This window comes from Amycolatopsis ponsaeliensis (genome assembly GCF_030182635.1).
Classification (GTDB): domain Bacteria; phylum Actinomycetota; class Actinomycetes; order Mycobacteriales; family Pseudonocardiaceae; genus Amycolatopsis; species Amycolatopsis ponsaeliensis.
In genome coordinates this window covers 1-226126 of record NZ_JAPZLD010000004.1, presented here as the reverse complement: position 1 = coordinate 226126, position 226126 = coordinate 1, and the positions used below count along the sequence as shown (strand labels likewise).

The window sequence follows — 226126 nt, the reverse complement described above, 5'->3', positions numbered from 1 at the left end:
GGCCCCTGCCAGCCAGCGGGCGCGGGAAACCCGCCACCGGCCGGGCTTCGCCGTCGTCGTGGACCTCCAGCAGGGCCGAACACGGCCGGAACGTGGCCGACGCCGTGACCGTCACCGGACCCTCGCCGTGTTCGTACGCGTTCGTGGCCAGCTCGGTGACCACCAGCTGCACCGCCCAGAGGTGATCGGCCTCGAGCCGTGGCAGCGCCCGGGCGATCCAGTGCCGGAGTTCGCTGAGTGGCGGGAGCGTGTCCCGCCCCAGTGTGAACACGGGTCCCGGGGGCGTCATGGGCCCCAGTGTGCTCCGGCCGTCAGCCCGGGTTCGCCCGCAGCGCCTCGGCCAACGTCGGATACAGGAAAACGCGGTCGTCGTTCCAGAACGTCAGCAGCACGACCGACACCGGGTGAGGCGGCGTGACGAGGCACAGCCGCCGCCGCAGGGCGTGGGCGCGCAGCGCCGTCCGGCTCAGCGTCCGCAGCCCCGCCGCGCCGAGGAACGTCACCCGGGACAGGTCCACCACCGTGACCGCGGCCAGGTCGTGCCACGCCGCGCGCTGCAGCAGCCGGACGGAGAGAGCGTCGATCTCCCCGGCGACGCTGATGACCAGCAGGCCCGGGCGCACCTCTTCTCGCCCGACCGAAAGGATCTTCGCCGCCGCCTGCCACGGGCTCTTCGAGGACACGGCGTCGTCCTCCCGTCCCGGACCGGCCTGTCGCGCGGGCGCGCACGGCGGAGCCGGCTCGACTCCCCCAAGTGAAGCAGGCCGGGCGCCACCCCCGACAGCGCCGGTCACCCTTGCCACGGGGTGTGCCACGTTGCAAACTGGGCGGGCCCCGATCCGACCCCGGAGGTCAACGGTGACCGACTTCGATCGACGTGCCGTGCTGAGCACCCTCGCCGCGCTGGGGGTGACCGGCGTGACGGCGAGCTTCTTCGGCGGCACCGCCGAAGCGTCCGGCACGAGCCCCCTGGACCTGAAGTTCGCCGTCGCGGACCAGTTCCGGCCGTTCGCCCTGATCGCGCCGAAGTTCGTCCAGGTCGACACCCGGGCCCGGCCCGGCACGCTCGTCAAGACCGGCGTACGGCCGAAGGCGCCATACGGGACGGTGACCGTCGAGGTGTCCGGCGAAAGCGCTTTCGTCGTCGCGGGACTGGCCGGGGACACGACCTCGGTGCTCGGCACCTACGACGCCGTCGCGAAGCAAGCGGGTATCGAGATCACCACGCCGGGCGGCACCTCCGTGGTCAAGACCGCCCCGGCGGACCTGCCGGCGGCGTTCGGGTTCGCCGTGGTGGTCAACGAAAACGCGGTCACGGTGCTGGCCGACACCGGAACGGGCTGGCGGCCATTGCTGACCGAACGCGACCAGGTCCGGGCCCGGATCGACCTCCGCGACCCCGCCGTGCTGGGCAGGCTCGGCTACGCCTACGGCAGCCGCGGACCGGCGCGGCTGGACCGGGTCCGCGCCGGCTACTTCGGCCAGGCCGGCGTCCGCGACCCCCACGTCGTCCAGTACGCCGACGGCCGGCCGTACATCCGCCACGGCAAGCTCTACCTGACCATGACCAACGCCGGGCTCGGGTTCTTCCAGCAGGCGCACTGGGCGGTGTGGACGCTCGACCTCGCCGACCCGACGAAGCTCGACCAGGTGGCGACGCTGTTCTTCGCCCGCGACGGCGTCGTGCTCGGCGACCACGCCGGCCAGATCGTCCGCGACGACGAGCACGACCGCTTCATCCTGCTCATGAGCTCCTGGGGCGACTTCGCCTTCACCGGCGTCCACGCGCGCCACACCACCACCCGCGCCGACGTGCTTTCGGGCGTGCACGTCCTGCCGACCGAACAGCTCCCGTTGCCCACGACGGTCAGCTCGTGGGACCCGGGGCTGACGAAGATCGACGGCCGCTGGCACATCGGGTTCGTGGAAAGCCCGGCGCAGCAACCCGCGTTCGTGTTCCACCCCGCGCTGGCGGCCGCTCCCCGCGGCGCGGACTACGACCGCGGCCTGACGCTGCTGGGCGCGGACCTGTCGGTCAGCCAGACCGAAGGCCCCATCCTGCAGCAGGTGGGCGGCCGCTGGTACCTGTTCGCCAGCGACGGCGACGCCCGCGAGTACCCGGTCTACGACCTGCGGCTGCGCAAGCTGGGGAAGCTGAACGCGCCGTACGGCACCAACATCCCGCACCCGATGCTGGTGCGGATCGGCGGCCGGTGGTGGCTCCCCACCTTCGACGGCACCCAGTACGCCGAGGACGTCCTCGGCTACGGCGGCCACGGCGACTTCATCCTGATGCGGGCGTGACCACATCTTCGGTCCCGGCCCGGTGGCGGAACAGCGCCCGGTAGTCCCGGGGTGACGTGCCGAGGTGGCGGTGGAAGGCCGCCCGCACGGTCGCGGCGCTGCCCAGTCCCGTGTGCCGGCCGAGGTGCTCCACCGGGACGTCGGTGGTCTCCAGCAGCTCCCGGGCCCGGTCCAGGCGCGCGCTGGTGAGCCAGGCCATCGGGGAGGTCCCGGTCTCCTCGCGGAACCGCCGCAGGAACGTGCGGCGCGACAGGTGGACGCGCGCGGCGAGCGTGTCGACGTCGAGCTGCCGCGCGAGGTCGCCGAGCATCCACTCGCGCAGCGCGCCGAGCTCGTCGCCCGACGCTTCCGGGCGCAGCCGCTCGATGTACTGCGCCTGGCCGCCCGCGCGCCGCGGCGGCGCGACCAGCTCCCGGGCCCGGGTGTTCGCCGCGGCGGCCCCTTCGTCGGTGCGGATCAGGTGCAGGCACAGGTCGATCCCCGCGGTCACGCCGGCCGAGGTCAAGATGTCGCCGTCGTCGACGTAGAGCCGGTTGGGCAGCACGCGCACGCGGGGATGACGCGCGCGCAGGTCGGCGGCGCGCTGCCAGTGCGTCGTCGCGGGCCGCCCGTCGAGCAGGCCGGCGGCGGCGAGCGCGAACGCGCCCGTGCAGATCGAAACCATCCTCGCGCCGCCGGCGTGCGCGGCCCGCAAGGCCGCCAGGACCTCCGCGGACGGCGGCGCGTCGATGTCGTCGTAGCCCGGGACGATCACGGTGCCGGCGCCGTCGAGGGCCTCGAGCCCGGCGTCCGCGGTGATCGTCAGGCCCCCGCCCGCCACCGGCACCGGGCGCCGGTCCGCGCACACCGTCAGCTCGTAGTGCGGGTCCGAGCCGAAGACCTGCACCGGGATCCCGACGTCCAGGGCGAGCACACCCGGGAGAGCCAGCACCGTGACGCTCTTCATGGCACGATCCTAGCGATGAGCGACCCTCGGGCCACTGTCGCACGCGGTTTCCGGCTCCTAGCGTCGGCACCGTGACCGACTTCCTCGCACTGCCGGCCGGACCGCTCGCCGACACGATCCTCGCCACGGTGCGAGGCTCGGAAAGCCCTTCGGTGGCCAACCACAGCATCCGCAGCTTCCTGTTCGCCCGGCTGTTCGCCGAGCACGAAGGCTGTCTGGACGACCCCGCCTACGACGCCGGGCTGCTCTTCGCCGCCACCGTCCTGCACGACCTCGGAGTGGGGACGCTGGCGCCGGGCCGGGCCCGCTTCGAGGTCGAGGGCGCCGACCTCGCCGCCGAACTCCTGACGGGCCAAGGCGTCGCGGCGTCCGACGTCGACCGGGTCTGGGAGGCGATCGCGCTGCACACTTCGCCGGGCATCGCCGAACGCCGCGGCCTGCTGACCTACTTGACCCGCGAAGGCGTGGGCATCGACTTCGGCCGCAACGCCCACGTCGTCGCCGACCGGCACGAGGGCATCCACGAGCGGCACCCGCGCCTGGCCATGGTCCCCTCCCTCGTCGACGCGATCGTCGCGCACGCGGCCCGCGCGGAAGCCACGACGGCACCGCGGTATTCGATCGCCGGCGAACTCGTGCGCGAACGCCGGGAAGCCGGTGTCACCACGCTCGAACGCGCCGCCGCCGACTGTCCGTGGGGAGACTGAACGCTCGGCGCGCTACCGGGCAGCCGTCGCACTCAGCCGGCTCCGGACGTTCTCCCGGGTCTCGTCGTCCATCGGGTGGAAGCACTCGATGCGCAGTTCCTGGAGCGTCACGTCCTGGGGCGTGCCCAGCGTCGTCACCGTGGAGAAGAAGCCGAACCGCAAGCCGTCGCGGGTGTAGCGGATCGGGACGATCGGCAGCGACGGCCGGGTCGCGTCCAGGGTTCGCAGGGTCGCCGGCACCCCGGGGTAGTGCAGCACCTCGTCCAGGATCCGCTGGGCGCGCTCGTCGGTCACGCCGCCGAGCGCTTCCCGGCGCACGCGCGCGACCAGGGCCTCGGCCACCTCCGGCCAGTTCGTCACGTGCGGCCGGACGCCGTCCGGGTGGAACATCCGGCGGAGCACGTTCGGCGGCCCGGGCGGTTCCCCGTCGTGTCCATTGTGGAGGAACGCGAAGAACCGGCGGGCGGCGCCGTTGGTGTGCCGGATGTCCCAGCTCCGGTCCATCACCAGCGCCGGGTACGGTTCCTGCTGCCCGAGGATGGCTTCGAGCGCGTCACGCACGGCCGCCAGGGCCGGAGCGTCCAATGCGGACTCCGCGTACTCGGGCGAGAACCCCGCGCTCAGCAACAGCGTGTTGCGGTCCCGCAGCGGCACGTCGAGCACGTCGGCGAGCTTCAGCACCATGGCCCGGCTGGGTTTCGCGCGCCCGGTCTCGAGGAAGCTCAGGTGCCGCAGGGAGACGGCCGCCTCGGCGGCGAGCGCCACCTGGCTCAGCCGGCGGGCGGCGCGCCAGTGCTTCAGCAGCGGACCGACGTCAGGCAACGGCAGTCCACGCGTGCGGCTCGACCGCCGGCTCGAGCGGCGGCCGGGCGACGTTCGCGGCGTAGTTCGTCATCGCCGAGATGGCCACGCCGGTGATCACCTCGAAGACCTGGCTCTCGCCGAACCCGGCCGCGGTGAAGGTCTTGACGTCCGTCTCGTCGAGGTGACCGCGCTTCGCGATGAAGGCGGTCGTCAGGCCGGACAGTGCCGCCATCCGCGAATCGCCGGGCAGCTCTCCCCGCCGGATCGCCTCGACGGCCTCGGGAGTTACCCCGTCGGCCAGCGCTTCCAGGGTGTGGAAAGCGACCGCCCACTCGCTCCCGTTCGCGACGGCGTTGGAGAGCAACAGGACCTGCCGCTCGGCCGGGGTGAACGTGCCGCCGCCGCGGAAGTGGCCGAAGGCGGAGAAGAACGAGTTGATCAGTGCCGGCGAATCCGCCATGACGGCCGCGGCACCGGGCACGAACCCGAACGTCTCCCGCAGGACGGTGAGCGGCGCCTTCGCCTCGGCCGGCGCGGTCTCCACGGTGTGCATCGGATAACTGGTCATGGCGGAAGCTTGGCCCAGCCGGGTCATGGAAACAATTCCCTCGGAGGTAAACGTCCTCAGCGCAGCTGCCGCCACGCTTCGCGCCGCCGCCGCTGGGCCTCCGGGTCCGCCAGCGGCGCCGCCGACAGCAACCGCTGCGTGTACGGGTGCGCCGGCGCCGTCAGCACCTCCTTCGTCGGCCCCTGCTCGACGACGTGCCCGCGGTGCATCACCGCCACCCGGTCGGCCAGCTGCTCGATCACCGCCAGGTCGTGGCTGATGAACAGGCACGCGAACCCGAACTCGCGCCGCAGGTCGCGGAGCAGGTCGAGCACCCTCGCCTGGATGGTGACGTCGAGCGCGCTCGTCGGCTCGTCGGCCACCAGCAGGTCCGGGCGCAGCGACAGGGCCCGCGCGATGCAGGCGCGCTGGCGCTGGCCGCCCGACAGCTCGTGGGGGTAGCGGTTCGCCAGCGACGGCGAGAGCTGGACCGCCGACAGCAGTTCCGCCACCCGTCCGTCCACTTCGGACGAGCGCACGGCCTTGTGCAGCCGCAGCGGGGTCGCGACGCTCTCCCCCACTGTCGTCCGCGGGTTCAGCGAGGACAGCGGGTCCTGGAACACCACGCCGATCCGGCGCCGCAACGCCTTCGCCGCCCGGCCGCGCACCCGGGTGATGTCCGCGTCTCCGATGTGGACGGACCCCGCCGTGGGGGCGAGCAGGCCCGTGACGGCCCGCGCGACGGTGCTCTTGCCCGACCCGGACTCCCCGACGAGCCCGAGCACCTCCCCCGCGCCGACGTGCAGGTTGACCCCTTCGGCGGCGCGGACGGCGATCGCGCGGAACCGGCCGCGGTAGGTCACGGACAGGTCCGTCACGCGCAGCAGGGGCGCGTCGGCGGGGACGTCCGGGACCGACGCCGTGGCGGGGTGCTCGGCGGCCGCGACGTGGTTCGGCCCGACCTCGATGTCCGCGGACAGCGCGCGTTCGAGCCCGGTCGTGGCGGTGCCGGACAGCGAGACGACCGAGCCGAGCAGCTGCCGCGTGTAGTCCTCGGCGGGTGCCGAGAAGATCGCGCCGGCGGTGCCCTGCTCGACAACCAGGCCGTCGTGCATCACCACCACCCGGTCGGCCAGGTCGGCGACCACGCCCATGTCGTGCGTGATCAGCAGGATCGCCGTGCCGAGCCGCGAACGCAGGTCCCGCAGCAGCTCGAGGATCTCCGCCTGGACCGTGACGTCCAGCGCGGTGGTCGGCTCGTCGGCGATCAGCAGCTTCGGCTCGTTCGCCACCGCCATCGCGATCACGACGCGCTGCAGCTGACCGCCGGACAGCTCGTGCGGGTACGACCGGAACCGCTCGCGCGGCGACGGCAGCCCGACCAGGCCGAGCAGCTCGATCGCCCGGTCCCGGGCCGCGGCCGCGGTCAGCTCCTGATGGATCCGGATCGCCTCGACGAGCTGGTCGCCGACCGTGAACACGGGGTTCAGCGCACTCATCGGCTCCTGGAACACCATGCCGACGTCGCCACCGCGGACCGCGCGCAGCTCCGCCGGGGTCATGGCGTAGAGGTCCCGCCCGGCCAGCTCCGCGCGCCCGGACACCTTCGCCGTGGGCGGGAGCAGGCCGAGCAGGGACATCGCCGTGACCGTCTTGCCGGAGCCGGACTCCCCGACCACCGCGACGACTTCGCCCGCGTTGACCTCGTAGCCGACCCCGCGGACGGCTTCGACGTCCCCGAACGAGACCGCGACGTCGTGCAGCCGCAGGAGCCCGGCTCCGGTCACTGGACGATCCCGAACTTGCGGTAGTCCACGTAGGCCGGGAACTTGCCGATCTGGACGTCGCCGACGTTCGACCCGTGCAGGAACGAGTTGCGGTTGTAGAGCAGCGGGACCACCGGCGAGTCGGCGAGGATCTTCTTGTCCAGGGCCGCCCACTTCTTGCCGGCCTCGGCCGGGTCGATGGTGGCCTGCGCCTCGGCGATCAGCCGGTCGACGTCGGGGTTGCTGTAGCGCGACTCGTTGTACCCGCCGTTGCCGATCTCGGTCGACTGGAACAGCGGCTGGATGTTCGCGTTGGCCGACGGGATGTCCGGCTGCCACGAGGTGAGCGTCAAGTCGTAGTCCGACAGGCCCTTGGTGTCCACTTCGGACGTGTAGGTGTCCTCGTCGAGCGGCTTGATCGTCACCTTGATGCCGGCCCGCGCCAGCGAGGCCTGGATCGCCGCGGCCTTCTCCGGGTAGCCGTTTTCGTTGTGGGTGGCCAGGACCAGGCCGTCGAGCCCGTTGGGCAGCCCCGCCTCGGCGAGCAGCTGCTTCGCCTTCGCCGGGTCACCGGACGGCGGCGCCGGGTAGAGGTCGTACTGCTCTCGGCCCTGCAGCCCGGGCGTGATCAGCGTCGTGGCGACGTCGCCGGCCAGCTGGGCGTTGCCCGCGCTGGCGACCTGGTAGGCGGCCTTGTCGACGGCGTACTGGAACGCCTGCCGCACCTTGGGGTCCACCAGCCTGCCGCGCTGGGTGTTGAGCGAAAGGTACGACAGCGCCCCGGATTCCGAGGTGACCAGGCGGGCCTTGGCCGACGGGCTGCCCTGGATCTGCGCCAGCTGGGCCGGCGAGGCGAAGGACATGCCGAAGGCGTTGCGGTCCTTGCCCGTGTCGTCGATCAGGCGCTTCGAGATGACGCTGGTGTCCTGGCCGAGCTCGAAGTCGACGGTGTCGGCGTTCGCCTGGCGCGTCGGGTCGGTCGCGCGGTCCCAGTTCGGGTTGCGGACCAGCTTCGCGGACTTGCCGCGCTCGTAGCTCTGGATCTGGTAGGGGCCGGACGCGATCGAGTGATCACCGTAGTTCGCCTCGGCGCCCTTGCCCTTCGGCACCGGCGAGAACGCCGGGGTGCTGGCGACCCAGTTCCAGTCGCCGTACGCGCGGGCGAGGTGGAAGACGATCGTCTTCGCGTCGGGCGTCTGGATGGAGTCGAGCTCCTTGCCACCGTCGAACGGGCCCTTGTACGCGAGGCCCGGCGAGAGCAGGTCCTTGTGGTAGGCCAGGCCGCCGGAGAACGCGGGCGCGAACGAGCGCTCCAAGCCCCACTTGACGTCCTCGGACTTGATCGGCGTGCCGTCGCTGTACTTCAGGCCGTCCTTGAGGGTGAACGTCCACGTCTTGCCGCCGTCGCTCGGGCGCCCGGTGTCCGTGGCCAGGTCCGGCACGACCGTGGTGTCCTTGCCCGGCGCGACGTCCCACGACGTCAGGCGCCGGTGGATCAGCCCCAGCGTGGTGACGACGAGGTTGGAGCTCTTCGCCGGGTCCCAGGTGATCGACGGCGCGTCGTTGAGCAGGACGAGGTTCCCGCCCGGCTTGACGGTGCCGCCCTGGGAGGCCGGTGTGTCGTTGGCGCCGCACGCCGTCAGCAGCATGACGGCGGCGGTCACCCCCGCGACGAGCCAGTGTCCCCGTTTCATCTTTTCCCCTTCAGACAAGGCGTGCTCGCGGATCGAGCGCGCCGTAGCAGAGATCGACCAGGAAGTTCAGGAGCGTGACCAGCAAGGCCGAGAACAACGTCACGCCGAGCAGCACCGGGAGGTTGAGCGACGAGATCGCGTCGACGAGCAGCCGCCCGACCCCGGCCATGCCGAAGATCCGTTCGGTGATCACCGTGCCGGCCAGCAGCGCGCCGAGGTCGACCCCGAACACCGTGATCACCGGCAGCAGGACGTTGCGCAAGGCGTGGCGCCCCACCACCTTCCGCTCGGTGAGGCCTTTCGCCCGGGCGGTGCGGATGTAGTCCTCACCGAGCGTCTCCAGCATCTGGCCACGGGTGAGCCGCGCGTAGATCGCCGCGTGCAGGAACGCCAGCACGAACCACGGCAGCACGAGGTGCCACGCCCACTGCACGGGGTCCTCGGTCAGCGGCACGTACCCGTTCTTCGGCACGACGTCGAGGGCGAACGCGAAGATCGTGATCCCGATCATCCCGGCGAGGTAGGCGGGCATCGACACCCCGGCCATCGCGGCGGCCATCGTGACCCGGTCGACGGCGGATCCCCGGCGCAGCGCCGAAAGCACACCGAGCCCGACCCCGAGGACGATCCAGATCGCGGCCGCACCGAGGGCGACCGAGAAGCTGACCCCGACCCGGCTGCCGATCTCGCTCAGGACGTCGACGTTGTTCTGGAAGTCGTAGCCGAAGCACGGTGCCGTGCAATGGATCGCGGCGGCGCCGGTGCCGAACGTGCGGCCGCCGAAGATGCCGCCGAGGAAGTCGAAGAACTGCTGATACCAGGGACTGTTGTAGCCCATGAACTCCCGCGCCAGCGCGAGGCTCTCCGGCGAGCACGGGCGGCCGCAGGCCATCCGCGCCGGGTCGGCGGGCAGGACGTAGAACACCACGAACGTCACGAAGGCGACGACGAGCAGGACCAGCAGCATCCCGGCGAACCGGGTCGCGACGAAGCGGGCGGTGCGCATCAGGCGGCACTCCCCGACCGCGGGTCGAGCGCGTCGCGGATCGCGTCGCCGACGACGTTGAACGCCAAGGTGACCAGGAACAGCATCAGCCCGGGGAAGACCAGGTACATCGGGTCCGTCTCGAAGAAGTCGATGGCCGCGCTGATCGTGCGGCCCCAGCTGGGTGTCGGCGGCAGGACGCCGACGCCGAGGAAGGACAGCGCGGCCTCGTTGCCGATCATCGACGGGATGGACAGGCTGGCGACGACGATGATCGGCGCCCACAGGTTCGGCAGCAGCTCCTTCGTGAACACGTGCCACGGGCCGCCGCCGATGGCCCGGGCCGCGGCGACGAAGTCACGCTTGGCCAGCGTCAAGGCCTGCGCCCGCACGATGCGGGCGATGCGCGGCCAGCCGAAGAGCCCGAGGACGACGACCAGCGTGATCTGCCGCGGGAAGTCCACCGGCAGGACCGCGCCGAGCGCGATCATGAAGATCAGGTAGGGGAAGCCGAGGATGACGTCGGCGGTCCAGGTGACCACCCGGTCCCACCAGCCGCCGAGGTAGCCGGCGCTCACCCCGATCACGACGCCGAGCGCGGTGGCCAGCACGGTGGCGCCGAGCCCGACCAGCAGCGACGTCCGGGCGCCGTGGGCGACGAGTGCGAAGAGGTCGACGCCGGTCAGGGGCTCGACGCCGAACCAGTGCGCGCCGCTCACCCCGCCGAGCGTGCCCGCGGGCAGCCCGGTCGGGCCGAGCGTGGCGATGTCCGGGGCGAGGCTCTGCCCCTCGACCAGGACGAACAGGTCGGCCCCGGCGGCGAGGAGCAGGATCAGGACGGCCAGCAGCGCGCAGGCGGACGTCCACCGCCCGGACCGGACGGCGCGCCACACGGCGGCAGGCAGCGAGCGCGCCGCGAGTGGCGGGAGGGAGGGGGCGGACACAGCACCTCAAGGTTCAGCCGATCGAGTGACGATCGGACCTTAAGGAGTTTTTCCGGTGATCGATCCACTGTCTCATCATGTGGACGGCAAGTAACCCGCTTGCCGGTGCTTTTGTCTGGTTCACCCCGGTTTCCGGCCAGAATGCGGACGCGTCACGGCTACCGCGCCGGCTCCGGCAGTTCGCCGGTCGCACTCCCCCGGAACCGCGTCAGGCGCAGGCTGTTCGACACCACGAGACAGCTCGACATCGCCATCGCCGCACCCGCGATCATCGGGTTCAGCAGGCCCGCCGCGGCCAACGGCAACGCAGCGACGTTGTAGGCCAGCGCCCAGAACAGGTTCGCCTTGATCGTCGCCAGTGTGCGGCGGCTCAGCCGGATCGCGTCCACCGCCGCCAGGAGGTCGCCGCGGACCAGGGTCAGGTCGCTCGCCTCGATCGCCGCGTCCGTGCCCGTGCCGATCGCCAGCCCGAGGTCGGCCGTCGCCAGGGCCGCCGCGTCGTTGACGCCGTCGCCGATCATCGCGACCACCCGGCCCTCGGCCTGCATCCCTTGGATCACTTCGACTTTCTGCTCCGGGGACACCCCCGCGATCACGTCGGTGATCCCGGCTTCGCGGCCGATCGCGCGGGCGACCGTCTCGTTGTCGCCGGTGAGCAGCACCGGGTTCAGGCCGAGCCGGCGCAGCTGGAACACCGCGGGCGCCGACGTCGGCTTGACGCTGTCCGCGACCACCAGCACCGCGTGTGCCAGCCCGTCCCAGGCGAGGATCACCGCGGTGTTCCCCTCCTGCTCGGCCCGTTCCTTCGCGCGCAGCAACGACTGCGGCAGCCGGACGTTCAGCCGCCGCAGCAGCTCGGGACGGCCGATGACGACGCGGTGGCCGTCGACGCGGCCGAGCACGCCGAACCCGGCCACCGTGCGGAACTCCCGCACCTGGCCGACCCAGCCGAACCGCTTGACGGCCGCGGCGGTGACGGCCACCGCGATCGGGTGCTCCGACGCGTTTTCCAGCGCTCCGGCCAGCTGGAGCGCGAGGTCGCGCGGCGTGCCGTCGTCGGTCCGGACGGCGGCCAGGCTCATCTTGCCGGTGGTGACCGTGCCGGTCTTGTCGAGCACGACGGTGTCGACGCGCCGCGTCGACTCGAGCATCTCCGGGCCCTTCACCAGCACGCCGAGCTGGGCGCCGCGGCCGGTGCCCACGAGCAGCGCGGTCGGCGTCGCCAGGCCCAGGGCGCACGGGCACGCGATGATCAGCACGGCGACGGCGGCGGTGAAGGCGGCCGCCGTCTCCGCACCGGACACGAGCCAGAACACCAGCGTGGCCAGCGAAAGCGCCATCACCACCGGCACGAACACCGCCGAGACGCGGTCGGCGAGCCGCTGCACGTCCGCCTTGCCGCTCTGGGCCCGCTCCACCATGGCGGCGATCCGCGCCAGCCGCGTGTCGGCGCCGACGCGGGTGGCGCACACGACCAGCCGTCCGCTCATGTTCACCGTCGCGCCGACGACCTCGGCGCCGGCCGCGACTTCGACGGGCACCGCTTCCCCGGTGACGAGGCTCAGGTCGACGGCCGACGTGCCGTCCTCGATCACACCGTCGGTGGCGATCTTCTCGCCGGGCCGCACGACGAACCGGTCGCCGGTGCGCAGTTCGTCGATCGGGATGCGTTCTTCGTGTCCGTCGCGCAGCACGGAGACGGACTTCGCGCCGAGGTCGAGCAGTGCGCGCAAGGCGGCTCCGGCGCGGCGCCGCGACCGGGCTTCGAAGAACCGGCCGGCCAGGATGAACAGCGTGACGCCGGTGGCGACCTCGAAGTAGATCCCGTCGACGTCGTGGTCGGCGGCGAGGGAGAAGTCGAATTCGTGCCGCATCCCGATTTCGCCCGCCCCGCCGAGCAGCAGCGCGTACAACGACCAGAGATAGGCCGCGGCGACCCCGATCGAGACGAGGGTGTCCATCGTGGCCGTCCGGTGCTTCAGGTTCGCCCACGCCGCGCGGTGCAGCGGCCCCGCGCCCCACGCGACGACCGGCGTCGCGAGCACCAGCGACACCCACTGCCAGGCCGGGAACTGCAGCACGGGCACCATGGCGAGCACGATGACCGGCACCGCGAGGACGGCGGACACGAGCAGCCGCTGCCGCAGCGGATCGGCCCCCGGAACCGGCTCCTGCTCCGGCGGCGCGGGCAGCTGGGCGGTGTAGCCGGCGGCTTCGATCGCCGCGACGACGTCCTCGACCGTGAGCGACGCCGGCACCGAGACGGCGGCCTTCCCGGTGGCGTAGTTGACGGTCGCGCGGACGCCGTCGACGCGGTTGAGCTTGCGTTCGATCCGCGCGGCGCACGAGCCGCACGTCATGCCGCCGACCACCAGCTCCACGTCGCGCGCGGGCCGCTGGGCGGCGATGGGCGCGGTGACCGGGTCGCGCAGGTACCCGCTGGTCATCGGACGAGCTGGTAGCCCGCGACCCGGACGGCGCTCTCGACGTGCTCGAGGGCCAGGGCCGACTCGCTGGTGACGACGACGCGGCCGGTCGGCACGTCGACGTCGACGTCCCGGACACCGGGCAGCTCGCCGAGCTCCTCGCGGACCGAAGCCGCGCAGTGCCCGCAGGTCATTCCCGTCACCGCGTACGTACTCTGAGTCATCGTTGCGCCTTCCGGCCGTGGCCTTCCCGAGATCGGGCAGTGGCCTTGCCGTAACAAGGTCGGCCGGCGGGCCCGGCTGGTTCCCGGGAATTCCGTCAAGATCATCTTCAACCGTTCCGGCCCGGGAGCCGTATCAGCGGGTGTGAGGCCACTTCGTGCGGACGACGACGAGATCACGCGCTGGGCCCGGCTGGCCGGCCGCGGCGACCGGGTCGCCCTGGACCACTTCGTGCGCGCCACGCAACCGCACGTCTGGCGGTTCGTGGCGAGCCTGGGCGACGTGCAGACGGCCGACGACCTGGTCCAGGAGACCTACCTGCGGGCGCTGGGGTCGTTGAGCCGCTTCAAGGGCGACTCGTCGGCCCGCACGTGGCTGCTCTCGATCGCCCGCCGCGCGGTCGCCGACCACATCCGCGCCGCGCGCTGCCGGCCGCGGTCGGCGTCCGCCGCCGACTGGCAGACCCTCTCCGAGCGCGACGAGCCGGCGACGCGGTCGCTGCTGGAGGAGCAGGTGGTCCTGGACCAGCTGGTCGGCGCGCTGGATCCGGAGCGGCGGGACGCGTTCGTGCTCACCCAGGCTCTCGGGCTGTCGTACGCGGACGCCGCCGAGGTGTGCGGGTGCCCGGTCGGCACGATCCGGTCGCGGGTGGCCCGGGCACGCGACGACCTCCTCGCCGCGATGGCCGACGCGCCGCCCCGGCGCAGCGCCGTCGGGTGATCCGCTGGAACCGGGCCGGGGCCGTGGACGACTATCTACCCGTGGACTGTGCACCTTTCCGGGAATCGCTCTCGGCCGCGATGGACGGCGAGACCGGCCCGTTGCCCGAGGCCGAAGTGGAACGCCACCTGCAGGGCTGTGGCGCGTGCCAGGCCTGGCGAGACCAGGCCCAGCGGCTGCGCCGCGCGATGGTGCGCCAGGCGCCCGCGGTACCCGACCTGACCACGGCGATCCTCGAGCGGGCACCGCTGCCGTCGCGTGAGAAGTGGGCGGCGCGGGTCGCGCTGGGGCTCGTCGGGCTGGTCCAGTCCGGCCTCGGGTTCGCCGAGTTCCTGGTACCGGGAGACCCGCACGCGGCGCACGCCGGCGCGATCCACCTGAGCAACGAGAGTGCGGCGTGGAATCTGGCGCTGGGCATCGGCCTGCTGTGGGCGGCGTTGCGCCCCCGGACGGCCGGCGCGCAGCTGCCGCTGGTCGCCGGGTTCGCGCTGGTGCTCGGGGTGGCATCGGTGATCGACGTGTCCGACGGCCAGGTGGGAGCCGGCCGCCTGCTGACCCACAGCCTGCTGGTGGTGGGGCTGGTGCTGATGTTCGTGGTCCACCGCGAACACCGGCGTAGGCCGGCCCCGGCACCGTTGAACGCGGACGCGCTGGGGACGGAGGGCGAGGTGCGGCTTCCGGAGCATGACGCGCCGGCGCCGCTTGCGCCGGTTCGGCGGTTCCCGCGCAGGCCGGCCAGCCGGCATCGCGCGGCTTGACTTCCGGCCGACTTCCGGCGAGCCGACTGCGGGGTGGGATTTCCGGCAACCGGCCGGCACCGCACAGCCTGACCACCAGCCGACCTCCAGCACGCCGACTGCCCTGTGGAACCTCCGCCAGCCGACCAGCACCACACAACCTGACCACCAGCCGACCTCCAGCACGCCGACCGCCCTGTGGAACTTCCAACAACCGGCCAGCACTGCACAACCTGCCGGCGTCCGGCAGAGCCGGCCCGGGGCGGGATCTTCCGGCGGCCGGCGGCACCGCGCTGTCCGGCGGCGGACTGCCCATCGGCGCAAGCGCAAGGCCGGCAGCGGAGGCGAGCGTCGCGCCAACGGGCGACCCGGGCGCGCGGGTGATGTCTTGAATGAGTCATTCAGGTCCCCGGAGGTCCTGAATGACTCATTCAAGACGTTTCGGGTCGGCTCACAGCATCGCGACCAGCATCACGGTGGTGCCGAGGCCCATCAGGGCGTCGGCACCCCACCCGGCCGTCCGGACCGGCGGCAACGCGACCCGCACCCCGTCGATCGCCCGGGCGAGGAACACCAGCCCCGCCCAACAGAACGCGATCGCCAGCACCAGCGCGACGACCACCACGTCGGCCGGCACCCCTCCCCCGGCCGACGGCAACGCCATCGCCATGCCTTCCATCCCCGGCATGTCCATGGTCGTCGCCGCGCCGCTGCCCACCATCGCGCGGGGCATCGCGAACACCATCCACGCCATCGCCGCCATCATCAGCGCGTGATAGCCCGGGTGCCACCGGTCGGTGCCCCGGGCCGCGGCCACCGCGAACCAGGCCGCGGCGAAGCCGAACAGCAGCAACTGCGGCAGCCGGGCGAAAATCATCGTGGCCGGCCACACCATCGCGACCATGCCCGCGCACATCGCCACGTGCAGCACGTCGCCGAACCGGCTCGTCACCGGCCCCTGCCTCAGACACCGGTACAGGCAAAAGAACCCGGTGCCCGCGAACACGATCGTCAGGATCCACCGCAACCCGGTCGCTTCGATCACGACGCCACCTCCGCACGGCGGGCCCCGATGATCAGGTCCACGACCAGGAAACCCAGCAGGGACAACCCGAACACCGGCAGGTAGTAGCCCGCCACCGCGGTCACCACCAGCACGGGCGCGAGTACCCGGCCCGGGATCCGCCGCCAGGTTCCGCGCGACGGCGGACGCCCGACCCGCGCCTCGCCGCGGGTCGGCCGGCGCAGCCACCACATCCGGTAGCCCCAGACGATCACCGCGATCAGCCCGAGCGCCAAGGCCGTCAACAGGATCTGGTTGGCGACGCCGAACAGCAGGCCCATGTGCGCGTCGATCCCCCACCGCGCCAGCTTCGCCGCCAGCGAGTAGTCCGCGAACGGCAGCGTGTCGGTGATCCGCCCGGTTGCCGGGTCGACGGCCATCGAATCCGCCTTCGTCGGCCAGTCGCGGCCGACCTGCTGCACGACATAGGCTTTCCCCGGCGCGGATGGCGGGCGGATCTCCACCGGGTCGGTCAAGCCGGCCGACAGCGTCGCCGTGCGTACGGCGTCGATCCCGACGTCCCCTGGCGCCGCCGAAACCGGAAGCGCGGTGGACACCGACGGCGTCGTCCAGTCCAACTCGGACCGCAGCTCGCTGATGCTCGCGCCCGCGTGCTCGGACCACGTCAGCCCGGTGGCCGACAGGACCAGCAACCCGGCCGCGATCACCAGGCCGGTCGTGCGGTGCCACGACAAGAGCCGCCCTCGCTTGCTCCGCGACGACTTGCGCTTCCCCAGCCACAGCACGACCCCGGCCAGCACGACCACCCACAGCCAGCTGGCCGCGAGTTCGCTGTACCACCGGCCGAAGTCGCCCAGGTGCAGGCTGCGGTGCAGGGTGTCGACCCAGCCGCGCACCGGCATCGCCTGTCCCGAACCGTAGGTCTCCAGCTGCCCGCGCACGACCCCGGTGTGCGGGTCGACGAACACCGTCCAGTGGTAGCTGGGCTCGAGCCCGGGCCGGGTGAAGATCACCTGCGTCGAGTCGGCCGGGGTGGGCCCGGGGCGGATCCCGGTGACGGTCCCGTCCGGCACGGCGGCCCGGGCGACGGCGGCCTGCTGCTCCAGCGGGACGACCCCGGGCGCCGCCGGGACGTGCAGCTCGTGGTCGTAGACGGCCTGCTCCAGCTGCGGCGTCCAGACGTAGGCCAGCCCCGTCACCGCGGCGACCAGCAGGAACGGCCCGATGAACACCCCGGCGTAGAAGTGCAGGCGCAGCACCAGCGGCCGGATCGCCGCCCAGGTGAGCCTCGGCGGTGCCGCCGGTTCGGCCGTGCGCTCGTCGCTCTGGTCGATCGACATCGAGCTCCCTTCCCGTCCGCGGCGGCCGCCGCCTCAGGAGAGAGGTCGGCTGCAATCCGCGTACGGTTCCCGGGAATCTCGGAGCGCACGGCGCGTCAAGCCGTTCCACCCGCCGGGCGCGCTTCGCATCTTCGCGCGGGGCAACGACAATCGCGGCCATGACGATCCAGCCGGAACGCCCCGAGGTGCTCGACGTGACCATCCGGATCGACCTCAGCGGGCCGGCCCGCGACGCCGCGCTCGTCGCCGCCCGGCTGGCGACCGCGCTCGACGGACTGGCGAGCGTCGACGTCTTCCCGGCGCGGTCCCACCTGAAGCTGGTGCCGGACGCGCTGCTGCACATCGAAACCGGCTCCCGGCGGGCGATCCTGCTCGGCAGGCACCTCGAGCTGACCCGGCTGGAGTTCGACCTGCTGCGCTACCTCGGCGCGCACCCGGACCGGGTCTTCACCCGCGCCGCGCTGAAGACCGCGCTGTGGCCGCGGCAGGACGGCGGCGACCGGACCGTCGACGTCCACGTGCGCAAGCTCCGGGCCAAGCTGGCCCCGCACCTGGACCCGATCACCACCGTCCGCGGGATCGGCTACCGCTTCGAAAGCTCCGCACCGGTCGCGCTGACCTGAACGCGGTCGCGCTCGGCCCACCGGACCACCGCCGGCACCGCGAGGCCGGTGGCCGCGAAGATCCCGCCGACCACCCACCACCCCGGGGTCCCCCAGGTGATGCACAGCGCGATCAGCACCGCCGGCCCCAGCGTCACGCCCAGACCGAGGCCCATGCCGAACAGTCCCTGGTACTGCCCGACCGCATGCGGCGGCGCGAGCGTGAACGACAGCTCGAAGCCGCCCGCCGCCTGCCAGATCTCGCCCACCGTGTGCACGATCACCGCCGCCAGCAACAGCACCAGGGCCAGCCACGTCGGCGCCCCGGCCATCGCCGCGATCGCCACGCACGCCGCGAAGAACGCGAACCCGGCACGCCGGAACGCCACCGCGCCCGCCTTCGTCGTGTCGATCCGGCGGCTCGCGCGGACCTGGAAGAACACCACGATCACCGTGTTCACCACCATCACGCCGGAGACCGTCCAGTTCGGCGCCGCCGTGCGGGCGACCAGCCACAGCGGGACCGCCGCGGTCAGCACCCGGTACTGGATCGCCATGACGCCGTCGAGCAGGGTCAGCACGAGGTACGGCCGGTCGCGCAGGGCCACCCACCGCGGTCCGGTGCCCGCCGGTTTCGGCGGGACCGCAGGCAGGAACAGCACCACGGCCGCACTCGCCGCGTAGGACACCGCGCTGCCCGCGATGAGCAGCAGGTACGCGTTGCGGGTGTCCGCCGCGACGCCCCAGCCGGCCAGCAGCGCGCCGAGCGCGATCCCGAGGTTCGTCACCGACCGCAGGTAGCCGCGGAACTCCGCCGGCCGGTCGCCGCCGTACTCCTGCACGAGCGGGCTGCGCGCGGCGGGCCCGGCCGTCTGGGCCGCGGCACCGAGGCTCGCGAACACCACGAACGTCCAGAACCCTTGCGCCAGGCAGAGTCCGGCCATCGAGACCGCGCCGAGCACGAGGGTGAGCGCGTAGACCGTGCGGGCGCCGTGACGGTCGGCGAGGTGCCCGAACGGGATCCCGGCCGAGAGCGACACCGCGCCCGCGACCGTCAGCCCGAGGCCGACCTGGCCGGCGGGCAGCTGGACGACACGCGTGAAGTACAGGACGCCGGCGGTCAGGTAGACGCCGTAGCCGGTCATCGTGATCAGGGTCGCCACCGCGAGCAGCCGGGGTGGTCCGCCGCGGGGCAGGAGCGCGGGCATGGGCAGGCCTTTCTCAGCCGTGGGACAGGGCGTCGGCGCGGTGCCGGCCGTCGAGGTCGGCACGCGGCGGGGTGGCGGTCCACCGGCAGAGGCCGACGCCGAGGTTCATGCCGCCGCCGAACCCGGCCAGCAGCACGACGTCGCCGACGTCGAGGGCGCCGGCGCGGTGGGCGGCGTCGAGCGTGATCGGCACGGACGCGGCGCCGGTGTTGGCGAACTCCTCGACCGTCAGGTGCAGGGCGGCGTTCGGCAGGTCGAGCGTCTCCCGCAGTTCGCGCAGCAGCACGCCGTTGGCCTGGTGCGGCACGAGGTGGTCGACGGCGGTGGCGGGTAGCCCGCTTTCCCGCAGTGCCTGGGTGATCGCCGACGGGACGTGCCCGGCGACGAACTCGCGGACCCCGCGCCCGTCCATCCGGAAGAAGTGCTCGCCGTCCAGCACCGACCGGACCGACGCGGGCACCCGGCTGCCGCCGGCGCGCACGCCGATGAGCCGGTGGCCGTCACCGTGTCCGCGCAGCCGCGTGCCGATGACGCCCCCTCCCGCCGGTACGGGGCCGAGCACGACCGCCCCCGCACCGTCACCGAACAGGATCGCGGTCTTGCGGTCACGCACGTCCAGGATGCGGGAGTAGATGTCGGCGCCGATCACCAGCGCGTGGCCGCCGTCGCGCACGAGGCCGTGGGCCATCGCCAGCGCGTAGACGAACCCGCTGCACACGGCGTTGACGTCGACGGCCGAAGCCGAGCGGGCGCCGATGAGGTGCTGGACCAGGCTGGCCGTGGCCGGCTGCGGGTGGTCCGGGGTGGAGGTCGCGACGACGACGTGGTCGACGTCGTCCGGGCTGAGGCCGGCGGCGAGCAGCGCCCGGTCGGCCGCGATCGCCGCGAGGTTGGAGGTGGCCTGCCCGGGTGCGGCGTGCCGGCGTTCGCGGATGCCGGTCTTGCGTTCGATCCACGCCGCGTCGACGCCGGCCGCCGGGGCGATCTCGGCGTTGGGGACGACGCGGTCGGGCAGGTAGGAGCCGGTGCTGATGATGCCGATGTCGGTCATGTCCGGGTGTCTTCCTCGGGGTCAGTGCAGGGCCCACAGGCCCGGCAGGCGATCGGGTTCGGACTCGGGCACGAACTTCACCGAGTCCACGAGGTCGGCGGCCAGCGCGCTCGCCGCTTCGGGAGTGTCGGCGCCCACGACGACCAAGCCGACGCGGTCGCCGGAGCGGTGCAGGGGCTTGATCTCGTCGCCGGGTCCGACGCCGAGTTCCGCGTACAGGACGGCGGGGTGCGCGAGGACGTCGTCCCAGCCCTCGACCGCGGCGAGCCGGCCCGGCGGCGGCGTGAGGTACCGGACGGCGGCGCCGCGACTGGGCTCCAGCGGGACGCCGGTGCCCGGTCGGCCGAGCAGGTCGTCGAAGACCAGCCCGTACAGCTCGAGGCCGGGGATGGCGTGGGCGAGCATGCGGTGGATCCAGTCGCCGCCGAAGCGGCCGTGCACCTCGCCCAGCACGACCCCGGCGGGGGTGAGCCACAGCTCGACGTGGAAGCCGCCGACGCGCAGCCCGAGCGTCTTCAGCGCGCCCGAGACCTGCTCTTCGATCTCCTGCCGCCGGGCGTCCGGCAGCGGCGCGGGCAGCACGTGCCCGGTCTCGACGAAGAACGGCGGCGGCACCTTCTCCTTGGCGGTGACGGCGAGGATCTTCGGCACGCCCCCGAGGAAGACGCCCTCGACGCTGAACTCGGGACCCTCGACGAACTGTTCCACCAGGAACGGCTTCGCATCTGGCAACAGCTCGATCGCCGCGGGCAGCTGCCCGGGCTCGGTCACCAGGCTCACGCCGGTGCTGCCCATGGCGTCGCGGGGTTTCACGATCCACGGCCCGGCGTACTCGCCGAGGAAGGCTTCGGCCTCGGCTCGGTCGGCGCACAGCCGGACGACCGGCTGCGGGAACCCGGCGGCGGCCAGGGCTTCCCGGCAGGCGTCCTTGGTCCGGACGCGGTGCACGGCTTCGGGCGGGTTGCCCGGTGCGCCGATCGCTTCGGCCGTCTCGGCGACGGCGACCTGGGCAAGCTCCTGCAGCGCGTAGACGGCGTCGAAGCGCTCGTCCTGCGCCTTCGCCCAGGCCGCGGACTCGCCGGGCTTCAGGACGTCCACAGTGGACGTCGCCGCCGCTTTGCCGACGACGTCTTCGGTCGCGGCGAGCACCTCGGCGGTGTTCGTGACGTGGACGCGAATGCCGCGTGCCGCCGCCTGGGCCAGCGCTTCCGCCGCCATGTCCAGGCTGAAGCTGAGCGGCCGGGCGCCGCCGACGAACAACAGGGTGGGCACGTCAGTCATGGGTGTCTCCTTCAGGAAGCAGGGTGACGAGGATCTGGTCGGCGGTGACGCCGTCGTTGAGCGCGCAGGAAAGCCGGCCGACGGTCCCGGCGAACGGCGCGACGATGCGGTTCTCCATCTTCATCGCCTCGACGACCACCAGCAGCTCCCCCGCTTCGACCCGCGCGCCGGGCGCGCACGCCACGCCGACGACGACCCCCGGCATCGGCGTGCGCACCGCGCCGTCGGAGGCGTCGCCGCCGCCTTCGTCGAACGTCCGGCGGGCCAGCGCGACACGGTGCCCGCCGAGGACGATCTCGTAGCCGTCCGCGGTGGGCAAACCCGTCCAGCGGGTGGTCCCCACCGTGCCGCGGACCACCCCGTCGGACGCCGGTCCGGCGGTCACGGTGAAGCGGTGGCCATCGGTCTCGACGTGCAGCCCGGCCCGGTCGCGGGCCAGCAGCCGGGCCTCGCGGTCGCGGCCGTCGCGGCGCAGGACGAGGCGGCCGAGCGGCGCGTCCGGGTCGAGTGCGGCGCGGTCGAACGCCCCGACGGTCCCGGTCCACGGCGAGGCCGCGGCGGCCTGGTCCGGCGCCGCCAGTGCGGCCGCGCACGCGAGGGCCTGCGCGTCCCGGCAGTGCGGGGCGGGCCGGGCGGTGAAGCCGTCGACCAGGTGGGTGTCGACGCGCCCCTCGGCCACCCGGGGTTCGGCCAGCAGCTCGCCGAGGAAGCCGAGGTTGGTGGTCAGGCCGACGAGCGTGGTCTCCTCGATCGCCGTGCGCAGGCGGGCGAGCGCCGCCGGGCGGTCGGCCCCGGTGGCCACGAGCTTCGCGACCATCGGGTCGTAGAAGCCGGGCACCGCGCCGGACTCGTCGAACGCGGCCTCGACGCGGACGTGCCGGGGCCACCGGACGACCTCGGCGTGGCCCGGCGCCGGCCGGAAGCCGTGCTCGGGGTCTTCGGCGTAGACCCGGCACTCGATCGCGTGCCCGGTGGCGCGGATCTGCCACTGCTCCAGCGGGAGTGGCTCGCCGTCGGCGACGCGCAGCTGCCACTCGACGAGGTCCAGGCCGGTGATCTCCTCGGTGACCGGGTGCTCGACCTGCAGCCGGGTGTTGACCTCCAGGAAGAAGAACCGCCCGTCGCCGTCGAGGATGAACTCGAACGTGCCCGCGCCGACGTACCCCAATGCGGTCGCGCCCCGCACGGCCGCGTCGAGCAGCGCGTGCCGGATCGGCGCCGGCAGGTGCGGCGCCGGTGCCTCCTCGACGATCTTCTGGTGCCGGCGCTGCAGTGAGCACTCGCGCTCGAAGAGGTGGACGACGGTGCCGTGCCGGTCGCCGAAGACCTGCACCTCGATGTGCCGCGGCGCGGCGACGTACCGCTCGGCCAGCAGCCGGCCGTCGCCGAACCCGGCGCGGCCCAGCCGGACGGCCTCGCCGACCGCGTCGGGCAGCTCCGATTCGGTGTGGACCACGCGCATGCCCTTGCCGCCGCCCCCGGCGACCGGCTTGAGGATCACCGGGTAGCCGATCCGGCGCGCGTCGGCGAGCAGCACGTCCGCCGACTCGGTCGCGTGCTCGGAGCCGGGCAGGACCGGGACCCCGGCCGCGGCCATCAGCTCCCGGGCGCGGGCCTTGTCCCCCATTGCTTCGATAGTGGCCGCGTCCGGTCCGATGTAGACGAGACCGGCTTCGGTGACGCGGGCGGCGAACTCCGGGTTCTCGGACAGGAAACCGTAACCCGGGTGGACGGCGTCGCAGCCGGTCCGGAGGGCCGCGTCGACGACCGCGTCGATGTCGAGGTAGCTCTCCCGGGCCGGCGATGGTCCGATGTGGACGGTCTCGGCCGCGTCCGCGAGGTGGGCCGCCCCGGCGTCGGCGGCGGAGTGCACCGCGACGTGGTCGACGCCGAGCCGGCGGCAGGTGCGCGCGATCCGGCGGGCGATCTCCCCGCGGTTGGCGATGAGCACACGTTTCGGCATCGTCCCCTCACATCCTGAAGACCCCGAAGCGGGTCTCCCGCTTCGGCGCGTCGGCGGCCATGGCCAGGCACAGCGCCAGCCAGTCACGCGTCTCGACCGGGTCCACGACGGCGTCGACCCACAGCCGGGCCGCGTAGTACAGCGGCTGCGCCTGCCGTTCGTAAGAGGCGAGGATCGGCTCGCGGATCTCCGCGCGCCGGCCGCACGGGGATCGCCTGCGCTACAGCGGATCCGCGCCCGGCCTGACCGAGCTGCTGGGCTGGCTGGCCACCAGCGTCGACGGCGTCCGGCTGCACCCCGCCGCCCTCGCGACCGACCTGCCGGTGCTGGCCGGTGAGGTGCTGCCCGCGCTGCGCGCCGAAGGCCTGCTCACCCCGCCGGAGCCGGGCGCCACCTTGCGCACTTCGCTCGGTCTCGCCCGGCCGGCGAGCCTGTTCGCGGCCGGCGGTGCCGCATGAGCGCGCGGCTGCACCTGGGCGTGTTCTACACCGGCGTCGGCCCGCACTACCTGTGGGACGACCCGTCGAACGCGCCGCACACCGAGATCGAGACCTACGTCTCCGTCGCGCGGACGCTCGAACGCGGCCTGTTCGACGCCTTCTTCCTCGGCGAAGGCCTGCGGGTGCGGGAGAACCGCGGCCGCGTCCACGCCCTCGACGTCGCCGGCCGCCCGGACGCGATCACGCAGCTGAGCGCGCTGGCCGGTGCCACGACCCGGATCGGGCTGGTCGCCACGCAGAACACCACGTACAACTTCCCCGCCGACCTCGCCCGCCGGCTGTCCTCTTTGGACTACCTGTCCGGCGGCCGGGCCGGCTGGAACATCGTCACCACCGACAACGCCTGGACCGGCGCCAACTTCCGCCGGGGCGGCTGGCTGGCGCACGAACGCCGCTACGAGCGGGCCGAGCAGTTCGTCGAGGCCGCGCTGGCGCTGTGGTCCGGGACCGGGCTGGTGGCCCGCCACACCGACCTGGTGAGCCTGCGCGCGACGCCGACGGTGCCGCCGAGCCCCCAGGGCCGGCCGGTGCTGTTCCAGGCCGGGGACTCCGCCGGCGGCCGCGAACTGGCGGCGAAGTACGCGGACGTCGTCTTCTCGGCGAACACCGCCTACGACAAGGCCCTCGCCTACGCCGAGGACCTGCGCGCGAGGCTGGCCCGCCACGGCCGGCCCGCCGACGCGGTGCGGATCCTGCCCGGCGCGACCGTCGTCCTGGGCGACACCCCGGCCGACGCGGCCGAGCGCGCCGAGGACATCCGGCGCCGGCAGATCACGCCCCAGCGCGCGCTGACGTTCCTCGAGCAGTACTGGGGTCAGGACCTGTCGGCCTATGACCCGCACGGCCCGCTGCCGGACGTCGAGCCCGCCGAGGGCGAACTCGACCCGTCACGCGGGACGATCTCGATCGAGGACCGGACGGGCAAGCTCGACCGGATCCGCCGGTGGCGGGAGCTGGCCGAGGCGAAGAACCTGTCGATCCACCAGCTCGTCCTCGAGGTCCAGCCGCGTCAGCACGGCTTCGTCGGCACGCCGGGCCAGGTCGCCGACGAATGGGCGCGGTACGTGCGGACGCGGGCGGTGGACGGGTTCAACCTCAGCCCGCACCTGGTCCCGGCCGCGCTGGACGACGTCGTCGACCGGCTGGTCCCGGAGCTGCAGGACCGCGGCGTCTACCGGACGGAGTACGAGGGCACGACCCTGCGGGAGCACCTCGACCTGCCGTGACGCTATTTCTCGTGCAGCTCGATGGCGTTGCCCGAGGGATCGGCGAGGAAGGACTGGCGCGCGGCGCCGACCGGCGCGGGATCGCTGACTTCGAACCCGTCGGCGCGCAGCCGCCGGACCTCGGCGTCGAGATCGTCGACGAGCACGGCGAAGTGCTGGCCCCGCGCAGGTCCCGGCGCCCCGGCGATGAGGTGCAGCTGCTGGTCGCCGACGTCCAGCCAGGCTCCGGGCCCGAGGTTCCCGGGGCGGGCTTCGGAGAGCCGGAAGCCGAGCACGCGGGTGTAGAAGCCGACCGCCGCTTCGAGGTCGTCGACGACGACCGCCACGTGGTGGATCGCTGTCATGACGGGGTTTCCGTTCTGCGGACGGCATTACCGGACCGTTCCGGCACGGTAGCGAGGCCGTCGTCGTCAGGTCAAGGAAAGGGCCGTGCCGTCACTCGCCGCGGGGCAGGCGGATCCTGATCGGCCCCCGCCACTCGCCGTCCGGGTCGAGCGGCCGGTCGGCCGAGGTCCCGGCGGTCAACGCGACGCGGGCCTGCTCCGCGCCCGGGCCGCCGCCGTCGCGGGTTCGCTCCGGTTACCGCCGCGGTCCGGCCCGATCGGTCATGCCGCCGGCCTCGCACGCCTAGTGCGTCTCGGTGGAATACCCGCCGTCGATGGCGAAGTTGGCCCCGGTGATGTTGCCGGCCACCCGGTCGCTCGCCAAGAAGACCGCGAGGTTCGCGACCTCGGCGGGCTGGGTGAAGCGTCCGGTGACCGCGTGGGCCGCGGCTTCCTCGGCGACCGACTCCGGGTTCCCGCCCGTGGTGGCGGCGATCGTTTCGGCGACGCCGCCCGTGCCGAGCCACAGCCGGGTCGCGACCGGGCCCGGGTTGATCGCGTTGGCGCGGATGCCGTGCGGGCCGAACTCCTTCGACACCGACTTCGTGAAGTTGACCAGCGCCGCTTTCGCCGCGCTGTAGTCGATGACGCCGGGGTCGGGCAGGCTCGCGTTGATCGAGGCGATCGTGACGATGCTGCCGCGCCCGGCCGTCACCATCGCCGGCAGCACGGCGCGCGTGGCCCGGACCGCGCTGACGAGGTTCAGCGTCAGCGACCGGGCCCACTCGTCGTCGGTGACCAGCAGGAAGCCGTTCGTCCTCGGCGTGACCGCGCCGACGTTGTTGACCAGGATGTCGATCCGCCCGAACTCGGTCAGCGCCAGCTCGGCGAGCCGCCCCGGCCCCTCGGCGGTGCCGAGGTCCACGGCCAGGGTGTGTGCCTTGCCGGCCCGGACGAGGACGTCGAGATCCGGTCCGGGGTCGCGGGCGCCGGCCACGACGTGCACCCCCTCCGCGACGAGGGTCTGCGCGACGGCCAGCCCGATTCCCCGGCCGGCCCCGGTGACGACGGCGACCGCGCCGTCCAGCCCGAGGTCCACCCGCCTAGATCCCGTGCTCGCGCAGCCAGCCGAGCACGGCGTCGGCGACGTCGCGCCAGCCGCTGTCGACCGTGAGCGAATGCCCCCGGCCCTCGAACTGCTTCAGCTCGGTGACGGCTGCGGAATCCCGGTACTGCTTGAGCGTCGAGCGGGTGACGACGTCCGGGACGGTGTGGTCCGCGGTGCCCGAGATCAGCAGGAGCGGGCCGCGGTCTTCGCGGTGGGTGTCGACCTTCGCTTGGGAGTGCATCACGAAGTTGGCCGCCGCGGCCTGGAACAGCGGCCGGGCCGGGGACGGGATCGTCCAGCGCCGGTACAGCTCCGACGACTCCTCGTCGGGCAGCGCGTTGCCGAAGCCGAACCGGAACTCCTTCTCGGTCAGCGAAACGGCCCGGTGCAGGTTGGCGGGATTGCCCAGCGCCGGCAGCCCGGCGCGCAGCTGCGCCAGCGGCAGGGGCAGGACGCCCTTGATCTGGGCGGGGTCGATGGCGACGCCGGCCAGGCCGATGCCCTGGCCCAGCAGCTTCTCGGTGATCAGGCCGCCGAAGGAGTGGCCGATGATCACCGGCGCCCGCTCGAGGCCCGCGATGACCGAGGCGAAGTGGCCGGTGGCGTCGTCGATGCTGATGTCCGCGACGGCTTCGGGGTTTTCCCGGGCCTGTTCGACGGTTTCGGGCTCGTGCGGCCAGCCCGGGGCGATCGGCTCGTAGCCGGCCGCCCGGAAGTGGTCGATCCAGGGGTTCCACGAGGTGGCGTGCAGCCACAGACCGTGGATGAACACGACGGGGGTGCCCGGGTCGGCCATCGGATCCTCCAGTTGGTGCGGGCTTTCCCCGAAGCCAACACGAACCGCGGCACCGGCGTCCAAGACCCGTTGGGTGTGCATCGATAGCCGTGGTGGCATCGTTGGCGCACTGCCTCACTCCCTTCGCGCCGGAAGGCCCGCATGGACCTCGACCTCAGGCTGGTGCGGTACTTCGTCACCGTCGCCGACGAACTGCACTTCGGGCGGGCCGCCACCAAGCTCTTCATCAGCCAGCCGGCGCTGTCCAAGCAGATCCGCCGGCTCGAAGCCGACGTCGGCGCGCCCCTGCTGGTGCGCGACAGCCGGCACGTCGCGCTGACCCCGCGCGGCGAGCGGTTCCTGCACCACGCCCGGCAGCTGCTGGCCACCGCCGACCAGATGCTGCGCGAGCCCGCACCGGATCACCTGCGGATCGCCCACATCTTCGAACTGGACACCAGCCGGGTCGTCGCCGACGCGTTCGTCGCCGCCCATCCCGGCGTCCGGCTCGTCCAGAGCCAGATGGACAGCGCCCGCCAGCTCAGCGCGCTGCTCGAGGACCACCTCGACGTCGCCGTCCTCCGCGTCACCGCCGCTCTGAAGGCCGACTTCCCGGCCGGGTGGCAGCACGTCCTGCTCCGCCTCGAGCCGTTCTGGCTGGTCGGACGGCCGGGTGACCCGAGCCGCCCGGCGGCGTCGGTGCACGAGCGGCCCCTCGAGGTCTTCGCGGACGGGCCCGGCACGGCGTTGTACAACGTGCACGGCCGGTACCTGAGCTCGTGGGAACAGCACACCGGCGTCGCCCTGCGCTGGCTGGGCAACCCCGGCACGTTCGACACCTGCCACGCCGCCGTCAGCCGCGCGCGCGACAGCGCCTTCCTGCTCGAATTCGACAGCTACGCCCGCCGCTACGCCGACCGCGGCGTGCCGGTCCACCGGCCCCGGGAGCTGCAACCGGTCTACCCCTGGTCACTGGCGTGGCGCGACGGCGAGTCACCGGAAACCGTCCAGGCCTACCTGCGGATCGCGCGGGAAACGGCCGAGCAGCGCGGCTGGCTGCACCCCGAACGCGCGGACACCGCGCCGCTGTGGGTCCCGCCCGAAGACCTCACCGCCGCATAGGCACGGCGTCCTCGCGCCGGGAAAGAACAAGACTGTTCTTCGCCGGATTCGCCGGGCACCCTCGACGGCACCGACCTGGGGGAGAACGCCTGTGACCGGCGAAGACCGTGAGCTCGAACTCGAACGTGACCACGTGGCCGGCCTCTACGCCCGCGTGGACGCCCTGCGCGAGACGGCGGTCGCGCGCTCGGCGACCGAAGATCAGGAGGCGGCCGCCGTCTGGCGGGCGGAGGTGGCCCGGCTCGACTCGGTGGAGCAGGGGCTGTGTTTCGGCCGGCTCGATCTGGACGACGGCCGGCGCGTCTACATCGGCAGGCTCGGCCTCTTCCGCGACGACGACGGCGAGCCGCTGCTGGTGGACTGGCGCGTCCCGGCGGCCCGGGCGTTCTACACCGCGACGGCCGCCGCTCCCCAAGGCGTGCGGCGACGGCGGCGCATCACCACGCGGGGCCGCACGGTCGTCGCGCTCGACGACGAACTGCTGACCGCGGACGGCGCCGGCGACGACGCGCTGGTCGGGGACGCGGCGCTGCTGGCGGCGGTAACCGCGGAGCGCACCGGGCGGATGCACGACGTCGTCACCACCCTGCAGGCCGAACAGGACCGGATCATCCGGCACGAGACCGGCGGCGTGCTCGTCGTCGAGGGCGGTCCCGGCACGGGCAAGACCGCCGTCGCCCTGCACCGGGTCGCCTACCTGCTCTACACCCGGCCGCACCTGCGCACCCGCGGTGTCCTGGTCGTCGGTCCCAGCCGGCTGTTCCTCGGCTACATCGGCCAGGTTCTCCCCGGTCTCGGCGAGCACAGCGTCGTCACGGCCACCCTCGCCGAGCTGCGGCCGGGCACCGAAGTCAGCCGATCGGACCCGCCGGAGACCGCCGCGGGCAAGGGGCGGGCGGTCATGGCCGGACGGCTGGCCGACGCGGTGCGAGCGCGGGTCCGGACCCCGGACGACGCCATCGACGTCGAGTTCGAGCAGCAGACGCTGCGCCTCGACCCGGCCACGTGCGCCCGCGCCGCGGCCGAGGCCCGGCGGACCCGGCTCCCGCACAACCAGGCCCGGCTGCTCTTCCAGCGCCACGTCGTCGAGGCGCTCGCCCGGCGTCTCGTCGAGGACCTGGAGGCGATCGTGCTCACCGACACCGGCGAGGCGATCGACGGCGGCAGCCCGGACGGGCGGCTCGGCGAGGCCGACCTGCGTGCGCTGGCCGCCGCGGGTGTCGTGGTCGACGACCACGACGGACCGCGAACCATGCTGGACGAGACCGCCCGCGCCGGCCTGCTGCAGTCCCTGCTCGCCGACCCCGTCGTCCAGGCGACCCTCGACGCGCTGTGGCCGCCGCTGACCCCTGAGCAGGTGGTGGCGGACCTCCTCGGCGAGCGAGCCGGCGGCTGGAGTGCCGCGGACGTCCCGTTGCTGGACGAAGCCGCCGCCCTGCTCGGCCAGGACACGGCGGTATTCGGGCACGTGGTCGTCGACGAAGCCCAGGAACTGTCCGAAATGGACTGGCGGATGCTGATGCGCCGGTGTCCCACCCGGTCGATGACCATCGTCGGGGACCTCGCCCAGACCGGGAGCCCGGCCGGCGCCGGCTCGTGGGACGACGTGCTGCGGCCACACCTGCGAGACCGCCGGCACCTCGTGCGGCTCAGCGTCAACTACCGCACCCCCGCCGAGATCATGGCCGCCACCACCGACCTGGTCACCGGCGTGACGCCGCCCCGGTCGGTCCGCTCGACCGGCGAACCGCCCTGGCGCCTGGGAACCACCCGCGCGGAGCTGCCCGCCGTCGTCGCCGAACTCGCCGCGGCGCACACCACCGGCCGGCTCGCGATCATCACTCCGGGCACCCTGACCGAAGCGCTGTCCCCCACCGCGCACCCGGACCTGACCGGCCGGGTCGTGGTCCTCACCCCCGCTCAGGCCAAGGGCCTGGAGTTCGACTCGGTCCTCATCGCCGACCCGGCCGCGATCCTCGAAGCGCCCCTCGGCCACCACGACCTGTACGTCGCCATGACCCGGGCCACCCGCCACCTCGGGATCGTGCACCCCGGCCCGGTCCCGGCCGAGCTGCTCAGAGTTCCCCCGCGCGCTCGTACAGCGCCCGCACGGGATCGGTGAACGCCGCACCGCTGAGGTCCGTGGTCACGCCGTCCTCGGTCATCGTGCCCCGGCTCGTGACGCTGAAGATCGTGCCCCGGCCGGTGGCGGGGTCGAAGCCGCGCAACCACGGGCCGCCGCTGGAGCCACCGGCGAGGTCGCAGTCGGTGTTCCACGTCGTGGTGACCGAGTTCGCCTTCAGCGTGGCCGGCCGGGCGCACGAGAACAGCGCCTCACCACCGGCCGCCTGGGAAACCGGGTAGCCGAGCATCGTGGTGTCCACAGGGGACGGTGGCCGGGCGAACGAGACGTCCTGGGTGCCCGCGACGTCGGCGACGTGCCGGCCGTCGACCGGGTCCAGCGCGATCACCGCGTCGTCGTCGGTCCCGCTCATGGGCCCGGAATAGGTGTTCGACCAGGCGAAGGCCCGGACCGGGAACACGCCGTGCGGTGCCTTCCCGTGGTCGTAACCCGGCACGAACACGACGTTGACGATCTTGATCGGGTTGTCGAACCGGTCCAGGCCGCCGTTGACGCAGTGCCCGGCGGTGAGCGCGACGTCCTTGGTGGCGCTGGGAACCACGGTCGCGGTGCAGGACTCGTCGACGCCCGGTACGGCGGTGAAGAACAGCCGGCCGACACCCGCCGGCACCGGCCCCGGCCATTCCCGGCCGATCTTCTCGGCCGGGGGCAGGGAGTCGTCACCCACCCACTGCCGCATCCGCTCCGGCGTCCAGTGGGCCAGCGCGGCGGCCCGGTCCACCGGGCTCACCCGGGTCACCACCTGGTCGTCGGCCGCGCTCGCCGGGGTGGCGACGACCACCAGCGCGGTAGCGGCGGCGACGAGCGAAGCGGCGGCCAGGGAACGCGATTTCGTGGTGATCATGATCAAGGGACGTCCGGGCCACCGGGGAGGTTCACTCCGCGACGACGATGACGTGCAGGGTCCGCGGCCCGTGCACGCCTTCCACCCGGGTCAGCTCGATGTCACTGGTGGCGCTCGGCCCGCTGATCCACGTCTGCGGGCGCGCCGGATCGAGGGCGGCCACGGCCTGCGGCACGCCCGGCACGATCTGGTCCTCGCGGACGACGCACACGTGCACGTCCGGCACCAGGCTCAGCGCACGCCGCCCCTGGCCCGGGCCGTGGTCGAGCACGATGGTGCCGGTGGCCGCGATGCCGAGCGCGGCCGTGGTGACGACGGCGTCGAACTCGACCAGCTCGCCTTCCCCGCCGCCGACGTCGACCGGGAACCCTTCGGGCACCAGGACTTTCCGCGCCGGCCCCAGCGCGGCGCGGACGGCGCCGGGCAGCTCGGCGGCGGTGCAGCGGGTGAGGGCCGCGCGGTAGTCGACCACGCGCTCGGCGAACAGCTCGACGACGTCCGCGGCCGCGACGGACCGGTAGCCGCGCGGGACCGCCGCTTCGGCCCGGTCCGCGTCGCGCAGCGCGCCACGGACCGCGGCCAGGATCTCCTCGCGCGCGCTCACCGCTTTCGCCACCAAGCGCGGAACGACTCGCGCGGCGGGGCCGGGAGGTCACGGGCGTTCGTCCACACCGAGCCGGGCCACGGCAGCCGGGCCACCGCACGACGGCCGCCCGGCAGCACGCGGCGGCCGAAGCGGGTCAGCGCGCGGTTCGCGACGCCGAGCCCGCGTTCGGCCAGCCCCAGCCGCCGGGCGTCGGACAGGACCCACGACGCCGATTTCATCGCCACCGCCTCGGGTTTCGGCGGCCCGCCGCGATGCGCGTCGACCACCCGGGACCGCAGGTGCACCAGGACCTCGGGGATGTCGATGCGCACCGGGCACGCGTCGAAGCAGGCGCCGCACAGGCTGGACGCGTACGGCAGCGAGTCGGTCTGCTCGTCGACGCCGACGCCCTTGAGCAGCGGGTTGAGGATCGCGCCGATCGGGCCGGGGTAGACCGAGCCGTAGGCGTGCCCGCCGGTCCGCTCGTACACCGGGCAGACGTTCAGGCACGCCGAGCAGCGGATGCAGCGCAGCGCCTGCCGGCCGACCTCGTCGGCGAGTGCCCGGGTGCGGCCGTTGTCGAGCAGCACGACGTGCATCTCCTGCGGCCCGTCGCCGGGCGTGACACCCGACCACGTCGAGGTGTAGGGGTTCATCCGCTCCCCCGTGCTGGAGCGCGGCAGGAGCTGGAGGAACACGTCCAGGTCGGTCCACGTGGGCACGACTTTTTCGATGCCCACCACCGAAACGAGCACCTCGGGCAGCGTCAGGCACATGCGGCCGTTGCCCTCGGACTCGACGACCACGAGGGTGCCGCTCTCGGCGACGGCGAAGTTCGCGCCCGAGACGGCCATCCTGGCCCGCAGGAACTTCTCCCGCAGGTGCAGGCGGGCCGCGCCGGCGAGCTCGGCCGGGTCGTCGGTGAGCCCGTCGGGTGCCGGCCGGCCCGCAGCGCCCATCTCGCGGCGGAAGATCTCCCGGATCTCCGCGCGGTTGCGGTGGATCGCCGGCACCAGGATGTGGCTGGGCAGGTCGTCGCCGAGCTGCACGATGAGCTCGGCGAGGTCGGTTTCCCAGGCGGTGACGCCGTGTTCGGCGAGGGCCTCGTTGAGGCCGATCTCCTGCGTCGCCATCGACTTGACCTTGACGACCTCGTCGACGCCGTGGTCCCGCGCGACGCGGGCGACGATGTCGCAGGCTTCCCGAGCGTCGCGGGCCCAGTGGACGGTCACTCCTCTGGCCTGCAGCGCGGCTTCGAGCGTCAGCAGGTGCTCGTCGAGGCGACGCAGGGTGTTGTCCTTGATCGCAGCGCCCGCCAAGCGCAGTTCCTCCCACTCGGCCACCTCGCCGACGACGGCCGCGCGCTTGGCGCGGATCGTGCCGGTGGCGTGGGCGAGGTTGCGGCGCAGCTGCGTGTCGGCGAGCGCTTCCCGGGCCGCGGCCGGGAACGCGGGCATGCCGACGAACGTGGCACTCACGCGTCCCCCTCGGTCGAAGCGAGCACGTCGGCCAGGTGCAGCACGCGGACGCCGGACCGCTGCCGCGACAGCAGGCCGCCGATGTGCAGCAGGCACGAGTTGTCGCCGGCGACCAGCACCTCGGCGCCGGTGTCCCGGACGTGCCGGGCCTTGTCCGCGCCCATGGCTGTGGATGTCTCGGCGTTCTTGACCGCGAAGGTGCCGCCGAAGCCGCAGCACTCCTCGGCGGCGGGCAGCTCGACGAGATCGAGCCCGCGCACCTCGCGCAGCAGCCGCAGGGGCTTGTCGGCGACGCCGAGCATGCGCAAGGAATGGCAGGTCGGGTGGTAGGTGACGCGGTGCGGGAAGTAGGCGTCCACGTCGGTGACGCCGAGGACGTCGACGAGGAATTCGCTCAGCTCGTAGACCTTCGGCCCGCTCTCGGCCAGCCGGGGATCGCCGGCCCGCCGCGCGACCAGGCCGTGCTGGTGGCGCGCCGAGCCCGCGCAGGAACCGGACGGCGTGACGATGTAGTCGTAGCCCGCGAACGCTTGTGCGAAGGCGCGCACCACCGGCATCGCCTCGTCGAGGTAGCCGGTGTTGACCATCGGCTGGCCGCAGCAGGTCTGCGCCTCCGGGAAGTCCGCGTCCACGCCGAGGCGGCGCAGGAGCCGGAACACCGCCTTGCCCGTGTCCGGGAAGAGCGAGTCGTTGATGCAGGTGACGAGCACGGCGACCTTCATGCGTGCCCTCCGGATCGAAACGTTTCAATACGTCGTTCCGGGACGCTACTATGGGCTCGTCGGTCAAGTCAACGCACTGCCTGCACGGCCGATTTCTACGTTTCAACAGTGCCGAGCGGCGCGGCCGTGAACCCGGCCGTTTCGGCGAGCGCCACGAGGTCGCCGGCGCGAGCGGCGGGCAGGAGCACGAGCGGGTAGCAGTCGGACTCGATGTCGAGCACCGCGAGGGCAGTGCCGGTGTCGGTCAGCCGGTACCCCGCCGCCTCGAGGAACTCGTACGTCGGCAGCTCACTCTCCCCCAGCGACGTCCACAGCTCGTCCGCCCGCGGCGCGGATCGCAAGGCCCGCAGTTGGCCGGCGATCTCGTCGGGCGCTTCCTTCCAGTCGACCTCGGCCAGCAGGCCGTGATCGGTGAGCGCGTCCACCAGCGCGACCCACGGCAGCAGCGGGAAGGGTTCGTCGATACCACGGTCGTCGAGCCGGTCGGCGTGCTCGCGCAGGTAGGCGTCCTGGTCGTCGTGGGCGGCCGCCGCGCGGGCGGCCACCTCCGGGGCGTCCGGCGCCAGCAGGGTGGCGACGGCCACGAGCGCGTCACGAGCCGGGGCAGTCATCGATGTCCTCCGCGGGGCCGGATGTTCAACCGCAGGATGATCGCACCTCGCCGCGGCTGCACGTCGCCGAGCCTCCGCTCAGCGGAACCTCACCGGTTCAGACCAATTTCGCCCGGTCTGGATCGAGCAAGCACCCGCGGCCCTACCGCGCGAACCCGATCACGGGTGATCCTGCGCTCGGTCCCGCTCGAGCGAGGGATGTGGTCATGAAGCTCTTCCGGCTCCTGAGCTGCGCAGTCGTGTTCCTGCTCGTCGCCGCCGGTACCGCGGCGGCCGGGCAGACGTCCTTGCGGGCCGCCGATCCCAGCGTGCTCCGGGTCGGCTCCACCTACGTCGCCGTGCAGTCGTCCGGCGGCGGGATCGTCGCGCGGCAAGCCACGTCACCCGACGGCCTGGCGAGCGCGCCCGCCCGCCGGATCTGGTCGGACAGCAGCGGCCGCGGAGAGGTGTGGGCCCCCGAAATCGTCACCGACGGCGGCCGGTTCTACGTCTACTTCTCGGCCGGAACCGGTGCGGCGCACCGGATGTACGTGATCAGCTCCGCCGTCGCCGACAGCGGTTACACGGCCGAGACCCAGCTGGCACTGCCCGACGGCAAGTGGGCCATCGACGGCACGATGTTCACCTTCGGCGGGCAGCGGTGGTTCGTCTGGTCGGGCTGGGCCGGGGACACCAACGTCGAGCAGAACCTCTACATCGCGCGGATGAGCACCCCGACCACCCCGACCGGCGGGCGGTACATCATCTCCCAGCCGCGGGAAAGCTGGGAACGCGTGGTGGGCACCCCGTTCATCAACGAGGCGCCCGCGGCGATCAAGGACCCGAACGGGCAGCTGCACATCACCTACTCGGCCAACGGCAGCTGGAGCGACCAGTACTGCATCGCCGAGGTCCGCCTGCGCGCCGGCGGCGACCCGACGTACGTCTGGGACTGGTACAAGTCGAACGGCTGTCTCTTCGGCTCCCACCGCGAGACGATGATGGCCGGCTGGGACCCGACGCTCTACGTCGACGGGCCGGGCAGCCACAGCTTCGTCCTGCTCAACGGCGACATCGCGACGAGCCCGCCCGCCGGGCCGAAGTTCCCGCTGATGTTCCACGCCGTCCCCAAGGGCACGCCGTACTCGTGGGCCAACCGCTACTGGTACACGGGGACGTTCTGCTGGTGGGGCTCGACGACGTACCACCGCGCCAACGTCCCGGGCGCGACCACCGACACCGGCTGGGGCCTCAAGTTCTTCGAATGAGCGGGCTCACCGGCGCGCGCCCAGGCCGTCGAGGATGAGCGCGAGCATCGACGCCGACCGGTCTTCCGGCCCCATCGCGGCCCGCCAGAGCGCACCGGTGAGCTGCAGGAAGTCGCGGGGGTCGGCGTCGGCGCGGATGGTGCCGTCGGCCTTGCCCGCGTCGAGCAGCCGCGTGATGGCGGCGATGACCGGGCCGTAGGTCTGCTCGGTGATCGCCTGGTGCCCGCCGGGGCTGAGCGCGTCGCCGAGGCCGTGCTTCTTCCGCATGGCGGCCACCAGGTCGACGGTCCACTGCCGCAGCGCCTCCAGCGGCGCCAGCTCGGCGAGCAGCACCGGGACGGACCCGACGAGCCGCTCGACTTCGTCCTGGTAGATGGCCAGCACGAGAGCCTCACGGGTCGGGAAGTTGCGGTACAGCGTGCCGGGCCCGACGCCGGCGCGTTGCGCGATCTGGTTCATCGAGACGTCGCTTCCTCCGACGAAGGCCTCGCGAGCGACCTCCAGGATGCGAGCCCGGTTTTCCCGCGCGTCCGAGCGAACCATGTGCCGTCCTTGCTATCCGGAGAACTCTCCACTACCGTATGTGGAGAGTTCTCCGGAATTCTAGACGAGCGCCACGCGGCACGCCAAATCCCCTTCGATCTTTTGTGAGGTTCTTCCATGGCTGAAGTACTGGTCACCGGCGGCTCCGGGTACATCGGCAGCTGGTGCGTGCTCGCGTTGCTGGCGGACGGGCACTCGGTCCGCACGACGGTGCGCGACTTGAAGAAGGAGCCTGCGGTGCGGGAGATGCTCCGCGCCGGCGGAGCGCCCGAGGACGCCAAGCTGACCGTGCTGCGGGCCGACCTCCAGCAGGACGCCGGCTGGCGCGAGGCGGTCGAGGGATGCGACTACGTGCTGCACGTCGCCTCCCCCACGCTGACCAGCGTGCCCAAGAACGACGACGAGATGGTCGTGCCCGCCCGGGACGGGGTGCTGCGCGTGCTGCGGGCGGCACGCGAGGCCAGGGTGAAACGGGTCGTGCTGACCTCGGCGTTCGGGGCCGTCGGGATGATGGGGCACCCCGAGAAGTCGCGCGTGTTCACCGAAGCGGACTGGTCCGATGTGGACGCCGGGATCCCGCCGTACCAGAAGTCCAAGACGCTCTCCGAGAAGGCGGCCTGGCAGTTCGTCGCCGAGCACGGCGGGATCGAGCTGGCCGTGGTGAATCCCGTGGGTGTGTTCGGGCCGGTGCTCGGCACCGACTACTCGCCGTCCCTGGGACTGATCCAGCGGATGCTGGACGGCGAGCTGCCCGCGTTGCCGAAGTTCGCGATGGGGTACGTGGACGTCCGCGACGTCGCGGACCTGCACCTGCGGGCGATGACCGACCCGGCCGCGGCGGGCGAGCGGTTCCTCGCGATCTCCGGGCACAGCCTCTGGGTACGCGAGATCGCGGCGATCCTGCGTGACCGCCTCGGCGACCGGGCGTCGAAGGTGCCCACGCGCGAACTGCCGGTGGGCCCAGCGGGTGCTCGGCTGGTCACCGCGGCCGATCGAAGACACGATCGCCGAGACGGCGGAAAGCCTGCTCGCCTTGAAGGGCACGACCGTCTGACACCCGGCATCCGCACGCGGCCCGGCGGAGAACGCTCTCGGCTAGGGTGACCGCGTGCTGCGCAACCGTCGAGTGCCCGCGCTCTTCCGGAGCGTCGGCGAGCGGCCGGCCGTGCTCGTCGAGCTGATCTTCCTGGTGCTCTGGTTTCTGCTCTTCGCCCGCCTCGACGCCGCTGTGGGCAAGGACTTCGCGGCCGCCAACGCCCATGCGCTGGCCCTCCAGTCCGCGGAACACGCGGTGCACCTCGACATCGAGCGGAGCGTGAACGACTGGCTGGCGGGGAATCCGTTCCTCAGCCGGCTGGCCGTGTACCTGTACCGGCTGTACTACGTCGTGGTCGCCGGCACCTTGGTGTGGGTGTTCGTCCGGCATGCCGACGTCTACCGCCGGGTTCGCCGGACGATGGTCGCGATGATGATCCTCGTCCTGCCGGTGTACTGGGCGGTGCCGATGTCACCGCCGCGGTTCGCCCTGCCGGGTGCCGTGGACATCGTGGCCAGGTACGACATCTTCGACCAGCCGAGCTGGACGAGTCCGACGCACTACACGGCCATGCCCAGCATGCACGTGGGCTGGTCGCTCTGGTGCGCGTACGCGGTGTGGTCGGCGCTCCGGGCCACGCATCCGCGCGCCGCACTGGCGGCGTGGGCGTTCCCGCTGCTCATGACGGCGGACGTGCTGGCCACGGCGAACCACTACGTGCTCGACATCGTCGGCAGCGTCACACTGCTGGCCGTGTCGATCGTCGCGGCGTCGTTGTGGGGCCGCGTCGCCCGGCGAACCGTTGCCGTGCAAGGCTTCGACGGCCGGAGTTCAGCCGGCTGAGTTCCGGGCCTGCGCCAGGTTCGCCTGGTGGGGGCCGTCGAGCCAGTCCTGCTCGAGCCGCGCGTCGACGGGGTCGTCCCCGCGCCGCAGCGCGTCGAGGTAGACCCGATCGGCGTCAAGCCGGGCCGCTACCTCGGGTCCCTCGGCAACGGAGCCGTGGCCGGGGACCACGACATCGACGTGCCGGGCGGCCTCGCCCAGCCGGTCGAGCGCGGTCGCGTAGGCGTCCACCTGACCGGGGCGGCGGGGGTCGAGCATCGGGATCAGGACGTCGGAGAGCATGTCCCCGGCGAGCAGAACACCCCGATCGGCGAGCAGGACGGCGGCATGGCCGATGGCGTGCGCCTCATGCGCGACGAGCTCCCCCGGCACCGGTCCCCCATCGTCGGGCAGCGGAGTGACGAGGCCGATCAGCTCCAGCGGAATACCGGTGGCGCTCTCGGCGGCCATGGCCTGCGCCCGTTCCCGGACGGCCCCGGCGGCCTGCGCGCAGGCGGCGGTGGCGTAACGCGGCACGTCGCCGAACCGGGAGTGCCAGAGCAGGTGGTCCCAGTGCAGATGGGTGGCGAACCCGGCGACGACCGGCAGCCCGAGCCGGTCGACGTCATCGGCGAGCTGGTTCAGATCCGAGCCATCGATCCCGGGATCGACGAGGACCACTCCGTCGTCTCCCCGCACGACGATGGCGTTGCTCCAGACCCACTCGCTCTGCCGCACCCAGACACCGTCGGCCACCTGCTTCAGCATCCGTCCACTGTGTCAGGTGTGGCCACCGGACGCGAGTGGACGCAGCGGCCACTCCGCGGCGCCGAGGCTGATCCGGTCGCCGTAGGGGAACCGATCACCGTCGTCGGCCGGCAGAGGCCCGCGGACGAAACAGCGATTCAGCACCAGTTCCCGGCGCTGGTCCAGCGGCTCCATCTCGTGTTCGGCCCAACCGGCCCGCGGCACCGGAGAATCGTCGCCGATGTCCACCTCGCCGTCCCAGTTGAAGTGCAGCCCCTCCTCGTCGGAGTAGAACCGGCTGAAGGAGGTCCGCCACTGGGAGTTCGAACCCCAGCCGTGCGACAAGTCAGCGGTCCGGCGCAACCCGCGACGGAAGGTGAAATAGAGGGTCGAGGTCGTGGCGACCGCGGCATCGACGAGATGCCGCGGCGCCCGCACCCCGGCGCGGCTGAACAGCAGATCACCGAACCACAACACCTCCTCCACGGTCACGCTCGTCGCGGACGGGTCCTGCACCACGGCGAAGATCTCATGGTGGAACGGGGAGAACGCCTCGGCGTGCTCGAACGGAGTCAGCGCGAGGCCCGAGAAGAACTCCGTGTACACCTCGAGCTCGGCCGGCGGCTCTTCCTGCGCGCAGAGCTGTTCGATCAGATAGTCGCTGACCCGGCTGAGGCCGTAGAGTTTCATGATCCGCCACAACTGCTCATCGTCCCCGCGGCAGCCGCCGGCAGGTATCCGTTCCCGTTTCCGCAACGGCTCCAAGCCTTCGTACAGCTGCCGAAAGTAGCCCCAGCCGAGTTCACGACGCGATCATGACCCGGCCGGCCTACATCGGCAACGCCGTTCCTTGGCCGGCGGGAACGCACTCCCGTGCCGAGATTCGGACGTCTATCACGTGGTGCGATCGCCAAGTCACCAGCCGCACCACTCTTGCACGCCTCATGATTGGATTCGTCGGAGAGCTCCAGGGGCAGCGGCGCACGTGACGCGCTGCCGGGTGCAATTTCGGCGGGGAGGCCAATGTGGCGGCAGACGAGATTGCACGGCTGTGGGACGTGTATGTGCGCGCGCCCTTTCCGCCTGCTTTACGCGGTGCTGAAATCGCCGGCATCGACATGGTCCTGCTCGACGCTCACACCGCGGGTTGCGTCAGTTCCTGGTTGTCCAGCGGCGGTCGGCTCGACGCGTGGCGACGCACGGCAATCGCGTCTTGCCTGGCAGAGCTCAACACCGTGCTGCCGTTGCTCACCGATCCGACGCAGGCCGCGTATTACCGTCGGCTTCGCGATCTTGCTCGCCGGATCTGCACTGAGTCGACCGCAGCGAGCGAATGTCCCTGAACCGCGCGGCCGGAATCAACCAGGCGCTCGGTCCACCGGGGCGACAGGGCATCCGGGTTCTCGGCGCCGATCATCACGCGCGGCTGCCCGCCCGGCGCTGACAGGCGGTCGACACAAACGTCGTCGACGTCCGCTCGTGCCGCAACCAGGATGTGGTCGGCGGCCCTCGTATGACCGCTGTGGTGGTGTCCCGACGGGATCACCGCCGGGACACCACCCGGCCGGCCGCGACGAGGAGCCGCCGCAACTCGCGCCGGTCGTGTTCGTCGAGCTCGGCCAGAACCCGATTCTCGGCCTCGGCCACCTCGGGGTCCAGGCGACCAAGCATCGCCACACCCTCGCGCGTCAACGTGGCAGGCAACGACCTCCCGGACGACACCGCGGCGGGTCGCGTCACCAGGCCGCGATCCTGCAGCGCGAGAACCACCTTGTTCATCGCCTGCGGCGACACCTGCGCCTCGCGGGCCAACTGGGCGTTGGACTTCGGCGACTGCGACAGCATCCGCAGGCAGAGATACTCCGGCGCCGCCAGCTCCGACGGCTCGAGCACGGTGGTGGCCACCTCGGCGCGCAACGCCGCGGTGACCCGATGCAGCAGGTAGCCGAGCGGCTCGTCCCGGAAGGTTTCCATGTCAACCATGTTGACATATATCAACCTGGTTGACACTCTGAGGTGCATGACGAGCTCATCCAGCGACGCGTTGTTCGAATCCGCCTATCGTGGCCAGGCTCCCGAGATGGGGCAGGGCTTCCGGCCGCCGTGGAGCATCGGCGAACCGCAACCCGAGATCGCCGCACTCATCGACACGGGCGCATTCCACGGCGAGGTCCTCGACGCCGGCTGCGGCGAGGGCGCAACGTCGCTCCACCTCGCCGAGCGAGGCTTCACGACGGTCGGCCTGGACCAGTCGCCGACCGCGATCGAGCTCGCGCGTGCGGAAGCCGCCCAGCGCGGCTTGACCAACGCCGGCTTCGCGATCGCCGACATCAGCACGTTCACCGGCTACGACGGCCGTTTCGGCACCATCGTCGACAGCACCTTGTTCCACTCGATGCCGGTCGAGCTGCGCCAGGGATATCAAGAATCGATCGTGCGCGCCGCGGCGCCCGGCGCATCCTATTTCGTGCTGGTGTTCGACAGCGCGACCGTGCCCTCCGGCAGGGTCAACTCGGTCTCCGCGGAGGAACTAAGGGAGGCGGTGGGCGCGTACTGGACGATCGACGAGATCCGGCCGGCCCGCATCCACGCCAACGTCCCCGAGAACTTCCCGGACTTCGCGGACTTCGCCGGCAGCGACGTCCGCAACGAGGGCAACGGCCGCAAGTCGACACCGGCCTGGCTGCTGTCGGCACACTTGTCCTGACCATGACGTCGTGCCGAGACACTGCGCCGCCCTGCCTTCGGTTCGAGACCGCCGTTGCCGGCATCGCCGTGGCGACGCACCGGCAGCCGCAGTGCCGCCCTCAAAAGGGTGCTGTCGCACCGGGGTGCGCTTGCCGACTTGCGTGCGTGGCTGTCAGTGAACTTCGGACTGCTCAAGCGGGAGCGGACGCCGGCCAGTCTCGGCCGTGGAGGGTTCGTCTGTCAGGATGCCGAAATGCCACCTCGTGCGTGTGCGGTCGACCCTGACAATCTCGCCCGCTGGTGCCGGGAGCAGCTGGGTAGCCCGCCTGCGGGGGAAACATTCAGGTCCGGGCACCTGTCCGCGGTCATCGGGCTCCGGCTTGCCGATGGCCGTGAGGTTGTAGTCAAAGTTCGCCCCGACGCACCACGGATAGCAGAATGCGTCGAGGTTCAGCGTCGCCTTTTCCAGGCCGGTTATCCCTGCCCGGAACCGCTCACCGGCGCCGCTCCCCTCGGTGGTGACATCGCCACCGCGGAGGTCTATGTCCCCGGCGGCGCCGTACTGCCGAGTGCGGACCTCGCAGCCTCCGTCTTCGCCGAGGCGTTCGCGCGGCTGATCCGGCTGGCCCCCAGTCCTGCCGAGATGTCCACGCTCGCCCCGGCACCGTCGTGGGCCGCCTGGAATCACGCCGGGGACAGCCTGTGGCCGCGGTCGGAAGACTCCGATGTCGACCTCGACCAGGTGTCCGGCGCGGAGTGGATCGACGACGCCGGGCGTCGCGCTCGCGACCGGTTGCGGGTCGGCGAGTCCGGCCCTGTGATCGGCCACTGCGACTGGCTTGCCGGCAACCTGCGCTGGAGCGACGATGCACTGCTGGTGGTGCACGACTGGGACAGCGTGACCGCGGACAGCGAAGACGTCCTGGTCGGCTTCGCCGCCGCGCTGTACTCGACAATCGACGCGGACACATTGGCCACCGTCGAGGACACGCGGCGATTCCTCGTCGCGTACGGCCGAGCGCGTGGCCGGGACCTCAGCGCCGACGAACGTCAACGCGCATGGGCGGCGGGCGTGTGGACCAGGGCCTACGACGCCAAGTTCCAGCATGCGGCCGGGCAGCCCATCACCTCACTGTCGGAGAACGAAGCCCGCGAACGTCTCCGTCGTGCCGGATGACCTGACTCGCGCACGTTCTGCCCCGGCGACCGGGACATTTCTCCAAAATGTTGGTAAAACTTTCACGTCATCGGGCCCACAGATGGTTCCCTCTGTTAGGTAACTTTCCTAACGAACAGTGGAGGGTCCTCGCCCATGTCATCCCGCAAGCGCTTCGCTGTGGTAGCCGCCGCGGCTCTGACGCTCATCGCTCCCCCGCTCGGCGTCAAGGCCGCCGACGCGGCCACGACGAACACGCCGGCCTCGGCGGACAAAACGTACACCGCCGCCGAGGTGCTGGCCGGCGTCAAGAAGAACAGCACGACCGCGAACAAGGTCAACTCCAAGCCCCACATCAACACCATGACGCGGTCCCAGAACGTCAACGTCTTCCAGGTGTCGTCCGGCGTCTACGCCTACAGCTCCTCCTTGGCCGTCGACGACGACGGCAGCGACCCCGATCCCGACCCGGACCACCAGGGCGAGACGACGTTCCAGGACAGCAACGGCAAGCAGCTGGCCGCGCACCACGTGCCGTTCTACGTGCTGGGTGACGACTGCTACGACCGCAAGAGCCCGTGCCCGCACTTCTTCTACAAGGAACACGGCATCAAGGGCCGCCAGTTCGCGCTGATGTTCTACAAGAGCAAGGTGATCGGCGCGATCTTCGGCGACACGCAGACGGGGAACGACCAGACCACTTCGGACAACGACTCCCGCGAACTGGGTGAGGCGTCGGTGAAAGCGGCCTCGTCGCTCGGCATCCCCAGCAGCGGCACCACCGGCGGCGTCGACAACGGCGTGACCGTGGTGATCTTCTCCGGCTCGTCCTGGGTCGTGAACGGCGCGAACTCCGCCCTGAACGCCAACGCCCAGGCCTTGGTCCAGAAGGCACTCGACAGCCTCGGCGCCGGCATGGGCCTCTGAGCTCCTGCGCGGAAACCGCGACCACCGCCACGGCGAACACGGTGGTGGTCGCGGTCAACCAGGCGTGAGTCCCCAAGCCTCCCAGCGTCGCGCGCAGTGCGGCGATGCGGCGGCGCAACCGCAGCCGGGTCCGCCAGGGGTGCCAGAGCATCGCCAGCAGCAGGCCGGTGGCGGCCGTCCGGTACTCCTGCGTCGCGCGGAGGAGCCGGTCCGATCCGGGGCCGAGCACGCCGCCGATGCGACGGTCGATCGTCGCCATCAGCGTGCTGTCGAGAAGGCGCTCTTGCGCACCCCCGGCGAAGTCGGCCACCCGGCGGGGCATTCCGGCGACGAGAACGGCGGTCAGCAGGTCGGCCAGCGCGTCACGCAAGGCGTGCTGAGCGTCAGTACCGTCTTCCAGCAGAGCGGTGACCCCCGGCGCCGATCCCGACGCCACCGCTGATCTCCCGCACCCTGGCCAGCTGCCGGTGGACCTCGGCGCGCAACTGGCGCCGTTCCTGGATCTTGGTGAAGTAGTTGGTCAGGGCCGCACCGACGACTCCCCCGCCGGTGGTGTAGGCCAGTTCGGCAAGACCGGGCACGGAAACGCCCCTTCCCGGGACTCAGCCACGCAGGGCGCTGCCGGCCTGCCAGGCGCTCCAGCTGATGCCCCAGTCCCCGTGGCCGTTGTTGATGGACAGCTGCGGGCCGCCCGAGTTGGTGACCTCGACGACGTCGCCGACGTTGAATGTGTCGAAGAACCACTTGGCGTTCTCGGTGTTCATGTTGAGGCAGCCGTTGGAGACGTTGGCGCTGCCCTGCACCCCGACCGTCTTCAGGTTCTCGTGCAGGTATTCACCGTCGTTGGAGATCCGGACGTTCCAGTTCTCCGGTGCGCTGTAGTAACCGGGGTCGCCCTCGCACACGCCGTAGCTGCAGGAGTCCATGATCTTGTGCTCCTCCTTCCCCAGCACGGTGTGCGTGCCGTTGAAGGTCGGCGTCGGGCCCCGCGGCGGGGTGTCGGCGGTCTTGCCCATGCTGGTCGGCGCGGTCTTCACCAGCTGACCGTTGTGGAACGCCTTGATCTGATGCGTCTTGCCGTCCGCCTTGGCGATCCAGGAGTCGTGCACCTTGTAGGTGGCCGAGACGTCTTGGCCGCCGTACACGCCGCCCCCGATCGGCATGCCGAAGGTCGTGGTCTCGAGCTTCACGGTCGAGCCGGCCTTCCAGTACTCCTGGGGCCGGAAGTGCACTTCGCGCTTGCCGACCCAGTACCAACCGCCTTCCTGGGCGGGCGAGGACGTCACCTTGAAGGACTTCTCCACCGCGGCCTTGTCGGTGATGTCGTGGTCGAACTTCAGCCCGATGATCAGGCCGACGCCGAAGTCACCCGACGCCGGCTGGAACAGCGACGCCGTGGCGACCCCGGCCGGCTTGAGCGTGTGCACTTCGCCGTGTTGCTCGGTCGCCGCACCCGCCTGGTTCACCGCGGTGGCGGCCACCTGGTACGTGGCCGCGTAGCGGAGGTGATCGTTGCTGGTCCACGTCGTCTTGTCCGGCGAGAGGTCACCCTTGACCGCGTTGCCGGTCTGCGGGTTCGTGACCGTGACCGCCTGCAGCGTGCCACCCGACGCCTTGACGACGATCGGGTCCTTCGGGCTCAGCTTGTCCCCGCCCTCGAAGGCCACCGTCGCGGCCGGTACCCCGGGCCCTGACGCCGTCCCGGTCGCCCCGGCGGCTCCGACCGCCTGTGCGGTCCCCTCGGTCTGTCCACTACAGGCAGCCAGCAGCAGGGCCACCAGGCCGAACCCGGCGATACGGATCATTCTCACGCCCCTCAAGACGTTCCACCCCCGTCCCGAGTTGCGTCACGATTCGATCACTCGAGGACCGGGCGGCTCCTAGTACTTTCGGCCGATGCCGGCACGGCGAAAACCCTCCGAAAGACGTGGACCGTTCCGGGGTTCTTGCCCCGGCGCCGGTTCCACCGCCGATCACCGCCCTAACGTGGCGGTGCTTCGTGATCTTGAACCGGACCAGAACGAGGGGAACCACCTTGCCCAACCGGACCAGATTCCTCGGCAGGACACTCGCGGCGGCGGGCACCGTGGCGGCGCTCGCGCTCGCCACCGCCGTTCCCGCGGCCGCCGCACCGTCCACCGTCGAGCAGGACGTCGCGCAGCTGTACCAGGACGTCATCGACCTCTACAACGGCCTGCCCGCGAGCGCGCTGCGCGGCGTCGACCGGCTCATCGAGTCGCCCGTCCAGAAAATCGGCCCCCGGAGCCGGGCCGCGGCAGGCCCGATCCCGGGCTGCACCGAGGGTTCGCTGCTGACGTATGCGAACAAGCTCGCGTCCCAGCTCACCCCGCTCGAGGGCCAGGCGCTCGACGCGCTGTCGGGGCTCGGCCAGCTCTACGTCCAGGGCGTCGCGTCCGACAAGACCCCGCAGGTCTTCGGCACCGACGGCCAGTACACCCCGCGCGCCACCGACACGATCGACAAGCTGCGCGGATTCTGGGACATCGAGAGCTGGAACATCCAGCTCGTCGCCTGGAAGGGCACCGATCTCGGCAGCCAGGCGAAGATGGCGCAGACCTTCGGCCTCGGTCTCGCGCCGGCGAAGGTGAAGGACGCCGCCGCGCTGGCCAGTAAGGTGCTCTACGAAGTGCCGGCCCTGCAGGGCGGCCGCAACCCGCTGCTCACCCTGAACGCGTTCTCCGCCCCGGCCGGCAGCCTCGGCGGCAAGCGCGTGGCGCTCGGCGACGGCCTGCTCGACACCGTCGACGTCCTCGGGTTCGACGACGTCTCGGTGGAGTCCGTGGTCGGTCACGAGTACGGCCACCAGGTCGACTTCGCCCACGACAACTACCCGCGCAACGAGTCCTCCGAGATGGGTCCCGACGCCTACGGCGGCTACTTCGTCGCGCACGCCAAGGGCTTCGGGTGGAACGCCCGCACCCAGCAGGAGGTCACCTACCTGGACGCCTCCATCGGTGACTGCTTCCACAGCCACGGCACCCCCGGCCAGCGCAAGGCCGCCAGCGCGTGGGGCGAGAAGCAGGCGACGAGCCAGGGCAACCCGAACCGGATCGTCCCGTCCGCCACGATGATCGAGAAGTTCCAGAAGGAATACCCGAAGCTGATGCCGCCTGCCACCGACCAGCCGGCGGCAGCTGCGGTGGCCGCGGCCCGCGGCTGAGCTCCGGCGCCCGTCGGCGGGCCGTCTCCCCGGACCGAGGGGGACGGCCCGCTTGCCGGGCGGTAGCCGACGTAGGGCTCTCCTCACCTTCTTCCGGGTGGCCTGCCGGATCGACCGTGCCGGGCGGGGCGGGCATCATCGATGCCGACCGACTGTGTCGTTGCGACGGGCGGGCAGGGAGACCCGATGGATCATCGACCGCATTACCGCACCTGGATCCGCAGCACCCGGCTCGCGGTGTTCGCCGCGTTGAGCATCGCGTGCTTGGCCGGGAGCGCGTTGGCGCCGCTTTCGCTGTGGTTCCTGCTGTTCCTGGTCCCGTTCGCGGTGTCCGGCTACATCGCGACGATCCTGGCGCTCACCATCCACCGGTTCGCTCCGCGCGGCGGCGACCTCCAGCGTCGCATCCACGACCTGATCGTCACCCGCGCCGGGCCGGCGACCTCCGGCACGGCGCTGGACGTGGGCTGCGGCAGCGGCAGCCTGGTCGTCAAGCTCGCGAGAGCGACGCCGGACAACACCGTGACCGGCGTCGACTCGTGGGGGCGGGACTGGGCGTACTCGAAGAAGCTGTGTGAAGACAACGCGCGGCTCGAGGGAGTCTCTGCCCGCACAACGTTCCTCAAGCAGAGCGGCGCCGCCCTCGAGTTCGCCGACGGCAGCTTCGACACGGTGGTCAGCTGCCTGACTTTCCACGAGATCGGCGACCTCGAGCGCAAGTCCGACGGGATGGTCGAGGCACTGCGGGTCCTGCGGCCGGGCGGCCGGTACGTCTTCCTCGACCTGTTCGGCGACCCGGCCTTCTACCCGTCGGCCGACCACGTGCGGGAGACGATCCGCGGCGCGGGAGCCTCGATCGTCGAGTTCGACAACCTCGCCGGGTCCCTGCCGCTGCCGTTCCCGCTGCGGCACCCGAAAGTGCTCGGGCACGCCATGCTGATCGTCGGCACGAAGACCGGGCCGTGACTTCCCGGCCGCCCCGCGGGGCTATCGTTCCGCCATGCTCGATCGCCTCCGGACGAACGTCCGCGCCGCCGAACTGCTGGCGAGCGTGTTCGACTTCGACATCGCCCGCCTCGACCCCGTCGAACCGGTGCGGCTGGCCTCGGGCAGCGAGCTGCGTGTGGTCGCCGGCGACGCCTCGGGCGGCACGTTCTTCGTGTGCGGGGACGGGCCCGTGCTCTACGCCGGCTCCGAAGGCTCGGCCGGGATCATCGCCTCCGACCTGGACTCGGCGATCCGCCTGATCGTCGGGGTGCCGACCTGGCAGGACGTCGTGCCGCACGCACCCGACCGCGACGCGATGCTCGCCGCCTTCGAATCCTCCGACGCGGAGATGACCGAGTACGAGCCCTTGATCGACCAGCACCGCTCCGAGGTTTCCGCGGAGCTGGAATTCGGCCAGGTCGCCGTCGAGGAACTGCTGGCGGGGCTGAGCAGGTGCCTGACGGACCTGTCGCCCGATTACCTGCTGCTCAACGAAAACGGGGACGAATACGACCCCCTGTGACCCCCGCGGTTCAGTAACGCAGTTCGGCCAGCACCCCGTAGTGGTCCGAGGGCACGTCGGCGCCGACGCCGACGATCTCCGCCCGTAACGGCTGCCCGGCGCCGCCCCGGCGCAACGACGTCGAGAAGACGTAGTCGATGCGCCGGTCACGGGGAAACACCGCCGCGGCCCACGGGTTGCCGGTGGACCAGGTGTGTCCCGGGCCGGTACCGGCGAATTCCCAGGCATCGTGCCAGCACACCCCGGTGCCGGCCGCGCGGCCGGTGAGCATCCGGATCTCGTCGCAGTCCTGCGCTGCGTTGAAATCGCCGCACACCACGGTCACCGTGCCACGACCCATTTCACGCACCCGCCGCGCGAGCTCGGTGACCTGGTCCTGCCGGACGCCGGTGTGGTGCAGTGGCCAGTCCAGCATGACGTTGACCAGCCGGATCGGGCCGCGCGGACCGTCGATGTCGACCCGGACCGCGCTGCCCTCGTGGCCGGCGGGTCCGGGCAGGACCCACGCTTCCCCGTCGCCGATCGGCCAGCGGGAGAGCACCGAGCTGCCCGACAGCACGCCCTTTTCCTTGCGGTTGCCGGAGAACCGGTGGTGGTGCAGCCCCGCCGCGGCGGCGAGCTCCCGCGCTTGATCGCGATCAGGCGCCGACCACGCTTCCTGAAGCGCCACGACGTCCGGCGCGTGCTCGGCGAGAACCGCGGCGATGCCGGCTTGCCGTTGTTCCCACGGCCCGAACCGGCCCCAGACGTTCCAGGTGAGCAGCCGGAGCCGCGAGCCGATCAGCGGACCGTACGGCCGAAGGGGATCGGCCATCATGCCCCGAGACGACGAAGTCCGGTGCGAGTCATGCCACGGACGATACCGCCGACGAGCGCGCCGGGACGCCCTGCTTCGGTGCCTGGAAGCCACCCGTCTTCCGCTCGAGCAGTTCGGCCAGCCGCAGCGGGGTGCGGTCCTCGAACATCGGGCCGATGAGCTGCACCCCGACCGGCAGGCCTTCGGGAGACCGGCCCGCGGGGACGGCGGTGGCGGGCAGGCCGGGCATGGTGGCCAGGCCGGCCCAGACGAGCTGGTCGAAGTACGGGTACTCGGCGCCGTCGATGGCGATGCGCCGTTCCATCGGGTTGGGGGTGTGGTCGTGCGGGAACGCGGGCGTCGGGGTGATCGGGCACACGACGGCGTCGAACTCGGTGAACAGCTGCCGCCAGCCGTGGCGGTGGACCTCGCGGCGGTGGTTCGCCACCATCCAGTCGCGGTGGCTGAACACCAGGGCGCGCAGCCGTGCGGCGTCGAGACTCCGGTCGTCCGCGCCCAGTCCGGCGACGCGGGCCCGCAGCTGCTCGTCCGATTCGATGGGGAAACGCGCGACGGAGCCCGAAATCAGCAACTGCATGTAGAGCGTCGCCGCTTCGGTCAGATCGGGCAGCAGCGGACTGTGCCGTGCGACGCGGGCGCCGCCGTCGGCGAGCGCGTCGGCCACCCGGTTCACGCCCGCCCGCACGGCGGACCCGGTCGGAATGAGCGGATGGTCGTCGAGGACCAGGACCCGGAACTCGCCGAGCCGCTCGTGGCGGGCGGGCGGCAGTGCCAGCCGGTGCGCCAGGCCGTGCGTCAGCGGGTCCGGTCCGGCCATGACGTCGAGCAGGAGCGCGAGGTCGCGGGCGGAGCGTGCCATCGGACCGACGACGGCGAGGTCGAGGTCGACCGGCCAGGCCGGCTCGGACGGCGGGGCCATGCCGCGGTTGGCCGCCAGCCCGAGCGTCGGCTTGTGCGCGTAGACGCCGCAGAAGTGCGCCGGGGTGCGCAGCGATCCGGCGAGGTCGGAACCGATGGACAGCGCGCCGAACCCGGACGCCAGGGCCGCCGCCGACCCGCCGGAGGAGCCGCCCGACGTGCGGCCCTGATCCCACGGGTTGGTGGTGGTGCCATAGATCTCGTTGAAGCTCTGGATGTCCTGCAGCCCCAACGGCACATTGGTCTTGCCGAGCACCACCGCGCCCGCGGCCTTGAGCCGCGACACCTGGACCGCGTCCTCGGCCGGCCTGAAGTTCCGGTGCGGTGGCATGCCCCAGGTCGTGGGCAGCCCGGCGATGTCGTAGGACTCCTTGACCGTCACCGGAACGCCGAGCAGCGGCCGGTCTTCACCGCGTGCGCGTGCTTGGTCGGCCCCGTGGGCGGCGGCCCGCGCCCGGTCGAAGTCCGGCACGCAGATCGCGTTGGTCACCTCGTCGTCGCGCTCGATCCGGGCGATCGCCTCGTCGGTCAGTTCCCCCGATGTCACCGCACCGGCACGCATCGCGGCAATGAGTTCTTCGGCGGTGTGCAAGCTCCATTCCATGAATCCGAAGATAACGACCTGCCGTGGAAGCCATAAAATCCCGCTTCGCGCAACAGGTCACAGCGCCGAAACTGACGTGACCTAGCCAATTCATCGTCCGCTCGGCTGGGGATGCTCCGGGGAAGCAGTATTGTCGTAGTGGATCATCGCGGTACGGGTAGCCACCACGTAACCCCAAGTAACCAAACCGATCACGACCGCAGCGATGGCGAGAGTGATCCATATCGCCGGCCGGCCCCTGTCCACGCCGAACGCGATGAGCACCGCGATGCCGCCGGTGGCAAGCACGAAGACGAACAGCGACAACAGCGCCCAGAGCAACGCGACCGGCCAGGCCGCGCCGAAGCCGGCGGGATGGCCGCGGACAGCCAACTGGAACGCCCCCAGCCCCCACAGGCAACACAGGACGAGTGCGACGAACGTGAACCCGGTCCCGACCATGATGCGCATCCACACTCGCCGCACCGACATGGTTCTCTGTCTAGCCGAGGCACCATACGATCACGTCCGGACTCCGCGTTCGTGATCGATCCGTGACGGGCCCCATGTCCATCTGCGGCATCGTCGGCACAGGCGGAATATTCACCGCACAGGCCATGAAATGCCGCATCGGGCAACAGGGCGGATACCTCAATTCCCGCCGGGGCGGATGAGCATCATCGCCCAGCGAACGTCCTCGCTCTCGGCCTGCGTCCGCAGGCGCGAAACGGTATCCGAATGCTCCTCGCCGAGCCGGCCACCGCCGGCGATGCAGCACCGGACGACGGACCGCACCTCGTCGTTCGCGAAGCCCGGCGGAAGGTCGCGCTCCCAGAGCTTCAGCGCGTGCACGGCCGCGCGGCGCGACACGTCCGGCGCCGCCGCGTACCAGTGGCCGCCCATCCTGCCCCGCGGCGGTGGATCGCCGGGTGCCGGCACACGCCGGCCGAGCCGCTTCTGCTTCACGCGCTCACTCGTGTACGCGGCAGCCTCCGCGCGCCACACCGCACGACTGGCCTCCAGCTCTTCCAGCGCACGCAGCAGAGCCCGCTCGTGCCGCTGGTACGGCCCGGCCAGCTCGGCGAGAAAGCTCAGCGTGGCCCGGTGACCGATCGGGTGATACAGGCTCACGCACGAGCACAGCGCCGCGACCCGCCGGCCGTACGCCAGGCGCCCGTCACGCACCCTGCGCGCCCGCTCCCCGAACCCCATGCGCCGACACTACCGCCGGGTGCCCGGCTCCTCATTCCGGCGCGAACCCGGCGTCGACCCGGCCGAACAGCTGCTGGGCGACGGTCTTGCACACTTCGGCCCCGTACCGGTGCCCGTCGCCCTGGTCCGGGTAGTGCGCCAGCACCGCGAGCACCCAGTGGTCCCAGATCGCCAGGCAGTTCACCGTCCACCAGCTCCCGTGGCGGGTCCAGCCGTTCTTGACCGCCGGGTGGCGGCCCGCCAGCGCCGGGGCCTCCAGGATGCCGAACGCGTCGGTGGGCGCGACCGACCGCATGAGGTCGAGCAGCTTGCTCCGCCACTGTGGGCTCAAGCCCGGTCCGCGGGCCACGCACTGGCCGAGCAGGCTCGCGTCGGCCGCGGACATCGTCGTCTTGGACCACCAGTGCGGGTGGATCAGCGTGTCCCGCAGCCCGCAGGTCCGGATCATCCGCGTGATCGACGCGTCCTCGCCGAGCCGGAGGTACAGCGTCTGGGCGGCGCGGTCGTCGCTGACCCGGATCATCCGGGTCACCCGGGCCTCGTCGTCGGCCGGAATCCGCGACTCGCGTGCGGCGAGGTAGTCCACCGCGAGCCAGATCTTGATCATGGATTCGGCCGTGTTGCGCAGAGTTCCGCCGCCGACCACGGCACCGGTGTCGAGCTCGCGCAACGCCCAGGACCATTCGCCCTGGACGTCGACCGCCACTTCGGCCGGGCGCGTGCCCAGGGACTGCGGAGACGTGCTCGACGACGGTTGCGCGTACGAAACCGGCTGCGGCGCCGCCGCGGTCACCTTCACGGGCCGGGTGCAGACCACCACGGCGAGTGCCCCGAGGATGGCGCCGACCAGGACGACGACCACGCAGATACGCATCGCCGGCTCATCGGTTCAGCTGAACGGAATCCAGCACCGTCAACGCGGCCCGTTCGTTGGCGGGTGAACTGGTGATTTCGATGGTGTAGGCGCCGAGCCGGCGGTGCTGGTGCACGGGCAGCGGGTCCTCCGGGAAAGGGCTGTCCGCGAAGTGGCTCGTCAGCGACACGGTCAGCGAGAAGCATCGGCTGTCGAGCGGGGCCTTCCCCAGCACGGCGCCGGGGCAGAGCACCAGGGTGTTGGTCTCCGGCTCGCTGGTGAACGCACCGACTTCTTGTCCGCCGGGGATCTGCAGCGACTTGAGCGGCGACGCGACCACCGGCGGCGTGGTGCCGATCTTCGCCAGCAGGGCGAGCATTTCCGAGGCCGTCACCGGCTTCGCGGTCCGCGCCCAGATCCATCGGCCCGGTCCGTCCTGCCACATGACCGACTTCGGGTTCGAGAGCTGACCGGCGGCCGTGGGCTTCGCGGCCAGTGCGCTGTGGGGCGCGGCGCCGTCCCGGACGTCGATCTCGAACCCGTACTGGTGGCCCTGCGCGTAGTGCAGTGCGGCGAAGCCCGGCCGGGTGGACCACATCATCAAGTCCCAGGAGCTGTCCTCGAGGCTGATCGCCGGCGCGGCCGGGAGCACGGAGGCCGACGGCGCGGCGGACGCGGGACTCGCCGACGTGGCCGGTGGCACCACCTCGGTACCGCGGTTCAGGACACCGATGGCCCCCGCGGCGAGGGCGGCCACGGTGAGCGTCACCGCCGCGACGCTCGTCGTGCGGCGCCGCCGGATCCGGCGGGTGGCGCCGGCGAGCACCTCCTCGGGATCGGGCGCCAGGGACTCCTGGGCACGCAGGGCGCGGCGCAGTTCGTCGAGATCGGTCATCACACACTCTCCTTGCCTTCGTTGAGCTCGACCCGCAGTGCGCTCAGGCCGCGCGAGATGTGGCTGCGCACCGTGCCGGGCGCGCAGCCGAGCACCGCGGCGATGTCGGCGTCGTCGCGGTCCTCGTAGAACCGCAGCACGATCGACGCTCGCTGGGCGCGGCTCAGCCGGGCGAGCGGGCCGGCGAGCTGGTCGGCGTCGGTGATCCGCCACGCCGGATCGGGCGCGACCGGCTCGCGGAACCGGGTGACGTCGGCGGTGGGGCGCACGGATCGCTGGTACCAGCGGCGACGCCAGCCGAGGTAGCCGTTGACGACCATCTTCCGCATGTACAGGTCGGGCCGGTCCACCACCGCGATCCGCCGCCAGCCCTGGTGCGCGCGCACGAGCGCGTCCTGCACGACGTCCTGGGCCAGCTCACGGTCACCGGTCAGCACGGCGGCGAACCGCACCAGGCCCGGCAGTTGCTCACGGGAGAACTCTTCGAACTGCACACCTCTAAAGATGCCGCTGCCCGGGCGGCTTGTTGCAGTTGCGCCGGACTTTGTCCGGAAGGCCGTGAGCGCAGGCGGAGTCAGCCCGCCGAACAGTCCGCGCCGGCACGGCGTGGTCTCGGGATCCACCGCCACAGCGCCCCGGCCGCCGCGAACCCGACCAGGCCGCTCGCCACGATCCCCGCGCCGAGGCCGGCCAGCGCCGTCACCGCCGCCAGGACCAGCGGTCCCACCCCGGTGCCGATGTCCGCCAGCTCGTTCCAGATCCCGATGTGCGTCGGCCGTCCCACCTTCGGGGACACGTCGGCGCCGAGCGTCATCACGATGCCCGAGCCGATGCCGTTGCCGAAGCCCATCACCATGGCCGCCACCGTCAGCAGCGTCGCACCGCCGGCGAGCGGCATCACCAGGAAGGACACGCCCAGCACGAGCGTCGCCGGCACGGCCACCCAGCGCCGGCCGTAGCGGTCCATCACCTTTCCGGCCGGGTAGAACGTCAGCGCGTCGACCGCCCCGGCGACGCCGTAGATGATCGAACTCGTCGTCGGCGACAGGCCGATGTGCGCCGCCCACAGTGGCACCACCGTCTGGCGGGTCTGCCGGATCGCCGACAGCAGCAGGATTCCGACGCCCAGGGTCGCGTACACCCGCCACTGCTGCCTGAGCATCCCCCGCGTCGTGACCGCGGACGCGGCCGCCCGGTCGTCCGCGGTGACCTCCAGGTCGGGCACCCGCAGCACCAGGGCACCCGCGGCGAAGATCGCGACCGGGCTCACGTAGTACGCGCCGGGCAGCCCGGCGAACCGCATCGCCGCGGCGCCGGCGAACGGCCCGAGGAACACGCCGATGCGCATGCTGCCGCCCAGCGTCGACAGCGCCCGGGCCCGCATGTGCTCCGGGACGATCTCGGTCAGGTACGTCTGGCGGGCCAGGCCGTAGACCGCGCTCGCCGCGCCGATCAGCGCGACCCCGCAGCCGTAGAGCACCAGCGACCACGGTCCGTGCCCCAGGTCGACCAGGCAGATCAGCAGGCCCGCGACCATGACGGCCGCCGCCACGAGCATCGACCGGCGCTCACCGAACCGCGTCGCGAGCACGCCCGCCGGGATGTTCGCGGCCAGCGACCCGACCCCGAGCAACGCGGCGATCAGCGCGGCCGTCGAGGTGCTCGCCCCGCGGTCGATCGCGCTCAGCGCGATGACCGGCAGCACGGCGCCCTCGGACACCCCGAACAGGGCGGCCGGCCCGTACGCCGCCGCGGCGACCGAACGCAAGCGGAACTCTTCGACCATGTCCGTGCATCATGCGTGACGGAAACGGCCGGTCCGGCACGGGACCGGCGCGAAGTGATCTTCGTCGCTCGGACTCGCCGCTTACCAGGGCATTTCGGTCAGCAGCTCCAGTGCATCCGCAGGGAGGCGAGGTCGTCCCACAGGCCGGCGTCGAAGTTCGCCCGGGCGCGGAACCGGTGGGGTCGCACGCTGCCCGGCGTGGTCACGAACTTGCGCCAGTCGCCCTCGACCGGGTGCTCGGTGGCCAGCGAGCCCAGGATGGTCCCGTGCGCGTCGAGCAGGTCGACGTGCCAGATCACCCAGGTGCGCCCCGGCTCGCCGGCCACGGTGCCGTCGAAGGTGGCGGTCCCATCGGGGAAGAGCGTCCACCGGGCGCCCGCGAGCATCGTGCAGCTCCCCCTCACGAGCGGCCCCCAGGTGAACGCCCACGACGTCCCACCGGAGAGCCGCTCCGCCGCGGCGTTCGCCGTCGCCACGATGACCGACGGGTCCATGTCACGCGCCTTTCGTCGAACTCGTCCTGGCGATGGACGGAGACTCCGGCGGCGGTCCTGATACGCGTCAGCGGCCGGGTGTCGCGGGCAGCGCGAGCGACAGGGCCAAGGTGTCGTCGAGGAACATCAGCCCGCGGTCCCCGAAACTCCGGAAAGCCTTTTCCACGGCCGAAACGGGCACGGTGAGGCCGAGTTCGCGGTGCACGGCCCTGGCGGTGCGCGGCCGGTCCACACAGGCCAGGTAGACGTCGGCGAGCGTGTCGTGGAAGGTGTAGGTGCCGTGGGTCTCGGAGTGCCGGCCGTCGTAGATCTGCAGGAAACCGGGGGCGCAGCGGTAGACCAGCACGGGCGGCTGCTTCGCCTCCCAGGCGGCGGACCACGCCGACACCGCGTCCTTCAGAGGTGCGTAGACCTCGGGCGGCAGCTCGTCTTCCGGGGCGTAGTCGAAGAAGTAGGCGACCCGGTCGATGTCCACAGTGGACGGGTAGACGTGGCGGTAGCTCGCCTCGGGCTCGCGCGCCCGCAGGGGGAACCGCGCGGGCTGGGTGAACAGCGGGCTGAACCGCTCCAGCCACAGCCGGTCCGCGCCGGCCGGCGGCTGGAGGTGGACCAGGTGCGGGACGGCCGCCGCCTGCGCGGCGTACTCCTCGGCCGGCTCGCCCGGGAATCCCCACAGGATGTTCCAGCCGACGCCGATGCCGTAGTACCGGGCCCAGCGCAGGAGGTTGACGTTCTGGGCGGCGCGGACGCCCTTGTCCATCAGCCGCAGCACGGCGGAGCTCAGCGACTCCAGGCCCGGCTGCAGCTGCGTGACGCCGGCCTCGGCGAGGAGCTTCAGTTGCGCGCGAGTCAGGTTCGCCTTGACCTCGTAGAAGATCTGGTAGTCCCGGCGCGCGTCGGTGAGCGCCGGCAGCAGGTCCTTGAGGTAGCCCGGTTCGAGGATGTTGTCGACGGCGTCGAACCGGAAGGTGCGGTGGCGGCGTGCCTGCTCGTCCAGCTCGCCGAGTACGCGGGCCGGCGACTTGGCGCGGAAGCGCATGGTGGTGCCGTTGAGCCCGCAGAAGGTGCAGTGGTGCTTGGCGCCCCACCAGCACCCCCGGGCCGACTCGAACGGGAGCGCGACGTGCTCGGTCGGCAGCCCGAGCCGCGTCGCGCGTTCGAAGTACTCGCCGTAGTCCGGCACGGGCAGCTCGTCGAGCCGCTCGTGCGGCGGCTCGGCCCGAGTGGCGACGACGTCGTCACCACTCCGCCGGGCGACGCCGGGGATCGCGCCCGGATCCGTGCCGTTCGCGAGCGCTTCGAGCAGGCGGGGGAAGGCGACGTCGCCCTCGCCGAGCACGGCGAAGTCGATGCACCCGACCGACCGGACCAGTTCCAGGCCCATCTCCCCCTCGAAGTTGGCCCCGCCGAACACGGTGACGACATTCGGATCGCGCTCCTTGAGCCGCCGGGCGAGCGCGAAGGACGCCGTGTTCTGCTGGAACGTCGAGCTGAAGCAGACGACCGGGACGCCCGCCAGCTCCTCGGCGATGGCGTCGAGGTAGGCGGGGACGTCCTGCCGCCGGATCGTGAGCAGGCGATCCGGACCGTCCAGGTAGGACAGTTCGTCGCCGATTTCGTCGAGCAGCTTCCCGTCGTGGTCCGGCGCGGCGTCGCCGAAGGCCTCGACGGAGAACAGCCAGTCCCCGATCTGCCGGCCCCGGTGGTCGGCGAGCCGCCGGTAGTGGTCGAGCCCGATCCGGACCGCGAAGTCGAGGTTGGCGTGCAGGGTGCGCACGGGGAAACCGTGCTGCTGCGCGATGGCCTTGAGCAGCCCGAGCTGAATGGACGGCCGATCGGCTTCGAGGAACGGCATGGAAACGAGCACCACCGGCGGCGCGGTCACGGGATGGAGGTGTGCCTGATGATGCGCGGGATGGCGACGGACGATCCAGCACCGATGGCGGGGTGGTAACCGATGAGCGTGCCGGTCTGGTGCAAGCTGAAGCAGCCGGCGAAGCCGGCATCGAGAGAGTCCTCGTGCTCGGTGGCGTTCCACGCGAGCCTCAGGATCGCCTCCAGCAGTTTGAGCTGGTCCGGTGTGAGTGTGGTCTTGAACTGGTCGAGCTTCTCGTGGAAATCGGCGAGTTCTTCCGGTGAGAGTTCGGGTTCGGACATGGGAATCCTCCTCGTTCTTCGGCGGTCAACTGTGGGTTTCCGTGAGTCTCTCTCGCACTGCGTCGGCTTCGGGGTGGGCGAGGCCCGCGAGGATGTCGTGGGCCCGCTGCCAGCCGGACCGGGCCGACGTGAGGTCGCCGAGGTCGCGGTGCAGGTTCGCGAGTTCGATGATCAGCCGGGCCTCGGTCACCAGATATCCGTTGCCGTGCAACAGGTACACCGCCTTCTCGTAGCAGGTGATCGCCTGGTCGTGGTCACCGAGCTGCTTGTGGGCGTGGCCGAGGCTGTGCCAGCTCTGCGCCGCGCCCATGCGGTCGCCGAGCTGTGTCTGCAGGTCGATCGCCTGACGGCAGTAGCCGATGGCCACCGAGTGTTCGCCAAGCAGCGTGCGGAACCAGCCGACCGCGTTCAGCGACGCCGCTTGCCCGGTCAGGTGTTCCGCCGCGCGGAACAGGTCCAGCGCTTGCTCGGCGTGGGCCAGCGCCTCCGCGACGGTCCCTTGCCGGTCGAGCATCCACGCGAACTGCCGGTGCACATAGGCGCGACCGACCACATCCTCGACCGCCGTGTACAGCTTCGCTGCCGCCTGGAAGTCGGCCCCCGCCTCGTCGTACCGGCCGAACCACACGTGAGTGCCACCGAGGTGCAGGTGCGCGAACGCCTGCTTCCGCTCATCACCCAGCCGCCGTGCCGCATTCAGCGCCGCGCTCAGGACATCGCTCTCGTCGTGCCAATGGCCGCGCATCGTCAAGAATCTGCGCAATGCCCAGGCCAGCTCCCACACCCGCGCATCGAACTCCGCGCCGACCGCAACCGCCTGGAGCAGCACCCGGTGCTCGGTCTCGAACCACGCCAAAGCCCGCCCGCGGTCGACGATCCGTTCGGCCTCCGCCCCCGCCGGCAACGGGGTCAGCGCGGGCGGCACCTCGAGGCGAGGATCGAGGAACCCGTCGGCGTGGTAAGCCGTGTGGCTGTAGTGGCCGAGCATGCGGTGGACCGCCGTTTCCCGGTCGGCGGGAGAGTCCGCCTCGTGCACCAGCTCGTCGGCGTACGCGCGCAGGAGGTCGTGCATCGTGTAGCGGCCGGGGGCGTGCTCGGCGACCAGGTGCGCGTTCGCGAGCTCGGACAGCAGCGGCCGCACCCGGGTGGTGGGCAGGCCCGCGAGGCTCGCCGCCGCGCGGGTGCCGATGTCCGGACCCAGGTGGAGCCCCAGGAGCCGGAACAGGCGGGCGGCCGCGGGGTCCAGCAGCAGGTACGACCAGGAGAACACCGCGCGGGGGTCGGTCGCCACATCGGCACCGGCGAACTCGTCGAGGCTGCCGCGCGCGTCCCGCAGCTGCTCGGCCAGCGCCGCCAGGCTGAACGCCGGGTACGTCGCCGCGCGGGCCGCCACCACGGCCAGGGCCAGCGGGAGGTGCGCGCACAACCCGATGATCTCCTCGGCCGCGGCGGGGTCGGCCGCGATCCGGCCGGTGCCGATCCGGCGGCGCAGCACCGCGTGCGCCTCGGCGTCGTCGAGGAGGTCGACGACCAGCGGGTGCGCTCCCTCGGTGACCAGTCCGGCCAGCTGGTCGCGGCTGGTCACGACGACCACGCACGCCCGCGCGCCGGGCAGCAGGGGCCGCACCTGCCCGGCGTCGCGGGCGTTGTCCAGCACGATCAGGACCCGCCGGTTCGCCAGCAGCGTCCGGTACAGGCCGACCTGCGCGTCCAAGGTGGTCGGGATCCGTTCGCCCGGCACTTCGAGCGCTTCGAGGAACCCGCGCACCGCCGCGGCCGGCGTCATCGGCGACCCGGTCGGGTCGAACCCGCGCAGGTTGACGTACAGCTGCCCGCCGGGGAAGCCGCGGGCGACCGAGTGTGCCCAGTGGACGGCCAGCGTCGTCTTGCCGACCCCGGCGGTCCCCGAGAGGACGACGACCCGCGCGGCCGGCGACGGCCCGCCGGTCACCTCGCCGAGCCGGCGCAAGGCGTTCTCGCGGCCCGCGAACCCCGGGGTGTCCGGCGGCAGCTGGGCCGGCGACGACGACGGCGGTGCCGGCGGAGCCGCCGTCGGCAGCTCGCCCCGCAGGATCGCCTCGTGCAGCGCGCGCAGTTCGGGGCCCGGGTCGGTGCCGAGCGCGTCGGCGAGCCGGTGCCGCACGACGGCGTAGCGTTCGACGGCTTCGGCGTCGCGCCCCGCGGCGTGCAGGGCGCGCATGAGCAGGACTTCGAGGGGCTCCACGAGCGGGTACTCCGCGGCGAGGTCGGACATCGCGGCGAGCACCGCGTCGGTCCGGCCGAGCCGCAGTTCGAGCTCGCCCCAGTGCACGGCCGCGTCGAGCCGGCGCCGGTGCCAGGCCGCGCGAACACCGTCGGCCCAGTCCCCTGGCATGCCGGCCAGCGGCGCACCCCGCCAGCTGAGCAGTGCCTCGCGCAACGCGGCGGCCCGTTCGTCGTCGGTTTCGCCGGCGTCATTTCCGCGCTCGACCAAACGTGCGAACCTATTCAGGTCAACCGCGCCGGAATCGATTTCCAGCACGTATCCCGCGTTGCGCCGGGTTATGCCGGTCTTTGTGCCGGTCAGCTCGGTGGCTTCGGCGAGCACCTGCCGAATTCGGCTCAGGTGGGAATACACCACATTGCGCGCTTCACCCGGTGGATCGTCACCCCAGACGCGGTCGATGAGCGTCTCCATCGAGACCGGGCGCCCGGCGTCGACCGCGAGCGCGGCCAGGACGGCTTGCTGCCGCGGCGTCCCGACGTCCAGCGGCTTTCCCGCGACGCGTAGCTGCACCTCCCCGAACAGCAGGAACTCCATGCGGCGGACTCCCCGCGTTCGACGCGCCACGACCGGCCACGTCGATGCTGCTCGCCCCGCAAGGTCTCTGCAAGGTCGGCGAGCAGGGCGTGGCGAAATCGTGTTCCCGGGAACATCCCAGTCCGAGGAGGGGCCATGCACGAGTCGCCGGTGCCATTGCTGGAAAATGCCGCTCGAGGTGCCGAATGGGCTTGGCGGGATATCGTCGACCGATATTCTTCGCTGGTCCTGTCGGTGTGCGCGCAGTACCGGCTCGGCAATGCCGACGCCCAGGACGTCAGCGGCGCGGTGTGGCTGCGGCTGGTCGCGAACCTGACGCACATCCGCGAACCGGAGGCGCTGCCCGGCTGGCTGCGCACCACCACCCGGCACGAGTGCCTGCGGCTGCTGCGTCACCAGAACCGGCAGGTCCCGACCGACGACCCGCTGCTCGGCGAGCTGACCGAGCCCGCGTTCGACGCCGGGCTGGTCGGGGCCGAACGCCGCGCCGCCGCCCGCCGCGCGTGCGCCCGGCTGCCGGTGCGCGACCGGGAGCTGCTCGCGCTGCTGTTCTGCGACCCGCCCAAGTCCTACCGGGAGATCAGCGCGACGCTCGGCATCCCGGTCGGCTCGATCGGCCCGTCGCGGGCGCGGTGCCTGGCCCGGGTGCGGCGCATGCCGGCGATCGCGGCGCTGCTCGCCGGCGAACCGTGCGACTCGGGTGGTCATGCTTTCCGGAGCGGCCGGGGAGCCGCTTGATACGCCGGGTTCACGGGCGCTGGTTCTGGAACTGGAACTGGACGCGCACCGAGCCGTCGAGCGGGACGACGACCGTCGCGCTGCCCGCCGACCACCGGTCGGCCACCAGGAACATCCGGTCCTTGCCGTGGATCAGCAGGCGCAGGTTCCGGTAGCGGTAGTGGAAGGTCTGCCCGTCGGAGACCGGCAGCTTGGTCTCCTGGACGCCGGGGCTGCGGAGGAACAGGCTTTCCTTGGTGTCGAGGATGACGCTGGGCAGCTTGTCCAGGCGGCTCGCCTCGTACATCGCGAGCCCGCGGCCGGACCACTGCGCCACGGTCGCCGTCAGCCAGAACGCGCTGACGGCGATCACGACGTACCCGAGGGCCGTCGAGACCCGGCGAAGCGGCGTCGGGTCCGGGTCCGGCGGCTCCCGGGTGAGCCGCCGGACGAACGAGCCGTACCGGAACAGCGTGCTGCCGGCGGCGATCAGCAGTGGAGTGACGAGCCCGTACAGCCGCCAGTCGCGCAGGAAGGGGTACCCGGCCAGCAGCAGGAGCCCAGCGGACAGCGCGGCCAGGCCCGTCACCTGGCCGGCGCGGCCCAGCCGGGTCGCCGCCCGGGTCCGCCGGCGGACGGCGGCGTGCACCACGACCGCGCCGGCACCCGCCGCGGCGAACACCAGCAGCGGCGTGAGCAGCGGCTGCGGGCTGCGCATGATGTAGTCCTGCGTCCCCAGCCCGACCGTGTCGACGTCGACGCCGAAGTACTCGTACTGCGAGCGCGCGGAGACGTACCCGAAGTAGAACAGCAGCGTGCTGAGCAGGGTCAGCGGCGGGATGACGGACTTGCCCGCCTCGACGAACCGCTCGAAGCGGCCGGGCTCCGGCTCGGGCACCGGTGTCACCCGGTCGTGGTGGTGGTTTCGGGTGCGGTGGTCTCGGACGTCGACGGTTCGGTGGTCCCTTCCGGCTGGGTCAAGTCGATCCAGCCCGGGTTCACCCGATCCCGCAGGTCCCGGCACGCGCTCGCCGACGCGCACTCGGGCTTCCCCTCGACGAACAGGCGGGTTTTGCCGCCGGTCCCGAGTGCTCTCACCGCGATCGAGCACGTGTCGCCCTTCGCGTGGAAGGTGAATCCCGCGCAGGCGGCGTCTCCGCCGCACCCGCCGCCGACGATGCCGAAGACACCCGGATGCTCGAGCCGGATCCCGGTGACCTTCACACCCGGGCCGGGCGAGAGGTCGTTCTGCAGCCAGCCGGCGGAGGCGCACTGGCTTTCGGCGTCCGTGTCGTCGACACCGCCGCCGATCGGCAGCTGCGGGATCGAGATGGCGACGCCGTCGTCACCGGATCTCGGGGCCTCCGGGCCGGTGGGCTCCATGCTCGGGGCCGACGTCGGCGGCGGTGCCTCCGCAGTGCTGGAACTCGGGGCGCCGGGACCGGCGGGGTCCGAGCAGCCGACGGCGAGCACGGCGACCAAGGCGAGACTGCCGGTGCGGAACAGGTTCATCGCGGTACCTCCTCGGCGTTCGGAGCCGCGAGGACGCGCGGTGATACTCCGGACGCGCGATTGCCTGCTCGCACGTTGGTGCCTCTGCCTTGCCCCACCCACCTCGGGAGATGCTCGTCGATGTCACAGTTTTCGCTACTTGGTGCTCTAAGTGGCGTGTGAGCCCACCCCGCCAAGGAAGGTGAGCAGTCGTCGTGATTTCTGTGTTGATGTTCGCAGCGACCATTGTCGCAAGTACAACGGTTGCGACGGCCAAAATTTGCATGAAAGGGCACATTAGATGCTCTCGTAGCCGGCAAACGGCGGTTCGAGACTTTACCCATGGCGCACCGCCCGGCAGTACGCTGACTACGTTCGAAAATGGAATCCGAACGTGGATCACCATCGGGGAAGCGAGCAGGGAGCCGAGTACCCATGGCCGACGATGACCGACCCAGAACCGAAGCTTCTGACCGGACGCGTAGACAACAGCTGACCCCGCCGTCGCTGGAACGACAGCCTCTCACTGCTCGGAATCGGGCAGCTCGTCTACGCGCTGACTACTCGCGGTTCTATCGCGACGAAGCAGCACATCTCGCGGGATTCCTGATCATGGCTTTCGGAGCATCTGCCGAAGATGCCTGGGACGCGACACAAACTGCGTTCACGAGCGCCTGGGTCAAATGGGCTACGCTGTCTGACTCACGAAAAGCGAGGAAGGCCTGGCTTCGAACGACTGCCTCACGAGCGTACTGGCGCCTGAGTCCTGACCGCGCACACCTGTCGAACGATGAGCTTCCGGACCATCCAGACACCAGCTTGGTTCCTGAAGAGGTCATGGCCCTCGCGGACGGCACCGCCCACGCCCGAGTCATGCTGGACGCCCTACCTCAGACCCAGCGACTACATCTGACTTGGCATCTGGACGGATATACCAATGCGGAGATCGCCACCCAGACAGGCAAGAACGAAGCCGCAGTCCGCAAGAACATCTCACGCGCGCTGACCACGCTCAACCTCAAGTTCAAGGCGGTGTCCCATGACCAATGATCTGCACCGGGAAGACGACCCGATGCCCGATGCCGCCGAGATCACCGCCGTCTACGCCGCCTTGAACAGTACCTTCGATGCACTGGTCACCAGCCTCGATCAGGTGCTACCTGTAGAACAGGCCATTTCGGCCACGATCGGTCCCGACTCTCGCCTCCCCAAGACTCCACCTCAGGGCCGCAAGGCGCGGCGATTCCACAGGACGCGGCGATGGGTCCGGCGGCCGACCACACGATAAAGTCGTGGAGAACTCGCAAGGCAATCACTGTCGAGTCCAGATAGCCGCGAGTGTTCTCCACGCGCAGGCCTGGCGTTCACCCTTCTTGTCTAGTGCAAGTCTCCGCTTACCGTCTTGGTGACAGCTGGGACTTGGCGCCAGCACTCACTCGCGTTGCCCGTCGCGCGGTGGTGAACCAGACGGCCAGAGCGCAGAAAGCCAGCGCCGCACCCAGGACGGTCGAGCCCGGCCAGCCCGCCGCGGCGAACGACCTCGTGGTCGCCGCGGCGCCGGCCGCCGAGCCCAGCGAGTAGAACACCATGTACGCGCCGATCGTGGTGCTGGTGCGTTCGGGGAACGCCGTCGTCAGGGCGTGCTGGTTGCCCACGTGCACGACCTGGACCGCGAAGTCGAGCACCACCACGCCGGCGGCGAGCGGCACCAGGGACCAGCCGAGCCCGCCGATCGCGAGCCACGAGCCGACGAGCAGGACCAGCGCGATGCCCGTGACGCGCCCCGCGTGTCCGGCGTCGCCCCAGCGGCCGGCCCGGGCCGCCCCCAAGGCTCCCGCGAGGCCGGCGATGCCGAACAGCCCGATCTGCGTCTCGCTCAGGTGCCACGGCTCGCCGGCCAGCGGGAGCGCCAGGCCGCTCCACAGCGTGCTGAAGGAGGCGAACAGGAAGAACGCGATCAGTCCGCGGCCGAGGAACAGCAGCCGGGTGAACAGCCCGAAGAAGGAGCGGAGGATCCGCGCGTAGGGCTCGGCGCCGGTCCGGACGTCGGGCGGCAGCGCGACGAGACACAGCACGCAGAGAATCGACGCGAGCGCAGCCAGGGCGAAGTAGCCGCCGCGCCAGCCCCACAGGTCCGACAGCGCTCCCGTGACCACCCGGGCGCCGAGGATGCCGGCCACCACGCCGGACGTCACCACGCCGATGTTCCGCCCTCGCTCGGCCGGCGGCGACAGCGACGCCGTGTACGCGACCGTCGTCTGCACCACCACCGCGAACAGTCCCGCGACCGCGAGGCCGCCGAACGCCACCCCGGCGCTGGGTGCGGCCGCGGTGACCGCCGGGCCGGCCGCCACCAGGCCCAGGTGCCCGGCGATCAGGCGCCGCCGGTCGAGGCGGTCGCCCAGCGGGACCAGCAGCACCAGCCCGATCAGGTAGCCGAGCTGGCCCACGGCCACGAACCAGCCGACGGAGTCGCGGGGCACGCCCAGGTCGTCGCCCATCGGGCCGAGGACCGGCTGCCCGGCGTAGACCCCGGCGACCGCGACCCCGCACACGACCGCCGGCAGCAGTCTCGTCCCGCGTCCCACCACACCTCCCGATTGGTTGCGATTTGCAACTCTTCGGAGCGTAGGGCAGAATGGTTTCATAACGCAACTCATCGGAGGTGACGCGATGTGGACGGACCCGAGCTGCCCGGTCGCGCGGACCGTGGACCTGATCGGCGATCGGTGGAGCCTGCTGATCGTCCGGGACGCGATGGACGGCGCCCGCTCGTTCACCGACTTCCAGCAGCGCACGGGCATCGCCCGCAACATCCTCGCCGACCGGCTCCGCAAACTGGTCGCCCACGACGTGATCGAGCAGGTCGAGGCGCCGTCGGGCAAACGCCGGCAGTACGCGCTCACCGCGGCCGGCCAGGACCTCTTCGCCGTGATCGTCACGCTGCGGCAGTGGGGTGAGCGGCACGCCTTCGAAGCCGGCGAGCCGCATTCGGTCCTGGTCGACGAGCACGGCGCCGTCGTCCCGCCCGTCGTTCCCACCGCCCCGGACGGATCCTCGCTGACGAGCGGCACGACCGTCGTGCGGAAGTGAGTCAGGCCAAGGGAAAGCGCTTGCCCAGCCACTCGGCGATCTCGGCGGCGGCCAGCTCGTTGCCGGTCGGCTCGCCGTCGGCGATGGCGCCGCCGAAGTGGAGGCCGCGGACCGTCGCCGTCGTCAGGTCCGTGGCGCCGAGGGCGTCGATCATGCGCCGGGAGTCCGCCGGGAACGCCGCCTGGTCACCGGTCAGCTCGACGAACAACGCCGGGACCGTGACGCCCGGCGCGCACCGGACGAAGTCGGCGTTCGAGCTCAGGCCGGACCACGTCGACAGCCACGCTTCGGGCGTCGCGAGCCGGCCGAAGCCGACCAGGCCGTAGTCGATGAGGTCGGGGCGCTTGCCGAACAACGAGCCGTACGGGCGCTCGCTGGGGTCCAGCGTCAGGTCGACCGTGCGCGGGTCGGCGTCGGTGCGGAACACCGTGATGACCCGCGGCGCCAGCGAACGACGGCGATCTTCGGCCCGGCCGCCGGCCTTGAACGCCTTGCGCGCGGCCGCGGTATCGGCCAGGTGCGCGCGGGCCACCGCGTCGATGCGGGCGACGCGGTCGCGTTGCGCCGCCCGGTAGCGGTCCAGGAATTCCGTGGTATAGCAAGAACTCCCGGGCGGCTCGGCGAAGCCGTTGGCCGGGGAGAACGGGTCTAGCTCGGCGACCACCGACATCGGGTCCGTCTCGTCGGCGACCGACGGGTCGATGCAGGCGAGCAGCAGCTTGCCCTGGCCGGGGTGCGGCGCCAGGAAGACGACGCCGTCGGGCACCGGCATCTCCGCCTCGGCCAGCCGGGTCGGCCGCCCGCCGGGAGTGGTCTCGACGCGGTCCGTGCGTGCCGCCTGCTCGCAGTAGTACGCGAAGAGCGTGCCGCCACCCGAGTGGCCCAATAGGACGCGTGCGTCGAAACCCTGCTGTCGCAGGAAGACCTGGCCGGCGGCGACGTCGTGCAGCGCCTGTTCGTGGACCAGGTTCAGGTCGTTGTTGACCGAGCGGGTGTGCTGCGTCCACACCGCGACGCCGGCGCGCAGCAGCAGCGGGACGAGCGGGTGGTGCGTCAGGTCCTGCCGCGGGTGCACCAGCGACACGACGGTCCGCGCACCGGCCACAGTGGACAGGATGCCGCGCACGGTCGCGCCGTCCGCGGTGGTCAGTTCGTGCAGCGTGGAGGCCGGCCGCTCCCCCGCCGCGACGTACCGGCCGGCGCCCAGGCGCTCGCTCACACCGGCTCCACGCGCAGCGCGTTCTTGTCGTGCTGGGTGATCCGGCTGCCGCGGGCCACCCCGGCGATGCACGAGTACCAGACGGCGTGGCGGCAGCCCGTCGCGCGCCGGTCGACCACGATCGCCCCGGCCGCGCTGATCTCGAAGTACGGCCCGATCCGGCCGACCGCGACGGCGGGATCCTCGGCGGCGATCTTGGCCACCGCGGTGTTCTCCGGGACGTCGAGGACGTAGAGCGTCGTCATCGCGCGGGCTCCCAGTCCGCCGCGCGCTCGACGATCAGTTCCGCCTTGCGCGCCAGCAGCTTCCCGAACGACGGCTCGGGTTCGCCGACGACGTCGAGCAGCGCGTCGATGGTGAGGTTCGCGTCGAGGTCTTCCTGGGGTGTCACCGGCCGCATCGCGCGGGTGATCTCGACCATGTAGCCGTTCGGGTCGTGGGTGTAGATCGACTCGATGGTCTCGTGCTGGATCTGCATTTCGACCGGCCAGTCGCTCGCGTCGAGCCGGCGGCGGTACTCCAGCAGGTCGGCTTCGTCGTTCACGTGGATCGCGAGGTGCCGCGACCGCACGAAGTACTCGGGCACGTCGGCGCCGAACCGCGCGTAGACGTCACCCTTGACGCCTGGCGCGCCGCCGACCTCGGGCTCGGTGCCGAAGTAGTAGAAGAACGCGATCCGGTCGTCGTTGCCGATGTCGAAGAAGAAGTGGATGAAGTCGGGGTGGTTCTCCGGGCCCCAGCCCGCCGCGCAGATCGAGTGCACGACCGGGAACCCCAGCACGTCCCGGTAGAAGCGCACCGTGGCGGCGGGGTCGAAGGTGGGGAACGCGACGTGGTCGACGCCCCGCACCCGGTGGTCCAGCTCGGTCATGACATGCCTCCCGCGTTGTCTCGTGAAGTTCACGGTACGCGCGAGTCAACGAATGCGTCAATATTCTGACGCATGTGCCAAACGCCACGCTTCGCGGCCGGGATCGAAGCCGAGACTCGCGTGTTTGAAGCCGGAACTCGCGTGATCAGGGCCGGAACTCGCGTGATTGGCGGCGTTACGTGCCCGATCACGCGAGTTACGTGTCGGATCACGCGAGTTACGTGCCCGATCACGCCGGCACGGAAAAGCCCCTCCGCCGAAGCGAAGGGGCCGTGCGCAGGAAGAATCAGACGTCGAGGATGCGCTCCAGGTGGTCGAGGTCCTGACGCAGCATCTTCAACGCCGCCGCCGGGCCCTCGCCGTCGAGAACGTGCTGGTCGGGACGCTGCAACGCCCCCACAGCCATGTCCGCCAGCTGCTCGACGACCGCCTCGGCGGTGTCCCGCCCACCGGGGTGGAACCACCACGCCACCCAGTTGCACATGCCGAGCACGCCCAGCGCCGCGACGCGCGCGTCGACCGGCCGGAACCGGCCCACCCGCACGCCTTCCTCGATGACTCCGGCGATCGTCTTGAGCACCGCGCGGCGGCCCTCGTCGTAGGCCTCGGTGAGCGCCGCGGGCAGCTCGGCCTCCGACCGGATGAGCAGCCGGAACCGCTCGGGCTGCCGGGCGCGGCGCCCGACGATGATCTCCACGATGCCGCGCAGCTTGCGCACCGGGTCGACGTCTTGGGCCACCAGCTCGGTCAGCTCCTCGAGGGGCCCGTTGGTGACCTCGGTGACCAGCTTGGCGAGCAGCTCTTCCTTGCTCTTGACGTAGTAGTAGAGCGCGGGACGCGTGATGCCGAGCGCGTCGGCGATGTCCTGCAGGCTCGTGCCGGCGAAGCCGCGCTCGGCGAAGAGCCGGGTGGCGTGCTCGTAGAGCTCGTTCTCCACCAGTTCGCGCCGCGCGGTGGTCCCCTTTTCGCGGGAGCCGCCCCGCGGTGTGCTGCCGCTCATCCCAGTGATGGTAGAGGTCCCGCGAGCAGCCGCCCGGCTCCCGGCAGCCGCGGCGCGAGATTCAAACCCCGCAAGAGCGCGTACGCGCCCGCCGTGGCGGCCGACAGCACCGGCAGCCCGAACTCCGTTTCGGCGGGCTCGACCAGGTCCAGCGAAGGCATCTGGACGCAGGCGGAGATGACCAGCGCGTCGGCACTGGAGAGGTCCAGCCCGCGCGCGGCGGCCAGGATCCGGTCGCCGGGGATGCACCCGACCTCGGCGTTGTCCGCGACTTCGAGCGCCACCCAGTCCACGACGTCGAAGCCCTCGGCTCGCAGGTAGGAGACGACTTCTTCGGCGAGCGGCCGCAGGTACGGCGTCACGAGCGCGATGCGCCGCGCGCCGAGTGCACGCAACCCTTCGACGAGCGCCCCGGCGCTGGACAGCACGGCCGGGTGCGCGTCGCGGGCCGCCAGCTGCCCGGTGACGGCCTTCTCCGTCCGCTCGTGCTCCCCCGGCCCCTGCGCCATCACCGCGACCAGGCACGCGTAGAGCAGCGCGTCGACGCCCGCGTCGGCCAGCTCGTCCACGCAGCGTTCGCGTTGCGCGTTCATCGCGCGCAGCTCTTCCGGAGACACCTTGTGCATGCGCATCCGGCTGCTGTGGAAGGAAAACGCGGCGGAAGGGTGGCGCGCGAGCAGCGCCGGGATCTCGGTTTCGACGGTGACGTTCGAGCTCGGGACGACGAGCCCGATCCGGTGCGGGGTCACGGGGTTCCTCCTTGTTCGGCGGCGAGCTTCGCGGCGATCTCCGCCTGCAGGCGCTTCTTGTCCAGTTTTCCGACGAGGGTGCGGGGGATTTCGGCGACGACTTCGACGCGCTCGGGCCACTTGAACTTCGCCACGCCCTGCTCGGCGAAGTGCCGCTGGACCTCGGGCAGGTCGAGCGGCCCGCCGGCCACGAACGCGCAGGTGCGCTCGCCGAGGCGCGGATCGGGCATCGCCACGACCGCGGCCGCGGTGACCAGCGGGTGGCGCAGCAGGAGCAGCTCGACCTCCTCGGCGTTGATCTTCTCGCCGCCGCGGTTGATGACGTCCTTGATCCGGCCTTCGATCGACACGTACCGCACGCCGTCGAGCACGCGCACCGCGGCGAGGTCGCCGGTGCGGTAGAAGCCGTCGGCGGTGAACGCGCGCGCGTTGTGCTCCTCGGCGTCGAAGTAGCCGCGCAGCGTATACGGGCCGCGGCAGCACAGCTCGCCGATCTCGCCGTCCGGGACTTCGCCGCCGAGGCCCGGTTCGAGGATCCGCACTTCGTCCAGTTCGGACAGTGGCGTGCCGACGGTCGTGGCCCGCGCGGCCCGGGGCGCGCCGGGCCGCGTCGTCAGGAACAGGCCCTCCCCCATGCCGAACAGCTGCCCCGACCACAGCCCGCGGCGTTCGAGGTCGTCGAACAGCGCCGGCGGGATCTTGCTGCCGGACAGCACCACCTGCGTCAGGGCGGCCGCGGCGGCGGCGAACTCCGGGTGGCCGACGGCCCGGAAGTGACCGTGGCCCAGCAGGACGTGCGTGGCGGCCTCACTCGCCAGCAACGGTAGCGACGCGTCGAGGTCCGCGGTGCCGAGGATCAGCGAAGCGCCGACACTGTGCGAGGCGTGCAGCGCGCAGACGATCCCCGCGTTGTGCACGATCGGGATCAGGTGGGCGACGCGGGTTTCCGGGGACCAGCCCCAGGATTTCGCGTAGGCGAGGGCGTTGTACCAGTACTCGGCGTGCAGCCGCGGGATCACCTTGGGCACGCCGGTGGTGCCGCCGGAGAGCTGGAACACCGCGACGTCGTCCGGGTCGATGCCCGCCTGGATCTCCTCGACGGTCTTGCGCGCGGCACCGGCGTCGACGTCCCGGCCGAGACCGCCGACGGCGATGCCGCGCGGGTCGTCGCCGAGCACCAGCACGTGCCGCAGGGTCGGATGGCCCGCGCCCTGCTCGAGCGCGAACCCGACGAGGTCGAACCCGCCGGTCTCGACGAGGTGCGCGACGGCACCCACGCGACGGCTGATCTCCCCGATCTCGTGGCCGCGGTGGGCCGCCAGGGTGCACACCGGCACCAGGCCGGCCTTGAGCACGCCGTACCAGGCGAGCACCGTGGCGAGCCGGTTGCCGGCCTGGAAGAGCACGGGGTCACCGGGTTCGAGGCCGAGCCCGGCCAAGCCCGCGGCCAGCAGGTCGGTGCGCTCGTCCAGCTCGCGGAAGGTGACCCGGCCGTCGAGCGCGACGACGGCGTCGCGGTCCGGGTGGGCGAGGGCGACCCGGTGCAGCTGGTCCGCGATCGTGCGGGTACCCCACAGCCCGCCGTCCCGGTACGCGCGCACCGCGGCTTCCGGGTAGGCGACGACCTTGTCACCCCAGCTCATGCGGTCTCCTCGATCAGGTCGGTGCGGGCGCTGACCAGGCCGGCGGCCAGGTCGTCCCGCAGCGCCGCGGGCCCGGCCACCAGCATGATCCCGCCGGCTTCGAGGCGGACGCGCTCGGCGAGGTCCAGCCGGGTGAGCAGAGCGCCGCGATCACCCGGTCCGGTGAACCGGAACCCCGTCGCGCCGCGTTCCCGGGCCGCGCGGGCGCGAGCGACGACCGCGTCGCCTTCCTCGTCCCACGGATCGGTGACGACGTCGTCGATCGTGACGAGGTCGCCGGGCGGGACGGCCGCTTGCTCCAGGACCCAGTCGACGAGCCCGTCCGCCGGTGGCGACGTCCCGGCGTACTGGGTCAGTGCCGCGGCGACGAGGTCCGGGCTGGTGGCCGCGAAGCGCTCCAGCGGGACGTTCCCGGCGCGGGTCATGTAGGCGACCATCAGCTGTTCCACCGGCAGGTGCAGCCGCGAGGGGAACGACTCCCACCACAACTGGCTGCGCCGGGCCAGTTCCTGCAGCCGTTCGACGGCCGGCCGCCGGTCCGTCTCGTACCGGGCGAACGCTTCCGCGGTGTCGGGCGCGTCCCGCAGCGCTTCGACCAGGCCGATCGCGTCCTCCATGGCGAGTTTCGTGCCGGAGCCGATGGAGAAGTGCGCGGTGTGCGCGGCGTCGCCCAGCAGCACGGTGGTCCCGGCCGACCACCGGGCACAGTGGACGGTCCGGAACCGCAGCCAGCGCGTGCGGTTGCCGATCAGCCGGTGTCCGCGCAGCGGTTCGGCGAACGCTTCTTGGAGGTACCGCAGGGAAATCTCGTCGGATTCGCCGTCCTCGACGTCGTGGTCGAAGCCGGCCCGGCGCCACGTGGCCTCGTCGGTCTCGATGAGGAACGTGCTGCGTCCGCTGCCGTAGGGGTAGGCGTGCGTGACGAAGACGCCGTGCTCGGTCCGCACCGGCTCGAACAGGGCGTCGTCCAGCGCGAAGTCGGCGCCGCACCACAGGTACAGGCCCCGCCCGGTGCCTATCCGCGCCCCGAACGACCCCTGCTCGCGCGTCACGCTGCCGACGCCGTCGGCGGCGACCACGAGATCGGCGTCGAGCTCTTCAGCCGAACGGCGGACGCCGAAGTCGAGCTCCACTCCGGCTTTCTCCGCGTGGCGCTGCAGGATGGCCAACAGCTCGGTGCGGGCCACCCCGACCAGGCGGTCGTTGCGGACCCGGGCGATCCGGCCGCCGACCCGCAGGGTCATGTCGTGCCGGCAGCCCGCGGCGACGACGTCGCGCAGGGTGTCGGGGTCGGCCGCGGCCAGCTTGCGCTGGGTGCCCGCGGCCAGCCCGACGCCGAACCCGAAGGTCGTGTCCGGCTCCCCCTGCTCATGCACGGCGACCTCGCAGGACGGAAACGCCAGCTTGAGCAGGCGCGCGACATAGAGCCCGCCGGGCCCTCCGCCCAGCACCGCGACTCGGCGTGGCTGCATCCCCGACCTCCTTCTTTGACGTGTACGTCGACTATTTGACGTCATCGACCAGACCTCGTCAAGAGGGTTGACTCTTGTCACATGCGTTGAATAGTCTACGCCGCAGTTAGCAGCTTTCTCCGCGCAAAGGAGCGTGAGTCATGGCCTATGTCATCGGCGTGGACGTGGGCGGCACGTTCACCGACGCCGTTCTCGACGACGACGCCGGGACCGTGCTCGCCGCGAAGTCCCCCTCGACCCCGCCCGACTACTCCCAGGGCGTGCTCGACGTGCTCGGCCTGCTGGCCGAGCAGCTCGGGAAGCCCCTGCCGGAGATGCTGGCCGAGACCCACCACATCGCCCACGGGACGACGTCGTCGCTCAACGCGCTGGTGACCGGCAACGTGCCGCCGGTCGGCTTCCTCACCACCAAGGGCCACCGCGACTCGATCTTCATCATGAACGTCGAGGGCCGCTACCTCGGGCGCTCGCCGCACGAGCTGCAGAACGTGCTGGGGCAGCAGAAAGACCACGGGCTGCTGCCGAAGCGGCTCGCCCAAGAGGTGACCGAACGGGTCGACCGCGACGGCGCCGTCGTCGTCCGGCTGGACGAAGACGAGGCCCGTACGAAGATCCGCGATCTGCTGGCCGACGGCGTCCGCGCGATCGCCGTCTCGCTGCTGTGGTCGTTCCGCAACCCGGCACACGAACAGCGGATCCGCGAGCTGATCGCCGAAGAGGATCCGGACGTCTTCGTCGCGCTGTCGTCGGAGGTGAGCCCGCGCATCCGCGAGTTCGCCCGCAACGCCACCACGATCATGAGCACCCAGATCGGTCCCGGCCTGCGCGACTACCTCACCACCCTGGAAGACACGCTGCGCGAGAACCGGCTTTCCGGGCCGCTGCTGGTGATGCAGAGCAACGGCGGCGCGGTGGCCGCCCGCGAAGCGCCGGCCGCGGCGATCAGCACCGTCGGGTCCGTGCTCACCGGCGGGGTGATCGGCTCGGTCGCGCTGGGCCGCCAGCTCGGCCACAAGGACATCATCTCCACCGACGTCGGCGGCACGACGTTCCTCGCCGGCCTGATCGTCGACGGCGAACCGGTCCGCGACACGACGACCGTGATCAACCACCACCCGATCAACGTCCCGACGCTGCGCGTGGACGCGATCGGGTCCGGCGGCGGCGCGATCGCCTGGCTCGACGCCGGCGGGAACCTGCGCATCGGGCCGCACAGCGCCCAGGCTGTTCCCGGCCCGGCGTGTTACAGCAACGGCGGCACCGAGCCGACCAACACCGACGCCAACCTGGTCCTCGGGATCCTGCCGGAACGCGGGCTGCTCGGCGGCCGCAAGCCGCTGTCGCTGGAGCTGGCGCGCGAAGCCATCGACACGCACATCGCCAAGCCGCTCGGCCTCACCGTCGAGGAAGCCGCGGCCGCGATCTACACCGTGCAGAACGCGCAGACCGGCGACCTGCTGCGCAAGACCGTCGTCGAAGCCGGGCACGACCCGCGCGGGTTCGTGCTCTACGCGTTCGGCGGAGCCGGCCCGGCGCACTGCGCGGGCTACGCGGCCGAAGTCGGGTGCACCGAGGTCGTCGTCCCGCTCGGGCCGGTCGCGTCGGCGTTCTCCGCGTTCGGGCTCGCGTCGTCGGACATCGTGCTGGCGGCCGAGCTGTCCGACCCGCTGAACGTCCCCTTCGACCCGCAGCGCGCCGAACGCAACTTCGACCGGCTGGAAGAGCGCGTCCGCGAAGGCTTGGACCGGCAGGGCCTGAAGTTCGAGAAGGTCGAGCTGTACCGCGAGATCGACATGCGCTACTCGATGCAGCTCGCCGAGGTCACGACGCCGGTCGTCGAGGGACCCCTGGACACCCCGGCGATCGAGGAGGCCGCCGCCGGGTTCGAAGAGCGTTATGCCGCGCTGTACGGCAAGGACGCCGGGTTCCGCGAGGCCGGGATCCAGGCCATCACGTTCCGGGTCCGCGGCGTCGGCATCCTGCCGTTCAGCCCGCGGCTGCCGGAGGTTCCCGCCGCGGATTCCCCCGCCGCGCCGGCCGGCACCCGACCCGTCTGCCTCGACGCCGCCGCCGGGTACGTCGACACCGACGTCTACGACTACCGGGAACTCCGCAGCGGCCACGTGCTGGCCGGCCCGGCCATCGTCGAGGTCCCGACCACCACCGTCGTGGTGCCCGCCGGCAGCACCGGCACCGTCGACCACCTCGGCAACCTCACGATCAGGAGCGCCGCATGAGCATGCCGATCCCCGGCTCGGAGCAGTTCTCCAGCCGTCCCGTCGACCTCGGCGAGCTCCGGCGCTCGCTGCCGTCCTCTTTGGACGTCCACAGTGTCACCCAGGACCAGATCGACGCCCTCGACCCGCTGACCTACGAGGTGATCCGGCACCGGCTGTGGTCGGTCACCGACGAGATGGGCGAGGCGCTCAAGCGCATGTCCGGCTCCCCGATCGTCACCGACGCCAACGACTTCGACTTCGCCATCTCCGACGAGCTCGGCCAGGAGGTCCAGGTCGGGCTCTACAACACGATGCTCGTCGGCGCGGTCGACCTCGCCATCTACTGGACGCTGCGCAACCGCGCGGCCAACCCGGGCATCGAAGCCGGCGACATGTTCCTCTGCAACGACCCCTGGGTCGGCGGCGGCCTGCACCAGAACGACGTCATCGTCTACCAGCCGGTGTTCCACGACGGGAAGCTGTTCGCCTGGACCAGCGCCATCGCCCACCAGCCGGACCTCGGCGGCGTCGGGCTCGGCTCCTTCTCCCCCGCCGCCGAGGACGTCTTCTCCGAATCCCTGCCGACGCCGCCGGTGAAGGTGGTCCGCGACGGGCGGCTGCAGCGGGACGTCGCCGACCTGTGGGTGCGCCGCTCCCGCGTGCCGATGCTCGTCGGGCTCGACCTGCGCGCGAAGATCGGCGCGAACAACGTCGGCGCCGAACGCCTGCACGCGCTGATCGAGCAGTACGGCCCGGACACGGTCAAGGCCGTCATGAAGCGGATGATGTCCGACGCCGAAAGCCGGTTGCGGGACAAGCTTTCCGCGCTCCCGGACGGCAGCTGGTCAGCCACCGGGTACCAGGACCAGTCCCACGAGGGCGACCGGAACCTGCACAAGATCACGGTCAAGACCACCAAGACCGGCGACCACCTGACCTTCGACTTCACCGGCACCGACCCCCAGGCCGGCGTCATCAACTGCACGTACGCCGGCATGCGCGGCGGCGTGATGCTGGCGCTGCTGCCGATCCTCGCGGGCGACATCCCGTGGTCGGCGGGCGGGCTGATGCGCTGCTTCGACCTGGTGACCGAGGAGGGGACGCTCAACAACGCGACGTTCCCCGCCGCGGTCGGCCGCGGCCCGATCGGCCCGGCCTGGCTCACCGGCAACCTCATCGCCGAGTGCCTCGCGCAGATGCTCGACCGGGACCTGGAGCTCGGCAAGAGCGTCCAGGCGACGTGCTGCGGCACCTGGGACACCGCGGTGATCGCCGGGCTGGACGAACGCGGCGAGACGCCGGCGCCGTTCCTCAGCATCATCATGGAACCGATGGCCGGCGGCTACGGCGCGCGCCCGGACGCGGACGGCATCGACACCGGCGGCCTGTTCTGCATCCCGATGGGCCGGGTCCCGGACGTCGAGATGACCGAGTTCCTCTACCCCGTCCTGACGTTGTGGCGGCGCGAAGTCCCCGACTCGGGCGGGCCGGGGCGGCACCGCGGCGGGCTCGGCGCGTCGATCGCGATGACCCCACACGGCACGAGCGTCCCGATGGGCCTGGTGCTGGCGTCGGCGGGCAAGGCGGTCGCGCAGAACGGCGGCCTCGCCGGCGGGCACCCCGGCAACAGCGGCCTGGACGTCGTGGCGCGGCAGAGCCCGGTCGCGTCGCTGCTCGCGTCCGGCCGGATGCCGTCCACAATGGACGAACTGGGGTCCTCTTTGGAGCCGGGGCAGAACTACGCGTCGAGCTACCTCGCGCCCGGCGAGGTGTTCGCGATGACGTGGCAGGGTGGCGGCGGCTACGGCGACCCCCTCACGCGTGATCCTGCCGCCGTGGCCCGCGACCTGCGCGAAGCCAAGATCACTCCGGGGGCGGCGCTCGACGTCTACGGGGTCGTCGTCCACGACGGCGTGGTGGACGACGCCGCGACGACGGCCGAACGGGACCGGCAGCGTGAGCACCGCCGGTCGCGGTCGAGGGTGCCGGGGCCGTCGCTGGGCAAGACGGGCCCGGCCGGCGTCCGCCGTCTCGACGACAACCTGGTCGAGCCCGCGGACGGCGGTCTGGCCTGCGGCCACTGCGGCGAAGTCCTCGGCACGGCGGAGGGCGAACCGGCGGTGGCGGTGTACGAGGGACCACCGACGGACGCGGGCCCCCAGATCATCGCGACGGCGGCCGACTACGTGGACGCGCCGGTGGTGTTCCGCCAGTACTGCTGCCCCTCCTGCTGGACGGCGGTGTACTCGGGCGTCGTCCCGGCCGACCACCCGAACACCCTGCGGGCGCTCGGTCACCTGGTCGGCTGATCACCCGCGCAGGGCGGGGCCGATCCAGCGGCGGACGAGGGCCCGGATCCCGTCGTCGGTGAGCGGCGGGGTCGAGGGGTACTGCAGGAACGACAGGAAGAGGCGCATCAGGATTTCGGCCAGCCCCTGGAGGTCGTCGTCGGTGGTGACACCGACGGCGGCCCAGTCCACCGGGACGTTGCGGAGGATCCTTGCGCCGTAGGAAAACGCCAGCGGCGAGATCACGCCGACCGTGAAGAAGTCGGCTTCGCCCGCCTGCAGCAGCAGGCCCAGATGACGCTCGCCGGGCAGTGTCCGGACCGCGAACACCACGGACTCCACGGCGACTTCGGTGGGGCTGCCGAACGACGTGAGGTGGCGTTCCATCCGCCCGGCGAACTCCTCGACGCCGGCCAGGGCGACGGCACGCAGGATGTCGTTCAGGCTCGGGAAGTAGCGGTAGACGGTCTGCCGCGTCACCCCGGCCTCGGCGGCGACGTCGGACAGGCTGGTCTTCGCGAGCCCGGCCCGGTCCAGGCAGGCCGTCGCCGCTTCGACGATCCGGCGGCGTGCCTCGTCCTCCGTGCCGGGCGGGTTGCCCCGCCATCCGTGGTGCCCCATGCGCCCCATCCTCCCCGACCGGGCGGGCTCAGACCGGAGCAGGGGCCCGGGCCTTCCGGTACAGCGCGACCAGCACGAGCCCGGCCGCGGCGAAGCACGCGAGCGCATACGGCACGCTCCCGGCCGGGCCGCCGCCGTCCGCGGCGACCCAGAACACCGCCAGCGCTCCCAGGTAGCCGGCGGGATAGATCCGCACGAAAGCGGACTGCGGTGGGCGTTCCGCCCGGTTCGTGACGATGATCCCGATGCCGGCCACCCAGACGAGCGCCAGTTCTACGCCGAGGATCCAGGCCTGGGCGGTGGTGTTCCCGTCGAAGAGGCTCGACGGGATCCCGGCGATCGCCATCGTCGGCGGGGTGAGGACGCCGGCCACCAGGGTCCGCGCCACGAGCGGCCACCCGCGCCGGGGGCCACCGGCCAGCCGCACGACCAGGTAGGTCAGGGCACCGAACGAGACGGACGCGAACAGCAGCATGCTGGTCATCGGCACCGACGCCAGCACCGGGTGGTTGACGATCCGGTTGCCCGGGTTCCAGGCCCACCACTTGAGCCGCGGGCCGAGCTGGTCGAAGACCTCGTAGAACACCTGGCAGACGAAGGCGACGGCCACCGAACCGGCGAACGGTCCCCGGCCGCGGAAGATCCCGAGCGCCCGCACCAGCTCATAGGCGAGCTGGCTGAACGCCGGGTAGAACGCCACGATGTAGAGCGGCAGCCGGTCCGCCATGAACTGCACGGTGAACTCGTTGTGGGCGAAGATGAAGCCGTAGAGCCGGTCGAGGCCGAACCACTCCGGGAAGTACAGCGGCGGCTCGGTGACGAAGAGGTAGACCAGCGAAGCCCACCACAGCGCCAGGTTGACCGGGTCGCCGGCGCGATACCGCCGGACGGCGTGCACCAGCGCGAAGACGGCGCCGCCGACGACGAGCAGTTCGAGCAGCGGCATCGTCCAGTGGGCGAGGGCCCAGGGGAAGCGGACCGAGACGACCGGGGCGACGTCGTGGCAGTCGAAGCCTAGCCCGCGGGTGACGGCCGCGGCGTCCGGCCCGCACGCCGTGGTCATCGCGCGGTCGCCATCGAATAGTCCGTGGCCGGCGGTTCGGCCTGCGGGTCGAACCCGAAGGGCACCCGGTGCCGGCCGAGCGCCGCGCGGACGCGGTAGCGCACGAGCCCCGCGATCACGCGCGGGTTGCGCAGCATCTCCCCCAGCGACTCGTCGAGGTTGAACACCTTGGCGAAGTGCTCGTCGACGACGTCGTCCTCCCGCGCGGCCCCGACGATGAGGCTGAACGCGGGCGCCGAGACGGCCGCGAGGATCCGGCGTTTCCACTCGCGCGGCTTCTCGGTGCCCTCCGCGCATTCGTAGCCCTGGTCGCGGGCCATCGCCAGCCGCCACGGCACGTTCAGCAGCTTGCGTTGCGCGGCAAGGAACTTCGCGGAGAACTTCGCGTCGAGCCGGCCCGCGCGGGCGAGGTGTTCGCGCAGCAGCAGGGCCGAGCCGGCCGCGGAGCTGATGCCCTGGGCGTAGAACGGGTTGAACGCGCAGATCGAGTCGCCGACGAAGACCAGCCCCTTCGGCGGGGTGCGCAGGCGGTCGTAGCGGCGCCACTTGTTGCCGGTCGAGCGGGTGAGGTGGACTTCCGAGGTGGGTGCGCACCGGTCCATCGCGGCGGCGAACATCGGCGTCCGGACGCGGCGGGCCGTCTCGACGAACGCGTCGGTCGTGCGCGGCATGTCCAGGCCCCACGACCCCATGCAGGCGATGACGCGGTTGCCCTCGACCGGGAAGAAGTTGACCAGGTACTCGTGTTCGGCGGGGTGTTCGCCCTTGTCCGGCGTCGGCATGATCACCAGGTGCCGCCACCACCAGGTCGCGGGCCGCGGCGCCGGCAGCTCGTACCAGCGCGAGGTGTAGGTGACCTTGGCGTCGAGCGTCCGGGTCTCCGGCTCGGGCCAGCCCGCGGCGGCCAGCCAGGCGCTGACGGAGGAACCGCGGCCCAGCGCGTCCACGACGAGGTCGGCGTCGACGTGCTCGTCGCCGCCGGAGGTGGTGAAGCCGACGCCGGTGATCCCGCCGTCGCGCGTGGTCAGGCCGGTGACCGCGGTGCCTTCGCGGATTTCGACGTTGGCCAGTTCGCGCACCTTGTCGCGCAGGACGCGTTCGATGAGGATCCGCGAGCTGTAGACCATGGTCATCGCGCTGCGCTTGCGGGCCGACCAGCCTTCGCCGTCGAGGTAGGCGGCGTCCATGGACGGCATCAGGTGCAGCCCGCCGGCGGCGATGAGGTCGGCTTCGAAGCCGCCGAACAGGGCCCCGATCGCGCGCCGGCCCGAGTTGAGGAGGAAGTGCGGGTGCTTGCTCTGCGGCACCCCGCGGCGGTGCTCGGCTCCGGCGGGGAGCTCGTCGCGTTCGAGGACGAGGACCTGGTCGAAGAACGGGGCCAGTGCCCCGGCCGAGCACAGACCGGCGGCACTGCCCCCGAGGACGACGGCGGTCTTGCCGAGCCGCATGCGGATCAACTCCCCACGTCGAATCATACAAAGTGACGACGAATGTATGAATGAGGACGCGTGAGTGTCAAGGCTCCGATCGGCGGTGCGGAGCTAAGGCGCGGGCGAACTCACCCGGAGCACGGTGCCGTCCGGGTCCGCGAGGCGCATCTCGTACATCCCCCACGGCCGCACGAACGGCGGTTCGGCGATGGCGGCTCCGCGTCCGCTCCATTCCCGGAACAGCCGGTCAACCTGCGCCGCCGTGTGGACGTCCAGATGCAGCCGGGTGGGGTGCGCTCCGGCGACCTGGGTCAGCATGACCTGGACGTTGTCCCGCGCGACCAGCGCCGTTCCCGGTTCGGGCGGCTCGTCGTCGGTCAGGAACCGGGCCTGCCGGTCGGACCAGCGCCAGCCCACCTCGAAACCCAGCACGTCCGCGTAGAACCCGAGACTCGCCACCAGATTGGCGACCAGCAGGTTGGGTCGGCAGGCGAAGATCGAGGGCCCCGCGGTGGCACCGCGCCAGTCCTCGGCGAGCAGGCCGAACAGGAGGTCGTCCGTCCACTCCCCCTTGAGCCACGTGTGCCGGCGGCGATGACCCTCCAGGCCGAACCCGAGTCGTTCCAGCAGCCGCGCCGACGCCGTGTTGCGCGCGTCGCACTCCGCGGACACCCGGCGCACGCCCGCGGCGAACACCCGGTCCAGCACGCACCGCGCCGCTTCGGACGCGTAGCCGTTGCCCTGGTGGGCCGCGGCGATCGTGAACCCTGCTTCGGCCTGCATCCGGTTGCCGGCCCAGCAGATCCCGACGTCGCCGATCAGGACGCCGTCGCGCTCCACGGCGTACTGGAACCACCCCGGCTTGCCCTCTTCGGCGGCCGCGAACCCGGCCACGAGCCGCCGGGCGGCCGCCTCCGGGACCGGTGCGTCCCACCCCTGGTAGCGCGCGACCTCGGGATCGGAGCGGTACGCCGCGAACGCCGTCACGTCCCCGGCGGCGAACCGCCGCACGACCAGCCGCTCGGTCCGCACCGGCAGTTCGCTCATCCGCCCAGGTTACGAGCTTTCAGCGCGCCGATCCGTGGGAGCCGCGGATGCGCAGCCCGTCCGACTCGATGATCAGTTCCGTCGGGCAGTCGTTCACCCCGACGCCGGCGAACCGGATCGGCTCGCGGCCGGCGCCCACCAGCGTCGTGGTGCCGTTCTTCTCCTCCACCCGCACCGTCCGCGGCCCCGATCGGGTGTCGAACACGTGCAGGCTGCCGAAAGCGGCCTCGAGGTCCGGCCAGGCTTCGGGCGAGCGGGCGCCGCCCAGGACGACGGACGGCAGCGGCTGCGGCTCCCCGTCGAGGAGGACCTCCATCCGCCCGGATTCGCCCGTGTCGATCCGCAGGCCCGGTTCCTCCTCGTTGTCGAGTGTGAGCTCGACGTACCCGCCGCGAGGAGCCGTTTCGCGGATTTCGAGCTCACCGCCCGGCCGGACCAGGAACTCGGCCGGGTAGCGGGCCACGACGGCCAGGAGCGGGTGGCGAAGGCCGTTGACGATGCGGATCGACTTCACCCGCTGCGCTGTGGTTTCGGTCAACGGACTTACCCTTCGGAGTAGCTGCGAATCGGCAGATCGTACCTCCGGCACTCCCGTCTCCGGCGCACCCCTAGGCATCCCTAGGGGTGATGCGGAGGACGCAACAGATCGGCCACGTGTCCTATTCGGACACCCGGTGCCGCAGAATGGGCCACGGAGGTGACACCGGTGGACAAGCTGGGCATCGACCTGCACCTCGACGTCGGCGAACCGCGGGCGCGGTCGATCGAGTCGGCGCTGCGCGAGGCCGTCACCACCGGCCGGCTGCCTGCCGGGACCCGGCTGCCCGGAACCCGCTCGCTGGCCGAGGATCTGGGGATCGCCCGCGGGACGGTCGTCGCCGCGTATGCCCAGCTGGCCGCCGAGGGGTGGCTGGTCGGCGAAACCGGGTCCGGCACCCGGGTCGCCGACGTCACGCTCCCCCGTGCCCCGCGCGACACCCCGGTGCGCCACGTCATCGACCTGCGCCCCGGCCGGCCGGACCTCAGCCTCTTCCCGCACGGCCAGTGGTCAGCCGCGATGCGGCGTTCGCTGGCCGCGGCGGACGCCGCCGGCCTGGACTACGGCGATCCGGCGGGCTCGCGGGCGCTTCGCGAGGCGGTCGCGACGTACGTCTCCCGGGCTCGCGGCGTGCGTGCCGAAGCCTCGGCCGTGGTGATCACCAGCGGCTTCACGCACGCTCTCGCGGTGCTGGCCCGGGCGTTGCGCGGTTCGGGGACGATCGCGACGGAGGACCCCGGGCTCGCGCACCACCGCCGGCTGATCCACGACGCCGGGCCGGAGACCGCACCGCTGCGCGTCGGCCCGGACGGCGCCGACCCGGCGGACATCCCCGCACGGGCCGGCGCGGTGCTGCTGACACCCGCCCACCAGCACCCGCGCGGGGTGGTGCTGAGCCGGGCGGCGCGTGCCGGGTTCGTCGCGTGGGCTCGTGACCGCGACGGGTACGTCATCGAGGACGACTACGACGGCGAGTTCCGGTACGGCAAGCAGCCGGTCGGGGCGCTGCAGGCTCTCGACCCCGATCGGGTGATCTTCGCGGGGAGCACGAGCAAGACGCTGGCACCCGGGCTGCGGCTCGGCTGGCTGGTCGTCCCGCGGCGGCTCCGGATCCCGGTGCTCGACGCGCTTTCGGCGACCGGGGCCACGGTCGGTGTGCCCGGGCAGCTCGCCCTGGCCGACCTGCTCGACCGCGGCGATTACGACCGGCACGTCCGCCGTGCGCGGGAGCACTACCGGAAGCGGCGGACCGAACTGGCCGCTCGGCTCGCTTCGGTGACGGAGGTCCCGCTCGACGGCGTCCCGGCCGGGTTGCACGCACTTCTGCCGCTCGCCTCGGCGAAGGAAGAGCGGCGGCTGGTCGACGCGGGTCTCGGTGCGGGTGTGCAGCTCGCGGGCGTGCATGCCGCGGGGTACTGGCATTCCGCCCGTGGGGGCAAGGCCGGGCTGATCATCGGCTACGCGACACCGCCCCAGCACGCGTGGCGGCCGGCGCTGGACGCGCTCACCGAGGTGCTCCGCGGTGCGGCCATCACGCCCTGGTGAAGCCATCCCGCCACTGCGCAAAGCGGCACTTTCACGGGGAAAGTGCCGCTTGGGGAGCCGTCAGAGCCGTGTGAAGCCATCCCGCCACGACACGAAGTCCGGCACCCAGCCCAGCTCCTTGCGCGCCCGGGTGTTGTCCGCCCCTCGGGCCCAACCCGTGCGCTCCCCCGCCACCCGGGCCGGTTCCGGTGCACCGACCGCCGAGCAGAACACCGGAACCCACTCGTACCCCGCCGCGGGCTCGGCGTCGCACACGTTGACCGCTCCCGTCGGCCAATCCAGTGCCGCGACCGCCGCCGAGGCCGCGTCGTCGACGTGCACGAAGCTCGACACGTCCGCGTTCGCGGGCAGGGTGCCGGCGAACGCCTGCCGCGCCATCAGAGCCCCGGGCGCGTACCACGTTCCGGGGCCGTACAACGTGCCGTAGCGCAGCACCACCCATTCGGGCAGCTCCGCGACCGCCGTTTCCAGCGACGAGACACCCCCGACCGTCGCGACCCGGTCGGGTGCGCCGTGCAGGTCCAACGGCGTGTCCTCGGCGGCCGGCGCGTCACCCGGCTCGTACGCCCACGAAATGCTCTGCGCGACGATCCGGCGCACACCCGCCGCCTTCGCGGCGTCGACCAGGTTGCGCGTCCCGACCACCCGAACTTTCGCGTTGGCCGCGCGGTCGCCGGCGCCGAGATCGGTGAGCTGGTGGATGACGACGTCCGGCCGCGCGGCCGCCACGGCGTGCGCGAGCGCGGCCGCGTCGTACACGTCACCGACGACGGCCGCCGCCCCCAGCACCTCGAGCTTGCCTGCCGAAGCCGGGTTCCGGGTCAGGCCCACCACTTCGTGGCCCGAGCCGACCAGCGCGGGCACCACCCGGCGGCCCACGGCGCCGGACGCGCCGGCGAGGAAGATCCGCATGTCGTTCTCCCCCTCAGTCCCGCGGCGCGCGACGGCCGGCCCGCTCGGCCAGCTCGTCCGCGTCGACGAACGTCAGCATCTCCTGCCCCGGCGCGCAAATCATCACCACGACGAACCGGCTCCAGCTGCCGGCCAGGTTGTTGGCCGCCTGGTAGTGGATCACGTCGCCGCCGGGCTCCCAGAACGCTTCACCGGCTTTGATCACCCGTTCGGGTTCGCCTTCGAGCTCGAAGATCATCTCGCCTTCGAGCATGTACCCGAAGACGGGCCCGGAGTGCCGGTGCGGCGGGGTGCCCGAGTCGCCGGGCGGCAGCTCGATGGTGGCCGTCATCACGTGCGCACCGTCCGGAATGGACGGAGTCCGCGAGGCCAGCATGGTGAGGACCGAGTTCGTCCTCGGCGGTGCGTCGGTCATGGTTCCACGCTAGGCAGAACCCGGCGGCGCCGGCTGGTCCACTTCCGGCCCGGTGCACTGGACCGGTTCGCGCGGGGGCGGTCAGCGGAGGTACGCGTGCAGCATGGCCGCCGGGTTCCGCCGGTGGTGCGGCTTCCACGGCCCCAGCCCGATTTCCGCGCAGAAGTGGGTTCCCGCGACCAGGTGCGCCGGGCCGTCTTCGGCCAGGGCGCGCACCTCCTCGGCGGCGAGTTCGTAGGCGCGCCTGCTGCCGATGAGGAACAGGGTGTCCGCGGCGAAGGCGTACCTCAGGTGGTCGCGGAAGCCCTGGTGGAAGAACCGCTCGTGGTCGGCCCGCGCCAGGACGGGGAACGGCCGGGGCGGCAGCGTCACGGTGGTCATCGCGGGCGGGGACAGCCGTGACCGCAGCCGCTTCCAGCTCGACACCCGGAACCCGAGGCTGTGGTGCAGCAGCACCAGGTCGAGCTGCCCGCCCGAGCGCAGCGGGAGGTGGATGAGGCTGTGCGGCGAACGCGCGGCCAGCCACCAGGCGACGGCGAGGTCCACGGCCGCGGCCTTGCCGACCGCCAGTTGCGCTCCATGCCGGTACTCCTCGAGCGCGGCGGCCCGGATCGGACGTCGCGGGCGAACCACGCGATAGCCGGCACCGTCGAGCCGCGCGGTGCTGACCGACGCGGGCCACCGCACCCCCGCGAGCCGCATCGCCGTCCTCCTCGTTTCGACTGACGACGAAACGATAGGGGCCGGGGAACGCCCGCGGCCACCGGATTGTCGGAACTCGTAGCCTGGCGGGAGATCTTCTGGAGGGAGCCGTGGTGGCAGCGAACTGGCGAGTGGTGTCCGAGCCGACACCCGGCGTGACCCCGCCGCCGCCCTCCCCGGGCGACCACGACTCGAAACCCGAACCCGAGCCCACTCCCTCGCCCTCCCCCGGGCCGCAGCCGAAACCGGTGCCGCCGTGGGGCAGCGGGCCGGACATCGGCGTCACGCCGCCCTGGCTGCGGCAACGCGCCGACGCCTGTGACGAGACCGCCGTCGCCGTGAACGCCCTGAGTGGTGCGGCCGACGACACCTTCGACCCGCTGGGACGCGCCGCGCCCGGCTGGGACTTCGTCGGCAGCATCGACGACATGCAGTCCCGCTGGGACGGGCTCACCGATCTCCTGCACCGCCGGCTCACCCAAGGCGCGGAGAACTTCCGGCTGAGCGCCGACGCGTACACGAAGACCGACTCGGCGGGCGGGGAGCGGCTCCGTGGTTGATTTCAAGCAGCTCACCGAACTCGACGTCGCCGGGCTGGAGACGTTCGCCGAGCAGTGGGCACAGGTCCACCAGAAGCTCCACCGGATCCGCGACGCCTATGAATCCGCCGTCGTGACACCGCTGGAGGACGGCGACTGGGCCGGCAAGGGCGGTGACGCCGCGACCAAGTACTGCGCCCGCATCCGCTGGGACTTCGACGCCGTCGACGCCGAAGTGAAGGCGCTGCGCAAGTACATCGACGTCGAAGCCGACGGCAGCGAGGGCACCGCGGGACTCAAGGGCCTCGAAGGCCACCGGCGGGCCGTGCTCGACCTGCAGCGGCAGGCGCGTGAGCAGGGCATGACGGTCACCGCCGCGGGCAAGGTCACCTGGGACGACACCCCGGGCGTGTCGCCGGGGTACTTCGACGCGCTCGGCGAGCAGGCCGACATCGCGGACGGCCTGGAGAAGCAGATCCAGGCACATCTCAAGCAGGCCACCGAAATCGACGAGGAGCTCGCCCGCAACCTCAAGGTCGTCTTCGGCACGCAGGACAACTTCGAGACCGAAGACCGCCGTTACGGCGTCCTCCCGCCCACCGAGCACGACCGGCGGGTCTGGAACCAGCTGCACAACGTCGTCCTGCTGGGACTGGTGAAGCAGGGCAACGACCACGCGGCCTGGCTGCTGCAGCACTACCTCGACGGCGACGGCAAGACGGTCGAGGCACCGGTGCAGGACATGCTCGACGACATGCCGTCCTTCCAGGAACAGGTCGACAAGTCCGTCGCCGACGCCGGAAAGGGCCCGGACGGCCCGTTCACGACCGACTGGAAGACGACGGCGCCGGACCTGCAGCGCGACGGCAAGGGCGGCCAGGACTGGTACTACTCGTTCAACCACTTCCAGTACCGGCTGGTCGGCGAGAAGCACGGCGACCAGATCGAGTACCACGTCGAGATCCAGAAGCGCTACGACTGGGGCATCCCGAGCGAGCACCGGCGCGACCTGGAGAAGGACTCACCGGTACTGGACGTCGACTTCGAGCAGGCCGACATCGCCCACCTCAACACGACGGGCAAGGCCCGCGACTTCGACGTCATCGGCAGCTCAGGGCAGAAGACAGCGACCGTCTAGGAACCCGCCAGGGCACGCACCTCCGCGTCCTCCAAGGCCCGCCCGTACAGGCGGAAGTCGGCGACCGCGCCCTTCAGGTACGGATGCTTCGGGTTCTGCGAGCGCCCCAAATAGTTCAGCTGGGTGGCGCCCAGCAGCAACGGGCTCATCAGCGGTGCCGGGTTCACCCCGGTCAGCGAACCGCCGAAGTACAGTCGCAACCCCGTTCCCGCCGTGACCGCCACGTGCGTCCACACCCCCGCCGGGAGCGCGATCGCCGCGTCGACGAAGTCCTCCGTCTCCATGCCGCCCAGCTTCATCGCGCAGCGGGCCACGCCGAGACCCGTGCGCGGGGTCAGGAACAGGTACGACTGCGCGTTGAACCCCAGGTCGAACACCCGCGCCGAGTTGACGATCGTGTCCGGGCGGACCCACATCGACACCGTCAGCTCGGTCAGGTTCGCCGGCAACCCCGGGGCCAGCCGCACGTGCCCGGTGACGCCGTCCAGCTCGATGCCCCGCTCCCCCGCCACCGCGCCGCCGGCGAGCACCGCGTCCGGCCAGCGGTGCGTCGACTCCGCCAGGTTCGCGCCGAGCGGGTACACCGCCACGGTCTTCGGCGCGGGCCGGGCCGGTGGCGAAGCGAGGTAGACGCTGTAGTGCTCGTGCTGGACGTCCAGGAACGGGCTCAGCCGCAGCCGCTCCGCGCCCGCCCGGACACTGAACTCGGCCCGGCCGGGCTCGCGCCGCAGCGTGCGCGGATCCACCGTCGGGATCACCGGCGGCACCGACGATCCGTGCCGGGCCGCGAGCACCAGCGGTCCGTACGTCAGCGCCGACACCGCGGGGTTGTCCGGCGCCGGCAGCCACCGCGGGGTCATCGGCAGGTGCAGCTCGACGACGTCGCCCTTGCGCCACCGCCGCCGGATCGTCGCGAACCGGCCCGGCGTCGCGGCGACCGGCTCACGGTTGACGGTCAAGCGGGGATGGGAAACCCACGAAGGGATCCGGACGCGCAGGGCGAAAGTACCGGAACCGTCGACGCGCAGCCGGACCGTTTCGTCGTACGGGTACTCGGTCTCCAGCCGGATCGAGGCGCCACGGAAGTCCACTGTGGACGGGATGAACAGGTTGACGTACAGCGTGTCGCCCGAGGCGAAATAGATGTTCTCCGCGTACTTGACGTGGGTTTCCAGGCCGGTGCCGTGGTCGCAGGTGAAGTTGCCGTAGTCGCTGCTGTACGTGCCGGGATCGGACGCTACGCCCTGCTTGCCCTGCCGTTGCGTCCCCGGAGTCAGCCCGGTGTAGTACGTGACGAACCCGTGCGCGGAGTCCGGGTCCTGCTCGCCCAGCAACTGGTTAAGCAGCGTCCACTCGTAGTGGTCGAGGTATTCGGTGCGGTCCGGGTCCTGCAGGAACAGCAACCGGCCGAGCTTGAGCATGTTGTAGCTGTTGCAGTTCTCGCAGGTGTTCTCGCCGAGCTGGCTGACGACCTGGTCGGGCGGGCCGAAGAACTCCGCGTTGGCGTTGCCGCCGATGACGTAGCTGTGGTGGTGCACGACCTGGTCCCAGAAGTACGTCGCGATCGTGCGGTAGCGCTGCTCGCCCGTCACGTCGTACTCCGCCGCCGCGCCGACGATCTTCGCGATGTCGGTGTTGGCGTGCCGCCCCGCGAGGGTGTCCTGGCGGGCGGAAAGGGGCGTGAAGATCTCGTCGTGGTCGAAGCGGCGGGCCAGGGTGAGGTGCAGCGGGTCTTTGGTGATGGCGTACAGGTTGGCCAAGGCTTCGTTCATCCCGCCGAACTCGGTGTGCAGGACTTTCTGCATGGCGTCGCGGGACAGCGGTGCCGTGCGCCCGTCGATCCAGCGGGCGATACCGCGGGCGACGTCGAGGGCCCCGGCGGTGCCGAGCAGCCGGTGCTGGTCCAGGAGCCCGGCGAGGATCTTGTGGATCGTGTAGTACGGCGCCCAGACGGACTTCCCGGCTTCGAGGTTGACGAAGTCCGACTCCGGGAACGCCGAGAGGTAACCGGACGGCGCCTGGCACTTCGCCAGCTCGGCCACCAGTCGCGCGCTCTTCGCGGCCAGCTCGGTGTCTCCCGTGTTCGCGGCCGCCAGGGCGAGGCCGGACAGCAGGTGCCCGGTGGTGTGGCCGCGCAGCTGGATGTCGGGTGCTTCCCAGCCGCCGCACGGCTCGGCCGAAGTGGGCAGGCCGGCGGTCAGCCGGAAGGTGTGCAGCAGCCGGTCGAGGTCGACGAACTTCAGGTATGCGACGGTCCGCCGCATGTTCGCGAGGTACCGGCTCTCCAAGAGTCGGACGCCGCCGAGCGCGACGGGCCGCACCGGAGCCGCCGTCGATGTCGACGCCTCCCAGGGGACGACGGCCGCCAAGCCGAGTGCGGCGCCGAGGCTGAGCGCGGTGCGCCGGGTGACGTTCATCGGATCTCCTCCTGGCGGTACGGCAGCAGGCGCACTGGGCCGACCAGCCCGTAGGCCTGCCGGGCCGCGATCGCGAACACCTCCGGACGGCTCACGCGGAGCCGGTTGTTCAGCGTGGTGGCGACTTCCACCTCGATGCTGTTGCGCCCGGACCGCAGCCAGCGGCCGACGTCCACCACCGTGTCGAGCACGTCCGACGGCAGCAGCGCGGTGCCGTTGACCCGCACCCGGTAGGTGTCGAACACCTCCCCGAGGTCGAGGTACGCGCCCAGGTCGCGGTCCCAGCGGCCGAGGTCGACGGTCGTGCGGTAACGACCGACGCCCGAAACGTCTTCGAGTCCGGGGATCGACGGCCACGCCGCGAGCGCCGTCAGCGAGAACTTCCGTTTCGGTTTGAGCGTGGCCGTCGGGGTCGCGCCCGGCTGCCAGTCCTCGACTTCGAGGTCCCAAGTGGACAAAGCGATCGGCGCAGGTGGAGCGGCGACCGACGTCCGCGCGACCCGGCCGGTGGACAACGTCGTCGAGTACGTGCCCGCCGCCGAGGCTCGCACCACGAGCTTGCCGTCGAGGTAACGCACCTCGGGCGCGTCCGTCGCCACAGCGCTCGGGCCACGGTCACCGCGCCCGAGCGCGATGATCACCGGCTGCCCCGGGTTCAACGACACCGACACCCGGACTTTGGTGCCGGAGCGAGCGAACACGCCGAGCCGTTCGGTCTCGCCGGTCCACACGTTGAGCACGAACGGCACAGCGTCCCGGTCCTGAGCGGTCAGCCACACCTCCTGCGTGACGGCGGTGATCTTGCGGTTCTCGGCGTGCCGGGCGTTGCAGAGGTAGTAGTAGTCGGTGTCGCCGTCGATGCGGTGCACGCTCATCACCGTGGACGGGTCGTGCTCCACATCGCGCGTGACGCCCAGCTCGGCGAGCGCGGCCGGGATGCCCGTGGCGTCGGCGACGACACGAACCGTAGACTGCGCGAGCAACGCCGTGATCAGCGAGCGAAGCCGGTCGTTCTCCCCCGGCTGCGCGATGCCCTCGGCGTGAACATCGGACGTCCAGGTGCCGATGACGATCGTCGGCAATCCCCCGCGAGCGAAGTCCACCAAACGCTGGGCCGCGGGTACGGAGAGCGTGTGCTCGCTGCCGTGGAACTGGTCGCCACCGAGGATCATCGCCTTGTACGCGGGCCCGTCGGGCGCCAAGCGGCCGTGCCGGACCACGGCGCTGGGCAGCTCCAGGACCGCTCCGCTGAGGAAGCCGTGGGTCCAGCCGGCCGGGATGCCGTCGTTGGTCGCCCACGGCGCGCCGATCCCGGTGGACGTCCAGCCCTTCTGTCGGTAGAACGCGATATCGACCTGCGGTTTTCCGGTGCGCAGCACCAGTTGCGTGCGGGCGAACCAGCCGGCGATGTCCGGCACGTGCCCCCACGTCGGCTGCCGCGGGCCCCACGCCTCGGCGTACCCGATGCCGTTGCCGTTGTACGGCGAGAAAGCCGCGAACCCGGGCCACTGCGCGCCGGGCGCCATCGCGTAGGCGAACCCGTGCAGCACGGCCTGGTTGACGCCGCCCGCGAACACGCTGCCCATCGTCTGCAGCACCTTGTCCCAGGTGGTGTTGTACGCGCCGTTCGCGTACGCCGCGGACTCGCACGACAGCAGCTTCCGCCCACCCATGTCGCGCCCGGATGCCAGCACCCGGTAGTCGTCGAGGTTTTTGAACCCCAGCGACTCGCTTTCCGGCACGTCCAGCAGCGCGGCGCTGCGGATGGCGTCGGTCTGCAGGCCGTACGGCTGGACGCGCAGGGTCATCCCGAGCCGGTGCGCGAAGTCCCGTACCGGGATCAGGTGGTTCTCGTGGTAGAGATCCGAGAGCACCTGGTTGTAGTCGTCACGCACGTGGTTCGACGTGTCGGCGTCGAACGCGAACAGGTACTTGCCCTTGCGTTGCACGACGACCGGCAGGTACGGCAGCAGGTCATAGCCGGCCCGGCGACGGAACTCGGCCAGGAAGGACGGCGTCCAGATGGTCGCGTCGGTCTCGATCTCCAGGGAATCCTCGAACAGGTCGCCGCCGACGTCCTTCAGCAGGCTCCGGATGGCGTGGGTGAGGATCGTCGAGTTCCACTCGTCGAGGACGACGCGAGTGCCCGCCGCGCTGAAGTGGTCCACGACATACGCGAGCGGCATGGTGTGCGGGCCCGCTTCCGGCTGCTGCGCCGAGCCGCGGGCCCAGTACGCGAACAGCATCCAGGTCCCCGAAGGCGCGGTCCAGTCGATCTGTCCGTTGTGGACGTCCACTGTGCGCACCGACGCCCGATCCAGCGTCACCGTGGCCGCGGTCGGCGAACCGATCACCAAAGCGGCCTGGACCGCGATCAGGTCCTGTTTGCCCACACCGTCTTCGGCGGGCACCACCGCGGCCGGCGGCGGGCCGGTGTAGCTGCCGACGACCGTGACGACGCCGTGAGCCAGTTCCTTGCTCGCCGCGACGTCGTCGGGCGTGATGGTCGGGACCGCCGTCGGCCAGCAGGGGCCCATCGCAAGGTCGACGGTCAGCCCGCGCGCCTTCGCCCGGCGCAACGCCGTCTCCACCGCCGCGAGCCACGCGGGCGTGCCCCAGCCGTAGTGCTCCGGGTCCATCACCGTCTGGACGCTGTGGTGGACGTCCTGGATCTCGACCCCGCCGAACCCGGCGTCGGCGATCTGGTCCACCTCGCGGGCGATCTCGCCGAGGTCGACCAGGCCGTGCGGCCACCACCAGCGGAACTTGGCCGCGGTCGAGGCATCGGGCTTGGCGAACTGCCGGGCGAAGGACTTCCCGCCCGAGGCGAGGGCGGGCGGGGCCCACGAGAGGGTCGCGCCCACGCCGAGTGCCGCGCCGACCGTGAGGACCGTGCGTCTGCTGACTGTCATCGGGTGGCCTCCAGCCGGGCGGTGACGGCGGCCTGCGGGCGCAGCGCGACCGGGCCGACAAGGCCCGACGGCAGGATCTTGTTGCGCTCGTTGGCCAGGGTGTTGGTGACGCGGACGCTGATCGTGTTCACCCCGGCGTGCAACGCCTTCGTGGCGTCCACTGTGTACGGATGCCAGAGCGCGGCGGGCAGTTCGGTGCCGTTCACGGTCGCCGTGGCGAGGTCGTGCACTTCGCCGAGGTCGAGCACGAGCTTGCGCTTCGCGAGGTCGGCGGCCGTGAGTGTCACCGTCGTGGTGTAGACGGCGCTGCCGGAGAACGTCGGCGCGAACGTGGTCCAGGAGCCGAGCGGACGTTCGGTGGCAACGGCGCCGTCCTGTTCCAGCCGGACGGTCCACGGCCCGCTCAGCGCGATCGGCGTCAGCGAGTCGGTGACCTGCACGGTGCCGCGGTAGGTGCGGCCGTTCGCCTGCCCGGTGAGCGTGTAGCTGCCGGACGCCGTCGCGGTGACGGCTGCCTGAAGGTCGCGCCCGGCCTGGGAAACCGAACTCGCGGGCAGGGTGCCGTCGGTCAGGTGTGCGGTGTCGTGGACGCCCTTGCGGAACACCACGCCCAAAGTCTCGTACGGCTGGAGCGTCACTGGAACACCGGTGGTCCGGCCCGTCGTGTACGCCGTGGCGACCTTCGCCGTGCCGGTGCGCGGGTCCCAGATCTCGGGCGTGCCGTCGACCGGGAACGTCACCGTCGTGGTGACGACCGCGTCACTCTCGTTGTTCAGCAGGAACGCCGTGTCGGCACCACGGCCGGTACGCGACACCCGGACGGCGTCCGCCGCGGGCTGCAGCCGCGCCGCGCCGTCCCCGGCGTTCTGCGCCAGGGCCGCGATCGTGTTCACGTCGGTCACCAAAGCGACCGCACCGGCTCCACGCCGGGCCCACGAAGCGCCCGCACCACCGAAAAGTGAACGCAGCTCACGCGCCAGATCGGCGTCGCGGCCGGTCGCCTCCCGCATCGGCAGCGGGCCGACCGCGACGACGTGCCCGCCGGTCTGGACGAACTTCGCCAGCGACCGCGCGGTCGCGAGGTCGAGCACCGGCGTGCGCGGCAGCACCGCGAGCTGGTAGCCCGCCTGGCCGACTCGGAGGGTCCCGCCGCGCGAGACGGCCTGGAACCGCGCGGCCGGGTCGCCGGACAGCGACGAGTCGCTCAGCAAGTCGAAGTCGACCTGCCCGCGTTCCAGCGCGTACGCCGTGGCCGAGAAGTCGGCGTCGAGCTGGTGCGAAGAATCGGACACCCGGGTCTGCTCGGCGGCCCGTTGCGGCTGGACCAAAGCGGTCCGGGCGAGGTTGGTGCCCCGGCCCAGTTCCATCACGCGGCCGATCCACGCGTCGACGTCGGGCATGTCCTCCCAGAACGTGCTGCGCGGCCCGAACGGCGGCGCGAACGTCACGGAGGTCTCGTCGGTGTACATCGCGTGCAGGAAGGTGAGGTTGACGCCGCGGGTGGCCAGCGCGCCGACGGTGGCGTGCATGTAGTCCGGCGCCACCTGCCAGCCGGCGTTGCCGAAGGTCTCCATCAGCGTCCGCGGCGCACCGCTCTGGTGGGCGGCCGAGGAAGCGTTGCGGCCCAACGTGGTCTGCTGGCCGGCGGTGTAGTCGGTGGTGATCATGTCGCTGCCGGGGACCTGCGCCCACTGGTTGTCCTTGGACAGGTCGCCGGTGGAGTTCATCCGCTGCTGCGGGCTCTGCTCGTCGAGCAGCGGGTTGGAGATCAGCTTCAGGCCGTGCTTCGCCATCCAGTCGGCTTCGCGCTTGTAGTAGCTGGTGGAGAACAGGTTGTCCACGGCCCGCCAGTACGTCCCGGCGGCCTGGTCGGCGACGGTGTCGAGGCCGTCGGCCGCCGCGGTGTAGGCGACGCCGGGGGTGCCGCCGGCCGCGCGGACGGCGTCGGCGAGCCCGGGCGAAGACGGCAGGCGCTTGAACGGGTGCGGCTGCGCGGACGCGATGAACGGCTCGTCGTCCCAGAACCCGGGGACCACCGTGCCCATCGCCCACGGGAAGCGGCGTGCGTACTCCTCGGGCGCGATGCTCAGGAAGGCGTCCGTCGCGTGCGGGTCGAGGAGGTCGAGGTAGCCACGTGTGTAGCCGCTGGAGTCGTCCTGCAGGAGGACCTGCGAGTAGACGTCGACCTGCCAGCGGCCCGCGGGCACCTGCCAGGTGCCGCCCTTGAGTTCGACGGCGGCGTTGGTGCCCACCGGCCGCGCGGCCGCCGCCGTGACCCCGGCGAGGTTGACGCGGTTCTGTGGGAAGTCCGCGAGCGCGGTGGCGTTGTCGAAGGTGGACGTCCACAGCTTGGTGGCGTCCGGCGCGGTGACGGTCAGGTCGTCCCACAGTGAACGTTGCGTACCCTCGGCCGACACCGCCGCGGCGCCGGTCGGGAAGCTCGCGTCGGTGGCGGCGGGCTGCACGGTGTTGTTGATCTTCGGGGTGATCGTGTTCCCGGAGACCGTGACGTTGATCGTCTGCACGTGAGTAGGGGTGAAGCCCGGGGTGTTGACGCCGGTGGTCAGCCGAGTCCTATTCGAACCATCCACTTTGTACACACTCGCCGCGCCCTTCGCGTCCACGTCCACGAGGTAGCCGTGGGTGCCGTCCGAGCGCACCGCCAGCTGGACGCCCCCGGCGGTCAGCGTGACCTTGCCGCTGACGGTGTAGTCGGTCCAGCCGGCGCCGGGCGTCAGCGGGGCCATGCCCGGCTTGGTGGCCGGGTCGACGACCAGCTTGCCGGTGTCCACGCTGAGCCCCGACGTCTCGGCGAGCGGCAGCGTCGTGGGCCCGTCGACGATCCGGGTCGAGCGCAGCAGGCCCTTCAGCCGCAGGTCCGGGCGCGCGGGAATGCTGCGGTTGCCGAGGGTGCCGCCGTTGACGACGTAGTTCGCGCCGCGGCCGCTCGGGAAGTTGTTGTCGTTGAACAGCCACATCTTCATGCCGGTGCGCTGCGCCTCGCGCAGCACGTGCCCGACGAGCGTGAACCAGTCCTCGCTGAGGAACACCGGCTTCATCGAGTCGCCGCCGAGCGGGAAGATGACCGCCTCGTACACGCCTTTCGCGCGCATCTCGGCCATCTGCTGGTCGGTGATGTCACTGGTGATGGTGTTGTTCCAGTACCAGTAGATCGCCGGGCTGCTGTCCTTCGGCGGGTGCGCGAAGGCGGCCGGGTCGAAGCCGGGGTCGTGCCCGGCGGTCGCCGGAGTCGCCGAGGTGGCCAGGCTCAGGGCGGTGGCCGCCGCGAGCACCAGGGACGTCAGTGTCCTGCGCATGGGATTTCCCTTCAGCCGCGCGGAATGGGTTGCCGGAAAGTGTGGGTGCCCGAGCCGACGCGGAAGACGGCGTCGCCCTGCGGCAGGTGCACTTCGGCCGTGCTGCCGGACGGGACGGTGACGGTCAGCCGGTACTCGCGGTCGGACTTCGTCCACGCCGTGCTGACGCGGCCCTGCGGGCTCTCGTAACTGCCGGACGCGGACGTCAGGTCGCCGACGACCGCCGGGTCGATCACCAGGTCGCGGAAGCCCACCGAACCGGCCGCCTGTCCGATGCCGGTCAGCCGCGTGGTGAGCCAGCCGTCCATCGCGCCGAGCATGAAGTGGTCCTGCGACTGGCCGCTGCCGCCGTCCCACGTCTCGCCGAGTGCGGTCAGCCCGGCCTGCACCTGGTGGCCCAGGCTGGGGCTGGTGGTCTGCGTGGCGATCCGGTAGACGACGTCGTCGCGGCCCGAAGCCGACAGCACCCGCAGCACGGACGGGAACGAGATCTCCCCCATCACCAGGTGCCAGCCCGCGGCCTCGATGGTGTCGACCAGGTGCTGGGTCTGCCCGGCCCGCAGCTCGGCGGGCACGGCACCCATGTCGAGCGCGAGGGCCGTCGCGCCCTGACCACCGCCGCCGAACAGCCCGGTAGCGGAGTTGTAGTACTTGGCCCACACGGCTTTCGCCAGGGCATCGGCCTGCGCGCGATAGGCCGTGGCGTCCTGGCCGAGCGCCGTCGCCACCTTCGCGAGCCCGTCGGCGACCGCCCAGACGCCGAAGCTGCTGGGGATCGCGCGCGGCATCGCCGGGGTCTCGGTGGTGATCCAGTCGCCGAGGCCGTAGTCGTACACGCCGTCGACCCACCGCGCGGTCTGGCCCTGCAGGTAGCCGAGGTAGCGCCGCATCGCCGGGTAGTACTGCGCGAGCAATTCCTTGTCGCCGTAGGTCTGGTACGCCTTGAGCGGCACCTGGACCAGCGCGCCGCCCCAGTTGGGATCGTCGCGGTAGGAGCCGGCGAGCGTCACGTGGTCCGGCACGGTGCTGGGCACCAGGCCGCTCGCTTCCTGTCCGTCGGCCATGTCCGCGACGATCTTGCCGAGGTAGGCTTCGACGTCGTAGTTGCGGGCGAGCGCGTCGAACGCGAGGTGGTCCTGCTCCAGCCAGCCGAGCTTCTCGCGGCTCGGGCAGTCGGTGAGGATGCTCTGCATGTTGTTCTCGACGGCGGCACGGGTGAGCCGGTGGATGCCGTCGAGGGTCGCGTCGGAGGAGTCGAAGTCACCGGCGGAGTCGTTGTCCGCCATCACGCGCAGGCCCGCGACCGAGAGCTGCGCGCCGTCCGGGACGCCGACCACCTCGAGGTAGCGGAAGCCGTGGTAGGTGAAGTCCGGGTGCCAGGTCTGCTTGCCGCCCTTGCTCGTGAAGCTGTCCCAGATCGGTGCGCCGACGTTGCTGATGGACTGGTCCACGTGGCCGTCACGCAGTGCTTCGGCCGGGTAGATCCGCATCGACGTCCCGGCGGGCGCGGTGAGCGTCACCTGCGGCAGGCCGGCGATGTTGCGGCCCAGGTCGTAGACCCGGATGCCGGGAGCGGGACGTGAGATTTCCTTGCCGGGCAACTGTTCCACGACCCGGACGGGCTCGGTCTGGCGCGCGGTCAGCTTCGCCGTGCTCGTCGCGGGCACCGCCGGCGACCAGGTGCGGCGGTCGGTGCCGGGCTGGTCCCAGCCGGGGATTTCACGGCGGGCGTCGTAGTCCTCGCCGCCGTACCACTGGGAAACGGTGGTGGCGCCGAGCGTGGTGCGCCAGCTGGAATCGGTGCCGATCCGCTGCACACTGCCGTCTGTTAGCGTTAACTCCAGCTGCGCGACGACTTGCGGGTCGCTCGCTGTGCGTGCGAACTTCCGGTAGCGGCCGGAGGTGTGCAGCGCGTCCGCGGTGCCGTCGCCGACGGCGATGCCGATCGTGTTGGCGCCGCCGCGAACCTGCTTCGTGACGTCGTAAGCGGCGTAGGTGACGCGGTCGGCGTAGTCGCTGTCGCCGGGCTCCAGGACGGCGTCGCCGACGCGGTTTCCGTTGATACTGGGCACGTAGACGCCCAGGCCGCTGACGTACAGGCGAGCGCTCGCGACCCGGCCGCGCACGGAGAAGTCCTTGGCGAACAACGGAAGCGCCGGTGGCAGCCAGGTGGCGGGCACGGGCTCGCCGGTCACGGTCTTCGCGACGGTGAACGGCCCGGCGACGGCGGTCGCGGTCTGCACGGTGTAGTCGACCGGGAAGTTCGCGGTCCGGCCGTCGGCGGTGAGGGTGTCGGTGCGCGGGTAGAGCACGACCTGGTCGAAGGTGCGCGCGGCACCGAGGTCGACGGTGAGCCAGACGTCGGCGTCCGCGCTGGTGTGCGCGGCGCTCTGGTAGCCCGCGTTCCCGGCGTCCTCGGGGTTGGACGTCGTGAGGCCGTCGGCGACCAGGCCGGGTTCCCACTCCTTGCGCACGGTCTGGGTTTCCGACGCGGTCACGTACTTCTGGCGGCCGTCGGCGAAGTTCACGCCCGGGTCGGCCGAGTCGCGCACCTGCAGCTCGGCCAGCTGCAGCCGGTAGGTCAGGTCGGGGAAGCGGCGGGTGTCGCCGGTGGTGACCATGCGGTTCTGGCTGTCGAGGGGCTGTTCGGCCAGGGGCAGCCCGAGCTTGGTGACGTCGAGCTTCACGAACTGGGCGGTCTGCGGCGGGAGCGTGACGACCACCGGCTGGGCGGGCTTGGCGCCGAGCTGCCACTGACTGTTCGTGACCCACCCCGCGGACCAGTCGTTCTGGTTCGTGAGCCCGGTTTCGAACCAGGACGGCGTGCTCCAGGCCGAGGGAACGGTCCCGGACCAGACGCGGACCCGCCAGTAGACGCGCTGGCGGCTGCCGAGGGTGCGGCCGGCGTAGTCGAGGTCGGCGGCGGCGCCGGCGACGCGGCCGGTGTCCCAGAGGTCGGGGTGGGCCAGGCGTGCTTCCGAGGTGGCGGCCTGGACTTCGTAGGCGGTCTGGTCGCGGGCGGTCGTCCGCCAGCTCAGCTCGGGGGTGGTGTCGTCCGTCCCCAGTGGCCGGTCGAGGTGGTTCGCGCGGAGGTCGGTGGCGAAGAAGAGGCGGTTGCCGAGTTCGGGTTCGGCTCCGGCGGGCGTGGCGGTGCCGAGAACGAGCAGCGGGACGAGGGCGAGGAGACGGCGGGATCTGTGACGCACGGCAGCTCCTGGGACGGCCGGTGGGGACGGCCTGGATTCGACGATGAATCGTTTCAAGTCAGCGATCTGTAACTGCGGCTTCGACAAGGAGGGGAAGTGTTCGGAATCCGGCGAGGTGACCCTGCCTCAGCGGGCCGGCCGCCCTCAAACTGGCGGGTAACAACGCTTCGGGTCGGGATGCAGAACGAGAAGGGGCGTGCGGCCCGGCTTCTGTCGCTTCATCGCGATCTCCGAATTGAAAGGTTTCACAAGCAAGACGGCAGTGACGCTACCTTGCGCCCGAAGCGGAAGTCAATGACGAGCGCCTTCACCCGGCCTCGTCGTCGTGCACCGCGATCTCGACGAACCGCCGCAGCAGCGCCTCGTGGACGTGCGGGAGGAACACCAGCGTCACCGGGCTCGGCGGGGCGCCGCGCAGCGGGACGAACCGCACCGCCGGGTGGATGTTGCGCCGCATCGCCACCTCGGTGGCGATGCCGATCCCGCGGTCGGCGGCGACGCTCTCGATCCACTCGTCGAAGTTGGCCGTCTCCACGATCGTCTCCGGCCGCTCGTCCGGCGGCCAGGACCACGGCCCGGTCGTGCCGCTCACGATGTTCACCACCAGCGGCCACCGCGGCACCTCGTGCCACGCCAGCTCCGTCCGGCCGGCCAGCGCCGACCGCACCGAACACGCCGCGACGCGGACCTCGTCGAACAGGTGCACCATGCGCAGCGCGGACGACCGCACCGGCCCGCGCACCACGGCGAGATCGACCTTGCCCTGCTGGAGGGCGGCGAGCGGGTCGTCGGTGCGCACCAGGTCGACGGTCCGGCCGGTGTCCCGCTCGAACCGCGTGACCGTCCGCTGCGCCCACGGGTCCGGCAGCAGCCAGCTGAACCCCAGCCGGACGTTCGACGCCCGGCGGACGGCGCCGAACCCGCGTTCCAGCTCCGCGAAGGCCCGCTCGACGTGGGCCAGCAGGGTCTCCCCCGCGGCGGTCAGCTCGACGTGCCGGGTGTCGCGGTCGAACAGCGTGACGCCCAAGGCGTCCTCCAGCTGCCGGACCGTGCGGCTCAACGCGGGCTGGGTGATCGCGAGGTCGCCCGCCGCCCCGGTGAACGACCTCAGCCGCGCGACCGCCTCGAAGCTCCGCAGGTGCCGCAGCTCCACCCGGCCCGACGACAGCTCGCTCATGCCTGGGAAGCATAGATGCACCCCAGCAGGCATTTCTCCGCCGGCCGCGCGCTGCCTAGCCTCGAACTCATGAACACCAAGCTGGACGCGCTCGGGCTCTCCTCGCCGATCCTCGCGGCCCCCATGGCCGGCGGCGCGACGACACCCCGGCTCGTCATCGCGGCCGCGGCGGCCGGCGGGGCCGGGCTGCTGGCCGGCGGCTATCGGACCCCCGAAGCGCTGGCGCGGCAGATCGCCGAGGTGCGGGCCGCGTCCGTCCCGTTCGGGGTGAACCTGTTCGCGCCCAACCCGGTGCCGATCGACCCCGCCACGTACGCCGCCTACGCCCGCCGGCTCCAGCCGGAGGCCGACCGCTACGACCTCGACCTGGCCGGCATCCCCCGCACCGAGGACGACGACGGCTGGCGCGACAAGATCGACCTGCTGCTCGACGCGCCGGTCCCGGTGGTCACCTTCACCTTCGGCCTCCCGGATCCGGCGGTGGCCGAGGCACTCCGCGCGGCGGGCACGCTCGTCGGCCAGACGGTCACCTCCCCCGACGAGGCCCGCCGGGCCGCGAACGCCGACTTCCTCGTCGTGCAGGCCTCCTCGGCCGGCGGGCATTCGGGCACGCTCACCCCGGGGTGGACACCGGCGGACATCCCGCTCGGCGAGCTCGTCCACGCCGTCGGCCGGGTGTCCGGGCTCCCCCTCGTCGCGGCCGGCGGGATCGCGACCGCCGACGCCGTGGCCGACGCGCTGCGAGCCGGTGCCGTGGCCGCCATGGTCGGCACCGTGCTCCTGCGCTCCGACGAGAGCGGGGCGTCCAAGACGCATCAGGCCGCGCTCGCGGATCCGCCCGGGGACCGCCGGACGGTCGTCACCCGCGCGTTCACCGGCCGGCCCGCCCGCGCGCTGGCCAACGCGTTCACCCGCCGCTACGACCGGCTCGCGCCGGCGGGTTATCCGGCGCTCCACCACCTGACCGGTCCGCTGCGCAAGGCGGCGGCCGCCGCGGGCGACGCGGACCGGCTCCACCTGTGGGCGGGCACCGGGTTCCGGCACGCGTCCGCCGAACCCGCGGCGGCCATCCTCGGCCGGCTCGTCACGAACCTCTGACCCAGGAAGGCATTCCGATGATCGAACTCGTCGACTACCAGTTCGGCCCGCAGGCACGAGCGCGGCTGGCCGAAGCCCGCGACCCGGGCCGGGCAGGCGCGGTCGCTGCGCTGGAAACCTTCTACCACGCCCTCAACCGCCGCGACCTCGACGCGCTGTCCGCCGTGTGGTCGCAGGACGAGCTGGCGCAGCTGAACAACCCGGTGGGCGGCATCCTCCGCTCCGGCGCGGCGGTCACCGGCCTGTACCGCCGCATCTTCGCCGGCGACCTCCGCCTGACCGTCACGTTCGCCGACGCGGTCACCTACTGGTGGGCGGACGCGGTCGTGTTCGCCGGCCGCGAGCTCGGCCAGTACCACGACCGCGACGGAGCCACGGTCCCGCTGACGATCCGCACCTCGCGGGTGTTCGGGTACGACGCGGGACAGTGGCGGCAGGTCCACCACCACGGCAGCATCGACCACCCCGAAGAGCTTGCGGCGTACCAGAAGGCCGTCCGCGGCTAGCGGTCCGGAAGCGCCTCGGCCAGGGTGCCGACGACGGCCAGTGCCCCGTTCAAGCCGGTCAGCTTCAAGGCCCGCCCGACGGTGCTGCGCTCGGGGGTCACGACCCGGAGCCGGGCGGTGTCCCCGACGTCGCGGTGGGCCTTGAGCAGGACGGTCATCCCGACGGAAGCGAGGAAGGAGACCCCGGTCAGGTCGATCACCAGCAACGCCGGCCCGCGGCCCAAGGCCGCCGCGATCGCGGTTTCCAGGATCCCGGCGCTGAGCAGGTCGACCTCACCGGACACCACCAGCACCTCGGCACCGGCATCGACCCGGCGCGCCTCCACGTGCAGCAGATCCTGGGGCCGCACCCGGCCCCCGTCAGCGGTCACCTTCACCTCCGGTTTCCTCGGCCGAAGCCGCTCCGCACCCGTCGTACCCAGATCGACGGCGGTTGAAACGGGCTCCCCCAATCGCTCAGCCGGCCTTGCCGACGATGCGCAGAGCCAGGTCGCCGTACTGGTACGCGAGCTGGTCGACGGAGAATTCGCCGCTGTCGTGGAACCAGTTCGCGACCCCCATGCCCATGTCGAGGATCGAGTACGACGCGAGCCGCGCGGAGCGGACCGCGAAGATCCCGTCCGCCACGCCGTGTTCGATGAGCTCACGGAAGCCGCGCTCGTACGTGCTGCGCAGCCGGAGCACCCGGGCGGGCTGCTCGAGACTGCCGATCTCGCGGTTGCCGACGAACGCTTCGAGCCGGTGGCGGGCGTGGTAGCGGACGTGCGCCTCGACCGCCCGGCGGAGCCGCTCGGTCACGTCGGTGACGCCGTCGACCGCCTCGGCGTGCATCGCCAGCAGCGTCTCCATCGTGCCGAGCATGAGCTCCGCGAGCAGCACCTGCTTGCCCGACACGTGCTTGTACAGGCTGGGCCCCCGGATGCCGACCGCGGCACCGATGTCGGCCATCGTCGTCGCCCGGTAGCCCTGCGCCGCGAACAGCCGCAGCGCGGCGAGCCGGATGGCCGCGGCCCGGTCGGCGGGCAGCCCGGCCGCGATGTCGCCGGGGCGATGGGGACGTTCCGCTTTCATGCCGACAGGCTAACGCCAATTAGCCACAATGTCTTGACTTCGCCGCAAGGTGAGCGTTCTCATGGCTAACAGTCATTAGCCAAGGAGGCATCGATGCCGATCGAGTTCGCCGCGGACGAGTACGCCGCCCGGCTCGCCGGGCGCGTCCGCGAGTTCGTCCGGGAGAAGGTCCTCCCCGAGGAACAGGCCTGCGACGGCGTCCTGCACGACGGACCCGAACCACTCCGGCGCCGGTTGCAGCAGGCCGCCCGTGACGCGGGGGTCTTCAGCCCGCACGTGGCGCCGGAGTGGGGCGGTGCGGGCCTCGACCTGCGCGGCCAGGCCGTGGTGTTCGAGGCGGCCGGGTACTCCCTGCTCGGCCCGCTCGCCCTGAACATCGCCGCGCCCGACGAAGGAAACATGCACCTGCTGGCGAAAGTCGCCGGCGAAGAGCAGCGGCAGCGCTACCTCGCCCCGCTCGCCGCCGGCGAGATCCGGTCCTGCTTCGCCATGACCGAACCGGCGCCCGGCGCGGGCTCGGATCCCCGGGCACTGGCCACGACGGCGGTCCGGGTGCCCGGCGGCTGGCGGATCGACGGCCGGAAGTGGTTCATCAGCGGCGCCGACGGGGCCGCGTTCGCGATCTGCATGGCCCGCACCGGCGGCGCGCCCGGGGACGCCGGCGGCGCGACGATGTTCCTCGTCGACGCCGGCAACCCGGGCATGAAGATCGTCCGGAACATCACGACCCTCGACGAGGGATTGTTCGGCGGCCACAGCGAAGTCCTCTTCGACGGCTGCGTGGTCACCGACGACGCCGTGCTCGGCGAGGTCGACCGCGGCTTCGACTATGCCCAGGTCCGGCTCGGGCCCGCGCGGCTCACCCACTGCATGCGGTGGCTGGGCGCCGCGCGCCGCGCACAGGACGTCGCCCTCGACCGCGCCGCGAGCAGGTCGGCGTTCGGGCGCCCGCTCGACGAGCTCGGCATGGTGCAGCAGCTGATCGCCGACTCCGAGATCGACCTCGAGGCGGCGCGGGCGCTGCTGTGGCGGGCCTGCTGGGAGCTCGACCAGGGCCGCCCCGGCGCCCAGGAGACGTCGATCGCCAAGACGTTCGTGGCCGAGGCCGTGCACCGGGTGGTCGACCGCGCGGTCCAGATCTGCGGCGCGCTCGGGATCTCGGCGGACGCGCCGCTTTCGCGGCTGTACCGGGAGGTCCGGCCGTTCCGCATCTACGACGGCCCGTCGGAGACGCACCGGTGGGCGATCGCGCGCCGCGCGGCCAAGGCTCGCGCCGCCGTCCGATGAGCGTCGCCGGTGTCGACCCCGAAGCCTTGCGGTGTTACTTCGAGCGCGAGATCCCCGGGTTCGGTGGCGAGCTGGAGATCGAGCTGATCCACGGCGGCCGCTCCAACCTCACGTACGCCGTGACCGACGGGACCCACCGCTGGGTGCTGCGACGCCCGCCGCTCGGGCCGCTCACGCCGACCGCGCACGACGTCGGCCGGGAGTTTCGCGTGATGGCGGCGCTCGGCCCGACCGACGTGCCGGTTCCCCGCACGGTCGTCTCGTGCGAGGATCCCGCGGTACTCGGGGTTCCGTTCACGGTGGTGTCGCACGTGGACGGACCGGTGCTGCGGGACGGCGCGGCCTTGCCGGAGATCGATGCCCACCGGTACACGACGGCACTCGTCGACGAGCTGGTGAAGCTGCACGCGCTCGTCCCGGCGGAGATCGGCCTCGGCGCGTTCGGCCGTCCTTGCGGATTCCTGGACCGCCAGCTCCGGCGTTGGCGAGGCCAGTGGGACCGGGTCGCGACGCGTGCACTGTCCACAGTCGACGATCTCTGCGAGCGGCTCGGCAAGGCCGCGCCACATGAGAGCGGCGCCGCCCTGGTGCACGGCGACTACCGCTGGGACAACACGATTCTCGGACCGGGTTCGAGGATCGCGGCGATCGTCGACTGGGAGATGGCCGCGCTCGGCGATCCGCTCACCGACCTCGGGCTGCTGCTCGTGTACTGGGACCCGCGGGTGGCGCCCGTCCTCGGCGTCGGGCACGTCCCGACCGCGCACCCCGGCTTCCCCGCCGCGGCGGACCTCGCCGAGCAGTACGCCCGGCGCAGCGGCCGTGACCTCACGGAACTGGCGTTCTACCAGGCGCTCGGCTGGTTCAAGCTCGCCGTGATCGCCGAAGGCATCCACGCCCGCCACCGGGCCGGGCAGTCCGTCGGCACCGGCTTCGACGACGTCGGCGCGGCCGTACCCGGCCTGATCGGCGCGGGCCTCGCCCTGCTCACCTAGGAGGATTCATGCGGTTGTCCGGGAAAGTCGCGCTCGTCACCGGCGCCACGGGCGGCATCGGCGAAGCGATCACCCGCCGGCTGGCCGAGGAAGGCGCGCGGGTCGTCGTCACCGATGTCGACGCCGGACGCTGCCAGGCTCTGGCCGCCGAGCTGCCCGACGCGCTCGGCCTCGCCCTCGACGTCACGTCGGAAGAGGCCTGGCAGTCGACGGTCTCTCAGCTGGACCGGCTGACAATCCTGGTGAACAACGCCGGCATCGGCGAGCCCGCGACGGTCGAGACGGAGACGCTGGAGACGTGGGAGAAGGTCATCGCCGTCAGCCAGCGCGGAGTCTGGCTCGGGATGAAGCACGCCGGCGCGGCGATCGAGCGCGCGGGCGGTGGCTCGATCGTCAACATCGCGTCGATCTTCGGCACGGTCGGCGGGTTCGGGACGCACTTCTCCTACCACGCCGCGAAGGGCGCGGTCCGGCTGATGACCAAGAACGCGGCACTGCACTGGGGCAAGCGCGGCGTGCGCGTCAACTCGGTGCACCCCGGGTTCATCGAGACACCCCTGTCGCGGCAGCTGTGGGAGGGCACGCCCCGGCACACGGCGATGGTCGACGGCACCCCGCTCGGGCGGCTCGGCCGGACCGACGAGGTCGCGGGCGCGGTGGCGTTCCTGGCGTCCGAGGACTCGAGCTTCGTGACGGGATCCGAGCTGTACGTCGACGGCGGCTGGACCGCCCGCTGACTGCCCGGCGTCAAGCCGTGGCTTCGGCGAGGAGGTCGATGATGAGCCGCTGTTCGAACCGGGCTGCTTCGAACCCGGTGCCGCCGCGCCCGGTCGCCCGGCGGGCGAGATCGGACGGCGTCGAGCCGTGGTCGTTCGCCGAGCGAGGGTCGGCGCCCAGCCGCAGGAGCGCTCCGACGGCCGCCGAACACCGGTTCCGGACGGCCCGGTGCAGGGGCGTGACCCCGCCGGACGCGGTGGCATCCGGGTCGGCGCCCACGTCGACGAGGTACTCGATGACGGCCACCTGGCGTGCCGGGTTCCAGTGGCCTGCGCCGGGTGCGCCGTTCACCGCCGCGTGCAGGGGTTCGGCGCCGCGGCGGTCGCGGGCACGGACGGCGGCGCCGCGCGCCACCAGATCCCGGGCGATCTCGGCGTCGTAGGCGAACGCCGCGGCGTGCAGCGCGGTGTCGCCCTCGTAAAGCTGGGCACCACACCCGGCCAGGAAGAACTCGTCGCGGCGCGCGAGGCGCGCGGTCACCAGCGCCGGTGCGGCATCGAGCGACGCTCGGACGACCGCACGATCGCCTGCCGCGATGGCCACCAGCACCCCGACGAGGTCTTCGACGTGCGCCATGGCGGGCACCCTACCCCGCCGCTATGCCGCCGGCGAGTACCGCGCCACACCGTCCATTTCGGACACGACGGCCCGGCCGCGGGCGACCAGGACGTCCAGGTGGGCGACCGTCTCGTTCACCGCGAGCATCCGGTTGAAGTCGTTGAGGTCGCCGAACGCCACCGACCGCCGGGTCCACCCCAGCCGGCCGGCGACGGCATGCCCGTCCCGGGCGCCGGCCCCGAGGGCGTCTTCGGTCTCGGCGAGCCGCTTGTCGTGGTGGGCCAGCAGCTCGTCGACGCGCGTGTGGGTGCTTTCGGCGACCGGGCCGTGCGCCGGCAGCAGCCTGCTGTCCGGGAACGCCGTCATCAGCGCGAGCGAGTCCAGGTAGTCGCCGAGCGGCAGGCCGGGTTCGCCCAGCTCGAAGCCGATCGACGGGGTGATGTGCGGCAGCACGTGGTCGCCGGAGAACAGCAGCCCCCGGCGTTCGTCGAGGTACACGACGTGCCCGCGCGTGTGGCCCGGCGTCGGCACCACCCGCAGCGGGTGCCGCAGAGCCACCAGGCCCGCGTCGAGCCACCGGTCCGGCGGCTCCCAGCCGGCCGGGTCGAACTCCCCGTACCCCTCGGCCATCCGCTCGGCGAGGTCGGCCGCGCCACCGCGGCGGAGGACGTCGAGCGAGGTCACCGGGACGTCCGTGCGCAGCGTGGTCAGCAGTTCGAGCCCCGGCCGCTCCCCCGCGCCGAGGTGCACCCGCGTCCCGAAGCGGCGGCGGAGCTCGGCCGCCTGCGTGTAGTGGTCGCGGTGGATGTGGGTGACGTAGACGTCGGTGATCTCGCCGAGCCCGTGGCCCAGCCCCGCCAGCGACTCCGCCAGCACTTCCAGGGACTCGGGGATCGACCAGCCGGCGTCGATGAGGACCAGGCCGCCGGGTTCCTCGAGGGCGTAGACGTTGATCGCGCGCAGGCCGTCGTTGGGCAGGGGCAGCGGGATCCGGTGCACGCCCGGCGCGACCGTTTCCGGTCCGCCGGTGGCCCACTTTCCGCGGTCGAGACTCATACTGTGCCAATCGTTACTGATCCGGCCACAGTCACGGCCGAATGACTTTCGTGGCAACGGTTACGTGCCGCGTGGGGTCGGCCTGCTTTTGGCCGGATCAGTAACCCCCGTGTGCAGGCCTTCGGCGACCTCGCGCGCGCCCGCGCGGTCGAGCTTGCCGACCTTCGTCTGCGGCAGCGCGTCCACCAGGTACACGAACTCCGGCCACTTCGTCTTGGACAGCCCGGCTTCACGCAGGTACCCGGTCACGTCCCCGAGCTCGACGGGCTCGCCGTCACCGGCGACGGCGAGCAGCGCCACCCGCTCCCCCAGGACGTCGTCGCGGACCGGCACCACGCACGCCTGCGCCAGCCGCTCGTAACCGGCGACCGCCCGCTCGATCTCGGTGACGTCGATGTTGCGGCCGCCGCGGATGATGACGTCCTTCTCCCGGCCCATGATCGTGATCAGTCCGTCCACTTCGGACACCACGAGGTCACCGGTCGGGAAGAACCCGTCCGCGGTCAGCTCCGGCGGCTCGACGCGGCCGCCGCGGGCGTACCCGAGGAACAGGGACGGCCCGCGCACCTGCGCCCGCCCGGTCTCACCGGGCCCGAGCACCGCCCCTTCCGGGGACACCGCCCGCACCTCGGTGCCGGGGAACGGGCGGCCGTCGTGGCCCAGCCGGATGCCCGCCGGCTCGGCCGGGTCCGGCGAGGTGTGGCCGAGGCATTCGGACATCCCGAACACGCGCAGGATCTTCGTCCCCAGCGCGGTTTCGGCGCGGGTCAGCGCGAGCTGGTCCATCGGCCCGCCGCCGACGGTGATCGACCGGACGCCCCGCAGTTCCTCCCGCTCGGCCGCGGCCGCCAGCTGCAGTGCCATGGTCGGGACGCACATCGTCCACCGGGCGCCGGTCTCCGCCAGCCGCGTGAGCACCGCGGGCGGGTCCCACTTCGCGGTGAGGACCAGCGGTCCGCCGAGGACCAGTGAGCAGTAGACGCCGAAGCAGAACGCCGCGGTCGACGACAGCGGCACGATCGCCGCCACGGCGTCACCGGGCCAGAGGCCGTTGATCGCGATCGTGCAGGCGCAGGCGTAGTGCAGGGCCGCTTCGGACTGGACCACGCCCTTCGCCCGCCCGGTCGAACCGGAGGTGAGGCCGATGAACACGCCACCGTTCCACCGCGCCGGATCACTTCGGTCCACAGTGGACCATACAGACCAGCCGCCGAGTGCGGTCCCGGTGGCCGCGACGTCCCATTCGTCCACAGCGGACGGTTCGGCGACGACGACGTCCGGCCGGATGTCTTCGGACGCGGCCGCGAACTCGGCGCGGGTCGTGTGCCGGTTGACCACGGCGAGGACACCGCCGGTCAGGCCGGTGGCCAGCGCGGCGACGACCGTGCGCCACGAGTTGTCGGCCTGGACCAGCGCCGTGGCACGCGGGCCCAGCACCTCGGCGAGGGCCTCGGCGTCGGCCAGCAGCCGGCGCGCGGTGTGCTCGCCGCTGTCGTCGACGACGGCGACGAAGTCCGCCTGCTCGGCTCGCTTGCGGAAACTCTGAACGGCTTCCTTCATCCGGCGAACATCTCCCGTTCGGCGCCGAGGACGGCGATCCGGCGGCCCCGCATGTCACCGACCTGGGCGACGGCTTCGGCCCATTCGGGGCTGGCCAGGGCCGTGCGGAGATCCTCTTCGGTGTCGAAGCCGAGGATCGAGACGCCGTCCCAGCCGTCCGACCGCGGTTCGAGCGCCGACTCGATCTCCGTGTGCCGCCACGACCGCAGGCCCGGCAGCCGGTAGGTGAGCTCGGCGTGGTCGGTCCGCCACCACGTGATGAACCGCTCGTGGGTCCAGTCCGGCGGCTTAGCGGCCAGCAGCACCAGGTTGTACATCCGCACCTCCCTCGAACCGGACGGCGGGCGAGCGTCCGATGATCAGGCGTTCCAGCCGCCCGGACGCACCGACCTGACCGGCCGCGACGAAATTGGCGACCACCTCGCCGGCGCGGCGGACCTCGCCGAGGTAGAACTCCCCGCGGCCGGTCGAGCTCACGTCCAGCGGGTGGTGGGTGAGCGTGTTCTTTTCGCGCTGGGCGAGGTAGCCCTCCATCGCTTCGCGGCCGCCCGCGAAGTCCGTGGCGCGGCCGTCGGTGGAGAACAGGATGGAGAACGCGAAGTCGTCGTCGATCAGGTCCAGGATCCGCGACGGCGTGTCGCTGTCCATGATCTCGAACCACTTCGTCAGGAACGGCGCTTCAGGCATGCTCGACCTCCTTGCCGGTACGGCGGGCAGCCAGCCGTCCGGCCCGGCGGCCGGACACCACGGCCAGGCACAGACCGCCACCGTAACCCTCGTTATACACATCGGACAGATCGGCGCCGGCCGGGTAGAGGCCTTCGATCGGGGTGCCGGAGTGGTTCAGCGCGGTGCCGTCGGGGTCGGCTTCGATGCCGCCGAAGGTGAAGGTGATCGCCGGGACGACGTCGGCGTGGAACACGCGGCCGTCGCCGAGGCGGGTGCGGGCTTCGGGGTCCAGGTGCACGGGCAGGGTGTCGACGCTGTCCGCGACGCCGACGCGGCCGCCGCGGTCGCGGGAGAAGGCCCAGCGGTCGAGGCGGGGGCTGCCGGGGATGAACGGTGCCTCGGCGGCGGCTCGCTGGACGGCTTCGGACCACAGCAGCAGGCCGCGGCCGCCGTGGGCGGCCAGTGCCATCGCGTTGTTGTGGTCGCCGCGGGTCTCGTCGGTGAACCGGTGGCCGGCCGGGTCGAGCAGCACGCCGTGGTCGCTGTGGTAGAGCGCGAAGGCGATGTAGTCGATCGGGCTGAGCGGTTCGACGCCGTCGGCGAAGAGGTGGCCGTAGAAGCCGGTGTTGGCGGTGTTGACCGACGCGCCCAGTCCGGCCGCGAGGGCGGCGCCGGTGCCGCGGGACCACGGGTTGCCGCGCAGCGGCGGGACGAACCCGCCGCCGACCAGCGCGGCCCGGACGGCCTGGTCGGCCTGCCGCCCGCCGGTCGCGAGCACGACGGACCGCGCCGCGATCCGGCGCGGCCCGGCCGGGGTGGTGACGTCGAGGAGGTAGCCGTCGTCGTCCCGGCTCAGCTCGTCGGTCTCCGCGTCGACGACGACCTGCCCGCCGGCCGCGGTCAGTGCCCGGGTCAGGTGGGCGAGCAGTACCGGCATGTCGAACTTGTGCCCGCGTCCGGCCAGGGCCCGTTCGACGCCGGTCAGCGGCGGCGCGAAGCCCGACAGCCAGGCGATGGCGTCGTGGTAGCCGTCGACGACCATCAGGCCGTGGCGCTGGTGGGGCCGGGGTCCTCGCGGCGCAGCGCGGCCTCGTCCTCGATGGCCCAGACGTACCCGCCGGAGATCGCCGCGGAGCCGCCGATCACCGGCGCGCGCTCGACGACGAGCGTGCGCGCGCCGCCGGTGGCGGCCGTGACGGCGGCGGACAGCCCGGCGAGCCCGGCCCCGAGCACCACGACGTCGAGGTCCTCGGTCATCGCCGCGCTCCTTCCGGCCAGTCGACGAGGGCGAACGTCGGGCTGAAGAACGACTGGTACCGGGCCAGCAGGCCGTTCGGCGAGACGATCGCGGCGGAGTGGAAGGCGCCGACCGGTTCCCCCGCTTCGGTGACGACGCCGTAGACCATCTCGGTGTCGCCGTCGGCGCAGTAGCGGAGGATTTCGTGCACGCGGTCCACCGGGTTCCGGCTCCCGAGGTAGGCGGCGAAGTCCGCTTTGGACGTCCCGGCGACCTCGCCGGACGGCAGCGCGATGAGGAACCGCAGGTCCGGCTCCATCAGCTCGAGGGCCTTGGCCGGGTCCTCGTCCATCCGGGACAGATATTCTCGCAACGCCACGGTCACTCTCCCTTGAGTGGTCGGCAGGGTGGTTCAGCGGGCGGGCGGGGTGTAGAAGTCCCCTTCGGAGGTCCACTTGCCGTTCTTGACGACGACCTTCTGCACGTCACGCGTGCCCATGTGGCGGTCCGGGCCGAAGCTCATCACGGGAGCGACGCCGGGATCGATGTTCTTGGCCTGTTCGTAGGCTTTCGCCAGCGCTTCGGACGTCACCGGACCGGGGATGGTCTGCGCGATCTGGGCGAACACCTTGGCCCCTGCCCAGCCCCAGAGCGCGATGAAGTCCGCCGGCTGCCCGGGCTCGTACTTCGCCATGGCGTCCCGGAACTCCTTCACCGCCGGGTCGTCGTCGTTGGGGGACTTGACCAGCTGGACGGCGCGGGCGCCCTCGGCGGCGGCGCCGGCCAGGGTGAGCGTCGATTCGGCGGCGACGGGGGCGTAGCTGTAGGTGGGCGCGGCGAGCCCCTGCAGCTTCGCTTCCTTCATGAACGCCGCCGCCTCGGGCGAGGCGAGGATCAGGACGATCGCGTCCGGGGCCTTCCCCTTCACCTGGCTCACGACCGGGCTGTAGTCGGTCGACTGGAACTTGACCGGCTGCAGGCTGACGTTCATCGCCGGGTCGGCTTTCTTGGCGACGCTCTGCGCGGCCTGGGCGACCTTGACGAACGCGGCGGGGTCGCTGTGCACCACGACGACGTTCTTGCGGCCGTCCTTGGCCACCCAGTCGCCGAGTGCGGCGGCCTGGTCCTCGTACAGGGTCTGGGTGCCGAACAGGTTGGGGCGCGGCGGGCTGTACCAGGAGTCGAGGCCGCCGAGCTCGTTGAGGATCGGCACCTTCGACTGCTGGAGCACGAACGGGAAGGCGGCCTCGGCCTGCGAGGTCCCGTTGGCCGCGACGATGGCGGCGACCTTGTCCTGGCCGATCAGCTCGCGGGCGATCTGGACGGTCTGCTGCGGGTCGAACGCGTTGTCCTTGACGATCCAGTTGACCTTGCGGCCGTTGATGCCGCCGCGGTCGTTGACCATCTTGAAGTAGGCGTCCGCGCCGGCTCGCTGCGGGACGCCGGAGGCGCTGACCGCACCGGAGAGCGGGTACCACGCCCCGATGGTGATTTCCTTGTCGTTCGCTCCGGCCGAGTTCGCGCTCGCGCAGGCGGTGGCGGCGAGAACCAGGGTCGCGGCGACGCTGGCAACTTTGACGTGCGTCGAGCGGAGGCGCATGACTGCTCCTAGCAACCTGAGTTCAGTTCAGTTTGACTTTAGCCGCCGATCCCGGGGCGGACAAGGGACGCGGGGAACTACCGGAATGGGAGGCTGCCGGGAAAAGCCCTGCCCGGTCCTTTGTGGATTCTCGGGCGGTTATCCGGTGACCATGCGGAGGCAGCAGCCCTCGATGAGCTCCCGCACCTCGGCGAGCGGCGTCGACCCGGTCGGCCGGTACCACCGCCAGACACTGATGATGAGGCCCAGCAGGGCGAGTGCCAGGGTGTGCGCGTCGCGGACCGGGAACGCGCCCTGCGACATGCCCTGCGTGAGCAGCCGGGTCCAGTCGCGCTCGATGCTCTGCACCAGCTCACGCGCGGCGCGGCGCTCGGTCTCCTCGCGTTTGGACGCCCGCGGCCCGGCCAGCAGCACCATGTTGTTCTGCAGGATCCGCATCTGGAGGATCTCGTTCTCGGACACGGCGAACGCCGCCCGCACCGCGGCCCGCAGCGCCGCCACCGGGTCCTTCTCCCCCTCGGTCGCCTCGACGAACTGGTCGCGCGAACGCTGCAGCTCCAGCCGCATGATGGTCAGCAGGCAGTGCGCCTTGGACTCGAAGTAGTGGTAGAGCGCGGTCTGCCCGATCCCGACCCGGCCGGCCACCGCCGACCACTTGGTGGCCTCGTAGCCCGCCTCGCCGAAGTATTCGATCGCCGCGGCCAAGATGGCTCCGCGCTTGGACCGGGGACCTTCGTCCGGTTCCACGAGCCTTGCCCCCGTCATGGCCTGTCCTCTCGTCCGCGTCACCGTGCGAGCCCCGAGCGTAGTCCCCACCTGAATTCATGTCACATTCGCTTCCGCAGAAACGCGGCGACACCCTCGCGGCCGGCCGGCGAGACCGCCGCCTCCGCGATCGCCCGGGCTTCGTCGTCCAGCTGGCGGTCGAACGACCCGGACATCCCTTGCCGGACCAGGCGTTTGGTCAGACCGGAAGCCGGGAGCCCGGCCAGCCGCCCGGCGAGCGCGGCCGCCGCGGATCCGGCCTCCGGCACGACGCTCGTGACCAGGCCCGCGGCCAGCGCTTCCGCCGCGGTCAGCCGGCGGTTCGTCAGCAGCAGGTCGAGCGCGACCCGCGGTCCGACGAGCCGGGGCAACGACCACGTGACGCCGGCATCGGGCGGGTAGCCGATCGCGGGGTAGCCCGCGACGAAGGTGGCGTCCTCCGCGGCGATCACCAGGTCGGCGGCGCCGAGCAGGCCGAGCCCGGCCCCCGCGACCGCGCCGTGGACAGCCGCGACCACCGGGGCCTCGAGCCGGGTGAAGATCCGGAGCGCGTCGTGCAACGCGTCCGTCACGCGGGTCAGGTGCCCGCCGAGGTCCTCGGCCGCGGCGAACTCCCGCAGGTCGCCGCCGACGCAGAAGGAGGGGCCCGCCGCGGTGAGCAACACCGCCCGGACGTCCGGGCCGCAGCGCCGGGCCGCGCCGAGCAGACCGGCCGCCGTCGCGAGGTCGATCGGGTTGCCCCGGCCGCGCACCAACCTGATGTGCGCGACGCCGTCCCGGACGGACACCGACACGCTCATCGCGCCGTCCAGCCGCCGTCGACCACCATGACCTGGCCGGTGTAGTACGAGGACGCGTCGGAAGCGAGGAAGAGCAGGGCGCCGTCGAGCTCGCCGGCGTCGCCGCCGCGGTTCAGCATCGTGTTGCGCTCGACCCACCGGCGGGAACGCTCGTCGGTGAACAGGTCTTCGGTCATCTCCGAGCGGAACCAGCCCGGTGCCAGCGCGTTGACGCGGACGCCCGACCCGCCCCACTGCCCGGCCAGCTCCCGGGTGAGCCCGATCAGCCCGGCCTTCGACGCGGCGTAGCCCGCCCCGCCCAGCGGAGCGGCCGACACGAGCCCGAGGATCGAAGCGACGTTGACGATGCTGCCGCCTTCCCCGCTGCCGGCCATCAGCCGGGAGAGGTGGAACGGCGCGACGAGGTTCACCGCGAGCACGTCCGCGAAGTCCTGGGCGCTTTCCTTCGAGGCCTGCCGCTCCCCCGCCACGCCCGCGTTGTTGACCAGGATGTCGATGCGGCCGGCGGTCTCGGCCAGCCGTTCCCGGTCCCGCGCAACCGAGACGTCGCAGGTGACCGGGTGGATGTCCGGCCCCAAAGCCGCCAGCCGGTCGGCCCGGCGCGCGGCGGCGAACACGGTGGCACCGGCGGCCGCCAGCACCGACGCGAACCGCGCGCCCAGCCCGGACGACGCCCCGGTCACCACGGCCGTCTTCCCGGCCAGGGAAAACATCAGGCGTCCACGGCGATCGGGAGGGCGGTCGCGCCGCCGTCCAGCACGAGGGCCTGCCCGGTCATCCACGACGACGCCTCGCTCGCGAGGAACAGCGCCGCGTTGGCGACGTCCTCCGTGGTCCCGAGCCGGCGCAGCGGCAGCTTCGCGGTGAGGACCGGCTCGCGCGCCTCCCACACCGCCCGCGCCAGCTCGGTCTTGATCACGCCCGGGGCGATCGCGTTGACCCGGACCTTCGGGCCGAGCTCGTAGGCGAGCTGCCGGGTCATCAGCAGCATCGCGGCCTTGGTGGCGTTGTAGTAGCCGATCTGCGGGTCGACGATCAGCCCGCCGACGGAGGCGATGTTGACGATGACCCCGCCGTGCTCGCTCATCCAGGCGTGCCAGGCCGCGCGGCTCCAGGCGATCATGCCGTACTGGTTGACCCGCACGGTCTTCTCCGCTCGCGGCAGGTCCAGTTCGAGCAGGTCGCCCAGGTACGGGTTGGTCGCCGCGTTGTTCACCAGGATGTCGGTCCGTCCGAAGTGGACCATCGTGTCGGCGACGCAGCGCTCGGCCTGCTCGGGCTCGCCCGCGTTGGCGACGACGTCGAGCACATCGCCGGTCCCTTCGCCGCGAAGCAGCTCCGCGCGGGCGTCCTTGAGGCCGTCCGCCTTGCGGGCCGCGATGACGACGTGCGCGCCGGCGGCCCGGAACGCCTTGGCGATGCCGAGGCCGATGCCCCGGGAACCACCGGTGATCACGGCCACTCGGCCGTCGAGGACCTTCATCGGGCTTTCTCCTTGTACCGGGCCAGTTCCTGGCGGGCGACGGTGCGCAGGTGCACCTCGTCGGGGCCGTCGGCGATCTTCAGGGCGCGGGTGATCGAGAACAGCCGGGCGAGCACGGTGTCGTCGCTGACGCCGGCCGCGCCGTGGGCTTGGACCGCCCGGTCGACGACGCGGTGGGCGACGTCGAGGGCGGCGACCTTGATCGCGGCGACCTCCAGCCGGGCGGCCGCGTTGCCGACGGTGTCCATCAGCCAGGCCGACTTGAGCACGAGCAGCCGCAGCTGTTCGATCTCGATCCGGCTGCGCGCGATCCACTCCCGGACGACGCCCTGGTCGGCCAGCGGCCCGCCGAACGCGACGCGCGAGAGCGTCCGTTCGCACATCAGCCGCAGCGCGCGTTCGGCGAACCCGACCGCGCGCATCGCGTAGTGCATGCGGCCGGGTCCGAGCCGTCCTTGGGCCAGCGCGAACCCTTCGCCTTCGCCGCCGAGCAGGTTCGACGCAGGCACGCGGACGTTCTCGAACAGCACTTCACCGTGGCCGAGGCGGTCGGTGTAGCCGAACATCGGCAGGTCACGCAGCACGGTGACGCCGGGGGCGTGCCGCGGGATGAGCACCATGCTCTGCTGCCGGTACGCCGGCGCGTCGGGGTCGCTGACGCCCATCAGGATGATGAGCTCGCAGTCCGGGTCGAGGATGCCGGAGGTGTACCACTTGCGGCCGTCGACGACGTAGTGGTCGCCGTCGCGGGTGATGCGGGTGCGGATGTTGCGGGCGTCGGAGCTGGCGACGTCGGGTTCGGTCATCGCGAAGCACGACCGGATCCGGGCGTCCAGCAACGGCTTCAGCCACCGTTCCCGCTGCTCGGCGGTGCCGAACAGGGCCAGCAGCTCCATGTTCCCGGTGTCGGGCGCGGAGCAGTTGAAGACCTCGTTGCCGATGATCGAGCGGCCCATCAGCTCGGCCAGCGGCGCGTACTCGAGGTTCGTCAGCCCGGCGCCCCACCCGCCGTGGGCGAGGAACAGGTTCCACAGCCCTTCGGCGCGGGCCTTCTCCTTCAGCTCCACCATGATCGGCGGCAGCGCGTGGGGGTCGGCGGCCTCGGCGATCTGCCGGTCGTACACCCCCTCGGCCGGGAGCACGTGGGTGTCCATGAAGGACCCGACCCGGTCCCGCAGCTCGACGGTCCGTGCGGAATACCCGAAATCCATGGCTAGCTCCTCAGAATGTCCACGGCGGACCGGATCATCGCGGCGATCGTCGGGGGCAGCCGCTCCTGGTCCGGGTCGTGGTGCTTGCCCTCGCGGTGGCGGCGCAGGTTGTGGCCCATGATCGCGGCCATCTTCATCCGCCCCAGCGCCCGGAACCACGCCATCGCCGGCAGCGCTTCGCCGTAGACGTCGAGGAGTTCCGCTTCGGTCGGCAGCCCGGGCACCGGGGTGCCCAGTGCCGGGAAGTTGCGGTGGTCGGCGAACAGCAGGAACCAGCCGAGGTCGGTGCGGGGGTCGCCGGTGCTCCAGATCTCCCAGTCCACGACGGCGGTGGCCCGCGCGCCGGCGAACAGGATGTTCCCGAGCCGGAAGTCGCCGTGCACGAGCACCGGCGGCAGGTCGGCCGGGACGTCGTCGGCCAGCAGCCGCAAGAGGTCTTCGGCGCCGGGCCGGAGCCCGGCCGGGACGGCGTGCATCGTGCGGCTCCAGCGTTCCAGTTCCCCGGCGGCCGTCGCGGGTGGTTCTCCGGGCACCGGACCGGCGTCGTGCAGGAGCCGGAGGAGACGAGCCGCTTCCAGCATCCGCGTGCGCGCCAGCTCCGGGCCGAGAGCGTGCTCGTCGAGGACGGGTTCGATCGCCTCGCCATCGGCGAACTCCATGGCGAACCACGTCTCGTCCGTCACGATCACGCGCGGCACCGGCACCGCCGAGCCCTCGAGCTCGCGCAGGACCCGCGCCTGTCGCAGGACGTCGTTGCGGCCCAACGGTTTCTGACCCGGCGGCACAGCCTTGACGACGTACTTGCCGTTGACCGTGTAGGTGAGCCCGGAATGGCCGCCGGGGAGGACTTCCAGCTCGCCACCGAGGCGCGCCCGGACCTGCTCGGCGAGGCTCATCGGGACGGCTCCTTCGGCAGGCCGAGCACGCGCTCGGCGAGGATGGTCCGCTGGATCTCGTCCGACCCGCCGGCGATGCTGTAGCCGGGGGCGCCGAGCAGGTGCTCGGTCCAGGCGAAGGTGCCCCACTCGCCGGTGTCCGCGGCCAGCTTCGGCCCGAGCAGCTGCACGACGAGGTCGCTGGTCCGCCGCATCGTCTCGGTCGCGTAGAGCTTCCCGACCGAGGCTTCCGCGCCGGGTTCGCGCCCGGCGGCCAGCGCCGCGGTGACCCGCAGGCCGATCAGCCGCTGGACGAGCGTGCGCACGAACAGGTCGGCGGTCTGCTGCCGCTCGACATCGGTCAAGGCACGGTGCCGGGCCAGCTCGATCGCGCGGTCGGCGTTGTCCAGGCCGAGCGACCCCGAGTCGAGGCGTTCGGCGGCCAGCACGCTGAGCGTGACCTTCCAGCCCTGCCCGACCGGGCCGAGCCGGTCGGTGTCGGGCACGACGACGCCGTCGAGGTAGACCTCGTTGAAGCTGGCGCCGCCGGTCATCTGCCGGATCGGCCGCACCGTGACGCCCGGGGCGTCCATCCGCACCAGGAACACGGTGATCCCGGCGTGCTTGGGCGCGTCGGGATCGGTGCGGCACACCGCGACACCCCAAGTGGCGACACGGGCGCCGGACGTCCACACCTTGTGGCCGTCGAGAATCCATTCGTCGCCCCGGCGCACCGCCTTCGTCCGGACAGCAGCGAGATCGGACCCGGCTTCGGTTTCCGAGAACAGCTGGCAGGCCAGCTCGTCGGTCCGCAGCATCGGCCGGAGCCAGCGCCGTTTCTGCTCGTCGGTCCCCCAGATCTCGATCGCCGGGGCGACCAGGTGCTGGGTGACGGGGAAGATCTCACTGCGGCGCGGGACGTCGAACGCGGCTTCCTCGGTCCGGTAGAGCTGTTCGCAGAACGCAGGCAGGCCCCGGCCACCCGATGACGGTGCCCGGCTGAGCGCTCCCCAGCCCGCGTCGAACCGCGTGCGTTCCCACTCCTGGCCATGCGCGGTGTGCGCGCGTTCCTGCGCTTCGGTCCAGTTTTCGAAGACGGCCACCGAGTCGTCGCCGGTTCCCCAGGCGGCCGAGGTGCGCGGTTGCGCCACAGTGGACAGCCACGCCCGTGCGTCCGCACGGAACTCCGCCGGGCCGGTCATCGGGCCAGCACCGTGCACGCGCTGACCCCGGGTGCGCCGTAGACGTGGGTGAACCCGACCTTCGGCCCGCCCGGCACCTGTCGCGCGCCCGCCCGGCCGCGCAGCTGCTGGACGATCTCGTAGACCTGCCGGAGGCCGGACGCGCCGATCGGCTCGCCGTTGGCGATGCAGCCGCCGTCGGTGTTGACCGGCAGCGTGCCGTCGATGTCCGTGGCCCGGGCGGCGATCAGCTTCTCCTGCTCGCCGTCCTCGCAGAAGCCGCATTCGGCCAGGTGCATGACCTCGGCACCGCTTTCGGTGTCCTGCAGCTGGACGACGTCCACATCGGACGGTCCCAGGCCGGCCTGCTCGAACGCCGCCGCGGCCGCGTCCCGGCTGACACTGCTCGGCTCACCCGCCTCGATCACCGGGCTGAACACCTCGAACGAGCCACGACGGCGCGTGCGCACGACGGCCGACCGCAGCGTGACCGCGTCCCGGGTGGGGACCGAGGGAGAGCACAGGACCAGCGCCGCCGCGCCCTCCCCCGGGGAACAGAACATGAAGCGGGTCAGCGGGTCGTTGACCATGCCGGACGCGAGGATTTCGTCGGCACCGATTTCCTTACGGCGCCAGGCTTCCGGGGTCAGGCTGCCGTTGCGGTAGGCCTTTTCCGCCACCAGCGCCAGCGTTCGTTCGGTGATCCCGAAGTCGTGCATGTACCGCCGGATCTTCATGCCGAAGAACTGGGTGGTCACCATCAGGCCGTCGCGCCCGTAGGCGTCGTCGAGGCCCCAGTCCGCCGGCCTCGGGTCGAACGCGCCGCGCGGGTGCTTGTCGAACCCGACCACGAGCACGACGTCCGCCATCCCGCCGCGGATCGCGTTCACCGCGGAGACGAGCGCGCTGCCGCCGGTGGCGCAGCCGTTCTTGACGTTGACGAACGGGAGGCCCGTCAGCCCCAGGTCGGCGACCAGGGTGTCGGCGAGCCCGGCGGCGTCGCTGCCGCCGAACGCGGCGCCGACCCGGGACCACGGGATCCCCGCGTCGGCCAGCGCGGCCGTCGCGGCGGCGACGGCGTGCTGCCGGCCGGACCGCTCGGAGCGGCCAAACGGCGTGCGGGCGGCGCCGCAGATCAGGACGTCGGTCACGAAGCCTCCTCGACCGGCTTGGCGTGCGGCACGCCGGTGGTCTCCTCGACGCGCAACCGCATTCCGATATGGACACTGTGGACAGTCCCGGGTACGTCGAGCACGGCGGCCACGCGCGGCCCGCCGTCCAGTTCGACGTACCCGAGCGCGAACGGCCGGAAGCCATCCGCGGGCGGGACGTACGGGGGCGACTTCGGCGCGAACCGCTGCACGGTCCAGGTCCACAGCACGCCCTCGGCGGGCAAGGTCACCCCCGTCGGTGTCATCGCTCAGCGCCCCGTCCACTTGGGTTCGCGCTTCTCCAGGAACGCCGCGACCCCTTCGGCCGCGTCGTCCGAGTTCAGCGTCACGCCCACCGCGAGGTGCTCCATGACCATCAGCGACTGCGTGTCGGCGTCGAGGCTGCGGTCGATGGTCATCTTGGTGATGCGCATCTGGAACGGGCTCTTGTCGGTCAGCTGGCCGACGAACTCTTCGACCGTCTCGTCCAGCTTCTCGGCCGGCGCGGACTTGTTGATCAGGTCGAAGTCCGCCGCCTCGACGCCGGAGAGCAGCTTGCCGGTGAGCATCAGCTCCTTGGTCTTGCGGATGCCGATCATCCGCGGCACCCGGTAGATCGGGCCCGCTCCGCCGAAGAGCCCGCGGCGCATGTGGAAGTCGCCGATCTTGGCGTCGTCCGAAGCGATCGCGAAGTCGCAGGAGATCATCAGCTCGAACCCGCCCGCGGTGACGTAGCCCTCGAGGACCGCGACCGACGGCGTGTTCATCGAGTACAGGCGGTCGCAGATCTTCGCGGAGATGACGGCCACCTCCATCGCCGTCGAGCTGCCGATGTACTCGGCCTGCAGGCTGTCGAGGTCGAAGCCGGAGCAGAACGTGCCGCCGCGGCCGCGCAGGACCAGCACCCGCAGGTCCGGGTCCTTGTCCACCTCGGTGATGATCTCGTCGAGCCGCTCCAGGATCGGCACGGTGACGCAGTTCTTCTTCCACGGTCGGTTCAGCCACACCCGCGCCACGTTCCCGTCGCGCTCGAACTGGATCTCGTCTTCCACGGTCATCTCGTTCTCCTAACTGAACTGACTTCAGTTTGATTGAATAGCCAGGGCGGGTCCGCTGTCAACCCGCTGTCGGTGGTCTGCCGCGGCGGTCGTGAGTGGTAATCAGGGTTCTGGCCGACCACCTTTGTCCGGCAGCGCGCCCCAAAGCGGCTTGGGTGCACAGGCGCCGCCCGCTCGACGTCTTCCGGCTGGGACGTGGCCGCGAGGTGTCGATGGAGGATCCGGGACGCTGAGTGGCCAGAATCCTCCATCGACGAACGCCGAGACCCCTGCCGTGACGCGACCCTGAAGGCGCCACTTCGAGGGACCTGGTGTCGAGCGTCTGAGGTTTGTCGGCAGATGTCCGGCACCGCGCCCCACACATCTCGAGCAGCGGCAAGCCGCCGGTGCGTAGGTGACCAAAAGCAGATCCGCCCTAACGCTCATTACCACTCACGAGACCCAAGGCGACGGCCAAGCGGGCGGCGTGGTCCTGCGGGGTGCCGAACAGCACCTCGTCCGCCCGGGCCCGCCGGACGTACCGGTGAGCCGGGTGCTCCCACGTGAAGCCGGTTCCGCCGTGCAGCTGGACGTATTCGGCGACCGCCAGCCGGTACGCGCCGGTGCACACCGTCGCGGCCGCGGCGGCGGCCACCGGCAGCTCGGAAGACTCCGACGCGACGCACGCGACCGCGTACGCCGCGGCCGAGCGGGCGGCCTCGTACTCGACGAGCAGTGCGGCGAGCCGGTGCTTCACCGCCTGGAACGAGCCGATCGGCCGGCCGAACTGGCGGCGTTGCCCGACATACGCCACAGTCGCCTCGAGGACGTGCGCGATGCCGCCGACCTGCTCGGCGGCCAGTGCGGCGCGCCCGATGTCGAGCACCCTGGGCACGATGTCCGCGCTCCCGATCGGCGTCGCCGGGGTGTCGTGGAACTCGATCCGTGCCTGGGGCCTGCTCTCGTCGAGCACGCGCAGCGACAGCCGGCTCGCGGCGTCGGGCTCGCAGGCGTACAACCGGTCCCCCGCCCGCGCGAGGACCAGATCCGCGACCGCTCCGTCGAGGACGAACTCCGCCGTTCCCGACAGCGTTCCCCCGCGCGCCCGAACGTCTCCGTCGAAAGCGACCGTGGCTCGCCGGGAGCCGTCGGCGATGCCGGGCAGGTAGCGCTCGTCCCCGGCCAGCAGCAGGGTGTGCGCGGCCAGGACGACGGCCGGGAGCAGCCCTCCGGCGCACACCGCGCGGCCGGCCTCCTCGAGCACCACCGCCAGCTCGGCGAACGAATACCCGGCGCCGCCGTGCTTCTCGGGGATCGCGAGCCCTTGGACACCCAGCTCACCGGCCATGCGCTTCCAGAGTGCCTCGTCGCCACCGTGCGCGGCGAAGAAATCCCTTGCCACCGCCCGGAGTTCCCGTTGCTCCGCGGTCTCGGTGAGCAAGCCGGGGTCGATCGTCGGCATCACGCCTCCAGCGTCGTCACGTCGCGCACGCCCAGTGCCACGGCGTGCTCACCGCCGAAGTAGGCGGACTCGGCCCGCGTGGCGAAGGTGGGATCGGCCGCCGAGCCGTGCGCGGCGACGACTCCTTCGTGCAGCACGACCACGTCGTGGCAGGTCGCCATCGCGCGGCTCAGCAGCTGTTCCAGCAGGACGACGGTCAGCCCGCCCCCGGCGAGCTCGCCCAGCCGCCCGTACACCTCGTCGACCAGTGCCGGCGCGAGCCCGAGCGCCGGTTCGTCGACGACCAGGACGTCCGGGCCGGCCATCAGGGCGCGGGCGATGGCGAGCATCTGCTGCTCGCCGCCGCTGAGCCCGGCGGCCGGCACCGACAGCCGGTCGCGCAGCCGCGGCGGCAGCCACTCGGCCGTCTCGTCCAGCTTCGCCCGCAGGCCGGCTCCCTTCAGCCCCACGGAGTACGCCGCGACTTCGAGGTTTTCCCGCAGGGACAGGGTTTTGAACAGGGCCCGGCCTTCCGGGACGAGGCTGGTGCGGACCGCGCGGACGCCGGTGTCACTCGCCTCGCGCGTCCCGGCGGACGGCCGCAGCGAGCCGTGCAGGACGCGGCCGAGGGTGCTCTTGCCCGCGCCGTTCGCGCCGACGATGCCGAGGACGGCGCCTTCGTGGACGTCCAGGTCGATCCCGCGCAGCGCCGCGACCCCGCCGTAATGGTGTTCGACGCCGGCCAGCCGGATCACGACCGGGCTGTCGGCGGCACGGGCGGGCAACGCGGCGCGCGCGGTCGTCGTGCCGAGGTACGACGCCTGCACGGCGCTGTCGCGCAGCACCTCCGCCGGCGGTCCTTCGCCGATCGGGCGGCCGAAGTCGAAGGCGACGACCCGGTCGGCGACGGCGAACAGGTCGTCCAGCACGTGGTCGATGACCAGCACCGCGGCACCGCCGTCGCGCAGGCGCTCGATCTGCCGGGCCGCGGTCGCGCGCTCGTCGGCGTCCAGGCCGCCGAACGGTTCGTCCAGGACGAGCAGCGCGGGTTCCTCGGCCATCGCCCGGGCGAGGTCGAGGCGCTTCTGCAGCCCGAACGGCAGCTCGGCCGGGTACCGGCCGGCGACGTCGGCCAGCCCGACGCGGGCGAGCAGCTCGCCGGCGGCGCGGCGGTGCCGCGGCGTGACCCGGCGGTGCGTGCACAGGACGTTTTCCAGGACGGTGAGCTCGCCGAACGTCTCCGCGTGCTGGAAGGTGCGCCCGATCCCGAGCCGCCGCCGGGCGGTGGCCCGGGTGCTCAGCAGCTGCTTGCCGGCGTACTCCGCGCTGCCGCTCACCCGGCCGCCGCCGGTCAGTCCGGAAAGGACGTTCATCAGGGTGGTCTTGCCGGCGCCGTTCGGGCCGATCACCGCGAGCACCTCGCCCCGGCGGACCGACAGCGACGCGCCTTCCAGTGCCTTCAAGCCACCGAAGCGCACCGAAACGTCCGTCAAGCCGAGCAGCGGCGGTCCGGTGGGGGGCCGGTGCACGACTTCGGGTTCCGGCACGGTCACCGGGACGGGACGCGGCGGCCGGGCGAACTTCCGGGCGAGCTTCCCGAGGGACGGCACCACGCCGCCGGGCAGGAAGATCAGCGCGGCGATCAGGACGAGCCCTTGCACCACCGGCTGGGGCAGCCCGACCGACGAGGCCAGCGTGGGCGACCAGGCGAGGTAGCCGCCGCCGACGACGGCGCCGAGTACGCTGCCGACCCCGCCGAGCACGCAGGAGGAGATGAGCGAGATCCCCAGGCCGAGCGAGAACGGGTCGGGGCTGACGAACCCGCTGAGCAGCCCCAGGAGCACCCCGGCGAACCCGGTGAAGGCGGCGCTCACGGCGAACGCCAGCGCCGACTGCGCTTCGGGGGCGATCCCGATCGACTGCGCGACCAGCGGGTGAGACTTCGCCGCCACCAGGCGCATCCGCAGCGCGGAGCCCTTGGCCAGGACGGCGATCGCGAGGCACACGCCGGCGGCGGCGACGGCGAGGGTCTGCGCTTCGGCTCCCCCGCTGGGCAAAACCCCGGCGACGGTGTCCACTTGCGACACCGGGACACCCTGGTCGCCGCCGGTGACGTCGGTCCAGCGGTTGATGACCTCCAGGGAGACCAGGCTGAACGCGAGGGTGAGCAAGGCGATGTAGAGCGTCGAGAACCGGGCGCCGGCGTAGCCGAGGAACCCGCCGAGCACGGCGCTGGACACGACCGTGCCGACCACGATCGTCTCGAGGGACCAGCCGTGGCCGCTGCCGTAGGCGGCGAAGTACGCGCCGACCGCGAAGAACGCCGGATGCCCGACGGACCAGACGCCGGACCAGCCCGCGAGCAGGCCGACCGAGAGCACGACGATCGTGTAGACGGCGGCCAGCGCGACCGAATACGCCTGGTAGGGCGGGATCGCACCGGAGTTCAGCACCGCGATCAGCGCGACCGCGGCGAGGGGCCCGAGCAGGGCCCGGGTGACCCGGGAGCCGAGGAAGGTCATGGCGTACCTCAAACCCGTTGGAAGGTGCGCGTGCCGAACAGGCCCTGGGGCCGGATCAGCAGCACGAGGACGGTGAACGTGAAGACGAAGGTGTCGCGGAAGCTCGCCGAGACGTAGCTCGCGCCGAGGTTCTCCAGCACCCCGACGACCAGGCCGCCGACGACCGCGCCGTACATGCTGTTGAGCCCGCCCAGGAAGATTCCGGCGAAGGCCCGGAACAGCGGTGCCGACAGCACGGCCGGGGCCAGGCCGACCTTCGGCGCGTAGAGGCACGCGGCGATTGCGCCGAGCCCGAGGCCCAGTGCCCACGCCAGGCGTGCGATCCGCTGCGCGCTGATCCCGACGACCTGCGCGGTGTCGGCGGACTCGGCGACCGCGCGCATCGCCGAGCCGGTGGTGGTCCGGCCGAACAGGAACGCGACGAGACCCATCGCCACCCCCGCCACCGCGATGGTCAGCAGGCTCTGCGCCGGGATCGCGAGGCCGCCGGCGCGGACCGTGCCGTCGACGATGCTGGGGAACGACTTGGGCTGCGTGCCCCAGACCGAGCTGATCACGCTTTCGGCGATGAGCGCGACGCCCATCGTCACCACGAGCGCGGCGAACAGCCGGCCCTGGCCGAGCGGCCGGATCACCACCTCGCGGACCAGCAGCCCGGCGACGACGGTCACCACGACCGCGCCGAGGACGCCGACGAGCACGGCCGCGCCGTTGTCGTGGAAGGTGATCGCGGCGTACAGGCCGAGCGTCGCGAGGCTGGCGAGCGCGAAGTTCACGACGTCCGTGGCCCGGTAGACGATCACCAGGCCGAGGCCCATCAGGCCGTAGATCGCGCCACTGGCGACCCCGCTGACGAGCACGAGCAGGAATTGATCCACGCCAACCCTCTCCCTTGAGGACGAAGTGAACTCAGTTCAGGTGACGGTAGCCGGTGCCGCCGTCGCGGGCAAGCCCGTCAGACGGTGAAGCGGCCGCCGTTGGCCAGCACCACCGAGCCGGCCAGGTTCGACGCTCCTTCACCGGCCAGGAACAGCGCGACGTCCGCGATTTCCTCCGGTGTCGCGTACGCCCCGCCGCCCGACTCGCTGAACGCCCGGCGCAGGGCATCCGGTGTTCGCGCGGCCATGCCGGTCTCCGTCGGCCCGGGCGCCACCACGTTGACCCGCACCCCGAACGGGACGACCTCCTTCGCCACCGCCTGGGCCAGTGCGTGCACGCCGGCCTTCGACGCGGAGTAGTGCGGATAGCCCGCGGGGGCGTCGAACGCCGACGACGACCCGACGACGACCACGGCGCCGGACCTGCGCGGCACCATGACGCGGACCGCGGCGCGCAGGACGTGGAACGTGCCGTCGAGGTTCACGCCCAGCACCCGCCGCCAGGACCGGACGTCCAGCGCCGCCGTCACCTCCGGCGGCCGTCCGGCTTCCCACGCGTCCGCGATCCACTGCTTCGCCTGGGGATCGTCGACACCGGCCGCGTGCACGACGACGTCGAGGCCGCCGTAGTCGCGCTCGATCCCGGCCACGAGCCAGTCGACGCGGTCCGGATCCGAAACGTCCACTTCGGCCGCCCGCGCGTTCGCCAGCGGCGCGGCGACGTGCTCCGCGGCCGCCAGGTCCCGGTCGGCCAGCACGAGACCCCGGGCCCCGGCCAGCTTCCGCGCCACCGCGGCCCCGATCCCCGAGCCGGCGCCCGTCACGAGCACCACCTTGTCCGACCGTCCTGCTACCTGAACTGAGTTCATTTCTGTATGGTCGGCGTTGTGACCGCGACGCGCAAGACCCCGGCCCTGCGGCTCGTGGCGTGGGGCAGCCCGCCGTCACTGGTCGACGTCGGCGTGCCCGAACCCACCGGTACCGAGGTGCTGGTGCGCGTCGAGGCGGCCGGGATCTGCCACTCCGACCTGCACGTGCTCGACGCCGCACCGGGTGCGCTCCCCTACCGGCCACCGTTCACGCTGGGCCACGAAATCGCCGGCCACGTCGCCGCGCTGGGCGGCGAAGCGAGCGGCCTCGCCGCCGGCGAACGCGTCGCCGTCTACGGTCCCTGGGGCTGCGGCACCTGCCGCCGGTGCGCGGTCGGCGAGGACAACCACTGCGACCTGCGGGCCGAGCTGTCCTGGTCGGGGGCGGGCCTCGGCCGCGACGGCGGCATGGCGGGGTACGTGCTCGTCCCGCACTCCCGCCACCTGGTGCCGATCGGCGACCTCGACGTCACCCAGGCGGCTCCCCTGACCGACGCGGGGCTCACGCCGTATCACGCGGTAGCCGGGTTGAAGCTGGCCGAGGACGCGAGCGTCGTGGTCATCGGCGTGGGCGGGCTCGGGCACGTGGCGATCCAGATCCTGCGTGCCGTCACCCGGGCGCGGGTGTTCGCCGTCGACGTCCGCGAAGACGCGCTGGACCTGGCCCACCGGTCCGGCGCCGACCGGACCCTGTGCACGGGAGCAGGCACCGCGGCCGTCCTGCGCCGCGAGACGGGTGGCGCCGACGCGGTGCTCGACTTCGTCGGCGGCGACCCGACCCTGGCCCTCGGCGCGGAAGTGCTGCGTCCCGGGGGCACCCTGGTCATCGTCGGCAGCGGCGGCGGCAAGCTCACCATCGCCAAGCCCGGGCCGCTCCCCCAGGGCGCGTCGGTTTCGCTCCCGTTCTGGGGAAGCAGCCGGGAACTGCGCGAGGTGATCGCCCTGGCGAGGGCGGGCAGCATCCGGGTGGAGACCGAACAGTTCCCGCTGTCGGCGGCCGAGGAAGCGTTCACGCGGCTGCGGGACGGGCACATCCGCGGCCGGGCGGTTCTCCTGCCGGATTGACGCCCGGCCGGGGTCAGCGCTCGTCGACCGCCAGCGCACCCAGGAGGCCGGTGCCCGGGTGGCAGCCCCGGTACTCGAAGTACTGCTCGCCGGCCGCGGCCACCGTCACCTCGTGGTAGAGGCGCAGGCGGGCCGCCGGACCGAGCGTGGACAGGTACTTCATGGCCTGGCCGAAGATCGCCTTGTGGGTCGGGTGGTCCTTCGCCCAGCGGTCGAGGTCGGCGAGGCTGCGCCACCAGCTCATCCCGAAGCTCTTGTCGGCGTCGGTCCCGTCGGCGTCGACCACGCGGAGGTACCGGTTGGCGTAGCAGCCGATCGCGCGTCCGTGGTCGCGCAGGAAGTCCATGCCCGCGCGCAGGACCGGCTCGACCTCCTCGAGGTACATGCGGCGTTCGTCGCCGTCGGTGTCGGTCCAGTCCTGGCCCGAGCGGATGAGGCACAGGTTGTGCTGTCCGCGGACCACCCGGCGCGCGCCGTCGTCCACGACCACCGGCGGGCCGCCGGGATCGAGCCCGTCCCGCTGGCCGAGCGGGACGCGGTCGCGGGCTCCGCCCCAGTACGCGTGCTCGCGCACCTCGCCGCTCAGAGTGTCCGCGAGGTGCGCGACGCCTTCGATGCGGTCGTTCGAAAAGAGCGTCTCGAACCGGGCGGTCGAGGGACGCACGACCTCGACGAAGAACCCGTCGGCGCGCAACCACATCGGCCGCGCTTCGGCGAACCAGCGTTCGTGGCGGGCGAGGTCGTCCCAGTAGGCGATGGTGACGACCGTCCGGTAGCCGGCCTCGTCGACGTACGCGGCCCGGTCGACCCGGCCGGGGCCGTCCGCGCCCGCGCAGGCCGCGTCGAGGTCGGCCACCGCGGCGCGGACGACCGCGGGTTCGGTCTCCGAGCGGTACTGGACACCGAAGTAGGCCATGGCCACGCGCGTCACCGACGGCGCGAAGCGAGCCACGAAGGACGGATAGGGCGGCTGCCAGTCCGGCCGCGGCCCGGGCGCCGCGGTCCGGTCCGTCACCAGGTGCGGGGGAATCGCCGATTCCATGGTCCGCCGCCCTCAGGCGATCGGAGCGAATTCGAGGGCGGCCGGCTGCTCCTCGGCGGGCATCTCGACGACCGCGGGCGCGGGGTTGCGGTTGACGAGCAGCCGCAGCACGTCCGGGCGGGCGTAATGGCCAACCGGGTCCGCCGCCGACTTGGCGATCGCGATCAGGGCCGGGTCGAGATCGGCGTAGAGGATGCCTTCCTCCGTCTCGGGCAACGGCTCGGCCAGCGGCGAACCCTCGGGACCGTAGATGCGGGCGAACCCGCCACCGGGCAGGAGCAGCTGCCGCTTCAGGTCGGTGTCGCAGAACAGTTCCAGCGCGGCCGGCCCGATCACACCGCAGGGAGCGACGACGAAGGTCCCGCCCTCGACCGCGTACATCAGGCTGGCCGCCGTGTTGACCTCCGGTCCCAGCGCCCGCGCGGCACCGCGGTAGACGGAGAAGCTGGGCCACGCCGCGACGTGGATTTCCTCACCCTGGCTGTACATCGCGTACTTGGTCAGCGGCTGCAGGTGCTCCCAGCAGTTCAGCGCGCCGAGCCGGCCGAGCGGGGTGTCGTGGACCTGCAGGTCGCTCCCGTCGCCCTCGCCGAACACGGCGCGCTCGACGTGGGTGGGCTTGAGCTTGCGGCGCACCGAGATCAGCTCGCCGGTGTCGGCGACGAACGCCTGCGCCATGTACAGGCTGCCGCCGGCCCGCTCGCTGAACCCGAAGACGACGTGGATCCGGTGCTCGGCGGCGGCGCGGCGGATGCGGTCCAGCTCGGCGCCGTCGCGGGTCATCGAGTTCGCGGCGTACCGCGGGACGAACGCCATCCCGGCCGCGGGCGAGTCGAGCCAGATCCACCACGGGTAGCCGGGGAGGAAGGTCTCGGGGAACGTGACCAGGCGGGCGCCACCCGCGGCGGCTTCCCCGATCAGGCCGACGACCTTCTCGACGCCGGCGTCGAGATCCAGCCAGGCCGACTCGGCCTGAACGGCCGCCACGCGCACGGTTTCCTGCATTGCCGGGCTCCTTCGCGGAAGTACTGGGGCTTCCACGATGCGCCGGAGAGAACGGGGCCGGCTGACCGATCGTGCCGCGGTCGCTGACCCGGCGTGCCACCCGCGACGGTGCGCCGCGGCGACCGATCTCGCCGGGCACCCGGGCAACCGTCTTGAATGAGTCATTCAGGTCTTCGGAGGTCCTGGATGACTCATTCAAGTCGTTCGAGGCGGGTGGCCCCACGGCGGTACTCGCCCGGCGATGTCCCGGTGACCGCGCGGAAAGCGCGGTGGAACCCGGATTCGCTGTCGAACCCGCAGGCCGCGGCGACCGACCCGATCGTCCGGCCGGGATCCGCGACCAAGAGCGCCCGGGCCTGCTCGATCCGCATCCGGCGCAGGCGCGCGGCGATCCCTTCCTCGCCGGCGATCCGGTACAGCGTGCGGCGCGAGACGCGGCACGCGCGGGCGACCGTTTCCGCGTCCAGCCGGGGATCGGCGAGGTTGCGGCGCAGGAACGCCAGCACGCGCTCCCGCGCCACCGCTTCCGCGGCCTGCGGACCGGGCCGGGCGTCGCCGGCGAACGACGCCGTGGCCGAGAGCAGGCCGAGCGCGTGGGGCAGCAGCAGCGCGGACTGGTCCGGCGCCGCCCGAGCCGTGTCGGCCAGTGCCGTGAAGAAGGTCGACACCACCGCACCCGGCGTTCCGCGGCCGCACGCCCGCGCGGTCAGCCGGCGGGTGTCGCGCACCAGCAGCTCCCGCTTCGGGACCTGGACGACGAGCTGGTGGAACGGGTCGTCGAAGTGCAGGGTGTAGGGCCGCGTGCTGTCGTAGAACGCCAGGTCACCGGGCGCGAGCAGAGCCGTCCGCCCGTCCTGTTCGACCCGGCCCCGACCCCGCACCTGGATGCTCGCGAGCAGGTACTCCTCGTCGCCGCGCGCGACCAGCGACCGGGTGCGCCGCACGTGCTGGCCGCCCGCCACGACGGTGGACAGTTCGAGGTCGCCGACCGGGACGTGCTCGATCCGGCCGCTGAACCCGGCGCCGGCGACCGGCTCGGCCACCAGCCGGACGAAGGTCGCGCAGATCATCTCCCGCCAGTAGGCGAACGCCTCCTGCGCCGACACCATCGAGGTCGTCAGCTCCGCGTAGGCACCTCTGTCCAAAGTGGCGGACACGCACTGAGTATCACCAGGTCACCGCCGCGATGTCCAGCGGCGGGCGTAGTCTCGGCGCGGTGGCACGGATACTCGTCACCGGCTCCACCCAGGGCCTCGGCCGCCTCACCGCCGAAGCCCTCCTCGCCGACGGCCACCACGTGGTCGCCCACGGGCGCGACGCCGGGAGGCTCGACGACCTGGCCGCGCGCGGCGCCGACGTCGTCACCGGAGACCTCGCGGACCTCGAGCAGACCCGGGGTGTCGCCGCGCAGGTGAACCGGCTCGGACGGCTGGACGCCGTGATCCACAACGCCGGCGTCATGACCGGCCCCACGGTCCTTCCGGTCAACGTGGTCGCGCCCTACCTGCTGACCGCGCTCGTCACCCGGCCCGCGCGCCTGATCTACCTGAGCAGCGGCATGCACCGCGGTGGCCGGGCCGAGCTCGCCGGGCTCGACTGGTCCGGCATCCGTCCGACCGCTTCCTACTCCGACAGCAAGCTGTTGCTCACGACGCTCGCGGCCGCCGTCGCCCGGCGGTGGCCGGAGGTGCACGTCCACGCCGTCGACCCCGGCTGGGTCCCCACCCGCATGGGCGGCGCGGGCGCCCCCGGCGACCTGCGCCTGGCAACGCCGACCCAGACCTGGCTCGCGACCGCCGAAGAGCCGGAAGCGCTGACGACGGACGGCTACTGGTACCACCGGCGGCGCCTCGACCGGCATCCCATGGCCGGCGACCGGGACTTCCAGGATCGGCTCCTCGAGGCCCTCGCCGGCCACACCGGGACTCCGCTCGCCTGAAGCGTCAGGAGTGGGTCTCCATCGGAAATCCTCCGTTTCTCGCAGCGGATCGTCGCTCCGTCAACGGTCTCAGCACAGCGGCCGGGCCACCATCGCTCGCGGAGTGACGGAATCGCGCCGGGGCCTCATCATGGGGCGGTGCCCGACGACCCGGAACCACCGGCCCGGCTCCGGGTCGACGCCGAGACGACGCTGATCCTGCGCGAGGCCTTCCACAAGATCGACGCCTACTACCGCGGCGACCACTACGGCCTCTACGACTACGCCCGCGCCGTCATGGGCAAGATCGTTCCCCTGGACCACTTCTACATCGGGTTCTTCCACGGCGCGAACCGCGTCCGCTACCCGTACGGCTACGACGGCGGCATGTACACCGATCCCGCGTCGCACATCTACGGCCCGCGCGGCCAGGCCGCCTGGTTGCTGAAGCACCGCCAGACCTACCGGATGCAGTACGACAACGGCGCCGCGCTCAACTCCGGCGTCGCGTCCGGGGACACCAGCCGCGCTTCCGCCGACGCCGTCACCACTCCCCTGTTCCGTCGCGGCCGCGACGGTGAGCCGGCGGTGTTCGGCATGATGTCCATGCAGAGCTACCGCCCGGACACCTTCGACGACAATTCCGTCCGTGCCTTCGAATGGCTCGCCGATCTCGTCGCGCGCGTGCTGACCAAGGAGGCCGAAGACCTCGACGCGTTGCGCCGGCTGCCGGCCGACGTCGGCGACGCGCCGCAGCTGGTCACCGCGGACCACATCGTCGAGCTGCTCTCGTCTCGCGTCGCGGACGTCCGGCAGCGAGCCCAGGACGCCCTCGCGGCTCCCGATGCTTCGCTGCGCGAGGCCTTGCAGCGCATCGTGACCGATTGCCAGCAGCTCCAGTCGGACCTCGTCGAGCTCACGCTCGACATCGACAACGGCCCCGAGGAACGCTTCCGCTCGCTCACCGCCGCGGAACAGGGGGTCGCGGTCCTGCTCGGCAGCGACCTGCCGAACGACCGGATCGCGCGCGAACTGGGGATCAGCCCGCACACCGTCAAGTCCCACGTCCGCAACATCCTGGCGAAGTACCGGATGACCGGACGCGGCGCCGTCGCCGAAGACGTCCGGAAGCACCTGGCGCGCTGACCGGTCAGGCCGGCGAGCTCACCCGGGTGACGAGGTCGCGCACGGTGGCGAGGGTTTCGTCGGGGTGGTCGAGGTGCACGCCGTGCGTCGCGCCCGGCCAGCACACGACCTCGCCGCCGAGCGCGGCCGCGAGCCTCGTGTGGCCACGCCGCATCGCGGTGTCCGGCTTGCGGTCGGCGGTGACCACCACCGACGGCACGCGGGGCAGGTCGGCTTCCCGGAAACCGCGGGACAGCTCGGTGATGCCCCGGACTGCCCGGGCCAGCATCGGGATGTCGAGGTTCGCCATCCGCAGATGAGCGGCCTCGCAGTCCGGCCGCAGCCGTTGGCGTCGCGTGGATCGGACGACGGAGGCGCGCAAGAGCCGGGCGAGCACCGAGCGCAGTCCGGGCACCGCCGCGGCGGTTCCGAGTACGCGGGTCATGCGTTCCAGGACCGCGCAGGTACGGGGTTCGTTGATCACCGTCGGGTCGAGCAGGACGAGGCCCGCGACCTGGTCGGGGTGGTCCCGCGCCAGCAGCACGCCCACGGCGCCGCCGAGACTCTGCCCGACCACCACCACCGGACCACACCCCAGCCGGTCGATCAGCGTGCTCAGGTGGTCCGCGGCGCCGGCCAGGGTCCCGTCGGCGGCGGTGCCCGTGCCGGGCCGGTCGTGCACGATCACCCGGCACCCCGGATCGGCGACGAGGCCTTCGACGAGGCCCGGGAAGAAGCCGTCACACGCTTCGGCCCCGCCGGGCAGCAGCAGCACCGGCTGTCCCGATTCGCCGTGCACCCGGACCCCGTCGATCTCCATACGCGCTCCCTGTCGACTACGTTCTCCCCCAGATTGTTGCACAATCTGGGGGAGTTCCGTAGGCCAATGACTCAGGCGCAGCCGGCGGAGTCGGCGTCGAGCACGGGATCCGTCACCGCACGGCCGCTGAACGGAACCGTGTCGTGGACACTCAACGCGCCGTCACGAAGGGTGTAGACGGTGCGGGTGCCCGAGTAGGTGAGCTGGTCGGCCGGGCGGCCGACGTCGTCACTCTCCGCGGCGACGGTCGCGAAGGCGCGGCCACCCTCGAGCGGCGTGCATTGGTAGCCCAGGTGAGCGGCGACGCCCCCGCCCTCGGCGACTGTGAACGGCTGGTCGTCGGCCCCCACGACCTGGCTGAGGTTGCGCCCGTCGAAGTGCAGCACGGCGAAGAACGTGGTGTTCGCGCCGATCGACTGGGCGACGAGCAGTTCGGCCCGGCCGTCCCCGTTGAGGTCGGCCACGCGCGGCGCCTCGATGCCGAACTGGCTGTCGGCCGGCAGGTGGATCGACGTGTACGTCCCGTCCACCGTGGCCGAGATCAGCTGGTCGCCATCGCCGACGAGCTGGGCGTTGACGGTCTCGATCTCCCCGTCGCCGTTGAGGTCGGCGACCGTGGTGACCGGGCCCGGCGCGGCCATCGCCGGCGCGGCGACGGCCAGGCCCAGGGCCGCGGCCAGGCCGGCGACGGTGGCGGTGCGGACGATTCCGGTGCGGTTCATGAGATCTCCCTCCCGTCCGGTGATCTTTTCACCGAACGTGCTCCCATGAAGAAAGACGGTCACGGTCACGGCGCGTGCAGCGGAAGTGCGATGTGCCACACGCACGCAACCCCGGTGATCAGCCCTGCCGAGACGGCCGGATGGTCAGATCCCCGATCTCGACGTCGTCGGGCTGGTCGATCGCGAAGGCGATCGCCCGAGCCACTGCCTCGGGGTCGATGCCGAGCTCGGCCATGGTCCGCTGAGCCTGCTCACGCACGGCCGGATCGTCGACTGCGTGGTCGATGAGCTCGGTGCGGACGTAGCCCGGCGAGATCGACGTCGTCCGCGGCACGCCGTCGGTGCTCTCCTGCCGCAAGCCTTCGAGGAGGGTGCGGACGGCGTTCTTCGTCCCGGCGTAGACCGCCTGCGTGGGGACGATCTTCAGCCCGGACGTGGAGACGACCGTGACGAGGTGCCCGCTGCCTTGACGCCGGAACACGGGCAGCGCCGCGGCGATCCCGTGCAGGACGCCCTTGACGTTCACGTCGACCATCGCCGACCAGCCTTCGACATCGAGGTCGGCGACGGTGCTGATCCGGCTGACCCCGGCGTTGCCCACGAGGACGTCCAGCCGGCCGAAGCGCTCGACAGCAGTAGTGACGAGCGCGTGAAGATCACCAGGATCGGTGACGTCCACGCGCACGGCGGCCGCCTGTCCCCCACCGGCTTCGATCTCGGCGACCAGCCGGTCCAGCCGATCGGTGCGCCGAGCCCCGAGGACGACGGCCGCACCGAGCGAGGCGAGGTGACGCGCGGTCGCCGCGCCGATGCCGCTGCTGGCACCGGTGATGGCGACGACCTTGCCGTGGATGGTCATGATGACCCCTTGATTGAAGTGGACACGTGTCCGTTTACCTTAACGGACACATGTCCACTTCTGTCAAGCGCGCCCGGCCCAGCCCGCACTCAGGGCTGGTAGGTGCAGAGGGCGCCAACGCTGTTGTGCTGCTCGACGACGGTCTTGCCGTCGACGGTGATCTTGCAGGTGTTGTCCTTGTCGCCCAGCTTGAAGTCGACCGCGGTGACGGTGACCGAGGTGAACGCCAGGTCGTCCATCGAGAGGGTCTGACGCCAGGTCTTGCCCTTCTCCAGGACCTCCTGCGAGTTCGCGGTGAACCCGCTGTTCCACTGCACGTTCGACTTCGCCGCCGTCGTGACCTCGAGGACGATCGTGTGCTTGCCCGACGCCGCCGCGGTCGGAGCCGCCGCGGCGGCATCGGACCCCGCGTCCGCGACAGCGGCCGGTGCCGCCGGAGCCGGCAGGCCGTTCGCGGTGTCACTGACGGCCTTGCCGAACGCGGCCGTCCAGATGACGCAGATGAGCAAGCCGATGGCCGAGAGCACGACTGCGGTGATGGCCAGTCCCTTGTTGCTCGCCTGGCCGCGGTTCGCGCGCAGCGTCCCGACGATGCCGAAGATCAGCCCGAGGATCACCATCGGCCACGCGACGACCCCGATGATCGGGATGAACGCGAAGATCAGGCCGACCAGGCCGAGGACGAACCCGGCGGTGCCGAGGCCGTTCTTGTACTGGACCGGAGCGGACACGGGTGGCATGGGGGCGTAGGACATGGGTTGCCTCTTTCAGCGCAGCGACGGCACGACCGAATGCGGTCACGTTTCTGGGCCATCCGTCGCCACCCGAGCCGTGCGCGTAACAGGGGCTCGAGTGCCACCCTTGGTCACGAAGCGGACTCAGGGAAGTTCGATCTCGATCATTTCCGCAGGTGATGGCGGTGCGTAACTCCCCCACCGTCGTTACCCAGGGTTAGAGATTGAAACTTCAAGTTCACTCGTTAGGAGTACGTGCCGGTTACGCGGAGGTCTCAGCCCCAGAGCACCGGCAGCCGCAGCGGCTCGCGCGTCGCCAGGCCGGCCTTCCAGCCGATGCAGTCCTCGTGCTCGAGCGGGCCCTGGACGTGGGCGCGGAGCACCCGAGCCACCTGTCGGGCGCAGATCGCGAGCTGCGCGGGGAGCTGTTGGCGGCGGTGATCACCGGGATCGCCGTGCTGCGCGGCAAGGTGGGCACGCGCGCTGACCGCGACGCGATCACCGGGTACGTCGACCGAACCGCGGCGATCCCGCTCCAATAAGGACACTCTTCGAGCGCGGGGCGTAACGGATCACCCGAATGGTCGATATCCCGATCGTGTCCGGATCACCCGGACCTTCACGAGGGGATCTCCGACCATGCTTCGTGTCCATTGGGGAGCGCTCATCGCGACCGGGGCCGCCGCGGCCCTGATCTGCACCGGCTGCTCGACCACTTCCGGGACGGCGGCGCCGGCTGCCTCGTCCACCGGCACTCCGACGTCCGCGAGTGTCGCGGCCGCCTCGCTCGACGGCTCGAAGGCCGGCTCCGCCGTCGCCGCCGCCGCGAAGGAGGCCAAGTCCGTTCACATCCGGGGCACGGTCTCCGAAGGTGGCGTCAACCTCGACCTGCAGCTCAACCCGGACAGCGCGAGCGGCACCGTGGTGCAGGACGGGCTCGAGATCCCGGTCCTGCGCGACGGCGACAAGTACTACTTCCGGTTCAGCCAGTCGCTGATCGACAAGGCCGGGATCCCGGCGTCGGTGGGCAAGCAGCTCAAGGACAAGTGGGTGTCCTCGACGTCGCAGATCGGCGCGGGGATCGGCGAGTCGTTCAAGCAGTTCCTCGACTACAAGACCTTCACCGACAACACGGTCGGCCAGCTGGCCTCGGAGTCCTTCACCGGCGGTGAGCAGACCACCAGCGGCGGCACCCCGGCCCTGAACTTCACCAGCCCCGACGGCACGGCGACGGTCGCCGCCGCCGAACCGCACTACCTGCTGCGCATGCAGGCCCCCAAGAGCGGCACGCTGGAGTTCTCCGACTGGGACAAGCCGACGACGGTCACCGCCCCCAAGGCATCGGAGATCTACTCGGGCCCCGGCGCCTGACCGGAGTGCCGGGCTCGCGCGGGCGGGCCCGGCACACCCTCAGGACGGTGCACCGACCGGGGCGAGGGCCGGCGTGATGTCCATGTGGACGCGGTAGTCGGTCACCCGGTCCCCCGCCAGCCGGATGACCGTCACGCACGGCAGAGCCAGCGGGGTGCCGTCCGGGGCCGCCGTCTCGATCGTGAACCGGCAGAACAGCTGGTCCTCCCCCACCTCGGCGACCTGCTCGACCACGTGGCGGACCCACGGCAGCGCGCCCGCCGCGCCGGCCGTCGCCTCGGCGATCGCGGCGCGGCCGGTGAGCGGCTCGTTGTTCGCGAACACGTACGTCGCGTCGTCGGCGAACCACGAGGCGAACGACCCGGCGTCGCCCGCGTCGACCGCCGCGCACATCTCGCGGACCATCCGTTCGCGGCTCACTTCCGCAGCTCCAGCCCGTAGCGGGTCATCACTTCCGCGACCAGCTTCATGTCCCGGCCGGGCGGCAGCTGCGACAGCTCCCGGTAGTAGTTCTCCAGGCCCGGCGGCGAAACCACGGCGATCACGCGGGTCTCCTCGTCGAACGGGTTGCGGAACACGTGCGGCACCCCGCGCGGCATCAGCAGCGAATCGCCCTGGCCGAGGACGTGCCGCTCGCCGTCGAGCTCCACCTCGACCCGGCCCTGGACGCACGTGAACAGCTCGTCCTCCCGGGTGTGGACGTGGGTCGGCGGCCCGCCGAGACCCGGCGGCACCACGTATTCGAACAGGGAGTACGCGCCGTTCGTGTCGGCGCCGGTCAACCGGGCGTGGATCCCCAGCCCGATCGCGCCGAGGTTGGTGCCGTCGCCCGGGTGGATGACGTGGTGGCCGGTCGCGGTGCTCATCGGAACTCCTTTGCTACAGCGAGGTTTTCGCGGGTTCGGGGGTGTCCTTCAGCCGGGTCAGCACGGCCGGCGTGAGCGACCGGTACGCCGCGGGCACGACCGGGTTCAGCCAGTGCGTGAAGCGGGTGAAGCGGCCGATCTGCACGCCGAGGTCGCTGAGCACCTCGTCGACGTTGTGGATGGAGAACGGGATGATCTTGGTGCCGCGGCAGTGGTGCGCGCCGGTCGCGACGTCGAGGAAGGCCAGCTGGGCGACGACGTCCGCGCGCCGGCTCGCCTCGTCGGGCAGGGTGAGCGCGCCCGCGAGGTCGGCCGCGATCCACAGTGCCGCCATCTCGGCGTTGAGCGGGCTGAAGAACGACGAGTTGTACCCGTTGAAGTAGAGCCCCGGCGCGGCCAGCGGCTGGATCTGCCGGTACAGCAGGAAGTTCCCGCGCTCGTCGAAGAGCCGCGCCTGGACGGCGTCGGGCAGGAACGGGACGCCCTGGGTGAACCCGGTCGCGCAGACGACGAGGTCGGCCGGCAGCACCGTGCCGTCGGCGAGTTCGGCCATCGGGCGGCCACCGTCGGCGAACAGCCGCGTGATCACCTGGTCGCGGCGGACGCGGATCGAGCCGTCGGCCACGCCTTCGAAGAACCCCTCGGTGGCCAGGCCGATCGCGTTCTTGACGATGTCCTCCATCCGCCCGCGCGGCACCAGGTCGTGGCGAGCGAGCCCGAACTGCCGCACCGACACGCTCCCGATGGAGTTGAGCATCGAGCGCCGCAGCCGGTTTCCCGGGCCGTGCAGGAACTTCTCGAACCCGCGCAGCCACCGGTAGCGGAACAACGCCTCGCCCAGCCGCGTCAGCAGCAGCATCTTGAAGTTGACGACGCCGGCGATCTTGCGCGGCACCTTCCACAGCAGCTGGCGCGCGATGACGTCGGTGGTCTCGGCGACTTCGCTGATCGCCACGGTCACGTCGCACGCGGACTTGCCGTAGCCGACGACGAGCACGTGCTTTCCCCGCGCATCGGAGACGTCGTGGAAGTCCGAGCCGGCCAGCAGCCGCCCGCCCGCCGCCTCGAACTCCGCCCGACCCGGGTACTCCGGCAGCGCCGGCTCGCAGAACACGCCGTTGGCGACGACGACGCGGTCGACCACCGAGGCCCCCTGCGCCCCGGTGGTCACCGCCCACCGCGCGCCATCGGGGACCACGGACTCGACGGAGGTCCCGAGCCGCAGGTGGGGCGTGACGCCGAACTGGTCGGCGTAGGCCGCGAGGTACTCCTGGATCTGGGCGCCGGTCGGCCACTCCGGGAACTCCCGGGGCATCGGGAAGTCCGAGAACGAGTACTGGGCCTTGGGGCTCTGCGTGGTCAGCCCCGGGTAGCGCCGGGTCCGGCTCCACACCCCGCCGACGTCCGGGGCCTTGTCGAAGACCTCGACGTCGTGGCCGGCCTGCAGCAGCACCTTGGCCGTGGTCAGCCCGGCCAGCCCGGCCCCGATGATCGCGACGCGCATGCCTGGTCCTCCTCGTCGAGGCGTCCCGTGCCGGTGGCCCGGCTCGGCGTGCGCCACAGCGTGGATCAGGCGCGGGCATCCGGCCAACGGAAAGTCCTAGTCACTGGGACGGCAGGTCCGGGCGCGGTACCGCCCACCGCCGGGCGGAGTAGGCGCGGCTGGCCGCCGCGGCCGCCATCCGCACGGCCGGCCCGATCCGGTCGGGCTGCACCGCGGCGCTGGGCCCGGTGACCGACAGGGCGGCGGTCACGCTGCCGGTGAAGTCGAAGATCGGGGCCGCGACGCAGCTGATGCCGGCGTTGCCCTCCTCGCGGTCGTAGGCCCAGCCCTGCTCGTGCACGACGGCGAGCTCGCGCTCCAGCGCGCCGGCGGTGGTGATGGTGCGCGGGGTGCGGCGGGTGAGGCCGGCCGCCACCACGTCCGCGACGACGTCGGCGCCGGACCAAGCGAGGATCGCCCGGCCGAGCCCCGAGCAGTGCGCCGGGATGAACCCGCCGACCTGGTCGAGCATCGGCAGCTGGCGGTGGCCGCTGATCTTCTCGACGACGAGCACCCGGGTGCCTTCCAGGACCCCGAGCTGCACGGTCGTCTTGGCCGCGGCGTAGAGGTCCTGCAGGTAGGGCAGGACGGCCTCGCGCAGCTCGTGGCGCACCGGCACCAGGCCGGACAGCTCGAAGAGGCGGTTCCCGATCCGGTACTTCTCGCCGGGCTTGTCCAGCCAGCCCAGCTCGATCATCCGGGCCGCGGTGCGGTGCACGGTCGAGCGCGGCAGGCCCGACCGCTCGACGAGCCGGGACAGCGTCAGCTCGCGATGGGTCGCGTCGAAGGCGTCCAGCAGGGCGGCGGCTCGTTCGAGCGCGCCCGACGCCGCGATGTCCTCGCTGGAGTCCCGGGCAGTGGGACCCGCCCTTGGCCGGCCGGCGGTCATGGCCCGAATGTAGGTCACATCATGGAGAGCAACCAGTCCTTCCCGAAACGCCGCCGCGTCGCGCTCGTCGGCGGCGGTGCCGGCGGCATCGGCTCGGCCTGCGCGGCCGCGCTCGTGGCGACCGGGCACCGCGTGGTCCTCGCCGGCCGTACGGAGAAGACCCTGGCCGAGACGGCTTCGACGCTCGGCGAGGACGTCGACAGTGTCGATTACGTCGTGTGCGACCTCGCCGACCCGGCCGCGGCGGCCGATGCCGTCGCCCGGGTGCACGAACGGCACGGCTCGCTCGACGTCGTCGTGGCCAACGCCGGCGGACCCGCACCCGGCCGCGTGTTCGACGTCCCGGCCGAGCAGTGGCACCACGACCTCGACCTGCTGGTCCTCGGCCCGCTGTCCCTCCTGCGCGCCGCGCTGCCCGCGATGGCCGAGCGCGGGTTCGGCCGCGTCGTCGTGATCAGTTCGACGGCGGTGCGCCAGCCGCAGCCGGGGCTCGCCGCCTCGACGGTGCTGCGCTCGGCGACGACGTCGGCGGCGAAGCTGGCCGCCCTCGAGTACGCCGATCGCGGGGTCACGGTCAACTGCGTCGCGGTCGGCGCCACGCTCACCGCGCGGCGCCTGGAGATCGTGCGCAGCCGGGCGGGCGCGGCGGGCGTCGACGTCGCGACCGCGATGGCCGAGGACCTGGCCGCCATCCCGGCCGGGCGGGCCGCCGCGCCGCGCGAGGTCGCGGCTGCGGTGGCGTTCCTGGCCTCGCCCGAAGCAGGCTATGTCAACGGATCCGTGCTGACCGTCGACGGCGGCCGCACGGAATGTCCCGCCTGAGCGGAAGGTGCCCATGACCACGTCCGGACCCGGTTTCGCCATGACCGACTTCCTCGCGAGCATCAGCCACGCCGTCCGCCCCGACGGCAGGCGGCCGCTCGTGGTGCACGACGGCGACCTCGAGGAGATCCCGCCGGGCGCCGTCCCGAACCCGACGTCGCTGCGGATCGCCGGCACGCTGCCGACCGCGACGTTCGAGCTCTTCCGGCAGGTCATCCCGGCCGGCGAGAGCTCGGACATGCAGCGCCACCACCACGAGACCGTCCACTTCGTCCTGACCGGCGACGGCCACAGCGAGATCGAGGACGAGACCGTCGGCTGGACGACCGGGTCGTTCGTCTACACCCCGCCGTGGACCTGGCACCGCCACCACAACGACTCGGCCGAGCACCCGGTCGAGTTCCTGACCATCGAGAACTCGCGGCTGCTCGGCCCCCTCGGGCTGAACTGCCGCCAGAGCGCGGGAATGGCGACCCTCGCCGAAGCCCGCGCCCGCTTCGACCACCGGGAGGACCAGTGACCGAGCCGATCCCCGACCACGTCGGCATCTGGGGCGAGCTGGGCGAGCTCGAACACACCCTGCGCTACGTCGACGTCCCGCTCGACGGACGTCCCGTGCGCACCCGGGTGCTGCAAGCGGGCGCCGGCCCCGACCTGATCCTGCTGCACGGGACCGGCGGGCACCTCGAGGCCTACGCCCGCGACCTGGCCGGCCTCGCCCGCGACTTCCGCGTCACCGCCTACGACATGGTCGGCCACGGCTGGTCGGACCTGCCCGACCGGCCGTACACGATCGACGTCCTCTCCGCACACCTCGTGTCCCTGTTGGACGTTCTCGGCATCGGGCGGGCCCATCTCTCGGGCGAGTCGCTCGGCGGCTGGGTGGTCGCCTGGACCGCCGCGCACCACCCGGACCGCGTCGAGAAGCTCGTGCTCAACACCCCGGGCAACATCGCCAACAAGCCCGAGGTGATGGCCCGGATGCGCGACAGCACGATGGCGGCGGTGCTCGACCCGAGCGACGAGACCGTGCGCCGTCGCGTCGAGTTCCTGTTCCACCACAAGGAGATGGTGACCGACGAGCTGGTGAACCTGCGCCGCCGGGTCTACTCCCGGCCCGGGTTCGTCCGGGCGATCACCAACACGCTCGTGCTGCAGGATCCCGAGGTGCGCAAGGACTTCGCGTGGGACCCGTCCTGGGTGTCGCGGGTGAAGGCGCCGACGCTGCTGCTGTGGACCAGCCACGACCCCACCGGCGGACTCGACGAGGCCGAGCTGCTGCTCGGCTGGCTGCCCGACGCGCGGCTGCACGTCATCGACGACGCCGGGCACTGGCCGCAGTGGGAGAAGGTCGACGAATACCTCGACGTCCACCGCACCTGGCTGCTGACCGGAGAGGATCCGTCCTGATGGCCGAGATCGCCGGGTTCGCCGGCATGTCCCACAGCCCGTTCGCGACCCTGCTGCCGCCGCCGTCCGACGGCGGGCCGGGCGCGAAGTTCCTCGCCGACGCCGACCGGGCCCGCCGCGCGGTCGAGGCCCTCGCCCCGGACGCGGTCGTCGTGATCGGCCCGGACCACTTCCACGGCAACTTCTACGACGTGATGCCGCCGTTCGTCCTGGGCGTCGAGCACGCGGTGGGGTTCGGCGACTTCGGCAGCACCGAAGGTCCGCTGCCGGTCGCCGGCGAGCTGGCGTGGTCGGTCCACAACGGACTGACGGCGGCGGGCTTCGACGTGTCGCTGTCGTATTCCCTCACCGTCGACCACGGCATCGTGCAGACCTACGGGATGCTGACCGGTGGCACCGTGCCGATGGTCCCGGTCGTCGTCAACACGGCCGCGCCGCCGCTGCCCACGTTGCGGCGGTGCGTCGCGCTGGGACAGGCACTGGGGACGGCCCTGCGTTCGGCGAGCTTCCCCGGCCGGGTCCTGGTGGCGGCGAGCGGCGGGCTGTCGCACTGGCTGCCCTCGAACGACCCGCGCGAGGTCGCGGGCGAACGCCGGGAGTCGCTGATCCACGGGCGCTCGGACGTCCGCGCGTTCGCCGCGGCCCGCGAACCCCGCGTCCGCGCCATGGGCGGCGACCCGGGCGCCCGCGTGAACACGGAGTGGGACCGGTGGTTCCTCGACCGCTTGATCGCGGACGACGCCGGTGCGGTGGCCGACCTCGGCCACGAGACGCTCGAGGCGTCGGCGGGCAGTGGCGGTCACGAGGTGCGCTGCTGGCTCATCGGCCAGGTCGCCGCCGGGGCGCCGCTCGCCTGGACCAGCTACGAACCGGTCCCCGAATGGATCACCGGCATGGGCATCGGCACCACGTTCCCCGTCTCCTGACCGCCGATCGGGCACGGACGGTTCCTGTTCACACCCCCGGCGGCGCCGCGATCTTGCCGCGGCTCCCGGGCGTGCGCTACCCCGGTGGAGGACCAGCGCGACTTCCTCCGAGGAGCAGCTCGTGAAGAAAATGCTCGCCGTCGTGGCCGTCGTTCTCCTCGCTCTCGGCGGCCTCGCCGCCCCCGCCGCCGGGGCGAGCGCCAAGAAAGGGGTCAGCGCCAACCCCTACACCGGGGCCGCGACCGCGCTGAAGGACGTCGGGGCGAAGTGGTTCTACACGTGGGCCTCCGATCCCCAGGGCATCGCCGCGCCGAGCGGCACCGAGTTCGTGCCCATGATCTGGGGCCGCGACTCCGTGACGCAGGACCAGCTCGACCGGGCCAAGGCGAACGGCAGCACCCTGCTGGCCTTCAACGAACCGGACCTGGCCGGCCAGGCGAGCATGCCCGTCGAGACCGCGCTGGACCTGTGGCCGCGGCTGCAGTCCACCGGGATGCGGCTCGGCGCACCGGCCGTGGCCTACGGCGGTGACGTCGCGGGCGGGTGGCTGGACCGGTTCATGAGCGGCGCCGCCGCGCGCGGGTACCGCGTCGACTTCATCCCGCTGCACTGGTACGGCGGGGACTTCTCCAGCGCCGCCTCCGGGCAGCTGCAGTCCTACCTGCAGAAGGTCCACGACCGCTACCACCTCCCGATCTGGCTGACGGAGTACGCGCTGATCGACTTCTCGGGCTCGGCTCCGCGCTACCCGTCCTCGTCCCAGCAGATCGACTTCGTCCAGCGGTCCACCGCGATGCTCGACGGGCTGTCGTTCGTGGAGCGGTACGCGTGGTTTTCGCTCTCGACGTCGACGTCCCCGACCGGCCTCTACTCCGGCACGGCACCCAACGCGAGCGGCGTCGCCTACCGCGCCGCGTGACCGCGCTCCTGGACGATCCACGTGTTGCCGTCCGGGTCGGCGAAGCCGAAGAAGCTCGCGTAGTCACGCCGGTCCGGGTCGGCGCCCGGGGCGAAGTCCCCTTGCCAGTCCACGGACTTCTTGTGCCGCAGCGCGCTCACCGGCACGCCGTGCCCGGCCAGTTCGCGGTGGGCCGCCTCGATGTCGGCCACCACCAGGTAGTGGTCCCGGGCCGAGCCCGGGGCCGCGCCGGTCAGGCCGGCCCCGAGCTGGATCGACGCCGCCGACCCGGGCGGTGTCAGCTGGACGACCCGGAAGCCGTCGTGCGGCGCGTAGTCGACGTCCAGGGTGAAGCCGACCTGCGCGGTGTAGAAGCCGACCGCCCGGTCGACGTCGGTGACCGGCAGGGTGAGGACCTCCAGGCGGAACTCAGACAAGGGGCTCACCGCCGTCGACCCCGAGGGAGACTCCGGTCAGGAAGCTGCTGCCCAGCGCGAAAACGACGGCTTCGGCGACTTCCTCGGGGCGTCCGACGCGCCGCGCCGGGCTGGTGGCCGCGCGGGCCGCGAACAACGCCGCCTTCTTCTCGTCGCCGAGGGCGTCGTAGGCCCCGGTGTCGATCGTGCCGGGCGAGACCGCGTTCACCCGGATCGGCGCCAGTTCCACCGCGAGGCCCCGGGTCAGCGCGTCCACCGCGGCGTTCGTGGCGCCGACGGCGAGCATGCCGGTGGCGGGCTTGCGTGCCGACGATCCCGAGAAGAAGACGAACGAGCCGTCCTCGGGCATGCGTGGCGCGAAGTGCTTCGCCAGCAGCAGCGGGCCGAGCACCTTGACGTCGAACGAGCGGAGCACGACGTCGTGGGCGAGTTCGCCCACCGTGCCGCGGGCACGGGCCGACGCCGTCGAGACGACGTGGTCGACCCGGCCGAGCCGGTCGGCCAGCGCGGCGACGGAAGCTTCGTCGGTCAGGTCGACGGCGGCCGCCGTGACGTCCGGGTCGTCGTAAGCCCCGGCCAAGGCCGCTTCGTCGCGCCCGGCGACCACGACCGTGGCCCCGGCCGCCCGGGCGGCGAGCGTCACCGCGCGGGCGATGCCGCTGCCGCGGCCGACGACGAGAACGCGGCGATCCTTCAGCAAGGTCATCTCAGTTCCCCTTCGAAGTGAGCAGCTCGTCGGGGTCCAGGCCCCGGTCGATGCCGTGCGGGGTGACGGTCTGGCCCGGTTCGAGGGCGAGCTTGCGGCCGTCGAGCGTCACGTCGACGACGTCCGGCTCGAACGACACGAACCCGGACACCCGCTCGACCTCGGGCCACGCCTCCGGGTACGACCAGGCGGCGCGCTTGCCCGCCCCGATGTCGAAGTAGCCGGCCAATCCCTTGTACGGGCAGAAGGTCTCGCCCTCGACGGGCGTCAGCGCGTTCAGGTCGATGTCCTCGCGCGGCACGTACCAGCGCGGCGCGAAGCCCGATTCGTAGAGCACGACCGGGCGCCGGGTCTCGGCGACGACGCGGTCACCGTCACGCACGACGAGGTGGCGCGACGTCTGCCGGATGTCGATGCGGTGGTACGGGTCGGCCGCGTGGCCGACGATCCGCTCGTCCTCTTCGTAGAAGGCGTCCATCGCCCGCCAAGCGAAGGCGACGCGGTCGCGCAGGACGTCCGCGTGGCCCGGGAGGCCGGTGTAGCGCCAGGCCGCGCGCGGCGCCTGCTTGCCCGCGGCTTGCACGGCGTACCAGTCCGTGGTGCCGAGCTCGCGGTGCGTCGTCGTCCGGTTCTCGGCGACGAGGACGTCTTCGCGGACGTCGGCGAGCGGGAAGTACGCCACCGGGTAGCGGCCGGGTTCGTGCAGCAGGACGACGTCCTCGCTGTCGGCCACCCATTCGCCGCCGAACCGCACGCGCATCCGCCGCCGCAGCGGCTCGGCGAACAGCATCCGCTCGGGCAGCGGCTGTTCGACCAGGAAGTGCCCCACCGCGCGCGTCGCCAGTGGTCCCTGCTGCCAGGCCAGTCCCATGACATCCTCCTAACCTTTTTAAACTTGTTTGATGGTTAGACATGGAAGCACTGGTAGGGTAACCTGTCAAGCATGAGTTTGGAGGTTAGGCGGATGACGACCGACGAGATGCTGCTCCTGGATCTGCTCAACACGACGCCGGTGCGCGACGGCGCCCCCTCGGACGACCTCGCCGACGCCCGCGCGGCCCGCGAGTGGCTCGCCGGGCACGGGCAACCGGCCACCGGCGACGAGCACCGCGCGGTGCTCGAGGCGCGGTCCGTGCTGCAGGGGATCGTGCGGGGCCGGGAAGCACCCGCCGCGGCCGCGCGGTTCGTCGACGACGTGACCTATCGGGCGTCCTTCGGCGACGACGGCGTCGAGTGGGTCCTCGACGTCCCGGCCGGCCGCTCGGCCGCCGCGCGCGCCGTGCTCGCGTGGGACGCGCTCGCCAAGTCGAGCCCCGGCCGGCTGCGCCCGTGCGCCAACCCGGAGTGCCGGCTGTTCCTGATCGACCACAGCAAGCCCAACAGCGCCCGCTGGTGTTCGATGGCCGTGTGCGGCAACCGCATGAAGGCCCGGCGGCACTACCAGCGCTCCCGTACCGCGGCGGACTGAAGGAGACGAGCACGATGGCCCGCTTGGTGTCACTGAACGTCGGGATGCCGAAGGACGTGCCCTGGCAGGGGCGGACCGTCCACACGGGAATCTTCAAGTACCCGGTCGAGGGCGCGCGGATGGTCCGCCGGCTCAACGTCGACGGCGACGGCCAGGGCGACCTGGGCGGCCACGGCGGCGAAAACCGCGCGGTGCTCGTCTACCAGCGCCAGTCCTACGAGCACTGGCGGCGGTTCCTCGGGCGCGACGACCTCGAAGACGGCCAGTTCGGCGAGAACTTCACCGTCGACGGCCTGCCCGACGACGAGGTGCACATCGGCGACCGCTACCGGATCGGCGAAGCCGAGTTCGAGGTCACCCAGCCGCGCGTCACGTGCTTCCGCGTCGGGATGCGCCTGGGCGAGCCGCGGATGCCGTCGCTGCTGGTCGCGCACCACCGGCCCGGCTTCTACCTGCGCGTCATCACCGAAGGCCGCGTCGAGGCCGGCGACGAGATCGTCCGCACCCGGACCGGCCGCCACGAGATGAGCGTCGCCGACATCGACGCGCTCCTCTACCTGCCGGGCCGCGACTCCGTCGCCCTCCGCAAGGCCGTCGACATCCCCGCGCTCAGCCCGGGCTGGCAGGGGTCCTTCCGCGATCTGCTCGCGGCCGAGCCGGCCCCCGCGCCCAGCGGGTGGCGCGGCTTCCGGCCGCTGCGCGTCGCCCGGGTGGTGCCCGAGAGCCCAGCGGTGTCCTCGATCCACCTGGCCGCCGACGACGGCGCGCCGCTCCCCCGGCCCGAGCCCGGCCAGTACCTCACCCTGCGCGTCCCCGGCGCCGGCGACCCCGCGCCGGTCCGCAGCTACTCACTGTCGGCGGCGCCGTCGGATCGGGAGTACCGCATCAGCGTCAAGCGCGACGGCGTGGTCAGCAGCTACCTCCAGGCGAAACTGACGGCGGGTGCGCTGGTGGACGTGGCGGCACCCCGCGGCGACTTCGTCCTGGCCGGCGACGACCGTCCCGTGGTGCTGGTGTCCGCGGGCATCGGCGTGACCCCGGTGCTGGCGATGCTGCACGCGCTCGCCGCGCGCCGGACCACGCGGGAGGTCTGGTGGCTGCACACCACCCGCACGGCGGCCGAACAGGCGTTCGCGGCCGAGGCACACCGGCTGCTGGCGAGCCTGCCCCACGGCCGCGAACACGTCCACTACACGGCCGAGAGCGGCCGGCTGACGCGCGAAACTTTGTCCACTTTGGACCTGCCGCCCGATGCCACCGCGTACCTCTGCGGCCCGGACGCGTTCATGACGGCGATGCGGGAAGCCCTGGTGTCACTGGGTTTCGACGCTTCTCGCGTCCACAGTGAACTGTTCGGCGGGGTGTCCGCGATCAACCCGGGCCTGACCGGCGTCGTCCGGAAGACCCCGCACGCCCCAGCCGGCGAGGCGGGAACCGGCCCGGCGGTGACGTTCGCGCGCAGCGGGCTCACGGTGCCGTGGAGCGAGGAGTACCCGAGCCTCCTGGAGTTCGCGGAGGCGTGCGACGTGCCGACGCGCTGGTCGTGCCGCACCGGGGTGTGCCACACGTGCGTGACCCCGGTGCTCGCGGGCCGGGTGCAGTACGACCCCGAGCCGCTCGAGCCGCCGGCCGACGGCGAGGCGCTGGTCTGCTGCGCCCGGCCGCGGGAGGACGTCGTCCTGGACCTCTGATCAGCGGAGATCCAGCCTCATGAGCCAGCGAACGCGGCGGTCGGCGCGCGCCTCCGTCGGCCGGATCCGCTCGAAGCCCGCCGCTTCGAACAGCGTCGTCGTGCCCACGTGGGCCGCGCTCGAACTGATGCGCGCGCCCTCCGTGTCGACCGGGTAGCCCTCCACCACCGGGGCGCCGCACGAACGCGCGTAGTCGACCGCGCCGGCCAGCAACTCCGCGAGCACCCCTTGACGGCGGTACTGCGCGCGCACCACGAAACACACCACGCTCCACACCGGCAGGTCGTCGAGCGGGGGCATCGTCCGCGACCGCACGAGCCGCTCCATGCTCGACCGCGGCGAGACGCCGCACCACCCGGCCGGTGTGTCCCCGTCGTAGGCGAGCACGCCCGGCGCGGGTTCGTCCGCGCAGAGACCCCGGACCCGCTCGGCCCGGTCCTCGCCGCGCAGCGCGCTGTACTCGGCCGACGTGACGCGATACGCGAGGCACCAGCAGGCGCGCTCGTTCCCGCTGGGGTTGAGGATCGCGGCGACGTCTTCGAACCGCGAGGCAGGACGGATCACGAACATGGGATCACCGTAGAATCCGATACCCGACAAAGCCATGTCGGTCAGGGGGACGCGCGTGGATCGGCTCGTCGGCTCCGGCCGCTACCCGGGGATGACCCAGCTGCACCAGGCCGTGCCGCTGGTCGAGCGGCAGCACGCCCTGATCGAAGAGATGCGCGCGCGGGCGCCCCGGTTCGTCACGGGCCGCGTCCTGGCCGAGCGCACCGGGACGACAGTGCGGACGGTCGAACGCGACATCACGCGCCTGCGCGCGGCGGGCGTCCCGGTCGAGGTCAAGCGCGGCGCCGGCGGCGGCTACCGGCTCACGATGCCGTCCGTCGTGCCGCCGGTGACTTTCAGCCCGGGCGAGGTCGCCGCGCTCGTCGCGTCCCTCGTGGCCCTCGGCCCCTACACCTCCGCCACGGCGTGCAGCGCGCTCGGCAAACTCCTCACGGCCTTCAGTTAGCCGATTTGTCGACTCCGGTCACAGCCGAGGGACGTGGCCCGTCGAAGAGGCATGAGAACTCTCGCGACGGCCACCACCGCGGCATTCGCCGGTGGTGCGCTGCTGAGCCAGACCGTGATCGTGCCGTCCTGGCGGGCCGCGTCACCATCGACGTTCCTCGCCCGGTTCGCCACCGAAGGGCCCGTCACCGGCCTGACGGTGTTCCCGTTCGAGCTGGCTTCCCTGGCCCTGCTGAGCATCGCCACCTACACGGCCGCGAGACACCACCGCCCGGTCCGGCTATGGGCGTCGGCGACCGGGTGCCTCGCGGGAACCTTCGCGCTCTTGGCCTGCTTCGTCCCGGCCAACTCCGCGATGCTCGACCCCGCGTTCCCACCCGGGGAGGTCGCGTCCGCGTTGACGACGTGGAACGAGATGAACTGGCTGCGCACCGGGCTCGCCTTGGCCGGCGCGCTCTTGGCCTTGACCGCCCGGCTCAGCGACTCGAACCGTCACAGTGCGCATCCGCCGGCCCCGGGTGCAGGACGGGGACGATGCGCGTCACCGGCACCGGTACCGGCGGACCGGATCCGGTGAGCACGGTCGTGTAGACCGTGACCCGGGTCAGGTGGACGATCGGCGTCGTCTCACAGGTCGTGGCCGCGACGAGCACGACAGCGGAAGCGGTGTCTTCCCTTCAGGTTCGCTGCCCCGCAGGGCAGCCGGCGCCTCCGATGCAGTGGGCGTAGAGCAGTCCGGCAGCGCCCACCACGGCCAGCCGTCCCGGAATCGTCCTGGTTCGGACCGTCTTCCTCGGAATGTGAACCGCCCCCTCGCCCATTCACATCAGTTGGTGAACCCGGCCGCGATCGTAAACTGACGTGACCGGCGCGGTCAACTGAGGTGGACCGGCGACCGCGAACCCGCCTCACGGCAGTTGGCGGCGCGGTAGACTCCGGACATGCCGGAGGAGATCGCCGCGGGGACACTGGCGGCGAAGCTGAACCACCTGTTCGGCGTCGTGCGTCCCGCCGACGGCGACGAGTACACCTTCGACGAGGTCGCCGAGTCGATCCGCACTCAGGGCGGGCCGACCGTTTCCGCGACCTACCTGTGGCAGCTGCGCAAAGGCCTGCGCGACAACCCGACCAAGCGGCACCTCGAAGCGCTCGCGGGGTTCTTCGGCGTGCCCCCGGCGTACTTCTTCGACGACGCGGAAGCCGAGCGCATCGACGCCGAGCTGACGCTGCTCAGCGCGTTCCGCGACGCGCCGGTCCGGCAGATCGCGCTCCGCGCGCGCGGGTTGTCGGCAAAGAGCCTCGAAGCGATCAGCGACATGGTCGACCGCGTCCGCGAGCTCGAGGGCTTGCCCGAACCGGCGAGCGACGCCGAACGATGAGCTCCCGCGGACGGCGGCAGCTGCGTCACCGCTTCTCCGCGGTGCTGCGGGACCTGGATCTGCCGGCCTCCTTCGACGTGCCGGCGTTGTGCGCGGCGCTGGGCGAGCGGCGCGGCCGGCCGATCCGGCTGCTGCCGCTGCCGGGGCTGTCCGAGGTGTGCGGGCTGTGGATCGCGACGGACACGACCGACCTGATCGCGTACGAGAGCAACACGAGCGCGCCGCACCAGGACCACATCGTGCTGCACGAGATCGGCCACATGCTGTGCGACCACTACCCGGCGACCCTGAGCCCGGCCGAGCAGATGCGGCTGCTGCTGCCCAGCCTCGACCCGGCGATGGTCCGGCGGGTACTGGGGCGCGCGGGGTATTCGAGCGTGGAGGAGCGGGAGGCGGAGTTCTTCGCGACGATGCTGGGCCAGCACACGGGATTGGCCCACCGCGGCGACTCGGTAGCGGACAAGCTGCGCTCAGCCCTGGAGGACGGCGGCGACCGTGGATGACGTGAGCAGCCGCCTGACTCCGACCGCGAGGCGCACGTGCGGATGCCCGGCCGACACGTCGACTCGGCCCCGTCATCGGGCGCAGGCGACTTCCTCCCCCACGCCCCCGGCGAACGGCGGCGACCGTGGGTGACGTGATCCGCCGTTACGGCCCCGCGGCGCTCGCCTGGATCCTCCTCGTGTTCCTCCGCCCCGGCCCCGCCCCCGGCCGCCGGCTCGTGCGGTTCTGTGTGCTGGGCCTCGCCGTCTCGCAAACCGCGCTGATCCCCGCCGTCCGCGACGTCACCCGCGCTCTCGGGGTGCCCAGCATCGAACTGCTCGTCGCCCACCTCGCCATGGTCGGCGCGGTCTGGGCCGGCGCCCAGGTCCTCCTGCGCCTGCACGGACTTCCGGCCGCCGCCCGCCGCCACACCGCCTGGGCCCTCGCCGGCGGCGCCGCGATGATCGTCACCTTCGAACTGGCCCCCAACGTCATGCCGCAGTCGCCGTTCGTCATGGAGTACTGCATCGCCTACGCCGTGGCGCTCCTGCCCGAGTTCGCGGTCATCGGGCGGCTGTGCCTGCAGGACGCGCGCAAAGCCCCGGACCGCATCCTGCGCACCGGGCTCGGCCTGGTCGTCGCCGGGATCGTCGCCGCGGCCGCGTACATGGTGATCCGGACCGTCATCGCGATCTCGGCCCGCGCCCCGTTCGACTTCGACTACGGCAAGGGCTTCCTGCTGAGCAAAGCCCTCCCGACGACCGCGCACCTGCTCGTGCTCGTCGGCGTCGGCGTGCCCGCGGCGGCTGGCTGGCTGCGCCGCCACCGGCAGTACCGCCGGCTCGGCCCGCTCTGGCTGGCCCTCTACCGCGCCGAACCCGCGATCGCGCTGGAACCCCCGCGCACCACCCTGTTCCCGACGCGCCTGCAGCTCTACCGGCGGGTCATCGAGATCCGCGACGGCCTGCTCGTGATCCGCCCGTACCGCGGCGGGTCCGGCGCCGGCGAACAGCGGGAGGCCGCCGAGATCTTGGCCGCCCTGCGCGCTCGCGAAGATGGTCGACCACCGCTTTCCCCCGAGACCACCGTCCAAGGTGGACAGGACCTCGGCAGTGACACCGAGTACCTCTGCCGCGTCGCCGACGCCTTCCGGGAGATCAGCCGGCGGCCCACCGCGGCCGTCTCCTGATCAGGCCACCGGCGGGGTGCCGTGCGTGTGGAACGACTCGATCGTCTTCAGCCCCCACGCCTGCCCCTTGGCCCGCTCGGCCTCGGTCCAGGTGACCGGCTCCCAGTCCGGCGCGAAGATCAGCCGCCCGGTCGGGTTGCACAGCTCGATGCGGTTGCCGCCGGGCTCGTAGACGTAGAGGAAGAACGTCTGCTGGATCGCGTGCTTGTGCGGCCCGGTCTCGATGTGGACGTCGTTGTCGAGCGCGATGTCGGCCGCCCGCAGGATGTCCTCGCGCGTGTCGGTCGCGAACGCGATGTGGTGCAGGCGCCCGTTCGACTTCGTCCAGTCGTTCGTGTACACGATGTCGTAGGACTTCTGCGCGAAGTGCGTCCACTGCCCCGAAATCACGCCGCTGTCCAGCCGGATCTGCTCGGTGACCCGGCCGCCCAGCGCGTCGCAGATGAACCGGCCATTCACCTCGGCCTCGCGGGCCAGGTAGTTGACGTGGTCGAGGCGCCGGACGCCGACCCCGCGCCCCGGGTAGGCCTGCGCCTGGTTCTTCAGCGCCGGCCGCAGGTGCTCGGGCGGCCGGTAGCGCTCGGTCTCCCAGTAGACCTCGAGCTCGTGGCCGTCCGGGTCGCGGAACAGGTACGTGGGGCCGATCCCGGTGTCGCCGTCGACCCAGCCGATGCCGAGCCCGCGTTCCTCGAGGGCGACCACGCGGCGCTTGAGGGCCTCTTCGCTGGACGCGCGCACCGCGGTCCGGCCGACCCCGGACGTCTTCGCCGCGGTGAGCTTCAGGCTGTGGTGCTCGTAGTCGTCCCAGGTGCGCAGGTAGACGGAGTCGCCTTCGGTGCCGTTCTCGGTCAGGCCGAGCACGCGGACGAAGAAGTCCAGGCTCTGCTCCGGCTCCGGGGTGAACAGCTCGACGTGACCGAGGTGCGCGATCTCGTGACGGGGCGAGGGCTGGGGCATCGAGGGCTCCTCAGGGGCGGGGGAAGACGGTGCCGTCGAACAGCTTCCGCGCGGTGCGGATCACCGTCGACCGGCGGACGCGGGACCCGTCGAACTCGATCGCCACCGCGAGCTTGCCGCTCGGGTGCTCGATTTCGACGGGCTCGCCTTCGGCGGGGGCTTCGAGCAGTTCGCGCCCGACGGCGCCGTCGAGCAGCAACGCCGTGACGACGCTGACGCCGCCGAGCACGCCGATCGACGGGTGCGGCTTGACCGGGATGAACGTCCGGGTGCAGATCGCGCCGCCGTCGCGGGGCGCGGCGACGAGCGTGGTCTTGGGGACCGAGCTGCCGCGGACGTCGCCGAGGCCCATCAGCTTCCCGGCTTCGACGCGCAGGGCGTCGATCCGCTCGGCCAGCGCGGTGTTCGCGCCGAGCTCGGCCGCGTCTTCGTACCCGGTGATGCCGAGGTCTCCGGCGCGCGCGACGACGACCGGCATCCCGTTGTCCACACAGGACACTTCGATGCCGCCGACGTCGTCGCGGACGTTGCCGGTGGGCAGCAGGCTGCCGCAGACAGACCCTTCGGTCTCGGTGAAGTCGAGCTCGACCGGGGCGGCGGTGCCGGGCACGCCGGAGATGGCCGTGTCGCCGCTGTAGTCGACTTCGCCGCCGGGAGTGGCGAACGTCGAGACGGCGACGGTGCCGGTGTTGACCAGCCGCACGCGCACGGTGGTGCGGTCTTCGCCGGCGGGCACGAGGCCCCGCTCGACGGCGAACTGCCCGACGCCGGCCAGGAGGTTGCCGCAGGTCTGGCGGTCGGAGACGGTGGGCTCTTCGACGCCGAGCTGCAGGAACAGGTAGTCGACGTCGTGCCCGGGGTCGGTCGCCTTCGCGACGATGGCGACCTTGCTGGTGACGGGCTGGGCGCCGCCGACGCCGTCGATCTGGCGCGGGTCGGGGGTGCCCATGATCCGCATCAGCAGGTCGTCGCGGGTCTCGGGGTCGGTCGGGAGGTCTTCGGCGAGGAAGTAGGCGCCCTTGGAGGTGCCCCCGCGCAGGAGCATGCAGCGCACGCCGGTCATGCCTGCTCCTTCTCGTACTCCTCGGCGGTGAGGTAGCGGACGCCGAGGGCTTCGAGTTTTTCGCGCAGGCCGTAGCGGTCCAGGCCGAGCTGCCCCTGGGCGAACGCTTCCCTTGCGGCGGCTTCCTTTTCGAGGCGGGTCTGGGAGGCTTCGAGTCCTGTTTGGACCTCCTCGCGACGGACCCGCATGACGCCGTCGTCGTCGGCGAGGATGGCGTCGCCGGGGCGGATCAGCTGCCCGCCGATGACGACGGGCACGTTGACGGCACCGGCGGTCGCCTTGACGGTCCCTTGCGCGCTGACGGCGGCCGACCACACGGGGAAGCCGAGGGCGCGCAGGTCGGTGACGTCGCGGACGCCGGCGTTGATGACGAGGCCGTTGACCTTGCGGTACCGCAGCGCGGTGGCGAACAGTTCGCCGAAGAGCCCGTCGCGGCACGGCGAGGTGGTGGTGACGACGAGGACGTCGCCTTCGCGGCACTGCTCGACGGCCGCGTGGATCATGAGGTTGTCGCCGGGCCAGCAGAGAGCGGTGACGGCGGTGCCGCCCATGCGCGCGCCGTCCTGGATCGGGCGCAGGTCCGGACCGAGCAGCCCGGAGCGCCCGAGAGCCTCATGAACGGTGGCGACGCCGTAGTCGGCCAGGCGAGCGACCTGACCGAGGTCGGCACGCGGCGGATCGGTGACGATGACGGGCTTCATACGGGCTACGGTACGGTTCGGTTGACGAAATTGTCAACAATTTTGGTGAGCAAGTCGGCGCTGGTCTGGGTGGGGAGAGTGGCAGCGAACTTGAGCGCATCTCTGTGGCGCGGAGTGCTCACGCCGCCGATGCGGGCTTTGGGCGCGCCCGCGCACCCGAAGCGGGCGTTCAGTGAGGTCCGCGCACCAAAGCGAGTTCGGCACACCCCGCAACCCAAAGCGGCGCTTAGTGCACCCCGCTCACCCAACGCGCCGCTCGGTGCATCCCGCAAACCCAACGTGGCATCGGGCGCGGCTCACCTACCCAACGCACCGCTCGGCGCACCCCCACGCTCCCAACGTGGCGTCCGGCGCGGCCCACCTACCCGAGGCGCCGCTCGGCGCACCCCCACGAACCCAACGTGGCGTCCGGCGCGGCCCCCCATCCTCTGCGGCCTTCGGGCGCGGCCACCCACCCCCACCTTGGCCTTCCGGGCCCAGCCGCGGATCAGCGGTGGAGCGGCGAAACCTCCGCGGCATCAGCCGCCTTGAGGGCCTCGATCACGCTCCCCAAGTGCGCCCGCGCCGCCTCCGCCGCCCGCTCCGGGTGGTGTGCGCAAATCGCGTCGATGATCGCCAAGTGCTCCGGCAGCGAGACCTGCGGCCGGCCCGGGCGCATCGCCAACCGGAACTGGTGGCGCACGCTCTGGCCGCGCAGCCTCTCCAGCACCTGCGCCGCCGTGCGCTGGCCGCTGATCTCGCGGACCCTGCGGTGCAGCCGCTGGTTGAGGCCCGAATACCCGACCACGTCCCCGCCGGCCACCGCCTGGTGCATCAGCTCGCCGAGCTCCTTCAGCTCGCCGATCTCCGCGTCGGAAATGCGCTCCGCCGCCTTCGCCGCGCACAGCGACTCCAGCATCATCCGGACTTCGGAAATCTCGACGGCCTCGTCCAGCGACACCGCGCGCACCCGGGCGCCGCGGTTCTGCACGCGCTCGACGAGCCCCTCGTTGGTCAGCTCGATCAGCGCCGCGCGCACCGTCGCGCGGCTCGCGGCGAACTGGCTGGAGAGGTCCGCCTCCACCAGCCTCTGATTGGGGACGAACTCGCCACGGACGATCGCGTCGCGGATGGCCGCCACCACGGAACGCTCCCCCGGCTGCCCGTCCGCAGCACTCTCCGTCATACCCCGGCTCCGTTTGTTGACAATTTTGTCGAGAACATCGTGTACTCGATCGTAGCTTGTAGAGAGGATTCTGCTATGACCGGAACCATCGCGGTACTCGGACTCGGCGAAGCGGGCAGCGCGCTCGCTCGCGACCTGGTCGCCGCCGGGGCCGTCGTGCGCGGCTACGACCCGGCCGTCGCCGCCGCTAAGGGTGTCGTCGCGACCGGCTCCGAGGCCGAAGCCGCCGAAGGCGCCGATCTGGTGCTCAGCGTGAACAGCTCCGCCGCGGCCGTCGGCGCGCTCGAAGCCGGCCTGGCCGGCCTGAAGACCGGCGCCGCCTGGGCCGACCTGAACACCGCCTCCCCCGGCACCAAGCGCAAGCTGGCGGACATCGCCGCCGGGCACGGCGTGCCGTTCACCGACATCGCGATCATGGCGCCGGTGCCGGGCCGCGGCCTGCGCGTCCCGATGCTCGCCACCGGCGTCGCCGCCGAGACCGTCGCCACCACACTGAACTCGTTCGGCGCCGCGGTCGAGGTCATGGCCGGCGACGCCGGGCTCGCCGCCGAGCGCAAGCTCCTGCGCAGCGTGTTCTTCAAGGGCATGTCGGCCGCCGTTGTCGAAGCCCTGACGGCCGCACGCGCCGCGGGCTGCGAGGACTGGCTGCGGAAGATCATCGTCGACGAGCTCACCTCGGCGAACGCCGCCACGGTCGACCGGCTCGTCGACGGCTCGGTCAAGCACGCCGTCCGCCGGACGTCCGAGATGGCGGCGGCCACGGAAATGCTCCGCGAGCTGGACGTGCGCGCCGACGTCGCGTCCGCCGCCCGTGACCAACTTGCACACATAGCTGATACACAGGATTGTCAACAATCTTGACGCAAGTCTTGTGTTCAATATCTCATCGGATGTAGCTTCGGACTCCTTCGCCACCCCGGGACGAAAGGGACGAGCATGTCCACACGAGAACTCGGCGGCACGGCCGCCGCCACGGTCCGGCTCTCCATCCGGGTGACCGCGTTGTGCTGGGTCCTCGTCCTGCTGGACGGGCTGGACCTGTTCGTCTACGGGGCGACGCTGCCGGGAGTGCTGGCCGACAAGAGCTTCGGCCTGACCCCGGTCAGCGGCGGGACCATCGGCAGCCTGACGACGTTCGGGATGATGCTGGGCGCGCTCGGCGCCGGCATCCTCACCGACCGCACCGGCCGCCGGAAGATCATCATCACCGGGGTGACGGTCTTCTCCCTGGCCGCGGCCGCCTGCGCCGCCGCGCCGACGGTCGAGTTCTTCGGCGCGGCGCGGTTCGTCGCCGGGATCGGGCTCGGCGGGCTGCTGCCGTCGGCGATCGCGATGGTCATGGAGTACGCGCCGGCGTGGCGGAAGAACCTCGCCGTCACCACCGTGATGACGGCCCACCAGGCCGGCGGGGCGCTGGCCGGCGCGCTGGGGATGACGCTCGTCCAGTCGATGGGGTGGCGCTCGGTGTACTGGATCGGCGCGCTGCTGCTCGTGGTGGTGCTGCCGGCGGTCGTCCTCCTGCTGCCGGAGTCGATGACGTTCTTGCTGGCCAAGGGAAAGACCGACCGCGCACGGGCGATCGCGGACAAGTTCGCGGTTTCGCTCGACACGTTCGCGCCGGAGCCGGCCGAAGACCGCCGCGGTGGCCTGCGCGGGCTGTTCACGCCGTCGGTGCGGATGACGACGGTGCTGTTCTGGATCGCGTCGTTCGCCGGGCTGCTGCTGGTGTACGGCGTGAACACCTGGCTGCCGACGATGATGCGCGGCAGCGGCTACAACCTCGGCTCCGCGATCAGCTTCCTGCTGGTGATCAACCTGGGCGGGATCGCGGGCATGCTCGTCGCCGGGCGGCTCGCGGACCGGTTCGGGGCCCGGCCGGTCGCGATCATCTGGTTCGCGCTGACCGCGTGCGGCGTCGGGCTGCTGGCGGTGCACATGCCACTGCTGGTGACGTACGTGGTCGTGTTCCTCACGGGCGCCTGGCTGTTCAGCGCGCAGACGCTCATCTACGCGGCGGTCGGCGCGTACTACCCCGCCGACAGCCGGGCCACGGCGCTCGGCTGGGTGTCCGGCGTCGGCCGGACGGGCGCGGTGTTCGGGCCGTGGCTGGGCGGCATCCTCGTCGCGGGCGGGCTGTCGTCGCTGGGTTTCGTGGTGTTCGCGATCGCGGGCGTCCTGGGCGCGGTGATGGTCTTCCTGGTGCGGCAGAAGACGAACAGCGCCGTGGCTTCCGGCTCCGTCGGCCGGACGCCGGTCCCGGGTCCGCAGAACGCCTGACGTCCGGTCGGCGCGGGCGCACGGCTCACCGCCACCCGGGTCGAAAGCCATGTCCGGCAACGGCTGCCGCGTGCGCGGGCACTGCGGCGGGGTGGGCGGCAGCGCCGCGAGTGCAGTACGGCTCAGCGGGGCCGCCCCTCCCCCGGTGCCGTGCTGAACACTCCAACCCGTTTGCCGTCCCCGGCCCTCGGCCGGGAGGACTACATTCGGGGGTCCGGGAGCCAGCAGGCCCCCGGCGACTCCGCCCCGGTCCCCGGCGGCACCACAGCTGTGGTCGAAGCCGACCGGAGAGCCGGAATGACAGCCCACACCAAGCCCCGTCCGAGCGCGCGCCCGGCCCCGGTCCGATGAGCGGCGCGCGGTCGTGGCCGCCCGAGGACACGACGGATCCCTTCGCCCTGACGAGGGAGCAGCGCCACCAGGCTGTGCGCGTGGTCGCCTCCGGCTCGCACGACGCCGACGACTGCGCGCTGCTGCTCGCCGTCCTCGGCCTCGCGGCAGCCGAGGGCCGCCCGCCGGCGGCCGACGCCCCGGCCGGCTCCGCGCGCGCGGGACGGCCGGTGGAACCGTCGAGCCCGCACCGCCATTGGCGAAGCACCCCGCAAGCACGGCGGCGGTAACCCGACCGGTCAGCAGCGAGGGCTGCACGACGCGGCGAGGGCCACTGCCGCAACAGCCGCCAAGTCAAGCGAAACGCCCCGCGGAACCGCCGAACCCCACCGCCAATGGCGAGGCACGGCGGCGGTAACCCGGCAGGTCAACGGCGAAAAACTTCGCGGCGCAGCGAGAGCTTCGTACGCCCGGGTGATCCGCAACAGCCGGAACCCGCACCGTCAACAGCGAGGACTTCGCGGCGCAGCAAGAGCCGCCGTCCGCGAAGAGTGGATAGCCAACCGTTCATACGCCCGAGTCAGCTGCAACGGCCGCCAAGTCGAGCGGGTCGTGGCCACCAGCCGCACGTCGGTTCCCGGGCCGGCCCGCCGGTGCGCGTCGATCAGCACCACCAGCCCCGCCGTGTTCAAGAACCGGACGCACGACAGGTCCACCACCACCCGCCGCGGTGCCCGGGTCAGCGCCGCGTCGAGGACGTGGCGGAGCAGGGGCGCCGTGCCGAGGTCGACCTCGCCGTCCACGGCGATGACCAGCGCCGGGCCGCACCACTCCTCGGTGATCGTCAGGTCCTGGTAGCGGTGGGCCGGCGGCTGCGGGGTACCGGGCGGCGGCAGGATCTCCAGCAGCGGGCGGCGAGGACGCGGGACGTCGACGGCGATGGGCTTCACGATCGGATCCCTTTCCTGGCATCGGTCATGCGCCGGCGCGCCCGTCGTGGTGCCGGATGGAGTCCCCACCCTTGTGGTGGTCCGTCCGGCCGGACTGGCTGTCGAGCGCGCTCTCGAGCTTGTGCGTGGCACCCCGGCACGCCTCGCCCACCGAACCGGCGTGGTGGCTGACGGCCACCGCTCGCCGTCCGGCCGGCCAGGCCTCGAGCACGCAGCGCCGGACCGGCCCGTCGGCCGTGGTTTCTTCGCCGAAATGGACTTCCAGCCGCGTGAGGTGGTCGCCGAACCGCGACAGCCGGGCGGCGAGCTCCGTCTCGAAGTGCCGGATCAGCTCCTCGCCGCCGTGCAGGGTCCGGTCCGTGCTGATCCGGATCAGCATGCGCAATCCTCTCGACGACCGGCCGGCCCGGTCCGCGTGACGCGGATGGGCGGCCTCCGGCCATCGTGTCCACTCCGGCCGCGGCCGGCCCAGGGTCAACCGTCCTCGACCCGGGGGCCGAACGAACCTTTCTCGCCCCGCGGTGCGAGAAAGGCCCGAGCGGATCAGCCCTCCGGCCCGGCCCGGGATTCCGCCCGGAACTCGGCGATCCGGGTCAGCAGCTCCCGGCCCTCGCGGCTGGACGGCCCGTCGCGGAGCGCGGCCTCCAGCGGCCGCAGGCGGCCTTGGGCGCGCACCGACCGGATCTCGCGCGCGGCACCGATGGCCTCGGCGCCCACGCGCGCGGCTTCCTCGACGTCACCGCGCAGGGCGTGCCCGAGGGCGAGCATGATCTGCGTCAGCGAACGGCTCCGGCTCATCTCCGGCCCGTAGGCGGCCACCGCGTCGGCGAGGAACGGGATCGCACGGACCGCGTGGTGGGGGTCCACCGTGCACGCGAGCTCGGCCCGGACCGTCCCGGTCATCGCGGAAAGGTCGTTCTCGCCGAAGAACCGGGACCACGGCGCGGCCGCGGAGCCGGCGGCGAACGCGTCGGCCGCCTGGCCGAGGTGCCGCAACGCGGCGGTCTCGTCCGCCCGCATCGCCCACGCCCAGGCCTGGTTGGCCGACAGGATCGCCTGCGTCCGGGCGTACGGCCCCCGGCGGACCGCGGCCCGGCCCTGCTCGAACTCGGCCAGCGCCTCGTCGACCGCGCGGCGGTGCAGGTGCAACCGGCCGCGCCGGTAGCGGATGTTGGCGAGCAGGTCGTGGTCCCCGGCTTCCGCCGCCAGCTCCGCCGCGATGTCGAACGACCGCAGGGCGGCCTCGTCGCGGCCGGCGTCGAACTCCGTCCACGCCAGCAGGTTGTGCAGGTCGGCCAGTGCCCGGCACAGCCGGCGGCGGAGCCGCGGCGGGACGCTTCCCTTGCGCAGCACCGCCGTCCACGAGCCGAACGCGGCGAGCGGGGCGCGGCAGAACCCGCCGCCGTACTGGTAGTCCAGGGCGCGGAACGCGCGGGTCGCGGCTTCAAGCGCTTCGAGATCGCCCACCTCGACCCGGAACGGCCGCGGTTGCGCCTTCACGGCCCGGACGCACGCGATGCGGGGAAAGGGACCATCGGAACGCCTCCGATTCCAGGTGGGGACTGGATATCACCACCAGGGTCCGGGGCGGTCCGAAATCAGACTTTAGGCGATACCCGGTACCGGGAAACCCGCCGGACGGGTAATCCCCGACAGTTTCTCCCGAAGGAACGGGAATATTCACGTGCACCGGCGAGAAACAGGACCGGAATTGCCCGAATCACCGCGGCGGACCGTTGTCGAACAGATCACGCACGTTCGCCGAGCGGGTGACGACCTCGCCGGCGACCGCGGTCAGCCGGCGGCCCCGCGACCGCGCGTAGTCACGCAGCAGGCCGAACGCCGCGGCGACGTCCACGCCGAGCCGCTCGGCCACGAAGCCCTTCGCCTGCTCGATGACGATCCGGCTGTTCAACGCCGTCTGCAGCTGCTCGACGAGGACTTCGTGCTGGCGGGCCGTCCGCGCCTGGATGAGGCCGATCGTGGCGACGTCGACCATCGCCTTCGCCGCCCGCACCGAATCCCCGCCGGGTTCGCCGGCGGTGCCCTTGAACAGGCAGAGGGCCCCGACGTTTTCGTCACGCAGCCGCATCGGGACGGCGTAGACCGCCGCGTACCCCGCCGTCGCGGCCATCCGCCGCAGCCGGGGCCACGGGGTTTCGCCGTCGGCGAGATCCGGGTGGCCCACCGGTTCGCCGCCCTGCCAGGCCTCGAGGCTCGGCCCTTCCTCGACCTGGATCTGGAACAGCTCCATGACCTCCGGCGCTTCGTCGGCGCTGGCGACCACCTGGAGCCGGCCGTGCGGGTGCGCGAGCAGGACGCCGGCGGCGTCGACGTCCAGCAGCTCGACGCACCGGCCCGCGAGCAGGTGCAGGAAGTCGATCAGGTCGAAATCGCCGGTCAACGTGTCGGCCAGCTCGACGAGGGTGTCGATCAGCCCGGCCTCGCGCATCGGCGTCCTTCCCACCCGGGCAGCTTACCGCCGCCGGTCTCGGTCATCGCAGGTCCGGATCGGGGTCGAAGCGCAGCCGGCGGGCGACGACGTCGGCCGCGACCTCGGACAGGGGGCGCTCGTCGGCGAAGGCCCGCGCCCGCAGCCGGGCGAACGCGGTGTCCGGATCGGTGTCGAGCTGCGCGGCGATCATCCCGGTCGCCTGGTGCACTTCGGGTCCGACGATCGGGAACCCGTCCTCCGCCGGCCCGGGCACCTTTCCGATCCGGGTGACCTGCTCCCCCATCAGCATCGCCAGCAGCAGGTCGGCGAACACCAGCGCCTCCCGCAGCGTCGCGGCCCCCGGCGCGATCGGCGTGCCGTGCAGCAGGACGAGCACGCCGGCCCGGACCACCCCGACGGCCAGCGGGAAGGCGAAGCACGCCCTCGCGCCCGCCTCGGCCGCCAGCGGCGCGAACAGCGGCCACCGGCGCAGGACCGGTTCGGCGTCGAGATCGGTGATCACCACCGGGGACGCCAGCTCCAGGGCGTCCCGGATGGGGCCTTCCCCCACCGTCACCTCGAGTTCGGGGATCCGGCGGCCGAGCTCCCCGATCGAGCTGTGCAGCTCCGCCACCCCCGTCGTCCCGGTCACGATCAGGCTGGCCCCTTCGGCGCCGAACCGTTCCGCGGCGACCGCGCACACGAATTCGACGGACACCGCCCGGCCCCGTTCCCCGGCCAGGGTGGTCAGCGTCGCCCACAGGCGACCCAGTGAGGAGTTCTCACCCCACTCGTCACGGATAGTGGACACCCTGCTCAGCGCTTCCCGGTTCTGCGATCGGCGATTCCCCACGGCGGGAAGCGCCTCCGCAGAGTACCCGAGGCCGTCCGCCCTGGCGGTCCGCGGAAGGGCCGAATGGCCTCCGACGGGTGACCGGCGGCCCTTTCTCCGGCACGTCCCGGCGAATGAGACTGGTGATCCCACCGAGGAACGGAGCGGACCTTGCCCGTGCGCCTTCCGCCGCTCGAACGAGATCCGCTCACCTTCGGCGTGGAGGAGGAATTCGTCCTCGCGGACCCGGTCACCGGCGGGGTGGCGCTCGCGGCGCCGCGGGTGCTGGAACTGCTCGACGGCGAGCCCGCGGTGACGCCGGAGTTCCTGCGCTTCCAGATCGAAACCGCCACCGGGATCCACACCGGCCTCGACGGGATCCGGGCGGAGCTGCTCGGGTTGCGCGGGCTCGTGGCGGACGCCGCCGGCCACGCCGGCTGCCTGGTGCTGGCGTCCGGGACGCCGCCGTGCGGCGACCTGCCGGGACTGCCCGGCGTCACCGCCGAACCCCGGTACCAGGCGCTGGCCGCGCGGTTCCCTTCGCTCATCCCGCAGGCGGGCACGTGCGCCTGCCACGTGCACGTCGGCATCCCGTCCCCGGCGCTCGGCGTCCGGGTGCTGGCCGGACTGCGGCCCTGGCTCGCCCCGCTGCTGGCGCTCGGCGCGAATTCGCCGTTCGCGCACGGCGCGGACACCGGGTGGGCCGACGGCCGGTACCCCCTGTGGTCGCGATGGCCGACCGCGCTTCCCCCGCTCGACTGGCCGGACGCGGCCGCCTACGCCGCGAGCGTCGACGACGCGGTACGCCGTGGTGAGGCGATGGACGCCCACGGCGTCTACTTCTACGCCCGGCTCTCGCCGAAGTACCCGACGGTGGAGGTCCGGATCGCGGACGTCGGCCTGACCGTCGAGGACGCGGTGCTGCTCGCGGGCCTGACCCGCGCGCTCGTCGGCACGATCCTCGCGGAGGCCCGGGCCGGGGTCGCGCCCCGGCCGGTTCCGGACCGGCTGGTGCTCGCGTCCCTCACTGCCGCGGCCCGCGAAGGCGCCCCCGGCCACGGCATCGACCCCTTCACCGGCGAACTCGTCCCGCAGCGGCAGATCGTCGACGGGCTGCTGGAGTACGCCGGGCCGGCCCTGCTGGCCGCCGGGGACCTGGCGGCGGTCGAGCGGCAGCTCGCCGTGGTGCGGGCCGGGAAGACCGGCGCACAGCGCCAGCGCGCGCTCTTCGCGGAGGCGGGCTCCCCCGGCGCGTTCGTGGCGGGCCTGGCCACGGCGACCCTGGCCGGAACGGGGGCACCCGGCCCGGCGAGCGATCGCCGGCCTAGACCGGCGCTCCCGATCCGGTGACGTTCGCCGGGGATCCGGGGTCGCCGGACCCTGGCCCGCGGGCCGCGTGGCACCAGGCTGGAGAGGGGAACGCGGCCTGAACCGGCGGTTCGGCCGCAGACCCCGGCCACCTCCGGCGCGTCGCGACCACGACGGCGATCGGCGGCGGCCACGGCGAACGCCGATCGGGACCAGGGGCCCGCATCGGCGTGGCATGAGCACGCGTCGAGGAAGGACCACCGATGACCGCCCCACGCACCTGCCCCGTCCGGGTCGAAGGCCGGCTCGACGAACCCCTGTCGCGCTGGCTCTGGCTGGTGAAATGGGTGCTCGCGGTCCCCCACTACCTGATCCTGGCGGTCCTGTGGGTCGCCTACCCGTTCGTCGGCGTCGTCGCGTTCTTCGCGATCCTGGTGACCGGGCGCTACCCGCGGCCGCTCTTCGCCTTCACCGTCGGGGTCCTGCGCTGGAGCTGGCGCGTCCAGTTCTACGCGACCAGCGCGCTCGGCACGGACCGGTATCCGCCGTTCACGCTCGCCGACGTGCCGGACTACCCGGCCCGGCTGGAAGTCGAGTACCCGCAACGCCTTTCCCGCGGGCTCGTCCTGGTGAAGTCGTGGCTGCTGGCCCTCCCGCACCTCGTCCTGGTCGGCCTGTTCGCCGGTGGCGGCAGCTGGCTGACCGGCCGTACCGGCTCGGACGGCTTCACGTGGGCGGCCGGCGGGCTGGTCGGCGTCCTCGTGCTCGTGGCCGGGGTCGTCCTGCTGGTGACCGGCCGGTACCCGCGGCCGCTCTTCGACTTCGTGCTCGGCCTGGACCGCTGGGTGCTGCGGGTGGCCGCGTACGTGTCCCTGCTGACGGATGCCTACCCGCCGTTCCGCCTCGACCAGGGCGGATCCGAACCGGACGGCGCGGCACCGGTACCCGCACCGGACACGCCGTCCCCCGCACGCGCCGCCTGGACCGGCGGCCGGACCGCGGCGGCGATCGCGGGCGCGGCACTCGTCCTGGTTTCGGCCGGCCTGCTCACCGGGGGCGCGGCCGTGCTGTGGGCGGACCGCACCCAGCGCGACGCCGACGGCTACTTCACCGCCTCGAACACCTTCTCCGCCGGCGGGTACGCCCTCACGAGCGACCCGATCCAGCTCCACGGCGTCGAAGCCGGTGCCGCCGGCTGGGCCGCGACGGTCGGCGAGACACGGATCCGCGCGACCGGCACCGGGAAACCGGTCTTCGTCGGCATCGCCCGGACCGCGGACGTCGAGCGCTACCTCGCCGCGGCGGAGTACACCACCGTCACGGACCTGACGGAAACCGGTGCCGTGACGACGATCCACCCCGGCGGCGTGCTCGGTACGCGACCGGCGGACGCCGGGATCTGGGCGGCCGGCACGACCGGTTTGGGCACCCAGACGCTCGTGTGGCCGGTGCGCGACGGCGACTGGACGCTCGTGGTGCTGAACGCCGACGGTTCCCGCGGCGTGGTGGCGCAGGTCGAAGCCGGCGCGACGGTCCCGGCGCTGGGCTGGGTGGCGGCGTTCGTCCTCGGCACGGGCCTGCTCTTGCTCGCCGGCGGAGTCGCGCTGATCTGGTTCGCCGCCCGTGGCACCACCCGCGGCCCCGGCACGCCGACCGTCCCGGCTCCCGAGCCGGAACGGACGACCACGGTGTGAGGAATCGCCCGGCCCCGAATCCGAAGCGCGCCAAGGGAAACGCGCCGTTCGCATTCGGGGTCCCTCATCCGGGGGATTGTTTCTGGTGAGTGGCGCAAAGCGCCTAGGCTGTTCGCGCTGCCCCGGACCTCGGCACGTCAGCGGTTCCCCGATCCGCGTGGAACTCTCGGACGGACGAGGTGCAGGCGATGGCGGCCGGGAAACGACGGCAGATCGCGTTCAGCTTCGGGAGCTGGCGGGTCACGTTCAGCGGATCGGATCCCCGTTCGCCGCGAACGGGCTTCCTCGCCGGGCGGCCCGAGTTCGGCCCACGCGGGACCCGCGTCCCCATCATCGCCGACGACACCCCTTCACCCGCGGTGTGCTGGGTCGACGACCAAGACGTCATCGCCGTCACGGCACCGCCGGTGGCCGATGACGACGAGGGCGGCGGGGGTCGGCACCGATGCCGGTGATGGAGCACACCCTGCTGCAGTCGGCGATCGCGGGCGACGCCGCAGCGACGGACGCGGTACTGGGTCTGATCCGTCCCGCGGTGCTCACCTACTGCCGCGCGCGGCTGGGCGGCCGCAACGAGCGCGACGGCGACGCGGAGGACTGCGCCCAGGAGGTCCTGCTCGGCGTACTGCGCGCACTGCCCCGGTACCGGTACGACACCGAGAGGTTCCTGGGCTTCGTCTACGGAATCGCGGCGCACAAGGTGGTCGATGTCCGGCGCCGCCGCACCCGCGACGCGAGTTCGCCGGTGGCGCACCTCGCCGCCGTGGGGCCCGAGCTCCCTTTCCCCGTCGAGGATCCCGAAGGGCGGCAACGGGTGGACCGCCTGCTCGGCCACTTGGCGACGCGCCAGCGGAACATCGTCGTCCTGCGGGTGCTCCTGGGCCTGTCCGCCGGGGAAACGGCCACCACGCTCGGCATGTCCAGCGCGGGCGCGGTCCGGGTGAGCCAGCACCGCGCCATGTCCACCCTCCGCCGTCATGTCGACGGCCCGAGCCACCTCTGAGGCGCCCCCTTGTGCGCTGCGTCACCTCGCTTGACGACTTTAAGACGACCGGTCATATTGGAGTCATCGGATCGTCGAGAGGACGAGGACATGAGCGAGATCAAGCCCCGCTTCCGGACCATCGACGGCTTGTCCGTCCGCTACGCCGAAAGCGACGGGCCGCGCGAAGCGGACGCCCTGCTGCTGAGCCCGTGGCCGGAAAGCCTGTTCGCCTTCGACGCCACCTGGTCGAGGCTGGCCGGGCACGCCCACCTGGTCGCCGTGGACCTGCCCGGGTTCGGGCACTCCGACCTGCGCGAGGACCTGCTGTCCCCGCGGGCGATGGGCGAGTTCGTCGTGCGGATCGCCGACGAGCTCGGGCTGGCGCGGCCGCACGTCGTGGGCCCGGACATCGGCACCAGCGCCGCGCTGTTCGCCGCGGCCGGCCATCCGGGCCGGTTCCGCAGTATCACCGTGGGCTCCGGCGGGGCGTCGGTCCCGCTGAACCTCGGCGGCGTGCTGGACGACTGGGTGCGTGCCGAGGACCTGGCGCCGTACCGGGCGCTGGGCGCCAAGGACGTCGTGAAGCTCGCGATGAGCACGATCGAGGGCTACGAACTGCCCGACGTCGTGCGCGAGGACTACCTCGCCGCCTACCGGGGACAGCGGTTCGCCGACCAGATGCCCTACGTCCGGGCGTACCCGGCCGAGCTCCCCGTCCTGGGCGGCCTGCTGCCCGGCATCGAAACACCGGTGCAGATCATCGCCGGGCGGAACGACCCGGTCGTGCCGCCGGCCAACGCCGAGTACCTGCACGAGCGGCTGCCCCACAGCCGGCTCGACGTCCTCGACACGGGCCACTTCGCCTGGGAAGAGGACGCGGCCGGTTACGCTCGCGCGATCACGGCCTGGTGGCAGGCGAACGCGCCGGTCCCGTCGGCTTGACGCACCCGCGGAGGAGGAGCACCGGATGGCCAGGGCCAGCGTGCGCGAACAGATCGTGGACGCCGCGTACGAGCAGTTCCACCGGCACGGCTACAACGCCTGCGGCGTCAAGCTGATCACCGACAGCGCGGGCGTGCCGAAGGGGTCGTTCTACAACCACTTCGCCAGCAAGGAAGCGCTGGCGCTGGTGGTGATGGAGCGCTACGGCGCCACCCGGCGGGTGCCGGAGCTCGCCGACCGGTCCGTCGCGCCGCTGGCCCGGTTGCGCGCCCACTTCGAGTTCCTCGCCGGGGACATCGAAAAGTACGGCTACGAGCGCGGGTGCGTGTTCGGGAACTTCAGCAACGAAGCCGCCGACCACAGCTCCGCCATCCGTGACGGCCTGGTGACGGCCTTCGCGAGCTGGGCGGCCGCCGTGGCGGACACCATCCGCGAAGCCCAGGCGGACGGGTCCGTCACGTCGCCGCAGGACCCGGAAGTGCTCGCCCGGTTCCTCGTCAACGCCTGGGAAGGCGCCATCGTCGGCGAACGCGCCGCCAAGGACGGCTCCTCCTTCGCCGCGTTCTTCACGATCGCGTTCGGGACGCTCCTGCGCTGACCCGTCAGCGGCCGGCCAGCTCCCGGGAGATGCCGCGCGCCGCCGTCTGCACGGCCAAGCCGAGCCGCCGGGGCTGGGCGACCCGCTTCGGGACGAGGACCCCGAGCACGCCCGTCACCGTGTCGCCGCGGCCGAACACCGGTGCGGCTACGGACACGATCGAATGGTGCTCGTCCTCGCGCCGGAAGATCGCCAGCCGTTCGCGGCGCACCTCGGCGAGCGTGCGGCGCAGGACGTCGGCGGGGATGAGGCGGTTGTCCGGCTCGCTGTAGACCGGTTTCGAGAGCAGTTCCTCTTGGACTTCCTTGGGGGCGAAGGCCAGCAGCGCGAGCCCGACCCCGGTGGAGTGCAACGGAAGCCGCCCGCCGATGCGGTAGTCGACCGGCGTCGCCTGGTGCGCCGAAAGCCGCTCGACGAGCATCGCCTGCATGCCGTCGCGGACGGCGAGCTGGACGTGCTGGTGGGTCACCTCGGCGAGGTCGTTCATGAACGGCAGCGCCACCTGCCGCAGCCCGTGGCCGCGCGGCGCGAGCGTCGCGACCTCCAGGAGCCGGAGCCCGACGCAGAACCGCCCGCTGTCGTCGCGCTCCAGCGCTCCCCAGTCCACGAGGCGGTTCGCGAGCCGCAGTGCCGAGCTCGGCGGGATTTCGGCGCGGCGGCTCAGCTCGGCGAGCGTGAGCGTCCGGTGCTCCGCGTCGAACGCCGAGAGCAGCGACAACGCCCGGTCGATGACCGGTTCCCCGTGCGGCGGACGGCGTCCCCGCACGCGCACGGACTCGGTCACGACGACGTCGGCGTTCCATTGATTGGCATCGCTCTCACGGTACACCGCGCCGGGCCCTCATCCTTCCCCGCAGGTCGGCCGCGACCGAGACGTGAAAGGTGCCCGACGATGAGTACTTCTTTCCGCCAGGCCTCCGCATCCGCCGGGACGACGTCCGCCGGACCCCGGCGCGGGTTTCTCTTCTTCTTCGCCTTCGCCGCGGTCGGCGCGGGGATGGCGGTGCTCGTCCCGGCCGTGCTGACGCTGTCGGTGAAGGCGACGCTGCTCGACCCGGCGGGCGCGACGACGATGGTGTCCATCGTGACCAGCATCAGCGCCCTGTGCTCGCTGGTCGCCTTCCCGGTCTTCGGCAGGCTCAGCGACCGGACGACGGGCCGGTTCGGCCGGCGCAGACCGTTCCTCGTGCTCGGCGCCGTGCTGTTCACGCTGGGGGCGATCGGGCTGCAGCTGGGCGCGACGACGTTCGCGCTGACCGTGGCGGCGAGCTGCACCACGGTCGGCGCGAGCGCGGCGACCGTCGCGTTCACGTCGGTGATCCCGGACCAGCTGCCGCCGGACCGCCGCGGCCCGGCGTCGGCCATCGTCGGGCTGAGCCTCCCGGTCGGTGCGGTCCTCGGCCTGTTCATCGCGCAGCTGGTCGCCCCGAACCTGCCGGCGATGATCCTGCTGCCGGCCGGGCTCGCCGTCCTCGGCACGGTCCTGCTCGCCGTCACCATGCGGGACCGGCGGCTGGCGCCGGAGGAACGGCCCGCGTTCGCGTGGCGCGATCTGCCCCGCACGTTCTGGGTGAACCCGGTGCGGCACCCCAACTTCGGCTACACCTGGCTCAGCCGCCTGCTGATCTTCTTCGGCGTCGCCGCGATCCAGGCGTACCAGGCCTTCTACCTGATGAACGTCTTCCACATCCCGCCGGCCGGCATCGCGAACGCGGTCTTCCTGTCCACGCTCGTGCTCACCGGCGCGGCCCTGCTGTTCGCTCCCCTGGCCGGCAAGATCTCCGACCGCGTCGGGCGCCGCAAGCCGTTCGTCGTCACCGCGGCCGTGATCTTCGGCTGCGGGCTGCTGCTCGCGACGTTCACCAGCACCTATCCCCTGTTCCTGGCCGCGATGGGCATCATCGGCCTCGGCCAGGGCGTGTACTTCGCCGTCGACATCGCGCTGATCACCCAGGTGCTCCCCGACCCGGCCGACACGGCGAAGGACCTCGGGCTGATGAACCTGGCCGGCAACCTGCCGACGTCCGTCGTGCCGGCACTGGCCCCGGCGATCCTCGCGATCGGCGCGACGGCCGCGGTGCCGCAGAACTTCCCGGCGCTGTTCATCGCGGGCGCGATCGCGGGACTGCTCGGCGCCGTGCTGATCCTGCCGATCCGGAAGGTGCGCTAGTGCCGCTGTTCCCACCCCCGGCACTCGAGTTCGTCAGCTCGGCGGTCGTCGAACTCGGCGAGCCCCTCGACGTCGGCGAGACGCCGGCCGGGCGGAGCCGGATCGTCCCGATCACGGGCGGCAGCTTCACCGGCCCCGGCCTGGCGGGCCGGATCCAGCCGTTCGGCGCGGACTGGCAGCGCATCCTGCCCGACGGGACCACGCTCGTCGAAGCGCGCTACCTCGCCGAGACCGGCGACGGCCTGGTGTCGATCACCTCCACGGGGGTCCGCACCGGGCCGCCGGCGGTACTGGCCGCGCTGGCCCGGGGTGAGCACGTCGACCGGTCGAGCTACGAATTCCGGCTCACCGTCAGGGTTTCCGGCGCGGTCGACCGGCCGCTCACCACCGGTCTCCTGGTCGGCTTGGCCGAACGCGCGCCGGACACCGTCCGCTACGACCTGTACCGGCTGACGTGAAGCCCACGCGGTTACGCCTCGACCACCTCACGCCAGGCCGTCCTTCGGTTTCGCCGCGCGGCTCCTGGTGGCTGCCCGCCGGGTCGGCCGTCCAGCACGCGTACGAGATCCGGCTGACCGGCCCGGACTGGACGTCGGGCCGGTGCGAGAGCGACCAGTCCGTGCTCGTCGACCTGCCCCGGCGCGCCGGGACGGCGTGGCAGGTCCGCGTCTGGACCGACGCCGGCGAGAGCGACTGGTCGGACCCCGCGCCCTGGACCGTCGTCACGCTGCCCGCCGCGCTGGACACGGCGGCCTGGGTCGAGCCGCACGAGCCCGTCGTCGCGCCACCCGGCCGGCGACCGGCGTACCAGCTGCGCCACGAGTTCACCCTCGGCGGCCCGGTCGAGACCGCGACGGCCTGGGCGACCGCGCACGGGATCTACGAACTCTTCGTCAACGGCACCCGCGTCGGCGACCTCGAGCTGACGCCCGGGTTCACCGCCTACCGCAAGCGGCTCCAGGTGGAACCGCACGACGTCGGTACCCTGCTGCGGCCGGGGAAGAACTCGGTCGAATTCCTGCTCTCCGACGGCTGGTTCCGCGGCCGCCACGGCTTCGAACGCACCGCGGACGGCTTCGGGAACCGCACGGCCGCCCTGCTGGTCCTGGAGGTCGACGGCACCACCGCGGTCACCACCGGGCCGGGCTGGTGGTCGCGGCCGAGCCGGATCACCGCGGCCGACCTCATGGACGGTCAGGAGACCGACTTCCGGCTCCCCGCACCGGGTTCCCTCGGCCTGTACGCGCGCGGCTGGCACCCGGCGCCCGTGCGCACCGGCGACCGGCCCCGGCTCGTCCTCACCGAAGCCCCGCCCGTCCGGCGGATCGAGGACCTCCCGCCCGTGTCGGTCACGCGGCCGGCCGACGGCGGGATCGTCGCGGACTTCGGGCAGAACATCACCGGCTGGGTCCGGCTGCGCGACCTCGGCCCGGCCGGCACCCGGCTGACGCTCACCCACGGCGAACACCTGGCGCCCGACGGCCGCGTCACCACCGACCACCTGCGGGCGTTCGACTTCGCCACCGGGAAACCGCTGCCCGCCGGGCAGGTCGACACGGTCGTCTCCGCGGGCCGGGCCGGGGACGTCTTCGAGCCGCGGCACACGACCCACGGCTTCCGGTACGTCCAGATCGACGGCGGCGAACCTCAGGTCACCGCGGTCGTCGTGCACACGGACCTGCCCGAAACCGGCCGGTTCGGCTGCAGTGACGCGCGGCTCGAAGCCCTGCACCGGACCGCGGTGCAGAGCCTGCGCGGCAACGCCTGCGACATCCCGACCGACTGCCCGCAGCGGGAACGCTCCGGCTTCACCGGCGACTGGCAGGTGTACGTCGCCACCGCCGCGCGCACCCACGACGTCGCCGGCTTCTCCCGGAAGTGGCTGCGCGACCTGGCCGCCGACCAGTGGCCCGACGGCCGCGTCCCGACGATCACGCCCGACCCGGCCGGCGACGGCCCGTCCGGTAGCAAGTTCCAGGACGCGATGACCGGGTCCGCGGGCTGGGGTGACGCGGCGGTGCTCGTGCCCTGGGAGCTCTGGCGGGCCTACGGCGACCTCGAAGTCCTCAGTGGACAGTACGAGTCGATGGCCGCCTGGGTCGAGTACGCGGCCGCGGCCGCCCGCGAGCGGCGTCACCCATCGCGCGTGGCCGCCGCGGCTCCGCACGAGAAGTTCCTGTGGGACACCGGCGGGCACTTCGGCGAATGGCTCGAGCCGGGTGTCCCGCCCCACCCGGATCCCGGTGCCGACCACGGCATTGTCGCCACGGCCTACCTGGCCCGCTCGGCCCGGGTGCTCGGCCGCGTCGCCGAGCTGCTCGGCCACACGTCGGACGCGGCCCGCTTCCGGTGGCTCGCGAACCGCGCCCGGGACGCGTGGCAGCGCGAATACCTCGGGCCGGGCGGCACGCTCACCGAACCCACGCAGGGCAACCACGTCCGGGCGCTGGCCTTCGGGCTGGTGCCCGGGCACCTGCGGGAGATCGTCGCCGGACGGCTCGCCGAGCTGGTCGCGGCGGCCGGCGTCGGCACCGGCTTCCTCACCACCGGCCTGCTGCTGCCCACGCTGGCCGGCACGGGACACCTCGACCTCGCCTACCGCACGCTGCAGTCGACCGGGATCCCGTCCTGGCTGGGGATGCTCGACCGCGGCGCGACGACGTTCTGGGAGCACTGGGACGCCGTCGACGGCGATCGGGTGCGCGGCTCGCTGAACCACTACAGCAAGGGCGCGGCGATGTCCTTCCTGCACACCCACATCGCCGGGATCCGGCTGCCGGACGACCCCGGACCCGCCGAAGCGGGCTACCGGCGGTTCCTCGTCCGGCCCTGCCCCGGCGGCGGCCTCGACCGGGCCGAGGCGGAGCACCTCAGCCCCTACGGCCCGATCCGCAGCGCCTGGGAGCGGACCGCCGGCCGGCTGCGGCTCACGGTCGACGTCCCGCCCGGAACCCGCGCCGCGATCACGCTTCCCGGTGGGGAAAGCACCGACGCGGGTCCGGGACGGCACACGTTCACGGTGTCGTGATCGCCTCCGGCGCCGTGGCGTTCAGCCTCGCCTGCCGCGTCCGCGGCCCGAAGATCGCCAGCACCACCGCGCCGACCAGCCAGGTCCCGGCGATGAACAGGAACACGCTCTGGTAGCCGCTCCCGTTGTACAGCGCGGCGACGATCAGCGGGCCCACCGCGTTCGACAGCCGCCCGAGGCCGTACGACACCCCGGTGCCGAGCGACCGGCCGCGCGTGTCGAACAGTTCGGGCGAGTACGCGTACCCGAGTGCGGTGTAGCCGCGTTCGAACAGGTTCACCAGGAAGCCGAACACCACGATCAGGATCGGGTTGAACGTCAGCCCGTAGAACAGGCCGCACAGCGCGATGACCGTGCCGAACGCGACCAGGCACCACTTGCGTTCGAACCGGTCGGTGACCAGGGCCGCCAGGTACGAGCCGAGCGGCGCGCCGACCGTCGTCAGTGCCACGTAGAAGACCGACTTCTCGACGCTGAAGCCTTCCTTGGCCAGCAGCGTCGGCGCCCAGCTCGAATACCCGAAGAAGCCGATGGTCTGCGTCACCCACAGGACGGTCAGCAGCAGCGTGGGATACAGGTACTTCTTCTGCAGCAGCAGGCGCAGCGGCGCCTTGCCCACCGGGGCTTCCTCGATCGGCGGCGCGGGCTCGGGCAGTGGGCCCTTCTCCGCCGCGACCTGCTCCTCGATCTCCCGCAGCACCGCGTCCGCCTTGGCGTGCTCGCCGCGGCTCTCGTACCAGCGCGGCGACTCCTTCAGGTGCCGCGTGAACAGCACGAGCAGGACCCCGAGCGCGCCCCACAGGTACACCAGCCGCCACGACCAGGAGTTGATCGGCACCACCGCGCTCGCGATCAGGTTGGTCACCGGCGTGCCGCAGATGCCGATCACGATCGCGTAGGCCTGGTACTTGCCGCGGCTCGCCGCCGGGTACAGCTCGCTGACGTAGATCACCGCGACGACGGTCATCGCCGACAGGCCCGCCGACGTCAGGATGCGGAACACGCCCAGCGACACGATGTCCCACGAGAACACCGCCGCGAACGAGAACACGCCGAACCAGACGGTGGTCCACATCAGCGCGTTCTTGCGGCCCCAGCGGTCGGCGAGCTTGCTCGCGATGATCGACCCGAAGAACATCCCGACGAACGACAGCGAGGTCACGTAGGCGACTTGGTTCACCGTCACGCCCCAGAGCTTGATCAGCTTGGGCGCGGTGGTGGCGAAGCTGTTGATGTCCGCGAACTCGAAGAAGTAGGCGAACGAGACGGCGAGCAGGGTGACCTTGTGGAAGCGCGAGATCGGCAGGCGGTTCAGCCGGTTGAGCGCGTTGGCGTGCTGCATTGCATGCCCTTCAGGGGGTTTCAGGGGGTTTCAGGCGGTTTCGCCGGGCCAGTACAGGCGCATCGGGTTGTCGACGAGCAGTTTTCTTTGCTGCTCGGTGGTTTCGGCGATCTGCGGGACGTAGTCCACGAGCAGGCCGTCGTCGGGCATGTGGTTCTTCAGGTTCGGGTGCGGCCAGTCGGTGCCCCACAGCACCCGGTCCGGGAACTCCGTCACGACGCGGCGGGCGAACGGGACGACGTCGGTGTAGGCGTGCCGTTCGCCGTCGAGGGCCGGCGGGCCGGTCACGGTGAGGCGCTCGGGGCAGCTCACCTTGACCCACACGTCGTTGCGGTCCACGAACGCCAGGAACCTCGCGAACTCCGTGCCGTTAAGCGGTTTCGTGACGTCGGGGCGTCCCATGTGGTCGATCACGAGCGGCGTGGGCAGCTCACCGAAGAAGTCCTCGAGTTCCGGCAGGTCGGCGGCCTCGAAGTAGAGGACGACGTGCCAGCCGAGCGGGGCGATCTTCTTCGCGATCGTGCTCAGGTCCTCTTTGGGCGAGGCGTCGACGAGCCGCTTCACGAAGTTGAACCGCACGCCGCGCACGCCTTGCGCGTCGAGTTGGCGCAGCTCTTCTTCGGTTGTCTCGGGGCGGACGGTCGCGATGCCGCGCGCCCGGCCGTCCGCCGCCCGGACGGCGTCGAGCATGGCGGAGTTGTCGGCGCCGTGGCAGGTGGCCTGCACGATGACGTTGCGCGCGACGCCGAGGTGGTCGCGCAGGGCGAAGAGCTGGTCCTTGCTCGCGTCGCAGGGTGTGTACTTGCGCTCCGGCGCGAACGGGAACTCTTCGTGCGGTCCGAAGACGTGACAGTGGGCGTCGACGGTGCCGTGGGGCAGCTTGAAGTCCGGCGTGGACGGATGCGCGTACCAGTCCAGCCAGCCGGGCGTCTTGGTCATCGGCCTTGTCCCTTCAGGAGGGCGTCCAGGCGCGGGTAGACGGCGCGGGCGTTGTGCTCCCGGATCGCGGCCCAGTCCTCTTCGGACAGTTTCGCGGCTTCGGCGTACCGGCGCGTGTCGTCGAAGTGGTGGCCGGTGCGCGGGTCGACGCTGCGGACGGCGCCGATCATTTCGGAAGCGAACAGGATGTTGCGCGCGGGGATGACGTCGAAGAGCAGGTCCGAACCCGGCTGGTGGTAGACGCAGGTGTCGAAGAAGACGTTGTCCAGCACGTGTTCTTCCAGGTCCGGCTTGCCCAGCGCCATGGCGAGGCCGCGGAACCGGCCCCAGTGGTAAGGGACGGCGCCGCCGCCGTGCGGGATGACCAGCCGCAGCGTCGGGAAGTCGGCGAAGAGGTCGCCCTGCACGAGCTGCATGAACGCGGTCGTGTCGGCGTTGAGGTAGTGCGCGCCGGTGGTGTGGAACGCCGGGTTGACGCTCGTGCTGACGTGCACCATCGCCGGGATGTCGTACTCGACCATCTTTTCGTAGATCGGGTACCAGGACCGGTCGGTGAGCGGCGGCGCCGTCCAGTGGCCGCCGCTGGGGTCGGGGTTGAGGTTGAGCGCGACGGCGCCGTACTCCTCGACGCAGCGGGTCAGCTCCGGGATGCAGGTGGCGGGGTCGACGCCCGGCGACTGCGGCAGCATCGCGGCCGGCGCGAACCGCTCGGGGTAGAGGGTGCTGACGCGGTGGCAGAGCTCGTTGCAGATCGCGGCCCACTCGGCGGAGGTTGCGAACCCGCCGACGTGGTGGGCCATGAACGAGGCGCGCGGCGAGAAGATCGTGAGGTCGATGCCGCGTTCGTCCATCAGGCGCAGCTGGTTGGGCTCGATGGTTTCGCGCAGTTCGTCGTCACTGATCCGCAGGTCGGCGCGGGAGGGTGCGACACCGGGATCGTCCAGCGACGCGATCTGCTGGTCCCGCCACGCCGCGAGGGCGGGTGGCGCGGTCGTGTAGTGGCCGTGGCAGTCGATGATCAAGATAGTTCCTCGTCGCTCCGCATGCTTGATACTCGCACACTAATCGTCGATGAAATTGTTGACAATATCTGCGACGAGGTTGTGACGGAGAGGTGAGCAGCGAGAACGGCACGTGACGATCCTGCGCGCCGGGGAGCACGGACACACGCGGGGCGGTGCCGCGGGGCTCAGGAGCCTGGCTGCCGCGGCACGGCTCGGCGGCACGGCGCGGCGCGGCTGAGCCGCTCGGCTCGGCGCGGCTGTGCGGCTCGGCTCGGCGGCATGGCTCGCGGGCGGCACGGCTGGGCGGCGCGGTGTTCGCCGCCCTGGTCATCGGTGGCCGAACCGCTCCAGGCTGCCTCCGACGCCAGGGTCCCGACAAAGCCGGGGTTCCCGGCGGATGCCTCGGCGGGCGCAGGTCGCCGGTGTCTTGAATGAGTCATTCAGGTCGTGCGAGGTCCTGAATGACTCATTCAAGACGTTTGCCGAAGCGACCACGCCCGCCGACCGGCGCCGAGGCAGCCAGGAGCGAGCTTCCGGCGGGTCAGGAATCCGGCGCCGAGAGCTGCACGAACTCCGGCGTATCGTCCTCCCGCACCCGCAGGATCGGCACCGCCTTGTTCACCGGATCTCCCCGGTCGTCGAACGAGATCATGCCGCTCGCGCCCGGGACCGCCAGTGTTCCGTGCAGCCGGTTCTTCGCCTGCAGCACGTCCTGCGCCGTCACCTGGGCCGGGGACACCCGCGGGATCCCGCGGATCGCCCACACCACCGTGAGCACCGCGTCGTGCGCGAGGATCGCGATGCCGTCGTCCAGGCGCTCCTTGGGGAACACCGCCTTGAAGCAGTCCGTGCACCCCGGCTCCTGGAAGCTCGCGACCGCCGCCGGGTTGAACGCCTGCGGTGAGCTCGTCCACGCCTGCGGGTGGGCCAGCCCCGGGGCGAGCACCGTGACGTTGGCCTGCAGGCCCCGGCGCATCTCCGCCTCCGGGGGCCCGACCAGCGCCAGGTCACCCGTCAGCACCGTGATGTGGCGGTCGAGGCACGGGCGCTGGGCGAGCTCGGCGATGAACGACGTGAGGTGGTTCTCGCGGCCGGCGAAGTACACGACCTCGGGCTGGTTGCCGCAGATGTTCGGCATCATCTGCAGGAACGTGTTCTCGATCCCCGGCAGGCTCGAGTCGTACTCCTCGGTCCGGCCGACGATCCGGTGGGTCGCGTCGGCGAACTTCCGGGTGAACGCCGTCGCCAGGGTCTTCGGGTACAGGTCGCCGGGGTTGACGTCCTGCACGATCGTGGCCGTGTGCGCGGTCGGGCGGACGTAGCTCGCCGCCGCCAGGCCGTACGTGGAGCTCGTCGGCGACACCCGCATGAAGCCGGGGATCTCGGAGAACTCGTCGGCGGCCAGGTGCGAGGCGACGACCGGGATCCGGTGCTCCGAGAGCCGGCGGATCGCGTCGCGGGACGTGTCGAGGCTCAGCCCGATGCCGGTGACCGCGACCAGCCGCTCCGACGTCACCCGCCCGATCAGGTCGTCGACCACCGGCTCCCAGTGCGCCAGCCGGCTGCCGGGGTTGGCCAGCAGCAGCCGGACCTTCGGCAGGCTGCCCCACGACTGCGTCGTGTTCGCCCGGTGCTGCGCGATGTAGGCGCCTTCCAGCTGGTGGCGGACCCACTCGTCGGAGAGGATGTCGTGCTCTTCGAGGGTCATCGGCAGGAAGGCCGCGATCGTGACGTACGGCTCCCCCGACGTCGTGACGGACTCGTTCTCCCGGCGGATGCGCTGCTCGACGTCGGCGAGTCCCGGCGAGAACACGTAAGCGCCGTCGGTGACGCCGGTGCATTCCCCGGTGTCGCCGCGCTTCTCGACCCCGGCGCCGCACGTGCGCCCGGCCGCGCTGATCGCCGGCACCACGACCAGCACGGCGACGAGGACCACGGCGAGCAGCAGCACGCCGCCCGCCGCCACCAGCCACTTCGACCACGTCGGCCGCGGGGGCCGGATCCGGTCGGTGCGCACGCTCATCGGTACCTCTCCGCCCGTTCGTGCAGCAGGATCGAGCCCCGCCCCCGGCCCTGCGCCAGCTGGTGGAAGGCCCCTTCGATCGTGGAGTCCAGCGTCCCGCCCGGGTCGCCGAGCGGATCGCGGGCGATCCACAGCGCGACGACCAGCCAGGCCAGCGTCGTCCCGAGGTCGTCGGCACCCTGCCCGGCGTGCTGCTGGACCTGGTCGTACGGCTCGGCGTGCTTGTCAAGCCGGTTGGGGGCCGCGGTGACGAGGTCGAGCTCGGCGAGCCACGCCTCCGCGGTCGTCACGTCGAACTCCGCGTGCCGCGCGTCGGCGAACGGCTCGCGCAGGTGCGCGACCGCCGCGGCGACGTTCTCCAGCGCCAGGTCGTGGTAGCGGGCGGCCACCGTCCGGCCGTTCTTCTCGTAGAAGTCGCGGCACCGGGTGTGCACTCGCGTCCAGCTGAGCGGGTGGTCGTCGGCGCGGGAAGCCAGTTCCTGCAGCAGGATCCGGCGCAGCCACGGGTGCAGCACGTACTGCGGCGCCTCGCCCGGCTCCGCGCGCAGCCACAGGTGGTCGCCGAGCTCCTTGAACAGCACGCCCTCCCCCGCCGGGTTGCGCAGGTCGAGGATCTCCTTGTGGAACAGCAGTTCGACGTCCAGCGCGGCGCTCGCGGTGACCAGGTCCTGCCGGCTCGCCGTGGCGAAGTCCTGCAGCAGGTAGTCGCGCATCGCGGTGACCAGCGGCGGCCCGGCGCCGTCCGGCCCGGCGACCGGGGTGCGCAACGCGGCGCGCAGCGTCCCGGGCCGCCGCGGGTCGAAGCGGTGGGCCACGGCGGCGATGACGTCGGTGACCGCGCCGGGGTGGCCGTCGGTGACCCGGTGCAGGAACCGCGGCAGCCGGGACGCGGGGTGGATCTCGCTGCCCGCGGCGAGGTGCACGACGTCGTCCTTGGACAACGCGCCGAGCTCGAGCAGGTACCACGGGTGCCACCGGGGTTCCGGTTCCCCGGCGCCGGGCCGCCAGTCGGCGTCCACATCGGACGGTTGCCGCGGCGCGGGCCGGTGCAGGCCCTTCGTCCGGTGCGTGGTCGGCGGGCGGCGCACCGGGGTGCCGCGGTGCGCGGCCGGCGGGGACCAGCTCTCGTTCCAGTCCGGGTTCCACGTGCGGCTGGTGGCGAGCACGACCAGCGGGTCGGCCTCACCGGCCCGCCGGCGCGCTTCGGTGAGCGAGCGCAGGAAGAGCCGTCCGCCCGGCGTGTGCGCGTTGTCGAGCAGGACCAGGCTGTTCAACGTCCGCCGCGAGCGGTTGAGCCCCGTGTAGTTCCGGCGCAGGTCGGCGAGGAACGCGTCGCAGAAGGTGGCGTCGACCGCGTCCCGGTCTTCGTCGTCGCCCTGGGCGTGCCAGGCGATCTCGATGAGGAAGTCCTCGTGGTTGCCGGTCCCGGCCGGCAGGGCCCGCATCTTGCCGATGAGCCGGCGGCGGTCGTACCAGCTCAGCCCGCGCAGCAGGAGGTCGGTCGCCTCGGGCCAGCCGCGGAGGCCGCCGGCGGGCGCGATGCCACCCGCGAGGCGGACGACGTCGACGATGGCCTCGCGGCTCTGTTCGAGCGGCTGGTTCTTCGCGAGCAACGCGTGGAGTTTGCGCAATGCCGCGCGGCGGTCCTGCAGTTCGAGCGGCGCCCCGAGCACGAGCATGCACAGCCAAAGGCGGGGAAACGCCAGCCTGCCGAACTGCTTCCACTGCCGGCTGAGATCGAAGGCGAGGTGTCCCAGCAGTTCCCGCGGCCGGCTGTCCGCGCGGTCGTGCCGTTCGAAGTCGAGGTGCGCGTGCGGAATGTCCTGGCAGCGATTCGCGACGGCGTCGAGCAGCGCGGTCTTCCCGGTGCCCCGCGCCCCGAGCGCGACAACCACGGGCAGCGAACGGCTTTCGCCGTCCACGCGGGCCAGCAACCGTTCGACGAGCCCGCCGGTGACGGCGTCGAGGCCCGACAAAGAGGGTACGTCGGCTGGCATCGTCCCCCCATCCCCCGAAACGACCCGATTCCGGCCGGAGCCGCCACTATCGCACGCGATCAGCCGGGGTGCAGCATTCTCCGGACGGCCACGAATGCGCCGGGGACCGGTCCCCGGCACTTTCCCTTTCCGGCATTTCCGCAGGTTGCCGCTATTCACCGCGGGCGTCCGGGTGAATCCGCGGGCGCGCTTTCCGGCTACCGCATTGACCGGTTCGGCCTAATCACCGCGCGCCTTCAGCGCGTCGCGGCCGGCGTCGAAGCTGCGCAGCGCGGCACCGACCGCCGCGGCCACCGTGACCTCGAAGATCTCGTCCTCGGTGCACCCCGCCGCGAGCAGCCGCCGAACGTCGTCGTCGGTGATGCGCTGGGACGCGTCGCGGACCGACGCCGCGTAGTCCCGCCACGGCGCCTCCAGCCCCTCGCCTGTCCCGGCCGCCCGCCGCAGCTCCGGGCTCGTCCGCGCCGGCTGCTCGAAGACGCTCTCGCGGAGGTCGTCGGGGCTGTCGGCGAGCAGGAAGCCCGGGAACCGGTAACCCGCGCGGTGCAGAGCCTTCGTGCCCACCTTCAGCTGGCCCTCGAGCAGCTCGAACCCGAACGCGTTCGCGAGCCGGTTGACGATGTTCCACACCAGGTTGACGTTCAGCGCCTCCAGCACCGCCTGCGCGGGCAGGCCGCTCGGCGGCACCGGCTCGAGGTCGCGGGAGACGTCCTCGAGGAACCGTTGCACGGCAAGCAGTTCCGGGCGCGCGTCCAGCGGTCGGTCGGGGTCGATCTCGCCGTTGCCCGCGATCCGGATCAGCTCGGCGTGCGTGACGACGCAGAACGGGCACTCGTGCACCTGAGCCGTGCTCATCGCGAGGTACTCGCGCTCGCCTGCCGTCCAGTAGGACTCGCCGCGCATCGCGGGCGCCGCCAGCTCCAGCAGCGGCCGGGTCAGGAAGCCCGGCCGGTACAGCAGCAGCTTGACGATGTCCGGGCTGGTGACGCCGGAGAGCTTGCCGGTGACGGCCATGAACAGCCGGGCCCGGCGCCGGTGGCCGTGGTCCAGAACGGACAGTCGCATCAGGACTCCAGTTCGTGCAGGCGGGCGGTGAGGAAGCGGTGGTCGGCCGGGGCCTCGGCGAGGGCGCGGGCCCGCTCGTACGCGGCGACGGCCTCGCCGACGCGGCCGAGGCGGCGCAGCAAGTCCGCGCGGGCGGCGTGCCAGAGGTGGTAGCGGCCGAGGCCGTCGATCGCCTCCACCAGCGCGAGCCCGGCCTGGGGACCGTCGGCCATCGCGACGGCCACGGCGTGGTTGAGTGCGACGACGGGCGACGGCGCGAGGGCCCGCAGCTGCGCGTAGAGCGCGGCGATCCGCGCCCAGTCGGTGTCGGCGGCGACGCGGGCCTGCGCGTGCTGCGCCGCGATCGCCGCCTGCAGCTGGTACTGCCCGACGACGCCGTGACGCAGCGCCCGCCCGAGCACGCCGAGCGCCTCCCCGATTTCCGTTTGGTCCCAGCGGGTGCGGTCCTGGCCCTCGAGCAGAATGACGTCGCCGGCGGGCGTGTAGCGGGCGGCCGAGCGTGAATCCTGCAGCAGGAGCAGCGCGACCAGGCCGAGCGCCTCCGGCTCGTCCGGCATCAGCGCGGCCAGCAGCTTCGCCAGCCGGATCGCCTCGCGCCGCAGCTCGGCCGGCTCGTCCCGGCCCGAGGGCGACGTGTAGCCGCGGGTGAAGACGAGGTAGAGCACCGCGAGGACGCCGGAAAGCCGGTCAGGCAGCAGGTGATCCGGCGGGACGCTCAGCGAGATGCCCGCGTCGCGGATCTTCCGCTTCGCGCGCACCAGCCGCTGCGCCAGTGCGGGCTCGGCGACCAGGAACAGCCGGGCGATCTGGGCGGCGGTCAGGCCGGCGACCGCCTGCAGCGTCAGCGCCACCCGAGCGTCTTCGGCCAGCGCCGGGTGGCAGCAGGTGAAGAGCAGGCTCAGCCGGTCGTCGCCGACTTCGGTGAGCCGGTCGTCCGGCAGGCTCAACGTCCTCACCCCGCTTTCGCCCGCCGCGAGCCGGGCGAGCTTGGCCTGCCCGACGCGGACGCGGCGGATCCGGTCGACGGCGCTGTTGCGCGCCGCGGTCAGCAACCAGGCCGCGGGGTCGTCCGGGACGCCCGAGTCCCACGTCCGCAGCGCCTGGGCGACCGCGTCCTGCAGGGCGTCCTCGGCGAGCTCGAAGTCGCCGAGCGCCCGGACGAGCGCGGCGAGCAGCCGGGCGCGGTCCTCGCGGTAGACGCGCTCGACGACGCCGACCGCGCGATCACCCACGCGCGGCCCGGTGGTCCAGCCCGGGCACCCCGGCGACCGGGCGGACCTCGATCGAGCCCTGGGCGGCCATCGGGCACAGCGCGGCCAGCTCCAGGGCCTCGTCGAGGTCGCGGCAGTCGAAGACGTACACCCCGCCGAGGTGCTCGTGGGTCTCGGCGAAGGGCCCGTCGGTGATGAGCGTCCGGCCCTCCTGCACGGTCACCGTGGTGGCGGTGTGCTCGCCCTGCAGCGGGTGCCCGGAGACGAACACACCGCGTCGGCGGCACTCGTCGGCGAAGGCGTTGACGGCGGCCAGCGCCTCCTCGAACCCGGGGTCGCCCGGCTCGGGCCGCTCGCAGTTGTAGATCAACAGCATGTAGAGCACGTGCGCTCCTTCGTCCGGCGTCGGTCGAAGAGGATGACGAACGGGACGACCGTAACTCGACAGACCGGCGCCGACTCGTCGAGATCGGGCTCCGGAAATTACCAAAGGTAAGTTCTGCGGCGGTCTTGACATGACCAATGGTCAGGAGGAAAGTCCTCGCCACCTGATTCGTCTAGACCAATCAGGGAGCTCTCCCGGCGGACGGCCATCCTCAGGACGGAGACCCATGTCCCGCAGAATCCGGACCACCACAGCAGCACTGACGAGCGTCGCGACCGTGGCGGCGACGGCCCTGATCCTTTCCGGTGGGGCCGCCGCCAGCCCATCGGCCGCGGCAGCCGACTGCGGCGTGCTGTTCGACGACTTCCACTACGCCTCCCCCACCGACTCCGCGTTCGGCGGGGCCGGCTGGACCACCCGCAACGACGTCGGCAGCCCCGGCGTGGCCGGCGCGCGCTGGCTCACCAGCAACGTCAGCTTCCCGACGGTGAACGGCGAGCGCGTCGCCCAGCTCGCCGCCAGCACCGATGGAAGCTCGGGCGGCACGACGCACTCCGAGATGTACCAGAACCAGTTGAAGTTCTTCGAAGGCACGTACGCGAGCCGGGTCCGCTTCACCGACGCGCCGGACAGCGGCACGGACGGCGACCACGTCAACGAAACGTACTTCACGATCTCGCCGCTGCGGTACGACCGCGACCCGCTCTACAGCGAGCTGGACTTCTCGGAGTACCTGCCCAACGGCGGCTGGGGCGACTCGACCGCCAACTACCAGACCAGCTGGTACACCTACTGGAACAACCCGACGTGGGACGGCCTGCGCACGTCCACCGCGCAGAACCGCAGCTTCGCCGGCTGGCACGACATCGTCACGCAGGTGTCGGGCGGGCACGTGAAGTACTACATCGACGGCCAGCTCACCGCGGACCACACGACCGACGCGCAGGGCGACCCGGTGACCCCGCGGACGCCGATGTCGATCAACTACAACATGTGGTTCATCGACACGGCCGGGCACACGAGCGGCAACAGCGTCTACACCGAGCAGGTCGACTGGACGTACTACGCGGGCAACCAGGTGGTGTCGCCTTCGGACGCCGTCGCCCGCGCGGGCACGTACCGGACGGCCGGGACGTCCCATGTGGACACGGTGAACGGGTGCACCACGCCGACCAGCCCGCCGCCGGCCACGACGACGCCCACCACTCCGACCACGCCCACCACTCCCACCACGCCGTCGCAGCCCGCGAACTGCTCGACTGCGGCGGAATGGGACTGGGGCACGGTGTACCTCGGCGGCCAGCGGGTGAAGCACAACGCCCACCTCTGGCAGGCGAACTGGTGGACCCAGGGCTCCGAGCCCGGGCTCACCGCGCAGTGGGCCGACCTCGGCCACTGCTGACACCGACGCCGACACCGCCGCCGACCGACCTGGCCGCGGCCCGGGTTCCAGGGACCAGCCCGGGCCGCGGTCACCTTCCGTCCAGGACACGTCGTGAGTGGGAAACAGGGTTAGAACACTGTTCCTCACTCACGACCCCCGCCGCCATTCCAGGAGTTTCCCGTGCGCAGACGCACCTTCGCCGCCGCACTGGCCGTCGCCGCCGTGACCGCCAGTGCCGCCTGCGGTACCGACACCCCCGCCCCCGCCGCCCAGGGCGGCGGGCAGCTGACCGTCTGGCTGATGAACGGCGACCTCAGCGACAAGGCCACCGCGGCGATCACCGCCGCGTTCGAGAAGGCCACCGGCGCGAAGGTCACCGTGCAGATCCAGGAGTGGGACAACATCAACACCAAGATCAGCACGGCCCTGGCCCAGGACAACACCCCCGACGTCATCGAGATCGGCAACACCGACGTCCCGCTCTTCGCCGCCAACGGCGCGCTCACCGACCTCACCCCGCATCGCGACGAGCTTTCCGGCGGGCAGCACTGGCTCCCCGGCCTCGCCGGACCGGCCACTGTGGACGGAAACCTCTACGGCGCGCCGCTGTTCGCGGGCAACCGCGCGGTGATCTACGACAAGCAGGTCTGGGCCGACGCCGGGATCACCGCGCCCCCGAAGACGGTCCAGGAGCTCACCCAGGACCTCGACAAGATCAAGGCGAAGCACCCCGCCGCGGACTACTCGGCCTTCCACTTCCCCGGCAAGTACTGGTACGGCGCGCTGCAGTTCGTCTGGGACGCCGGCGGGCAGCTCGCCACGCAGAAGGACGGGAAGTGGGCCGGTGCCCTCGAAAGCCCGGAAGCGCAGAAGGGTTTGCAGGCCTGGAAGGACTTCCAGAACGCCTACTCCTCCCCCGCGTCCCGCAACGTCGACACCAAGGCCCCCGACCAGGCCGCGATCTTCTCCGCCGGCGGCGCCGGGGCGATCCTCGACACGAGCGTCAACACCGTCGTCAAGAACAAGCCGGAACTGAAGGACCACCTCGGCACCTTCCCCTTCCCCAGCAGCACGGCCGGGAAGACGCAGCCGGTGTTCCTCGGCGGGTCCGACCTCGTCGTCGCGGCCAAGAGCCGCAACCAGGACCTCGCCCTCGCCTACCTCAAGGCCGCCACGAGCCCCGAGGTGCAGCGCCAGGCGATCGTCGGCATCGACGGCTGGACGCCCGTCTCCACCGAGCTCATCGACGAGATCACGCCCACCCTGCCGCCGGTCAACGCCGCCTTCGCCACCGCGGCCAAGACCAGCGTCGCGACCCCGGCCGCGCCGGGCTGGGCGACCATCGAGAGCGACAAGTCCATCAACACCTTCTTCGCCGACATCGCCACCGGGCGCAGGCCGATCGCCGACGCGGCCAAGGACTTCGACGCTCACCTGACCGAGGCACTCAACGCCCGCTGACCGGCGGGGTGGCCCGGCCGACTGCCGTCCCCAACCGGGCCGCCCCGCCCCCCTTTCCGCGAAGGAGTCCTCGTGTTGCTGGTGAAAGCGCCGCCCGAAGCCCCGCAGAGACCGGCCACACCGCGCCGGCGTCGCTCGTTCCTGCCGTACGGCCTGCTCCTGCCCGCGACGGTCCTGCTCGGGCTCGTCCTGGGCTACCCGCTCGTGCGGCTGGTCGTCATCTCGACGCAGCGGTACGGCCTCCGGTCCCTGTTCACCGGCACCACGACCTTCGCGGGCTGGGACAACTACGCCGCCGTCCTCGGCGACGACCAGCTCCTGCCGGTCCTCGCGCGCAGCATCGGGTTCTGCGCGGCGCTGGTCCTCGGCACCCTGGTGATCGGCTTCGGCGTCGCGCTGCTGCTGCAACGGCTGGGCCGCGGCATGCGCACCGCCGTCACGATGAGCCTGATCGCGGCCTGGGCCCTGCCGAACGTCGCGTCCACTCTGGTCTGGCAGTGGCTCTTCCAGCCCGGCTACGGCGTGGTCGACTGGCTGCTCACCCAGGCCGGCTTCGGCGACCTCACCCAGCACGACTGGACGACGTCACCGGCCTCGGCGTTCACGCTCGTCTGGCTGCTGGTCGTGTGGCAGTCGGTGCCGTTCGTCGCGCTGACGCTTTACGCTGGCTTGTCGCAGATCCCGCGGTCCTACTACGAAGCCGCCGCGCTCGACGGCGCCGGGCCGTGGCGGGTGCACCGCACCATCACCGTCCCGTTCCTGCAGCCGATCCTCGGCCTGGTCACCATCCTGTCGGTGATCTGGGACTTCACCGTGTTCAACCAGATCTGGATCCTCACCCAGGGCGGCCCGAACGACGGCACGACGACACTGGGCATCTGGACGTTCACGAGGGCGTTCAGCGGCAACAACTTCGGCCAGGGCGCCGCGATCGCCGCCGTCTCGGTGGCACTGCTCGTCGGCATGACGGCCGTGTACGTGCGCCGGCTCGTCCGCTCCGGGGAGGACCTGTGATCCGCCGGATCGGCCGCAACACGGTCGCCACCGTCTTCTGCCTGGTGTGGATCTTCCCGGTGTACTGGATGGTGCTCACGGCGTTCAAGCCCGCGGGCAAGATCCTGCAGCCCACACCGCAGTTCCTGCCGGTCGACATCACCCTGGACAACTTCGCCGGCGCGCTCGCCAAGCCCGGGTTCGTGCAGGACCTCGCCAACAGCGTCGTGGTGGTCGTCGCGGTCGTCGCGCTGTCCATCGTGGTCGCGTTCCTGGCCGCGACGGCGTTGACGCGCTTCCGGTTCTTCGGCCGCCGCAGCTTCCTCATCGGCGTGCTGGTGCTGCAGATGGTGCCGGTGCCCGCCCTCGTCATCCCGCTGTTCCTCGGCCTGAAGAGCGCGCACCTGCTCGACACGCTGTTCGGGCTGATCCTGACGTACGTCGCACTCGTCCTGCCGTTCACGATCTGGACGTTGCGCGGCTTCCTGCACGGCATCCCGGTCGAACTCGAGGAGGCGGCGATGGTCGACGGCGCGACGCGCGCGCGGGTCATGCGCTCGGTCCTGCTGCCGCTGGTGCTGCCCGGCCTGATCGCGACCAGCGTGTTCGCGTTCATCACGGCGTGGAACGACTTCCTGTTCGCCTACGTGATCATGAAGGACAGCTCCGGCTACACGCTGCCGGTGTGGCTGGTGTCGTTCAGCACCAGCACCGGCACCGACTACGGCGGCCTGATCGCCGCGTCGACGCTGTTCGCGCTGCCCGTAGTCGTCTTCTTCGCGCTGGTGCAGCGCCACCTGGTCGAGGGCATGACCGCGGGCGCGGTGAAGGGCTGATGATCATCCCCCACCCCGCGCGGCTGACGCGCCGCGCCGGTTCCTTCGCGCCCGCCGGCGGGCTGCGCGTGCTCGCGAGCCGCGGCGCCGAGAACGCGGCCCGGCTGCTGGCCGGGTACCTGCCCCGGCCGACGATCCACCACGGCCCGGCCATCCGGCTCGATCTCGTGCCGTCGGCGAAGCACGGCCTGGAGGGCTACGAGCTCGACGTCACGCCGGCGGACGCGCTCCTCACGGCGTCGACCGAGGCGGGGCTGCGCAACGGCGTGCAGACCCTCCGGCAGCTGGTCCCGCTGCACGGCCCGCCGCGGCTGCCGTGCCTGCACGTCCGCGACGCGCCCCGGCTGCCCTGGCGCGGTGTGCTGCTCGACGTCGCCCGGCACTTCCTGCCGCTGGAGTTCCTCCGCGAGTTCGTCGACCTGCTGGCGCTGCACAAGTACAACGTCCTGCACCTGCACCTCACCGACGACCAGGGCTGGCGGATCGAGATCGACGGACGGCCGCGGCTCACCGAGGTCGGCGCGTGGCGCACCGAGTCGATGGTCGGGGCGGCCGGCAGCGGCGTCTACGACGGTGTCCCCCACGGCGGGTTCTACACCCAGCGCGAGCTGCGCGAGCTGGTCGGCTTCGCGGCCGACCGCGGCGTGCGGATCGTGCCGGAGATCGACCTGCCCGGGCACGTGCGCTCGGCCCTGGCCGCCTACCCCGAGCTGGGCAACCGGCCGGAGGTGACGCTGCCGGTGTGGACGGCATGGGGCATCAGCCCGGACATCCTCGGCGTCCACGACGGCACGTTCGCGTTCTGCCGGGAGGTGCTCACGCAGGTCGCCGACGTCTTCCCGGCGCGGCACCTGCACATCGGCGGCGACGAGTGCCCGACCACGCAGTGGGCGTCGAGCCCCTTCGCGCGGGAAAAGGCGGCCCGGCTCGGACTGCGGGACACCGGGGAACTGCACCCGTGGTTCCTGAGCGAGCTGCACGGCATTCTGGCTGACCTCGGCAGGCAGGCGGTGTGCTGGGACGAGACCGGCCACGCCGCGGGCCGGCTGCCGCCGGAGCTGGTCGTGACGGCGTGGCGCGACGCCGCCCACGGTGCGCTGGCCGTGAACCGCGGCCACCAGGTGATCATGGCGCCGCACACGTCGACGTACTTCGACTACCGGCAGAGCGAAGAGCCCGGCGAGCCGCCCCGGACCGACGTCACGACACTCCGGGACGTCTACCGGTTCGACCCGCTCGCCGGCGGGCTCCCGGTCAGCGACGGCACCCGGCCCGGGGTGCTGGGCACGCAGGCCCAGCTGTGGACCGAGCACGCGCCGACGCCCGACCACGTGCGCCACCTGGCGTTCCCGCGCCTGTGCGCGCTGGCCGAGCGCGCGTGGTCGCCCCCGGACCGCCGTTATGCTGAATTCCAGGAGCGCCTGGCCGGCCACCTCGAGCGGCTGCGCACTCTGGACGCCCTGCCGAAGGAGCGCGTCCGGTTCGCCGGCGCGCTCGGAGTATCCGGGAAGACGGTGCCTTGACCGCTGTGCCATCCGGGGCTTCGCCCCAGGCCGGGGGCTCCGCCACCCGGAGCCCCCGAAAAGAAGGTGAGCCATCCGGGGCTTCGCCCCAGGCCGGGGGCTCCGCCACCCGGAGCCCCCGAAAAGAAGGTGAGCCATCCGGGGCTTCGCCCCAGGCCGGGGGCTCCGCCACCCGGAGCCCCCGAAAAGAAGGTGACGAGCCGGCGGACCGCCCGCCCACGGTGAAGCGCGACCGCGTCCGGCGGCACCTGCTGAAGGTGATCGAGAACGCCGGCCCCGGCACCGGGCTGGCGTCGGAGCGCGACCTGGCCGCCGAGCTGGGCGTGTCCCGTCCGACCGTCCGGGCGGCCATCGACGAGCTGACCCGCACCGGTCTGCTGGTGCGCCAGCGCGGGCGGGGGACGTTCACGAGCCCGCAGAAGGTGACCCAGGAACTGGCGACCGGCCTCGCCGTCCCGCCCGCGGAGGGGCACTGGACGAGCCGGGTGGTCGCGTTCGGGATCACCCCCGCCACCCGATCGCTGGCGGCCGACCTGGAACGCGAGCCGGGGACGCCGGTCCTGCGCGTCACCCGGGTCCGGCACGTCGACGACGAGCCGATCGCGATCGAGCAGCTCGCGCTGCCCGCGTCCCTCGTCCCGGGTCTTTCCCCGGCGAACCTGGAGTCGGGCAACTTCTACCGGCTGCTGCGCGAGCGGTTCGGGATCGTGGTGCAGGACGCGGTGCAGACGATCGAGCCCGCGGTGACGAACCCGGAGCAGGCCGAACTGCTCGAGATCGCGGTGTACGCACCGATCCTGCACATCGAGCGGCTCACGCGCGACACCGCGGGGCAGGTGGTCGAACTGACGCGTTCGGTGTACCGGGGCGACCGGTACCGCATCACGTCGAAACTCCGCTTCGACGCCGAATCGGGCTGATGGTGAGCGACACACCCGATCTCGGTCCCCTGCCCCGGCGCGTCACCGTCGACGCGGACCAGGCGCGCCGGCTGATCGTCGAGCAGTTCCCGGAGTGGGCCGATCTCCCGGTGCGGCCCGTCGCCGCCGGCGGCTGGGACAACTTCACCTTCCACCTCGGCGATGGCATGGTGGCGCGGCTGCCCAGCGCGGCCGAGTACGCCCTGGCCGTGGAGAAGGAACAGCGGTGGCTGCCGGTGCTCGCTTCCCGGCTGCCGCTGCCTATTCCCGTGCCGCTGGCGCAGGGGCGTCCCGGCGCGGACTATCCGTTCCCGTGGTCGATTTACGCATGGCTCGGCGGTTCACCGGCTCGCGCGGACCGGATCACCGACCCGGCGCGGTTCGCCCTCGACCTGACCGAATTCCTGGCCGCCTTGCGCGGCGTCGACGCCGCCGGCGGTCCCCAGCCGGGGAAACACAACTGGTTCCGGGGCGCCACCCTGCGCACCTACGACGGGCAGGCCCAGCGCGCGCTCACCACATTGGACGGCACCATCGACGTCGGTTTGGCCCGCGAAATCTGGCAGACCGCACTGGACGCGCGCTGGGACGGCGTCGACGTCTGGTTCCACGGCGACCTCGCAGCGGGCAACCTCCTGCTCGACGGCGGAGAACTGGCGGCCGTCATCGACTTCGGGACCTGCGGGGTCGGCGACCCGTCGTGTGACCTGGCGATCGCGTGGACGCTGCTGACCACCGAGGGCCGGCACGCGTTCCGCGAACGACTGTCCGTGGACGAGCCCACCTGGGCGCGCGGGCGTGGCTGGGCATTGTGGAAAGTGCTCGTCACGTGCGCCCGGGCCGGCGATGAGGCCGCGAACGCGCGTCACGTCCTCGACGACATCCTCACTGAATACGCAACCGGAAAATAATTCTTCGCGAACACCGGAAATCGTATTTCTTAGCCTCCACTCGTTACCCGAAAGAGTGACGTCATGAGGACATTCGGGTGACCACCAGCCGAAACCGCCCTCGCCGCACAAGGTGGGCGTTGTTTCGCATCGGTAACGAACTGCGCTGTTGGTTTCGCCTTTCTGGCGCCCGGGTGAGAGCGCTTCAAGGCACTCCCGGTGCGGCATAGGATTTTCCTTCGGCCAGGAAAACGTTTCTGGAACCAACCGTTGCGAAAGAATCGAGGACCATTCATGCGAAGACGCATGCTGGGAGCAGTGCTGCCCCTGGTGCTCGTCGCGGCCGGCGCGGCCGCGCTCCCCGCGGCCGCCGATCCCGCGGCCGTCTCGGGGCTCACGAAGTCCGTGCAGGGCACCGGTTCCCCCGCCGACCACGGGGCCACCGCGAACTGGGTCATCGGCTACGACGACCAGGCCACCGGGTCCGGCGCCGCCACCATCACCGACGCCGTCGGCGCGGGCCAGGCCTTCCAGTCCGGTTCGCTGCACGCGCCGCCCGGGTGGACGCCGTCGTGGTCCACCGACGGCAGCACCTTCGCCGGGACCGAACCCGCCTCCGGCGTCACCGCCGTGCGCGCGACGAACCCGGACGCCGGGCCCGACGCGACGTCGTTGTCCGCCGCGCTCACCCCGCCCGTGCAGGCGGTGACGACCGCGACCGGCGGCGACGGCTTCTCGCCGATCCTCTACCGCACCCCGGGCGGCATCCTGCAGGCCTGGAACATCTACCACCACCTCGGCGCGACGTCGCCGAAGGTCGTCTGCACCGACCTCGCCACCGGGCAGCGCTGCCCGGGCGGCCCGTGGCCGAAGGTGCTCAACACCGCGTCCGGCCCGCTCGGCACCCTGGGCGCCGGAGACATCGCCACCACCATGGTCGAGCAGTACGTGCACGACCCCGCAGCGCCCGCGAAGGTCTACTACCCCGCCGTCACGGCGACGTCGGTCGGCGTCGGCTGCCTCGACATGGCGGCCTCGGCCAACTGCGGGTACTGGTCGTTGTCCGCCACCGGTGGTTCGCCGCCGGTGAGCAGCATCGGCGGACTCGTGCAGAGCGGCGGCAACCTGTACGGCCTCGTCAGCAGTGGCGCGGTGGTCTGCTGGACCATCGCCAGCCAGAGCGCCTGCGGCGGCCAGCCGTACGCGCCGATCGTGCCGGCCGCCAACCAGCCGTACGTCTACGGCGCGCTGACCCCGGTGGCGGGCAAGGTCTTCGCGTCGATGTCGAGCCCGAATACCGCGCAGCAGCCGACCCTGGGCTGCTTCGACCCGGCGACGGCCACGGCGTGCACCGCCTGGGCCTCGGCACGGCCGACGGGACCGGCCGGGAACTACAACTACAACGTCTACACGGCGTTCAGCGCGACCGGCGCCCCGGTGGGCGCGTGCGCGTCGACGACCGGCGGCACGAACGTCACGACGTGCTACGCGCTCGACGGGTCGACACTGACGGCGCCACCGGGCCCGGCTTCGCTGACCGGCGGGGTCTACATGTTCCCTGGGGAGGTCATCACCGACCCGAACGGTCACGTACGCAGCTACCTCCCGATCTGGAACGGCGGCTACGCGGGCGCGACGCTCTGCCACGACTGGGCGACGGGGGCGGCGTGCGCGGGCCTGCCGGCCGTGATCACGCACCCGTCGGCGAACGGCGGGGCGACGCGGGACTACGGGTACACGTACGACCCGCCGTCGGGCTGCCTGATCGGCTTGGGCGACGCGGGCGTGCTGTTCTCGATGGACCCGGCGACGGGGGCCACCCCGTGCGTCCGTTCGGGCGGCCAGGTGACGCTGCGGCCGGGCGACTTCTACTGTGACGGCGGTGCGCACGTCCAGGGCTACACGGCGGCGCGGCTGACGGGCGTCGACCCGGCGAACGTCGACTTCGCGGCGTCCCGGGTGACGGTGGTGGGCCAGGACGACGCGGTGGTGCCGACCCCGGGCTTCGCCCCGGACGGCTCGGTCGACCTGACCGGCGTGTCCGTGGCAGCGCACCCGTCGATCACGGTGACGACGACCCTGGTGCTGCACAACGGAACGGGCTTCAGCGGCCGTCTGGTTGTCGACTACGCGGGCGACGCACCGCAGCTGTGCTTCCGCACGACGATCGCGGCGGACTGCGCGGTGGCATCGGTGGCGAACACGGCGACCGGAACGGACTCGACGGGTTCGTTCACGTCGAACACGGTGACGCTCCCGGTGGCACCGGGCGTTTCGTGCACGCCGAAGGTGAAGGTGGACAAGGAGATCTGCACGTCGTCGTCGGCTTCGAAGTGCGGCCCGGGTGGGGTCGGGCCGTGGGCGAAGCAGGCGGGGGTGGGTCTCCTGGGCCTGCTGAACGCGACGGCGTACTGGCGGATCACGGTGACGAACGAGGGTCCGGTCGGAATCACGTCGGCGCACGTGGTGGACAGCGTGGAGCCGTCGTGCCAGACGAGTCCGTTCTCGCTGGCGGCGGGGCAGTCGAAGCAGGTGTACTGCTCGACTTACGCGTTGCTGAGCCTGTTCCCGATCACGAACCAGGCGAAGGCGAGTTACGTGCCGGCGAACGTTCCCCCGGGGACACCGCCGTCGCACACGGGCTGGTCGTCGGCGAAGGCGTGTTCGCTGTTGTGCATCCTGTAGGCGGTTGAGGTGACGGCCCGCGGGGAAGTTCCCCGCGGGCCGTTTGCCACACTGGCCGGATGCGGCTGAACTCGCGGGCGTGGCCCGATCGCTTCGACGAGGTCCCGTGGCGCGAGATCGCCACCAGGTTCGACGCGCTGGCCGCGGAGCACCCGGAGTTCGGTCCCGTGGCCGAGATCGTCGCGAGCGTCCGGGCGTGTGGTGGCGATGCTCACCTGGCCGCGCGGCGCGGAGGCGGTGCCGCTCTTCTGGCGGTTCATGATCGAGAAGTTCGGCGTCGAGTCCGGGTTCAGTGCGGAACGGTAGGAGCAGCCCCATGACCGATCTCGAAAAGCGTTACCGCGCCTACCTCACCTGCCTGAACGAGCGGCGTTTCGCCGACCTGCCGGACTTCGCCCACGACCCGGTCGTCCACAACGGCCGCACCCTGAGCATCGCCGACTTCCAAGCCCTCCTGAAGCGCGACGCCGCCGAAATCCCCGATCTCACCTACGTCGTCGAAGGCCTCGTCGTGCACGGCGACCAGGTCGCGTGCCGCATCCGGTTCGACTGCACTCCCGCCGCGGACTTCCGCGGCCTGCCGACCGAAGGCAAGACCATCTCCTTCGCCGAGCACGTCTTCTACCGCTACGAAGACGGCAAGATCGCCGAGATCTGGTCGCTCATCGACACCGACGCCATCCGCGACCAGCTCACACCGTGACGGGGGCTTCTTCCGGAACCACCGGAGCAGCCTCCGGCTTGATCGCCGGCGCCATCAGTACCGCGCACAGCGGCACCGCCATCGCGATCGCCGCCAGCACGAACACCGGGAACAGGAACGAAAACACCTCGACCCCCGCCGGGTCCGCCGCGTTCATGTCCATGTTCATCCGGACCGCCGCCATGCCCGTGTAGTGCATGCCCGTCACCGCCGCGGCCATCACGAAACCCGCCAGCAGCCGCAGCGACAGCCGGTCCAGGAACACCGCGAACCACAGTGCCGCCGTCGCCGCCACCACCGCGATCACCACCGACAGCGCCACCAGGCCGCCTTCGTAGCCGAAGTCGCCTTTGACGCGCAGGGCCGACATTCCCGTGTAGTGCATGACGTTCACCGCCAGGCCCGTGATGACGCCGCCGAGGGCGAGGCGCCACCAGCCGAACTTCGCGCGGCCGCCCACCACCACGAGACCGGCGAACACCGCCGACACCGACAGGATCGCCGACAGCACCGTGCGGAAGACGTCGTAGCGGACCGGCATTCCCGGGGTGCTGAACCCGAGCATCGCCACGAAGTGCATCAGCCAGATGCCGACGCCGCCGATCGAGATCGCCGCCAGCGCCAGCCACCGCATGCGGTGGCGCGGGTTCGCCGTGTGGCGGGCCTGCACCGCGCACGCCAGCCCGAGCGCGCAGCCCACCACCGACGTCAGGTACGCGAGCACGAGCAGCCAGTGCCCGAGCGCGAAGTGCTCCATCGCAAGGTCCTCTCTAGAGGTCGCGCAGCCCGTGCAGCACGCGTTCCATCAGGTCGTGGCGCTCGTCCCAGGTGGACGTGTCCGACAGCGTGTCGCGGACGATCACCAGGTTGTCCTGCATCAGGTCCGCCACGAGCACGCGGACCACGCCGAGCGGCAGCGACAGCAGCGCGGCGATCTCCATCAGCGACCGCGGCCGGGCGCACAGCTCGGTGACCTCCGCCAGCGCGCTCGACATGAGGTACGCCGCCTCGGCCCGGCCCGCCGCCGTGGTCTCGACCAGTGCTTCGACGGCGATCTCGACCGTCGGCGCCGTCCGGCCTTCCGTCCAGGAGTACGGGCGGGCCAGCGACGGGCTGCGCCGCGGCTCCTCCCCGTAGAGCCCGGGCGGCGGGTCGTCGATCACCGGTGGTCCTGGGCCACCGGCATCTCGCGCGCGGGCACGTCGACCTTCTGCCCGACCCGCTCGACCAGCATCGTCATCTCGTAGCCGACCAGCCCGATGTCGCAGCCGGTCGAGGCGAGCACGACGAGGTTGGAGCCGTCGCCCACGCTCATCAGCAGCAGGAACCCCTGCTCCATCTCGATCACCGACTGCACCACCCGCCCGGCGGTGAACAGCTCCGCGGTCCCCAGCGACAGGCTGGACAGCCCGGCCGCGATGGCCGCCAGCTGGTCGGCGCGCTCGCGGGGCAGGGCCTCGTCGGCGGCCACGAGCAGGCCGTCGGCGGAGACCAGCACGGCGTGCGCGACCCCCGAGACGTCTTGGACGAACCCGCTGACCAGCCAGTTCAGCGTCGCCGTCCGTTCGGGCGGCGCGGCGGGACCGGGGAAGCCCAGGGTCCCGCCGCGGGGCCGGGCCGACGGTTCGGCGCCGGTGCGTCGCGGCTGCACGTCGGGAAGTTCCGTCATCGCGGATCCACTTCGTCCTTTCCGGATTCTTCGGCGCGGGCCGCGGACTCTTGCCGGGCCGCGCGCATCCCCTGGTAGTGCCGGGAGAGGCTGGTGCGGACGGCGGCGGCGTCGCGGAACGACGCCCCGCCGGTCTGCTCGCGCACGCGCGGGACGACCGCGCCGGGGGCGAGCTGGGCGCCGGGCCGCCGCGTCGGCAAGCCGGCGTCGGTGAGCCGCTGCGCGATCGCGGGCTTGAGAGCGCTTTCGGCGGCCTGGCGCGTGCGGTCGGCCGGGGTCTCCCACTCCCCCACCGGCGCGGCGGCCGGTTCGGCGCGGGACCCGGGCTTTTCGACCGAAGCCGGCCAGTCCGACCCCGGGATCGCGCCCGGGTCGGCCGCGTGCGACGCCGAGGCCGCGGCGGGTTCGGCCGAGGCGTGGTGCGCCGCGGGGGTTCCGGCCGCGGGGGCGTGGTCCGCCGTGAGGCCGGCGCGGCCGGCCGGATCCGCCGGTTCGGCGGGGGAAGCGCGGTGTGCCGCGGAGCTGCCGTTCCGGGCCGCCCAGCCCAAGAGATCGGGCGACGCAGCCCGGTCCGGGTCGGCCGCCTCGGCCGAAGCGGTCCGGTCCGCAGCCGATCCGGGCCAAGTGGCCCGGTCAGCCGGCGAGCCCTCGGTGCGACCGGCCGAATCAGCTGAGTCGGCCCGCTCCGCAGCCGACCCCGGCCAACCCGCCCGGTCAGCCGGCGAGCCCTCGGTACGACCAGCCGAATCAGCCGAAGCAATCCGCTCCGCAGCCGACCCCGGCCAACCGGCCCGGTCACCCGAAGCAGCCCGCTCTGCCGCCGACCCCGGCCAACCAGCCCGGTCGACCGGCGAGCCCTCGGTACGACCAGCCGAATCAGCCGAAGCAGCCCGCTCCGCAGCCAACCCCGGCCAACCGGCCCGGTCACCCGAATCCGCCGGCTCGGCGGATTCCGCCGCACCGGACTTGGGGGCTCGGCCGTTCGGCGCGGCCGGCGGCCACTCCACCGGGGCACCATCCGCCGGCGGCGGCCACTCCACCGGCGCGTCCCGCCTGGGCAGCGGCTTCGCGACCGGCTCGCTGAACCAGCTCGTCACGACCTGCTCGAAGATCGGCGTCGGCGCCTGCGTCGGCACCACCGGCGGCCGGGTGTGACCGTTGCGGCCGTTGCGGCCGTTCACCGCCGCTCCGGTCGTCGCCAGCCGGCCGGCCCCGATCGGGCGGGCCAGGTCCGCGATCACCAGCGCGCCCGGGACGTGCACGCTCGCCGTCACCCCCGCGTGCCGCGCGCCCGTTCCGGTCGCGCGCAGCCGCACCGTCACCCCGTGCAGCGCGGCGAGCCTGCCGACCACGAACAACCCCATCCGGCGGGTCGTCTCCGGGCCGACGGTCCCCGCCGCCGCGAGCCGCTCGTTCACCGACGCGAGCTCCGCCGGGGTCATCCCGAGGCCCTGGTCGACGACCTCGATGAGCAGCCCGCCGTCCGCGCCGCGGTCGGCCGTCAGCGCGACCTTGTGCTCCGGCGGGGAGAACCGCGTCGCGTTCTCCAGCAGCTCGGCGAGGATGTGCACCACGTCCGCGGCCGCCTCGGGCTGCACCGAACTGCGCGGCGCGTTGCCCATCGCCACCCGCCGGTAGTCCTTGACCTCCGACGTCGCGGCGCGCAGCAGGTCGCGCGTCGGCACCGGCTCCCGGCCGTGCCGGACCGGCCGGCCACCCGCGAGGACGTGCAGGTTCTCGCCGTTGCGGCGCAGCCGGGTCGCGATGTGGTCGATCCGGAACAGCTCGTCGAGCCGGCGGGGGTTCTGCTCTCCCGACTCGAGGTCTTCGATGATCGACAGCTGCTGCTCGACGAGGGACTGGCTCCGCCGCGAGAGCGTCATGAACATCTCGCTGACCTGCTTGCGCAGCTCGGCCTGCTCGACGGCGAGCCGGACCGCCTGGCGGTGCATGTCGTCGAAGGCGCGGGCCAGCTGCCCGATCTCCTCCTCAGTCTCGACCCCGGAGCCGGGCACCGCGCGCCAGTCGACGTCGTGGCCCTCGCGGACCTGCCGGACGGTCTCCGGGAGCTGTTCGTTCGCCGCGCGCAGGGCCGCCGCGCGCAGCCGGCGCACCGGCGTGACGAGCGAGCGCACCACCAGCAGGGCGATCGCGAGCGCACCGAGCAGCGAGCCGAGGACCAGGGCCGTGTCCCGCAGCGAGTCCGACCGGGCGCGGTCGGCCGCGTTCGAGACGTCGGCGGACAGCTTCGCCGCGACGTCGGTCAGCACGGCCGTCACCCCGATGGTCTCGGCGGTGATCGAGGGGAGGAACGACACGAGCGCCGCGGCGTCGCCGCTGCCGGGATTCTGCAAGGTGTCGAGGCGGCCCTCGGCGGAGCTCGTCGCCGCCTTGAACCGGTTAAGCGCGTCGCCCGAGAGCTGGTGTTCGGCCTGCTCGCTGAGCACCTCCTGCTCGGCGGCGGCCTGCACCACGGCCGGGCGCAGCGAAGCATCGTCCGGGCTGTTCTCGGCCGCCCGCGCGTAGGTCTCCTCGGTGGCCAGCTCGCCGCGCAGGTGCACCAGCAGCCGGGCGGTTTCCGCGCCGGCGGCCGTTTCGCTGCCGGCGTCGGCCGGGGCGAGGGTGGGCACGAGGTCACCGAGGGTGGAGATGATGTCGTTGTAGCCCGCCGCCTTCGTGCGGACGTCGCCGCCGCCGGCGCCGGCCGCGCGGATGCCGGCGAGCTTGCCCAGCGCGGTGTTCAGCGCCCGGCCGCCGTCCGCGGCCAGCGGCGCGAAGCCGATGTCGCGCTGGACGGCGGCCACCTTCGCGTCGACCGCGTCGGTCAACGTGACCGGCGCCCCCGCGGGAACCGCCACCGCCGCGACCATCTCCTGGCCCAGCGACGCGGTCAGGTCGATCGTGTCCCGCAGCACCGGCAGCCGGTCGCGCGCCGCGCTGAGCGCGGTCGCCCGGTCGAGCTCGCCCTGGATCCGGATCTCCGCGAGCGCCACCGCGACCAGGACGGGCAGCAGCAGGACGACGCTGATCTTGGTGCGGACGCTCCAGTGCGCCGGCGACCACGCGGCGTCCGCCGACCGGCGGAGCGTGGTTCTGCTTTCGTGCATGGCGGAATCGCTCGATTCCCAGCCGCGCGGACGGCTGACGTCGAACTCGGACAGGACGAGGGCCCCAGGGCCGATCGCCGGGCTCCCGGGGTCTGGGGAAGACTTGGCGTTGATCGAGCCGACCAGCAGAAGACATCACGCTCGGCATCCTTGTCAACCCTAAGGACCGGCGTTTCGGAACGCGGGGAATGAATTCCTTCGAGCCCGCTCCGACAGTTCACGCTTTGTGTCCCGACGGTCGCTGCTTGTACATCGTACAAGCAAGTTCGCCCAGCTCCGGGGGTCGAGCTGACGTAAATAACGATCCTGTCGCACTGGCGGCAGAATTACCCACAGAAGTCGCCGACACCATTTTGTGGCGAAGTCGGCCATTGTTCGAATGGTTTGTTATTAATTCCCCCGCCGCCCGGGTAGACACCGCGGCGCGGCGACCCGGCAGAATCGTCACCGTGACCGATGTGGACGAAAGCGGCAAGGGCACGGCGGCCCACGGCAAGCGGGTCGGCTGGGTCGAGCTGTACCTCGACCTGGTCTTCGTGTTCGCGGTGGCCCAGGTGGCGCACGGCATGGTCGCGGACCCGCACTGGATGCGCGCCGCCGCCGCACTCGGCCTGTTCGCGACGCTGTGGTGGACGTGGATCGGCTTCGCCGTGCTCTACAACCGCCGCGGCGACGACAGCCGCGCCGCCGACCGGCTGTTCGTGCTGGCCGGCACCATCCCCTGCGGGATCGCCGCCACCCAGGCGCACCACGTCTTCGAGGGGCACCCGGCGGTGTTCGCGGTGGCCATGGCCGGGGTCCGCCTGATCCTGGCGGCGGCGCACCGCTGGCCGGCGCGCCCGGGTCTCGACCAGAGCCGGATCAGCTGGGGCTACGTGGTTTCGGCGGTCCTGTTCGGCGTTTCGGCGGTCTTCCCGTACACGTGGGCGCTGTGGGCGGTCGCGCTGCTGCAGGAGGCGGGGTTCCTGCTGCTCGGCGACCGCCGCGGCCGGCGCCGCGGCGAGTCCCGGCAGCGGCCGTCACCGGCGGACCAGTGGCGGATACTGCTGAAGCCGCCGAGCGACCCGAACCTGGCGGTCGACTCCGCGCACCTCGCCGAGCGCTTCGGGCTGTTCATGATCCTGCTCCTCGGCGAGCTGGTCATCACGGTCGGCACCGCGGCGCTGGAGCGCCCGGCCGACGACGTCGCGTACTGGGCGTCCCTGGTCGCCGGCTTGGTGATGGCGGGCGCGCTGTGGTGGCTGTACTTCTCCTCCGCCGCGCGGATCTACGAGCGCATGCTCGACCTCTCCGGCGGCAACCCCGCGCTCGCGTACTCGCTGTACGCCGTCGGTCACCTCTTCCCGGCCTTCGCGCTGCTGCTCATCGCGGCCGGGGTGAACCTGTCGCTGCACGAGTCCCCGCCGCAGGCGGCGGTCTGGTTCACGACCATCGGCTTGACGATGTACCTGGCCGGCACCCGCGTCTTCTCGGTGCCCGGGCGCCCGCACTGGTACGGCAGCCTGGCCAGGGGCGCCGCACTGGCGGCCACGGTGTCCCTCGCCTTCCTGGGCCGGGTGCTGCCGGCGCCCGTGGTGATCGTGGTGATCGCCGCGTGGGCAGTGGGCAGCACGGTCGTGTCGGCGGGGATCCGCCACCGCGCGCTCGACCGCATGGGCGACGACCCGGTGGCGTTCCTGCGCGACATCCAGGAACAGCGGCTGCGCGGAGCCGCCGACGGTCCGCCCGGCCAGGTTCCTCCGAACAGGTGACGCCGCACGCGCATACTGGAAAGATCCTCGGCTCAGGGAGGCGATGTGAGCGCGTCCCCTTTCGCGCACCCGGCGTTGTTCTACCGCGACGACGCCGAGTACCTGACCGGCACCGTGCCGTTCGTGTGGAGCGGGCTCGCCGCCGGTGAGCCGGTCGCCGTCGCCGTGCCGGGGCGCAACCTCGAGCTGCTGCGCCGCGAGCTCGGCGCGGACGCCGGGCAGGTCCGCCTGCTGGACATGACCGACGCCGGGCGCAACCCCGGCCGGATCATCCCCCGCGTGCTGCGGGCCTTCGCCGACGCCCACCCCGGCGGCCCGGTGCGGATCATCGGCGAACCGATCTGGGCGGAGCGATCGGCCGTCGAGTACCCGGCGTGCGTGCAGCACGAAGCGTTGATCAACCAGGCTTTCGCCGGCCGGGAGATGACGATCCTGTGCCCGTACGACGTCACGCGCCTGGACCCGGCCGCGCTCGCCGACGCCGAGGCCACCCACCCCGTCGTGATCGATGGCACCGGCCACCGCCCAAGCACCGCGTACGCCCCCGACGACGTCCTCGCCCGGTACAACCGGCCGCTACCGCCGGCACCGGATCACGTGGCAGAGCTGCCGGCCACGACGAACCTCGCGGCGGCCCGGGCGATGGCGAACATCCACGCGGCCGCCGGCGGGCTGAGCGCCGAGCAGGTCTCCGACGTCCTGGTGGTCGTCACGGAACTGCTCTCCAACTCCGTGGAACACGGCGGCGGCACCGGCACGGTCCGGCTGTGGAGCGAAGCCGGCGAGTTCGTCTGCGAGGTCCACGACGGCGGCAAGCTGATCGACCCCCTGGCCGGCCGCCGGCCCGCGACGCCGGAGCAGCGCCGGGGCCGCGGGCTGCTGCTGGTCAACTACCTGGCCGACCTGGTCCGCCTGCACACCGGCGACGACGGCACGACGTTCCGCGCGTACTTCCGCGCCTGAGCTCAAGCAAGCCGGCCAGCTCAGGCGGCGCCAGCGTGTCTTGAATGAGTCATTCAGGTCTTCGGAGGTCCTGAATGACTCATTCAAGACGTCGGGGAGCAAGCTCAGGGCAGGCCGGCGAGGTCGGCCAGCAGGGCCATGTGGTGCCCGAAGTACTCGGCGCGCGCCTGGACCATGTCGTCGAGGCGGTGGAAGACCTCGAAGTTGACCTGGCCGAACAGGTGCGTCCACGCCAGCAGAGCGCGGTCCAGCCGCTCCTCGGACAGGCCGCCGCCCTGGTCGTCGATCAGGCGGCGCAGGTCGGTGCGGACTCCTCCGGGCAGCGGCGGCCCGGCCGGGACGTCCGGGGCCTCGCCGGCGATCGCCGCCAGCAGCAGGATCACCTTCGACGCCGGCACCACGGTTTCCGGCGGCGCCGCGTAGCCGGGGACGGGATTGCCGTAGAGCAGGCCGTACTCGGCCGGGTGCGCCAGCGCCCAGGACCGCACGGCGTGGCACGCGGCGAGCCAGCGGCCGCGCAGGTCGTCGCGTGGGACCGCCGCTTCCGCCTCGGCCGCCGCCTCGCCCAGGCCGTCGTACGCGTCGATGATCAGCGCCGTCAGCAGGGCGTCGCGGCTCGGGAAGTACCGGTACAGCGCCGAAGCGACGATGCCCATGTCCCGGGCGACCGCCCGCAGCGAGAGGTTCGCGCCCTCCGTGGCGAGGCGGCGGCGGGCGGCTTCCTTGATCTCCTGGTGCATCTCCGAGCGGACCCGGGCACGCAGCGACGAGGCGGACACGCCCCCAGTGTCGCACATGGCGAGAACACCCGAACTCGACGAGAACACTGTTCTTGACCCGGCGACGTCCGGCGCAGTACGGTGTTCTTGTCCGAGAACAGTGTTCTCTCCTGGGGGTTTCCATGGCTCTGCACGTCATCGTCGGCGCCGGTCCGGTCGGCTCGGCCACCGCGCGCCTGCTCGCCGGCCGAGGCGAAGAGGTCCGCCTGATCACGCGCCGCGGCGGCGGGCCGTCGGTGGAGGGCGTGCAGCTGGTCGCCGCGGACGCCACCGACGCCGCCACGCTGGCGCGGCACGCGTCCGGCGCGGCCGCGTTGTACAGCTGCGCGGGACCCGCGTACCACCGCTGGCCCACCGACTGGCCGCCGCTCGGCGCCGCCCTCCTGCACGCGGCCGGGAGCAGCGGGGCAGTGCTCGTCACGACCGGCAACCTCTACGCGTACGGCGCCGTCGACGGCCCGATGACCGAGCAGCTCCCGGCGCGGCCCAACTCGGTCAAGGGCGAGGTGCGGGCCAAGCTCTGGGCCGACCAGCTGGCGGCGCACGAAGCCGGGCGGATCCGCACGGCCGAGGTCCGCGGGTCGGACTACCTCGGCGCGGGAACCCTGTCGGCGTTCACGGCCTTGGTGCTGCCGAAGGTCCTGGCCGGCAAGCGCGCTTCGGCCCCGGCCGCCCTCGACGCCCCGCACAGCTGGACCTACGTCGGCGACGTCGCCCGCACCCTGGTCGCGGTCGCGGCCGACGAAGGAGCGTCGGGCCGGGCCTGGCACGTGCCGACAGCCCCGCCGATGTCGCTGCGCCGGCTGGCGACCCGCGCGGCGGAACTGGCGGGAGCACCGGCGGCCCGCGTGACGACCATGCCGAGCATCGCCCTGCGCCTGGCCGGCCTCTTCGACCCGGCGGCGCGGGAGATGATGGAGATGCAGTACCAGCTGCGCGGGCCGTTCGTCCTGGACTCGTCGGCGGCGACGGAGGCGTTCGGCATCAAGCCGACCCCCACCGACGACGCCCTGCGGGAGACGATCGCGAGCCTGCGCGAAAGCTGAGCCCCGACGCCCGGAAGCGCTAGTTCGGGATCTCCGTCGCCCGCTCCCAGCCCGCCGGCAGCGGGCTCAGGTTCAGCGCGTGGTCGAGGCCGCTCCCGGCCAGCGCCCGGCGCACGACGCGGTTGTCGCCCGTGACGATCCGGAGCGTGGTGCTCTCGCGGACCGTCCGGACGTGGATGCCGGCGAGCACCGAAAGCCCGGCCGAATCCAGGAAGTCGACCTCGGACAGGTCGAGCACCAGCACCGGGAACTTCCGGTGCGCCCAGGTGCTCAGGACCGAGGCGAGCTCGGCGGCGCTGTCCTCGTCGAGCGCGCCGCGGATCCGGACCATGACCGCGCCGAAGTACGGCCGGATCACCTTGATGTCGAACGGGCTTCGTTCGGCGAGGGGGGACGGCGACGCCATGGGGATCGCCGTCGCGGGGTGCTGCACGACTAACATTCTGCTACGCCTTCAAGTCGCGGATGGCGTGTCGAGCGGTGTCCACTGCCCGCTCGAACGCCGGCAAGTCGGGGGAGGGCGGCTGGCTCTGAACCGCACCCTGCCAGCGTAGTGCTTGATCCAAACGGCGCAACCCCGCCAACGGCCGAAATGCCACTCCCCCACTGTCCGCCAAAAGCGCGTCTTCCCGGCGTCCGTACCAAAATCCGGCACTCGCGGCCCTCGCTCTTGACAGCCCGGGCGGGTGACAGTCATGCTCGATGACGTCTCAGGGTTCCTGATATAGACCACGGGAGGTACCCGGCGTGCCCCGATCGCCGCACGGACCGGCCGACTTCGGCCTCGGCAGCTGGCCCGCGCGCCGGGCCCGGATCTCCCCCGGGCGCACCGCGCTCGTCCAGCCCGGACGCACGCGCACCTACGCCGAGCTCGCCGAACGCGTCGAACGGCTGGCCGGCGCGCTCGCCCGGCTCGGCGTGCGCCCAGGCGACCGCGTTGCCTACCTCGGTGTCAACGACGTCACCGTCTTCGAGACGCTCTTCGCCACCACCCGCCTCGGCGCGCTCTTCGTGCCGCTCAACTACCGGCTCTCCCCCACCGAGATCCGCTACATGCTGGCCGACAGCGGCGCTTCGGTGCTGGTGCACAGCCCGGACACCGACGACCTCCTGACCGGGCCGCCGCTGCCGGAGACCCTCCGGCACGTCGTCGCGACGGACCCGGCGTCGTGCCCGGCGGGCGGGCTCGGCTACGAAGCGGAACTGGCCGCCGCCGGCGACCCGCCGTCCACCGAAGTCCGGCTCGACGATCCCTGCGTGCTGCTCTACACCTCCGGCACCACCGGCCGGCCGAAGGCGGCGGTGCTGACCCACGGGAACCTCACCTGGAACACCGTCAACCAGCTCGCCCACCTCGACGTCCTGGGCACCGACAAGGCGCTGTGCATCGCGCCGCTGTTCCACTGCGTCGGGCTGGGCCAGATCACGCTGCCGACGCTGTTCAAGGGCGGCAGCGTGGAACCGGTGGCGAAGGTCGACCCGGGCGCGATCCTCGGCCGGATCGGCGAAGCCGGGATCACGAGCTTCTCCGCGGTCCCCACCATGCTGGAGATGCTGTGCCGCCACGAGTCCTGGGACCGCACGGACCTGAGTTCGCTGACGTGCGTGCTCTACGGCGGCTCGCCGGTCGCCGAGCGCGTTGCCCGCGCGTGGCTCGACCGCGGTGTGAGACTCCTTCAGGGCTACGGCATGACCGAAGCTTCGCCAGGCGTCTCGATGGCCACCCACGAAGGCACCCTTGACCACCCCGTCGCCGCGGGCGTGCCGCACTTCTTCACCGACGTGGCCGGCCTCGGCCCGGACCTCACTCCCGAGCCGCTCGGTGAGACGCCCGCCGAGCTGCTGGTGCGCGGCCCGCACGTGTTCGGCGGCTACTGGAACCGGCCCGAAGAGTCGAAGGCGAGCTTCGTCGAGGACGACTGGTTCCGCACCGGCGACGTCGTCCGCGTCGAGGACGACGGCTGGGCCCACGTCGTCGACCGCGTCAAGGACATGATCATTTCCGGCGGCGAGAACGTCTACCCCGCCGAAATCGAGGCGGTCGCGGCCCGGCTCGACGAGGTCGACGCGTGCGCCGTCGTGGGCGTGGCCGACGAGCGCTGGGGCGAGGTCGGCGCCGCCTTCGTCGTCCGCCGCGCCGGGGCCGACCTCGGCGAAGCCGCCTTCCGCGCCCACCTCGAACGGCACCTCGCCCGCTACAAGGTGCCCAAGTACGTGCAGTTCACCGAAGCCCTGCCGGTCAACGCCACCGGCAAGATCCGCCGCGTCGAGCTCCGCGCGCGAGCCGCCGCGTCCTTCCCGAACGGACCCGCATGACGACCCCCCTCCTGCCCCCGTCGCTGCACCTGGAGCTGCTCGACGAAGTCGCCGTACTGCGGCTGGCCCGCCCCGAGAAGCGCAACGCCCTCGACGACGCCACCGTGCTCGGCCTCGAAACGTTCTTCGGCGCCCCGCCGCGCGGGGTCAAGGCCGTCGTGCTCGACGCCGTGGGCGAGCACTTCTCCGCCGGGCTCGACCTTTCCGAGCTCACCGAGCGCGACGCGTTCGAAGGCCTGGAGCACTCGATGATGTGGCACCGCGCCTTCGAGCGGCTCGAACGCGGGCGCGTCCCGGTCGTCGCCGTGCTCCGGGGCGCGGTCGTCGGCGGCGGCCTGGAGCTCGCGGCGGCCGCGCACATCCGCGTCGCCGAGCCCTCGGCGTTCTACGCGCTGCCGGAGGGCCAGCGCGGGCTGTTCGTCGGCGGCGGCGCGTCGGTGCGGGTGCCGCGGCTGATCGGCGTGCACCGGATGGCCGACATGATGCTCACCGGCCGCGTCCTCGACGCCGACGAAGGCCACGCCGCCGGGCTGTCGCACTACCGCGCCGACAACGGCTTCGAGCACGCGCTCGGCCTGGCCCGCAAGATCGCCGAAAACTCCCCGATCACGAACTTCGCCGTCCTGCAGGCCCTTCCCCGCATCGCCGAGGCCAACCCGGCCGAGGGCTACCTGATGGAGTCGCTGATGTCCGCGGTGGCGAGCGGCAGCGCCGAAGCCAAGGAACGGATGCAGGCGTTCCTCGACAAGCGCGCCGGGAAGGTCGGCCGATGATCCTGCGCCCGGTCGCGCCCGACGCCCGCGAAACCACCGAGATCGGCCGGTTCCTGGCGTGGCTGGCCGACCGTGGCCACGCCTTCGACGACTACGCCGCGCTGCACCGCTGGTCGGTGACCGACCTCGACGGCTTCTGGTCGTCGGTCAAGGACTTCTTCGGCGTCCACTTCCACTCCCCCGCTTCGGCTGTCGTGCCGGACCGGCGGATGCCCGGCACCGAGTGGTTCCCCGGCGCGACCCTCAACTACGCCGAGCACGCCCTCGGCGGCCCCGCGGACGACGTCGCCGTCATCGCGTACTCCCAGACCCGCGAACGCACCGAGCTGACGTGGGCCGCGCTGCGCGACCAGGTCGCGAGGGCCCGCGCGGGGCTCGCCCGGCTCGGCGTCGGGCGCGGCGACCGCGTCGTCGCCTACCTGCCGAACATCCCGGAAACCGTGGTCGCCTACCTGGCCACCGCGAGCCTCGGCGCGATCTGGGCGTCCTGCGCGCCCGAGTTCGGCGCCCGTTCGGTGGTCGACCGGTTCGGCCAGATCGAGCCGCGGGTGCTGCTGACCGTGGCCGGGTACCGCTACGGCGCCAAGGACGTCGACCGCCGCGCCGAGGTCGCCGAGATCCGCGCCGGCCTGCCGACCGTCGAGCACGTCGTCCACGTCCCCTACGGCGACCACGACCTCCCCGACACGCTCGCCTGGAGCGACCTGCTCACCGAGAGCAGTGACATCCGGGCCTTCGGCCCGAGCCGGGGGCTCCGCCACCCGGAACCCCCGAAGGCGTGCGTGCCCGGGTTCGAGCCGGTCGGCTTCGCGCACCCGCTGTGCGTGCTGTTCTCCTCCGGCACCACCGGCAAGCCGAAGGCGATCGTGCACGGCCACGGCGGGATCCTCCTCGAACACCTGAAGAACCACGGCCTCAGCTGGGACCTGCGCCCGGGCGACCGGATCCTGTGGTTCTCCACGACCGCCTGGATGATGTGGAACGCGCTCGTGTCGGGACTGCTCACCGGCGCGTCGATCGTGCTCGTCGACGGCAACCCGCTGCACCCCGACCTGGCGTGGCAGTGGCGGCTCGCCGCCGAAACCCGCGCGACGCTGATGGGCGCCAGCCCCGGATTCCTGATGGCGTGCCGGAAGGCGGGCCTCGACCCGGCCGCGTCGTTCGACCTGACCGCGCTCCGGCAGATCGGCGCGGCGGGCAGCCCGCTGCCGGCCGAGGGCTACCACTGGGTGCGCGACGTCTTCGGCGCGGGAGTGCTGCTCAACGTCGGCAGCGGCGGCACCGACGTCTGCAGCGGGATCGTCCAGGGCGGCCCGCTGCAGCCCGTGCTCGCCGGCGAGATCTCCGGACCGTGCCTCGGGGTCGACGCCAAGGCGTTCGACGTCGACGGCACCACCGTGGTCGGCGAGCTGGGCGAGCTCGTCATCACCGCGCCGATGCCGTCCATGCCGGTCGGGTTCTGGGGCGACGACACCGGTTCGCGCTACCGGGACACGTACTTCTCGGCCTACCCCGGCATCTGGCGGCACGGCGACTGGATCCGGTTCGGCCCCGAGGGGAGCTGCGTCATCGCCGGGCGCTCGGACGCGACCCTCAACCGCGGCGGCGTCCGGCTCGGCACCGCCGAGTTCTACGCCGTCGTCGAGGAGTTGCCCGAGATCGACGACTCGCTCGTCGTGCACCTCGAAGACCCCGCCGGCGGCAATGGCGACCTCCGCCTCTACGTCGTTCTCCGGGACGGCGCCTTGGACGCGCCGCTGCGCGAGAAGATCGCGACGGCGTTGAAGAGCGCGCTGTCGCCGCGGCACGTGCCGGACACGATCACTGCCGTCCCGGTGATCCCCCGCAACCGCACCGGGAAGAAACTGGAGCTGCCCGTGAAGAAACTCCTGCTCGGTGCCCGGGCCGACGACGTCGTCGGCAAGGACGTCCTGGCCGACCCCACCGCGCTCGACCACTTCCGGGCACGCGCATGAGCACCGTCGCGGTCGTCGGCACGGGCGTGATCGGCGCGAGCTGGGCGGGGCTGTTCCTCGCCCACGGCCTCGACGTCGTCGCCACCGATCCGGCACCCGGCGCCGAAGAACGGTTGCGCAGTGCTCTCGAAGGCACGTCGACGGATCGGCTGCGGTTCGTCGCCGACGCCGGAGAAGCGGCCGCGGCGGCGGATTTCGTCCAGGAGAACGGTCCTGAGCGCGAGGACGTCAAGCACGCGCTGTTCGCCGTCCTCGACGAGGCCGCGCGGCCGGACGTGATCCTGGCGAGCAGCTCGTCCGGGCTGCTGCCCAGCGTCATCGCCCGCGGCTGCCCGCGCCATCCCGAGCGGGTCGTCATCGGGCACCCGTTCAACCCGCCGCACCTGATCCCGCTCGTCGAGGTCGTGCCCGGCCGCGACACCGCGCCCGAGGTCGTCGACCGGGCCGTGGCGTTCTACACCTCGGTCGGGAAGCGGCCGATCCGGTTGTCGCGCGAAGTGCCCGGCCACATCGCGAACCGGCTCCAGGCCGCGCTGTGGCAGGAGGCGTATTCGCTGGTGGAACGCGGGGTCGCGACGGTCGCCGACATCGACACGGCGATCGCGTACGGGCCGGGGCTGCGCTGGGCCGTGCTCGGCCCGTTCCTGAACCAGCACCTCTCCGGCGGCGCGGGCGGGCTCGCGCACGTCCTGGCGCACCTCGGCCCGCCCACCGAAGAGTGGTGGCGCGACCTCGGCCGCGTCCACCTGACCCCCGAGCTGGCCGAAAAGCTCGTCGCCGGGGTCGACGCCGAACGGGCCGGCACCGACGACCGTGCCCTCGTCGCCGCCCGCGACGCCGTCCTGCACCGCCTGCTGGCCGCCAAGGCCGCGCAGCCCGACCTGCCCTGAACCGGGAGCTCCCGTGGATCTTTCCGCACTGACCGCCATCGACGTCCACACCCACGTCGAGCAGGACGGGCACGGCTGCTTCGCCCTCGACCAGGAGCTTCTGGACGCGTCGGCGAAGTACTTCCGCGCCGATCAGGACCGCACGCCGACGGTGACCGCGATCGCCGAGCACTACCGGGCGCGGAACATGGCCGCCGTCGTCTTCACCGTCGAGGCGCCGGCCGCGACCGGGCACCCCGCGCTCTCGAGCGAGGAGATCGCCGACGCGGCCGCCGAGCACGCGGACGTGCTCATCCCGTTCGGCTCGGTCGACCCGCACGCGGGCAAGGCCGCCGTGCGCCGCGCGCGGGCGCTGGTCGCCGAGCACGGTGTGCGCGGCTTCAAGTTCCACCCCAGCCTGCAGGCGTTCGAACCGAACGACGTCCGCCACTACCCGCTGTACGAGGCCATCCAGGAGCTGGGCGTGCCGGCGCTGTTCCACACCGGGCAGACCGGGATCGGCGCCGGGCTGCCGGGCGGGCACGGCATCAAGCTGCGGTACTCGAACCCGATGCTGCTCGACGACGTCGCCGCCGACTTCCCGGGGCTGACGATCATCCTGGCGCACCCGTCGGTGCCGTGGCAGGACGAGGCGATCTCGGTCGCGACGCACAAGGCGAACGTGTACATCGACCTGTCCGGCTGGTCGCCGAAGTACTTCCCGCCGCAGCTGGTCCGCGCGGCGAACTCGCTGCTCAAGCGCAAGGTGCTGTTCGGCTCGGACTTCCCGGTGATCACCCCCGACCGCTGGCTCGCCGACTTCGCCGCCCTCGATCTCAAGGACGAGGTGCGGCCGCTGATCCTCAAGGACAACGCCGTCCGGGTGCTCGGCCTGGCCTGAACGTTTGTCCGGCGCGTCCCCGGGAATACCGCCGGTGACTCCGGGAGGGGGCGCCATGGCCGAGGGTGACGTGCACACTTACTTCGAGGACGGGCTCTGGAAGAACCGCGTCGAAGGCGGGCGGCGGGCGTCGAACACGTCTCCGCGCCGGACCGACGCCGTGCTGTCCGGCCGGCTGATCGCGAAGAAGCGGCGCGTCGGGCACGTGGTCCACACGCCCGAGGGCGACGTCGAATCCGAACGCGACTTCCGGCGTCCACAGTAGACGAAGACCCGCCCCCGCTCGGCGAAGGCTGGGGGTGTACCTGCGAGCGGAGGCGGGAGCCTGTATCCGTTACAACGCAGGGGAAACGCGGGTGTTCCCGGACGTGACGCGGGCCTCAGCGCCGGCGCAGCACGGCCCACACGGTCTTGCCGCCGGACCGGCACCGGCTGCTCCCCCAGGTCTTCGCGACCTTGGCGACCATCCGCAGCCCGAGCCCCGCCTCGATCGGATCGAGCCCTTCGCGGACCACCGCTTGGCGCGGGCTTTCGTCGGCCACCTCGACGGTCAGCTTCCCGCGGCGCAGCTCCATCGCCAGCCGCGGCACCGAGTCCGTGTGCCGCAACACGTTCTCGACGAACTCGGTCGCGATCAGCTCCGCGTCCTCGGCCAGCTCGGGCACCTGCCACTGGTCGCAGGCCCCGCGGACGAACCCGCGAGCGCGAGCCGACGTCCGGGCCGGCACCCGCCCGGCACGCCGGCGTTCCGGGCGTTTCAGCGCGGCTTCCGCCGAGCGGGCGTCCGGGTACACCGGCACGGCCTGGCCGGCCAGCAGCGCGCGCTGGTCGTCCCGCCCGGTGACGAGCGCGAAGGGAATGGCCGGCCAATCGCCGATCCGCAGCGCGACCAGCGCGAAGACCCCGACGAGCGCCGGATCGGCGAGTTCGAGGTGCTGGATGTCGACGAGCAGGCCGTCGGGCGATTCCGCCGCGAAGGCCAGCAGACCGTCTTTGAGGAGTGGCCGGGTGGTCTGATCGAGCACACCGTCGACGGCCGCCGTCGTCGTCGCACCGTAGCGGGGAACGATCCGCACCGAGCTGTGCCGGGCGAGCACGGCGAACACCTCCTTGGTCGACCGGAACCGGCCGAACAATAGGGATAGCCGGTCCGGGACCGCTCAAACCCCGGGTGTACGCCGGCCCACGCCCGGGTACTCGCCGATCCGGCACGGGAAGGAGCCCACCATCGCCACCGCGGTCTTGTTCGACGTCGACGGCACGCTCGTCGATTCCAACTACCTGCACGTCCACGCCTGGCGGCGGGCGTTCCACACGCTGGACCGGCCCGTCGACTCCTGGCGCGTGCACCGCGCGCTCGGCAAGGGGTCCGGCAAGCTGCTGAGCACGCTCCTGGGAGACGAGGACGCCAAGCGCGTCGGCGACGAGGTGAAGAAGCTGCACAGCCGCTTCTACCTGGAGACGGCCGAGCTGCTGCGGCCGTTCGACCACGCCCCGGAGCTGATCCGGGCCTTGGCCGCGAAAGGCGTGCGAGTCGTTCTTGCGACGTCGGCCGGTCCCGACGAGCTGGACGAGCTGCGCCGGGTCCTCGGCGTGGACGACGTGGTGCGGGACATCGTCGCCGGGCACGACGTCGAGGCGACCAAGCCAGACCCCGAACCGGTGCTCGTGGCGCTGGAGAAGGCCGGCACGGCCCCGGAAGACACGATCTTCGTCGGCGACGCCGTCTGGGACGTGCGAGCCGCCACGAAGGCCGGCGTGCGCACGATCTCTGTGCTCTCAGGCGGGGTCGGTGCGGCGGAACTGGAAGAGGCAGGCGCCATCGCGATCTACGACGACGTCGCGGCCCTGCTGGCCGACTTCGAGAAGAGCCCCTTGGCCGAGCTGTTCAGCCGGCCTTCCGGGCCACCAGCCGTTCGACCAGCCCCAGCTTGAACCGCTCCCGCCGCTCGATCGGCAGCCCGAGCGCCTCCACGAGCTTCAACGGCCGCCGCCGGAAGTGCTCGCCCGCCAACGGGACGCTGGCCAGCTCCACCAGCCACTGCGCGGCGCGCACCACGAACGACGAGCCGGCCACGTGGTCGACCAGGATCAGCCGCCCGCCGGGACGCAGGACGCGCGCCATCTCGCCCACCGCCGTCGCGGGGTCCGGGATCGCGCAGAGGCCGAACGTGCACACCACCGTGTCGAACGCCGCCTCGGCGAACGGCAGCTCGTGCGCGCTGCCCTGCCGCAAGGTGACCGCGCGGCCGAGGTCGCCGGCTCGTGAACGCGCGAGCTCGAGCATCCCGGAGCTCAGGTCGAGCCCGGTGAGCGTCACCCCGTCGGGGTACCAGGACAGGTTGAGCCCGGTGCCGACGGCGACCTCCAGCACCTCGCCGGTGGCCTGCCCGCACGCCCACTCCCGCGAGTCCCCGAAGAGGCGGCGGTCCCAGACGCCCATCTCCGCGTCGTAGGTCGCCGACTTGCGGTCCCAGTACCGGTTCCACCGCTCCGCCTTGCCCATGCCTCCAGCGAAGCACGAACCGGCCCGGGAGCGCGCGCTCCCGGGCCGGAACTCCTCAGCCGAACATGCCGGGCTCGTACGACCCGCCCTTCTGGTGCAGGATCACCGCGAGCCGGTTGGCCGAGTTCATCTGGGCCACGAGCGCGACCAGCGCGGCGGTCCGCTCGTCGTCGTAGTGCTTGCGGACGCGGTCCCAGGTGTCGTCGGAGACGCCGGGATGGGCGTCGGCGATCCGGGTGCCCTCCTCGGCCAGCGCCAGCGCGGCCTGCTCGGCCTCGCTGAACACCGTGGCCTCGCGCCAGGCGGCGACCAGGTTGATCCGCACCGCGGACTCCCCGGCCGCGGCCAGCTCCTTGGTGTGGATGTCGACGCACCAGCCGCAGCCGTTGATCTGGCTGACGCGCAGCGACACCAGCTCCTGCGTGACCTTCGGCAGCGCCGACTGGATGATCGCCAGGCTCGCGGTGCCGAACCGCTTGGCGAACTTGGCGCCGACTTCGGTGCCGGTCAGGGCGAAACGGGGTTCCATGGTTCCTCTTTCGGGTTCGCGGAACGGACGACCACGAGATGCCGGACCACCCCCGCCCCGTGACAGTGACGACGGTCACGGTCACACGAAGGCCCCGAAGAGCATCTGGTGGGAAACTCCGCGAGACCGAAAGAGGAGCCACCATGGCCGACCCCGCCACCGAGGCGTTCCTCGCGCACCGGAACCTGCTGTTCACCGTCGCGTACCAAATGCTCGGCTCGGCCGCCGACGCCGAGGACGTCCTGCAGGAGACCTGGCTGCGCTGGGCGGGCGTGGACCTGGCCACCGTGCGCGACGAGCGCGCGTACCTGGTCCGGATCACCACGCGCCTGGCGCTGATGAGGCTGCGGACGCGTGCCCGGCGCCGGGAGTCCTACGTCGGCCCGTGGCTACCCGAGCCGCTGCTGACCGCGCCCGACGTCGCGGAGGACGTCGAGCTGGCCGACAGCGTCTCGATGGCGATGCTGCTGGTGCTGGAGACGCTGACGCCGGCCGAGCGCGCGGTGTTCGTGCTGCGCGAAGTGTTCGACCTGGGTTACGACGAGATCGCCGAAGCCGTCGGCAAGAACCCGGCCGCGGTCCGCCAGATCGCCCACCGCGCCCGGTCCCACGTGGCGGCGCGACGGCCGCGCGGCGACGTCTCCCCCGCCACGTCCCGCGACGCGCTGGCGGCGTTCCGGCGTGCGGTCGAGACGGGCGATCTCCAGCACCTGCTGGACATCCTGGCCCCGGACGTGGTGTTCCTGGGCGACGGCGGCGGGGTCGTGCAGGCGGTGCTGGAACCGGTCGTGGGCGCTGCCGACGTGGCTCGCCTGCTGGCGGCCGGCTTGGGCAACTTCGCCGACGGGACGCTGGCGGCGGCCCAGGTCAACGGCTACCCCGCGTTGCTGCTGCGCCGCGACGGCGAGGTCGACACCGTGCTGGCGGTGCGCATCGACGACGGGCTCATCACGGGTCTGTACGCGGTACGCAACCCCGAGAAGCTGTCGCGGCTGGACGAGGAGACGCCCCTGCGGCGCTGAGTCACTCGGCCCTGTCGCGCCTCGCGGTGTTGATGGCCGCCTGCAGCCGTAGCCACGCCGGATCCCCGGACTCCGCGGTGGTGACCTCGGCGAGGTCCTCGGCGTCCCAGTCCCGGGTCCCGTCGGTGCGGACGAAGTCCGTCTCGCCCTCGGGCACCGCGGTGGTGGCGGCCAGGAACTCCGCCACCACCCCCGCGTCCGGCTCGGCGGTCGGCACTGCCAGGAAGACGATCTCGGCACCGGCGGCGGCGACCAGCTCGCCCGGCGCCGCGGTGGCGAGCGAGGTCACCGGGCCGTCGGACAGTTCGTGCTCGACGGCGTCCTGGCCGTCGACGTCGAGTTCGACGAGGGTGCCCCGCGGGGTTCCGATCCAGAGCCGGGTCGCGAAGGCGATGTTGTGCCGCGACCAGGACTCCTCGTCCTCCGAGCTGAGGGTGGTCGCCAGGACGCGCCGAAGCGAGGGGAACTCGAACACCTCGAGGGAGTCCTCGTAGGCGTTGCCCCGGATCGCGAAGTGCCGCCCGTCCGCGCTGAAGACCGGGGTTCGGTAGCCGTCGGCGTCGAGGACGAGGGCCCGGTCGTGGAGTCCCGCGCCGGGCTCGGCGAAGAGCACGAGGGAAGCGCCCTGGTCGCTGCGGAGCGTGGCCGCCAGACCACCGGCGGGGTGGACCGCGACCCCGGTGTCCCACAGCGGCGCGGACTCGACGGTTCCCGAAGCGAGGTCGAGGACGTCGGACCGCTCCCACACCAGGAACTCGTAGCGTGCCGACGGTGACGCCCACAGAGCGCCACCGTCCGGGCCGAACGCCAGGTTCCGGTACTCCGCGCCGGCCGGGACGTCCACTGTGGACGTCCCGGCCGGTGTCCACCGCGAGGTCCCTTCTTCGTTCGCCACCACGAGCAGCGGCTCCTCCGGATGCCAGGCCGCCGCGGGCGTCCGCCGGCGCCGCGTCCACGAGCGGGCCGGATCGTAGGCAGGCGCCCCGCCGATCGCGGCGAGCTCGCCGCCCTCACGGTCCAGCACGTGGACCGCGGGGCGACCGGCGTCGAAGCAGGCGAGCAGGGGCAACCGGGGGTGGGGCAGCACGCGTTCGACCGGGAACCCGGCCGGCACCCGCGCGATCGTCTCGAAGGTCACCCGGCCAACTTAGCCGTGCTTCTCCTTGAGGTCCTTCGCTTTCACGCCGACCAGGAGGACGACCACGGCGAGCAGCACGATCCCCGCGCTGATCACCAGCCCCAGCGAAAGGCTCCCGGTCGCCTCTTGGATGAAGCCCAGCAGGGACGGCGACGCCGCGGCCGCGAACGAGCCCATCGACGTCACCACCGCGATCCCCGTCGCTGCCGTGTGCTCGCTCAGGTAGATCGACGGGATCGAAGCGGCCTGACCCGCGGGCGCCCGGGTACGTCGCACTCCGCACGGCTTTGGGCTCGGGCGACCCGCGTCGCCTGGCTCAGCGCCAGGCGCGAGCTGGACCGCGCGGGCCGCACCCGCACCGGCCCGGTTCTCCTCAGCCGCCGCCCAACTCGCTCTGGCCGTGCCGGCGTTGCTGGGCTGATTCTCCACCGTCGCCGGCAGCGGGGCAGCCCATGGCACAGCTTCGCCGTGCGGACCGGGACAGGCCCGGTCCGCACCGGCCAAGCTCACTCCGTGGCGTCGGCCGCCGCCGTGATCACCTCGGCCACCGTCTCCGGCTGCGAGACCGCTACCGCGTGCGAAGCGTCGATCCGCCGGACCGTCGAAGACGCGCGCTCGGCCATGAACTCCTGTGCTGCCGCCGGGATTGCGTTGTCCTGGTTGGCGATCAGCGTCCACGACGGGAGCTTCGTCCACGCCGGCGTGCCCTCGAACGGGGCCGCCAGTGCCTCCTGCGCGACCGGCCGCTGGGTCACCGCCAGGATTGCGGCCGTCTCCGCCGGGACGTCGGCCGCGAAGACCTCGGCGAAGTCCGACGGCTTGATCGACAGCTCGGGCACCTCGTCGTGGACGAGCACGTTCGTGGTCTCCGGGCCGAGCTTCGCGCCCGGGTAGCGGCCGGACAGCTCGAAGACGCTCTCGCCCGCGTCGGGCTGGAACGCCGCGATGTAGACCAACGCTCGGACGTTTGGCGTCTCGGTGGCCGCGCGGGTGATCAGCGCGCCGCCGTAGGAGTGGCCGGCGAGGACGACCGGGCCTTCGACGTTCTTGACCACGTCCGCGACGTACGCCGCGTCGGACTCGACGCCGCGCAGCGGGTTCGCCACCGCGACGACCGGGAAGCCCTGCTCCCGCAGCTTCGCGACGACGCCGGTCCAGCTCGACGAGTCGGCGAAAGCGCCGTGGACCAGGACGATGGTGGGCTTGCTCATGGCTGGCTCCTCAGAGAGAACGACTGGTCTTTCTGTCTTCACACTCTGGCCACTCGGAGACGCCGTGGCAATGTGACGTAGCCGATCTGGCAGAACGACCAGTCTTTCTCTATGCTCGCGGGATGAAGACCGCCGAGGTGCACCCGAAGGACCGGTTGCTGGCGACCGCGTCCCGGCTCTTCTACGCGGAGGGCATCCACGCGGTCGGAGTGGAACGCCTGGTCGGCGAGGCGTCCGTGACGCGGGCGACGTTCTACCGGCACTACCCCACGAAGGACGACTTGGTGGCGGCGTACCTCGCGGAGACGAGCCGGCAGATCCGGGTGGCGGTCGACGCGGCCCGCGCGGGCAAGCCGCCTCGCGAAGCGCTGGCGTCGGCACTGGCGGTGGTGGGCGACGCGACGTGCGGCGAGGATTTCCGCGGCTGTCAGTTCCTCAACGCGGCGGCGGAGTACCCCGACGCGGAGTCCCAGGTCCGCCGCGTGATCGACGACCACCGCCAGTGGTTCTTCGAGGTCCTCCGCAGCGAGGCGGCGGCACTGGGCCACCCGGAGCCGAACCACGCGGCCAGGGTCCTGGTCCTCCTCCGCGACGGCGCCCTGCACGGCGGAGAGCTGGACGACGCGGAGACGGTGCGGGCAACCCTCCAGCGCGCGGTCGAAGACTTCTTCCCCGCCTGAGCGAACCCGCGACCGGCCGGCCCGGGAAGACAGCCGAAGTCCGTGAATGGAGGCTCGAAGTCCCTCGATGTGCCAGCCACGGACCGCGGACCGGACCTCCGCGAGCCGAACTTCGACGAGCTGACCGAGCTCGCCCGGCATCCCGCTGCCGCCACGCGGCGGCCTCTCCCCAGCTCACCTCACGGTGGCCGGGCTCCCCAGCCCGCCATCACCGCAACAGACCCCCGGCCGCTCCCGAACTCACCCCGCCGCGACCAAGCTCACCACCGAGCTTCCCCACCCGGACCGCCATCCCTGCCCGTGCTGGAATGACAGCCGTGCCGTCCGAACTGCCCGAAGAGCCGCTCCCCCGCGTCGTCCGGTCGCGGGCCCTGCTCTTCGCCCTGCCCGCCGCCGGGCGCCGGTGGAGCGCCGGGCTCCGGGCCGCCGCCGCGGTCGCGATTCCCGGTGCCGCGGCAGTCCTCGCCGGGCACGCCGACGTCGCCCTCTTCGTCACCTTCGGCGCCTTCGCCGTCCTCTACGGCGAAGGCCGCCCCTACCGCGCCCGCGCCCAGGTCGTCCTCACCGCCGCCGCCATGCTCCTGCTCGCGGCCGGAGTCGGCACGGCCGTCGGAAGCGCCGGAACCAAAGCGGCCGTCATAGTCGTGGTCACCGCGGTCGCCATCGTCGCCGTCTACGTCGTCGACGCCCTGCGCCTCGGACCACCCGGTGCCCTCTTCGCCGCCCTCGTCTGCAGCGGCGCCCTGGTCGCTACCGAAGCGGGCGCCGATCCCGCGGCCCTGCTCGGCTGCACCGCGCTCGGCGGCGCGTCCTCCGTCATCGTGTCGATGGTCGGGCGGAGCAAGCCGGAACGCCTTGCCGTGCAGAAAGCGATCAAGGCGGTCGACGCGGCGACCGGAACCGCCGGCGCGGAAGCACGCCACGCAGCCGGTTCGGCGATCTCTGCGGCCTGGAACGCGGTCCACGACGCCCGCCAGGGCCCGGGATCCGAACTCGCCACGACACTCATCGCCGCCCACCGGCGCTTCGCGGACGCGACCGGAGACGAAACCGACACGCTGCCCCTCCCCCGCCCCGGCGTCGGCTACCGGCTGCGGCGGTCGGCGTCCCTCCGCTCCCACGCCACCGTGACCGCCCTGCGCGTGGGCGCCACTTGCGTACTCGCCGGGAGCCTCAGCGCGTCCCTCGGCCTGACGCGCCCGCACTGGGCGATCCTCAGCGCGCTCGTCGTCCTGCAGCAGGGCACCGACCGGGTCCACGCGAACGTCCGCGGCCTGCAGCGCTTCGCCGGGACCGCCGTCGGCCTCGGGGTGTTCGCCGGGCTGTCCCTGCTCGAACCCGCCGGTCTCGTGCTGGTCGCCGCGGTCGCCGTGCTCCAGTTCTGCATCGAGCTGTTCGTCCCGCGCAACTACGCGGTGGCCGTCGTGTTCATCACGCCGGTGGCGCTGCTGGCCGGCGGCGCCGCGGCGGCCGGCCCGGTCGGCCCGGTCATCCGCGACCGCCTGGTGGAGACCCTGATCGGCGTCGCGCTCGCGGTGCTCTCGCAGTACCTGCTCGCCCCGAACGCGCACCGCGAGACGTTTCGCTGGACCGAATCCCGCGTCCGCGCCGCGGCCCGGACCCTGCTCACGCACGGCCCGGCGGCGACGGCCCACCGGCGCGACCTCCAGTTCGAGCTGGAGGGCGCGACCCGGGCCGCGATCGACTCGGCCCACAACGACCTCGCCTGGACCCGGCGGCACTGGCCCGCGCACGCGAAGCTCGTCCACCTCGGCTACGACCTGCTCGCGGCCTGCTGGGCGACCGCACCGGGCGCGCCGCTCGCGGATACCTGGGAGCCGGCCTTCAAAGACCCTTCACCTGCGGAAACCGAGCAGAACTAGGCCGAACGGGTTACCGTCTGACGAGCACAGACGGAGGTCCGGCATGGCTGCTCACGACGCTTCCCGTGTCCCGGCGTGGGTCGAGCCGATGCTGGCCAAGGCCGACGGCGGCCGGCTGCGCAGCGGCGCCGAGTGGGCGTACGAGTACAAACTGGACGGCTACCGCGCCGCCATGCGGATCGCCCCGGACGGCACCACCGTGCTCACCAGCCGCAACAACATCGACTTCACCGCCGAGTTCGCCGACCTGGCCGGCGTCCTCGACCTCGGCGGGCAGGCCGCCCACCTCGACGGCGAGGTCGTCGTCTACGGCGACGACGGCCGGATCGACTTCGAGCTCATGCAGGAACGCCGTGGCCGCTGGGTCCGGCACCAGAGCGCCCCGAAGACCGTGAAGTTCGACGACGTCCCGGTCCGCTTCCTCGCCTTCGACCTCCTGCAGCTGGGCGAGCGCAACCTCCTCAAGGAGCCGTACGACGAACGCCGCCGCCTGCTGGCCGGCCTGCCGATGCCCGATCCCTATCGCGTCTCGGTGGTCCGCGCCGTCACCTTCGACGAGCTCGCCGCCGACCGTCGCACGCCGGCGGACTTCCTGGCCCACGCCGCGTCCGCGGGCTACGAAGGCGTCGTCGCGAAGCTGCGCCGCTCCGCCTACTCGCCCGGACAGCGGCCGGACTCCTGGCTCAAGCACCCGCTGATCCGCACCCAGGAGGTCATCGTCTGCGGCTGGCGGCCCGGGCAGCGCAGCTTCACCGGCACCCTCGGCGGTCTCCTGCTCGGCGCGCACGACCCCGTCACCGGCGACCTCGTCTACATCGGCGACGTCGGCACCGGCTTCAGCCAGGCCGCACGTGCCGATCTGATGGCGCAGCTCCAGCCGCTCGAACGCCGCGCCCACCCGTTCGTGACGACGCCACCGCGCGAGGACACCGTCCGTGCCCGCTGGGTCGAACCCCGGCTCGTCGGCGAGATCGTCTACCGCCAGTTCACCCGCGCCGGGCGCGTCCGCCACACCGCGTGGCGCGGGCTGCGGGCGGACAAGAAGCCCGACGACGTCCTCGCCCCGCGCGCCGGCACCCCGGAACCGGTCGCGCCGCCGGCTCCCGAGCCCCTCGGGCGGAAGATCTTCGTGCAGGCCGGAAACCGGCAGCTCACCTTGTCCAATTTGGACAAAGTGCTGTACCCGGCGGACGGGTTCACCAAGGGCGAGGTGATCAACTACTACTCGCGGATCGCGCCGATCCTGCTGCCGCACCTCGCCGGCCGCCCGGTGACGTTCATCCGCTACCCCGACGGGGTCGTCGGCGAGAAGTGGTTCGGGAAGAACGTTCCCCAGGGCGCCCCGTCGTGGCTGCGCATGGTCCGGCTGCCCAGTACCGGTTCCCGCGGCAGCGGCGACACCATCGACTACCCGCTCCTCGACGACCTCCCGGCCCTGGTCTGGGCGGCCAACATCGCGGCCCTCGAACTTCATGTTCCACAGTGGACAGTGGACGCCGAGACCAGGCAGCCACCCGACCGCTTGGTGTTCGACCTCGATCCCGGGCCGGGGACGTCGGTCGTCGACTGCGCCCGCGTCGCCGAACGTCTCCACGACACCCTGGCCGCCGACGGGCTGACGCCGTACGCGAAGACCTCCGGGTCCAAGGGAATGCAGCTGTACTGCGGCATCCGGACCGAAGACGCGTCGGCGCCGTCGGCCTACGCCAAGCGGCTCGCGCAGCAGCTCGCGCGGGAGACGCCGGACTCGGTGACCGCGCTGATGGCCAAGGCGCAGCGCGCCGGCCGGGTCTTCATCGACTGGAGCCAGAACAACCCGGCGAAGACGACGATCGCGCCCTACTCGCTGCGCGGCCGCGACCACCCGACCGTGTCGACGCCGGTCACGTGGGACGAGGTCCGCGCCTGCCGGCACGTGAACCACCTGACGTTCACCGCCGACGAGGTCCTGGATCGCGTCGGCGAGTACGGTGACCTGCTCGCCGGGCTCGACGAGAACCGCGCGCCACTCCCCTAGAACACCGACGGTCGCATCCCGTCATCCCAACGAGTTGCACAGGGTCCCGAAAGAGGCCGACGACTCCACCGTGGACCACCCCGCGCAGAGGTGCCGCTGGGCCAGACGGGCAACGCCCGGCCAGCGCGAGTGAAGCTCCTTGTCCCCGCGAATCTTTCCTCGCTAGCGTCGGTGGCGAGGGGACGATGCCGGGCGCCCGGTGTGTTTCCTTGCCCGCCAAGGAAAAACGAACGAGGAGTTTCTCGATGACGGCTCTCGACCAGCCCGTGACCCGCACCGCGTACCAGCAGTCGGTCGCCGACTACTGGAACGCGGAAAAGGATCCGGTGAACCTCCGGCTGGGCGATGTCGACGGTCTCTACCACCACCACTACGGCCTCGGCGACTACGACCCGGCCGTCCTCGACACCCCCGAAGACCGGCGCGACCAGGCGATCATCGACGAGATGCACCGCCTCGAAACCGCACAGGCCGACGTCCTCCTCGACCACCTCGGCCCGATCGGGCCCGGCGACCGGCTGCTCGACGCCGGCTGCGGCCGCGGCGGCACGAGCGTCATGGCCCACCAGCGCTTCGGCTGCCAGGTCGACGGGATCTCCATCTCCGAGCAGCAGGTCGGGTTCGCCAACGAGCACGTCCGGCAGCGCGGGATCGACGGCTCGGTGCGCTACCACCTGCGCAACATGCTCGACACCGGCTTCGAATCCGGCGTGTTCCAGGGCATCTGGAACAACGAGAGCACGATGTACGTCGACCTGCACGAGCTGTTCGCCGAGCACGCGCGGCAGCTCAAGCCCGGCGGCCGGTACGTGACCATCACCGGCTGCTACAACGACGTGACCGGCGGCCGGTCGCGCGCGGTCAGCCAGATCGACCAGCACTACATCTGCAACATCCACGCCCGCGGCGACTACTTCAAGGCCATGGCGGACAACGGTTTCGTCCCGATCAACGTCGTCGACCTGACGGCCGCGACGATCCCGTACTGGGAGCTGCGGGAGCGGTCCTCGGTCGCCACCGGGGTCGAGAAGCCGTTCCTGACCGCCTACCGCGAAGGCAGCTTCCACTACCTGCTCATCGCCGCCGACCGCGTCTGAGGCGGGCGTGCCGAGGGAGAGCACCATGACGACCGGGACCACGTGTCCACAGTGGACCACCGGGGGTGCCGCGAGCCTGCTCGCGGGCCCGTTCGGCCTCGGCACGGCCGCGGCGCGGATCGCGACCCAGTTCGCGCCGTCGCCCGGGCAGGATCCGGCCTACGCGTACCTGCCGTGGGGTGACGGCAGCGCGACGCCGTTGTACTGCCCGGTCGTGGGCCGCGTCGACGACGCTCTCGCCGGGGAAGTCGACCGGCGGCTGGTCGCGTGGGCCGGGGACTGCGGGTTCACCGGCGAAGGCCTCGACCAGATCGCCCACGCCGGGTTCGGCAGGCTGGTGATGCTCGCCCACCCCGACTGCGACGACCCGGACCGGCTGCTCGTCGCCGCGCAGCTGAACGCGGTCTGGTGGGCGGCGGACGACTTCTACGCCGACGACAGCGCGCTGGGCGCGGCGCCGACCGAACTGCCGCCACGCCTGGCGCTCGTCATGGCGGCCATGGACCCGGTCGCGCCGGCCGGGGAGTTCTCGGCGCCCCTCGACGAAGCGCTGCGGGCCGACCCGATCCTCGTCGGGCTGCACTCGGCGGTCGGCCACCTGGGCCGGCACGGCTCCCCGGTGCTCGTGCAGCGGGTCTGCTACTCGACGTTCGCGATGTTCGTCAGCTGGGACGCCTATGCGGCGTGGCGCCACACCGGCCGCTACCCGCCCGCGTGGGAGTACCTGGCGGCCCGCCAGCACGACAGCTTCTACACGTCGATGACCCTCGTCGACGCCGTCGGCGGCTACGAACTGGCCGCGCCGTACTACTACGACCCGCGCGTGCGGGAGGCGATGATGCGGGCCGGGACGGCGTCGGTGCTGGTCAACGACCTGCACTCGGTCGCCAAGGATGCCGCCGACGAGAAGCCGGTCTGCAACATGGTCCTGCAGATCGCCGCGGACCGGGGCTGCTCGGTCGAGGAGGCGGTCGAGGCCACCGTCGAGCTGCACAACAAGATCGTCCACGAGTTCGAGGACGGCCACCGGGAGCTGATGGCGGTGCCGTCGCCGGAGCTGCAGCGGTTCCTCGTGGGTGTCCGTTCCTGGATGGGCGGCGGCTTCACCTGGCACGCCACCAACCCTCGCTACCAATCCTGACCTACGAACTGATTAGGTGGTTCTCGCTGTGACTGTCACCGACCCGGTGGACTCCGACCAGGCCCCGCTGAGCCTCGGACGGGCCGCCGCCCGCACCCTGGCCACGACGACCAAGTCGGTCCCCCA

At 72.1% G+C, this 226126-nt stretch carries 224 protein-coding genes (1 of these 224 cut by a window edge); 87 read left to right on the top strand and 137 right to left on the bottom strand.

Annotated features, from left to right (window positions below):
- A protein-coding gene (locus tag QQ657_RS08345; protein ID WP_284741514.1) for an ATP-binding protein crosses the window boundary here: on the bottom strand, positions 1-289 show its 5' portion. Its footprint begins 158 nt before the window's first position; the window shows 289 of its 447 coding nt (coding positions 1-289); its start codon is at positions 287-289; its stop codon lies off the left edge, out of view.
- A gap of 22 nt (positions 290-311) precedes the next feature.
- Positions 312-683 (bottom strand): STAS domain-containing protein, encoded by a 372-nt coding sequence (locus QQ657_RS08340; RefSeq protein WP_284741513.1) that lies wholly within the window; start codon positions 681-683, stop codon positions 312-314.
- Positions 684-858: 175 nt separating this feature from the next.
- Here QQ657_RS08340 and QQ657_RS08335 point away from each other — a divergent pair, with 175 nt between their 5' ends.
- The gene (locus QQ657_RS08335) at positions 859-2304 is read left to right on the top strand and encodes a hypothetical protein (protein ID WP_284741512.1); all 1446 of its coding nucleotides are present in this window, start codon (positions 859-861) and stop codon (positions 2302-2304) included.
- Here QQ657_RS08335 and QQ657_RS08330 read toward each other — a convergent pair.
- Positions 2285-3250, bottom strand: coding sequence for a GlxA family transcriptional regulator (locus tag QQ657_RS08330; RefSeq protein WP_284741511.1), 966 nt, complete (start codon positions 3248-3250; stop codon positions 2285-2287). The two genes, QQ657_RS08335 and QQ657_RS08330, sit on opposite strands and share 20 nt — an antisense overlap.
- 71 nt (positions 3251-3321) lie before the next feature.
- On the opposite strand from QQ657_RS08330, the gene QQ657_RS08325 reads away from it, so the two are divergent.
- On the top strand, positions 3322-3957 hold the full coding sequence (locus QQ657_RS08325) for an HD domain-containing protein (RefSeq protein WP_284741510.1): 636 nt from the start codon (positions 3322-3324) through the stop codon (positions 3955-3957).
- Between the two features lie 12 nt (positions 3958-3969).
- Here the strand turns inward: QQ657_RS08325 and QQ657_RS08320 are convergent, their stop codons facing one another.
- From QQ657_RS08320 to QQ657_RS08285, 8 genes are all read right to left on the bottom strand, one after another.
- Positions 3970-4779: a helix-turn-helix domain-containing protein gene (locus tag QQ657_RS08320; RefSeq protein ID WP_284741509.1), complete on the bottom strand. Its 810-nt coding sequence runs from the start codon at positions 4777-4779 to the stop codon at positions 3970-3972.
- Positions 4772-5329 carry a carboxymuconolactone decarboxylase family protein gene (locus QQ657_RS08315; protein WP_284741508.1) on the bottom strand — a complete coding sequence of 186 codons (558 nt, stop codon included), beginning with the start codon at positions 5327-5329 and terminating at the stop codon, positions 4772-4774. The genes QQ657_RS08320 and QQ657_RS08315 overlap by 8 nt, the downstream gene beginning before the upstream one ends.
- A gap of 56 nt (positions 5330-5385) precedes the next feature.
- Positions 5386-7095 carry an ABC transporter ATP-binding protein gene (locus QQ657_RS08310; RefSeq protein WP_284741507.1) on the bottom strand — a complete coding sequence of 570 codons (1710 nt, stop codon included), beginning with the start codon at positions 7093-7095 and terminating at the stop codon, positions 5386-5388.
- Positions 7092-8768, bottom strand: coding sequence for an ABC transporter substrate-binding protein (locus QQ657_RS08305; RefSeq protein WP_284741506.1), 1677 nt, complete (start codon positions 8766-8768; stop codon positions 7092-7094). Before QQ657_RS08305 ends, QQ657_RS08310 begins: the two co-directional genes overlap by 4 nt.
- A 10-nt stretch (positions 8769-8778) precedes the next feature.
- Positions 8779-9774: an ABC transporter permease gene (locus QQ657_RS08300; protein WP_284741505.1), complete on the bottom strand. Its 996-nt coding sequence runs from the start codon at positions 9772-9774 to the stop codon at positions 8779-8781.
- On the bottom strand, positions 9774-10697 hold the full coding sequence (locus QQ657_RS08295; protein WP_284741504.1) for an ABC transporter permease: 924 nt from the start codon (positions 10695-10697) through the stop codon (positions 9774-9776). The genes QQ657_RS08300 and QQ657_RS08295 overlap by 1 nt, the downstream gene beginning before the upstream one ends.
- 158 nt (positions 10698-10855) lie before the next feature.
- Positions 10856-13057 carry a heavy metal translocating P-type ATPase gene (locus tag QQ657_RS08290; protein WP_284741634.1) on the bottom strand — a complete coding sequence of 734 codons (2202 nt, stop codon included), beginning with the start codon at positions 13055-13057 and terminating at the stop codon, positions 10856-10858.
- 83 nt (positions 13058-13140) lie between these two features.
- Positions 13141-13347: a heavy-metal-associated domain-containing protein gene (locus tag QQ657_RS08285; protein WP_284741503.1), complete on the bottom strand. Its 207-nt coding sequence runs from the start codon at positions 13345-13347 to the stop codon at positions 13141-13143.
- Between the two features lie 142 nt (positions 13348-13489).
- On the opposite strand from QQ657_RS08285, the gene QQ657_RS08280 reads away from it, so the two are divergent.
- Both QQ657_RS08280 and QQ657_RS08275 read left to right on the top strand, forming a co-directional pair.
- Complete coding sequence (locus QQ657_RS08280) at positions 13490-14065, top strand: sigma-70 family RNA polymerase sigma factor (RefSeq protein ID WP_284741502.1); 576 nt, start codon at positions 13490-13492, stop codon at positions 14063-14065.
- Positions 14066-14106: 41 nt separating this feature from the next.
- Complete coding sequence (locus QQ657_RS08275) at positions 14107-14823, top strand: zf-HC2 domain-containing protein (protein WP_284741501.1); 717 nt, start codon at positions 14107-14109, stop codon at positions 14821-14823.
- A gap of 430 nt (positions 14824-15253) precedes the next feature.
- Here QQ657_RS08275 and QQ657_RS08270 read toward each other — a convergent pair whose 3' ends face one another.
- A complete protein-coding gene (locus QQ657_RS08270; protein ID WP_284741500.1) occupies positions 15254-15847 on the bottom strand; it encodes a DUF5134 domain-containing protein in 594 nt (197 codons plus the stop codon).
- Positions 15844-17166, bottom strand: coding sequence for a PepSY-associated TM helix domain-containing protein (locus tag QQ657_RS08265; protein WP_284741499.1), 1323 nt, complete (start codon positions 17164-17166; stop codon positions 15844-15846). The genes QQ657_RS08270 and QQ657_RS08265 overlap by 4 nt, the downstream gene beginning before the upstream one ends.
- 158 nt (positions 17167-17324) lie before the next feature.
- On the opposite strand from QQ657_RS08265, the gene QQ657_RS08260 reads away from it, so the two are divergent.
- Complete coding sequence (locus QQ657_RS08260) at positions 17325-17789, top strand: winged helix-turn-helix domain-containing protein (protein WP_284741498.1); 465 nt, start codon at positions 17325-17327, stop codon at positions 17787-17789.
- Here QQ657_RS08260 and QQ657_RS08255 read toward each other — a convergent pair.
- From QQ657_RS08255 to QQ657_RS56655, 5 genes are read right to left on the bottom strand one after another with little or no spacing between them, the layout of a single operon-like run.
- The gene (locus QQ657_RS08255; RefSeq protein ID WP_284741497.1) at positions 17750-18976 is read right to left on the bottom strand and encodes an MFS transporter; all 1227 of its coding nucleotides are present in this window, start codon (positions 18974-18976) and stop codon (positions 17750-17752) included. The two genes, QQ657_RS08260 and QQ657_RS08255, sit on opposite strands and share 40 nt — an antisense overlap.
- Before the next feature lie 13 nt (positions 18977-18989).
- Positions 18990-20027 (bottom strand): 3-oxoacyl-ACP synthase III family protein, encoded by a 1038-nt coding sequence (locus QQ657_RS08250; protein ID WP_284741496.1) that lies wholly within the window; start codon positions 20025-20027, stop codon positions 18990-18992.
- A gap of 21 nt (positions 20028-20048) precedes the next feature.
- Entirely contained in the window at positions 20049-21308 is a 1260-nt protein-coding gene (locus QQ657_RS08245) for an ATP-grasp domain-containing protein (RefSeq protein WP_284741495.1), read from the bottom strand.
- On the bottom strand, positions 21301-23271 hold the full coding sequence (locus QQ657_RS08240) for an acetyl/propionyl/methylcrotonyl-CoA carboxylase subunit alpha (protein WP_284741494.1): 1971 nt from the start codon (positions 23269-23271) through the stop codon (positions 21301-21303). Before QQ657_RS08240 ends, QQ657_RS08245 begins: the two co-directional genes overlap by 8 nt.
- Before the next feature lie 7 nt (positions 23272-23278).
- Positions 23279-23458 (bottom strand): carboxyl transferase domain-containing protein, encoded by a 180-nt coding sequence (locus QQ657_RS56655; RefSeq protein ID WP_434056728.1) that lies wholly within the window; start codon positions 23456-23458, stop codon positions 23279-23281.
- Between the two features lie 136 nt (positions 23459-23594).
- Between QQ657_RS56655 and QQ657_RS08235 the strand changes: the two genes are divergently transcribed.
- Together QQ657_RS08235 and QQ657_RS08230 are read left to right on the top strand one after the other, a co-directional pair.
- A complete protein-coding gene (locus QQ657_RS08235) occupies positions 23595-23729 on the top strand; it encodes a hypothetical protein (RefSeq protein ID WP_284741493.1) in 135 nt (44 codons plus the stop codon).
- Positions 23726-24997, top strand: coding sequence for an LLM class flavin-dependent oxidoreductase (locus tag QQ657_RS08230; RefSeq protein ID WP_284741492.1), 1272 nt, complete (start codon positions 23726-23728; stop codon positions 24995-24997). The genes QQ657_RS08235 and QQ657_RS08230 overlap by 4 nt, the downstream gene beginning before the upstream one ends.
- A gap of 2 nt (positions 24998-24999) precedes the next feature.
- On the opposite strand, the gene QQ657_RS08225 is transcribed toward QQ657_RS08230, so the two are convergent.
- From QQ657_RS08225 to QQ657_RS08215, 3 genes are all read right to left on the bottom strand, one after another.
- Positions 25000-25341 carry a VOC family protein gene (locus QQ657_RS08225; protein ID WP_284741491.1) on the bottom strand — a complete coding sequence of 114 codons (342 nt, stop codon included), beginning with the start codon at positions 25339-25341 and terminating at the stop codon, positions 25000-25002.
- 283 nt (positions 25342-25624) lie between these two features.
- Positions 25625-26419, bottom strand: a complete 795-nt coding sequence (locus tag QQ657_RS08220; protein ID WP_284741490.1) for an SDR family NAD(P)-dependent oxidoreductase — start codon at positions 26417-26419, stop codon at positions 25625-25627.
- Positions 26420-26423: 4 nt separating this feature from the next.
- A complete protein-coding gene (locus tag QQ657_RS08215) occupies positions 26424-27224 on the bottom strand; it encodes an alpha/beta hydrolase (protein WP_284741489.1) in 801 nt (266 codons plus the stop codon).
- A gap of 141 nt (positions 27225-27365) precedes the next feature.
- On the opposite strand from QQ657_RS08215, the gene QQ657_RS08210 reads away from it, so the two are divergent.
- Positions 27366-28325 carry a LysR family transcriptional regulator gene (locus QQ657_RS08210; protein WP_284741488.1) on the top strand — a complete coding sequence of 320 codons (960 nt, stop codon included), beginning with the start codon at positions 27366-27368 and terminating at the stop codon, positions 28323-28325.
- 91 nt (positions 28326-28416) lie between these two features.
- Positions 28417-30447, top strand: a complete 2031-nt coding sequence (locus tag QQ657_RS08205; protein WP_284741487.1) for a HelD family protein — start codon at positions 28417-28419, stop codon at positions 30445-30447.
- Here the strand turns inward: QQ657_RS08205 and QQ657_RS08200 are convergent.
- The 5 genes from QQ657_RS08200 to QQ657_RS08180 all read right to left on the bottom strand — a co-directional run bounded on the left by QQ657_RS08200 (position 30401) and on the right by QQ657_RS08180 (position 34709).
- The gene (locus QQ657_RS08200) at positions 30401-31312 is read right to left on the bottom strand and encodes a trypsin-like serine peptidase (RefSeq protein WP_284741486.1); all 912 of its coding nucleotides are present in this window, start codon (positions 31310-31312) and stop codon (positions 30401-30403) included. The genes QQ657_RS08205 and QQ657_RS08200 overlap by 47 nt on opposite strands.
- Before the next feature lie 31 nt (positions 31313-31343).
- On the bottom strand, positions 31344-31916 hold the full coding sequence (locus tag QQ657_RS08195; RefSeq protein ID WP_284741485.1) for a LutC/YkgG family protein: 573 nt from the start codon (positions 31914-31916) through the stop codon (positions 31344-31346).
- Complete coding sequence (locus QQ657_RS08190; protein ID WP_284741633.1) at positions 31913-33355, bottom strand: lactate utilization protein B; 1443 nt, start codon at positions 33353-33355, stop codon at positions 31913-31915. Before QQ657_RS08190 ends, QQ657_RS08195 begins: the two co-directional genes overlap by 4 nt.
- A gap of 17 nt (positions 33356-33372) precedes the next feature.
- Positions 33373-34098 carry a (Fe-S)-binding protein gene (locus QQ657_RS08185; protein WP_284741484.1) on the bottom strand — a complete coding sequence of 242 codons (726 nt, stop codon included), beginning with the start codon at positions 34096-34098 and terminating at the stop codon, positions 33373-33375.
- A 95-nt stretch (positions 34099-34193) separates the two neighbouring features.
- Positions 34194-34709 carry a DUF6630 family protein gene (locus QQ657_RS08180; protein WP_284741483.1) on the bottom strand — a complete coding sequence of 172 codons (516 nt, stop codon included), beginning with the start codon at positions 34707-34709 and terminating at the stop codon, positions 34194-34196.
- Positions 34710-34915: 206 nt separating this feature from the next.
- Between QQ657_RS08180 and QQ657_RS08175 the strand changes: the two genes are divergently transcribed.
- Positions 34916-35956: a glycoside hydrolase family 43 protein gene (locus tag QQ657_RS08175; RefSeq protein WP_284741482.1), complete on the top strand. Its 1041-nt coding sequence runs from the start codon at positions 34916-34918 to the stop codon at positions 35954-35956.
- 6 nt (positions 35957-35962) lie between these two features.
- Here the strand turns inward: QQ657_RS08175 and QQ657_RS08170 are convergent, their stop codons facing one another.
- A complete protein-coding gene (locus QQ657_RS08170) occupies positions 35963-36499 on the bottom strand; it encodes a TetR/AcrR family transcriptional regulator (RefSeq protein WP_284741481.1) in 537 nt (178 codons plus the stop codon).
- 117 nt (positions 36500-36616) lie between these two features.
- Between QQ657_RS08170 and QQ657_RS08165 the strand changes: the two genes are divergently transcribed.
- Both QQ657_RS08165 and QQ657_RS08160 read left to right on the top strand, forming a co-directional pair.
- On the top strand, positions 36617-37603 hold the full coding sequence (locus QQ657_RS08165; RefSeq protein WP_284741480.1) for an SDR family oxidoreductase: 987 nt from the start codon (positions 36617-36619) through the stop codon (positions 37601-37603).
- Between the two features lie 4 nt (positions 37604-37607).
- Positions 37608-38378, top strand: a complete 771-nt coding sequence (locus QQ657_RS08160; protein WP_284741479.1) for a phosphatase PAP2 family protein — start codon at positions 37608-37610, stop codon at positions 38376-38378.
- Here QQ657_RS08160 and QQ657_RS08155 read toward each other — a convergent pair.
- Both QQ657_RS08155 and QQ657_RS08150 read right to left on the bottom strand, forming a co-directional pair.
- Positions 38367-39125: an MBL fold metallo-hydrolase gene (locus tag QQ657_RS08155; RefSeq protein ID WP_284741478.1), complete on the bottom strand. Its 759-nt coding sequence runs from the start codon at positions 39123-39125 to the stop codon at positions 38367-38369. The genes QQ657_RS08160 and QQ657_RS08155 overlap by 12 nt on opposite strands.
- A 12-nt stretch (positions 39126-39137) precedes the next feature.
- Entirely contained in the window at positions 39138-39794 is a 657-nt protein-coding gene (locus tag QQ657_RS08150) for a hypothetical protein (RefSeq protein WP_284741477.1), read from the bottom strand.
- A gap of 335 nt (positions 39795-40129) precedes the next feature.
- On the opposite strand from QQ657_RS08150, the gene QQ657_RS08145 reads away from it, so the two are divergent.
- Positions 40130-40447 carry a hypothetical protein gene (locus QQ657_RS08145; protein ID WP_284741476.1) on the top strand — a complete coding sequence of 106 codons (318 nt, stop codon included), beginning with the start codon at positions 40130-40132 and terminating at the stop codon, positions 40445-40447.
- Positions 40448-40646: 199 nt separating this feature from the next.
- On the opposite strand, the gene QQ657_RS08140 is transcribed toward QQ657_RS08145, so the two are convergent.
- On the bottom strand, positions 40647-41078 hold the full coding sequence (locus tag QQ657_RS08140; protein WP_284741475.1) for a MarR family winged helix-turn-helix transcriptional regulator: 432 nt from the start codon (positions 41076-41078) through the stop codon (positions 40647-40649).
- Positions 41079-41124: 46 nt separating this feature from the next.
- Between QQ657_RS08140 and QQ657_RS08135 the strand changes: the two genes are divergently transcribed.
- The 3 genes from QQ657_RS08135 to QQ657_RS08125 all read left to right on the top strand — a co-directional run bounded on the left by QQ657_RS08135 (position 41125) and on the right by QQ657_RS08125 (position 43875).
- The gene (locus tag QQ657_RS08135; RefSeq protein ID WP_284741474.1) at positions 41125-41811 is read left to right on the top strand and encodes a class I SAM-dependent methyltransferase; all 687 of its coding nucleotides are present in this window, start codon (positions 41125-41127) and stop codon (positions 41809-41811) included.
- A 108-nt stretch (positions 41812-41919) separates the two neighbouring features.
- A complete protein-coding gene (locus QQ657_RS08130) occupies positions 41920-42969 on the top strand; it encodes a phosphotransferase (protein ID WP_284741473.1) in 1050 nt (349 codons plus the stop codon).
- 135 nt (positions 42970-43104) lie between these two features.
- On the top strand, positions 43105-43875 hold the full coding sequence (locus tag QQ657_RS08125; RefSeq protein WP_284741472.1) for a glycoside hydrolase family 75 protein: 771 nt from the start codon (positions 43105-43107) through the stop codon (positions 43873-43875).
- Between the two features lie 383 nt (positions 43876-44258).
- Here the strand turns inward: QQ657_RS08125 and QQ657_RS08120 are convergent, their stop codons facing one another.
- Both QQ657_RS08120 and QQ657_RS08115 read right to left on the bottom strand, forming a co-directional pair.
- The gene (locus QQ657_RS08120; protein ID WP_284741471.1) at positions 44259-44456 is read right to left on the bottom strand and encodes a hypothetical protein; all 198 of its coding nucleotides are present in this window, start codon (positions 44454-44456) and stop codon (positions 44259-44261) included.
- A gap of 21 nt (positions 44457-44477) precedes the next feature.
- A complete protein-coding gene (locus tag QQ657_RS08115; RefSeq protein ID WP_284741470.1) occupies positions 44478-45680 on the bottom strand; it encodes a L,D-transpeptidase in 1203 nt (400 codons plus the stop codon).
- 230 nt (positions 45681-45910) lie between these two features.
- Between QQ657_RS08115 and QQ657_RS08110 the strand changes: the two genes are divergently transcribed.
- From QQ657_RS08110 to QQ657_RS08100, 3 genes are all read left to right on the top strand, one after another.
- Positions 45911-47056, top strand: coding sequence for a hypothetical protein (locus QQ657_RS08110; protein WP_284741469.1), 1146 nt, complete (start codon positions 45911-45913; stop codon positions 47054-47056).
- A 186-nt stretch (positions 47057-47242) separates the two neighbouring features.
- Positions 47243-48022 carry a class I SAM-dependent methyltransferase gene (locus tag QQ657_RS08105; RefSeq protein ID WP_284741468.1) on the top strand — a complete coding sequence of 260 codons (780 nt, stop codon included), beginning with the start codon at positions 47243-47245 and terminating at the stop codon, positions 48020-48022.
- A 34-nt stretch (positions 48023-48056) separates the two neighbouring features.
- Positions 48057-48566 carry a hypothetical protein gene (locus tag QQ657_RS08100; protein ID WP_284741467.1) on the top strand — a complete coding sequence of 170 codons (510 nt, stop codon included), beginning with the start codon at positions 48057-48059 and terminating at the stop codon, positions 48564-48566.
- A gap of 10 nt (positions 48567-48576) precedes the next feature.
- Here the strand turns inward: QQ657_RS08100 and QQ657_RS08095 are convergent, their stop codons facing one another.
- The 12 genes from QQ657_RS08095 to QQ657_RS08040 all read right to left on the bottom strand — a co-directional run bounded on the left by QQ657_RS08095 (position 48577) and on the right by QQ657_RS08040 (position 61081).
- Positions 48577-49383 (bottom strand): endonuclease/exonuclease/phosphatase family protein, encoded by an 807-nt coding sequence (locus tag QQ657_RS08095; RefSeq protein ID WP_284741466.1) that lies wholly within the window; start codon positions 49381-49383, stop codon positions 48577-48579.
- Positions 49384-49411: 28 nt separating this feature from the next.
- Positions 49412-50905: an amidase gene (locus tag QQ657_RS08090; protein WP_284741465.1), complete on the bottom strand. Its 1494-nt coding sequence runs from the start codon at positions 50903-50905 to the stop codon at positions 49412-49414.
- A gap of 90 nt (positions 50906-50995) precedes the next feature.
- The gene (locus QQ657_RS08085; RefSeq protein WP_284741464.1) at positions 50996-51355 is read right to left on the bottom strand and encodes a hypothetical protein; all 360 of its coding nucleotides are present in this window, start codon (positions 51353-51355) and stop codon (positions 50996-50998) included.
- Between the two features lie 180 nt (positions 51356-51535).
- Entirely contained in the window at positions 51536-52096 is a 561-nt protein-coding gene (locus QQ657_RS08080) for a hypothetical protein (RefSeq protein ID WP_284741463.1), read from the bottom strand.
- A 31-nt stretch (positions 52097-52127) separates the two neighbouring features.
- Positions 52128-52970, bottom strand: coding sequence for a serine hydrolase (locus QQ657_RS08075; RefSeq protein ID WP_284741462.1), 843 nt, complete (start codon positions 52968-52970; stop codon positions 52128-52130).
- Between the two features lie 7 nt (positions 52971-52977).
- On the bottom strand, positions 52978-53844 hold the full coding sequence (locus tag QQ657_RS08070; protein ID WP_284741461.1) for a hypothetical protein: 867 nt from the start codon (positions 53842-53844) through the stop codon (positions 52978-52980).
- Complete coding sequence (locus QQ657_RS08065) at positions 53844-54338, bottom strand: SigE family RNA polymerase sigma factor (protein WP_284741460.1); 495 nt, start codon at positions 54336-54338, stop codon at positions 53844-53846. Before QQ657_RS08065 ends, QQ657_RS08070 begins: the two co-directional genes overlap by 1 nt.
- 80 nt (positions 54339-54418) lie before the next feature.
- Positions 54419-55630 carry an MFS transporter gene (locus QQ657_RS08060; protein WP_284741459.1) on the bottom strand — a complete coding sequence of 404 codons (1212 nt, stop codon included), beginning with the start codon at positions 55628-55630 and terminating at the stop codon, positions 54419-54421.
- Between the two features lie 98 nt (positions 55631-55728).
- Positions 55729-56124: a DUF6294 family protein gene (locus tag QQ657_RS08055; protein ID WP_284741458.1), complete on the bottom strand. Its 396-nt coding sequence runs from the start codon at positions 56122-56124 to the stop codon at positions 55729-55731.
- Positions 56125-56191: 67 nt separating this feature from the next.
- Positions 56192-58009 (bottom strand): RiPP maturation radical SAM C-methyltransferase, encoded by a 1818-nt coding sequence (locus tag QQ657_RS08050; RefSeq protein WP_284741457.1) that lies wholly within the window; start codon positions 58007-58009, stop codon positions 56192-56194.
- Positions 58006-58281 carry a hypothetical protein gene (locus tag QQ657_RS08045; RefSeq protein ID WP_284741456.1) on the bottom strand — a complete coding sequence of 92 codons (276 nt, stop codon included), beginning with the start codon at positions 58279-58281 and terminating at the stop codon, positions 58006-58008. Before QQ657_RS08045 ends, QQ657_RS08050 begins: the two co-directional genes overlap by 4 nt.
- A 25-nt stretch (positions 58282-58306) precedes the next feature.
- Entirely contained in the window at positions 58307-61081 is a 2775-nt protein-coding gene (locus QQ657_RS08040) for an AfsR/SARP family transcriptional regulator (protein ID WP_284741455.1), read from the bottom strand.
- 135 nt (positions 61082-61216) lie between these two features.
- On the opposite strand from QQ657_RS08040, the gene QQ657_RS08035 reads away from it, so the two are divergent.
- Positions 61217-61819, top strand: coding sequence for an RNA polymerase sigma factor (locus QQ657_RS08035; RefSeq protein WP_284741454.1), 603 nt, complete (start codon positions 61217-61219; stop codon positions 61817-61819).
- Between the two features lie 10 nt (positions 61820-61829).
- Here QQ657_RS08035 and QQ657_RS08030 read toward each other — a convergent pair whose 3' ends face one another.
- On the bottom strand, positions 61830-62696 hold the full coding sequence (locus QQ657_RS08030) for a hypothetical protein (RefSeq protein WP_284741453.1): 867 nt from the start codon (positions 62694-62696) through the stop codon (positions 61830-61832).
- A gap of 5 nt (positions 62697-62701) precedes the next feature.
- A complete protein-coding gene (locus tag QQ657_RS08025; RefSeq protein WP_284741452.1) occupies positions 62702-63310 on the bottom strand; it encodes a hypothetical protein in 609 nt (202 codons plus the stop codon).
- A gap of 414 nt (positions 63311-63724) precedes the next feature.
- Here QQ657_RS08025 and QQ657_RS08020 point away from each other — a divergent pair, with 414 nt between their 5' ends.
- Positions 63725-64339: an RNA polymerase sigma factor gene (locus tag QQ657_RS08020; protein WP_284741451.1), complete on the top strand. Its 615-nt coding sequence runs from the start codon at positions 63725-63727 to the stop codon at positions 64337-64339.
- Positions 64329-64577 (top strand): hypothetical protein, encoded by a 249-nt coding sequence (locus QQ657_RS08015; protein WP_284741450.1) that lies wholly within the window; start codon positions 64329-64331, stop codon positions 64575-64577. The genes QQ657_RS08020 and QQ657_RS08015 overlap by 11 nt, the downstream gene beginning before the upstream one ends.
- Positions 64578-64683: 106 nt before the next feature.
- Here the strand turns inward: QQ657_RS08015 and QQ657_RS08010 are convergent, their stop codons facing one another.
- Positions 64684-65877 carry an MFS transporter gene (locus QQ657_RS08010; RefSeq protein WP_284741449.1) on the bottom strand — a complete coding sequence of 398 codons (1194 nt, stop codon included), beginning with the start codon at positions 65875-65877 and terminating at the stop codon, positions 64684-64686.
- 85 nt (positions 65878-65962) lie between these two features.
- On the opposite strand from QQ657_RS08010, the gene QQ657_RS08005 reads away from it, so the two are divergent.
- Positions 65963-66382, top strand: a complete 420-nt coding sequence (locus QQ657_RS08005; RefSeq protein ID WP_284741448.1) for a winged helix-turn-helix transcriptional regulator — start codon at positions 65963-65965, stop codon at positions 66380-66382.
- Between the two features lies 1 nt (position 66383).
- Here QQ657_RS08005 and QQ657_RS08000 read toward each other — a convergent pair whose 3' ends face one another.
- From QQ657_RS08000 to QQ657_RS07970, 7 genes are all read right to left on the bottom strand, one after another.
- Entirely contained in the window at positions 66384-67601 is a 1218-nt protein-coding gene (locus tag QQ657_RS08000; RefSeq protein WP_284741447.1) for an alpha/beta fold hydrolase, read from the bottom strand.
- Positions 67598-67846: a hypothetical protein gene (locus QQ657_RS07995; RefSeq protein ID WP_284741446.1), complete on the bottom strand. Its 249-nt coding sequence runs from the start codon at positions 67844-67846 to the stop codon at positions 67598-67600. Before QQ657_RS07995 ends, QQ657_RS08000 begins: the two co-directional genes overlap by 4 nt.
- Entirely contained in the window at positions 67843-68472 is a 630-nt protein-coding gene (locus QQ657_RS07990; protein ID WP_284741445.1) for a VOC family protein, read from the bottom strand. Before QQ657_RS07990 ends, QQ657_RS07995 begins: the two co-directional genes overlap by 4 nt.
- Positions 68473-68758: 286 nt before the next feature.
- Positions 68759-69472, bottom strand: coding sequence for a TetR/AcrR family transcriptional regulator (locus tag QQ657_RS07985; protein WP_284741444.1), 714 nt, complete (start codon positions 69470-69472; stop codon positions 68759-68761).
- Positions 69469-70221: a maleate cis-trans isomerase family protein gene (locus tag QQ657_RS07980; protein WP_284741443.1), complete on the bottom strand. Its 753-nt coding sequence runs from the start codon at positions 70219-70221 to the stop codon at positions 69469-69471. The genes QQ657_RS07985 and QQ657_RS07980 overlap by 4 nt, the downstream gene beginning before the upstream one ends.
- Positions 70218-71864 (bottom strand): (2,3-dihydroxybenzoyl)adenylate synthase, encoded by a 1647-nt coding sequence (locus QQ657_RS07975; RefSeq protein WP_284741442.1) that lies wholly within the window; start codon positions 71862-71864, stop codon positions 70218-70220. The genes QQ657_RS07980 and QQ657_RS07975 overlap by 4 nt, the downstream gene beginning before the upstream one ends.
- Positions 71861-73336, bottom strand: coding sequence for an FAD-dependent monooxygenase (locus QQ657_RS07970; RefSeq protein WP_284741441.1), 1476 nt, complete (start codon positions 73334-73336; stop codon positions 71861-71863). The genes QQ657_RS07975 and QQ657_RS07970 overlap by 4 nt, the downstream gene beginning before the upstream one ends.
- Before the next feature lie 140 nt (positions 73337-73476).
- Between QQ657_RS07970 and QQ657_RS07965 the strand changes: the two genes are divergently transcribed.
- Entirely contained in the window at positions 73477-75573 is a 2097-nt protein-coding gene (locus QQ657_RS07965; RefSeq protein WP_284741440.1) for a hydantoinase/oxoprolinase family protein, read from the top strand.
- A complete protein-coding gene (locus QQ657_RS07960; RefSeq protein WP_284741439.1) occupies positions 75570-77864 on the top strand; it encodes a hydantoinase B/oxoprolinase family protein in 2295 nt (764 codons plus the stop codon). The genes QQ657_RS07965 and QQ657_RS07960 overlap by 4 nt, the downstream gene beginning before the upstream one ends.
- Here the strand turns inward: QQ657_RS07960 and QQ657_RS07955 are convergent, their stop codons facing one another.
- The 5 genes from QQ657_RS07955 to QQ657_RS07935 form a co-directional block, all read right to left on the bottom strand.
- Positions 77865-78464, bottom strand: a complete 600-nt coding sequence (locus QQ657_RS07955; protein WP_284741438.1) for a TetR/AcrR family transcriptional regulator — start codon at positions 78462-78464, stop codon at positions 77865-77867.
- A 28-nt stretch (positions 78465-78492) separates the two neighbouring features.
- Positions 78493-79527, bottom strand: a complete 1035-nt coding sequence (locus QQ657_RS07950) for a hypothetical protein (protein WP_284741437.1) — start codon at positions 79525-79527, stop codon at positions 78493-78495.
- Entirely contained in the window at positions 79524-80975 is a 1452-nt protein-coding gene (locus QQ657_RS07945) for an FAD-dependent oxidoreductase (protein ID WP_284741436.1), read from the bottom strand. Before QQ657_RS07945 ends, QQ657_RS07950 begins: the two co-directional genes overlap by 4 nt.
- Positions 80976-81068: 93 nt before the next feature.
- Positions 81069-82004 (bottom strand): GNAT family N-acetyltransferase, encoded by a 936-nt coding sequence (locus QQ657_RS07940; RefSeq protein WP_284741435.1) that lies wholly within the window; start codon positions 82002-82004, stop codon positions 81069-81071.
- A 19-nt stretch (positions 82005-82023) separates the two neighbouring features.
- Positions 82024-82542: a hypothetical protein gene (locus QQ657_RS07935; protein ID WP_284741434.1), complete on the bottom strand. Its 519-nt coding sequence runs from the start codon at positions 82540-82542 to the stop codon at positions 82024-82026.
- 168 nt (positions 82543-82710) lie between these two features.
- Between QQ657_RS07935 and pdxR the strand changes: the two genes are divergently transcribed.
- Positions 82711-84087, top strand: coding sequence for a MocR-like pyridoxine biosynthesis transcription factor PdxR (gene pdxR / locus QQ657_RS07930; protein ID WP_284741433.1), 1377 nt, complete (start codon positions 82711-82713; stop codon positions 84085-84087).
- Between the two features lie 60 nt (positions 84088-84147).
- Here the strand turns inward: pdxR and QQ657_RS07925 are convergent, their stop codons facing one another.
- The 3 genes from QQ657_RS07925 to QQ657_RS07915 all read right to left on the bottom strand — a co-directional run bounded on the left by QQ657_RS07925 (position 84148) and on the right by QQ657_RS07915 (position 86116).
- Complete coding sequence (locus QQ657_RS07925) at positions 84148-84999, bottom strand: NAD-dependent epimerase/dehydratase family protein (RefSeq protein WP_284741432.1); 852 nt, start codon at positions 84997-84999, stop codon at positions 84148-84150.
- Between the two features lie 13 nt (positions 85000-85012).
- Positions 85013-85414, bottom strand: coding sequence for a cupin domain-containing protein (locus tag QQ657_RS07920; RefSeq protein ID WP_284741431.1), 402 nt, complete (start codon positions 85412-85414; stop codon positions 85013-85015).
- 81 nt (positions 85415-85495) lie between these two features.
- Positions 85496-86116, bottom strand: a complete 621-nt coding sequence (locus tag QQ657_RS07915; protein ID WP_284741430.1) for a hypothetical protein — start codon at positions 86114-86116, stop codon at positions 85496-85498.
- A 113-nt stretch (positions 86117-86229) separates the two neighbouring features.
- Between QQ657_RS07915 and QQ657_RS07910 the strand changes: the two genes are divergently transcribed.
- Both QQ657_RS07910 and QQ657_RS07905 read left to right on the top strand, forming a co-directional pair.
- Positions 86230-86676, top strand: a complete 447-nt coding sequence (locus QQ657_RS07910) for a hypothetical protein (RefSeq protein WP_284741429.1) — start codon at positions 86230-86232, stop codon at positions 86674-86676.
- The gene (locus QQ657_RS07905) at positions 86669-87793 is read left to right on the top strand and encodes a hypothetical protein (protein WP_284741428.1); all 1125 of its coding nucleotides are present in this window, start codon (positions 86669-86671) and stop codon (positions 87791-87793) included. The genes QQ657_RS07910 and QQ657_RS07905 overlap by 8 nt, the downstream gene beginning before the upstream one ends.
- On the opposite strand, the gene QQ657_RS07900 is transcribed toward QQ657_RS07905, so the two are convergent.
- The 5 genes from QQ657_RS07900 to QQ657_RS07880 all read right to left on the bottom strand — a co-directional run bounded on the left by QQ657_RS07900 (position 87790) and on the right by QQ657_RS07880 (position 100822).
- Complete coding sequence (locus tag QQ657_RS07900) at positions 87790-90210, bottom strand: beta-L-arabinofuranosidase domain-containing protein (protein WP_284741427.1); 2421 nt, start codon at positions 90208-90210, stop codon at positions 87790-87792. The genes QQ657_RS07905 and QQ657_RS07900 overlap by 4 nt on opposite strands.
- Entirely contained in the window at positions 90207-93122 is a 2916-nt protein-coding gene (locus QQ657_RS07895) for a glycosyl hydrolase (RefSeq protein ID WP_284741426.1), read from the bottom strand. Before QQ657_RS07895 ends, QQ657_RS07900 begins: the two co-directional genes overlap by 4 nt.
- Positions 93119-96439 (bottom strand): glycosyl hydrolase, encoded by a 3321-nt coding sequence (locus tag QQ657_RS07890; protein WP_284741425.1) that lies wholly within the window; start codon positions 96437-96439, stop codon positions 93119-93121. Before QQ657_RS07890 ends, QQ657_RS07895 begins: the two co-directional genes overlap by 4 nt.
- An 11-nt stretch (positions 96440-96450) precedes the next feature.
- The gene (locus QQ657_RS07885) at positions 96451-99645 is read right to left on the bottom strand and encodes a family 78 glycoside hydrolase catalytic domain (RefSeq protein ID WP_284741424.1); all 3195 of its coding nucleotides are present in this window, start codon (positions 99643-99645) and stop codon (positions 96451-96453) included.
- Positions 99646-99952: 307 nt separating this feature from the next.
- Positions 99953-100822 (bottom strand): LysR family transcriptional regulator, encoded by an 870-nt coding sequence (locus QQ657_RS07880; protein WP_284741423.1) that lies wholly within the window; start codon positions 100820-100822, stop codon positions 99953-99955.
- A 69-nt stretch (positions 100823-100891) separates the two neighbouring features.
- On the opposite strand from QQ657_RS07880, the gene QQ657_RS07875 reads away from it, so the two are divergent.
- Together QQ657_RS07875 and QQ657_RS07870 are read left to right on the top strand one after the other, a co-directional pair.
- Positions 100892-101920, top strand: coding sequence for a nitronate monooxygenase (locus QQ657_RS07875; RefSeq protein WP_284741422.1), 1029 nt, complete (start codon positions 100892-100894; stop codon positions 101918-101920).
- Positions 101921-101937: 17 nt separating this feature from the next.
- The gene (locus tag QQ657_RS07870; RefSeq protein WP_284741421.1) at positions 101938-102426 is read left to right on the top strand and encodes a YybH family protein; all 489 of its coding nucleotides are present in this window, start codon (positions 101938-101940) and stop codon (positions 102424-102426) included.
- On the opposite strand, the gene QQ657_RS07865 is transcribed toward QQ657_RS07870, so the two are convergent.
- Together QQ657_RS07865 and QQ657_RS07860 are read right to left on the bottom strand one after the other, a co-directional pair.
- Complete coding sequence (locus QQ657_RS07865; protein WP_284741420.1) at positions 102423-102797, bottom strand: STAS domain-containing protein; 375 nt, start codon at positions 102795-102797, stop codon at positions 102423-102425. The two genes, QQ657_RS07870 and QQ657_RS07865, sit on opposite strands and share 4 nt — an antisense overlap.
- A gap of 85 nt (positions 102798-102882) precedes the next feature.
- Positions 102883-103497 carry a TetR/AcrR family transcriptional regulator gene (locus tag QQ657_RS07860; RefSeq protein WP_284741419.1) on the bottom strand — a complete coding sequence of 205 codons (615 nt, stop codon included), beginning with the start codon at positions 103495-103497 and terminating at the stop codon, positions 102883-102885.
- A gap of 93 nt (positions 103498-103590) precedes the next feature.
- Between QQ657_RS07860 and QQ657_RS07855 the strand changes: the two genes are divergently transcribed.
- From QQ657_RS07855 to QQ657_RS07845, 3 genes are read left to right on the top strand one after another with little or no spacing between them, the layout of a single operon-like run.
- A complete protein-coding gene (locus QQ657_RS07855; RefSeq protein WP_284741418.1) occupies positions 103591-104784 on the top strand; it encodes an acyl-CoA dehydrogenase family protein in 1194 nt (397 codons plus the stop codon).
- Complete coding sequence (locus QQ657_RS07850) at positions 104781-105779, top strand: phosphotransferase family protein (RefSeq protein WP_284741417.1); 999 nt, start codon at positions 104781-104783, stop codon at positions 105777-105779. The genes QQ657_RS07855 and QQ657_RS07850 overlap by 4 nt, the downstream gene beginning before the upstream one ends.
- A gap of 8 nt (positions 105780-105787) precedes the next feature.
- On the top strand, positions 105788-106516 hold the full coding sequence (locus QQ657_RS07845; protein WP_284741416.1) for an SDR family NAD(P)-dependent oxidoreductase: 729 nt from the start codon (positions 105788-105790) through the stop codon (positions 106514-106516).
- A 10-nt stretch (positions 106517-106526) separates the two neighbouring features.
- On the opposite strand, the gene QQ657_RS07840 is transcribed toward QQ657_RS07845, so the two are convergent.
- The 23 genes from QQ657_RS07840 to QQ657_RS07730 form a co-directional block, all read right to left on the bottom strand.
- The gene (locus QQ657_RS07840; protein ID WP_284741415.1) at positions 106527-107132 is read right to left on the bottom strand and encodes an ankyrin repeat domain-containing protein; all 606 of its coding nucleotides are present in this window, start codon (positions 107130-107132) and stop codon (positions 106527-106529) included.
- Between the two features lie 21 nt (positions 107133-107153).
- Positions 107154-108170 carry an MBL fold metallo-hydrolase gene (locus QQ657_RS07835; RefSeq protein ID WP_284741414.1) on the bottom strand — a complete coding sequence of 339 codons (1017 nt, stop codon included), beginning with the start codon at positions 108168-108170 and terminating at the stop codon, positions 107154-107156.
- 60 nt (positions 108171-108230) lie between these two features.
- On the bottom strand, positions 108231-109730 hold the full coding sequence (locus tag QQ657_RS07830) for a class I adenylate-forming enzyme family protein (protein WP_284741413.1): 1500 nt from the start codon (positions 109728-109730) through the stop codon (positions 108231-108233).
- The gene (locus tag QQ657_RS07825) at positions 109727-110047 is read right to left on the bottom strand and encodes an EthD family reductase (protein ID WP_284741412.1); all 321 of its coding nucleotides are present in this window, start codon (positions 110045-110047) and stop codon (positions 109727-109729) included. The genes QQ657_RS07830 and QQ657_RS07825 overlap by 4 nt, the downstream gene beginning before the upstream one ends.
- Positions 110019-110417 (bottom strand): nuclear transport factor 2 family protein, encoded by a 399-nt coding sequence (locus QQ657_RS07820; RefSeq protein WP_284741411.1) that lies wholly within the window; start codon positions 110415-110417, stop codon positions 110019-110021. Before QQ657_RS07820 ends, QQ657_RS07825 begins: the two co-directional genes overlap by 29 nt.
- Positions 110410-111441: an FAD-binding protein gene (locus QQ657_RS07815; RefSeq protein ID WP_284741410.1), complete on the bottom strand. Its 1032-nt coding sequence runs from the start codon at positions 111439-111441 to the stop codon at positions 110410-110412. Before QQ657_RS07815 ends, QQ657_RS07820 begins: the two co-directional genes overlap by 8 nt.
- On the bottom strand, positions 111441-111656 hold the full coding sequence (locus QQ657_RS07810) for an FAD-dependent oxidoreductase (RefSeq protein WP_284741409.1): 216 nt from the start codon (positions 111654-111656) through the stop codon (positions 111441-111443). Before QQ657_RS07810 ends, QQ657_RS07815 begins: the two co-directional genes overlap by 1 nt.
- Positions 111653-112015 (bottom strand): nuclear transport factor 2 family protein, encoded by a 363-nt coding sequence (locus tag QQ657_RS07805; protein ID WP_284741408.1) that lies wholly within the window; start codon positions 112013-112015, stop codon positions 111653-111655. Before QQ657_RS07805 ends, QQ657_RS07810 begins: the two co-directional genes overlap by 4 nt.
- A 33-nt stretch (positions 112016-112048) precedes the next feature.
- Positions 112049-113236 carry an ABC transporter substrate-binding protein gene (locus QQ657_RS07800; protein ID WP_284741407.1) on the bottom strand — a complete coding sequence of 396 codons (1188 nt, stop codon included), beginning with the start codon at positions 113234-113236 and terminating at the stop codon, positions 112049-112051.
- A 138-nt stretch (positions 113237-113374) separates the two neighbouring features.
- On the bottom strand, positions 113375-114001 hold the full coding sequence (locus tag QQ657_RS07795) for a TetR/AcrR family transcriptional regulator (protein WP_284741406.1): 627 nt from the start codon (positions 113999-114001) through the stop codon (positions 113375-113377).
- A 62-nt stretch (positions 114002-114063) separates the two neighbouring features.
- Positions 114064-114801: an enoyl-CoA hydratase-related protein gene (locus tag QQ657_RS07790; RefSeq protein ID WP_284741405.1), complete on the bottom strand. Its 738-nt coding sequence runs from the start codon at positions 114799-114801 to the stop codon at positions 114064-114066.
- The gene (locus QQ657_RS07785; RefSeq protein ID WP_284741404.1) at positions 114798-115514 is read right to left on the bottom strand and encodes an SDR family NAD(P)-dependent oxidoreductase; all 717 of its coding nucleotides are present in this window, start codon (positions 115512-115514) and stop codon (positions 114798-114800) included. The genes QQ657_RS07790 and QQ657_RS07785 overlap by 4 nt, the downstream gene beginning before the upstream one ends.
- Positions 115514-116284 (bottom strand): SDR family oxidoreductase, encoded by a 771-nt coding sequence (locus tag QQ657_RS07780; RefSeq protein WP_284741403.1) that lies wholly within the window; start codon positions 116282-116284, stop codon positions 115514-115516. The genes QQ657_RS07785 and QQ657_RS07780 overlap by 1 nt, the downstream gene beginning before the upstream one ends.
- Positions 116281-117495: an acyl-CoA dehydrogenase family protein gene (locus QQ657_RS07775; protein ID WP_284741402.1), complete on the bottom strand. Its 1215-nt coding sequence runs from the start codon at positions 117493-117495 to the stop codon at positions 116281-116283. The genes QQ657_RS07780 and QQ657_RS07775 overlap by 4 nt, the downstream gene beginning before the upstream one ends.
- Before the next feature lie 2 nt (positions 117496-117497).
- Positions 117498-118391 (bottom strand): phosphotransferase family protein, encoded by an 894-nt coding sequence (locus tag QQ657_RS07770; protein WP_284741401.1) that lies wholly within the window; start codon positions 118389-118391, stop codon positions 117498-117500.
- Positions 118388-119572: an acyl-CoA dehydrogenase family protein gene (locus tag QQ657_RS07765; protein ID WP_284741400.1), complete on the bottom strand. Its 1185-nt coding sequence runs from the start codon at positions 119570-119572 to the stop codon at positions 118388-118390. Before QQ657_RS07765 ends, QQ657_RS07770 begins: the two co-directional genes overlap by 4 nt.
- Positions 119569-120702 (bottom strand): thiolase family protein, encoded by a 1134-nt coding sequence (locus tag QQ657_RS07760; protein WP_284741399.1) that lies wholly within the window; start codon positions 120700-120702, stop codon positions 119569-119571. Before QQ657_RS07760 ends, QQ657_RS07765 begins: the two co-directional genes overlap by 4 nt.
- The gene (locus tag QQ657_RS07755) at positions 120699-120968 is read right to left on the bottom strand and encodes a Zn-ribbon domain-containing OB-fold protein (protein WP_284741398.1); all 270 of its coding nucleotides are present in this window, start codon (positions 120966-120968) and stop codon (positions 120699-120701) included. Before QQ657_RS07755 ends, QQ657_RS07760 begins: the two co-directional genes overlap by 4 nt.
- Positions 120969-120971: 3 nt before the next feature.
- Entirely contained in the window at positions 120972-121760 is a 789-nt protein-coding gene (locus tag QQ657_RS07750; protein WP_284741397.1) for an enoyl-CoA hydratase/isomerase family protein, read from the bottom strand.
- A gap of 415 nt (positions 121761-122175) precedes the next feature.
- A complete protein-coding gene (locus QQ657_RS07745) occupies positions 122176-123201 on the bottom strand; it encodes an acyl-CoA dehydrogenase family protein (protein ID WP_284741396.1) in 1026 nt (341 codons plus the stop codon).
- On the bottom strand, positions 123201-125702 hold the full coding sequence (locus QQ657_RS07740; protein WP_284741395.1) for a branched-chain amino acid ABC transporter ATP-binding protein/permease: 2502 nt from the start codon (positions 125700-125702) through the stop codon (positions 123201-123203). The genes QQ657_RS07745 and QQ657_RS07740 overlap by 1 nt, the downstream gene beginning before the upstream one ends.
- A gap of 8 nt (positions 125703-125710) precedes the next feature.
- Positions 125711-126580, bottom strand: a complete 870-nt coding sequence (locus tag QQ657_RS07735; RefSeq protein ID WP_284741394.1) for a branched-chain amino acid ABC transporter permease — start codon at positions 126578-126580, stop codon at positions 125711-125713.
- A gap of 77 nt (positions 126581-126657) precedes the next feature.
- The gene (locus QQ657_RS07730; RefSeq protein ID WP_284741393.1) at positions 126658-127449 is read right to left on the bottom strand and encodes an SDR family NAD(P)-dependent oxidoreductase; all 792 of its coding nucleotides are present in this window, start codon (positions 127447-127449) and stop codon (positions 126658-126660) included.
- Positions 127450-127455: 6 nt separating this feature from the next.
- Between QQ657_RS07730 and QQ657_RS07725 the strand changes: the two genes are divergently transcribed.
- Positions 127456-128514: an NAD(P)-dependent alcohol dehydrogenase gene (locus tag QQ657_RS07725; protein WP_284741392.1), complete on the top strand. Its 1059-nt coding sequence runs from the start codon at positions 127456-127458 to the stop codon at positions 128512-128514.
- A 13-nt stretch (positions 128515-128527) separates the two neighbouring features.
- Here QQ657_RS07725 and QQ657_RS07720 read toward each other — a convergent pair whose 3' ends face one another.
- The 3 genes from QQ657_RS07720 to QQ657_RS07710 all read right to left on the bottom strand — a co-directional run bounded on the left by QQ657_RS07720 (position 128528) and on the right by QQ657_RS07710 (position 131718).
- Positions 128528-129556, bottom strand: coding sequence for a phenylacetaldoxime dehydratase family protein (locus QQ657_RS07720; protein WP_284741391.1), 1029 nt, complete (start codon positions 129554-129556; stop codon positions 128528-128530).
- Positions 129557-129568: 12 nt separating this feature from the next.
- Complete coding sequence (locus QQ657_RS07715; RefSeq protein ID WP_284741390.1) at positions 129569-130561, bottom strand: carbon-nitrogen hydrolase family protein; 993 nt, start codon at positions 130559-130561, stop codon at positions 129569-129571.
- Between the two features lie 191 nt (positions 130562-130752).
- Entirely contained in the window at positions 130753-131718 is a 966-nt protein-coding gene (locus QQ657_RS07710; RefSeq protein ID WP_284741389.1) for an AraC-like ligand-binding domain-containing protein, read from the bottom strand.
- 59 nt (positions 131719-131777) lie between these two features.
- Here QQ657_RS07710 and QQ657_RS07705 point away from each other — a divergent pair, with 59 nt between their 5' ends.
- Both QQ657_RS07705 and QQ657_RS07700 read left to right on the top strand, forming a co-directional pair.
- The gene (locus tag QQ657_RS07705) at positions 131778-132500 is read left to right on the top strand and encodes an SDR family NAD(P)-dependent oxidoreductase (RefSeq protein WP_284741388.1); all 723 of its coding nucleotides are present in this window, start codon (positions 131778-131780) and stop codon (positions 132498-132500) included.
- A 138-nt stretch (positions 132501-132638) separates the two neighbouring features.
- Positions 132639-133625, top strand: a complete 987-nt coding sequence (locus QQ657_RS07700; RefSeq protein ID WP_284741387.1) for a response regulator transcription factor — start codon at positions 132639-132641, stop codon at positions 133623-133625.
- A 4-nt stretch (positions 133626-133629) separates the two neighbouring features.
- Here QQ657_RS07700 and QQ657_RS07695 read toward each other — a convergent pair whose 3' ends face one another.
- The 4 genes from QQ657_RS07695 to QQ657_RS07680 all read right to left on the bottom strand — a co-directional run bounded on the left by QQ657_RS07695 (position 133630) and on the right by QQ657_RS07680 (position 136760).
- Complete coding sequence (locus QQ657_RS07695; RefSeq protein ID WP_284741386.1) at positions 133630-134424, bottom strand: alpha/beta fold hydrolase; 795 nt, start codon at positions 134422-134424, stop codon at positions 133630-133632.
- A 71-nt stretch (positions 134425-134495) separates the two neighbouring features.
- Positions 134496-135146, bottom strand: a complete 651-nt coding sequence (locus QQ657_RS07690; protein ID WP_284741385.1) for an FG-GAP-like repeat-containing protein — start codon at positions 135144-135146, stop codon at positions 134496-134498.
- 118 nt (positions 135147-135264) lie between these two features.
- Positions 135265-136005 (bottom strand): SDR family oxidoreductase, encoded by a 741-nt coding sequence (locus QQ657_RS07685; RefSeq protein WP_284741384.1) that lies wholly within the window; start codon positions 136003-136005, stop codon positions 135265-135267.
- An 89-nt stretch (positions 136006-136094) separates the two neighbouring features.
- Complete coding sequence (locus QQ657_RS07680) at positions 136095-136760, bottom strand: DUF4190 domain-containing protein (protein ID WP_284741383.1); 666 nt, start codon at positions 136758-136760, stop codon at positions 136095-136097.
- Between the two features lie 347 nt (positions 136761-137107).
- On the opposite strand from QQ657_RS07680, the gene QQ657_RS07675 reads away from it, so the two are divergent.
- Together QQ657_RS07675 and QQ657_RS07670 are read left to right on the top strand one after the other, a co-directional pair.
- Complete coding sequence (locus tag QQ657_RS07675; protein ID WP_284741382.1) at positions 137108-137281, top strand: hypothetical protein; 174 nt, start codon at positions 137108-137110, stop codon at positions 137279-137281.
- 97 nt (positions 137282-137378) lie between these two features.
- The gene (locus tag QQ657_RS07670; RefSeq protein WP_284741381.1) at positions 137379-138110 is read left to right on the top strand and encodes a hypothetical protein; all 732 of its coding nucleotides are present in this window, start codon (positions 137379-137381) and stop codon (positions 138108-138110) included.
- Between the two features lie 39 nt (positions 138111-138149).
- Here the strand turns inward: QQ657_RS07670 and QQ657_RS07665 are convergent, their stop codons facing one another.
- The 4 genes from QQ657_RS07665 to QQ657_RS07650 all read right to left on the bottom strand — a co-directional run bounded on the left by QQ657_RS07665 (position 138150) and on the right by QQ657_RS07650 (position 141408).
- Positions 138150-138530 (bottom strand): nuclear transport factor 2 family protein, encoded by a 381-nt coding sequence (locus tag QQ657_RS07665; RefSeq protein ID WP_284741380.1) that lies wholly within the window; start codon positions 138528-138530, stop codon positions 138150-138152.
- The gene (locus QQ657_RS07660; RefSeq protein ID WP_284741379.1) at positions 138527-138976 is read right to left on the bottom strand and encodes a cupin domain-containing protein; all 450 of its coding nucleotides are present in this window, start codon (positions 138974-138976) and stop codon (positions 138527-138529) included. Before QQ657_RS07660 ends, QQ657_RS07665 begins: the two co-directional genes overlap by 4 nt.
- 13 nt (positions 138977-138989) lie before the next feature.
- Entirely contained in the window at positions 138990-140480 is a 1491-nt protein-coding gene (locus QQ657_RS07655; protein WP_284741378.1) for a flavin-containing monooxygenase, read from the bottom strand.
- 100 nt (positions 140481-140580) lie between these two features.
- Positions 140581-141408 (bottom strand): IclR family transcriptional regulator, encoded by an 828-nt coding sequence (locus QQ657_RS07650; RefSeq protein ID WP_284741377.1) that lies wholly within the window; start codon positions 141406-141408, stop codon positions 140581-140583.
- Positions 141409-141429: 21 nt separating this feature from the next.
- Here QQ657_RS07650 and QQ657_RS07645 point away from each other — a divergent pair, with 21 nt between their 5' ends.
- From QQ657_RS07645 to QQ657_RS07625, 5 genes are all read left to right on the top strand, one after another.
- A complete protein-coding gene (locus tag QQ657_RS07645; RefSeq protein ID WP_284741376.1) occupies positions 141430-142230 on the top strand; it encodes an SDR family oxidoreductase in 801 nt (266 codons plus the stop codon).
- Positions 142231-142243: 13 nt separating this feature from the next.
- The gene (locus QQ657_RS07640; protein ID WP_284741375.1) at positions 142244-142750 is read left to right on the top strand and encodes a cupin domain-containing protein; all 507 of its coding nucleotides are present in this window, start codon (positions 142244-142246) and stop codon (positions 142748-142750) included.
- The gene (locus QQ657_RS07635) at positions 142747-143640 is read left to right on the top strand and encodes an alpha/beta fold hydrolase (RefSeq protein ID WP_284741374.1); all 894 of its coding nucleotides are present in this window, start codon (positions 142747-142749) and stop codon (positions 143638-143640) included. Before QQ657_RS07640 ends, QQ657_RS07635 begins: the two co-directional genes overlap by 4 nt.
- Positions 143640-144566, top strand: coding sequence for a DODA-type extradiol aromatic ring-opening family dioxygenase (locus QQ657_RS07630; protein ID WP_284741373.1), 927 nt, complete (start codon positions 143640-143642; stop codon positions 144564-144566). The genes QQ657_RS07635 and QQ657_RS07630 overlap by 1 nt, the downstream gene beginning before the upstream one ends.
- Before the next feature lie 130 nt (positions 144567-144696).
- A complete protein-coding gene (locus QQ657_RS07625) occupies positions 144697-145485 on the top strand; it encodes a glycoside hydrolase family protein (protein ID WP_284741632.1) in 789 nt (262 codons plus the stop codon).
- Here the strand turns inward: QQ657_RS07625 and QQ657_RS07620 are convergent.
- Genes QQ657_RS07620 through QQ657_RS07610 form a run of 3 tightly spaced genes read right to left on the bottom strand, consistent with a single transcriptional unit; the run spans position 145470 to position 147478 of the window.
- Positions 145470-145910 (bottom strand): VOC family protein, encoded by a 441-nt coding sequence (locus QQ657_RS07620; protein WP_434056726.1) that lies wholly within the window; start codon positions 145908-145910, stop codon positions 145470-145472. The genes QQ657_RS07625 and QQ657_RS07620 overlap by 16 nt on opposite strands.
- Positions 145894-146607: an SDR family NAD(P)-dependent oxidoreductase gene (locus QQ657_RS07615; RefSeq protein ID WP_284741371.1), complete on the bottom strand. Its 714-nt coding sequence runs from the start codon at positions 146605-146607 to the stop codon at positions 145894-145896. Before QQ657_RS07615 ends, QQ657_RS07620 begins: the two co-directional genes overlap by 17 nt.
- Position 146608: 1 nt before the next feature.
- Positions 146609-147478: a DUF427 domain-containing protein gene (locus tag QQ657_RS07610; RefSeq protein WP_284741370.1), complete on the bottom strand. Its 870-nt coding sequence runs from the start codon at positions 147476-147478 to the stop codon at positions 146609-146611.
- A gap of 72 nt (positions 147479-147550) precedes the next feature.
- Between QQ657_RS07610 and QQ657_RS07605 the strand changes: the two genes are divergently transcribed.
- Both QQ657_RS07605 and QQ657_RS07600 read left to right on the top strand, forming a co-directional pair.
- Positions 147551-148075, top strand: a complete 525-nt coding sequence (locus QQ657_RS07605; RefSeq protein WP_284741369.1) for a CGNR zinc finger domain-containing protein — start codon at positions 147551-147553, stop codon at positions 148073-148075.
- A gap of 14 nt (positions 148076-148089) precedes the next feature.
- The gene (locus tag QQ657_RS07600; protein WP_284741368.1) at positions 148090-149766 is read left to right on the top strand and encodes an MOSC and FAD-binding oxidoreductase domain-containing protein; all 1677 of its coding nucleotides are present in this window, start codon (positions 148090-148092) and stop codon (positions 149764-149766) included.
- Here the strand turns inward: QQ657_RS07600 and QQ657_RS07595 are convergent, their stop codons facing one another.
- A complete protein-coding gene (locus tag QQ657_RS07595; protein WP_284741367.1) occupies positions 149767-150336 on the bottom strand; it encodes a GNAT family N-acetyltransferase in 570 nt (189 codons plus the stop codon).
- A gap of 55 nt (positions 150337-150391) precedes the next feature.
- On the opposite strand from QQ657_RS07595, the gene QQ657_RS07590 reads away from it, so the two are divergent.
- The 5 genes from QQ657_RS07590 to QQ657_RS07570 all read left to right on the top strand — a co-directional run bounded on the left by QQ657_RS07590 (position 150392) and on the right by QQ657_RS07570 (position 153831).
- Complete coding sequence (locus tag QQ657_RS07590) at positions 150392-150781, top strand: helix-turn-helix transcriptional regulator (protein WP_284741366.1); 390 nt, start codon at positions 150392-150394, stop codon at positions 150779-150781.
- A 51-nt stretch (positions 150782-150832) separates the two neighbouring features.
- Positions 150833-151357 carry an anthrone oxygenase family protein gene (locus QQ657_RS07585; RefSeq protein ID WP_284741365.1) on the top strand — a complete coding sequence of 175 codons (525 nt, stop codon included), beginning with the start codon at positions 150833-150835 and terminating at the stop codon, positions 151355-151357.
- A gap of 364 nt (positions 151358-151721) precedes the next feature.
- Entirely contained in the window at positions 151722-152159 is a 438-nt protein-coding gene (locus QQ657_RS07580; RefSeq protein ID WP_284741364.1) for a helix-turn-helix domain-containing protein, read from the top strand.
- Complete coding sequence (locus QQ657_RS07575; protein ID WP_284741363.1) at positions 152156-152662, top strand: hypothetical protein; 507 nt, start codon at positions 152156-152158, stop codon at positions 152660-152662. The genes QQ657_RS07580 and QQ657_RS07575 overlap by 4 nt, the downstream gene beginning before the upstream one ends.
- Positions 152663-152796: 134 nt before the next feature.
- Positions 152797-153831 (top strand): MAB_1171c family putative transporter, encoded by a 1035-nt coding sequence (locus QQ657_RS07570; protein WP_284741362.1) that lies wholly within the window; start codon positions 152797-152799, stop codon positions 153829-153831.
- Here QQ657_RS07570 and QQ657_RS07565 read toward each other — a convergent pair whose 3' ends face one another.
- From QQ657_RS07565 to QQ657_RS07550, 4 genes are all read right to left on the bottom strand, one after another.
- Positions 153832-154788 carry a catechol 2,3-dioxygenase gene (locus QQ657_RS07565; RefSeq protein ID WP_284741361.1) on the bottom strand — a complete coding sequence of 319 codons (957 nt, stop codon included), beginning with the start codon at positions 154786-154788 and terminating at the stop codon, positions 153832-153834.
- 10 nt (positions 154789-154798) lie between these two features.
- Positions 154799-155851 carry a 4-oxalomesaconate tautomerase gene (locus QQ657_RS07560; protein WP_284741360.1) on the bottom strand — a complete coding sequence of 351 codons (1053 nt, stop codon included), beginning with the start codon at positions 155849-155851 and terminating at the stop codon, positions 154799-154801.
- Positions 155848-156552 (bottom strand): 4-carboxy-4-hydroxy-2-oxoadipate aldolase/oxaloacetate decarboxylase, encoded by a 705-nt coding sequence (locus QQ657_RS07555; protein ID WP_284741359.1) that lies wholly within the window; start codon positions 156550-156552, stop codon positions 155848-155850. The genes QQ657_RS07560 and QQ657_RS07555 overlap by 4 nt, the downstream gene beginning before the upstream one ends.
- A gap of 487 nt (positions 156553-157039) precedes the next feature.
- On the bottom strand, positions 157040-157717 hold the full coding sequence (locus QQ657_RS07550) for a GntR family transcriptional regulator (RefSeq protein WP_284741358.1): 678 nt from the start codon (positions 157715-157717) through the stop codon (positions 157040-157042).
- 75 nt (positions 157718-157792) lie between these two features.
- Between QQ657_RS07550 and QQ657_RS07545 the strand changes: the two genes are divergently transcribed.
- From QQ657_RS07545 to QQ657_RS07535, 3 genes are all read left to right on the top strand, one after another.
- Entirely contained in the window at positions 157793-158578 is a 786-nt protein-coding gene (locus QQ657_RS07545) for an NAD(P)-dependent oxidoreductase (protein ID WP_284741357.1), read from the top strand.
- A gap of 75 nt (positions 158579-158653) precedes the next feature.
- On the top strand, positions 158654-159994 hold the full coding sequence (locus QQ657_RS07540; protein WP_284741356.1) for an MFS transporter: 1341 nt from the start codon (positions 158654-158656) through the stop codon (positions 159992-159994).
- A gap of 347 nt (positions 159995-160341) precedes the next feature.
- The gene (locus QQ657_RS07535) at positions 160342-160614 is read left to right on the top strand and encodes a hypothetical protein (protein WP_284741355.1); all 273 of its coding nucleotides are present in this window, start codon (positions 160342-160344) and stop codon (positions 160612-160614) included.
- A gap of 213 nt (positions 160615-160827) precedes the next feature.
- On the opposite strand, the gene QQ657_RS07530 is transcribed toward QQ657_RS07535, so the two are convergent.
- The 5 genes from QQ657_RS07530 to QQ657_RS07510 form a co-directional block, all read right to left on the bottom strand.
- Positions 160828-161274, bottom strand: coding sequence for an STAS domain-containing protein (locus tag QQ657_RS07530; RefSeq protein ID WP_284741354.1), 447 nt, complete (start codon positions 161272-161274; stop codon positions 160828-160830).
- A gap of 25 nt (positions 161275-161299) precedes the next feature.
- Positions 161300-161653 carry an HPF/RaiA family ribosome-associated protein gene (locus QQ657_RS07525; protein ID WP_284741353.1) on the bottom strand — a complete coding sequence of 118 codons (354 nt, stop codon included), beginning with the start codon at positions 161651-161653 and terminating at the stop codon, positions 161300-161302.
- Positions 161654-161817: 164 nt separating this feature from the next.
- The gene (locus QQ657_RS07520; RefSeq protein WP_284741352.1) at positions 161818-162774 is read right to left on the bottom strand and encodes an NsdA family TPR-like regulatory protein; all 957 of its coding nucleotides are present in this window, start codon (positions 162772-162774) and stop codon (positions 161818-161820) included.
- Positions 162775-162994: 220 nt separating this feature from the next.
- Positions 162995-163741, bottom strand: coding sequence for a GAF and ANTAR domain-containing protein (locus tag QQ657_RS07515; RefSeq protein WP_284741351.1), 747 nt, complete (start codon positions 163739-163741; stop codon positions 162995-162997).
- 28 nt (positions 163742-163769) lie between these two features.
- Positions 163770-164519, bottom strand: a complete 750-nt coding sequence (locus QQ657_RS07510) for a GAF and ANTAR domain-containing protein (protein WP_284741350.1) — start codon at positions 164517-164519, stop codon at positions 163770-163772.
- A gap of 198 nt (positions 164520-164717) precedes the next feature.
- Between QQ657_RS07510 and QQ657_RS07505 the strand changes: the two genes are divergently transcribed.
- The 6 genes from QQ657_RS07505 to QQ657_RS07480 all read left to right on the top strand — a co-directional run bounded on the left by QQ657_RS07505 (position 164718) and on the right by QQ657_RS07480 (position 170067).
- Positions 164718-165890 (top strand): carboxylate-amine ligase, encoded by a 1173-nt coding sequence (locus QQ657_RS07505; protein ID WP_284741631.1) that lies wholly within the window; start codon positions 164718-164720, stop codon positions 165888-165890.
- Positions 165891-166111: 221 nt separating this feature from the next.
- Positions 166112-167542, top strand: coding sequence for a DUF4389 domain-containing protein (locus tag QQ657_RS07500; protein WP_284741349.1), 1431 nt, complete (start codon positions 166112-166114; stop codon positions 167540-167542).
- A 188-nt stretch (positions 167543-167730) separates the two neighbouring features.
- On the top strand, positions 167731-167997 hold the full coding sequence (locus QQ657_RS07495) for a hypothetical protein (protein WP_284741348.1): 267 nt from the start codon (positions 167731-167733) through the stop codon (positions 167995-167997).
- A complete protein-coding gene (locus QQ657_RS07490; RefSeq protein WP_284741347.1) occupies positions 167988-168545 on the top strand; it encodes a sigma-70 family RNA polymerase sigma factor in 558 nt (185 codons plus the stop codon). The genes QQ657_RS07495 and QQ657_RS07490 overlap by 10 nt, the downstream gene beginning before the upstream one ends.
- 90 nt (positions 168546-168635) lie before the next feature.
- The gene (locus QQ657_RS07485) at positions 168636-169469 is read left to right on the top strand and encodes an alpha/beta fold hydrolase (RefSeq protein ID WP_284741346.1); all 834 of its coding nucleotides are present in this window, start codon (positions 168636-168638) and stop codon (positions 169467-169469) included.
- Positions 169470-169494: 25 nt separating this feature from the next.
- Positions 169495-170067, top strand: coding sequence for a TetR/AcrR family transcriptional regulator (locus tag QQ657_RS07480; RefSeq protein ID WP_284741345.1), 573 nt, complete (start codon positions 169495-169497; stop codon positions 170065-170067).
- Positions 170068-170071: 4 nt separating this feature from the next.
- Here QQ657_RS07480 and QQ657_RS07475 read toward each other — a convergent pair whose 3' ends face one another.
- Complete coding sequence (locus QQ657_RS07475; protein ID WP_284741344.1) at positions 170072-170851, bottom strand: IclR family transcriptional regulator; 780 nt, start codon at positions 170849-170851, stop codon at positions 170072-170074.
- A gap of 108 nt (positions 170852-170959) precedes the next feature.
- Here QQ657_RS07475 and QQ657_RS07470 point away from each other — a divergent pair, with 108 nt between their 5' ends.
- From QQ657_RS07470 to QQ657_RS07460, 3 genes are read left to right on the top strand one after another with little or no spacing between them, the layout of a single operon-like run.
- The gene (locus QQ657_RS07470) at positions 170960-172237 is read left to right on the top strand and encodes an MFS transporter (RefSeq protein WP_284741343.1); all 1278 of its coding nucleotides are present in this window, start codon (positions 170960-170962) and stop codon (positions 172235-172237) included.
- Positions 172237-172695 carry a DUF3237 family protein gene (locus QQ657_RS07465; RefSeq protein ID WP_284741342.1) on the top strand — a complete coding sequence of 153 codons (459 nt, stop codon included), beginning with the start codon at positions 172237-172239 and terminating at the stop codon, positions 172693-172695. Before QQ657_RS07470 ends, QQ657_RS07465 begins: the two co-directional genes overlap by 1 nt.
- Entirely contained in the window at positions 172692-175265 is a 2574-nt protein-coding gene (locus tag QQ657_RS07460) for a family 78 glycoside hydrolase catalytic domain (RefSeq protein ID WP_284741341.1), read from the top strand. Before QQ657_RS07465 ends, QQ657_RS07460 begins: the two co-directional genes overlap by 4 nt.
- Here the strand turns inward: QQ657_RS07460 and QQ657_RS07455 are convergent.
- The 8 genes from QQ657_RS07455 to QQ657_RS07420 all read right to left on the bottom strand — a co-directional run bounded on the left by QQ657_RS07455 (position 175252) and on the right by QQ657_RS07420 (position 185222).
- Positions 175252-176607: an MFS transporter gene (locus QQ657_RS07455; RefSeq protein ID WP_284741340.1), complete on the bottom strand. Its 1356-nt coding sequence runs from the start codon at positions 176605-176607 to the stop codon at positions 175252-175254. The genes QQ657_RS07460 and QQ657_RS07455 overlap by 14 nt on opposite strands.
- A gap of 30 nt (positions 176608-176637) precedes the next feature.
- On the bottom strand, positions 176638-177546 hold the full coding sequence (locus tag QQ657_RS07450) for an amidohydrolase family protein (protein ID WP_284741339.1): 909 nt from the start codon (positions 177544-177546) through the stop codon (positions 176638-176640).
- Positions 177543-178568 carry an amidohydrolase family protein gene (locus tag QQ657_RS07445; RefSeq protein ID WP_284741338.1) on the bottom strand — a complete coding sequence of 342 codons (1026 nt, stop codon included), beginning with the start codon at positions 178566-178568 and terminating at the stop codon, positions 177543-177545. The genes QQ657_RS07450 and QQ657_RS07445 overlap by 4 nt, the downstream gene beginning before the upstream one ends.
- 523 nt (positions 178569-179091) lie before the next feature.
- A complete protein-coding gene (locus QQ657_RS07440; protein WP_284741337.1) occupies positions 179092-180573 on the bottom strand; it encodes a type 1 periplasmic-binding domain-containing protein in 1482 nt (493 codons plus the stop codon).
- Positions 180570-182570: a hypothetical protein gene (locus tag QQ657_RS07435; RefSeq protein ID WP_284741336.1), complete on the bottom strand. Its 2001-nt coding sequence runs from the start codon at positions 182568-182570 to the stop codon at positions 180570-180572. Before QQ657_RS07435 ends, QQ657_RS07440 begins: the two co-directional genes overlap by 4 nt.
- A gap of 219 nt (positions 182571-182789) precedes the next feature.
- Positions 182790-183635 carry a carboxymuconolactone decarboxylase family protein gene (locus QQ657_RS07430; protein WP_284741335.1) on the bottom strand — a complete coding sequence of 282 codons (846 nt, stop codon included), beginning with the start codon at positions 183633-183635 and terminating at the stop codon, positions 182790-182792.
- Positions 183635-184867, bottom strand: coding sequence for an RNA polymerase sigma factor (locus QQ657_RS07425; RefSeq protein WP_284741334.1), 1233 nt, complete (start codon positions 184865-184867; stop codon positions 183635-183637). The genes QQ657_RS07430 and QQ657_RS07425 overlap by 1 nt, the downstream gene beginning before the upstream one ends.
- Complete coding sequence (locus QQ657_RS07420) at positions 184860-185222, bottom strand: YciI family protein (RefSeq protein ID WP_284741630.1); 363 nt, start codon at positions 185220-185222, stop codon at positions 184860-184862. Before QQ657_RS07420 ends, QQ657_RS07425 begins: the two co-directional genes overlap by 8 nt.
- Positions 185223-185457: 235 nt before the next feature.
- On the opposite strand from QQ657_RS07420, the gene QQ657_RS07415 reads away from it, so the two are divergent.
- From QQ657_RS07415 to QQ657_RS07375, 9 genes are all read left to right on the top strand, one after another.
- Positions 185458-186633: a carbohydrate-binding protein gene (locus QQ657_RS07415; protein WP_284741333.1), complete on the top strand. Its 1176-nt coding sequence runs from the start codon at positions 185458-185460 to the stop codon at positions 186631-186633.
- A 162-nt stretch (positions 186634-186795) separates the two neighbouring features.
- Positions 186796-188076 carry an extracellular solute-binding protein gene (locus QQ657_RS07410; protein ID WP_284741332.1) on the top strand — a complete coding sequence of 427 codons (1281 nt, stop codon included), beginning with the start codon at positions 186796-186798 and terminating at the stop codon, positions 188074-188076.
- Between the two features lie 72 nt (positions 188077-188148).
- A complete protein-coding gene (locus tag QQ657_RS07405; protein ID WP_284741331.1) occupies positions 188149-189090 on the top strand; it encodes a carbohydrate ABC transporter permease in 942 nt (313 codons plus the stop codon).
- Positions 189087-189905: a carbohydrate ABC transporter permease gene (locus QQ657_RS07400; RefSeq protein ID WP_284741330.1), complete on the top strand. Its 819-nt coding sequence runs from the start codon at positions 189087-189089 to the stop codon at positions 189903-189905. The genes QQ657_RS07405 and QQ657_RS07400 overlap by 4 nt, the downstream gene beginning before the upstream one ends.
- A complete protein-coding gene (locus QQ657_RS07395; protein ID WP_284741329.1) occupies positions 189905-191428 on the top strand; it encodes a beta-N-acetylhexosaminidase in 1524 nt (507 codons plus the stop codon). The genes QQ657_RS07400 and QQ657_RS07395 overlap by 1 nt, the downstream gene beginning before the upstream one ends.
- A gap of 221 nt (positions 191429-191649) precedes the next feature.
- Positions 191650-192348, top strand: coding sequence for a GntR family transcriptional regulator (locus tag QQ657_RS07390; RefSeq protein ID WP_284741328.1), 699 nt, complete (start codon positions 191650-191652; stop codon positions 192346-192348).
- Complete coding sequence (locus tag QQ657_RS07385; RefSeq protein WP_284741327.1) at positions 192348-193259, top strand: aminoglycoside phosphotransferase family protein; 912 nt, start codon at positions 192348-192350, stop codon at positions 193257-193259. Before QQ657_RS07390 ends, QQ657_RS07385 begins: the two co-directional genes overlap by 1 nt.
- Positions 193260-193532: 273 nt before the next feature.
- The gene (locus QQ657_RS07380) at positions 193533-195923 is read left to right on the top strand and encodes a DUF7617 domain-containing protein (protein ID WP_284741326.1); all 2391 of its coding nucleotides are present in this window, start codon (positions 193533-193535) and stop codon (positions 195921-195923) included.
- 316 nt (positions 195924-196239) lie between these two features.
- Entirely contained in the window at positions 196240-196626 is a 387-nt protein-coding gene (locus QQ657_RS07375) for an ester cyclase (RefSeq protein WP_284741325.1), read from the top strand.
- Here the strand turns inward: QQ657_RS07375 and QQ657_RS07370 are convergent.
- From QQ657_RS07370 to QQ657_RS07355, 4 genes are read right to left on the bottom strand one after another with little or no spacing between them, the layout of a single operon-like run.
- Positions 196616-197383 (bottom strand): MHYT domain-containing protein, encoded by a 768-nt coding sequence (locus tag QQ657_RS07370; protein ID WP_284741324.1) that lies wholly within the window; start codon positions 197381-197383, stop codon positions 196616-196618. The genes QQ657_RS07375 and QQ657_RS07370 overlap by 11 nt on opposite strands.
- A 13-nt stretch (positions 197384-197396) precedes the next feature.
- A complete protein-coding gene (locus tag QQ657_RS07365) occupies positions 197397-197789 on the bottom strand; it encodes a DUF742 domain-containing protein (RefSeq protein WP_284741323.1) in 393 nt (130 codons plus the stop codon).
- Complete coding sequence (locus QQ657_RS07360) at positions 197786-198295, bottom strand: roadblock/LC7 domain-containing protein (RefSeq protein ID WP_284741322.1); 510 nt, start codon at positions 198293-198295, stop codon at positions 197786-197788. The genes QQ657_RS07365 and QQ657_RS07360 overlap by 4 nt, the downstream gene beginning before the upstream one ends.
- Entirely contained in the window at positions 198292-201402 is a 3111-nt protein-coding gene (locus tag QQ657_RS07355; RefSeq protein ID WP_284741321.1) for an ATP-binding protein, read from the bottom strand. The genes QQ657_RS07360 and QQ657_RS07355 overlap by 4 nt, the downstream gene beginning before the upstream one ends.
- Positions 201403-201851: 449 nt before the next feature.
- On the opposite strand from QQ657_RS07355, the gene QQ657_RS07350 reads away from it, so the two are divergent.
- Complete coding sequence (locus tag QQ657_RS07350; protein ID WP_284741320.1) at positions 201852-203153, top strand: low temperature requirement protein A; 1302 nt, start codon at positions 201852-201854, stop codon at positions 203151-203153.
- 45 nt (positions 203154-203198) lie between these two features.
- Positions 203199-204116: a sensor histidine kinase gene (locus QQ657_RS07345; RefSeq protein WP_284741319.1), complete on the top strand. Its 918-nt coding sequence runs from the start codon at positions 203199-203201 to the stop codon at positions 204114-204116.
- 104 nt (positions 204117-204220) lie between these two features.
- Here the strand turns inward: QQ657_RS07345 and QQ657_RS07340 are convergent, their stop codons facing one another.
- A complete protein-coding gene (locus QQ657_RS07340; protein ID WP_434056725.1) occupies positions 204221-204913 on the bottom strand; it encodes a TetR/AcrR family transcriptional regulator in 693 nt (230 codons plus the stop codon).
- 104 nt (positions 204914-205017) lie between these two features.
- Here QQ657_RS07340 and QQ657_RS07335 point away from each other — a divergent pair, with 104 nt between their 5' ends.
- Positions 205018-205941, top strand: a complete 924-nt coding sequence (locus QQ657_RS07335) for an NAD-dependent epimerase/dehydratase family protein (protein ID WP_284741317.1) — start codon at positions 205018-205020, stop codon at positions 205939-205941.
- 19 nt (positions 205942-205960) lie between these two features.
- Here the strand turns inward: QQ657_RS07335 and QQ657_RS07330 are convergent, their stop codons facing one another.
- On the bottom strand, positions 205961-206383 hold the full coding sequence (locus tag QQ657_RS07330) for an STAS domain-containing protein (RefSeq protein WP_284741316.1): 423 nt from the start codon (positions 206381-206383) through the stop codon (positions 205961-205963).
- A gap of 305 nt (positions 206384-206688) precedes the next feature.
- Here QQ657_RS07330 and QQ657_RS07325 point away from each other — a divergent pair, with 305 nt between their 5' ends.
- The 6 genes from QQ657_RS07325 to QQ657_RS07300 are packed head-to-tail and all read left to right on the top strand — an operon-like array spanning position 206689 to position 213041.
- Positions 206689-208257, top strand: a complete 1569-nt coding sequence (locus tag QQ657_RS07325) for an acyl-CoA synthetase (protein WP_284741315.1) — start codon at positions 206689-206691, stop codon at positions 208255-208257.
- Entirely contained in the window at positions 208254-209030 is a 777-nt protein-coding gene (locus QQ657_RS07320) for a crotonase/enoyl-CoA hydratase family protein (protein WP_284741314.1), read from the top strand. The genes QQ657_RS07325 and QQ657_RS07320 overlap by 4 nt, the downstream gene beginning before the upstream one ends.
- Positions 209027-211006, top strand: coding sequence for an acetoacetate--CoA ligase (locus QQ657_RS07315; protein WP_284741313.1), 1980 nt, complete (start codon positions 209027-209029; stop codon positions 211004-211006). Before QQ657_RS07320 ends, QQ657_RS07315 begins: the two co-directional genes overlap by 4 nt.
- The gene (locus tag QQ657_RS07310) at positions 211003-211896 is read left to right on the top strand and encodes a 3-hydroxyacyl-CoA dehydrogenase NAD-binding domain-containing protein (protein WP_284741312.1); all 894 of its coding nucleotides are present in this window, start codon (positions 211003-211005) and stop codon (positions 211894-211896) included. Before QQ657_RS07315 ends, QQ657_RS07310 begins: the two co-directional genes overlap by 4 nt.
- A 13-nt stretch (positions 211897-211909) precedes the next feature.
- Positions 211910-212776 (top strand): 4-hydroxyphenyl-beta-ketoacyl-CoA hydrolase, encoded by an 867-nt coding sequence (couO, locus tag QQ657_RS07305; protein ID WP_284741311.1) that lies wholly within the window; start codon positions 211910-211912, stop codon positions 212774-212776.
- 55 nt (positions 212777-212831) lie between these two features.
- A complete protein-coding gene (locus tag QQ657_RS07300; RefSeq protein WP_284741310.1) occupies positions 212832-213041 on the top strand; it encodes a DUF2188 domain-containing protein in 210 nt (69 codons plus the stop codon).
- Positions 213042-213156: 115 nt separating this feature from the next.
- Here QQ657_RS07300 and QQ657_RS07295 read toward each other — a convergent pair whose 3' ends face one another.
- Positions 213157-213873 (bottom strand): ATP-binding protein, encoded by a 717-nt coding sequence (locus tag QQ657_RS07295; RefSeq protein ID WP_284741629.1) that lies wholly within the window; start codon positions 213871-213873, stop codon positions 213157-213159.
- A gap of 145 nt (positions 213874-214018) precedes the next feature.
- On the opposite strand from QQ657_RS07295, the gene QQ657_RS07290 reads away from it, so the two are divergent.
- A complete protein-coding gene (locus QQ657_RS07290) occupies positions 214019-214711 on the top strand; it encodes an HAD family hydrolase (RefSeq protein WP_284741309.1) in 693 nt (230 codons plus the stop codon).
- Here the strand turns inward: QQ657_RS07290 and QQ657_RS07285 are convergent.
- Positions 214665-215282 (bottom strand): class I SAM-dependent methyltransferase, encoded by a 618-nt coding sequence (locus tag QQ657_RS07285; protein ID WP_284741308.1) that lies wholly within the window; start codon positions 215280-215282, stop codon positions 214665-214667. The genes QQ657_RS07290 and QQ657_RS07285 overlap by 47 nt on opposite strands.
- A 55-nt stretch (positions 215283-215337) precedes the next feature.
- Positions 215338-215811 (bottom strand): carboxymuconolactone decarboxylase family protein, encoded by a 474-nt coding sequence (locus tag QQ657_RS07280; protein WP_284741307.1) that lies wholly within the window; start codon positions 215809-215811, stop codon positions 215338-215340.
- Between the two features lie 143 nt (positions 215812-215954).
- Between QQ657_RS07280 and QQ657_RS07275 the strand changes: the two genes are divergently transcribed.
- Complete coding sequence (locus tag QQ657_RS07275) at positions 215955-216833, top strand: RNA polymerase sigma-70 factor (RefSeq protein ID WP_284741306.1); 879 nt, start codon at positions 215955-215957, stop codon at positions 216831-216833.
- Between the two features lies 1 nt (position 216834).
- Here the strand turns inward: QQ657_RS07275 and QQ657_RS07270 are convergent, their stop codons facing one another.
- The 3 genes from QQ657_RS07270 to QQ657_RS07260 all read right to left on the bottom strand — a co-directional run bounded on the left by QQ657_RS07270 (position 216835) and on the right by QQ657_RS07260 (position 219182).
- The gene (locus QQ657_RS07270) at positions 216835-217971 is read right to left on the bottom strand and encodes a WD40 repeat domain-containing protein (RefSeq protein ID WP_284741305.1); all 1137 of its coding nucleotides are present in this window, start codon (positions 217969-217971) and stop codon (positions 216835-216837) included.
- Between the two features lie 9 nt (positions 217972-217980).
- Entirely contained in the window at positions 217981-218247 is a 267-nt protein-coding gene (locus tag QQ657_RS07265) for a hypothetical protein (protein ID WP_284741304.1), read from the bottom strand.
- 230 nt (positions 218248-218477) lie between these two features.
- Entirely contained in the window at positions 218478-219182 is a 705-nt protein-coding gene (locus tag QQ657_RS07260) for an alpha/beta fold hydrolase (protein ID WP_284741303.1), read from the bottom strand.
- A 122-nt stretch (positions 219183-219304) separates the two neighbouring features.
- Here QQ657_RS07260 and QQ657_RS07255 point away from each other — a divergent pair, with 122 nt between their 5' ends.
- From QQ657_RS07255 to QQ657_RS07235, 5 genes are all read left to right on the top strand, one after another.
- Positions 219305-219862 (top strand): TetR/AcrR family transcriptional regulator, encoded by a 558-nt coding sequence (locus QQ657_RS07255; RefSeq protein ID WP_284741302.1) that lies wholly within the window; start codon positions 219305-219307, stop codon positions 219860-219862.
- A gap of 317 nt (positions 219863-220179) precedes the next feature.
- Positions 220180-221745 (top strand): FUSC family protein, encoded by a 1566-nt coding sequence (locus QQ657_RS07250; RefSeq protein ID WP_284741301.1) that lies wholly within the window; start codon positions 220180-220182, stop codon positions 221743-221745.
- Between the two features lie 43 nt (positions 221746-221788).
- On the top strand, positions 221789-223762 hold the full coding sequence (ligD, locus tag QQ657_RS07245; protein WP_284741300.1) for a DNA ligase D: 1974 nt from the start codon (positions 221789-221791) through the stop codon (positions 223760-223762).
- Between the two features lie 245 nt (positions 223763-224007).
- Positions 224008-224859 carry a geranyl diphosphate 2-C-methyltransferase gene (locus tag QQ657_RS07240; RefSeq protein WP_284741299.1) on the top strand — a complete coding sequence of 284 codons (852 nt, stop codon included), beginning with the start codon at positions 224008-224010 and terminating at the stop codon, positions 224857-224859.
- A gap of 25 nt (positions 224860-224884) precedes the next feature.
- Positions 224885-226000, top strand: a complete 1116-nt coding sequence (locus tag QQ657_RS07235) for a family 2 encapsulin nanocompartment cargo protein terpene cyclase (RefSeq protein WP_284741298.1) — start codon at positions 224885-224887, stop codon at positions 225998-226000.
- Positions 226001-226126: the final 126 nt, after the last annotated feature.

Bases quoted from the DNA above. Each gene is read 5' to 3' on its own strand.
- QQ657_RS07430 (WP_284741335.1), bottom strand. From the start codon at position 183,635: ATGCGACTGTCCGTTCTGGACCACGGCCACCGGCGCCGGGCCCGGCTG.
- QQ657_RS07310 (WP_284741312.1), top strand. From the start codon at position 211,003: ATGAGCACCGTCGCGGTCGTCGGCACGGGCGTGATCGGCGCGAGCTGG.
- QQ657_RS07960 (WP_284741439.1), top strand. From the start codon at position 75,570: ATGAGCATGCCGATCCCCGGCTCGGAGCAGTTCTCCAGCCGTCCCGTC.
- QQ657_RS08090 (WP_284741465.1), bottom strand. From the start codon at position 50,905: ATGGAATGGAGCTTGCACACCGCCGAAGAACTCATTGCCGCGATGCGT.
- QQ657_RS08190 (WP_284741633.1), bottom strand. From the start codon at position 33,355: ATGCCCGCGTTCCCGGCCGCGGCCCGGGAAGCGCTCGCCGACACGCAG.
- QQ657_RS07565 (WP_284741361.1), bottom strand. From the start codon at position 154,788: ATGCCCCAGCCCTCGCCCCGTCACGAGATCGCGCACCTCGGTCACGTC.
- QQ657_RS08135 (WP_284741474.1), top strand. From the start codon at position 41,125: ATGACGAGCTCATCCAGCGACGCGTTGTTCGAATCCGCCTATCGTGGC.
- QQ657_RS08180 (WP_284741483.1), bottom strand. From the start codon at position 34,709: ATGACTGCCCCGGCTCGTGACGCGCTCGTGGCCGTCGCCACCCTGCTG.
- QQ657_RS07660 (WP_284741379.1), bottom strand. From the start codon at position 138,976: ATGAGCACCGCGACCGGCCACCACGTCATCCACCCGGGCGACGGCACC.
- QQ657_RS08215 (WP_284741489.1), bottom strand. From the start codon at position 27,224: ATGGCCGACCCGGGCACCCCCGTCGTGTTCATCCACGGTCTGTGGCTG.
- QQ657_RS07940 (WP_284741435.1), bottom strand. From the start codon at position 82,004: ATGAGCGAACTGCCGGTGCGGACCGAGCGGCTGGTCGTGCGGCGGTTC.
- QQ657_RS07985 (WP_284741444.1), bottom strand. From the start codon at position 69,472: ATGAGCGGCAGCACACCGCGGGGCGGCTCCCGCGAAAAGGGGACCACC.
- QQ657_RS07815 (WP_284741410.1), bottom strand. From the start codon at position 111,441: ATGGTCGTCGACGGCTACCACGACGCCATCGCCTGGCTGTCGGGCTTC.
- QQ657_RS07780 (WP_284741403.1), bottom strand. From the start codon at position 116,284: ATGAAGGTCCTCGACGGCCGAGTGGCCGTGATCACCGGTGGTTCCCGG.
- QQ657_RS07395 (WP_284741329.1), top strand. From the start codon at position 189,905: ATGATCATCCCCCACCCCGCGCGGCTGACGCGCCGCGCCGGTTCCTTC.
- QQ657_RS07285 (WP_284741308.1), bottom strand. From the start codon at position 215,282: ATGGGCAAGGCGGAGCGGTGGAACCGGTACTGGGACCGCAAGTCGGCG.
- QQ657_RS07340 (WP_434056725.1), bottom strand. From the start codon at position 204,913: ATGTGCGACACTGGGGGCGTGTCCGCCTCGTCGCTGCGTGCCCGGGTC.
- QQ657_RS07895 (WP_284741426.1), bottom strand. From the start codon at position 93,122: ATGACAGTCAGCAGACGCACGGTCCTCACGGTCGGCGCGGCACTCGGC.
- QQ657_RS07415 (WP_284741333.1), top strand. From the start codon at position 185,458: ATGTCCCGCAGAATCCGGACCACCACAGCAGCACTGACGAGCGTCGCG.
- QQ657_RS07765 (WP_284741400.1), bottom strand. From the start codon at position 119,572: ATGACCGGCCCGGCGGAGTTCCGTGCGGACGCACGGGCGTGGCTGTCC.
- QQ657_RS07650 (WP_284741377.1), bottom strand. From the start codon at position 141,408: ATGACCGCCGGCCGGCCAAGGGCGGGTCCCACTGCCCGGGACTCCAGC.
- QQ657_RS07440 (WP_284741337.1), bottom strand. From the start codon at position 180,573: ATGAGCGTGCGCACCGACCGGATCCGGCCCCCGCGGCCGACGTGGTCG.
- QQ657_RS07240 (WP_284741299.1), top strand. From the start codon at position 224,008: ATGACGGCTCTCGACCAGCCCGTGACCCGCACCGCGTACCAGCAGTCG.
- QQ657_RS07370 (WP_284741324.1), bottom strand. From the start codon at position 197,383: ATGGAGCACTTCGCGCTCGGGCACTGGCTGCTCGTGCTCGCGTACCTG.
- QQ657_RS08265 (WP_284741499.1), bottom strand. From the start codon at position 17,166: ATGTCGATCGACCAGAGCGACGAGCGCACGGCCGAACCGGCGGCACCG.
- QQ657_RS08075 (WP_284741462.1), bottom strand. From the start codon at position 52,970: ATGCGTATCTGCGTGGTCGTCGTCCTGGTCGGCGCCATCCTCGGGGCA.
- QQ657_RS07790 (WP_284741405.1), bottom strand. From the start codon at position 114,801: ATGAGCGTGTCGGTGTCCGTCCGGGACGGCGTCGCGCACATCAGGTTG.
- QQ657_RS07360 (WP_284741322.1), bottom strand. From the start codon at position 198,295: ATGACGGAACTTCCCGACGTGCAGCCGCGACGCACCGGCGCCGAACCG.
- QQ657_RS07695 (WP_284741386.1), bottom strand. From the start codon at position 134,424: ATGGAGATCGACGGGGTCCGGGTGCACGGCGAATCGGGACAGCCGGTG.
- QQ657_RS08125 (WP_284741472.1), top strand. From the start codon at position 43,105: ATGTCATCCCGCAAGCGCTTCGCTGTGGTAGCCGCCGCGGCTCTGACG.
- QQ657_RS07925 (WP_284741432.1), bottom strand. From the start codon at position 84,999: ATGCGGATCTTCCTCGCCGGCGCGTCCGGCGCCGTGGGCCGCCGGGTG.
- QQ657_RS08035 (WP_284741454.1), top strand. From the start codon at position 61,217: ATGCACGAGTCGCCGGTGCCATTGCTGGAAAATGCCGCTCGAGGTGCC.
- QQ657_RS07670 (WP_284741381.1), top strand. From the start codon at position 137,379: ATGCTTCGTGTCCATTGGGGAGCGCTCATCGCGACCGGGGCCGCCGCG.
- QQ657_RS08315 (WP_284741508.1), bottom strand. From the start codon at position 5,329: ATGACCAGTTATCCGATGCACACCGTGGAGACCGCGCCGGCCGAGGCG.
- QQ657_RS07830 (WP_284741413.1), bottom strand. From the start codon at position 109,730: ATGAAGGAAGCCGTTCAGAGTTTCCGCAAGCGAGCCGAGCAGGCGGAC.
- QQ657_RS07740 (WP_284741395.1), bottom strand. From the start codon at position 125,702: ATGACCTTCCTCGGCTCCCGGGTCACCCGGGCCCTGCTCGGGCCCCTC.
- QQ657_RS07725 (WP_284741392.1), top strand. From the start codon at position 127,456: ATGGTCGGCGTTGTGACCGCGACGCGCAAGACCCCGGCCCTGCGGCTC.
- QQ657_RS07485 (WP_284741346.1), top strand. From the start codon at position 168,636: ATGAGCGAGATCAAGCCCCGCTTCCGGACCATCGACGGCTTGTCCGTC.
- QQ657_RS07775 (WP_284741402.1), bottom strand. From the start codon at position 117,495: ATGGATTTCGGGTATTCCGCACGGACCGTCGAGCTGCGGGACCGGGTC.
- QQ657_RS07845 (WP_284741416.1), top strand. From the start codon at position 105,788: ATGCGGTTGTCCGGGAAAGTCGCGCTCGTCACCGGCGCCACGGGCGGC.
- QQ657_RS07855 (WP_284741418.1), top strand. From the start codon at position 103,591: ATGCCGATCGAGTTCGCCGCGGACGAGTACGCCGCCCGGCTCGCCGGG.
- QQ657_RS07730 (WP_284741393.1), bottom strand. From the start codon at position 127,449: ATGAACTCAGTTCAGGTAGCAGGACGGTCGGACAAGGTGGTGCTCGTG.
- QQ657_RS08080 (WP_284741463.1), bottom strand. From the start codon at position 52,096: ATGGGGTTCGGGGAGCGGGCGCGCAGGGTGCGTGACGGGCGCCTGGCG.
- QQ657_RS08025 (WP_284741452.1), bottom strand. From the start codon at position 63,310: ATGAACCTGTTCCGCACCGGCAGTCTCGCCTTGGTCGCCGTGCTCGCC.
- QQ657_RS07600 (WP_284741368.1), top strand. From the start codon at position 148,090: ATGGCCCGCTTGGTGTCACTGAACGTCGGGATGCCGAAGGACGTGCCC.
- QQ657_RS08070 (WP_284741461.1), bottom strand. From the start codon at position 53,844: ATGACCGATCTCGACGAACTGCGCCGCGCCCTGCGTGCCCAGGAGTCC.
- QQ657_RS07355 (WP_284741321.1), bottom strand. From the start codon at position 201,402: ATGCACGAAAGCAGAACCACGCTCCGCCGGTCGGCGGACGCCGCGTGG.
- QQ657_RS08175 (WP_284741482.1), top strand. From the start codon at position 34,916: ATGAAGCTCTTCCGGCTCCTGAGCTGCGCAGTCGTGTTCCTGCTCGTC.
- QQ657_RS08300 (WP_284741505.1), bottom strand. From the start codon at position 9,774: ATGCGCACCGCCCGCTTCGTCGCGACCCGGTTCGCCGGGATGCTGCTG.
- QQ657_RS07435 (WP_284741336.1), bottom strand. From the start codon at position 182,570: ATGCCAGCCGACGTACCCTCTTTGTCGGGCCTCGACGCCGTCACCGGC.
- QQ657_RS08330 (WP_284741511.1), bottom strand. From the start codon at position 3,250: ATGAAGAGCGTCACGGTGCTGGCTCTCCCGGGTGTGCTCGCCCTGGAC.
- QQ657_RS08100 (WP_284741467.1), top strand. From the start codon at position 48,057: ATGCTCGATCGCCTCCGGACGAACGTCCGCGCCGCCGAACTGCTGGCG.
- QQ657_RS07575 (WP_284741363.1), top strand. From the start codon at position 152,156: ATGAGCTCCCGCGGACGGCGGCAGCTGCGTCACCGCTTCTCCGCGGTG.
- QQ657_RS07820 (WP_284741411.1), bottom strand. From the start codon at position 110,417: ATGCCTGAAGCGCCGTTCCTGACGAAGTGGTTCGAGATCATGGACAGC.
- QQ657_RS07385 (WP_284741327.1), top strand. From the start codon at position 192,348: ATGGTGAGCGACACACCCGATCTCGGTCCCCTGCCCCGGCGCGTCACC.
- QQ657_RS07645 (WP_284741376.1), top strand. From the start codon at position 141,430: ATGGAGAGCAACCAGTCCTTCCCGAAACGCCGCCGCGTCGCGCTCGTC.
- QQ657_RS07900 (WP_284741427.1), bottom strand. From the start codon at position 90,210: ATGAACGTCACCCGGCGCACCGCGCTCAGCCTCGGCGCCGCACTCGGC.
- QQ657_RS07890 (WP_284741425.1), bottom strand. From the start codon at position 96,439: ATGCGCAGGACACTGACGTCCCTGGTGCTCGCGGCGGCCACCGCCCTG.
- QQ657_RS08170 (WP_284741481.1), bottom strand. From the start codon at position 36,499: ATGGTTCGCTCGGACGCGCGGGAAAACCGGGCTCGCATCCTGGAGGTC.
- QQ657_RS07275 (WP_284741306.1), top strand. From the start codon at position 215,955: ATGGCCGACCCCGCCACCGAGGCGTTCCTCGCGCACCGGAACCTGCTG.
- QQ657_RS07260 (WP_284741303.1), bottom strand. From the start codon at position 219,182: ATGAGCAAGCCCACCATCGTCCTGGTCCACGGCGCTTTCGCCGACTCG.
- QQ657_RS07255 (WP_284741302.1), top strand. From the start codon at position 219,305: ATGAAGACCGCCGAGGTGCACCCGAAGGACCGGTTGCTGGCGACCGCG.
- QQ657_RS07320 (WP_284741314.1), top strand. From the start codon at position 208,254: ATGACGACCCCCCTCCTGCCCCCGTCGCTGCACCTGGAGCTGCTCGAC.
- QQ657_RS07825 (WP_284741412.1), bottom strand. From the start codon at position 110,047: ATGTACAACCTGGTGCTGCTGGCCGCTAAGCCGCCGGACTGGACCCAC.
- QQ657_RS07420 (WP_284741630.1), bottom strand. From the start codon at position 185,222: ATGCTGTTGATCTACAACTGCGAGCGGCCCGAGCCGGGCGACCCCGGG.
- QQ657_RS07585 (WP_284741365.1), top strand. From the start codon at position 150,833: ATGAGAACTCTCGCGACGGCCACCACCGCGGCATTCGCCGGTGGTGCG.
- QQ657_RS07795 (WP_284741406.1), bottom strand. From the start codon at position 114,001: ATGACGGGGGCAAGGCTCGTGGAACCGGACGAAGGTCCCCGGTCCAAG.
- QQ657_RS08005 (WP_284741448.1), top strand. From the start codon at position 65,963: ATGTGGACGGACCCGAGCTGCCCGGTCGCGCGGACCGTGGACCTGATC.
- QQ657_RS07870 (WP_284741421.1), top strand. From the start codon at position 101,938: ATGATCGAACTCGTCGACTACCAGTTCGGCCCGCAGGCACGAGCGCGG.
- QQ657_RS08015 (WP_284741450.1), top strand. From the start codon at position 64,329: ATGACCAATGATCTGCACCGGGAAGACGACCCGATGCCCGATGCCGCC.
- QQ657_RS08250 (WP_284741496.1), bottom strand. From the start codon at position 20,027: ATGACCGACATCGGCATCATCAGCACCGGCTCCTACCTGCCCGACCGC.
- QQ657_RS07945 (WP_284741436.1), bottom strand. From the start codon at position 80,975: ATGCGGCTCGGCAAGACCGCCGTCGTCCTCGGGGGCAGTGCCGCCGGT.
- QQ657_RS07975 (WP_284741442.1), bottom strand. From the start codon at position 71,864: ATGAGCTGGGGTGACAAGGTCGTCGCCTACCCGGAAGCCGCGGTGCGC.
- QQ657_RS07640 (WP_284741375.1), top strand. From the start codon at position 142,244: ATGACCACGTCCGGACCCGGTTTCGCCATGACCGACTTCCTCGCGAGC.
- QQ657_RS07915 (WP_284741430.1), bottom strand. From the start codon at position 86,116: ATGCGGCTCGCGGGGGTGCGGTGGCCCGCGTCGGTCAGCACCGCGCGG.
- QQ657_RS07450 (WP_284741339.1), bottom strand. From the start codon at position 177,546: ATGACCAAGACGCCCGGCTGGCTGGACTGGTACGCGCATCCGTCCACG.
- QQ657_RS07615 (WP_284741371.1), bottom strand. From the start codon at position 146,607: ATGACCTTGCTGAAGGATCGCCGCGTTCTCGTCGTCGGCCGCGGCAGC.
- QQ657_RS07580 (WP_284741364.1), top strand. From the start codon at position 151,722: ATGCCGGAGGAGATCGCCGCGGGGACACTGGCGGCGAAGCTGAACCAC.
- QQ657_RS07335 (WP_284741317.1), top strand. From the start codon at position 205,018: ATGGCTCTGCACGTCATCGTCGGCGCCGGTCCGGTCGGCTCGGCCACC.
- QQ657_RS08040 (WP_284741455.1), bottom strand. From the start codon at position 61,081: ATGGAGTTCCTGCTGTTCGGGGAGGTGCAGCTACGCGTCGCGGGAAAG.
- QQ657_RS08240 (WP_284741494.1), bottom strand. From the start codon at position 23,271: ATGCCGAAACGTGTGCTCATCGCCAACCGCGGGGAGATCGCCCGCCGG.
- QQ657_RS08095 (WP_284741466.1), bottom strand. From the start codon at position 49,383: ATGATGGCCGATCCCCTTCGGCCGTACGGTCCGCTGATCGGCTCGCGG.
- QQ657_RS07950 (WP_284741437.1), bottom strand. From the start codon at position 79,527: ATGACCACGGCGTGCGGGCCGGACGCCGCGGCCGTCACCCGCGGGCTA.
- QQ657_RS07970 (WP_284741441.1), bottom strand. From the start codon at position 73,336: ATGCAGCCACGCCGAGTCGCGGTGCTGGGCGGAGGGCCCGGCGGGCTC.
- QQ657_RS07800 (WP_284741407.1), bottom strand. From the start codon at position 113,236: ATGCGCCTCCGCTCGACGCACGTCAAAGTTGCCAGCGTCGCCGCGACC.
- QQ657_RS07235 (WP_284741298.1), top strand. From the start codon at position 224,885: ATGACGACCGGGACCACGTGTCCACAGTGGACCACCGGGGGTGCCGCG.
- QQ657_RS08140 (WP_284741475.1), bottom strand. From the start codon at position 41,078: ATGGAAACCTTCCGGGACGAGCCGCTCGGCTACCTGCTGCATCGGGTC.
- QQ657_RS07555 (WP_284741359.1), bottom strand. From the start codon at position 156,552: ATGAAGCCCGTCATCGTCACCGATCCGCCGCGTGCCGACCTCGGTCAG.
- QQ657_RS08200 (WP_284741486.1), bottom strand. From the start codon at position 31,312: ATGATCACCACGAAATCGCGTTCCCTGGCCGCCGCTTCGCTCGTCGCC.
- QQ657_RS08085 (WP_284741464.1), bottom strand. From the start codon at position 51,355: ATGCGCATCATGGTCGGGACCGGGTTCACGTTCGTCGCACTCGTCCTG.
- QQ657_RS08225 (WP_284741491.1), bottom strand. From the start codon at position 25,341: ATGACAGCGATCCACCACGTGGCGGTCGTCGTCGACGACCTCGAAGCG.
- QQ657_RS08230 (WP_284741492.1), top strand. From the start codon at position 23,726: ATGAGCGCGCGGCTGCACCTGGGCGTGTTCTACACCGGCGTCGGCCCG.
- QQ657_RS07715 (WP_284741390.1), bottom strand. From the start codon at position 130,561: ATGCAGGAAACCGTGCGCGTGGCGGCCGTTCAGGCCGAGTCGGCCTGG.
- QQ657_RS07755 (WP_284741398.1), bottom strand. From the start codon at position 120,968: ATGACACCGACGGGGGTGACCTTGCCCGCCGAGGGCGTGCTGTGGACC.
- QQ657_RS08245 (WP_284741495.1), bottom strand. From the start codon at position 21,308: ATGACTGACGTGCCCACCCTGTTGTTCGTCGGCGGCGCCCGGCCGCTC.
- QQ657_RS08210 (WP_284741488.1), top strand. From the start codon at position 27,366: ATGGACCTCGACCTCAGGCTGGTGCGGTACTTCGTCACCGTCGCCGAC.
- QQ657_RS07610 (WP_284741370.1), bottom strand. From the start codon at position 147,478: ATGGGACTGGCCTGGCAGCAGGGACCACTGGCGACGCGCGCGGTGGGG.
- ligD (WP_284741300.1), top strand. From the start codon at position 221,789: ATGGCTGCTCACGACGCTTCCCGTGTCCCGGCGTGGGTCGAGCCGATG.
- QQ657_RS07990 (WP_284741445.1), bottom strand. From the start codon at position 68,472: ATGACCGAGCTGGACCACCGGGTGCGGGGCGTCGACCACGTCGCGTTC.
- QQ657_RS07490 (WP_284741347.1), top strand. From the start codon at position 167,988: ATGCCGGTGATGGAGCACACCCTGCTGCAGTCGGCGATCGCGGGCGAC.
- QQ657_RS07745 (WP_284741396.1), bottom strand. From the start codon at position 123,201: ATGCCGACGATCGACCCCGGCTTGCTCACCGAGACCGCGGAGCAACGG.
- QQ657_RS07540 (WP_284741356.1), top strand. From the start codon at position 158,654: ATGTCCACACGAGAACTCGGCGGCACGGCCGCCGCCACGGTCCGGCTC.
- QQ657_RS07955 (WP_284741438.1), bottom strand. From the start codon at position 78,464: ATGGGGCACCACGGATGGCGGGGCAACCCGCCCGGCACGGAGGACGAG.
- QQ657_RS08285 (WP_284741503.1), bottom strand. From the start codon at position 13,347: ATGACTCAGAGTACGTACGCGGTGACGGGAATGACCTGCGGGCACTGC.
- QQ657_RS08165 (WP_284741480.1), top strand. From the start codon at position 36,617: ATGGCTGAAGTACTGGTCACCGGCGGCTCCGGGTACATCGGCAGCTGG.
- QQ657_RS07995 (WP_284741446.1), bottom strand. From the start codon at position 67,846: ATGACGACGCTCTACGTCCTCGACGTCCCGGAGAACACCGCGGTGGCC.
- QQ657_RS07965 (WP_284741440.1), top strand. From the start codon at position 73,477: ATGGCCTATGTCATCGGCGTGGACGTGGGCGGCACGTTCACCGACGCC.
- QQ657_RS07375 (WP_284741325.1), top strand. From the start codon at position 196,240: ATGACCGATCTCGAAAAGCGTTACCGCGCCTACCTCACCTGCCTGAAC.
- QQ657_RS07655 (WP_284741378.1), bottom strand. From the start codon at position 140,480: ATGCGCGTCGCGATCATCGGGGCCGGGCTGGCCGGGCTGACCACGGCC.
- QQ657_RS07690 (WP_284741385.1), bottom strand. From the start codon at position 135,146: ATGAACCGCACCGGAATCGTCCGCACCGCCACCGTCGCCGGCCTGGCC.
- QQ657_RS08115 (WP_284741470.1), bottom strand. From the start codon at position 45,680: ATGATCCGTATCGCCGGGTTCGGCCTGGTGGCCCTGCTGCTGGCTGCC.
- QQ657_RS08255 (WP_284741497.1), bottom strand. From the start codon at position 18,976: ATGCCCGCGCTCCTGCCCCGCGGCGGACCACCCCGGCTGCTCGCGGTG.
- QQ657_RS08020 (WP_284741451.1), top strand. From the start codon at position 63,725: ATGGCCGACGATGACCGACCCAGAACCGAAGCTTCTGACCGGACGCGT.
- QQ657_RS07685 (WP_284741384.1), bottom strand. From the start codon at position 136,005: ATGACCATCCACGGCAAGGTCGTCGCCATCACCGGTGCCAGCAGCGGC.
- QQ657_RS07920 (WP_284741431.1), bottom strand. From the start codon at position 85,414: ATGACCGACGCACCGCCGAGGACGAACTCGGTCCTCACCATGCTGGCC.
- QQ657_RS07525 (WP_284741353.1), bottom strand. From the start codon at position 161,653: ATGCTGATCCGGATCAGCACGGACCGGACCCTGCACGGCGGCGAGGAG.
- QQ657_RS08290 (WP_284741634.1), bottom strand. From the start codon at position 13,057: ATGACGTGCGGCTCGTGCGCCGCGCGGATCGAACGCAAGCTCAACCGC.
- QQ657_RS07625 (WP_284741632.1), top strand. From the start codon at position 144,697: ATGCTCGCCGTCGTGGCCGTCGTTCTCCTCGCTCTCGGCGGCCTCGCC.
- QQ657_RS07880 (WP_284741423.1), bottom strand. From the start codon at position 100,822: ATGAGCGAGCTGTCGTCGGGCCGGGTGGAGCTGCGGCACCTGCGGAGC.
- QQ657_RS07495 (WP_284741348.1), top strand. From the start codon at position 167,731: ATGGCGGCCGGGAAACGACGGCAGATCGCGTTCAGCTTCGGGAGCTGG.
- QQ657_RS07330 (WP_284741316.1), bottom strand. From the start codon at position 206,383: ATGTTAGTCGTGCAGCACCCCGCGACGGCGATCCCCATGGCGTCGCCG.
- QQ657_RS07750 (WP_284741397.1), bottom strand. From the start codon at position 121,760: ATGACCGTGGAAGACGAGATCCAGTTCGAGCGCGACGGGAACGTGGCG.
- QQ657_RS08060 (WP_284741459.1), bottom strand. From the start codon at position 55,630: ATGGTCGAAGAGTTCCGCTTGCGTTCGGTCGCCGCGGCGGCGTACGGG.
- QQ657_RS07545 (WP_284741357.1), top strand. From the start codon at position 157,793: ATGACCGGAACCATCGCGGTACTCGGACTCGGCGAAGCGGGCAGCGCG.
- QQ657_RS08185 (WP_284741484.1), bottom strand. From the start codon at position 34,098: ATGAAGGTCGCCGTGCTCGTCACCTGCATCAACGACTCGCTCTTCCCG.
- QQ657_RS07605 (WP_284741369.1), top strand. From the start codon at position 147,551: ATGAGTTTGGAGGTTAGGCGGATGACGACCGACGAGATGCTGCTCCTG.
- QQ657_RS07550 (WP_284741358.1), bottom strand. From the start codon at position 157,717: ATGACGGAGAGTGCTGCGGACGGGCAGCCGGGGGAGCGTTCCGTGGTG.
- QQ657_RS07770 (WP_284741401.1), bottom strand. From the start codon at position 118,391: ATGAGCCTCGCCGAGCAGGTCCGGGCGCGCCTCGGTGGCGAGCTGGAA.
- QQ657_RS07560 (WP_284741360.1), bottom strand. From the start codon at position 155,851: ATGACCGGCGTGCGCTGCATGCTCCTGCGCGGGGGCACCTCCAAGGGC.
- QQ657_RS07630 (WP_284741373.1), top strand. From the start codon at position 143,640: ATGGCCGAGATCGCCGGGTTCGCCGGCATGTCCCACAGCCCGTTCGCG.
- QQ657_RS07595 (WP_284741367.1), bottom strand. From the start codon at position 150,336: ATGTTCGTGATCCGTCCTGCCTCGCGGTTCGAAGACGTCGCCGCGATC.
- QQ657_RS07875 (WP_284741422.1), top strand. From the start codon at position 100,892: ATGAACACCAAGCTGGACGCGCTCGGGCTCTCCTCGCCGATCCTCGCG.
- QQ657_RS07455 (WP_284741340.1), bottom strand. From the start codon at position 176,607: ATGCAGCACGCCAACGCGCTCAACCGGCTGAACCGCCTGCCGATCTCG.
- QQ657_RS07680 (WP_284741383.1), bottom strand. From the start codon at position 136,760: ATGTCCTACGCCCCCATGCCACCCGTGTCCGCTCCGGTCCAGTACAAG.
- QQ657_RS08305 (WP_284741506.1), bottom strand. From the start codon at position 8,768: ATGAAACGGGGACACTGGCTCGTCGCGGGGGTGACCGCCGCCGTCATG.
- QQ657_RS07860 (WP_284741419.1), bottom strand. From the start codon at position 103,497: ATGAAAGCGGAACGTCCCCATCGCCCCGGCGACATCGCGGCCGGGCTG.
- QQ657_RS07835 (WP_284741414.1), bottom strand. From the start codon at position 108,170: ATGAGTCTCGACCGCGGAAAGTGGGCCACCGGCGGACCGGAAACGGTC.
- QQ657_RS07785 (WP_284741404.1), bottom strand. From the start codon at position 115,514: ATGTTTTCCCTGGCCGGGAAGACGGCCGTGGTGACCGGGGCGTCGTCC.
- QQ657_RS07850 (WP_284741417.1), top strand. From the start codon at position 104,781: ATGAGCGTCGCCGGTGTCGACCCCGAAGCCTTGCGGTGTTACTTCGAG.
- QQ657_RS07380 (WP_284741326.1), top strand. From the start codon at position 193,533: ATGCGAAGACGCATGCTGGGAGCAGTGCTGCCCCTGGTGCTCGTCGCG.
- QQ657_RS08045 (WP_284741456.1), bottom strand. From the start codon at position 58,281: ATGTCCGAACCCGAACTCTCACCGGAAGAACTCGCCGATTTCCACGAG.
- QQ657_RS07280 (WP_284741307.1), bottom strand. From the start codon at position 215,811: ATGGAACCCCGTTTCGCCCTGACCGGCACCGAAGTCGGCGCCAAGTTC.
- QQ657_RS07480 (WP_284741345.1), top strand. From the start codon at position 169,495: ATGGCCAGGGCCAGCGTGCGCGAACAGATCGTGGACGCCGCGTACGAG.
- QQ657_RS08150 (WP_284741477.1), bottom strand. From the start codon at position 39,794: ATGAAACTCTACGGCCTCAGCCGGGTCAGCGACTATCTGATCGAACAG.
- QQ657_RS08105 (WP_284741468.1), top strand. From the start codon at position 47,243: ATGGATCATCGACCGCATTACCGCACCTGGATCCGCAGCACCCGGCTC.
- QQ657_RS08155 (WP_284741478.1), bottom strand. From the start codon at position 39,125: ATGCTGAAGCAGGTGGCCGACGGTGTCTGGGTGCGGCAGAGCGAGTGG.
- QQ657_RS07840 (WP_284741415.1), bottom strand. From the start codon at position 107,132: ATGGCGCACGTCGAAGACCTCGTCGGGGTGCTGGTGGCCATCGCGGCA.
- QQ657_RS07300 (WP_284741310.1), top strand. From the start codon at position 212,832: ATGGCCGAGGGTGACGTGCACACTTACTTCGAGGACGGGCTCTGGAAG.
- QQ657_RS07500 (WP_284741349.1), top strand. From the start codon at position 166,112: ATGACCGCCCCACGCACCTGCCCCGTCCGGGTCGAAGGCCGGCTCGAC.
- QQ657_RS07810 (WP_284741409.1), bottom strand. From the start codon at position 111,656: ATGACCGAGGACCTCGACGTCGTGGTGCTCGGGGCCGGGCTCGCCGGG.
- QQ657_RS07535 (WP_284741355.1), top strand. From the start codon at position 160,342: ATGAGCGGCGCGCGGTCGTGGCCGCCCGAGGACACGACGGATCCCTTC.
- QQ657_RS08260 (WP_284741498.1), top strand. From the start codon at position 17,325: ATGACGATCCAGCCGGAACGCCCCGAGGTGCTCGACGTGACCATCCGG.
- QQ657_RS07470 (WP_284741343.1), top strand. From the start codon at position 170,960: ATGAGTACTTCTTTCCGCCAGGCCTCCGCATCCGCCGGGACGACGTCC.
- QQ657_RS08055 (WP_284741458.1), bottom strand. From the start codon at position 56,124: ATGGACCCGTCGGTCATCGTGGCGACGGCGAACGCCGCGGCGGAGCGG.
- QQ657_RS07315 (WP_284741313.1), top strand. From the start codon at position 209,027: ATGATCCTGCGCCCGGTCGCGCCCGACGCCCGCGAAACCACCGAGATC.
- QQ657_RS07720 (WP_284741391.1), bottom strand. From the start codon at position 129,556: ATGGAATCGGCGATTCCCCCGCACCTGGTGACGGACCGGACCGCGGCG.